This window comes from Marinobacter sp. ST-43, from assembly GCF_030541085.1.
Classification (GTDB): Bacteria; Pseudomonadota; Gammaproteobacteria; order Pseudomonadales; family Oleiphilaceae; genus Marinobacter; species Marinobacter nauticus.
Genome location: NZ_JASSVO010000005.1, coordinates 56913 through 260969 on the forward strand (window position 1 = coordinate 56913; position 204057 = coordinate 260969).

The window sequence follows — 204057 nt, forward strand, 5'->3', positions numbered from 1 at the left end:
ATATCATCGAGATGGATCAGCGTTATTTTCTGCTCCAGTTCAATGGCCAGGAGCCGGGGTTTGTTGCCCTGGATAGCCGCGCGGCATTGATGGATGCCTTGTTCCAGCCCCAGGACAGTTTTCTGCCGGTGGTGCCGGATCGCTATGCTTTGCAGGATGCTCCCCTATTGAAAGCGGTATGTGAAGCCTCCGAAGCCGGTAACATCCAGGTATTCTGGCAGCTGCAGGGAGACCAGGGCCAGCTCTGGGTGGTGGATGAGTATGGCAGTCTGTGGCATCGCCAGCTGAAGGCCCAGCAACGCCGTCATCTACTGGCACCGTTATTGCGATTTCTGGACAGTGTTATTGAGCGCCGACAGTTGCGCCAGGCAGATAATCTGGAGCCGGTCGCCGGTATCCGGTGTTACGAACTGGTACGCAGGGATGGCCGATGGCTGGCCGATCCGCGGCCAGAACTGGTCGCCGGAATGCCCTTGTCCGGCCTCGAAGTGCAGGCGGTGGGCGTGCAACAGGGTGACAGCATTCTGCGCTTTGATCTGTATTGCAACGATCAGGAGTTTACCGTGCAGGAATATGGCGACCGGTTGATTCCGGCGGTGGCCCATTACATCCGCTCCCTGCGGCAGAGTCCGGACCCCTATCCGGTGTATCTGACTGACCTGCATCTGCCCCACGATCTCGATCCACAGCTGTATCAGCGCGATATCCAGACCAGCCAGTACCTGTTCTACCGGGCGCAGTTGGAAGATGCCCTAAACCAGCACCTGTCCTGATCATGTGAATCCTCGCGGTGCGGCCCGGGTGTCGGGTATACTTCGGCCATTATTCACTCAGGGGATTGGGTATGCAGCTTGGGCTTGTGCGCCGCCTGGCCGTCGCGCTCTCGGTGTTTGTGGTTTTGATGGTATCCGGTTGTGGCCAGAAAGGGCCGCTGTACCGGAACGCGCCGGTGCCCGACGCCGTACCATCGCAGACTGGTGACACCGAGGTAGCTGCGGAGGCGGGCGAAAATGCCGATGAGGACAATGAACAGCCCTGAGCCAGACCACCCGACCTTAAGCTTTCAGGAACAGCATGGATCACTTCAATTACCGTAACGGCGAACTCTACGCCGAAGACGTTGCCGTTGCCGATATCGCCGAGCGCTTTGGTACGCCAGCCTACATCTATTCCCGGGCGACGCTGGAGCGCCATTACCGTGCTTACGATGAGGCCCTGAAGAATCGCCCTCATCTGGTGTGTTATGCGGTCAAGGCGAACAGCAATCTGGCCGTGCTCAATGTGCTGGCTCGTCTGGGGGCCGGTTTTGACATAGTCTCGGCCGGAGAGCTTGAACGTGTGCTTCGTGCCGGCGGGGATGCCGGTAAAGTGGTTTTTTCCGGCGTTGGCAAGCAGGAATGGGAAATGAAGCGGGCCCTGGAGGCCGGCGTTCGCTGTTTCAATGTCGAATCCGACACCGAGCTTGATCGCCTGAACAAGGTGGCTGGCGAACTGGGAGTGAAAGCGCCCATTTCCCTGCGAGTGAATCCGGACGTGGATGCGGGCACTCATCCTTATATCTCGACCGGCCTGAAGGAAAACAAGTTCGGCATTGACATTGCTGAGGCGCCGGCAGTCTATGCCCGGGCGGCCAGCCTGCCCAACCTGGATATCCACGGGGTGGACTGCCACATCGGCTCACAGCTGACGTCGGTTTCGCCGTTCCTGGATGCCCTGGGCCGGGTGCTTTCCCTGATCGACACCCTGGCAGAGCAGGGTATCCGTATCCGCCATCTGGATATGGGGGGCGGTCTGGGTGTGACCTACAACCAGGAAACCCCGCCGCAACCGGCAGATTATGTGAAAGCCCTTAATGAACGCATGGGTGATCGAGAGCTGGAGCTGGTGCTCGAGCCGGGCCGCTCCATTGCCGCGAATGCGGGCATTCTGGTGACCCGGGTGGAATTCCTGAAGTGCACCGAACACCGGAATTTTGCCATCATCGATGCGGCCATGAATGATCTGATCCGGCCGGCGCTCTACAGTGCCTGGCAGGCCATTATTCCGGTTCAGCCCCATCAGGACAGTGAGGAAAGGCCCTGGGATCTGGTGGGCCCGGTGTGCGAAACCGGCGATTTTCTCGGCAAGGATCGCGCTCTGCGCCTGAAAGCCGGCGATTTGCTGGCGGTACGCTCGGCCGGGGCCTACGGATTTGTTATGGCCTCCAACTACAACACCCGCAACCGGCCCCCGGAGTTGATGGTGGACGGAGATCAGGTGCATGTGGTTCGGCGCCGGGAGACTCTGGACGACCAGCTGGCGCCGGAAAGTTGCCTGCCGGAATGAGCGGGGGGAACGAGATGTCTCAGCAACGACGTGGCCAGGGTCCGGTCCTGCGCTTTACCAAGATGCACGGGCTGGGTAACGACTTCATGGTGGTCGACGCCATCAGCCAGCCATTCCGGCTGGCCCCGGACACGATCCGGGAGCTGGCGGATCGCAATTTCGGGATCGGTTTTGATCAGCTGCTGGTGGTGGAGCCACCGGGGCTTCCGGATGTGGATTTTCGCTACCGCATTTTCAATGCCGATGGCTCGGAGGTGGAACAGTGCGGCAACGGAGCCCGCTGCTTCGCCCGCTTTGTGCGCGATCAGCGCCTGACCAACAAGCGTGTTATCCGGGTCCAGACTGCCAAGGGTGTGATTGAGCTCAAAGTGGGTCGGGATGGCCTGGTAGCGGTCAACATGGGGGTGCCGGAGCTCAACCCCCCCGCGATCCCCTTTGCAGCGGATCAGCGCAAGGATGTTTATACCGTCGACGTGAATGGTCAGACGGTCGAGCTGTCAGCCATCTCCATGGGTAATCCCCACGGAGTGCTGGTGGTGGACAATGTCGATACGGCGCCGGTGGAAAGTCTCGGCCCGCAACTGGAAAAACACCCCCGGTTTCCGGCCCGCGCCAATATTGGTTTTCTGCAGGTGATTGATCGCCGCCATGCCCGGTTGCGTGTGTTTGAGCGGGGCTCCGGCGAAACACTCGCCTGCGGCAGCGGTGCCTGTGCAGCGGTGGTGGCCGGTTGTCTCCGCGGCTTGCTGGACAGTCGGGTCGAAGTCGAGTTGCGTGGCGGCAGGCTGGTCATTGAATGGCAGGGGGAAGGTACCCCTGTTATGATGGAAGGTCCTGCAACCACGGTATTTGAAGGCCAGTTGCGGCTGCCTGGCGAACCCCAGCCCCGGCGCCGCAGGAGTGCCCGCCCGAACACCCGACCTCATAAAAACGGGGCCTGAACCGATCAGGAGAACACGATGACAGAACAAACGGCCCGCCAGAAGGCCGGCGAACTCACCAGGGAACAGGTCGCAGAATATCTGAGGGCCAATCCGGACTTTTTTATCGATCAGGACGAGCTGCTGCGCAGTTTGACTCTGCCCCATGACAGCGGCCGGGCGATTTCCCTGGTGGAGCGTCAGGTGCACCTGTTCCGGGAACAGCGGGACACGTTACGCCGGGAGCTGGTGGAACTGGTGTCCATAGCCCGCCACAACGACCGGTTGTTCGAGAAAAGCAAACGCCTGCTGATGCAGGTGATTGAAGCCCGTAACCTGCAGGATATGGCGGCTGCCATTGATGACAGTATCCGGGGTGATTTTGGTCTGGATGCCGCGTCGGTACTTCTGTTCAGTGAAACCGGTCAGCTTCAGTCACAGGGTGCCCTGCATATGGTGGATGCGGCCGCGGCACGTGAGCGGTTGGGAAGCCTGCTGGAAGGGGAGCGGGCCGTTTGTGGCCAGTTCCGTGAGAATGAGCGTGAATTCCTGTTCCCGGACCGTGACGAGCCCATCGCCTCCGTTGCCCTTGTGCCCCTGCGCCACGAAGGTCTGGTGGGGGTGTTTGCTGTCGGCAGTTGTGAACCCGGTTACTTTGATCAGAGCATGGGCTCGCTGTTCCTGAGCTACATCAGTGACACCCTGAGCCGGCTTTTACCGCCCATGCTCAAGCGCCATGGTACCGGCGCTCCGGTGACGGACCTGACCGCGGAGACCGGCCAGGGGTGAGCGTGGCGGCGAGTGACCACAAAGGATCAGCGAGCCAATTGGCGGCGCTGACCGGCTTCATTCGTCATCTGCAATCCGAGAAACGGCATTCACCCCGTACCTGCGAACACTATCAGCGCGACCTTCAGCGGCTGGTCGCCTGGCTTGCGGATAACGGCCTCAATGACTGGTCAGAGCTGTCTGCCCACGATGTTCGGCGCTACGTAGCCCGGCTCAGCCGGGATGGGCTGAGCGGACGCAGCATTGCCCGGCACCTGTCGTCGATTCGGCGTTTCTACCAGTACCTGCTTCGCGAAGGGCTTGCCATCGATAATCCGGCTCTGGACATCAGGGCGCCGAAAAGTGGTCGGCGTTTGCCCCGCGTTGCGGATGTTGATCAGATTGGCCAGTTACTGGATGCCACCCCCGAAGACCCCCTCGAAATCCGTGATCTGGCCATGTTCGAACTGATGTATTCCTCCGGCCTTCGGCTGGCGGAGCTGGCCGGGGCCGATCTGTCGGCTCTGGATCTGAAGGGCCCAGAAATCCGCGTTCTCGGTAAAGGTAACAAGGAGCGCGTGCTGCCGGTCGGCCGCAAGGCCGTGGCGGCGTTGCAACAGTGGTTGTCCTGCCGGCGGGCACTGGTCACCGAGGGTGAGAAGGCACTGTTTGTCAGCCAGCGGGGTACCCGCCTGAGCCGGCGCAGTATCCAGGGTCGCCTGTCTCGCTGGGGTATTCTGCACGGCGCGGACCAGCGTTTGCACCCCCACCTGCTCAGGCATTCCTTTGCCAGTCACATGCTGGAATCCAGTGGCGACCTGCGCGCGGTTCAGGAATTGCTGGGTCATGCGGACATTGCCACAACCCAGGTCTATACTCATCTAGACTTTCAACATCTTGCCCGGGTTTATGATCAGAGCCATCCCCGGGCGCGCCGCCGAACGACCGATCGCACCGGGTGTGAAGAGGAAGAGCATCGTGCCGGCCACTAAGGGAGTAGTTCATGGCATCTGAAGATTCCTGGAAAGAGAAATATCTCAGGGAACTGGAAGAAGCAGAGCATCGGGAAAAACAGTGGGAATCCGAACGTAATCTGCTGGAAAGAATGCTGGTACGAACCAGTCTGGCCTCCGAAGGACAGCGGCCGGAGCTGGATGAATTGCTGGGTCGGTTGCGGGAGGATATCCGTAAGAAGCAGATCAACCTGCAGCACTGGCGGGAACTGCAGGACCAGATTGACCGGCAGATTACCCTGCTGGACGAGCAGGCCGGTCCTCAGACTGCGTCGCCGACACCGGAACCGCAAGCCCCCGCAGACGGTGTGGATCTGGCGGATACCACCCAGCGACTGAGAATTGCCCGCCGCATAGGCCAGTTACTGGGGCAACTGTTGCAACAGGCTTCCCTGGAGCCGGCCGCAGAAGCAGAAGCCCGGGAATTACAGCAGACCTTGCTGACCAGCAACGACTGGGAAGTGCTCCGGGAGGGGCTGAACCGGGTGGCCGATCTGGTGATTGCCGCCATTACCCGCAGCCAGCGCGAATTCGAGGCCTTCCTGAAACGTCTGGATGAACGCTTGCAGGCGTTGCGGGAGCATTTTGCCCAGCAGAGTGACGCCCAGACTGGCCGGCAGGACGCCACAGCAACGCTGGACCGGGAAATCCGTGCCGAGCTGGACAAGGTGGGGGATGACATCCGCGCCAGCGAGGATATTCAAGCTTTGAAGCAGTCGGTCAGTGAACGCCTGGAATTTATTGGCAGTGCGCTGGAGCGGTTCCGGACGTCGGAAAGCGAGCGTGAAAAACTGCTGGCGAACCAACTGGAAGCCATGCAGGAGAAAGTCGCGGTCATGGAGGCCCATTCGGAACAGATGCAGGCCCAGGTGCGTGAAGAGCGTCAGCGAGCCCTGACCGATCTGCTCACCCAGCTGCCCAACCGTGAAGCCTGGCAGGAACGGCTGTCGTTTGAATACAATCGCTGGTTGCGCTACCGGCACCCGCTCACGGTGGCTGTGCTGGACGTGGATCTGTTCAAGCGCATCAACGATTCCTATGGCCACAAGGCAGGGGATCGCGTGCTGCAGTTGGTGGCCCGGGAGATGAGCACTCGCCTGCGGTCGACGGATTTTATCGCCCGGTTCGGTGGCGAGGAGTTTGTGGTGCTTCTGCCGGAAACGCCCACAGATGAAGCCCGCAAGGTATTGGATTCCCTGCGCGAACATGTATCCGGCCTGCCGTTCCATTTCAGCGGCGAGCCGGTGAGCATTACCTTTTCCGCGGGGCTGACCGGTTTTCAGGACGACGACACCGAGGAGTCGGTGTTTGACCGGGCTGATCGGGCCCTCTATCAGGCCAAGGATGAGGGCCGAAATCGGGTGTCGGTGCTCTGACGCAGCCAATCAGTGCCTTAGCAGGGCATCCAGTTCATCAATCACCTCCGCCCAGTCGCTGTCCTCTTCCAGCCCTTCCTCCAGAAAGTGGGACTGGCTCTCAGACCAGAAAGGCGCATCCTGGATGGCGACTTCACTGGGCAATGGTGAATGTCGGGCGATAAAATTCTCGATTTCCGCTTGTCCGGAGGGCAGCCCCAGTTGTTCGAACAGGGTGCTAAGGCTGTGTTTGCTGGTGTCCATGGTTACTTGCCTCCATCAGTTCATTGGCAAAATGCAATCCTGCCCGTTTGCAGGTATGGTTTTCCTGAAATGTAGTGGACCCGCCGAGGATATCCAGTGAAGTCTCGTTCACAGTTCATGTTTTGCCTCCTGTTGCTGGTTTTTCAAGGGGCCGTATTGGCTGATCCGCCCCAGGATTCGCCGGCTCCCCTACTGGGTGTTGATGACCTGCGTTGGCTGGCAGAACAGGATGGCTTCAATGTGGGGGTCCGGCACACCCAGGTGCCCCTGGTGTTCGATACCGGCGAAGGGCGGATGGCGGGTATCTGGGTGGACTACCTCAACCGCCTGTCCTCCAAGCTGGGATTGCCCATTGAGCCCTTTCTGATGAACCAGATGCTGGGCACTGAGCGGCCAGAGCCGGATCTGATTCTCACCACCCGATTGCCCGGTGCTCCGGTTATTCCCGGCGTGCGGCACACAGCCCCCTTGATGTCACTCACTTACGGCGTGTTTGTGAATGCCGGTGACCCGGCGATCCGGACTCTGTCGGATCTGGAGGCGGCGAAGGTGGTCATTGTCGGCGACGACCCCAATCAATTCCCGCTGCTGGACCCGGTGGAAAGTTTCACGCCAGTGCCGGTTTCCAGCCTGGGTGAGGCCGTCAGCCGGGTCATGTCTGGCGAGGCGGATGCCTTTCTCGGGCCGGTTCCTGTGGTGTCCGACTATCTGGAATCGGCGATGATCAATGGTGTCGGGCTCGCGGTGCTGCTGGATCGGCGCCCTGTGGATGTGGTGCTTCAGGTTCCGATCGAGCAGGAGCGCATGTTTCGGGTGTTTGATCGTACAGTTTCGTCACTGGCCCATCAGGAACATCGCAATATTCGCCAGTCCTGGTTGGCGGGGGAGTTGCCGGAAGTCGAGACCCGAAATATTGCGCTGACGGCGGGTGAAATGGAATGGCTGGCCAGTAACTCGGATATTACCGTGGGGCTAAGGCCGGACTGGCCGCCGTTCGAGTTTGAACAGGATGGCCGACCCACGGGGCTGGTCGCCGACTTGCTCAGCCGGCTGGAGAAGGATCTGGGGATTCGATTCCAGCGAGTGACGGTAGACAGTCGCGCCGGTGCCGAGGAAAAACTGAAATCCGGTGAGCTGGACGTGCTTCCCGGCATGTCCCGAACGCCCCGCACCGAGCAGGAATTTCTGTTCACCCGGGCCTATGTCAACGTCCCCATTGCGCTGGCGATTCGCGACACCGGCCGCTTTATCGGAGACCTGCGTGAACTTCGGGATGAGCGGGTCGGTGTGGTAAACCGCCAGGCCAGTCATGACTATCTGCTGATCAATCATCCGAATCTCGACCTCTATCCCCAGCAGACCGTGGAAGACGGGCTGCTGGCACTGTCCAACGGGGATCTGGATGTGATGGTGACGCACATCCCGGCGGTAAGCTACACGGTGGCACGGCTTGGTCTGTCCAATCTGCGGATTACCAGCATTACGCCCTACCAGTACGATCTGAGGCTGGCGGTCAGCCCGGCCCAGCCTGAGCTCCACCGCATACTTAACAAGGCACTGGGCAGTCTGCCGGCTTCCGAAACCGAAGCCATCTATAACCGCTGGATTCACCTGGATATCGAACAGGAAGCCGATTACACCGTGGTTCGGCGGATCATTCTGATTGCCATCGTGGTGGTGCTGATCTTCCTGTACTGGAACCGCAAACTGTCGCTGGAAGTGGATGAGCGAATCCGGTCAGAGAATGCGCTGCGTCGGAGCGAGGATGAGCTGCGTGCCGCCAAGCTGGAGGCGGAGCGGCTGGCCCGGGAAGCGGAGGCGGCGAGCCGTGCCAAAAGCGAATTCCTGGCCAACATGTCCCACGAAATCCGAACGCCCATGAACGCGGTGATCGGCTACAGCGATCTGCTCTACAACTCGGTGACGGACCCGCAACAGCGCAACTACCTCAATGCCATCCGGGCGGGTAGCCGAAGTCTGCTGATGCTGATCAATGACATTCTGGACCTGTCAAGGATCGAGGCCGGCAAGATGCGCCTGGATTTCGGCCCTGTGTCCGTGCGCCGGCTGCTCAGTGATGTCCGCCACATCTTTGACCTGCGGGCGACGGAGCAGGGCATTACCCTGGAAGTGAGCGTGGGGTCGGGTATGCCCTCGGCGATGATGCTGGACGAAACCCGCTTGCGACAGGTGCTGTTTAATCTGGTGGGCAATGCCATCAAATTCACCCATGAGGGCGGGGTTACCGTGCGCGCGGTCGCCAAGCCGCTGGGCGAGCCGGCGGATGCCGATTCCGAGGTTTGTTACTACCGGCTGGTGGTGACCGTAGCTGACACCGGTATCGGCATAGCCCCGGACCAGCAGGAGCGCATTTTTGAAGCCTTCGAGCAGCAGGAAGGCCAGAGTTCCCGGCGTTATGGCGGTACCGGGCTGGGGCTTGCGATCAGTCGTAAACTGGTGGAAATGATGGGCGGCAGACTGACCGTGAAAAGTGAAGCCAATGTGGGCTCGACGTTCAAGGTGGTACTGCCCAGAGTAGAAGCGACGGTGGAGCAGGCTGATGACGATGGCGCGCCGGAGGAATCCGAGCGCCTGCTGGCCCAGACCATGAGCATGCATGAGCGGGGCTGGCTGCGGGAAAAACTGGCTGAAGACTTCGGTAATGAATGGCAGGACGTGCGGGAGAGCGGCGACCCGGAACAGATGAAGGATTTTGCTGCCCGCATTATCGAATGGGGCCAGCGGCACCGGTCATCGTCGGTCACGCGTTACGGGGAGAAGCTGCTGGCGGATGTGGAGGCTTTCAACCTAGACGCGGTCAATACTGCCCTGGATGCGTTCCCCCGACTACTGGGGCAGGATTAGCACGGGCGGCTTGCTCAGAGGCAGTCGAACTGGGACTGGCGGTCAAAGGCAACGGCCACCATGTCGTAGCCGGAATCCGACAGCGAGCGGATCAGTTCGCGATCTTTCAGCAGGGTCATGCACACTTTGTGTACGCTGGCCTGAAGTTGTTTGGCGGCTGGTTGCTGGTTCGGAAAGCGGAAATCCACAATCAGGTATTTCCGGTCTACGCTGGCCTGGGCGGGAATGTCCTCGCGCTCGATACTTTCGTAGCCGATGTAGGTGGCTTCATTGGCCTGAAAAACCTGGCTCATCAATACATCCAGATTTTCGGCGGCTACCTGCGCCGATGACAAGCCGAGCACCAGACCAGAGAGAAGGGCGGTAGTAAAGGTGCGCATGTGAGGCTCCCGAAAGGTAATCTGCGATTCTTGTTAGTGTAACCAAGTGTAAAGTTTGGTTACAGTTGATTGTTGCAGAGTGTGGCGTACTTTTCCTCCTGTGGGCGCTGGATTTTTCAATTGTTTGCAATGCTGAAATGATTTCCGGATGGTAAGGCCCGGCGTTGGTTAATGCCTGTTGTAGCCTGTGATTTCAGCTATCATTGACCAACAGTTGTTGTAAAAGCAGAGGGATAGCCATGTACCAGCTCGTGTTTAAAGGAGAGTGCACGCCAGGCACCGATCTGGAAACCGCTCGCAATAATGCCCGGGCTCTGTTCAAGGCCAGCGTCGAGCAGCTGGACCGCATGTTCAGTGGGCAACCGGTGGTCATTCGTAACAAGCTTGAGCAGGTTCAGGCCGAGAAGTACCTGGCAGTGCTGAAAAAACACGGGATGGTGGCGTATGTTCAGCCCATGCCCGGAGCCGGGCCGGCCCAACCCGCACCGGCGTCATCAGCTCAGGCTCAAGCGTCAACGCCTGCCCCGCCTCAGGCCCCGGCACCGAAACCAGAGCAACCGGCGACGAAATCCGGTGAGACTCCAGCGGTTGAGCCGGGCGATCGCCTACCGGTGGCCGGCGAAAAGGTGGATGATATTCTGGCCGGTTCCGGCCTGAGCCTGGACCCGGTCGGGGTGACTCTGGTTGAGCATCAGGAGGCTGAGGCACCGATGTTTGAGCATCTTGATGACTGGACACTGGCTCCGGCCGGCAGTGATCTGGGGGTAAAACGGGATCTTCCCCCACCGGTCGTGCCGGATACTTCCCATCTGTCACTGGCCGACGATGACAAAAAACAGAGCTCGTGACGGGATTGTGAGCACTCGTTGGCCGTCCTGGTTACTGTGCATTCTGCTTGTCCTGCCCGTATTCCCTTCTGCTTTCGCCGATGCTGGCGCCAGTAGCGCTCGCCCAACCATTGGCCTGGTGCTCAGTGGCGGTGGCGCCAAAGGTATGGCCCATGTCGGGGTATTGCGGGTACTGGAAGAAATGCAGGTGCCGGTTGATGTGGTGGTCGGTACCAGTGCCGGATCGGCCGTTGCCGCCCTGTACGCCACCGGGATGCCGGTGGAAGAAATTGAAAAGCGCTTTATCGGGCTGGACTGGCTGTCCAGCTTTCGCGATGACCCGGGCCGGGCCTACAAGCCGGTGCGCCGAAAGCAGGACGATTGGCGCCTGCCTCTGGTGCCGGGTATTGGCGTCGGTTCCGAGGGCGTTCGGTTTGGTGGCGGACTGGTTACCGGCCAGAATCTCGGGTTTATTCTCAATGAGCTGACCCGTAACGCCGCGCTGGTGGATGACTTTGATCAGCTACCCATCCCCTTTCGGGCTGTGGCCACTGATCTGGAAACCGGTGTTGAAGTGGTGATTGGCGACGGCAACCTGGCCGACGCCATTCGTGCCAGTATGAGCATTCCCGGCGTATACGCCCCGGTGGAAAGAGGCGGGCGATTACTGGTGGATGGTGGGGTGGCCAACAACCTACCGGTCAGCGTGGCCCGGGACATGGGGGCTGATGTGGTCATTGCCGTGGATATCACCGATCCGCTCATGACCACAGAGGACATGCGCGAAGCTTTTTCAGTGGTCGGGCAGCTCACCACGCTGATGACCCGGCGCAACACCGAATTACAGCTGGGCCTGTTAACCGATCGCGACATTCTGATCCAGCCAGATCTGCAAGGCCACACCTCTGCCGATTTCTACGACGCGCCGGTGCTGTTTGAGCTGGGGGCCAGTGGAGCCAGGGATCATGCTGTGGCCCTGAACCGGCTGGCGGTGTCTGACTCGGAGTGGCGGGATTACCGTGCACGGCTCCGGGCCGAGAAACTGGCACCGGGGCCGGTCGTCCGGATCGAATTCCGTAAAGGCGACCGCCTGGCCAGTGATTTTCTGCGCGAGCGGATTCGGCAGAAAGAGGGTGAGCCGCTCGATGTGGAGCAACTGGAAGCCGATCTCAAACGCATCTACGGGCTGGGGTACTACGAGACCGTGTCCTGGTCCATGCGTCCTTCCGAGGCCGGCCCGGTGCTGATCATTCAAGCCAGGGAGAAGAGCTGGGGGCCCAACTATCTGTCGTTTGGCCTGAATTATGAGGACAACTTCGACGGCGATACCCGCTTCAATCTGGCCACCGGGTTACGGATGACCGAACTCAATCGCCTTGGCGCGGAATGGCAGACCGGGCTCCAATTAGGCACCCAGCCCTGGGTGCGTAGCCAATGGTACCAGCCTCTGGATTACGGTTATGACCGGTTTGCGGTGGTTGGGGTTGAATATCGCCGTGATGATTACAGTGTCTACGACAACGGCGACCGTATTTCCGAGATAGATGTGACCTTTCGGGAAGTGGATCTGGCCCTTGGCATGGAACTGGGTGGCGATGGCGAGATCCGATTGGGTTATGTCCGTGGCTATGCCACCGTGGATGACGAAGTGGGCGTTCCGGTTGCACCTTCCGGTAAGGTGCATCAGGGCTACGGCAGCCTGCAACTGGTACATGATTCCCTGAGTGATGCCTTCTATCCGAAATCCGGTGCTTTTGCCGGTATCCGGGCCAGAGTAGAGCGGGAAGAGCTCGGCAGTGACCGGGAGTTCGATGCCCTCACCGGCATGTTGCTGGGAACCGGCACCTGGCAACGTTTCAATCTCACCGGCTTGCTGTATACCCGGCAGGTCATCAGCGGAGAACCGGGCGTTGAGAACGCAGCGCGTCTTGGCGGTTTTCGGCAGTTGTCAGCCTACGCCCCGGGCGAGATCACGGGAAATGATGCCGTTTTACTGGCGGCCTGGGCCAGGCGTGAATTCGGCGGGCCGGTGCTGCCCTGGTTCACCGGCCTGGGATTTGAGACCGGCAATGCCTGGGAGACGATGGATGATGCCACCTGGTCCGGGCTGGTGCGATCCTGGAGTGTTTTCGCCGGGGTGGATACCTTCCTGGGGCCGGTACAGCTCTCGGCCGCCTATAACAACGAAGATGAATGGACCGCATACCTCAATATCGGCTTCTCATTCACCCAGCTGTTCTACTGAGTTTTCGCGGTATCAGTTGTTCAGAGCGGATAGCACCTGCTCACACTGCTGCACGGCATAGCGGTGCAGGATATCTGCCAGGGCCTGTTCGTCCCGTTCCCGTATTATCCGGATGGATTCTTCCATGTGCACCAGGTTGTCTTCCAGAACCTGTTTGCCGCCATGGCGGAAGGCGACAAAGGCGCAACGCTTGGCAGAGGGCCAGAGATCCTCGATGGCCGAGACAATAAAGTAATTGTCGGCGTACACCAGTGAGGCTTTGGTGTATTCAATACCCAGCTCCAGAAACGCCATCAGATCGTTGTTCTGAAAACGGTCCCGCATCTGCTCGTACAGGGATTCCAGCCGCTGCATGTCATTCGGTTGCCACTGACGCACCAGCTTCCGTCCGGTGTGAGTCAGGTACAGTTCCAGAGTCTCATAGAGACTGCGGACAAAGTGTTCATCCAGCGGCGTGACGAACGCGCCTTTGCGGGGGACGTTACGCACCAGATGGCGCTTCTCCAGCAGCAGCAGGCCTTCCCGGATGGAGCCGTGGCTGACATCCATCTGCTTGGCCATGGCACTTTCATAGATGCGCTCGCCGGAACGGAGTTGCTCGAAGGCAATCAGATTTTCAATGTGACGAGCGACCTGTTCGGTCAGGGTTTCTCTGGGTTTGAATGCGTTCATGAAATGGTCGTTTACAGCATCAGTCGAGCGCTCATGTTCGCACAAGCGCCCGCCCGGGGCCAGATCAAAGCAGGGGCGCCAATAGTCGTACCGCCCGGCAGCCCAGCCGGAACAGGATTGAGCGCTGGCGATAGTCTTTTTCGGTCATGGGCCGGCTGGCGCCCAGATCTTCCTCCAGCATGGTTTCCACCTGCTGGATAAACGCCGGGCTGGTGTTGACGGCGGTAATCTCGAAGTTCAGGCGCATGGACCGGTTGTCGAGGTTGGCGGTGCCGATGGCGGCGTAGCGGCTGTCCACCAGAACCACTTTCTGGTGCATGAAGCCGGGCTGGTAACGATAGATGCCGATGCCGGCCTGACTGGCCTGTACCAAATAGGAATAGGCGGCCAGCCGGACCAGTGGGCTGTCGGTTTTCTCCGGTATCAGGATGCGAACATCCACCCCCCTGAGCGCCGCCAACTGCAGGGCATTCATGATCTGGAAATCCGGCACAAAATAGGGCGAGGCAATCCAGATCCTTGTGCGCGCGTTGTTGATGCAGTTCAGGAAGAACAGGGTGCAGGTTTCCCAGGTGTCTGCCGGGCCGGTGGGCAATACCAGTACTTCCTGGTCGCCGGGAGGCTGAGACACGGACGCCCAGTTCAGTTCCGGCCGGGTATTGCTGGCCCAGTTCCAGTCCTCCAGCCAGGCCAGCTGGAGGCCGGTGACAGCGGGCCCTTCAATCCGGCAATGGGTGTCGCGCCAGGGTTCCTGGTCCATGGCGGTGCCCAGGTATTCGTCGCCCAGGTTGATACCACCGACGAATCCCACCTTGCCATCGCAGACCAGGAGCTTGCGATGATTACGGAAGTTGATCTGGAAGCGCCGACGCCGGATGTTGCCGTCACCAAACGAGGCAATGCGGGCGCCGGCAGCAGACAGTTCATTCAGCCATTTGCGGGACAGAAACGCGCTGCCAATGTCGTCATACAGGAACCAGACCTCGACGCCCTGGGCCAGCTTGCGTTCAAGGATGGCCTTGATGCGCTGGCCGACACGGTCTGAGCGGACAATGTAGAACTCCAGCAGCAGATAATGGCTGGCGTCTTCCATGGCATCGAACAGGGCTTCAAAGGTGGCTTCGCCGTCTCGCAGCAGCGTGCAGTGGTTGCCAGCGGTGAACGGTTGCCGGCCGAGTTTGCACAACACCTGCAACTCGTCGCTGAAATGCTCCTGGCCCGGATTGGTGATGGAGGTGGTCTGGTTTTCAAACTGATCCAACAGGTTGGTGAGGGATTCATCGCCCATGCGGCGGGCCTTGACGTAACCACCAAAGCGATAACGACCAAACAACAGGAACATGGGCACGGCAATGTAGGGCAGGCCCACCAGTGCGAGAATCCAGGCTATGGCTCCCTGGGCCGTTCGATAGGTGAGCAGGATGCGGTAAATACAGGCCAGCGCCGCCAGGTACAGCGCTGCCAGCGGAATGGCCAGTAGCGAAAGGTTCTCTGTAATCATGACTCTTGTCCCTGATGACTGGCCCGGAACTGGGCCGGGGCGACACCGGTCCAGCGCTTGAACGCACGGCTGAAGGCGCTCAGCTCGGAGAACCCCAGGAGAAAGGCGATTTCGCCAAGTGCGTACTGGTCGTCGGCGACATAGCGCAGGGCCTTGTCCTTGCGGACCTGCTCCACCAGGTCGTGGAAACTCATGCCTTCTTTCTTGAGTTTTCGGTACAGGGTCTGGCGGCTCATATGACACTGCCGGGCCAGGGTGTCGGCGTCAATCCGGTCGGTGGCCATCTGCCGGGAAATCAGGCGACGCACCTTTCGGCTGAACGAGCGGCGGGTCTGTAGCCGGGCCATGACCGCATTTACCTGTTTCAGCACCGCTGAGTAAACATAGGGATTCCGGTGCGGGATGGGGTGGCCCAGGTGCTTGCTGTTAAACGCCATGCGGGTAACGCCACAGCCGAAATGGACAGTGCCACCGAACAGTTTGCGGTATTCACCGGCATATACGGGCTCCGGATGGGCAATTTCCAGCCAGTCAGCCTCGATACTGCGATGGATAAAGTGCCGGGTCCGGCACAGGGCGGCGGCCAGGGTGCGGTCCATGTCCTGGCGACAGTAATGATCCGGACGATCCGGCTGCCAGGTCAGGATGGCCTGGTCCGGGGTTTGCTCAAAACTCAGGGTGACTGATTCGTTGATCAGTCGGTGCAGCCGGACATACTGCACCACGGCTTCGCCCAGAGTGTCGCAGTTGAAGAACACATGGCCGACCAGCCCCATGCGCTCGGGGTCGATGACCTGGCCGGCATGCAGGCCGACGCCCGGATCGGCGGTCAACTGCTCGGCCAGTTCCCACAAACGGTAATGGGCAGAAGCGGGTACCCGTAGATCCGGGTCTTTCAGTGTCGCCAGTGTCAGCCCGGTAGCCTGTTCCACCCGGACACGATCCAGAAGACCCCGTGTTTCCAGATAGTGCACCAGCGCCAGTGTGCTGGATGCCGCCACCTGGGGCGATTCCGGATATTCGGTCTGGGGCTGCATGCCTGGGTTCTGCTCCCGTTTGTTATCTGGTGGACTGATACAAAATGTCAAATGATTGGGACAGCAAGTCAACGGGTTGCCACTGCTTCAACGATAGCATGTTGGCTATCAGGTTGAAGTAATGCGTTGCAAAGTGGAGGTGTTGTATGGAACAGGAAATCTTTGTACCCCATAGCGAAATGGAGCGCAAAAACGTTCTGGCACTCGCTGAATACCTGGACAGCATTTTCTATTGCTGATCTTTCAGGCGTATGTCTGTGACCTTCCAGCCGGGCCATGCCCGGCTTTTTTCTGCCTGTCGGGTTGGCACCAAATTCCCCTTGCCCCGTAAACTGGCAGTGGTAGTGTATCCGGTTTGATCCGACAACCGGAGGCTGCCAGACCATGAGTGTTGCACTGAACCACCGAATTTCCGGTCAGGGAGATCCCTTGATCCTGCTGCACGGACTATTTGGTTCCCTGGAAAACCTGGGTGGTATTGCCCGCCGGCTTGAGGACGGCTGGCAGATCCATGCTCTGGATGAACGCAATCACGGCAGCTCTCCCCATACCGACGACATGGACTATCCGGCTATGGCCGAGGATGTCATTGCCTATCTGGATGCCCAGGGTATTGAAAAAGCCAGTCTGCTGGGCCACTCCATGGGCGGCAAGGTCGCCATGCAGGTTGCCCTGAAGCATCCTGAGCGGGTGCGGTCATTGATTGTGGCGGATATCTCGCCGGTTACCTACAAGGCCCACCACGACGCCATTCTTGAAGGTATGCAGCAGGTGGATCTTCGTGGCGTGAAATCCCGCAGCGAGGCGGATGCCCGCCTGGCCCGGTTTGTCGAAGTGGCGGGTGTGCGCCAGTTCCTGCTGAAAAACCTGGAGCGTATTCCGGCCCAGGAACAGGCCGACGATGAGGTGGCCTTCCGCTGGCGGCTGAACCTGTCTGTCATTGATGCCTGTTATGACAAACTGGCGGCAGCGCCGGAAGGGCAGGGACCTTTTGAGGGACCGGTGCTTTTTATCAAGGGTGCGGATTCCGCCTACATCCAGGAGAAACACCGGGACACCATTCGTACCCTGTTTCCGGGCGCCGAGTTGAAAATCATTGAAGGCACCGGGCACTGGCTGCACGCGGAAAAGCCGGACGCTTTTGCCATGCTGTGCCGGCGTTTTCTGGAACAGGCCTGATCTTGTCAGAAACCCTGTGATGTCTGCTAAGGTTAGGCACACGGAGTTATCCGCCGGGTCGCCTGCGGACAAAGAATCATAAAAGGGAACGGGCGCGCATGATGAAATGGTTGCTGGTTGGCTTGCTGGTTGTCTTTTTGTTGCTTGGCAGCTTTCTGCTGACCCCGTCTCCGATTGACAGTAAAGCCTGGGATGCGCCCTCTCCACCGGCCATGACCGGTGTGCTGGCGCCCAATGAACGGTTGCGGCTGGCGGATCTGCTTGCTCGTGGCGAGGTGTACGGCCCGGAAGACACCACCATCGGCCCTGATGGTGTGCTCTACACCGGTACCCAGGATGGATGGATTGTTCGTGTTCACCCTGATGGTACGGTGGAACACTGGCTGGAAACCGGTGGCAGGCCGCTTGGACTTGTGTTTGACAGCAACGGCAATCTGATTGTCGCCGACGCCTGGAAAGGCCTGTTATCCATTACCTCTCAGGGTGACATCACGGTGCTTACCCGGGAGGCCGAGGGCACCCCCTTCCGGTTCACGGATGATGTGGTGATCGCCCCCGATGGCCGAATATATTTCACCGACGCCAGTTCCCGCTTCCAGCAGCCTGATTACGTACTCGACTTGCTGGAGATGCGTCCTCACGGCCGGTTGTTGAGGTACAACCCGAAAACCCGGAAAACCGAGGTGTTGCTGGGTAACCTGCATTTTGCCAATGGCGTGGCAGTATCCCCTCAGGGCGATTATGTACTGGTGAACGAGACCTGGAAATACCGCATTCTCCGGTACTGGATCAGCGGTCCCAAGGCTGGCCGGGCTGAGGTATTTGCCGACAACCTGCCGGGTTTTCCGGACAACCTGGCGGTGGACGGTGAGGGCCGTTACTGGGTCGCCTTCCCGACCCTGCGTAATCCCCGGGTCGATGCCATGCACAAGTCCCCCTGGCTGAAGGATCTGGTTGCCAAGTTGCCGGACAGCCTGAAGCCCAAGCCCCAGAACTACGGTCTGGTCGTCGCCTTCAATAGCAAGGGCCAGATGCTGACCAGCCTGCACGACACTCGCGGTACTCATCTGCAGGAGATTACCTCAGTTAATCCCCACGACGGTGTTCTATACTTTGGTTCACTTCACAACGACCGTATTGGCCGGCTACCGTTGCAGGCCATCCCTGGCCTTGGAGAAGCAACCCCATGACTGATGCCCTCGCCCTGAACTGGGATTTGCCCAGCCCGTTCACCCTGGAAATCACGGTTCAGGCCGAAGATACCGATCGACTTGGCCATGCCAATAACGTGGTGTACATCCGTTGGCTGGAGGAAGTGAGCTGGGCGCACATCGAGAGCCTGGGCATGACCTGGGCCCTGCACGAGGAAACCGGCAAGGCCATGGCCATTACCCACACCGACGTTGACTACCTGATGTCGGCTAATGCCGGCGACCAGCTGGTGCTGGGTACCTGGCTGACGGACTGGGATGGTCGTTTCCGCTCGGCCCGACAGTTCCAGCTCATTCGCCGGGCCGATGGCAAAACCCTGTTGCGGGGCATGTCCACTCACGCCTGCGTTGATATGAAATCCCAGCGCCCGGCTCGGGCGCCGAAAGCCTTTGTCGATATTCTGTCCGGCGCCCTGGTGCCCGGCGGCCGGGGCCTGCCGCGCTAGGGCCGTCGCCGGAAATATCTGCTAGTCTCATCCTTGATGCCCTTCGAGGGACATCTGACCCCATGCACTCCGGAGGCAACCATGGAACCTACCGACGTTAGTGAATCAATCCTCATGCAGCACGTGATCTACCGCGAGTTTGGTGAGCGGGAGGTGCTTCAGGTGGCGCAGGCTCCGGTGCCTGAGCCCCGGGAAGGTGAAGTGGTCATCCGAGTGCATGGCGCCGGTTTGAACCCGATTGACTGGAAGACCCGGAAGGGGCTGGGGTTCGCCGCCCGACAGATCGAAAACCGGCTGCCCTGGACGCCGGGGTACGACGTTGCCGGTGAGGTCGTCGCTGTTGCTGAGGGCGTGACCACCCTGGCCCCGGGCGACCGGGTGATGGGTATGGTGGGCTTTCCGGCCGGCGGTGGTGCATATGCGGAGTACACACTGGCTCGTGCTGACGAGTTGGCCATCGTCCCTGATGAGCTTGATCTGGTGACTGCCGGCGCGGTGCCCCTGGCGGCATTGACAGCCTGGCAAGCCCTGTTTGAGGTGGCCAGGCTGGAATCCGGTCAGAAGATACTGATTCATGCCGGGGCTGGCGGTGTCGGCCATTTTGCGGTTCAGTTTGCGCTGGAGCGTGGCGCCCATGTAGTGGCGACAGCCTCACCGGCCAATCGGGATTTTCTGGCAGAGCTCGGCGTGCACGAAGTGATTGATTACCACACTACCGACGTGGCTGAGGAGTGCTATGGCCTGGATGTGGTGCTGGACCTGGTGGGAGGGGAAGCCGGCAAACGCTCCCTGCATACCCTGTCAGAAACCGGCGTGCTGGTGACCATTCCCACCGTGACCGCCGATGACATTGTCAGCGCCGCCGAGGCCATGGGGCTTCGGGCCCACGGCATGACCGTAAGGCCGGACGTGTTTCACCTGGACGAAATTGCCGAGCTCATTGAAGACGGCGATGTGCGGGTCCACATTGACCAGGCTTTCCCGCTGAATCAGGTACAGGCCGCCCACGCTTTGCTGGAGGGCGGCCACGTCCGTGGCAAGCTGGTACTCGACTGCCGCTGACGGTTGCGAATAGCGTCAGGCTGGAGCGGCACCGCTTGCTGTTTTGTCGCCTTTCTCACCGGCAGGTTCTTCCCGGTCCCGACGTTCCTTCTGGGGTTGTGGGGGAACCAGGCTGATCAGTACCCAATCGTCGCCTGGCTCAAGGGTTTCCATGTCCTTGACCGGGTGAATATGGTCCCGACTGTCGCGTACGAACAACACCAGGGCCTGGTTCTGATACTGGTTCAGAAACTGCTGGTAGCTGAACTCTTCGCTTAGCTGCGTGGTTTTCACGGTGTAGCCCTGGCTGACCAGGCTCGCCAGCTTGGCATAGCTGACACCATCGAACAGACCCCGGGTCCGCTGGACCTTACCTGCGGTCTGAAGCCGCGCCCGCTGATCCTGGTCGCCTTCCACCAGGCCAAACACCGAATCATCTCCGAACCAGTCCAGAAAATGGTAGGTGGCCAGACTGTTCATCTGCTTGTATGGCGACAGTATCAGGAGGTTGCCGATCCCGGTCAGGTCCATATGTGTGGCGGCATGTTCCGACACCGGGTTGCCGAAATACACCGGCAGGTTTTCCATGCGCGCCTGACGCACGTTCTCCCAGTTGGTGTCGGTCAGCATGGTGGGAATGTCATGCTTTTTCAGGGCCTGGGCCACCAGCCGGGCCACCGGGTTGGCACCCAGAATCAGGAAGCCGTGCGCGGGCGGTTCCTGAACCCCCAGCAGCTTTGCCACGGGCCGGGCAGTGAGGCTTTGCAGGGTAACGGTGGTGATGATGAGCATAAACACCAGTGGTACCAGTACGCCTGCACTCTCATAGCCGATTCGCTCAAGCTGGAATGCGAACAGCGCTGAGACCGCCGCAGCGACAATGCCACGTGGAGCAATCCAGCTCAGGTACAGCTTTTCGCGCCAGTTCAGTGTGGTGCCAATGGCCGAGAGGAAAATGCTCGCGGGGCGTGCAATCAGCATGAGGATAGCCAGCACAGCAACCAGGCCCCAGCCCAGTTCGGCGATGGCAGCAAACTCCACGCGGGCGGCCAGAATGATAAACAGGGCCGAAATGAGCAAGACACTGAGGGATTCCTTGAATTCCAGAATGCTGTCGACCGGAACCTGCTTCATGTTAGCCATCCAGATGCCCATCACGGTGACGGTGAGCAGGCCCGATTCATGTGCCAGTTCGTTGGAGATGGCAAAGACACCCAGCATGAAGGTGAGCGTGCCGGCGTTATGCAGGTACTGCGGGATCCAGTGCTTTCTGAGGACCAGGCCGTTCAGGTAGCCGGCGGCGGCACCGATGGCAAAGCCTACCAGCAGGGTTTTGCCAAAAATATAGAGGGAATGGCTGAAAACATTGCCTTGGCCCCAGGAAACGATGCCCTCGAACACCAGAACCGCCAGCAATGCGCCCACCGGGTCAATGATGATGCCTTCCCAGGTGAGGATGTTCGCCAGCTTGGAGGTGGGTCGTACAGCCCGGAGCAGGGGCGCAATCACCGTGGGCCCGGTGACCACGGATATGGCGCCGAACAACAGTGCGACTTCCCAGGACACTTCGAGAATCCAGCGGGCGGCCAGGGTACCGATGATGCAGGTGACAATGGTGCCCACCGGAATCAGGTTACGCACCATCTTGCCGTGGCCTTTGATTTCCTCGTAGCGCAGGGTAAGGCTGCCCTCGAACAGGATGATGGCCACTGCCAGGGAGATGACAGGAAACAGCAGGTCGTCAAAAATGGCTTCCGGTTGCAGGAACCCGGTCACCGGGCCTGCGAGGATGCCGCCGGCGAGCAGGAACAGGATAGCCGGCATGCGTACTCGCCATGCCAGCCACTGACAGACCAGGGAAGAAACGCCGATACCGGCCAGAATTAACGTGGTGCTTACGGCCATAAAAGGGCCCCGATGGTTGAATTAGGCGTTGGCCTTGCGGGCGATGCGATTCAGCAGCCGGGACGCTGCGAAAAAGCCGAAACTCGCGGTCACCGGACTGGCAGCACCAAAACCGGTGGCGCAGTCGAGCCGCACCGGGCCGTCGCTTGTCGGTTTCTGTTGACATACCTCGCCGTCCGCGGCGGGATAGGTCAGTTGTTCCAGAGAGTATACAGCTTCTACGCCGAAGCGCCGTTTCGGGTTTCGGGAAAAACCGTATTCCCGGCGCAACATATTACGGACCTTGGCTAATAATGGATCCTGTGTGGTTTTCGCCAGGTCTGCAACCTGGATCTGGGTCGGGTCCATCTGGCCTCCGGCACCGCCGGCACAGACAATCGGAATCTTGCGCCGCTGGCAGTGGGCAATCAGCGCCGCTTTTGCCTTCACGCTGTCGATGGCATCCACCACGCCGGTCGTGTCTTCTGTGATCAGCTCCCCGACATTCTTCACCGTGAGAAAGCCGAAGTGCACCCGAATGTCCGCCTGGGGATTGATGGCCTGCAACCGCTCCGCCATGGCGTCGGTTTTGGTGCGACCATACTGGCCCTGCAGAGCATGCAGCTGCCGGTTGGTGTTGGAGACACAGATGTCGTCCATATCAATCAGGGTGATGGTGCCGATACCGCTGCGCGCCAGAGCTTCTGCCGCCCAGGAACCGACGCCGCCAAGCCCGACAATGGCGATGTGAGCATGGCGGAAGGCAAACAGGGCCTTGCGGCCGTACAGACGCTCTATGCCGCCAAAGCGGAGATGGTAGTCATCGGTGGTCATGTGGTCTCTACTGGAGTATTAAAAATGCAGCGTGCATTGTACTTGTGTAGCAGGACTGGCGAAAAGCATTCATAAAAAAAGCCGCGCATAGCGCGGCTTCAAGAAGGTACCAGCCTCGCAAGGAGGCGGGTTGGACTAGTTCAGAGACACTAATCAACGTGACTATTATCAATTTCTGATCTGTCTTGATGAAGGTCACAAATTGCCATTTGTCGGTCATTTCCGGCCAGAATTTTTGGCCTGACCGGAAGCTCTGCCGCTTAGGCCATCCACTGCTCATCTTCCAGGGCCATCAGGCTGTCTTTGCCGGACTGAATATCCCGTAGCAGCCAGTCCGCCTCAGGCATCAGTTTCTCGAAATAGAAACGGGCGGATACCTGCTTGCTTTCCAGTAGTGGCTTGTTGCCTGCGCCTGCTTCGAGCTGCTGGCCAGCCACGGCAGCCATGCGAGACCACAGATAGCCGATGACGGTCAGGGCTGTCAGACGCAGATATGGTGTTGCCGCAGCGCCAGCCTGCTCCGGATCTTTCGGGGCATTCTGGGCCAGCCACAGAGTGGCCTGCTCAAGACCCTTGACGGCACCTTTCAATTCTTCCCGGTAGGGCGCATCAGGATTGTCTTTCAGGTAACCCGTCAGCTCGGCAAACAGGGCGCGTACCAGTTGCCCGCCCTTCAGCGACAGTTTGCGGCCTACCAGATCCATCGCCTGGATGCCGTTGGTGCCCTCGTAGATACGGGCGATACGGCCGTCGCGTACCAGCTGTTCCAGCGGCCAGTCCTGGGTGAAGCCGGAGCCACCCAGCACCTGCTGGCCCCAGTTAGCGTTGTTGTAGCCCTCATCGGTCAGGAAGGCTTTGACCACCGGCGTCAGCAGCTGTACCAGATCATCGGCGTTTTCACGCACCTTTTCGTCCGGGTGTGCCACGGAGAGATCCAGCTGGTGGCCGGTAAACAGTGCCAGTGCACGCATGCCTTCGTTCAGCACTTTCTGGCGCATCAGCATGCGGCGTACATCCGGGTGCACAATGATCGGATCGGCCGGGCCGTCGGGATTCTTCGGGCCACTCAGGGAGCGGCTTTGCAGACGCTCTTTTGCGAATGCCAGGCTTTCCTGGTAAGCCATTTCCGCCAGACCCAGGCCCTGCATGCCCACCATCAGACGGGCTTCGTTCATCATGGTGAACATGGCGCTCATGCCCTTGTTGGGCTCGCCCACCAGCCAGCCCTTGGCGCCTTCGAAGTTCATGACGCAGGTGGCGGAACCCTTGATGCCCATCTTGTGCTCCAAGCCACCACAGAAGGCCGGGTTGCGCTCACCGGAGTCTGGCAGGAACTTGGGTACCACAAACAGGGAAATCCCTTTGGTGGTGTCTGGCGCGCCCGGCAACTTGGCCAGCACCAGATGGACAATGTTGTCCACCAGATCGTGCTCACCGCCGGTGATCCAGATTTTGGTGCCCTCAATCGCGTAGCTGCCATCATCATTCGGCGTGGCTTTGGTGCGAATCAGGCCCAGATCGGTGCCACAATGGGGCTCAGTCAGGCACATGGTGCCCGTCCATTCGCCGGAAATCAGTTTTTCCAGATACGTCTGCTTAAGCTCTTCCGAGCCGTGGGCATAGAGGGCGCTGATGGCACCATGCGTCAGGCCGGGGTACATGCCCAGCGACAGGTTGGTGGAGCACACCATCTCGTCCACCACGAATTTCAGCGTGTGAGGCAGGCCCTGACCGCCAAACTCCAGCGGCGCGTCCAGCGCGGTCCAGCCACCTTCGACAAACTTCTGATAGGCCTCTTTGAAGCCGTCCGGTGTCTTGACCAGTTTGGTTTCCGGGTCGTAGCTGCAGCCCTGACGGTCGCCAACCTGGTTGGTGGGCTGAATGACCTCTGCCGCCAGCTTGCCGGCCTCATCAATGACCGCAGAGATCAGGTCTGGTGTGGCATCGGCATACTTTTCCAGCTCGTGCAGCTTGTCTGCACCCAACACATCAAACAACAGAAAGCGAAGATCGTTCGCTGGTGCCTGGTATTGCATGGATACTCTCCTGTATTGATTTGACGGTCTCAACGACCGCCGGATGTCGTCGCTCTGATCTGGAAGCCTTTCTTCATACGGGCGTTTGAATTGTTTGGTTTGCTTCAGGATGGCCCGAACGCATTGATTTTTCGTATCAACGGCATGGTGTTGATTGATAATCGGGAGATCGGTGAATGACGACCGTTATTGCGGGGGTGTCCGGTGCCATCGGTGGGGCATTGGCCCGACGTTATCTGAGCAGCTATCCGGACCGGAGCCTGATTGGGCTGTGCCGAAGGCCGGAGACGGCGCGGGACGATTTGAAGAATCACTCTCGCGTGAGATTGATGGCCTGGGATGCAGAGGACGAGCAGCGGCTTGATGTCGCCGAGTTCAAGGCTGTGCTGGAAGCATCTGGTCCGGTTCAAACCGTTATTTATGCCGCAGGCCTGCTGCACGATGGCCAGATGTTTCCGGAGAAACGGTTGGAGGATATCGATGGCCGAAGCATGATGCGGAGCTACCAGGTGAACTGCCTTGGGTTTGTCTCGCTGATGCAGAGGCTGGCTCCGGCGCTGAGGGGAAAGCACTTCAAGCGTATTGCCGCGGTGTCTGCGAAGGTGGGGTCTATTTCGGACAACCAGTTAGGGGGCTGGTACGCCTATCGCGCCTCCAAGGCGGCGATGAATATGGTGGTGAAGAACCTTTCTATTGAATTGTCGAGGCGTTACGCGCCACTGGCATGCGTTTCCCTGCACCCGGGCACCACCTTGTCGTCGCTGAGCCAACCATTTCAGCAGTCGCTGGAGCAGTTAACGGTGCACGAGCCAGAGCAGACGGCAAGCAATCTGTTTTCGGTTCTGGAAAGCCTCGATGCCAGGGATAATGGGCGTTTTATCAGTTGGGATGGCAGTGATCTGCCATGGTAGCGCAGTCATGCTGCGGCGGTGCCGCAGCACGCTGTTAACGCAGGAACGGATTGAGCAGGCGGGTGAAGGTCCCGGTCAGTTTCAGGGGGGCGCTCAGCACTGACAGCGTAATGCAGTCTTCGCAACCGACGGCCACCGGACGATGTTCGTCCTGTTCGTTCAGAACCACAAAGTCCCACTGATTGAATACGCCCTTCTGGTCGGCAAATGCCCCTTGCAGCACAATCGTGGTTTCATCGCCACGGTGGGTATGGGCCGGCGCCTTGCCGCCCGCTACCAGTTTTTGCAGAACGACCCGCTCGTTCTGGCCGGGAAACTTGTCGGTAATGTCGAGCACACTCACGTCCGCAAGCTGACGTTTCCAGGGCAGGGCATTGATATCATCCCCTAGCAGTTTCTGCAGCGGGCTCACCTTCGGCTGGGGAACCACCGGGGATGATGCTTCCGGGGAGCCATCAATGCGCGCCATCAACTGATCAAAGCTGGAATCAGCCACCGTCACCTTTGGCTGGTGATCCATCATGACAGCGCCCAGGCTGTTCAGGGTATCGACCCGGCTACGGCAGTGGGGGCACTGCTCCAGGTGCAGTCGGATGCACAGTGCATGGGGCTCGCTCAGATTGCCCGCACTGTATTCCATCAGACTCAGGCTGTCGGGATGGTGCCGTGTCATACGTTTTGATCCTGCAAAATCACTTTCAGTTTGTTCAGTGCCAGGCGAACCCGGCTTTTCACGGTGCCGAGAGGAATGTTGAGCTCATCTGCCACCATCTGATGGGATTTGTGCTCCATATATACCTTGGCAATTACGGTAATCTGCTCTTCCGGGAGCTGACTCAGCGACTCCCGGATGCGCCGCTCGGACATCAGGCGATGCAGGGAGGTGACCGGTTCGTCTTCGTTATCACCCGGGATCTGCCAGAGATCCTCGGTTTCCACCGCCATCTCAGCACTGGTGCGCTGCATTTTGCGCAGCATATCAATGCGCTGGTTCCGGGCAATGGTGAAAATCCAGGTGGAAGCGGCCGCTTTGCGCCAGTCGTACAGACAAGAGCGACGCCAGATAGAGACGAAGACTTCCTGCACCAGCTCTTCCGCGTGGCTGGCCAGCCCGTTCGAGATTGCGTAGTACTTGATCTGCGGGGCAAAGTGCTCGAACAAAGCATGATAAGCCGCCCGATCCTGATGCTTGCCGACTTTTTCCAACAAAACACCCCAGGGGTCTTTGCGCCCTTCGGTTTTCGTTGGTTGCTGCTCCAGTGTTGTCACCGGGCGCTCCTTGACAGTTATCGTATTTGAGCTGGCTATGGTCATCATTCTATGCACTCGTCACAGATTTGTCAGTGAGAGTGTTTACGCAATGGATTCCCGGGCGGATTCATGGATTCCGAAAAAATTGTCGGGATGGCCAGAAGGCCGGAAGAACTGCGTCACCGGGGTAATTGCCGGTTGCCCCGGCAGGGGCTAGTCTGATCGTTAAAACAACGATCAAAAATTCCAGACCATGAACGCAACGCTCTCCAGTGGCTCTTTGCCCGTTATGCGGGTGCATTACGCTGAAATTCTCTGCCAGTTGGCAGAGGAGCGTGGGGTGCGTCGTTCGGATCTCGTGTCAGTGGCCGGTATTCGAAACAGCCAGCTCAGTCATCCCGACAATTTCATTACGCTCGATCAGTTCACGGCGTTATGCCAGCAGGCACTGACCCGCTGTGGTGATGAATGCCTGGGGCTGGAATACGGCAAACGTCTGAAGTTCACCGCGCACGGAGCCCTGTCCCAGGCTGCCATCAGTTGCGACACCCTGGAGCAGGCGCTGGCGGTGTTGATCAAATATTTCCGGATCCGGTTCGCCTATATGTCGCTGGCGTTCTTCGTCGAGGATGAGGATGCAGTGATTCAACTGGAAATTCACCACGACACCGAGAAGCTTCATCGGTTTAATATTGAAGTGGTGATGGCCACCCTGATGGACGTGAATTACCTGTTATTCGGCACTCAGTTACTGGATGGCGGGCGGTGCCTGGTGGATTACCCTCGCCCCGAGGATGTTGAGCGCTACCAGTACCTGTTCGGCGGCAAGGTCACGTTCTCGGCGGGAGTAAACCAGTTGCGCTTTCGCAAGTCGTTTCTGGGATTACCGATGTCACTGTCCAATCCGGTTGCCCGCCGGGTGGCAGAAGCCCAGTGCGAGGAAGAAATGCGCCAGATGGAAGCTTCTGCCTCGGTGAGCGATCGGGTCTTGCGTTTGCTGGAGTCTGCCCGGGATGGGCGTTTGCCCGGCCTCGAGGATGTGGCGCAGCAAATGGGGGTGTCGCCACGAACGCTTCGGCGGCAGCTCTCCGCCGAGGGTGGCGGGTTTCATGGTCTTCAGGAGAGTGTGCGACATCAGCGGGCCCGGGAGCTGCTGTTGCGCCATTCGGCGATGAGCATTGACGAGATCGCCGAGCATCTGGGTTACAGCGACCCGTCCAATTTTGGCCGGGCCTTTCGCAAGTGGGAAGGAGTCTCGCCCTCGGCCTGGCGCCGGGACAATCAGACCTGATCACGCCTTTTCGTCCGTCCTGACGATTTAACCTTCCTCCAGGTAGGTATAGCCCTCAAGCCCGGAGGACAGCTCGGCCAGCAGCGTTTGCTGCAGCTCTGCAGCCAGGCCGCTGTGCCGGAACTTCTGCCGGTAGGCCTCAAGCAGGTTGGCGGGCTCGAAATTCACATAACGCAGTACTTTCGCCACGGTGTCCCCGGTAATGGGTTCCCCCACCTGATATTGCCCCTGTTGGTCCAGCTTCACGTCCACCGAGTGGGTATCCCCGAACAGGTTGTGCATATCGCCAAGGATTTCCTGATAGGCGCCGGTCATGAAGAAGCCCATCAGCAAAGGGGACTCCGGGTCGTGTTCGGGCAGTGGCAAGGTGGTTTCGATGCCCTGGCCGTCCACGTACTGATCAATCCGGCCGTCCGAATCGCAGGTGATATCCTGGATCACGGCCCGCCGGTTCAGTGACCGGTTAAGCCCGTTGATCGGCATCACCGGGAAAATCTGATCGATGCCCCAGACATCGGGCAGGGACTGGAACAGGGAAAAGTTCACGAACAGTTTCTCCGCAAGCTTCTCGTTCAGCTCGTCGATGATTTCCCGGTGCGCCCGGTTGGCGCTGTCCAGCTCGGCCCGGAGCATCCGGCAGCAGCGCACGTACAGGGTTTCGGCCTGGGCCCGCTCCTGCAGGGACAGCAAACCGTGGGCAAACTGGGCGTGGACATCGGCCATGGCGTGCAGGATGTCGTGATAGATTTCCGCCAGTGAGCGGGGCGAGCCTTCATCCTGAAGACTTTCCAGGTCTCGCCAGAGATCCTGCAGCGGCGCGGGGGCCTCAGCAGCGGGTTCCGTAGGCTCGCGGTTGTCCGGGTATTCGCGGTCAATCACATTGGTGACCAGTACCGAATGATGGGCGGTGAGCGCCCGGCCGGATTCACTGATCAGGTCCGGGTGCGGGATACCCTGGCGGTCACACTCGGACTGCAGCACGTGCACCACGTTGTAGGCGTATTCGAATACGCTGTAGTTCATGGAGCAGCTACTGCGGGAACGGGTTCCTTCGTAGTCGACACCCAGGCCGCCGCCGATATCGACGGTACCGATGGGGGCGCCCATAGCGTGCAGTTCCGTGTAGAAGCGAGCGCACTCACGCAAGCCGGTCTGGATGTCCCGGATATTGGCAATCTGTGAGCCCAGATGGAAATGCAGCAGTTGCAGGGTGCCCAGGGCTCCGGCCTGTTTCAGGGTATCCACCACATCCAGCACCTGGCTGGCAGACAGACCGAACTTGGACTTCTCGCCCCCGGTATTCTGCCAGTTGCCCTTGCCAATAGTCGCCAGCCGGGCTCGCACGCCAATCAGCGGGGAAATGCCCAGCTTTTTTGCTTCTTCCAGAATCAGTGGCAGTTCCGACTGCTTTTCCACCACGATAAACACCCGGTGACCCAGTTTCTGGCCGATCAGTGCCAGGCGGATGTACTCCCGGTCCTTGTAGCCGTTGCAGACAATCACCGAACCGGCCTGCTTTGCCAGCGCCAGTACGGCCATCAACTCCGGTTTGCTGCCGGCTTCAAGGCCCACCTGGTTGGCCGAGGCGGCCGGTTCGGCTGACAGCAGTTCTTCCACCACCCGGCGCTGCTGGTTTACCTTGATGGGGTAAACCGCCGTATAGCGGCCCCGGTAGCCCTGCTCCTGAGTGACTTTGTTGAAGGCATTGCAGAGCTTGTTGACCCGGTCATGCAGGATATCGGTAAAGCGAATCAGAACCGGCAGGGGCACACCGGCTTCGGCCAGCGAACGAGTCAGCGCCGGCAGGTTGATGCGGGCGTCGCTTCTGCCCCGGTCCGGGCAGATTTCAACCTCGCCCTGACCGTTGACTGAAATGTATCCGTCACTCCAGTGAGCGATGTTGTAGACCTTGTGGGCTGGTGATGCAGCGGTTTCAGCCATTGTTGCTATCCTGTCAGGAAACCCGGGGCGGCCGGCGGGCCGGTAACAGGCTGCATTGTAGGAGCTGACCACTGCACCTACAATACGCCCCTTTCAGATGCCCCGGCACATTGCAGCGGCACACAGTGGGAGACAGACATGACCGCATTGAACGAAGGCTGGTTCACCGAGGTATTTCAGGACCAGGGCACCGCTTTTTCCCTGCAGGTAAAGCGCAAGCTCCATGAAGAGCAGACGCCATTTCAGAAACTCGAAATCTATGAAACCGAAACCTTCGGCAACCTGATGGTTCTGGACGGCTGTGTGATGCTGACCACCAGGGACAATTTCCTGTACCACGAAATGATGACCCATCCTGCGCTGTTCACCCACAAGGACCCGAAAAAAGTGGTCATCGTCGGTGGTGGCGACTGCGGCACCCTGAAAGAAGTGCTGAAACACCCTGGAGTGCAGGAAGCCTGGCAGGTGGAGATCGATGAGCGGGTAACCCGCATGTCTGAGAAGTATTTTCCAGAACTGTGCGAAGCTAATGGCGACCCCCGTGCCAACTTCTTTTTCGGTGATGGCATCCAGTGGATGCGTGATATCGAGCCGAACAGCATTGATGTGCTGATTATCGACAGTACCGACCCGGTGGGTCCTGCGGAAGGCCTGTTCGCACTGGATTTCTATCGCGATGCCATGTTGGCCCTGAGGGAGGGCGGTATCATCGTGCAGCAGAGCGAATCCCCCCTGCTGCACACCAATACCATCATCAAGGACATTCACGATGACATGCACAAAGCCGGTTTTGGCCATGTGCAGACATTGCCATTCCCCCAGCCGGTATACCCCACGGGCTGGTGGAGCTGCACCATGGGCAGCAAGGAAAACCCGCTGAAGTATTTCCGCGAGGAAGATGCCAACAACCGCCCCTTTGTCACCCGTTACTATAATGCCGGGGTGCACCACGGTGCCTTGGCCATGCCGCAGTTTATGGTGGATGCGCTGGAAGATGAGGTTCGCCCGGAAGAGGGTTGAACCAGAGCTTAAAGAAAAAGGGCGCCACAAGGGCGCCCTTTTTCGTTCCGATAGGTAGCGGTGTTACTGCTTGCCGCTGACAAACTCCGGATAGGCTTCCATACCGCATTCGGAGAGGTCGACACCTTCGTACTCTTCCTCTTCGGTCACACGGATGCCCATGACAGCCTTCAGGATACCCCAGACGACCAGACTGGCTACGAATACCCAGATGAAGATGGTCAGGGCGCCGATGATTTGGCCGCTGAAGCTGACATCGCCGTTGGTAACCGGTACCAGCAGCAGGCCCAGCAGACCACAGACACCGTGGGCAGAGATGGCGCCGACCGGATCGTCGATGCGCAGCTTGTCCAGAGTGACGATGCTCAGTACCACCAGGATGCCGCCCAGGGCGCCCCAGATAGTGGCTGTCAGCGCGCTCGGGGTGGATGGCTCGGCGGTGATTACTACCAGACCGGCGATCGCACCGTTCAGCAGCATGGTCAGATCAGCCTTGCCAAACATCAGGCGAGCGGTGATCAGGGCGGCAATAGCGCCACCGGCAGCGGCTGCGTTGGTGTTCAGGAACACCATGGCCACGGAGTTGGCACTGGCGACGTCGCCGAGTTTCAGTACAGAACCACCGTTGAAACCGAACCAGCCCATCCACAGGATGAAGGTACCCAGAGCGGCCAGCGGCATGTTGGCGCCCGGGAAGGCACGGATTTCACCGTTGGGGCCGTATTTGCCTTTACGCGGGCCAAGCAGCAATACACCAGCCAGGGCCGCAGCGGCACCTGCCATGTGTACGATGCCGGAGCCGGCGAAGTCACTGAAGCCAAGATCACCGAGGTTGTACATACCGAACACATCGGCGCCACCCCAGGTCCACGCGCCTTCCAGCGGGTAGATAAAGCCAGTCATGAAGACCGCGAATACCAGGAACGCCCACAGCTTCATGCGCTCGGCAACCGCGCCGGACACGATGGACATGGCGGTGGCCACGAACACGACCTGGAAGAAGAAGTCAGAGGCCGCTGAGTAGATGGAGCCGCCGGTGAAGCCGTCTTCACGGGTGGCGAAGTCACCCAGTACGCCGTCCACGTCCACATCGGCGATGCCGGAGAGGAAGACGTTACCGCCGTACATGATGGCGTAACCGCACACCAGGTACATGGTGCAGGCCACGGCAAAGAGCGCGACGTTCTTGGTCAGGATTTCGGTGGTGTTTTTAGCACGCACCAGGCCGGACTCGAGCATGGCAAAGCCTGCGGCCATCCACATGACTAATGCGCCACACACGAGAAAATAAAAGGTATCTATTGCATACTGCAGGTGAAAGAGATTGCTTTCCATAGGAAGCCCTCCGCACAAGGCTCTTCAGGTTATAAGTTTTTTGCGTTGGCTGGGTGTCAGTTCTGGATCAGACCGCTTCTTCGCCGGTTTCGCCTGTCCGGATCCGGATAGCCTGTTCCAGTTCAGTCACGAATATTTTGCCGTCGCCGATCTTGCCGGTATTGGCTGCCTTGGTGATGGCTTCGATGACCTGGTCCAGCAGGTTGTCGCCAATGGCGATCTCCACTTTGACCTTGGGCAGGAAATCCACCACGTATTCCGCGCCACGATAGAGCTCTGTGTGGCCTTTCTGCCGACCGAAGCCTTTGACTTCAGTGACGGTTACGCCTTGTACGCCAATCTCGGATAGTGCCTCACGGACATCATCCAATTTGAAAGGCTTGATGATCGCTGTCACAAGTTTCATTGCTTTCTCCTTGGTAAAGCCGTCCCAACAGTGAGGGCCCGTCGGCCGGTTGTTGAGTTCGGGATGCTGCCACCTCGCACATCAATTGTGCGGATTGCGTACGAGGGCTTTAGCATCGGGTATGCCAACGCAAAAAATAGCTTTTAAAACAAACTCTTAATTATTGTCTGTGCCGAAATGGCGCAGCTTGATGCACTGTTGTGGTGCATTGTGCCTGCGATTGTCTCAAAACAGCGCAGTCGGGCCATCGGCCGCGGCCATTATAATGCCGACCGGGTACAGTATGGCAGGGGGTAGGGTGTGATACACTCCCGCAAACACCCCGGCGACACGGAAAATAGTCTGATATCGCCGAAAAACCGATACGAGAGGTGATTGATGAAAGGGCCCCAGGAAATTTTTTCTCAGTTGCAGGGTCAGTTTGGCCAGTTTGTTCCCGATATGGCTCGGGCAGCCCGGGAAGATTTTGAAACCCAGGCCCGGGCCACGGTGATGTCGGTTCTGTCCCGGCTGGAGCTGGTGACCCGGGAAGAATTTGATGCCCAGCAGGCGGTCCTGATGAAAACCCGTGAAAAGGTTGAGGCCCTGGAAAAACGTGTTGCCGAACTGGAGCAACGCCAGAGTTCCTGATGGTTTGCCCGGGCGGCAGGGTCGCTGCCCGCAACGACTGATTGTTCTGTGCCATGGAAGGTTGTCATGCTCGCTATTGTCCATTCGCGCGCCAGCATTGGCGTCTCTGCTCCCCCAGTTACCGTTGAGGTGCACCTGTCTGGTGGCCTGCCGGCATTATCCATCGTCGGGTTGCCGGAAACCGGAGTGAGGGAAAGCAAGGATCGGGTTCGCAGTGCACTGCTGAATGCCGGTTTCGAATTCCCCGCCCGTAGAATCACCATCAATCTCGCGCCTGCTGACCTGCCCAAAGAAGGTGGCCGTTTTGATTTGCCCATTGCCCTGGGCATCCTGGCAGCCTCCGGCCAGATTCCCCCCGAAAGCCTCGAAAGCCACGAGTTTCTCGGAGAGCTGTCCCTGGATGGTGCGCTTCGGCCCCTCAAGGGGATATTGCCCGCGGTACTGGCGGCTCGCGAAGCAGGCCGTTCGCTGTTGCTACCTCAGGACAACGCCGAGGAAGCTGCCCTTGCCAGCCGTGATGATGTGCTTGCCGCCAGCCATCTGCTGTCAGTATGTGAGCATCTGGCGGGCCGTGCCAGACTGGTTCCTGTTCCTCGATCTGAAACGCCGGGAGACGGTGCCGCAGCGGTGTCTGTGGCCGATCTCTCAGAGGTGCGAGGCCAGCAAGTGCCCCGTCGGGCGCTGGAGGTGGCCGCAGCTGGCGGTCACAATCTGCTGTTTTTCGGCCCTCCCGGAACCGGTAAAAGTATGCTGGCGAGCCGGTTACCGGGCATTCTGCCAGGTTTGCCAGATGAGGCAGCCATGGAGGTGGCCAGCGTGCATTCCGTTGCGGGCCAGCCGCTAAAGCCAGGTGGCTGGCGTCAGCCACCATTCAGGGCGCCTCATCACACGGCGTCTGCGGTGGCGCTGGTGGGCGGTGGCAGCAGTCCTCGCCCGGGCGAGATCTCTCTGGCGCACCGGGGGGTGTTGTTTCTCGATGAACTGCCGGAGTTTGAACGGCGGGTCCTGGAAGTGCTGCGGGAGCCTATGGAAACAGGCGAAATCTCCATCAGCCGGGCGGCGCGGCAGGTCACTTTCCCAGCGCGATTTCAGGTTGTGGCCGCCATGAACCCATGCCCGTGTGGTTACAGTGGTCACCCCAATATCGAGTGCCAGTGCACGCCGGCACAGGTGATGCGTTATCGGGCAAAGATCTCGGGGCCGTTACTGGATCGGTTCGATCTGCATGTGGAAGTTCCGGTGCAGTCCGGAGAGGTCTTGCTCGGTTCCGGGGTGTCCGGTGAGAGTAGCGCCAGTGTCAGGGCCAGGGTTCTGGCTGCCAGGGCCCGGCAGGAGGCTCGTGGGATGCTCAACTCGGCCCTCTCGGGAGCGTTGCTGGATCAGGCTTGCCGGCTGGATGCCGCCAGTGAGCGGTTGTTGACCCGGGCCATGGAGCGACTGGGGTTGTCGGCCCGGGCGCTCCATCGAATATTACGACTGGCCCGCACCCTGGCGGATCTGGAGGGTGCTGAACACCTGAGCCAGTCGCACCTGATGGAGGCGCTGGGTTACCGTCAACTCGACCGTCAGGCTGGCCAGGGGTCGGTTGTCTCCGCCTGAAGCTGCTGACTCTGGTAAACTGTGTGCCAGGTTTATTCCATGAGATCCGCTTTGAAGCTTGAGGACACAGAATGACTGACCAGAACGAGACTCAGGATACGAATCCGGTCACCACACGCCGCGGTGTTCGCAGCTTTGTACTGCGCCAGGGGCGGATGACCGAAGGTCAGAAGAAGGCCTTCGATCGCAACTGGGCCAAGTACGGACTGAGCCGTGACAATGGCATGATCGACCCCCGTGAGGTGTTTGGCCGCGATAACATGCTCAACCTGGAGATCGGTTTCGGGATGGGCAAATCCCTTGCCGATATGGCCGAAGCTGCACCCGAGCAGGATTTTATCGGCGTGGAAGTGCACCTGCCTGGCGTCGGCGCCTTGTTGAAAGAAGTGGAATCGCGTGGTCTTGAGAATGTGCGGGTATACAGCATTGATGCCAATGATGTGATTGACCTGTGTCTGCCGGATGCCTGTCTGGATCGGGTGATGGTGTTCTTTCCGGACCCGTGGCACAAGAAAAAGCATCACAAGCGCCGCTTGATCCAGCCGGAATTTGTACAGCGCATCCGCCATAAACTCCGGGTGGGCGGTATTCTGCACCTGGCCACTGACTGGGAGAACTACGCTGAGCATATGCTGGAAGTGATGAGTGCGTCAGAAGGCTTTGCCAATACCCAGGAGCAAGGTGGTTATTCGCCCAAGCCTGATGACCGCCCGATCACCAAGTTCGAGAAGCGTGGCGAAAGTCTTGGCCACGGAGTATGGGATTTGTTGTTTTATCGCACCAACTGAGTTCAGTGGGAGTGAGTCAGGGGCCTGCGGCGGGAAGCACGGATGACCACGAGGCCCGCCATGCCAAGTATCAGGCCGGTGAATTTCACCAGCGCCAGAATGGTGGCGGTCAGGCTCAGGGAGTCTGAAGGCGGATTGAAGTTATTAAGCAGAACAATGTTTTCCGCTACATCGCTGATGCCTGCGATGACAAAAAGGGCGCGCACCCAGCGGGCGACCATCCGTTCCCGGATACCCGGTCTGTCCCGGGTGAAGTGGCGGGTTAATTGAAGCAGCGCGGCCAGATAGACCACGATGAACACAAAGTCGAGCCACAGTGATAGCCGTGCCATGGCGAGATTGCCGTCACGCCAGCTGCGCAGAATGGCGTGAGTCTGCTCGGCGGTACCGGCCAGCTGTAAACTGACAATCCCCTGAGGCGCGGCGGACGTATGCAGTGGCTGGTTCAACGCCACCAGAACCAGCCACAGTGCCAGTGCAGCCACCAGGGAAACCTTCATGGGCAGCTTCATCGGGCGCATGGGAATAAGCGGTGGGCGCTGGGCTGAGTCCATCAGAGAAAGTGCTCCAGCAGGCTGTTCAGGTATCTTTGCCCCTTTGCCGTCGCCTGCAGACGGTCGGGGACGATCAGGTTTTCATTTCGTAACTGCTCAAGTTTTACCGCAATGGACGACAGTGGTAAACCTGTATGCTCACCGTACAGTCTTTCGTCGGTGCCGCTTTTTAGTCTCAACGCATTCATCATGAATTCCAGGGGCCGGTCTTCCGGCTCTATGGCTTCACTGCCAGCGGTGCGGGAGCCGATCCGGTTGAGATATGCGTCGGGCTGCCTGGTCTTCCAGTATCGCAGGATGCGTCCGTCGGCAAGGCTCACCTTGCCATGGCCGCCTGCCCCAAGGGCCAGATAATCCCCGAAGGTCCAGTAATTCAGGTTATGCCGGCTCTGAGCGCCCGGCAGGCTCCAGGCGGAGACTTCATAATCGTCCATCCCCGCCTGGCGCAGCAGATCTCCCCCGAGCTGGTAAATCTCCCAGAGCCGGTCATCGTCCGGCAGGGCGGGTGGTCGGGAGAAAAACTCGGTGTTGGGCTCGATGGTGAGCTGATACCAGGACAGGTGCCGGGGCTGGTAGCTCAACGCTGCCTGTAAATCATCCAGAGCCTGACTCGGTGTCTGGTCGGGCAGGCCATGCATCAAGTCGACATTGAAGTTATCAAAACCGGCCTTGCGGGCGGCTTCAATGGCGCTGTGGGCCGAAGCTCTGTCGTGAATCCGGCCCAGGGTTTTCAGTTGCGCCGGATCAAAGCTTTGAACACCGATGGACAGCCGATTGATGCCAGCCTCCCGGAAGCTCTCGAATCGACCAGTCTCCAGCGTGCCGGGATTGGCCTCCAGGGTGATTTCGGCCTCGGGGCTGAATGTTAGCCGTTCCCGGAGCCGCTCGAACAGGCGGTGGTAGAACGCGCCGCTCATCAGGGACGGGGTTCCGCCACCGATGAACACGGTTTCAATGGGGCGTTCCCGTACCAGGCCCAGATCCTGATCCAGGTCTTCCAGAAGGGCGTTCAGGTAGGCGTGTTCGGGAATCTCTCCCTTGACAGCGTGGGAGTTGAAGTCGCAGTACGGGCATTTGCGCACGCACCAGGGCACGTGAATGTACAGACTCAAGGGCGGGCAGACCGCCACGGGCAGGGTGGCGGTCACAGTATTAAAGCTCCGCCCTGAGTTGATCCAGAAGGCTGGCCAGAGCCCGTCCCCGATGGCTGATCCTGCCTTTCTGCTCCCGTGTCAGCTCGGCAGCGCTGCATCCATGCTCCGGTACCAGAAAGACCGGGTCGTAACCGAAGCCGCCTTGCCCGCGCGGCTCGGCAAGAATGCGGCCTGGCCAGCGACCATGGCAGATGATCGGCGTGGGATCGTCAGCATGGCGGAGATAAACCAGAACGCAGTGAAACTGAGCGCTGCGCTCTGCTTCAGGCGTGTCTTTCAACGCTGCCAGCAACGCCTCGACATTATCATTGTCGGTTGCCTCTTCGCCGGCAAAGCGGGCGGAGCGAACGCCCGGGCGGCCGTCCAGGGCATCCACGGCCAGGCCACTGTCGTCGGCCAGCGCAGGCAGGCCAGTGACTCTCGCTGCATGGCGGGCTTTGATAATGGCATTCTCAACGAAGGTAACGGCCGGTTCTTCGGCCTCTGATACCCCAAGCTCACCCTGGGCGACCGGCTGCAAGCCAAGTGGCGCGAGCAGATCAGTCAGTTCGGCGATCTTGCCCTTGTTGTTGCTGGCGATGACGAGTTTGCGGGCCATGGTATCAGTCGTTGAACAGGGTATGGGAAAAACGGATCGGAAGATCTTCCTGGTGGCCGCTGGGGCGCGCCGTGACGTTGAACGTCATCAGATCTCCGGATTGATACTGGTACTGGGCAATGAAGTACACGGCATCACCTTCCTGAATGCGCCGGAACGCCAGAAAGTTCACCTGCTGGATATCGTTGGAGACCTGGCCTTCCACCTGCCCACTGACGGGCTGGATCTGGCCGTGCTCGTCTTCGGTCATGATCGAGATGTTAACGATGCCGATGCCCCGGCTGCGTTGCAGATTGTTGGCCTGTGCCACTTCCGGCGCCAGGAAGGTGCTGGGGAGCACGCTCCAGTGCACCTGATATTCTCCGAAATCCTTTTGTCCGGCCTGGCTGGTGATCGATACCAGCATGAGCCCGAATGCCAGAAACAGTGTCTTGCTTGCAGTCAGAAGGTTCATCATGTGCTCTCCCGTGTGATGCGGTATATGGCGATTTCCCCCAACAGATTGGGCCAGAGCCGCGCCAGCCAGCTGTTCTGATGCTGCCCGTCCACTACCCGGCGGCTTTTGATCTTGATGCCTTTCTGCCGGCACAGCGCTTCAAAATCCTTGAAAGTGCAAAGGCGGATATTGGGGGTGTTATACCATTTATACGGCAGTGCATCGGATTCGGGCATTCGGCCGCTCAGCGCCAGGCCCCAACGCAGTCGCCAGTGGGCAAAGTTGGGGAAGGTGACGATGCCTTCGCGACCCACCCTCAGCATTTCATCAATGACCTTGTCCGGGCGGCGTACCGCCTGCAGGGCCTGGGTCATCAGGACAATATCGAACATGCCATCATCGAAGTTGTCGAGGCCCTGGGTATCCAGGTTCTGCTCGATCACCCGTACGCCGCGGCCCATACAGGTGGTGATGTGGTCCGGGTTGATCTCAAGGCCAAATCCGGTGGCATTGCGCTCCCGTTGCAGGAAATCCAGCAGGGTGCCGTCGCCGCAACCCAGGTCCAGAATGTGGTGGCCCGGGCGCACCCACTGTTGAATAATTTCAAGATCTGCTCTCATGCGCCGACCTCCCGTGCTACCCGGTCCATATACGCAGTAAAGATGTCGGTGTATCTGGGGGTTGGGATCAGGAAGGCATCATGGCCCCAGGGTGCATCAATTTCGGCATAGCTTACGCGCTTTCTGGCGGAAATCATGGCATTGACCATTTCCTCGGAGCGCGCCGGCGAGAATCGCCAGTCGGTGCTGAAGGACAGTACCAGGTATTCACATTGTGCCGGTGCCAGGGCCTTGGACAGATCGCCGCCGAAGTCGTAGGCGGGGTCAAAGTAGTCCAGTGCCCGGGTCATCAACAGATAGGTGTTGGCGTCGAAGGTTTCGGAAAAGCGCTCGCCCTGGTAACGCAGGTAGCTTTCCACCTGGAACTCGGCGTCGAAACCGAACTTGTAGGCTTCCTCACGCAGTTCACGGCCAAATTTTTCGCCCATGGAGGCGTCTGAAAGATAGGTGATGTGGCCAACCATCCGGGCCAGCATCAGGCCGCGCTTCGGCACCAGATTCTCGTCGTAATAGCGGCCTTCGAAAAATTCCCGGTCCGAAGTGATGGCTTGCCGTGCGACTTCGTTGAAGGCGATGTTCTGTGCGGTCAGACGTGGAGTCGAGGCGATGACCACGGAATGCCTTAGCCGGTCAGGGTAGTCCAGGCTCCACTGCAGGGCCTGCATGCCTCCGAGGGAGCCGCCAACCACAGCGGCCCATTGCTGAATGCCCAGATGATCCGCCAGTCGGGCCTGGCTGGCGACCCAGTCAGCCACGGTAACGACCGGGAAATCCGGACCATAGGGTTTCCCGGTTTCCGGGTTGTTCGAGTTGGGGCCGGTGCTGCCGTGGCAGCCACCGAGATTGTTCAGGCTGACCACGAAAAACCGATTGGTATCAATGGGCTTGCCGGGGCCGATACAGCTGTCCCACCAGCCCGGCTTGCGGTCGTCCAGCGAGTGGTAGCCAGCGGCATGGTGATGGCCGCTGAGTGCGTGGCAGATCAGTACCGCATTGCTGGCATCGGCGTTGAGTTTGCCATAGGTTTCCACCACCAGATCGTAGCTTTCCAGCGACTGGCCGCAGGCCAGCTCCAACGGCTTGTCGAAGTGGATGGTCTTCGGGCTTACAAGGCCCACGGAATCCGAGGGCAGGGAATCAGGCATGGGTGTGATGAGTTCCTGGTTCGGTCCACTGGTGTCTGGCCACAGGCCTTGGTTGGCACCGGAACTGGCGCCAGCACTGCAGTTTAAAGGCGGGGGGAGGTTGCTGCAACCGGCGTTTAGGGTGCCTGTCTGGCGAGTCGCACCAAAGTAGTGCGGCTCGCCAGTGCCTGGTTACATGGCGCCGGAAATATTGACGACTTTTTGCTGGATCATCGTGGGCGCCGGCTTGCGAATCTGGCGCATCATGGCGTCGGCCAGTTCCAGCTGCTTGCGAAGGTCTGCCGTGGCATGATCCAGACGCTGGCGTTCGGCCCGGCTGTCCCGATCGGTGCGAACCATGTCGCGCAGGCGGCGGATCTGGTGCTCAAGCAGCTGTTTCTGTTCCATGGAGAACTGCATGATTGGCAGCAGGGCTTCGTGTGGCCAGCGCTCTACATCTTTGCGCACCCGGCCATGCAGCGTACGGGCCTCGCTCACCATCACATTGAAGAAGCGGCGGACCACCGTTGACTGTTCCGACAGCAGATTCTTCGGGTTATTGCGGAACCGTCGGGCTTTCTTGCGCAATTCACGAATGGCAATCACATGCCGGCCGGCCCGTAGCGGAATGGGCTCCAGGTGCCGGGCGCGGGTGTCTTCGTTGTATCTGCGATAGATGGCGCCTACCATTTTCTCCGCGAGCCGCCCTTCGCTCAGCAGGTTAGTGAGGTCGCTCTCCAGGAGTTCGAAAAAGTGTTCCATGGCCCGGTTCATGCCGGCCGTGGTCCAGCTTTTCGACATCATTTTCCGTACCTGGCTGGCGTGCTGCTCAAAGCGATCTTCGCTGACCAGCTTGGTGAGCATGTCACCCTGGGATTCCATCAGTCGACGCGATGAACGCAGAGTGATCAGCTTCTTGTAGTAGAAGTCATAATCCTTCTGGGCCCGTTCCGCGAGCCGGGACAGCGCGGCCTTGTCGAGGGTGGCGCCGGCGCAGGCCTGGCGTTCTTCTTCCAGGGCATCCAGGCGGTACTGCATGGCCGCCTGGCTGTTCTGTAGCATTCCCAGCAAGTCGTTGATCAGGTTCTGGGTAATCAGCTGCTCCTTATGCATCAGGATGCGCTGAATGATCAGCTGCTCCAGCTTACCGATGTTGGAGCGGTCGAACAGGTTGTTGTCTTTGCGAACCCGTGCCAGCAATCCCTGTTTTGCAGAGAGAGGAATAACGTCCTGCTGGCGGATGCCCAGATGGTCCGCGGTGTAGTTGCGAACACGGTCAATGGATTCCTGGGTGTGCTTCTCGCCCTGAAGGTCGTCCCATAGAACGTCGATCTTGTTGAGAACTGCAAACCGGCCGGCCCGGTGGTCGGCGTGCTCGGTATCGATATGCTCTTTCCAGATAGTCATGTCACTGGCTGTGACGCCAGTATCCGCGCTGAGCACAAAGATAACGGCATGGGCCCGGGGCAGCATGCTGATGGTCAGTTCGGGTTCCGAGCCAAGGGCGTTCAGGCCCGGAGTATCAAGAATGCGCAGGCCGCGCTCGAACAGGGGGTGGCGAATGCTGATCTGGGCATTACGCCAGGCCGGTACCAGCACATTACCGGGATTATTGCGATCGTGTTCCAGCATGGCCTCGTCGAAGCCCAGCTCCCGGGCCTCTTCCGGGCTCACGCTCTTGATCCGGGCAACTTCCGCCAGCACTTCGCGCATGACGTCCGGATTGCGCTCGTCGAGCTCATGCCGAATCCACTGTTCCGGCTTCTTGCGCAGCTGCTGCAGAGACAGCTCACCCGTGCGGGTTTCGATCGGGAGCAGAAGCAGATAGTTCTGGTTGGCGCTGCGATCAAAAAACAGCTCGGTCGGACACATGGTGGTGCGCCCGGCCTGGGATGGCAGCATGCGCTGGCCGTATTCCGAGAAAAACAGGGCGTTGATCAGCTCCGTCTTGCCACGGGAGTATTCACCAACAAAAGCAATGGTCAGCTCATCTTCAATGAGCAGCTCCAGCCCGTGACGAATACGGGTGCTGACGTCTTCTGAAAACAGGTTGTTATCCTGCAGCCACAGCCGATAGCGGCCAATCTGCCGGATCAGTTCCTTTTTCCAGTTGTGATACGCCTCAACCTGCTGCGACAGAGTTCCCTGCGGGTTCATCGGATAATCCTTCTGCGCGACTTCCGGGTATGTCCTGGGTGAGAAGGTCAGTGATGGTGAACACGTGTCGCCAATCGCTCGCCCAGATTAAATGCGTTTAATAATAACCTGTTTTGTTAATGTTTGAGGGTGCGCGAGTCGGCATTTCAGGGAATGGGGCGGGATTTTTCATTAAAAAGGCTGACAATTCATAAGGTTGAATTGTCAGCCGGCGATAGTAACAAATCAGTGTATTGTGTAACGAAATGTATATTCGAGACGCGTGTTACATTCCGAGCCCGATTGAGCCCAGCCCGGCCGCCACTTTCATGTGATCAATGACCACGGTAATCACGTTCAGAATCAGGAACACGATGATTGGCGAAAGATCCAGACCGCCCATGGAGGGCATGATATTACGCACGGGTCGCATCACCGGTTCGGTGATCTGAGCCACCAGTTGAATGGCAGGGTGGCCACTCTGGGGGGCGATCCAGCTGACCACCACCACGGCAATGACCGACCAGAAGTAGATCTTCACGATCAGACTGAGCACGTTCAGTACGGCCCAAACCAGCAGAGTAACCGGATTGATGGCGGGAATGCCGCCGTTCAGCGCGACCAGAATGAGGAAGAAGGTAATGGCCTGGATTAAAACCGCCAATACCAGGGATGCGCCGTCAATGCCGCCCCAGCCCGGAATGAAACGCCGCAGGGGACGCAGCGGCGGGTTGGTGGCCTTGACTACAAATTGTGAAATGGGATTGTAGAAATCCGCCCGCGCCAGCTGCAACAGAAACCGCAGCAAAACGATGGTCATATAGAAAGTGGACGCAATCAGCAGGATCGTAATAACAATATCTGTCAGCATGAAGCTGAGTCTCCGTTATCGGTTACTGTTTATCGGCCAGTTCTCTGGACATCTCGCGTGAGCGCTCGAAGGCAGCGCTGTAGGCTTTTTTCACCAGATCGCGCAGGCCGCCTTCCTCGAAGGTGTTGATGGCGCGTTCAGTTGTGCCGCCAGGGGACATCACGTTGCGTTTGAGCTGGCCGGGGTCATCCTCGCTGCGCGCGGCCATCTCGGCGGCCCCGGCCATGGTCTGAATGGCGAGGGCGCGAGCCGTTTCGGACTCAATGCCGGCTTCGGTTGCGGCGGACTCAAGTGCTTCCAGCATCAGGAAGAAATAAGCGGGGCCGCTGCCGGAAAGGGCGGTGACACTGTGCAGAAGGTTTTCGTCGTCAACCCACAGTGCCGAGCCGATGCTCTCGAACACTTTCTGTACCGCCTTTCTCTGATCGTCTTTCACCTGGCTGTTGGCGAACAGACCGGCGGCACCTTTGCCCACCAGAGACGGAGTGTTGGGCATCACTCGAACCAGTGGCAGCCCGCCACCAAGCCAGGTATCCAGTGTGCCGGCCGTCAGCCCGGCCGCAATGGAAACCATCAGCGGGCGGGTGTTCTGAACTACCGGGGCAATGTCCCGGCAGACGTCGCCCATCACCTGGGGTTTGACCGCGAGCACCACAATGTCCGCCTGTTGGGCGCAATAGCGGTTGTCGGTTGTGACGCTGACGCCGAAACGTTTGCGAATTGACTGAAGATGGCCGTCATCCGGGGCGCTCACCCAGATGTCGCCGGCCTGAAATCCGCTATCCAGCATACCGCCGATGATGGCGCTGGCCATGTTGCCGGCGCCGATGAAAGAGATGGTGGGTGATCTGCTCAAGGTTCACTCCCGGTCTTGATCGTTTGAATCGTTGGTTCGGATGATAGCAGGAACCGCAGCGTTCAGCTCTGGCTGTGTTTGGCCGGGCGGGCGCCGAACAGGGCCGTACCGACACGAACCCAGGTGGCACCTTCGGCAATAGCCATTTCCAGATCATCTGACATGCCCATGGAGAGGGTGTCCAGTGGGCCGGCTTCAGGATGGTCCTGCCGCAGCTTTGTCAGGGTGGAGGCCAGCTTCCGGAAACTCAGCCGCAGCTCGGCCTCGGGTTGGTCCGGGTCCGGAATCGCCATTAATCCCCTCAGGCGCAGATTGGGCAGTTCGCCAATGGCCTCGAGTAGCTCATCAAGCTCGTCCAGCGTGCAGCCGGACTTGCTGTCCTCATTGTTGATGTTCACCTGCAGACAGATATTGAGCGGCGGCAGGGTCTCTGGTCGTTGTTCGCTGAGCCTGCGAGCGATCTTCAATCGATCCACACTGTGAACCCAGGCAAAGGCTTCGGCAATCTGGCGGGTTTTGTTGGACTGGATCGGCCCAATGAAATGCCACTCTATACCCTCTATGCCGGAGAGCGCCTGCATTTTGTCCAGGGCTTCCTGCAGATAGTTCTCGCCAAACGCGACTTGGCCGGCCTCAAAAGCGGCCTTCAGATCCTCCGCCGGGCGGGTCTTGCCCACCGCCAGAAGGCGCACGCTGCCGGGCTCCCGGCCAGCCTGCAATGTTGCTTTTTGTATGCGTCGGGTTACGCTCCCGATGTTGTCTGCTATGCTGCTCATAATGTGAGTTTGCCGCTTCTGGACTAAAAGAAAAAGCCCTCCGAGGAATCCTATGGATATTACTGAACTGCTTGCCTTTTCGGCCAAACAGGGTGCGTCGGATTTGCACCTGTCTGCCGGTTTGCCCCCAATGATTCGTGTCGACGGCGATGTGCGCCGGATCAACCTGCCCCCCATGGAGCACAAAGAAGTGCACGGGTTGATCTACGACATCATGAACGACAAGCAGCGTAAGGACTACGAAGAGTTCCTGGAAACCGACTTCTCGTTCGAAGTCCCCGGCGTGGCCCGCTTCCGGGTTAACGCCTTTAACCAGAACCGCGGTGCTGGCGCGGTATTCCGTACGATCCCCTCGAAGGTTCTGACCATGGAAGATCTGGGCATGGGCCAGGTTTTCAAGGATATTTCTTCTGTGCCTCGTGGTCTGGTACTGGTAACCGGGCCTACCGGTTCCGGTAAGTCCACCACCCTGGCGGCGATGATGGATTACATCAACGATACTCGCTACGAGCACATCCTCACCATTGAGGATCCGATCGAATTCGTGCACGAATCCAAAAAGTGTCTGGTAAACCAGCGGGAAGTGCATCGGGATACCCTGGGTTTTAACGAAGCCTTGCGTTCGGCCCTGCGGGAAGACCCGGACATCATTCTGGTAGGTGAGCTCCGGGACCTGGAAACCATTCGTCTGGCACTGACCGCTGCTGAAACCGGCCACCTGGTATTCGGCACCCTGCACACCACCTCCGCCGCGAAAACCATCGACCGGGTAGTGGATGTATTTCCTGCGGAAGAAAAGTCCATGGTTCGCTCCATGCTGTCGGAATCACTGCAAGCGGTTATCTCCCAGACTCTGATGAAGAAAATGGGGGGTGGCCGTATTGCCGCCCATGAAATCATGATCGGCACCGCCGCCATCCGGAACCTGATCCGGGAAGACAAGATCGCCCAGATGTACTCGGCCATTCAGACCGGTGGTTCCCTGGGTATGCAGACGCTGGACCAGTGCCTGGAGCGCCTGTTGCAGAAAGGCCTGATCTCTCGCGAGGCTGCGCGGGCCAAGGCGAAGATGCCGGATAACTTCTGATATTGAAAACTGGGTAGAAAAATGGAATTCGAGAAACTGTTACGGCTCATGGTAGAAAAGGGTGGTTCAGACCTGTTTATCACAGCAGGGGTGCCTCCCAGCATGAAGGTGAACGGTAAGGTGTTGCCCGTTACCAAGAATGCCCTGACGCCAGAACAGACGCGGGAGTTTGTCTACGGCGCCATGAATGACAAACAGCGCGCCGAGTTTGAAGAAACCCACGAATGCAACTTTGCCATCAGTGCCCGGGGCATTGGCCGCTTCCGGGTGTCGGCCTTCTTCCAGCGCAACCTTTGCGGCATGGTGCTTCGCCGGATTGAGGTGAAAATCCCCCAGATTGACGATCTGTCGCTGCCGGAGATCATCAAGGATCTGGCCATGACCAAGCGTGGCCTGATCATGTTTGTGGGTGCAACCGGTACCGGTAAGTCCACCTCGCTGGCGGCCATGCTTGGCCATCGCAACCGTAACAGTCGCGGCCATATCATCTCCATCGAAGACCCGATCGAATTCGTGCATCAACACCAGGGCTGTATCGTGACCCAGCGGGAAGTGGGTATTGATACCGAAAGCTTTGAGGTGGCTCTGAAGAACACTCTGCGGCAGGCGCCGGATGTCATTCTGATTGGTGAGGTGCGGACACGCCAGACCATGGAATACTCGGTTCAGTTCGCCGAAACCGGCCACCTGTGTCTGGCCACCCTGCACGCCAACAACGCCAACCAGGCGCTGGACCGGATTATCCAGTTCTTTCCGCCGGAGCAGCACAACCAGATCTGGATGGATCTGTCTCTGAACCTGAAGGCCATCGTCGCCCAGCAACTGGTCCCGACGCCGGACGGCAAGGGGCGTAAGGCGGTTATCGAGGTATTGATCAATACCCCGCTGGTGGCAGACCTGATCCGCAAGGGCGAAGTGCACAAACTCAAAGAGCTGATGGCAAAATCGAATGAGTCTGGCATGCAGACCTTCGATCAGGCTCTGTACAAGCTGTATGCCGAGGGCTCCATCACCTACGAAGATGCCCTCGCGCACGCAGATTCCGCCAACGATCTGCGCCTGATGATCAAGCTGGGTGCTGACGCCCAGGGTGCAGACAAGCTGTCTTCCTCCGTCGACAAACTCACCATTCAGGACGACTGACGTCCTCGTCTTCCGCCCCCATTCACCGGGGGCGGCATCTAATACCAAAGTTGTAATTGGTTAGCGGCGCGAACCAGTAGCTTTGGCATTTGAGGCAGTTGCCATGTGCTGCGTATACTCCGCGCGATTCTAAAAAAGGAGACACCATGCACAAAAATACCAACGCACTCGTAAAAGCGATCCGTTTGGCGACGCTGGCAGCCATAGCAGCACCAGCCAGTGTTCTGGCCGGCGGTTTTTCCCTGAACGAGCAGAGCGCCAGCCAGATGGGCGTGGCCAATGCCGGCGCTGCCGCCAACCCTGAGAACGCCACCACGGTTCTGTTCAACCCGGCCGGTATGAGCCAGCTTTCCGGCACCAATATTTCGTTTGGTGCGGCGGTGTTGGATATTGATGCTGAGGCGAAAAGTGGTGCGAAAGCGGTTAACCAGCTCGGGGGCGAAGTAAATGGATCCCGCGGGGGAGACATTGCTGATCCTGCTGTTCTACCCAATTTCTATTTGACCCACGAAATCAATGACTCTATTGATGTTGGTTTTGGTATTCATGCTCCTTATGGCCTTGCCGCTGATTATGAAAATGACTTTGTTGGACGTTATTTTGCGGACAAGACAGAGCTGACGGCGATTGCCTTTACGCCCTCTATTGCCATTAATAACGGCAAGGGTCTGTCCATGGGCTTGGGTCTTAATATCATGTATGCCGAGGGTCGGCTGACCAAATATCAAGATTATTCCGGTATCTACGGTAGATGGCAGGCGGGTTATAGTCAGTTGGAGGCCGGTCTTCCTGTACCTCCGACGGCCGTAGGGGTTCCTGATCCATCCTCTATCAATGGTTTTGATCAAGGATATGCTGATATCGAGGGCGATGACGTCGCAATTAATTTTAGAATCGGCTTCTTGTATGAACTTTCAAACAGAACTCAGATTGGTTTGACAGCGCAGACTCCAACACGATTTGATCTTGAGGGTGATGCTGAGGTCAGCAAAATTCCAGATACCGCTCTTGTGACGATTCCTGGCGTGGGAGAGCGGGCGTTTCCCACAGGGGAGCAAACCAGTCAGTCTGAGAAGGTGACAGTTCCGCTGGAAATACCAGAAAGTATATCTGTGGGCATTCGTCACCAGTTAGCTGACAGTATCACGCTATTGGCCGGGGCGACCTACGCACGCTGGAGCCGTTTTGAAGAGCTGGACATCAACTCCCGCGAGGGAGAGACCGGAGATATCTCCTCAGCGACTGGCAGGAGTGGCGACACGCCGATTACCCACATTACCGAGAAGTGGAAAAATACCTGGCAGTTTAACGTTGGGGGGATATGGCAGGCTTCGCCTGCGTGGGCATTTAAGGCAGGCTATGCCTTTGATGAGTCGCCAGTCGACCAATATGTGACTGCACGTATTCCTTCTGAAGACCGTCATTGGCTTACCCTGGGTACTCAGTGGAAAGACGTGCAAAGTGGCTGGACGGTTGATGTGGCTGTGGGGACGTTGATCTTTGCCGACGACGCTAAGGTTGATGAGTTCCAATACCTTCACGATGCGCCATCGACAGTTGATCCGAGCTCCGGTGCCTCAAACTACCAAGCTGAATACGAACTCAGTGCCTGGAGCGCCGCATTCGAAGTCAGCAAAGCCTTCTGATTCTCGAATAGCCCTCTGAGGCTGATTCCTTCCGGAATCAGCCCACCACCTGGCCCCGGTAGATCACCTTTTTCTGCCGGGGGCAGTCAGTTCCCGACATTTCCTCCGTAGCTTTTTTGGCACCTTCTTCCGCTATGGGTTGTCCGCGGTACATCCGTGGCGCAATTTCCTCTTCGATATTGGCGGTATTCAGCTCCGGTACTCTCTGTTTAAGCGCTTCCCAGGTATGAACCAGATGCTTTGAACGGGTTTTACGGGCGTACTCGGCCAGGTGTTGCTCCAGGCCATCTTCGTTAAGGTGCAGTTTTACGCCGAATTCAGACTGGATAAGCCGGCGGCACTGATGCACGAGTTTCAGAAGACTGGGGTCGAACAGCCAGTTGCGTTCGCTGGTTGCGGAATTCATCGCTTGGACCTCGCATTGGTGTCACTGCATGGGGCGAAGGGCCCCGAGACAGCGAAGGATAATGCAGAATTCGTGCCTCAGTGCCGATGGCCGTCTTTGCTGGTGTCTGCGAGAGTGTGAGCGGAGAGTCTGCCCTGTTTCTGTGCCCGAAAGCGGGATGTTGTTCAGAAACAGGGCGTTATCCGAAGTTGCGGGTTTTTAGTGAGCCTGGTCCCAGTTGTCACCCACACCGGCTTCCACCAGCAGTGGCACATCCAGGCTGGCGGCGGCGGACATGCGCTTGACCAGGCCTTCTTTGACTTTGTCTACGGCTTCTTCGCGAACTTCGATGATCAGTTCGTCGTGGACCTGCATGGTCATGCAGGCATCGTTGGCGTGTTCGCTGCGTAGCCAGTTGTCTACCTCGATCATGGCCCGCTTGATGATGTCGGCGGCCGTGCCCTGCATGGGCGCATTGATGGCGGTGCGCTCGGCGGCCTGCTGCAGCTGCTTGTTACGTGCGTTGATCTCTTGCAGGTACAGGCGGCGGCCGTAGAGCGTTTCCACGTAGCCGTCGTCATGGGCCTGTTTGCGGATGTTGTCCATGTATTTGAGTACGCCGGGGTAACGCTCGAAATACCGGTCGATGTATTCCTGGGCGGTTTTCCGGTCCACTTCCAGCTGGCGCGAAAGTCCGAACGCCGACATTCCGTAGATCAGCCCGAAGTTGATCGCCTTGGCGCTCCGACGCTGGTCGCCGGTTACCTCATCTACTGTCACGCCGAAGACTTCGGCTGCAGTGGCCTTGTGAATGTCTTCGCCGTGTTCAAACGCGGTCAGTAGACCTCTATCGCCAGACAGGTGCGCCATGATGCGAAGCTCAATCTGGGAGTAGTCAGCGGCCAGCAACTTGTAGCCTTTCGGGGCAATAAATGCCTGGCGTATGCGTCGGCCTTCCTGGGTCCGAATCGGAATGTTCTGCAGGTTGGGTTCCGATGAAGACAAACGTCCTGTCGCTGTCACCGCCTGATGATAGGAAGTGTGCACTCGCCCGGTGCGGTGGTGGATAAGCTCGGGCAGGGTGTCAGTGTAAGTGGACTTCAGCTTGCTTAAACTGCGGTGCTCGACAATCAGCCGGGGCAGTTCGTGCTCGTGGGCCAGCTCCTGCAGAACCGGCTCGGCCGTCGATGGCGCGCCGTTTGGTGTCTTCTTGATGACCCGCAGGCCAAGTTTGTCGTAAAGGATGGCCTGCAATTGTTTGGTGGAGCCCAGATTGAAAGCTTCGCCGGCAACTTCGTGGGCTTCCTTCTCCAGTTCCGCCATGCGCTCTGCAAGTTCCTGGCTGTGCTGGCGCAGCGTGCTGGCACTGATCAGAGTGCCCCGCTGTTCCATCCGGGACAGCACCGGTACCAGCGGCAGGTCGATTTCCCGGTAGACAGACTCCAGTTTGCCGGTGTCTTTCAGCCTCGGGGCGAGAGTCTGGTGCAGGCGCAGGGTGATGTCAGCGTCTTCGGCGGCGTAGGGGCCCGCTCTTTCCAGATCGATCTGGTTGAACGTCAGTTGCTTGGCGCCTTTGCCCGCAATCGATTCGTAGGTGATGGTTTCTTCATCAAGATAGGTTCGGGCCAGGCTGTCCATGTCGTGGCGGGTGCCGACCGAATTCAGTACGTAGGACTCCACCATGGTGTCCTCGGCGATGCCCTCCAGCTGTATATCATGGTTGGCCAGCACGTTTTTGTCGTACTTGAGGTTCTGCCCGACCTTTTTGTGTTTCGGGTCTTCAAGCAACGGCTTCAGCTGTTCCAGCACAGAGTCGCGGTCCAGTTGCTCCGGCGCGCCCATATAATCATGGCCCAGTGGCACGTAAGCGGCCTTTCCCGGCTCAACAGCAAACGAAACGCCGACAATTTCGGCATCCATGTAGCGGAGGCTGGTGGTTTCGGTGTCGAAGGCGAACAGATCGGAATCTTTGAGTTTCTTCAGCCACTGGTCCAGGTCCGCCTGCTCGGTAATGACCTGATACTGCTTTTCCACCGAAGGTTTCGGCTGTGGTTGGCTGCTCTGGGAGCCGTCGTCTGATGAGGAGCCGTTTTCCAGTTCCGCGATCCAGGTGCGGAATTCGTACTCTTTGAAGAGCTCCAACAGACTGGCGTCGTCCTGCTGGCGTTCCTGAAGATCCTCCAGCCCAAATTCGAGTTCCACATCGGTCCGGATGGTGGCCAGCTCCCGGCTCAGGGGCAGGGTGTCGGTTGCTTCCCTCAGGTATTCGCCGATTTTGCCTTTGATCTCGTCGGCATGCTCAATGAGGTTGTCGAGGTTGTCGTAGCTCTGTAGCCATTTGACGGCGGTTTTCGGGCCGCATTTGTTTACACCGGGAATGTTGTCGACTTTGTCACCCACCAGGGCGAGGTAATCGATGATCTGCTCCGGGGTAACACCAAACTTTTCAACGACCCCGTCCCGGTCCATGGCGGTTTCGGTCATGGTGTTGATGAGGGTAACGTGGTCGCTGACCAGTTGAGCCATGTCTTTATCGCCGGTAGACACGACCACATCGATGCCCTTGCTGGTGGCTTCATGGGCCAGGGTGCCGATGACATCGTCGGCCTCGACGCCGGGCACGATCAACAGTGGTAAGCCCATCGCCCTGACAATCTCGTGAATGGGTTCAATTTGTACCGCCAGATCATCCGGCATGGGGGGGCGATTGGCTTTGTATTCCTCATACATGTCGTGCCGGAAAGTCTTACCCTTGGCATCAAATACCACCACGGTTTTTGAGCCCGGAAAGTCCTGTTCAATCCGCCGCAACATGCTGATTACGCCTTTGATGGCGCCAGTCGGGTGATTCTTGCTGGTAGTCAGTGGCGGCAGGGCATGGTAGGCACGGAACAGGTAAGACGATCCGTCCACCAGAACCACGGGAGGGTTGGTTTGTTCAGTCATATCAAAACAGGTCCGGATTCTGATTGAAGCGTGGATTGGCTTGTGCAACTCTAGCCAGAAAGATGAACCAAAGGGTACCACGAAAATGAAACGATTCGCCTGTTCCGCCCTGCTGTGGGGCTGCTTCTCCGCGCCGTTGCTGGCCCAGGATGAAGGGGCTCTGGATGCCACCCCGGTGGTTACCCCTCAGGAACCTGTGGTTATTTCCGATTACCAGCCGCCGGAGGGTGGTGCGGAGATTGTTATTCGCCCCGGCGAGAAAGAAGTGTTTTATGAGTATCGGGTGAATGGCCAGCTGATGGAGATCAAAGTGGTGCCTGAAATTGGCCCGGAATACTACCTGGTGCCGGCCGACGGCGGTGGCTGGGTTCAGGATACCGAGTCCGACCTGCTTGTGCCCAGCTGGGTGATCTTCCGCTGGTAACCCGTCCTTCCGGTCAGATCAGGTTGACCTCAACCGGGTCTGATCGCCTGCTTTCCAGGCCATCCACATCAATGGTTGTGATTGAGAACTCGTAGGCGCCGGGCTGCATCTCCGACAGGGTGTATCGGGTTTTGCTGCCATCGTTCAGCGGAATGACGCTGAAGCTCTCCTGATGTTTCAGTCGGTAATAGATGCGGTAACCGGCAATCTGACCAGGCGTCAGTGCTGAGCCGTCTTCACGGGTGAGCGGTGGGTTCCATACCAGGGTTTTCGGGATGTCGGCGCCAGGTGGCTGTGGCGTTTCCTGATCGTCCGGCTGGCTTTGGCCGAGCGTGGCAAGCAGGTCGCCCTGCGCCTGTTTCAGGCGGCTGTCTGCCATCTCCGAAGCGCGTTTTGAATCCAGTTTACTGGCTCGCGTGTCTTCCTGGCAGCCGGCCAGAAGTATGGCAAACAGGCAAAGGAGTGTGGCCGCGGTTCGTGATAGCGGACTGGGATAAAGCGTTCTCTTCATAACTACTCGCATACGGGGCGCTGCAGGTGCACCCTCTGGTATTCGTTCGTATGGAGCCTGAATACAACCGGGAGACGGGCTTCGTTAAAACAGTGTGCGATTATGCCAGCGAGTATTCTGTGATCAAGTGAATAATCGGTAAAAACCCCTATCCGTGTTTAGTATGAACATTCTAATTTTTAGCCGTAGTTTGGTAGGTGAAAGTTACCAAAGGCTCTGCAAAACGCGGTGCCGAAACGACTCGGAAAACAGGGAGAACCACCATGGGTAAACTGAAATCCTACCAGGAACAGCTGCAAGACATCGTTGAGAAAGGCATCAACGCGGCTGAAGAGCAGCAGAAGAAGCTGGCGTCCAAGCCGTTTGATTATGCAGAAAAGCTGGAAGCGGAAGCGCGTGAGTACAGCGTAAAGACCCTGCGCAAGCGTTACAACGGCTACTCCGAGAACCTGTTCGAGCAGCTGCGTTCGCTGAACTCCCGCTTTGGCAACTTCGCCGCTGAGCTGGTTGCGAAGCTGGAAAAAGAAGCTGCCGAAGGTGCGGACGCTGTTTCAGAGGCAGCCGACGATGTTTCAGAGGCCGCTCAGGATGCCAAGAAGTCCGTAACGGCCAAGAAGCCGGCTGCGCGCAAGACCACTGCTCGCAAGCCTGCGGCCAAGAAAACCACTGCCGCCACTGCTTGATTCGGCGAGTTGGTGAGTCATACGCAAAGGGCGCTCGGTTGAGCGCCCTTTGTCATTAGTGGAGCTTAGTTTTCTTCCGGCTCCAGGGGGAGTGTTCGTGTCTCCCCGGTGATTTCTTCCAGACGCTTGATGTCTTCTTCGTAGGCCCTTTTCATTTCGCCGATATCCTGCCGCTGAGCGGAAATCTCCCGCTCGATATCTCGAATCTGGGCTTCGAGCCTGCGGATTTTTTCCAGCGTCGTTTCCGGGATGTCCCGGCCGGCGCGCTCCATATCCGCCGCGCGGCTCTGCTCGCTGTCGAGCTGGCTGGAAATTACTGAAATGTTCCCGCGCTTCAGCTGGATAATGCCCTCCAGTTCGCGGATCTTGCGATGCATGGCGCGCACAGCCTGATCCGGATGGCTGAAGCGTTTCAGGAGCAGACGATCCTGCTCCTGCTGGAGTTCCAGTTGCTTCTGGCGCTCTTTCTCGGCTTCCCGGGCGGCGATTTCTTCCGCGGTGGGGGCGGGGGCAACGGTTTCGACCACCCGGCCGTTGTTGCTCAGGATATCGTAACCACGTTTGGTCGCTTCCTGGGGAATGGTGTTGCTGATAACCAGCCGTCCGTTTTCATCCGTGTAACGGTACATGGTTGCCTGGGCGCCGGCCGCAAACAGCAGTCCGAAGGCCGCAACGCCGGCAACAACAGGAGAAACGGTCAGATGGTGACGCATTCATCAGACTCCGTAGCGGTCCCGGTAGCTGGCCACGTTCTCCGCATGGCCGGCAAATTCCGGATTGGACTTCAGGTAGTCCAGTACCTGTTCAAGACGAATGATGCTGACAACGGGGATGCCGAACTCTTTCTCGACTTCCTGGATGGCGGACAGTTCACCGTTGCCCTTTTCCTGTCGGTCCAGGGCAATCAGCACGCCCGCCGGTTCGGCTCCGGCGGCCCGGATGATGTCGATAGATTCCCGGATGGCCGTGCCTGCGGTAATCACGTCGTCAACAATCAGTACCTTACCTTGTAGTGGGGCGCCAACAATATTGCCACCCTCACCATGATCTTTCTTTTCTTTGCGGTTAAAGGCAAAAGGTTTGCTGTTACCGTCTGTTGCAAGTGCCATGGCGGTTACCGTGGCCAACGGAATGCCCTTATAGGCAGGCCCGAAAATGATGTCATAATCCAGCCCGCTGCGTGCTATCGCAGCGGCATAGGCCTTGCTTAACTCAAGCAGGTCGTTTCCGGTGTTGAACAGTCCGGCATTGAAGAAGTAGGGGCTGGTGCGCCCGGATTTGAGTGTGAATTCTCCAAAACGCAGCACATTCCGCTGGATGGCAAACTCAATGAATTTTTGCTGATAGTCATGCATGGCAAGGCTTCTGGCGGGGTTTGATCTTTAATTAAGGCGTAAAAACGGTATCATACACACAAACCGAATCAGGGAACACGTATGCGGGTAGTATCAATCAGCGTCAATGGTCTTGAGCAGGCTGTTGAAAAGGGTTTTTTTGACTGGCTTGCCGAACAGGACGCTGATGTGGTCTGTGTGCAGGACCACCGTATGCGCGCCTACGAAATTGAAGACAGGAACCTGATTCCGGAGGGCTACGAGGCCTACTTCATTGATGGTGAGCTGAACGAACATGGTGGCGTGGGCATCTACACCCGTCATTTCCCGAAAGCCATTATGTATGGCTTTGCCAATGAGCAGGCAGACCGGGAAGGCCGCTTTATCCAGGCCGACTTCGACAAGGTTTCCGTTGCCTGTGTACTTGCGCCCTGCGCCCTCGGCCGCGAGGAAGAATTGATCGGTGAAGACGACCTGACAGTGCTCGATCACAAAGACGAGTTCATGGAAGCCTTTGGCATCCATATGCAGAAAACCCTGCGCAAACGTCGTCAGTTTATTCTATGCGCGAATCTGCAGACCGCTCACCATGTAACCGACGCCAGCCCGCTTTATCACAAGACCGATTTCTCCGGTTTCCTGCCCCATGAGCGCGCCTGGCTGGATCGTTTGTTTGATGAAATGGGCTGTATTGATGCGTTCCGCGAGATCAACAAGCAGAGCAATCAGTTCACCTGGTGGCCGGAGCAGACTGAGGGTTCCCGTAAGAAAGCGGGTATCAGGGTGGATTATCACCTGCTGACGCCGGGTATTCGCAAGGCCATTCGTGATGGCTGGATTGATGACGAGACCCGGTTTTCTGATCATGCCCCGGTGATTATGGATTATGATATCGAGATCGGGTTCTAGGCTTTGAGATAGTCGGTCGCGTGTCCGGGGGAGGTCGCTGTTGCGGAAAGCCTCCCCAGACTTCTGATTTAGCCTTCCAGGGCTTCTTGCTGGATTTCAAACAACTGGTTAATCGCTTTTCTTGCCAGCGCCAGCATGGCGTCCAGTTCTGCCTGCTCGAACGGTGCGCCTTCCGCAGTACCCTGAATTTCAATGAAACCGCCCTGATCGGTCATGATCACGTTCATGTCAGTTTCAGCTTCGGAGTCTTCCGGGTAGTCCAGATCGGCTACCGGGGTGCCCTTGTAGACACCGACAGATACTGCAGCCACCATCTGCTTGAGAGGTGATTTCTTCAGGCGTTTCTCTTTTACCAGGTGATTCAGCGCGTCTACCAGGGCCACGCAGCCACCGGTGATCGCAGCAGTGCGGGTGCCGCCGTCGGCCTGGATGACGTCGCAGTCGATGGTGATGGTGTGTTCGCCCAGCGCTTCGAGGTCTACTGCGGCGCGCAGGCTGCGGCCGATCAGGCGCTGGATTTCCACGGTGCGGCCACCCTGTTTTCCGCGGGCAGCTTCGCGGCCCATGCGGCTGCCGGTGGAGCGGGGCAGCATGCCGTATTCGGCGGTGATCCAGCCTTTGCCTTCGCCGCGCAGGAACGGTGGCACTTTGTTCTCGACAGAGGCAGTACAGATCACCTTGGTATCGCCGAATTCCACCAATACCGAGCCTTCGGCGTGGCGCGTGTAGTTCCGGGTGATGCGGACGTCTCTGGGTTGCTCAGGCGTTCTGCCGCTTGGTCGCATAGTGTGTCCTGTTTCTGAATATGAATGTCCGGCTGGTGCCGGTCGGGCGTTTTGAAAGGGCAACGAGTATAGCACGTAGCAAGCGACCGGCGGGGGAGGCTGCGTGCCCCTTTGGTCGGGTTCGCCGCTCCGGGTGTTTGCCTGTTAAACTCGATGTTCCTTTGACGAACACTGGAGTCACTATGATCCGCAGCATGACTGCTTTTGCCCGCAAGGACGCCCAGGGTGACTGGGGTACTCTTACGTGTGAGATTCGTACCGTGAATCACCGCTATCTGGAACCTTCGTTCCGATTGCCGGAGGCTTTTCGTGAGCTTGAGAACCGGTTTCGGGAGGAATTGCGCAAGCAGGGCTTGAAGCGGGGCAAGGTCGATATCTCCATGCGCCTGCAGTCGGCCGAGAGTGATGTCCAGGGCTTTGAAATCAGTGATGAGATGGCCCGGGCTGTGAATGAGGCGGCCAATCATATCAACCGTATGCTGGATAACCCGGCCCACATCAATGCGCTCGATATTCTGCGCTGGCCGGGGGTGATGTCTTTGCCCGAAAAGGACTACAGCGCGGCGAAGGAGGCAGCGGCAGATCTGTTTGCCGATACAGTGGCTGAGTTGACGAGTGTGCGCGAACGGGAAGGCGAGCGTCTGAGGCCGTTGTTCGAGGATCGTCTGGCCACCATGGGTAAGCTGGTGGCAGAGGTGCGTGAGAAAATGCCGCAACTGCTGGCCGCCCAGGAGCGGAATCTGAAAGACCGGTTCGAGAAGGCGAAAGTGGAGCTGGATCCGGAGCGTGTTGCCCAGGAAATGGTCATGCTGGCCCAGAAAAGTGATGTGGCGGAGGAGCTGGACCGGCTGGATGCCCACATCAGTGAGGTTACCGACACCCTGAAGAACGACGATGCTATCGGCCGGCGCCTGGATTTTCTGATGCAGGAGCTGAACCGCGAAGCCAACACCCTCAGCAGCAAAAGCATCGATGCGGCGGTTACCCGTATTGCGGTGGATCTCAAGGTGTTGATCGAGCAGATGCGGGAACAGGTGCAGAATATTGAGTGATGTTCTTGGGGGTTCGACGTTGTTCTTGATGGCATTATAAATCAAATAGTTATGTAATTTTGACGCTCATAATGTTCGTGTAAGTTCTGCCAAGTTTGGGTAGTGATGGGTAGTAGATTGGGGAGTATTTTCTCGCTATATTGTATCGGCGAGATTGTACTCCCCAATTTTTTTAAGGCAGGAAAGTGGGCAAGCTACACGACAAGACCGTCAAGAAACTGATCAAAGAGAAGCCATCCGTGCGGCATGCCGATGGCAATGGTCTCTACCTCATGACCCCGAAGCGCGGCGATGCCTACTGGATGCTGCGCTATACCACCCCAGCTACCAAGCTCCGGCGCGAATACACCATCGGCAAGGTGGACGACTGGTCATTGGCCGACGCCCGTGATGAGGCGGCGAAGCTGAGGTTGGCGATCAAGCGTGAGGGTGCTGACCCGGTTCAGGAGCGGCAGAAGGTCAACCAAAACCCCTTCAAAACGCTCAATGACCTGTACGCGGACTACTACGAGCTTCGCAAACGAGAAATCGCGTCCCACCATAAAGAGAAGAGCCTGTACGAGCGTGAGGTCGCCTGGCGCATCGGAAAGGTGGAACTTGAAAAGATCCGACCAGTGGATATCAGTGAAATCCTGCGGGACGTGGCCACTGGCTATGACGACAATAAGCCCCGCCCAACCCTATCAAATGATTTGATGCGCCTGCTGAGGAACCTGTTTGATCATGGCATCAAACTGGACGTCACCAGGTTCAATCCAGCCTCGCCATTCCGTCCCAGGGACGCCGGCGGGGAGGAGAAGGCCGCCAACTACCCAATGAATGAAGACGAAGTCACCGAGTTCTTCACCAAACTCCGGGTGATTCCGGCGCAGTTCAGCCGTGAAAACTACCTGGCCTGTGCTTTGTTGATTGCGACCTGTACGAGAAAAATGGAGCTGCTGGCAGCGCCTTGGTCGGAATTCGATCTGGAGAACCGTATCTGGTACCTGCCCGAGGAAAGGACCAAAAAGAGAAGGGCCATCGATATCCCGTTGGCGGAGCCCGCCGTGGAATGGCTGAATGAGCTGAAGGTACGTTCCTGCGGTAGTGAGTGGGTATTTCCAGCTCGCAGGATCAGTAAAAAAGCACGGACGCCGTTTGTGTGTGAAAACACGCTGAACCATGCGCTCAAGAAACTCTTTGAGAAAAAGTTCTTTTCGTTCGACAAGCGCCGCGTCCACGATCTGCGTGGCACGGCCAGGACGAAGCTGGGCAAGCTTGGTTTTGATGACAATCTGGCTCAGCGCTGCCTGAATCAACTGCCCGGCAACCGGACGGACCGGGTTTATAACAAGCATGCGTACTTTGAAGAGCGAAGAGCGGCTCACGAGGCGCTCTGCGAGTGGCTGGCGCCCATCGTGAGAGGTGAAGTCAGCTCTGGAGGGTAAAGGGGCCAGATCAGGCCCCTTGTTGCTCAATCCAGGCCAACAGATCCGACAGGCGCCAGGCCACTGAGTTGCATCCCAGCTTGAGTCGTGCCGGAGCCACTCGCTTTCGTTCCAAGGTCCACCACTGCGTCCGGCTGACGGCTGTAATCGCTCGACGGTCCGACTCCCGAACCAGCCGCTCACACTGTCCAGAACGAGCCAGCAGCTTGGCGCGCACCTCCTCCGAAGGCGGACTGAAGGTCTTGTTACTCATTCTCCGTTACCTCCGAATCAACACTGGGATAAGTGGGAAACTGGGAAAGTCCATCTCCATCCGGTAGCGCTTCCCAATACGCCTTGATGCGATCAGGCCACAGGGCGAAAAAACGCTCCGATCGATCCCGTAGCTTGATTTTCATGGTGCCACGGCTCTGTTCATTGGTTTCCAGGAAATCTCTCTGGATCAGCGGCTCAATTTCCCGGGTGTATCGACTTCGAAGGCCAAGCTCCTTGATAAGAGTATTTTTGGGTATCAGCCACTGCGTCTCACCGGCCACTTTGCGTCGCAGACCAATTGCTCTTCCGTAATCCCCCCGCTCTATGTCAACGAGACGGTGATTCCATTTGTAAATAGCATCGCGAAGGCGGGCCAACAGGCGGTACTCCTCCGAATTGAAGATGTGACCCCGGCTCCGAAGCCAGGCTCCAACGACTTGGTGTACTGCTCGAACCGACTCCGCTTCCGTCCAGGGGAGGAGATAGTTCCGACATGCCAGGCATAGTGCAGCGGTGATCAGTGCGAACCGCCTGATCACTCGGACGACTTGCGAAGCCATATGAGGGGTCTTCCATTGCTCCGTCAACCGGGCAACCTCATTCTGGATGTAGCTGGGTAGGTCATTCACATCTTCTGTAAGACGCTCGAGCCAGTGCCGGAACAGTGTGCCGTGGTAGTGCCCGGTACGGCTTTTCAACGTGTCCACGAACTCTTGGGCACTGTTGAATCCATGCAACTTGTCAAAGGCTCCAAACCTCCCAAAAATCGGAATCTCGACAAGTCGGGTTTCTTGGCCGGCTTTAACCGACTTGCCTATTTCCTGAAATACTTCCGATAGCCATACCTCACCGGTACTTAAAGCCAGAGTTCGCCAGTGCGTTTGTGCAGTAAGGTCCCCTGATATATTCGCACGCAACTTACTGGCACCGGTCATTATATGATACGTCGCTACATCGACATCTTCCGGGCGCGCCAGGCCAATTTCATCCAATGCCAGCAACATGTCATTGTGCTCAGCAGCCACGGCTGCCAAGCCATTGGCAGTCGATACCCAGTTCCGCACAAACGTTGGTGCACCACACACGCTCGCGGCCGCCTGCAGTAGTGTCGTTTTACCGCTGGAGCTATTGCCGCCGAAGTGAAAAGCCCCATTTTCAATCTCCGCATGCTTCAGCAGTGGTGCCGCAAGGGCTACCCCAATGCTGAACATCGCCAGCGGGTTGCCCTCACACAGCTTCCCCACTTGAGCTTGCCAATCCTGGAGAGAACCGTTTTCCTGAAGTAGAGGGGAGGTTGATAGCTGCCCGACGAAGTAGTGCTGCTCATCCGCCTGACCTGCCGTCCAGCTACTCGTCGCGAAGATGGGGCCGTGCCAACCTGTACGGTCGACGGTTGTGGCCGGCGGCGCCTTTGCCATTTCCTCAAGCAGGTAGCGTTGTAGTCGTGCCCAACTGATATTGCCAGGCTCCAGCGGATAGCCGCTGTCCACGAGCAGCTCCCGTATCTGTCGGGCGTTATCGCCGTTCAGGTTGCGCGCATACACCACCTCGCGGAGCAGGACGTTGTCCATATTTTTCCACTGCAGCAGCGCACCGTGACCGTGCTTCTTGTTGGAGAGTCGGGTTCTGGCAATAACCTCAATCCATCCACCAACTCTTTGCCATTCATCAGAGCTGAAGCAGTACAGGCCAGAGTCTCTCAATTGAAATTTCATTTGCCCCTCCGTCACAACCGATCCAGCCAGTTTCTAACATCCTGGATCCGAAACCTGACGGCTCGACCTTGCGGGTTGGGCTTGATGGGGGCGGGGAAGCGACCTGATCGGACGTACCGACGCAGCGTGGCTTGCGATAGCTGAGTGACGGCGCACACTTCTTCGTATGTGAGCAAGCGCTCGCTGGTCTCGCTGGAAAACATGTGTTTCATTATCTACTCCTGGTTCGTTGATTAACGGCAGGAGTGATTATTAGTAATCAGGAGTCAGGACCAGAACCGCGGAATTGGCCATTTGGGGCGCAAAGAGAAAAAAATTATAAATGTCTGAAATTAAAGGTTAATTTCTTTCATTAGGGCGGCTTTCATGGGGGCCTCATCGGTTTTTGGGCGAAATCTGGTGAAAATGTGAACGGCCGCTGTCACCCGCCACCATCACGGCATCATTTTGTGAAGCGGTAATGCTCATTGACTTTCACATGTGAAAGTCAATGCTGAACGTGATCAAAACAGCCTCTTAAAGAGCCTTTTCGAGGCCCTGTTACTTCACGGGTTATCCCCGTATCACACCGGGGCTCCAAAAGGCCTCTTCCAAGCCCCTTGTAAGTGTCCCGAGGAAATAGCGGGAATTGTTGTAGCGACGACAATCAGCCCGGTTCCATCAAGCCACCGGATATCGGTGTTGTCACTGAGGTGGGAGGCCAGGGTCCCAAATAAGTACCGGTACACGACGCTTTCAGCCCATGCTACCTATGCCGTCGGGCAGGGAAACGCAATGCGAAAGTCCCAAATCAGTTAGTTACGTGGACAGGAATTGGAAAGGTCCCATGGCTTGGAGGAAGGAATCTGCCTCCAAGCCCGTCTTTTCGTCCGAAAAAGGCAAAAGCGCATGGCAGCTCTAAGCACTCAGCTGCTTACGATTGTTGGCAAATCCATAGCGAGGAGCCAGCCATGACCAAACGAATGACTCACCAGGAAATCTGCGAAAAGTGGGAGGCAGTCAGCCGAGCCCAAAACGTGAACCACCAACAAGGCATCGAAGCCGCCGTCAAGCAATGCCGGCAATTTCTGGCAGCGATTCACCAGCAAGCAGACGTGGAGCAAGCCAGGTACCGCTATCTGGCGCAGCGGCTCTGTGATCACTTTTGGTCCCACAACATCGCCCATCGCACCGACAAGACACCCGGGTATCCCGGCCACTTCGGCTGCCGTGTTCGACTCCGGAAAAGAAAATTGGAATTGTCCTGGTACTACAACCGCTTTGTCCCGAAGAGCGGCGAGGGCCGGTCAGTGTTCAGTGAGTACATCCGCAAAGAAGGTCGGTTCCGCTATCACAAACCAGCCTTCACGCGGGCCCAGGACTGGGAGCAACCGCTCATCGTGGAGACTGAGGCCGGTTTTGAAATGTTGCGAAGGCTCAATGCCAACCAGGCGGAGCTTTGTCGAATCGTGCGGAAAAGCGAGCGCCTTCTGAAAGATCTGGAGGAGCACCTCGCCGGACTGAAGGAGGCTGCCAGCGGGAGTTCAAGCCGCTCCAGCGAGGAGAGATGAGGGCTGTTGGCGATAAAAGTCCTGCAGCTCACGCCGCAGGTGTTGATTGCGTGGAGCTATTGATGGGACCGCCCAGATTTCATATGGCTATATATGCCGTTCTTTGCTGGTCTATCCGGGTCAAATCGGTTGAATGCAGCGTGGCACCTCTATATATTGGTCAGTCAATGTAGTGTAGGGCGGTTCCGCCCACGAGACCGTGCCACCTCAGGTGAGGTGGCAATACCATCGCCCATAGGAAGCGAAAACATGGCCGAGATGGAAGATCGCTGGTTATCCGTAGACGAAATAGGCAAGCACCTCGGTGTCAGCAATGACACCGTGTACCGCTGGATCGACAAGCACTCAATGCCCGCCCACCGCATGGGGCGATTTTGGAAGTTCAAAAAAATCGAGGTAGATGAGTGGGTCAAGGGCGGAGGAGCCGCCGAGACGAGCAAGGGTGAGCGTTCCGAATGACCCAAGGCCGGTATCGCATCTCCTTCACGTCCGGCAGCCTGTATCACCGCGAATCGGTGAAGCTGGCCGAGCTGTACCTGTCGCTCCGTGACTGGGATGAGGTGCGGACTCAAGCTCTGCATGACAACCTGCTACAGGCCAGAACGGAAAGCACGGCAAAGCGCACCTGTAGAGAGGCGATTGCACGCCTGAAGACGTTGACCGAGAGCGAACTGACTTTCCTGGCCGAGGCAAACCACCAGGACCAGGCACATCTCCTGTGGGTTTCCGTGTGCCGCCTTTATCGCTTTATAGCGGACTTCGCGGTGGAAGTGCTACACGAACGGTTTGTCGCGATGAAGCTGGATCTCAGTTTTGAGGATTTCGATGCCTTCTATAACCGTAAATCCGAATGGCATGACGAACTGGATAATGCCAGCGCCTCAACGCGCAATAAATTGCGGCAGGTCCTGTTCAGAATGCTGCGGGAGGCAGGGTTGTTAGCTAAGGACAAAACCATCAACGCAATACTGCTAAGCTCCAGGCTGGTTGAGTTGCTGCGTCAGAACAATCCTGACGAGTTCTTTTACTTCCCAGTCTATGAATCCGATATCAGGGGGATGTCAGCTTGATAAAGGACATTGCCAAAATGCCGATGCAGGAGCGACTACAGCACCTGTTTAGCGTGGTTTCCGGCCAGCGGTTCCTGAACAAACAGGGACTGGGTAATGAAGTGCCTTTCTTCATCTGTCCCTACCGGCCTGAAGAAGCGGTCGAGATGGAGCGTCTTCAGCGGCAGTTGGTTAACCGGCTGGAGCAGGCGGGCATCCGGATCCTGAGTATCAATCTGTACGACCTGGCCGTCGATATTTTGAAAGAAAGAGACATCTGGGAGCAGGTGTTGGAGCTCGAGCCCACGGTCTCAAAGGATCAGCTGAAAGAACTGCTACAGGGAGTGCTGGACCCGGAAGCCCATTTGGTGCCCGCTATTGCGGCAAAACTCCAGTCCGTTGAGTTTGACGTGCTGTTTCTCTCAGGGGTGGGCGAGGTTTTCCCCTACATACGCTCCCATAACGTGCTCAACAACTTGCAGAGCACCGCCAAAGACCAGCCAACGGTGATGTTCTTTCCGGGGTCCTATACCCACTCGCTGGAAACCGGTGCATCGCTGGATCTGTTCGGCAGGCTGCATGACGACAAGTACTACCGTGCGTTCAACATCTTTCATTACGAAGCCTGAGCGGACGATACGATTCGAGGCGTAATCATTAAGGGAAAGTACAATGACATTGAAGAATATTTTTCTAAAGCCCGTTGACCGCCCCATTGAAGGCGTTATCAAAGCCGACGATGAAGCCAGTCTTCGCCTCGAAATTGAAGAATACGTACTGACCAACGAAGTCGAGAAACGCCTCGAAGAGTTCCTGGACGCCTACAATAACTACGAAGGGGCGAACGGGGTCTGGGTATCCGGCTTCTTCGGCTCAGGTAAGTCGCACCTCCTCAAGATGCTGGCCCTTCTGCTTGAAAACCGGGAGATGGACGGTGCTACTACCCTGGACCTGTTCCTTCCCAAGTGCAGTGAGAATGAAATTCTCCGGGGCGACCTGAAGCGAGCTGTCTCAATTCCGGCGAAGAGCATTCTGTTCAACATCGACCAGAAAGCCGATGTCATCAGCAAAACCCAAATCGATGCGCTTCTGGCCGTGTTCGTTAAAGTCTTCGACGAAATGTGCGGCTACTACGGCAAACAAGGGCACATTGCCCAGTTTGAGCGCGATCTGGACGGCCGTGGCCTGTACGAACAATTCAAAGCCGAGTACGAGACCATCGCCGGCCGCCCCTGGCAGAAAGGCCGGGAGCAGGCCCTCCTGGAAGGCGCGAATATCGCCAAAGCCTACGCCGCTGTGACCGGTGGCGACCCGCAGTCGGCAGCGGGCATTCTGGACAAGTACCGCAGCGAATACCGAGTTTCGATAGAGGACTTCGCGGACAATGTGAACACCTATATCGAGAAGCAGGCAAAAGAGGGTGGCCACAAAGAGTTCCGCCTGAACTTCTTTGTGGACGAGGTTGGCCAGTACATTGCCGACAACACCAAGCTGATGACCAACCTGCAAACCATTGCCGAGAGCCTCGCCACCAAGTGTCGTGGGCGGGCCTGGATTATCGTCACCGCCCAGGAAGAAATGAAAAACGTGGTTGGCGAAATGGGCAAGCAGCAAGGCAACGATTTCTCGAAAATTCAGGCACGGTTCAATAACCGTATGAAGCTGTCCAGTGCGGACGTGGCGGAGGTCATCCAGAAGCGCCTGCTAACCAAGACCGAAGAAGGCGTCAATCAGCTGTCGGACGTCTATCACGCGCAGGCAAACAACTTCAAAACCCTGTTTGACTTCGCGGATGGATCGGCCACCTACCGGAACTTCCGGGACAGGGACCACTTCATCCACAGCTACCCCTTCGTCCCCTACCAGTTCGCGCTGTTTCAATCGGCGATCCAGAATCTGTCGCAGCACAACGCCTTCGAGGGTAAACACAGTTCTGTCGGTGAGCGCTCCATGCTGGGTGTTTTCCAGCAGGTGGCCATCCACATCGGCAACCATGAGGTGGGCCAGCTGGCCACCTTTGACCTGATGTTTGAAGGCATCCGCTCTGCACTGAAATCACAAATACAGCGGGCGATTATTCAGGCCGAGAACCATCTCGATAATGCCTTCGCTATCCGGCTGCTGAAGGCCCTGTTCCTGGTCAAATATGTCAAGGAATTCAAGCCCACGGTGCGCAACCTTTGCGTGCTGATGCTGGATGCCTTCGATCAGGATCTACCGGCACTTCGCACCAAGGTCGAAGAAGCCCTGAGCCTTCTGGAGCAACAGACCTACATACAGCGCAACGGCGACCAGTACGAGTACCTGACGGACGAGGAAAAGGACGTCGAGCAGGAGATCAAGAACACAGAGGTTGAGTCATCGGACGTTGCGGACGAGCTGGAAAAGATCGTTTTCGACTTTGTTATAAAACAGCGCAAAATCCGCTATGACGCCGGCTCCTCCCAAAACCAGGGGCAGGACTACTCCTATTCGCGCAAACTGGATGATCGTCTGCATGGGCGTGAATACGAGCTCTCGATCAATGTCATCAGCCCGTTCCACGAGCATACTGACAACGAGCAAATGCTACGCACAGCCTCGACCTACAAGGCGGACGAGCTGTTCGTGCTCATGCCGTCGGACGAGCGCCTGGTGCGCGATCTGCTCATGTTCAAGCGCACCGAGAAGTACATCAAGCAGAACATTTCCGTTACCCAGCAGGAAGCCGTTAAGCGGATCCTGAATGACAAGGGCTTTCAGAACCGTGAGCGCGAGGCCAGGCTCCGGCAGCAGGTTCAGACCCTCATGGGCAAGTCCAAGTTGCTCATTGGCGGCGCCGATGTGGAAGTGGCGAATGAGGACCCCCAGACGCGCATTATTCGGGGCTTCCATGAGCTGATTTCACGGGCTTACCCCAACCTCCGCATGTTGCGCGGCGTTTCCTACACGGAAAACGACATCAGCAATTGCCTCAACCGTACAGACGATGGCCTTTTCGGTAACGACGCCACGGCCCTGGCAGAATCCGAGCAGGAAGTGCTGGCGTTCATTCAGAGCAACAATCGGGGCGGTGTCCGCACCACCCTCAAGAGCCTGCTGGAAAAGTTCGAACACAAACCCTACGGCTGGTATTACGCCGCGATTCTCTGCACCCTGGCCAACCTTTGTGCCCGTGGCAAGGTGGAAGTTCGTCTCGACGGTAACATCCTGGAGGACAGCGAGCTGGAGCGCGCCCTGCGTAACACTCACGGCCACGGCAACGTGGTGCTGGAACCACAGATTGAGTTCACCGCCTCTCAGGTCCGAGCCCTCAAGTCGTTCTACGAGGACTTCTTCGACAGCCCGCCCCGCAGCAGCGAAGCCAAGGCCCTGGGTAAAGAGGCCGGCGAAGCCTTCCAGGACATGTACCACGACCTGGATCGGCGGATAGCGCAGGTCGATCAGTACCCGTTTCTCAATGCCTTGAAACCTGCCCTGGTGACGCTGAAAGAGGTCGCCGGAAAGCCCTACACCTGGCACCTGACAGAGCTGGGCAAGCAGGAAGACCGCCTGTTGGACATGAAAGAGGATGTTATAGACCCCATCCGCAAGTTCATGAGTGGCTCTCAAAAAGATATCTACAACCAGGCCCGCTCGTTCCTTCAGAACCAGGAGCCTAACTTCATCTATGTCCCGGGCGATGAGATCACCAAGATCCGCGCCATTCTGAACGATCCCAAGTGCTACAAGGGCAACCGCATCCAACAGCTAAAAGGGTATCTGGACAGCCTGCAGGGGCGAATTGACGAAAAGGTACAGCACACCCGGGCCGAGGCGGAGAAGTCGCTACAAACCATGCAACAGCGAATGCAAAGCATGGAAGAATACCAATCCCTGCCGGAGCCACGTCAGGAAGAGCTGAATAAACCCTTCCTGGAGCTGACGGAATCCATCGGCCAGGAAACCTTGATTGCCGTGATCAAAGACCGGCTTCGGTACTTTGAAGAACAGGGCTATCAAAAACTGCTCGCCAAAATGGTCTCTCTAGCCAAACAAAAAGCAGAACCGGTTGAACCAAAAGATCCGAGCACGGTTAGCGAAGATGACTGGCAGCCAGAAGAAATCAAAGAAGTAGCCGAGGAATACGTTCAGTCACGCAACCTGCATGTAGCCTTCAACAAGGCCTGGTTGGCTGACGAGGGCGATGTAGACCGTTATCTGAACTCCCTTCGTGACGCCTTGCTCGCGGAAATTCGGCAAGGCCGGAAAGTGCAAATCTAGGAAGAAACATGCACGACACAGAACACGACGTACCGGCATTGATCGCAGGGGGTGAAAACCTCACCGTAGAATTTAAAAGCGACCTGAAATGCTTGCCTGACCGGGAACTGATTGCGGCAGTGGTGGCTCTTGCCAACACAGAGGGTGGAGATCTGTTTCTGGGTGTGGAGGACGACGGCACACCCACAGGCCTTCACGCCAATCACCGTAACCTGAGTACGTTGCCAGCGCTTATTGCCAACAAAACGCTTCCGTCGTTGGCTGTGCGGGTTGAACCCCACGAACTGGGTGGCCAGCCCATTGCGAGGATTCGGGTACCGAAATCCCGGCAGCTGGTCTCAACCTCCGAGGGGCTATTGCAGCGGAGGCGCCTGCGCATGGATGGAACGCCGGAAGCCGTCCCATTTTATCCACATGAGTTCGTTCAACGTGAGTCCAGCCTCGGCGTTACGGATCCCTCGGCACTGCCTGTGGATAACCTTTCCGTTGAAGACCTGGACCCAATTCAGCGGATTCGCATCCGTAACGCCATCAAAAAATATGGTGGTGACCAGAGCTTGCTGCCCTTGGCAGATGATGAGCTGGACGGTGCATTGGGGCTGACTGTGAACACCGGGGGGCAGCGCCGCCCAACCGTTGCCGGTTTACTCTTGCTAGGCAATGAAATGCAGTTGAGACAACACCTGCCCTCTCATGAGGTGGCGTTTCAGGTACTACGCGGCACCGACGTGCTGGTTAACGAGTTTTACCGCAAGCCGCTATTAGAGACGTTTGAAGAAGTAGAGCTGCTGTTCCGCGCCCGAGTGGAGGAAGAGGAAATTCAGGTAGGGTTGTTCCGCGTGCCCATCCCCAACTTCGACCGGCGGGCCTTCCGGGAAGCCTTCGTAAACGCCCTGGTTCACCGCGACTACAGCGCCCTGGGCGCTGTACACGTCAAACTGGACGATGACGGTTTGAGCATCAGTAACCCGGGTGGGTTTGTAGAAGGTGTGAATCTGGACAACCTGCTGGTGGCCGATCCCCGCTCCCGTAACCCCTTGCTGGCAGACATCATCAAGCGCATCGGCCTGGCCGAACGCACTGGCCGGGGCATCGACCGGATCTTCGAGGGTATGCTCCGCTACGGGCGTACTGCACCGGACTACTCCATGTCATCCGCTCACACCGTATCTGTGCGCATGAGCGCAGCGGATGCGGACGCCGAGTTCCTGCGCATGATTGTCGAGCGGGAAGAGCAGACTGGCACTGAAATGCCTATCGATAGCCTGATCATTCTGTCCCGTTTGCGCAATGAACGGCGTTTAAAAACCGTTGATCTGGCTAAGTCTGTTCAGAAACCTGAAACGGCCGTAAGGGGCACTCTGGAAAAGCTGGTAGAAGCAGGACTGGTGAAAGCTCACGGTGGTGGGGCAGGTCGCACTTATACGCTGAGCGCCAAGGTATACAGAGGCGCGGGAGAGAAAGCCGCTTACGTGCGTCAGGCAGGCTTTGACACCATACAGCAGGAACAAATGGTGATGAGCTATATCGATCTTCACGGCAGCATTAAACGAGCAGACGTGGTTGAGCTTTGTCACATCAGTCCAGACCAGGCCTACAAGCTATTGTCGAAACTCAGGAAACGGGGCGAGATTGAGAAAGAAGGTGATCTTAAAGGGGCCAGTTACAAACGAGCGCGTTAATTTACACGCGGGGCGTGAATATATACGCCGGTTTATACGCCAGCGCATAACAACCGGTAACGATCAGCATTAAGGCAAGAAGTTATGGAAACCACAAAGCTCAAAAAATTTGCTCAATTTGCCCGCCGTAGCCTGATAGAGCAAGTCTCAGCCAAGCTCAAGCTGGTTTTGTCGGAAGAGAACCCCGCAAGGCGGGAGAGGCCTGAATCCGTCAGAAAGCTGGAAGAGGCGATAGCGGAGCAGGGCAAAGAGCAAATTATCGAGCGGGTAGCCTATATCTGGTTCAACCGATTTTCCGCTCTACGGTTTATGGACGTGAACCGCTATAACCGGGTTGGCGTGGTGTCTCCTGCAGAGGGGCAGTTCCAGCCGGAGATCCTGGCAGATGCCAAAATGGGGCATATCGATGAAGAAATCGTTCCAGATAAGGCTCGCCAGAAAATCTTCGCGTTGCTGGACGGTAAAACGCCAAGCCAGGATCCCCAGGGGGAAGCCTACCGCCTGCTAGTCGTCGCCGCCTGTAACTATTGGTACAGCGCGATGCCGTTCCTGTTCGAGCGTATCGACGACTACACCGAGCTGTTGATGCCGGATGATTTGCTTTCGGGTAACTCAATTCTGGCCTACACCCGCGAAGCCATGACGCCGGATGCCTGTGAAGATGTTGAGGTGATCGGCTGGCTGTATCAGTTCTATATCTCCGAAAAGAAAGACCAAGTATTCGCCGATCTTAAGAAGAACAAGAAGGTTACTCCCGAGAATATCCCAGCGGCGACCCAGCTATTCACTCCTCACTGGATTGTTCGTTACTTAGTGGAAAACTCGCTGGGCCGTCTCTGGATGCTCAACCGGCCAGACTCAGGCCTGATTGAACAGATGGATTACTACATCAAGCCAGAAGAGCCCGAGATCGACGTCCTCCGAATCAGCAACCCGGAAGAAATCAAGGTCTGCGATCCAGCCTGTGGGTCGGGACACATGCTGACTTATGCATTTGATTTGCTGTATGCCATTTATGAGGAAGAAGGTTATGAGCCCGCCGATATTCCGGTAAAGATTCTGACTCATAACCTTTATGGCATTGAGATCGACGAGCGCGCCGGTGAGTTGGCCGCCTTTGCTCTGACCATGAAAGCACGTGAAAAGCAGCGCCGGTTCTTTCAGAAGTCGGTGCAGCCTAATGTTGTCGTACTCGAAAACGTGGCCTTTACCGAAACCGAGATGCAGGATGTAGCCGGTCTGGTGGGCAAGGATCTTTTTACTGCCGAGGTACGCGAAACACTAAATCAGTTCGAGCAAGCGAAAAACTTAGGCTCGCTAATCGTGCCGAAGCTGAGCGACCCGATCGATACGCTGCGGGCTGTGGAGGAGAGAGATGTGGGCTCCGACATGCTGCTGAAGGAGCTGCAGGTGCGCGTCTTGGCGGTGCTGCGCATGGCCGAGGCGCTGTCACCGAAGTACCACGTGGTGGTGGCCAACCCGCCGTATGCTGGTGCTAAAGGCCTTAACGGCGCATTAGGTGCCTGGATCAAAAAAAACTACCCTGATAGTAAAGCCGACCTGATGACGTGCTTTATGGAGCGAGCGACCACATTGACCGTAACGAACGGACAATGGGGTATGATCAATCTGCCATCTTGGATGTTCCTTGGCTCGTTCGAAAAACTGCGCGCCAAACTCTTGTCGTCCGACACCGTCTCATCTCTGTTGCATCTGGGCCGTGGGATTTTCGGGTCGGACTTTGGCAGCGTGGCATTCGTAATGGCGCGATCAAAGCCCAATGAATCGTCCAAAGCGATTTACCGTCGTCTTTTTGAACAGCACGTTCAAGTACGCCCCCCAGAAAAGATCAAGGATCTGTTTTTGGACCCGGGCTACAACCGGTATGTCACAACACAGGCGGCATTGAAACGCCTCCCGGGACAGCCTCTAGCCTATTGGGCATCTGATCAGGTCTTCCGAGTATTTGAAAAGGCTCGGCCACTTAAGAAAGTTGCCGAGGTTAAGCACGGGCTGTCCACCGGAAAGAACGAAGAAGTTGTCAGATATTGGGCCGAAGTGTCCAGAGGTGAATTCGGCACTGGGTTTTCGTCTCGTGAGGGTGCGTTGAATAGCGGAAAAAAGTGGTTCCCTTACAACAAAGGTGGCGAGTTCAGACGTTGGTATGGGAATTGTGAATTTGTACTCAGATACGACGAGTACGGCAATCGCCTAATGGAGACGTTTTCGGGGCACCGTCACGACGGTAAAAGCCACTATTTTCAAGAAGGCGTTACTTGGACATTCGTTACTAGCGCAAACTTCGCGGCTCGTTATACTCCACAAGGATTCGTCTTTGATGTCGGTGGCTCTTCACTCTTTCCAACGAGTCCTTTGGCAACTACAGGTTTTCTTTGCTCAACTCTAGCATTCAATTTCCTAAAGATGCTGAACCCGACTTTAAATTTCCAAGTGGGGAATCTTAAATCTCTTCCGTTTTGGACCGAAGTCATCGAACCACAGATCCACTCTATTGAGGCTGAAGTCGCAAAAATAATTCAAACCTATAAGTCCGACTGGGATGCCTATGAAACTTCTTGGGATTTCATTGAGCTCCCGCTGCTCTCACCTGATCACCGGAAAGAAACTCTCGAGGACAGCTATGCGCATCTCCGCACCTATTGGAGGTGTAGGACGGATGAAATGCAACAGCTGGAAGAAGAGAACAACCGCATCTTCATCGATGCCTATGGTCTGCAAGATGAGCTGAATCCCGAGGTTCCGATCGAGGAGATCACGCTCACCTGCAACCCTGCCTATCGCTATGGGGTAAAGAATTCGGAGGGTGACCGCGAAGCCCGCCTACGTGCCGACACCATGGCGGAGCTCCTAAGCTACGCTGTCGGCTGTATGTTTGGTCGCTACGCACTGGATAAGCCAGGATTGATATTGGCCAACCAAGGCGAGACCATCGCGGACTACCTGAAGCAGATCCCAGAGCCGAGTTTCCCGGCGGATGATGACAATGTCATTCCCATGCTTGACGGTGACTGGTTCACCGACGACATCACCGAGCGCTTCCGTGAATTCCTGCGCATCGCCTTTGGTGAAGAGCACTATGAGGAAAACCTCCGCTTTGTCGAGCAGGCACTGGGTAAGGACATCCGCAAGTACTTCCTGAAGGACTTCTATAACGACCACGTGCGTCGTTACAAGAAGCGGCCCATCTACTGGTTGTTCTCCTCACCCAAAGGCTCATTCAACGCGCTGATCTACATGCACCGCTATCAGCCCCATACCGTGGGTACGGTGCTGGAGTATCTGCGCGATTTCAAAGACGAGAAACTGCAAGCCCGGAAGAACCACCTGGAAGCCGTCAGTATCAGCTCTAGCGCCTCTCAGGGTGAGAAAACCAAGGCCCTGAAAGAGATCGAAAAAATCAACAAGATTCTTGCCGAGCTGGATGATTACGAGCGGGATGTGCTCTACCCTCTGGCTACCGAACAGGTAGAAATCGATCTCGATGACGGGGTAAAAGCCAACTACCCGAAGTTTGGCAGCGCCTTGAAGAAGATTACCGGCCTCTCTGGCTAGGAGCACAGGCATGCATATCAGCAAACTAACCTTGCAGCGCTTTCGTGGCGCTCAAGATCTACCGCTGGATCTGGACGACAAGCTCAATGTGTTTGTCGGTATGAATGGCGCGGGCAAATCCAGCATTCTGGATGCTTCGGCCATCATGCTGTCCTGGCTGGCGAACCGGATTAAGCATGCGGGTGCATCTGGGCGTCCGATTGCAGAATCCGATATCAGGAATGGTGAATCTTCTGCCAATCTGGCCATTCAGCTATGTGATGAGGGTACTTACTTCGGCTGGAACTTGGCGAAGGTGCGTAAGGGGTACAGCAAAAAGGACCTGGCCTCTGTTCTGATTTCTGCATCCGAAACGGCCAAGGGTATTCAAGCGGGCATCACCGAGCACAATGGGAAGGTAAACATCCCCTTGTTTGCCTACTACCCGGTGAATCGCGCTGTGTTGGATATTCCACTGCGTATCCGGGAAAAGCATCAGTTTGGGCTTCTTTCTGCTTATGAGGAGTCGCTAACCAGTGGGGCCAACTTCCGTACTTTCTTTGAATGGTTCCGGGAGCGTGAAGATCTTGAGAACGAGAACCGCAAGTACAAAGACGATTTGATTAAGCCGGACGATTTCCAGTTCCCGGATCCTCAGCTAACGGCGGTTCGGCGGGCCCTTGAGATTTTCATGCCGGATTTCCAAAACCTGACCGTAAGGCGGCAACCGCTGCGGATGGAGGTAACGAAGAAAGGCCAGCGGCTCACGGTAAACCAGCTTTCTGATGGCGAAAAGTGTTTGATGGCGATGGTTGGTGACCTTGCCAGGCGCATGGCCATAGCCAACCCGGAGCGAGAAGATCCGCTGCTGGGAGATGGCATTGTGATGATCGATGAAATTGATCTGCACCTGCATCCGAAATGGCAGCGCCTGGTGGTGCCCAGTTTGAGGGCGGTTTTCCCGAACTGTCAGTTTTTTATCTCCACTCATTCACCGCATGTAATTACCCATGTGAAACCGGAGAATCTGTTCCTTATGAACATGACAGATGCCGGGGAATTGGAGATTGTTCGCCCGAATGAGTCCTACGGGAAGACGGTGGACAGGGTACTTGAAGATCTGATGGGCCTTGAGACCACACGCCCTGACCAAGTGGAAGATGCTCTTCGAGCTATTTACGGGCAAATCAATGATGGCGAGCTTGATACTGCCAGAAAAGGCATTGCTGAATTGGAACGAGACATTGGCGAAGATCCGGAACTGGTAAAAGCCAAGGTGCTGATCAAACGCAAGGAGCTGATTGGCCGATGAAGTATGTGGAGAAGCGCCACGAACCTGAAGTTTTTACGCAATGGAAGGCTCTGGCCAATGTCAATGAAGACTGGCAGCCTACCTATGGCGACCTGAGGGGTGAGCCCAAAGCCTCGGTAAAGAGATCATTGATGCGGGAGCAGGGTTACATCTGCTGCTATTGTGAACGCCGGTTAACCGAGGGCGATTCCCACATAGAACACTTTCAGCCTCAGAGTGACCCGACTGTGGATCCGCTGGATTACGGCAATCTTTTGTGCTCCTGCCAGAATCAGATCAGAAAGGGTGAGCCCCGTCACTGCGGTAACCTGAAAGGCGACTGGTTTGACCCCGAGCTGTTGATATCTCCGCTGGATGCGAATTGTGAGCCCCGGTTTGGTTTTGAAGGTGATGGTTGGATTAAACCTGCTGACAATAACGACCGGGCGGCCTGTGAAACCATTACCCGACTGGGCCTCGACCTGCCCAAGTTGAATGAGTTGAGAGCTGGAGCAATTGAGCCTTTCCTGGATGATAGCTTGAGCCATGATGAGCTGGGTCAGTTCGTGTCGGGCTACTTAACCATGGGAGCAGACGGCCGTTTCGGTGAGTTCTGGACCACCATCAAATACCTGTTTGGGGACTATGCCGCCGCATGAGTAATCGAATTTCCCAGGCCTCTCATGAATATCCCAGGTCGCTCATGAAGGAGGGCTACCTATGAAATTGAAAGAAATTGCCGTTAAAGGCTTTAAATCCATCAGCAATCACGACTACGAGCGTATTGCCTTTAACGATGTCACGGTGCTGTTGGGGGCGAATGGCTCCGGGAAAAGTAACCTGATTTCACTGTTCCGGCTGTTGGGATTTATGACCACTGGTGCTCTGCAGCAGTACGTTGGCAGGCAGGGCGTCAGCCAGCTTCTGTTTTATGGCCCAAAGGTGACCGAATCGCTGAGTTTCAGCGTGAAACTGGAAGATGACAGCACCACGGACTCCTACGATGTAAAGCTATCGTATGGGTTGCCGGACCGGCTGTTCGTCAGCGGTGAACAGGTAAGCTATCACAAGGCCGGTCACCCCAGACCGCAGGAATACTTTCTGTCCAGTGGTGGCCCCGAAGCGGATCTGGGGCAGGATGATCGGCCCACCAGTAAAGTGCTTACCGGTCTGCTCAGAGGCATACAAACCTTCCAGTTTCACGACACATCCGACACCGCCCGAATCAAGGACCGGGTGTACGTTGATGATGTGTCCTACCTGCGCAGCGATGGGGGCAACCTCGCGGCCTTCCTCAAGATGTTGAAGGAGTCGGACAGCTATCGTCCTTACTACGAACGAATTGTCCGGCATATTCGCAAGATTATGCCGCAGTTCAACGACTTCGTACTGGATACCCTTCCTGGCAATGACCGTTTCGTGCGACTGAACTGGTCTGATACCTACCGCCAGGATTATCTTTTTGGTCCGGATCAGATTTCCGACGGGTCTCTTCGCTTCATGGCGCTGACCACACTACTGTTGCAGCCACCGGCGTTGCTTCCAAAAGTGATCGTTCTGGATGAGCCGGAGTTGGGTCTGCATCCGGCTGCCACGCTTGAGCTTGCCGGTATGATCAAACGTGCATCCCAGAAAACGCAGGTGGTCCTGGCCACCCAGTCCACACGGCTGGTGGATGAATTCCTGCCGGAGCAGATTGTGATTGTGGAGCGCGATTCAAAGACCGGCGCCAGCTCGTTCCACCGTCTGGAAGCGGAGGCGCTGGGTGAATGGTTGCAACGGTACAGCCTCTCGGAGCTTTGGGAGAAAAATGTGTTGGGAGGGCAGCCGTGATTCGACTGCACATAACCGCAGAGGGCCAGACCGAGAAAGCCTTCGTCGACCAGGTTTTGACACCCCATCTGGCGCACTTTGATGTCTACACCGACGCGCGCTGTGTGTTAACGAGCAAGGACAAACGGGCAGCCAAAGAATACCGGGGTGGCTTGATCAGTTACCAGAAGGCAAAAGCAGACATCGAAACCTGGATGAAGGAAGACGCCAACCAGGAATGCTGGTTTACCAGCATGTTCGATTTATATGCCTTGCCAGACGATTTCCCAGGATTTGACGAGGCGGAACGGCTGGAGCCTTATCAAAGGATCGAACGGCTCGAAGCTGCTTTTGGCAATGAAATGAACAAGCCAAACTTTATTCCCTATATCCAGTTGCATGAATTTGAAAGCCTGATTCTGGCTGACCCGGCCAAGCTGGATTGGGAGTACCTGGAGCACGACCAGCCAATTGGAAATCTAGTGAAGATGGTCGGCTCCCAAAATCCGGAGCTCATCAATGACGGTCGAGAAACAGCGCCATCAAAACGAATTCTCAAAGAGATACCGGAGTACGACAAGGTGACATCAGGGGTATCGGTTGCGGCTCACATCGGCCTCGGTGCTCTGCGGGCCTCATGCAAACACTTTGATGAGTGGGTGTCGCGCTTGGAGAAGCTCGGGGGCAAAGAATGAGCCAGCAAATCAATTATGCGCTGGGCAGGCTTTTCGATAAGCACCGGGTTGTGTTCTGGTACGACACCAAGCAAGAGCTGCGCAGTGACTTCGAGGCGGTTTCCATTCCGGACGTGGAGAAGCTGGAGATCGCCAACAACGAGTACGGCCTGAAACATCGCATCCTGCGGGAGGCACCGGAACAGAAATTCTTGCTGTACAAAGAAGGGCCACAACCGGAGGATCTGGACAACTGGTTGCTGGACGTACAGCTGGCCCACGGCGAGTTCCGGACCGACCAGGTGGCCATCTGGCTGTCCGAGTTGGAGTTGGGCCTGGAGTTCGCCGAGATAGCTCAGGCCCATACGGAGTTCTTTCAGGCGATCAAGCGCAAGGAGGCACTGAAGAAGTTGCTGAAGCCGGACGATACCGCCGGCCAGCTGCGCCTGAAGATGCTGGCCGTGTGTGCCGGTAGCGAGCCCCGTATGGACTCGGTGGTGGAAACCCTGCTGCAGCAACTGGCGGAAGAGCGCGATGATGGCATTCGGCTGATTGAGCGTTGCGGTCTGGATAGCTTCCTGTGGGAGCAACTGGCCCGTTTCTACGGCTATGAGGCCAGTGAACCCAGCCTGCGCGACTTTGTGATCGAGCTGTTCAAGTCCTGCTACGCCATGGGTACCGATGGCGAGGTCAAACTGACCGGCGATGCCCTGGTGTTCCTCAAGCGCTGGAAAGACAGCCGGCAGTTCGAGCAGGGGTTTGAAACCCTGTCTGCCGAGTGTGCCGAGGTGCTGGGCATTGAGCAGGATCTGGGTAAGCGGGACTTCCGGGACCTGGTTGAGCTGGATTACTTCCGGCTAATCGACCAGAAGATTATCAGTGACCTGGTGCGGGCGGTGGTAGGCCGCACGGTCACTAGTGGCGATGTGGCATTGTGGGTACGGCAGCGGCGCCAGGGCCACTGGTACGGGGAGTTCCGCCACCTGTATGAAGCCATTGAGTTTGCGGCCCGTTTTGTCCAGATGCTCGGTGAGGCTCGTCTCACCATGGACAGCCTCTCCGACGGCGTTCAGCGATACAGCCGTTCCTGGTTCCAGTTGGATCAGCTCTACCGCAAGTTTACCTACCATGTGCGCATGTCTGGCCAGGCCTCATTGATGGGCGAGCTCAGCGAGCAGGTGGAGAACCTGTATTCCAACAACTATCTGCTCAAGCTGGGCGACGGCTTCCAGGTCCACGTGGACGCCGCGCCGCGCTGGGAGGCCTATCCGGTCGTTCAGCAAAAGGCCTTTTTCGAGCACTGGGTTCGCCCGTACCTGCGCAAGGATAAACGGATCTGCGTGATCATTTCCGACGCCATGCGCTACGAGATTGGTGATGAGCTGCTGGGCCTTATCCGGCAGGAAGATCGCTACAGCGCGGAGCTTGAACCGGCACTCTCGACCCTTCCCAGCTATACCCAGCTCGGTATGGCGGCGCTGCTGCCCAACAAGTCCTTGGCGATCGCCGACAACGACACCGGCACGGTACTGGTGGATGGCCAAAGCTCACAGGGCACGGTCAACCGTACCAAAATCCTGCAGGCCGCCTTGGATGGTCGGGGCCAGGCCGTCAAGGCGGAGGATTTTATGCAGCTCAACCGGGAAGACAGCCGTGAGCTGCTCAAGGGTAATGATGTGTTGTACATCTACCACAACCGCATCGATCACACCGGCGACAAGATGCACTCAGAGGGGCAGGCCTTTGAAGCTGCGGAACAGACCCTGGGGGATCTGATTCGTCTGATCAAGAAGCTCACGGCGGCCAACGCCAATAACCTGCTGATCACCGCTGACCATGGCTTTATTTACCAGAACCGTGAGCTGGATGAGAGTGATTTCCTGGGCGATGCCGTTTCTGGCGATGATATTCGCTACCGGGACCGTCGGTTCGTGCTGGGTAATGGGCTGTCCGCCTCTCCGGCCTTCCATCACTTCTCGTCTGAGCAGCTTGGGCTGGATGGCGATATGGAAGTGCAGATTCCCAAGTCCATCAACCGGCTGCGTCTTAAAGGCTCTGGCAGCCGCTTTGTGCATGGCGGCGCATCCCTTCAGGAGGTTGTGATTCCAGTCCTGAAGGTTAACAAGAAGCGCCAGAGTGATGTCAGCGCCGTTGAGGTGGACATCCTGCGTGGGGCCAGCTCGGTGATCACTTCCGGCCAACTGGCCGTCACCTTGTATCAGTCCGGACCGGTTACCGAGAAAGTACAGCCTCGCCACCTGCGGGCTGGGATTTATACCCAGTCAGGGGAGTTGATTTCGGACAGTCACGAACTGTCGTTTGACCTGACCTCGGAGAATCCCCGCGAGCGGGAGCTTCAGGTGCGCTTTGTGCTCAGCCGCAAGGCGGACGAGGCCAACGGCCAGGAGGTCTTCCTGAAGCTGGAAGAACAGCACGCCGGCACCTCCCACTACAAGGAATACAAGTCGCTCAGGTATTTGATGCGGCGGTCCTTTACCAGCGATTTTGATTTCTGAGGGTTATAGCCAATGAGTACGCTTGACCAAAAGATCAACGAACACTTCCCCGGGTTGGTGGTGCGCAAAGACCTGGTGAAAACGGTCAAGGGCAACGCCATCGTTCCCTCATACGTGCTGGAGTATCTGCTCGGCCAATACTGCGCCACTAACGACGAGGCCACGATTAAAACAGGGATTGAAACGGTCAAGGAGATTCTGGCCAAGCACTATGTCCACCGGAACGAGGCCGGACTGGTGCGCTCGAATATCAAGGAAAAGGGGCGCTACAAGGTTATCGACAAGATCAGTGTGGCCCTGAATGAGAAGACGGATGCCTACGAGGCGCAGTTTTCCAACCTGGGAATCAAGAAGGTATTGGTGGATTCTGGGACCGTCAAGGCCCACCCCAAACTGCTGGTAAGCGGCGTATGGTGCATTGCGGACATCGAATACGTATTTTCTGAAGACCAGAACGTCAGCCCCTGGATTCTGTCCACCCTCAAGCCGATTCAGCTATCGCACTTCGACTACGACGCCTACGTTGCCGCGCGGCAGCAGTTCAGCACCGATGAGTGGATTGACCTGCTGATCCAGAGTATCGGCTTTAACCCGGAGATGTTCGGACGGCGCAGCAAGCTGACGCAACTGGTCCGATTGATTCCGTTCTGCGAGCGGAACTACAACCTTATCGAACTTGGCCCCAAGGGGACGGGTAAATCCCACGTTTACTCCGAATTCTCGCCCCATGGGATCCTGGTTTCCGGTGGTGAAGTCACCGTACCCAAGCTGTTTGTGAATAACTCCAGCGGCAAAATCGGCCTGGTGGGCTACTGGGATTGCGTGGCCTTTGACGAATTCGCCGGTAAACAGAAGCGAGTCGACAAGGCCCTGGTCGACATCATGAAGAACTACATGGCCAACAAGTCCTTCTCCCGTGGCGTGGAAACCCTGGGCGCCGAGGCGTCCATGGTGTTCGTGGGGAACACCCGGCACACTGTTCCTTACATGCTGAAGCATTCAGACCTGTTCGATGAACTGCCGGACAAGTTCTACGATTCTGCCTTTCTGGACCGGATCCACTTCTATATTCCGGGATGGGAGGTCGACATCATCCGGGGCGAGATGTTCTCCGACGGCTATGGCTTCGTGGTGGACTACCTTGCAGAAATCCTGCGCTCGATGCGGAACTACGATTACTCCGACCAGTATAAGGAGCACTTTACCCTTTCTTCGGATATCTCGACCCGTGATCGGGACGGTATTAACAAGACCTTTTCCGGCTTGATGAAGATCCTGTTCCCCCAGGGGGGAGCGACCAGGGAAGAGGTTGAAGAAGTGCTGCGCTTTGCCATTGAGGGGCGCAAGCGGGTCAAGGACCAGTTACAGCGGATTGATACCACCTACGGCGAAGTACGCTTTTCCTATCAGGATCAACAAGGCCAGGAAATACTGGTCACGACACTTGAGGAGGAAGAGTACCCAGGCTACTACCACCAGACGGTCTCGACTCCTGATGACGAGGGAGTAGAACCCGAGCCAACAGCGGACGTTAAAGGTATCGAGTCCAAAGAGCCGAATGCCCCCGAGCCCGTACTGAAAGAAAAGCACCTGACCTTCCAGGAAAATCAGAAGGGCATCTCATTCGACGGCTTGTTTGGCGCTTACCTGAAAGGAGCCAGCAGGATCACTGTTACAGACCCCTACATCCGGCTTTTCTACCAGATCCGCAATTTCATGGAGTTTCTCGAAGCCATCGTGAAGAACAAGGCCGAGGAAGATGAAGTGGCGGTTCACCTCGTCACCGTCCGGGACGAGTTCAAGGGTGATCTGCAAGACGAGAGTTTCGAAAAGATTCAGGAATCCGCTCGCACCGTGGGCATAGACTTCACCTGGGAGTTTGACGAAAGCGGCACCATTCACGCGCGTCATATCGTTACAGACCACGGCTGGAAGATTTCACTGGATCGGGGGTTGGACATCTTTCAGCACTACGAGATGAATGAAGCCTTCGCGTTTGCCAACCGGTTGCAGCAGTTTCGGTCTAGCAAGGCCTTCGAAATTACCTTCATCAAACAGTCATAGATCCACCCGGCAGTGCAATGGGAGGCGGTGTGTCAGGCGCTCGCTTCCCACTCCCACCAGGACTGAAACAGCTCGTCACCACCCGGCACATAGGTGTGAACCTCCCGGCCATTCCAATCCAGCGCCAGAACCTGCAACGCAGCCTGTTGCAGCTCGGCATCCAAGGCCCTCAGCCGGTTCAGCTCGAATGGCCAGTGACTCGCGTTATATAGGCCAAGCAGGAATCGCCGGATATGCCGGGCCTGGCCGCCTCCACTATGAGCGGCGTCGATCAGTATTGTGAGAGCCGGAAGCCCCGCGTCCTCCCGCAGCTGCCTCCGCTTTTCTTCCTGTTCCAGCAAAAATAGAAAGCTTTCGGGAAGCATGGCTGTTTTGTCCGTCATGTGCATAACCTCATATCGACTTCACGATTATGCTGCCATGGACGACGCAGTAGGCACGGCTCTCAAACTGCCCGTTTTGGGCAAGAACACCGGTTTGCCCCGAATTTATTTCAGATCGCCATTGTGTCGGGGTGATTTTTTTCGGAACTTTCGCTCCAGGAACGCTTCCAGCCGGTCCGCGTTGCGGTAGGCCACAACGCAGATAAAAAGTACAACTGCGACAAAGCTCAGGAATGCAATCAGTGTGGCAGATAGGTTCAGCATATTCACGTCTCCAATAGTTGACTGCCCTTTGAGGGCAGTTTGTTGGTTTCAGGCCACAGCATCGGCCTGTCTTTGTTCTTTGGCGACAGACGCAATCAAGTGCCGCGAGCAACTCAGCATCTCCTGGATCTCGCTGTAGCTGTGGCCACTGCGTAGCAGGCTGGCGATGTGCTGTCTGCGCTTCAGGTCTGGTTGCCGCCCCTGGTACTTGCCCTCCGTTTTTGCTTTATGAATGCCCTGGAACTGCCGGCGCCGACGGTCTTCGTAATCTTTGCGGGCCACGGCAGCCAGCATGTCGAGCATCATGGCGTTGACCGCTCGTAGAATGGAGTCGGTGAATCCGGTGTCGTCTTTCTTTTCCAGAGCGAGCCAACTGGTTGGTAATTCCGGGGAGACGATGGCTAACCGCTTGGCGGCCAGCTTTTGCTTGAGGGAGTCCCAGTCACTTTTTTTGAGGCGAGCCAGCCGGTCGATCTGTTCGACCAGCACAATGTCACCCTCACCGGAATCTGTGATCAGCTTCATCAGCTCGGGTCGGTGCAAAGTAGCGCCGGACACGTTCTCCACGTAGAAAGCGGCAATACGCTGACCGTGGTTGGCTGCGAACTGTACCAGTGACTCCCGGGCTCGCTCCGCATTCTGTTCCTGCGTGGATGCCCGAAGGTAGGCTCGAATAAACATCGTCGGTTCCTCAGTCTGTTATAAGTGGTTCTCTCTGGCCGGTCTGGTTTAGGTGGTTCTGGTGGCCGTTACCGGGTTCGAACCTCTGGTTCTCCTGATCTGTACCCATAAGGAACCACCTCAAGAGTCGAGAAACTCCCCGAACGGATCGTCCGCTCGATAAATCTGGTTGATTCTGTCGTCATCGAAGAAACCCTCTGTACCGCCATTGCTCCCATTGCCGGAAGTTGCCTTGTTGCCCGCGCCGGTTGCCTCCTCATCACTGCCTCGACTGAACGACGCCATCTTTTGTTCGAATTCAGGAAACGTCATTTCCCCATCGGGTCCCTTGGCGAAAACCGTCTTGTAGGCATCGACTACGGCCAGTGCGAAGCGAATGAACAGTGCGACCACCCAGAGCACGAACAATAAATACCATGCGTAAAGCGCTGCATCGGTACCCCTAAAGGCGAGCTCCACAACGCCGATCCCGGCGAGCCCCACTGTTACGATTTTTGCCACTCTTACCATGGCCTCAGTCCCCGATAGTTCTTTACTTCGAAGCTACCAGAACCTGAGAAAATGCAAGTTTTTCCCGGCGTCAGGCCGCTGCGGCTTGCCCGGCCAGCCACGGCGGTTTCACCTTGCTGTAGGCATCGTTCGTCATCGCCCTCAAGTCCTGCTCGAGCTCGACCCAGCAATGGGGAGCGGTGGTCATTCGGCTCAGTCGGTCCTCCGCGTATCCGATCCGGCATTGATGGAAAATGCCTCGCTCGCTCAGGGCATTGCTGATCACAAAAGTCATGTAGACGCTATCGACTCTCAGGTCCTCCAGCGGCAGCAGTGCCAACTCAAGTTCATCGTGCCAGTCACTCATGGTCGGGCTCCCTGAACATCAGCTGTTGGCCCTGTTCATACAACACCGGATAGGGGAGCGGCTCGCCGTCCTGGATCACGGTGTTCGGTGGAAAGTACATCACTATCCAGGGAGGCATGCCGGCGCTGACAGCGCCATAGAATTCATCTACAGGAAAGGTACGTTCATGGCCGGACTGCCGAAATACCAGTCGGGAATATTTCTCGGGATGGTTGGCAGCGATGTTGTAACTGGCTGCTTCACGGCCGATGACATAGCTTGGTGTCTTCCAGTGATTCGGTTGTTGGATGTTATAGGCGATGATGCAGTTGCTATCGGCACAGCCATATCGCTCGACTGTTACCGACCACAGCATGAGCGGGTTCCCATCAATCTCCGGCGTCTTCACGTCTGTGAGCTTCGTTACATTTATCGCCATCGACTCGGCGGCCTGGGTGATGGCCTCATCTACAACGGCAACATAGTGGTCATAGGCGTCATCCTCGTTCGCCGCCAGTGATTCCGGCATCCAGCCCATCAGGCTGGGTCGCGCCGAAGGGTTGTCCGGCGTCATCATGATGTCAGTGGCGTTGAAGAACAGCGTCTGGGTGCCGGTAAGATGACGAAGCGGCGCATCTAATGAGGTGGCCAATCTGGCCAGGTCGAGGGCGCTTACCAGCAAACCCTTTCGATGCGAGCGCGTCCCGTCTGGTGAATCCCGCAGGTCCTGATCGTAGACGCCGCCGGCACGGGCCAGATTCAGTGCGCGGGATGATTCGTCGTCATAGTGTCGAGGCATGACAGCGCAACCCGCGAGCGCGGCTGTAGTTACAGCAAAACAAATGGTCTTCAACTTGGTCATTTTGAACTCCTGCGTTTTCTAAAATATTCGCACGAAGTTTCAAATATGCAAGAGGAAAATCAAAATAATATTTAATAAAATCAATGTGTTGCGCTGTCAGTACAAACTTCGGTGTATCCGCAGTGGTGCATCGGGAGTGCCGCTCTTGCTAGACTTGCCAGTAGGTTTTTTTCGGTTGAGGCGAGGTGTTGGTAAATCGGAAAAGGATCAGAAATTCCCAGTTTCCCACTTATCCCAGTTTATAAGCATGGGTAGTAACCGACCGGGCCAATAGAGAAAAAGTTTCTATTCATGCAAGAAACAGCGGGATGACGACTGCCTGAACGATACTGGTCTGCGCTTTAGTGCCGATGTGCCGGTGGAAGTCATTGAACACATGCCATCGGAGCAGATCGGGCCGGACGCCGACCAGTACGACATCCTCGGCACCAAAACCTCCTACCGGCTGGCCCAGCGGGCCTCCAGTTACGTGGTGCTGAAGGTGGAACGCCCGGTGTTCCGGCGCAAAGGGCACCGAGAAGCCTGCGACAACACCGGCTCTATTTAACGTGCTGCACAACAGCCTGGCCGATGTCAGCCTGCTGGTGGACAAGTTTCAGTCCCCCTGCCGTTGTATCGTCAGCACCAGCGCATCCAGCAATCCGGCATCACCATCAGCCGCAGTACCCTGACCAAGCTGGTCAAGCGAGCCATCGACCTGCTGCGCCCCATTGTGGATGCGCAGACCGACAACGTGCCGCGCAGCCGGTACTGGCCATCGACGAAACGCTCATCAAGGCCGGCCACCAGGGCCGGTCAGGCCCCCAAAAAGGCAAGATGAGATCCGGCTGGTTCTGGCGGCTGTCTGGCGATGCTGGCGAAGTGGTGTCATCCTGACCGACAGAACAAACAGCCCGAGGCCCCGTCGCTTGCGGTGGCCAGGATCCACCTTGCCGGCAGACTCGGCTTTGCAGTTGATGAGTCTGGCATAGGAAGCGAACTTCTGAACTGACTCAAAGCGCTGGATATCACCGATTTCGTAGAGAATGGTCAGCGCTAGGATGCGCCCTACACCGGGAATGGTCCTCAGCACACTCAGAGAAGTGGGATTATGTTGTTTGGCTTGCCGCTCCAGGTGTTCTTCAAGCTTGCTCAGCTCACGGTGATAGCACTCGATGATGGCCAGGTCGAGATTGATGTTGTGCTGGACATTCTGTCCGGCAAAGGCCGCCTGAACCTGTTCCCGGACTCCCACATTCTTAAGGTTTACCTTATTGGGTGGCGGATTGTATTGGCTGGTGGTGTTCACCACGTGGGTTTTGAGCATGGCCCCGTGCTGGACGATGCGGAAGCGTCGTCGCAGTAGGTCGCGGGTGGCCCGCATCTCGTTGGGATAGGTGTAGGCCAGCGGGAAGTTGCCGTCCTTTGATTTCCTTGTGTAGCAACACCTCCCCCTGCTGGTTGATGATACAGACGTACAGGCATGCAGCAGATTGATTCCACAATAATGATGGTAGGTGCTACGATAAAGTTTATTGAGTCTTCTCCCTTGTGGTGTTTGGTCGCCTTCCAGCTTAGCGGTCAACCGCTAGACTGGGGAGAGGGCTTAATAAGTATCAGGACAGTGACATGGACCCGCAAATCCCTCGGGATCAGTTTCCTTTCACCAGTGTCCGGTTAGCAAGGCGCTGGCGCAAGTTGCTGGATGAGCGCCTGAAAGACCTGGGGGCTACCCAGGCTCGCTGGTTCACCATGGTCTGCCTGCAGCGTGATGGTGGAGGGCTGACATAGCGGGAGATAGCCCACCTGATGGTCATCGAGAATCCGACATTGGTCCGCCTGCGTGTTTTTGAGTAGGTTATGGAAAGCGCGTGACCAGGAGGTGAAGCATGCTACCTAAGGATATCGTTGTCTTTCTTGAAGAGGCTCGGCCCTATGACCGGCGACTGGCGATCGCCGCTGACATCGCTGCGTGCTGGGATGCCTGCCTGATAGCGGTGTTTGTGGCAACGCCACTGAGAGCGATGCCTCATGCGTACGCTGTGGCCGGCCCCGCCATGCGCGCCTTGCTCGAACAGCATCGCGTGCGTGTTCGGGACGCAGAGACTCAGGTCAGGGAGCGGTTTGAGGCAATGGCTCGCGCAAGAGGTATTAGCGCAGAGTGGCGCTTGTCCGAGAGCGAGGTGGCGGAGGAATTAATGCTACACGCGCGCTATGCAGGGCTGGCGTTGGTCCCTCCCTTCGAAAGCTCCCCTGAACCTTCCATGACGGTCAGGATGGCCGAGCATGTTATCTTCGGGTCTGGACGCCCGACTATACTCATTCCTGACGAGTGGCCGGCCGGACGGATTGGACGACGTATCGTTGTTGGCTGGAACGCTAGCAGGGAGGCAACACGAGCTGTCGGCGATGCGTTACCCTTCCTGGCCCAGGCAGAAGCAGTGAAGGTGGTTTGTGTCTGCGATGAACCGGATGGCGAGCTGGAGTGTAGAGAAGATTTCGGCGCGGACCTGTGTCGCCACCTCGCGCGTTATGGCGTACAGGTAACACTGGAACAAGTCGACGGTGGTAAGGTCGGCCCGGTGCTACTCGAGCAGGCGCGGGCGTTCCATGCCGACATGCTGGTGATGGGCGCCTATGGCCATACGCGGCTCACCCGACTGGTGCTGGGTAGCGCTACTCGAACTGTACTCTGTCAAGCGTCAATCCCTGTGCTGGTGTCTCGTTGACTATAAACGAACGCGCTGGCGGGCTATTGACGGAGCCCTTCGGAGAAGTTCCTTAGTAGCTGGCCTGAGAACCTGCTTGAATTGCAGGTCGAATTGGCGCAAACCTGGTTAGTGCGTAACGCAGACTTGCCTCAATGATTAGCTTACGATTTACTGTTACTGAGTCAGCAATATCAGGACAGTGATATGGACCCGCAAATCCCTCGAGATCAGTTTCCCTTCGCCAATGCCCGAGTGGCAAGGCGCTGGCGCAAGTTACTGGATGAGCGCCTGAAAGACCTGGGGGTTACCCAAGCTCGTTGGTTCACCATGGTCTGCCTGCAGCGTGGTGGTGAAGGATTGACCCAGCGGGAGTTAGCCCATTTGATGATGATCGAGAATCCGACATTGGTCCGTCTGCTTGACAGCCTTGAAGAGCAGGGGCTGATTGAACGACGGCCCTGTAAGCATGATCGGCGCGTCAGGTTGCTGTACCTTACCAATACCGGTGAGCGCTTTTCGAGCGAACTGAATGAGCGGGCGAATCTCTTGCGAGAGGAGATGCTGAAAGGCATTGAAGACCAGGATCTGGAAGTCGCTCTGCGTGTGTTTGAACGGGTTATGGAAAATTCCGCCAACCCCAAATATTACTGAACCCGAGACATTTTTCAGACGCGAGCGACAAGATTAGGATTGGAGCGTTCCGCAAATTTCGCCGGCACAGGACGGTTCCATCACGGCTGGCGGTCCGTCGTTATGTGTGTTACGTTCAGTCCATGCTGAACGAAATGAACAAGTTTTGCAGCAGCCTTCCTATCATTGTTGGCGGAACACCGAATCAACTGGCACGGGAAAGTGGGGCAGCATCCGGGAGTATGGTCTTTTGCAACCGGTTCAACCCGCCTTGACAGAGGGCGCTTTATTGAAATCTCGACGTGGCAAAAAGTGTTATTGGAGTTGGTGCTCAGGTTTGTTGCTGGGCTTCCTTGTGACGTCAGCTTCCGCCGACGGCCTGCTGTCCCTGAAAGTGGAAAACGATGCGTTTTCCGCCGGCGGCGATGGTCAATATACCAACGGCGTAGAGGTGATCTGGGCCTTTGAGCCCCCGGATCGACATTGGACCCGCCGTCTTGCGGACGTCATTCCGGGCTGGTCTGGCAGTAGTCTTGCGGGCGTAACGTACCGGCTAGGGCAACAGATCTATACGCCGGAAGATATAGAGGTTGAAGCGCTTATTAAAGATGACCGTCCCTATGCCGGCCTTTTGTTTGGCGGGATTTCGCTACTAAGCGAAAGGGAGCATGGTGGTTTGCGTTTGGCAGACAGCCTGCATATCGACGTGGGCATCGTAGGACCGGCCTCTGGTGCTGAAGTAGTCCAACGAAATTTCCATGAACTGATTGCGGCAGACAAGCCGCGGGGTTGGGACAATCAGCTTGAGAACGAGCCAGTCATCAACTTCGGGTACGAACGTGCCTGGCTTATGCAACAGGATGTCGGTGGGCTGGCCGTTGAATATGGTCCGTCTGCCGGATTTGCGCTCGGCAACCTGTATACCTACGCTTCTGGCGGCCTGGGGATTCGTTTGGGAGAGGGGCTTGATCGTAGTTTCGGCATTCCGTCAGTCGCCCCCGCACAAGGCGGGCAATCCTCTTTTCGGCGCGATCGGGGCTTTAGCTGGTACGTCTTCGCTGCCTTTGAAGGGCGCTATGTGGCACACAACCTGCTGCTCGACGGCAACAGTTTCGAGGACAGCCACTCCGTTGATAGTCGCGAGTGGGTTGGCGATGCCCAGGTGGGTGCGGCATTGACCTGGGATCGCTGGCAGATCGCTTACACCTACCTGTGGCGCAGCGAAGAATTCGAGGAAAAGGACGGCGTCGATCAGTTTGGATCGATCGTTCTGTCTACCTGGTTATAAGTGAAGGCATGAATTGAACGGTTTTTGAGTATTTTGCCCATTCAGAGGTTAGTGATATGCAGACAGAGAAGAGTTTGATGGCGCGTCTCCTTGGTGCCCGCATGCTGCCAATGTGGTTGGCGGTTCTTTTGCTGGCTGGTTGTGACAATTCCTCCGGTCAGGCAAAGGCTGAACGGTCAGCGCCGCCGCCTCCGGAAGTCGGGGTTGTTGAAATGCAGCCGCAGCGTGTGAACCTTTCAATGGAACTGCCGGGCAGGACCGCCGCTTACCGTATCTCGGAAGTGAGGCCGCAAGTCACGGGCATTTTGCAGGAGCGCTTGTTTGAACAAGGCGCCCAGGTCGAAGCAGGTGAGGTCCTCTACCAGATTGATCCCAAGCGGTACCGTGCTGCCCATCAGCGGGCCCAGGCAGAACTGGAGCGCGCACAGGCCGAATTGCGACAGGCGCAGCGGGAGTGGGCACGTACGTCAGACTTGTTTGAGAAGAACGCGGTCAGCAAGCGTCAACGTGATGAAGCGCTATCGGCCTTGGAGGCAGCCCGGGCGGATGTCTCCCGATCCCAGGCGATGGTCGAAACGGCGGGTATCGATCTGGCGTATACCGAGGTCAAGGCTCCCATCGCCGGGCGCATTGGCCCGACACTGTACACGGAGGGTGCGCTGGTGACCGCCAATCAGCCCCAGGTCCTGGCGCGCGTGGTTCAGCTTGATCCCATGTATGTCGATATTCAGCTACCGGTCGAAAAACTGGCTCGAATTCGGTCGTCTCTGAAGGAGGGCGCGGCTTCTAAGGCCGGCCCAAATGAAGCCGAGACTGTTTTGTTGCGCGAAGACGGTACCCCCTATCCGCATAAGGGACGCGTTGACGTTACGGATGTAACCGTCAACCAAAGCACCAGTTCTGTCACGGTGAGAGCCGTTTTCCCCAATCCGGACGAAGACCTTCTGCCTGGAATGTACGTGCGCGTTCGTCTGAGTGAGGGAGTTCGGGAGAACGCCCTTCTGGCGCCGCAGCAGGGCGTGAGCCGTAACCCGCAAGGAGAGGCCACCGCGTTGCTGGTCAACCCGGAGGGTGAAGTTGTCGCCCGCCAGTTAGAGGCAGAGCGGGCCATTGGCGCATTCTGGCTGGTGGAGAAGGGGTTGGAACCGGGAGATCGTCTCATCGTCTCCGGTCTGCAGAAGGTTCGGCCAGGAGCCAAGGTGAAGCCGGTTGCCGCAGATATTCCATTACATCCCACCCAAAACCAGCAAGCCAGTGGCACGAATAATCCGAAGAAGAACGCCTCCAAAGAGGAGGGCCCCGCGCAATGATTAATTTCTTTATTTCCAGGCCCGTTTTTTCCTGGGTTCTGGCCATTGTCGCCATGCTGGCAGGTATCATGGCGATCTTCGTTTTGCCGGTCCAGCGGTATCCGTCGGTGGCGCCGCCGGCGGTGGAGATTCAGGCCAGTTATCCTGGTGCCTCGGCGGACACCGTGTCCAATACGGTGGTTCAGGTCATTGAACAAGAGATGACCGGCCTCGACAACCTGCTCTATATGGGGTCGACAGCGGATTCCTCAGGCCAGGCTACGGTTACCCTCACCTTTGCGGCGGGCACCGATCCGGACATTGCCCAGGTCCAGGTGCAGAACAAGCTCAAACTGGCGGAACCCCGACTCCCGGAAGTGGTGCGCCAGCAGGGGATCAGCGTCGAGAAATCCAGCACCAGCTTTTTGATGGTAATGGCATTCGTCTCTACCGACGGTCGCCTCAGCAAACTGGATCTCGCTGACTTCATCAGCTCCGAGTTAGCGGAACCTGTCGGGCGGGTGACCGGCGTCGGCAGCGTTCAGGTTTTCGGCTCTGAATATGCGATGCGGATTTGGCTGGACCCCTCGGCGTTGACCAATTACGGCCTGACTGTTGCCGACGTAAGCGCCGCCATCGAGGCGCAAAACGCCCAGGTCACCGCCGGCCAGCTCGGCGGGCTGCCTGCAGTTGAGGGCCAGCAGCTCAATGCCACGGTCACCGCCCAGACCTTGCTCACCTCAACCGAAGAGTTCCGCAACATCCTGCTCAAGAGTATGCCCGACGGGTCCCGGGTGCGCCTGGGGGATGTTGCCCGCGTTGAGCTGGGCGGCGGTGCAGTCCAGATTGACACTTTCTACGATGGCGAGCCGGCAGCCGGCCTTGGCATCAATCTGGCGCCGGGTGCCAATTCTCTGGCGGTCACAGAGGCTGTTAAAGCGCGGGTTCAGGAGCTCGAGCCCTATTTTCCTGAAGGGGTGGAGATTCGGTACCCCTATCAGACGGCGCCCTTTGTGGAGGCCTCCATTGATGCAGTGGTGCAGACCATCATCGAGGCAGTCGCACTGGTGGTGCTGGTGATGCTGCTGTTTCTGCAGAGCTGGCGAGCCACCCTGGTGCCGGCGATCGCGATCCCGGTCGTACTGCTCGGCACCTTTGCGATCATGGCGGCTTTCGGTTTTTCCATCAACATGCTCACTCTCTTCGGTCTCGTATTGGCGATCGGCCTTCTGGTGGATGACGCCATCGTGGTGGTTGAGAACGTCGAGCGTGTGATGCATGAGGACGGCCTGGGCCCGATGGAGGCGACGCGCAAGTCCATGGGGCAGATAGCCAGCGCTCTGATTGGTATCGGTGTGGTGCTGTCTGCTGTGTTTATACCGATGGCGTTCTTCCCGGGCTCCACCGGTGCAATCTATCGGCAGTTTTCCCTGAGTATTGCTGGTGCCATGGTCCTTTCGGTGCTCGTGGCGCTGATTCTCAGCCCCATGCTGTGCGGTCGGATACTCAAGCCCACGCATGAAAGAACCCTGTTGCAAAAACTGTTCGGCTGGTTTGAAACCGGCCTGGCGCGATTAACCCGGGGGTATGTCCGGCTGGTTGGCCATACGGCGCGCCACGCATGGATTTACACCTTTGCGTTCTTCGGGATCGTCGGACTGGTCGCGGTTCTCTTTTTGCGGTTGCCCGGAGGGTTCCTGCCGGCGGAGGACCAGGGCTTTGTTGTGGTTCAGTACCAGCTGCCTCCCGGTGCAACGCAGCAGCGCACAATCGATACCATTGAGGTTATCGAAGATTACTTTATGGAGCAGGATGAGGTACAGGGCCTCTTCACAATCGCTGGTTTCAGTTTCGCTGGCCGGGCGCAGAACGCGGGATTGGCGTTCGTCAATCTCAAGCCATGGAGTGAGCGCGATCCCGAGACGCAAAGCGCCGGCGCCATCATTCAGCGGGCGAACCAGGCGCTTGCCGGGCTGGTCCGTGATGGGCGGGCTTTTGCTTTCAATTTGCCACCGATACCGGAATTGGGCCAGGCCCTGGGTTTTGAGTTGCGTTTGCAGGATCGGGGTGCCATCGGGCATGAAGCACTCATGGCAGCGCAAGGTCAGTTGCTGCAGTTGGCGGCCGAAAGCCCCGTTTTGACCAGTGTGCGTCCCAATGGTCTGGCGGACAATCCCCGCTACAAAGTCGACATCGACCACGAAAAGGCGCAGGCCCTTGGCATAGAGCTTTCTGAGATCAGTCGGCTTCTGTCGGTGACCTGGGGCTCGCAATACGTTAACGATTTTCTCCATGAGGGGCGGGTCAAGCGAGTCTATGTTCAGGGTGATGCCCCTTTCCGGATGCTGCCAGAGGATTTCGAGGCCTGGTATCTGCGAGCTGCTGATGGGGAGATGACCCCGCTGAGTGAAGTGACGAACGGGCGCTGGGAGTATGGTTCACCGCGTCTTGAGCGTTTCAACGGTGTTCCGTCCCGCCAGATTCAGGGTGAGCCGGCTCCCGGTTACAGTACCGGTGAGGCCATGGCGGAGGTCGAACGTTTGATCGCTCAACTCCCGGACGGTGTGGCCGGAGCCTGGAGTGGGCTGTCCTATCAGGAACGTCAGGCCGGTACCCAGGCCCCTCTGCTTTATGCGTTGTCGGTACTGGTGGTGTTTCTGGCACTCGCGGCGCTCTATGAAAGCTGGACCATTCCCATTTCTGTCATGTTGGCGGTGCCATTGGGCGTGCTCGGAGCGGTGCTTGCAGCCATGGTGCGCGGCCTGCCTAATGACGTCTTCTTCCAGGTCGGCATTCTGACTACCGTTGGCGTTACTGCCCGTAATGCTATTTTGCTGGTGGAGTTCGCCCGCTCCTTAGAAGATCAGGGAATGAAGCTGATTGAGGCAACCAAGGAAGCGGCGCGAGTGCGCTTGCGGCCGATTCTGATGACATCGGTCGCTTTCAGCATGGGTGTGCTGCCGCTCGCTTTTGCCAGCGGGGCCGGTGCAACCACGCGTATTGCGATAGGTACGGCGGTTCTCGGCGGCATGATTTCGGCAACGATACTGGCGACGTTCTTTATTCCACTGTTCTATGTGGTCGTTCGCCGTATCACGGATTTTCTGAGTGGCACCAGAGACCAGGACGGCTCGGCATCGGCCGCTCCCGAACGTGCAGACGGAGGTGTGGCTGATGACCGTTAAGGTATTGCTGACCACTTTGATGGTGTTGTCACTTGGTGGCTGCTCACTCGCGCCGACTGTTGAGAAACCTGAGCCGTCGATGCCGGAAAACTGGACGTCCGCACGACTTTCGGCGGACGAGAAACTCCCTCTGGACTGGTGGCGTGGCTATGGCGATCCGGCACTTGTCACGCTTGTTGAGGAGGCGCTTGATGCCAACAACGATCTGCAGCTCGCGGCTGCCCGGGTTGCCGAAGCACGGGCGCTCCTTACCGGGCAGCAGGCAGAGCAATACCCGCTTCTGGAGGTGGAGGGCTCAGCGGTGCGCCAGGGCCCGAGTGAAGAGGCCGTCAACAGCGCTGGTGGTGGTCAACCCTTCAACGATATCCAGGTTGGTGGGGTGCTATCGTACGAGCTGGATCTCTGGGGGCGGCTTGCCAATGCCAGCGAAGCAGCCCGGGCACGGCTTCTGGCCAGTGCAGCGAATCGCGAGGCCGTGCGACTGGCCGTGATTGGTGAGGTGGCCAATGGTTACTTCAATTTGCGTGCGCTTGATCGTCAGATCGACATCGCGGAACGCACCGTGTCGTCCCGCCGCGAATCGGTCGCCCTGCAACGGGCCCGGTTTGAAGGAGGCGAGATTAATGAATTGGCCCTGCGGCAGGCAGAATCCGAGCTTGCGGCCGCTGAAACCGAACTTCCGAGGCTTCGCCAGCAGCACACCCTTCAGCGAAACGCCTTGGCAGTGCTTCTGGGGCGAGATCCACAACGGATTGTACGGAGTGATATTTCCGTAGCGAATACCATTGGTGAGATGAATGTTCCGGCCAGTATCCCTGCCGGACGGCCCGCGGATCTGATTGTCCGGCGACCTGACATTGCTGCAGCTGAACAGGAGTTGATTGCGGCCAACGCCGAAATCGGTGTTGCCCGGGCGGCGTTCCTGCCCAGGATTTCGTTTGAGGGGCTGCTGGGCCTGCGAAGTGCGTCCGGTGGCGACTTGTTCCAGGGTTCCGCATCCACTTGGCAGTTGGGCGGCTCGTTAGTCGGCCCGTTGCTGGACTTTGGGCGTTCCGAGGCACTGGTCAATCAAGCGGAGGCGCGTCAACGCCAGGCTCTGATTGCCTATCGTCAGGCCATCCAGGTGGCGTTTCGGGAGGTGCTCGACGCGATGGCCGGGGTGCGTGGTACAGAAGATCGCCTGGAAGCGCAGGCCCGGCAGGTAACAGCATTGCGAAGCACAACTAAACTTGCGCGATTGCGCTTTGAGGGTGGCGCGTCCAGTTACCTGGAGGTGCTGGACGCTGAACGAAGCCTGTTTACAACCGAACTTGATCTCGTGGAAACGCGGCGCGATCACTTGCAGTCGACGGTTAATTTGTATCGGGCTCTTGGCGGGGGTTGGCAGAGTTCATTACAATCTTCTGATTATGAAAACACTGACTGATTCAGACAGGCGTTTTATTGAGCGCCTCGGTCTTCAGGCTCAATCTGAAGGCTTTTCCCGCATCGCCGGGCAACTTTGGGCGACACTGATCGTGTCGGATGGTCCGGTCAGCTCGTCGCAGCTTGTGGATACGTTGCGTGTCAGTAAGGCGAGCGTCAGTACGAATACGTGCTTTCTTGAAAGACTCGGCATTGTTGAACGTCGAACAATGCCGGGTGAGCGCCAGGACTTCTTCGCGATTCGTCCCCATCCCTACGCTGCCTTGGTGGAAGGGCAGATAAAACGGCTCGAGGCCAGAAAGGAGGTGATCGCCGAAGCCAAGGCAACCATTACCAATGAACAAACGCTTGCCAAGCTGGCTGATCTGGATCAGTTCTACACCCTGTATTATGAGAGCTCCAAAGACCTTCTAAAGCAGCTGAAATCTCAAATCCATGGACATAAAAAATAATAACATCAAAGGTTTAACCTTGGATTTAATCCGGGCCTGAAGGAAACGCGGGCTATGTCAGAGCAACCCTGGCTGGTGTTACTGCGAGGAGGCCTGAATGGTTTTTGCCATCTGGAATGTCTGGTCAGCGGCTCAAAGCAAAGCAGACTAATTAAATTGCCTCTTGCGCACCTATCTACTGATAGGTAAATTAAACGTCGTATGCTTAATGACCAACAGAGGTAACCAATGAAAATTTACGACACTGAAGGCTTTCCCAACCCGCTGCGCGTTCGCATTGCCCTTGCCGAGAAAGGTGCCACCGATAAAGTGGTGTTTGTCCCGGTGGATGTCATGGGTGGTGAACACCGTACCACTGATTTCAGGGCAAAGAACCCCGATGCCACCGTGCCGGTACTGGAGCTTGATGACGGCACCTGCATTGCACAGTGCAACGCCATCACTGAGTACCTTGACGGTGTGTTTGACGGGCCCTCCCTGACGGGCGCCTCGCCTAAAGAGCGTGCGGTTATCGCGATGATGAATATTCGTGCCGAATCCGGTTTGATGAATGCGGTGGGCGCGTATTTCCACCACGCAACCCGGGGACTGGGGCCCGACCTTGAGACATGGCAATGTCCTGACTGGGGTAATAAGCAGAAAGAGGTCGCTCAGTCCACGATGGCCTATCTCAACGAGGTGCTTGCGGAAAACGAGTTTCTTGCTGGTGACCGTTTCACTGTTGCGGATATCACGGCTTATGCCGGACTGGTGTTTGCAGAGTTCGCCAAGGTTGACATTCCCGGTCACCTGGATCATCTCCTGGCCTGGCGTGCCCGGGTCGCGGCCCGTCCGTCGATTACCGGCTGATGCCCGGGCCTTTTGGCTTGGCGGACTGATTAACCGGAGGACAGAGCATGGAAATCAATGCAGATTTCACAAAGCCCGTGGTCATTGATACTGACCAGCTTGAGTGGCGCCCTTCACCCATGAAAGGGGTGGAGCGGCGAATGCTGGATCGTATCGGTGGCGAAGTGGCCCGTGCCACCAGTATTGTGCGGTATGCGCCAGGCAGCCGGTTCTCGGCGCACACTCATGACGGTGGTGAGGAATTCATCGTACTTGACGGTGTGTTTCAGGACGAACATGGGGATTATCCTGCGGGAACCTATGTGCGGAATCCGCCAACCACCTCTCATGTACCAGGCTCTGCCGAGGGCTGTACGATTTTTGTCAAGCTCTGGCAGTTCGACCCGGCGGACCGCACCCAGTTCAGCAAAAACATGGAAGCGGAACTGGGTGCTCCGGTGGAGGGCATTTCCACCTCGCTCCTGCATGAGGACGAGCGTGAAACGGTCACTCACCGCAAGCTTGAGCCCGGTGCTAACTTGACATCAGAGGCGGCCGGCGGGATCGAGGTGTTGGTCCTGGACGGCGATGTCACGGTAAACGATGAAGTGCTGGGCAGGAATGCTTGGCTGCGTCTGCCCGAAGGAGAAGCATTGTCCGCAACGGCCGGAGCCCGTGGGGCGAAAATCTGGATGAAGACAGGGCACCTTCGGTTTGTCAGGACCCCTGAAGTGTAACCAGCAGGAGCCTGAACATTTCTGGGCTGCCAAAGAGCCAAAAAGGGCTTGATCAGGGGAAGGAATCGTAACCTTCCCCTGATCAAGGTGCCATACACGGCAACTGCCTGAGTGAACGACGTTAACCATTGACTAATTATGAACCGTGACACAAGAACCGCCCTGTTAGACTTCGCAGAGCGCACCGCCCGATCAAGAGGGTTTGACGGATTCAGCTATGCGGATCTCGCGAAGGCCATTGGCATCAGAAAGGCTTCCATTCATTATCATTTTCCGACCAAGGCGGACTTGTCGGAGCGTTTGATCGAGCGGTATCACACCAGCCTGAAAGAGCGGCTGGTTGAAATAGAGGCGGCCTGTTCCAGCGCCGGCGAACGCCTGAGTGCTCTCATCGCTGTGTACCGAAGTGCCCTGCATGACGGCCAGACCGTCTGCCTGTGCGTTGCCTTTTCAATCTGTCGCGAAAGCCTGCCCGAGGCGGTTGTCAACCGGGTGGGTAGCGTTCGGGCAATGGTGCTGGACTGGACCAGGGCAACCTTTGAACTGGGCCTGAGGGATGGGTCAATTTCGTCCATTTCTGATCCCTCACAAGAAGCCTGCGCAACCCTGGCCACGCTGGAAGGCGCCCACCTGGCGGCACGCACAGCACAAGACCCAGCTCCATTTGATGCGGCTACACAACTTTTAAGGGCTCGCTGCCAAAGTGCTTCGGAAGGGAACAACACTGGCGCTTGAATGGCAGTGAATGAGACGCGACAGAAAGTCGTGACATTAACCTGTTATCAGGAGGTGCAACATGACCCCTCACAACCTGCCAAGATTTGATCACAATCCGTTACGCTACACAGCACTCGGAAACTCGGGCTTGTTCGTCTCCGAACTCTGCCTGGGAACCATGACCTTCGGCGGTGATGAAGACATCTGGGGCCTGATCGGCCAGTTGCAGCAGGAACAGGCCGACGAACTGGTGAAGATCGCTCTGGAGGCGGGAATCAACTTTATCGATACCGCCAACATCTATGGCTTCGGGGCCAGCGAGCGCATCGTCGGCCAGTCCCTGAAGAACCTCGGCGTTCGCCGGGAAGATGTCGTGCTGGCCACCAAGGTGCTCGGCCCGATGGGCGAGGGCCCCAATGCCCGCGGTGCTTCCCGCGGCCACATCATGAGCGAATGCAAGGCGAGCCTGGCGCGCCTGCAAACGGATTATATCGACCTGTACCAGATCCACGGTTTTGACCCGGCCACCCCGATCGAGGAGACCCTGGAGGCACTGAACACCCTGGTGCAACAGGGCCATGTGCGTTATGTGGGCTTGTCTAACTGGGCCGCCTGGCAGGTCATGAAGGCCATCGGTATCACCCGGGCCCGCAACCTGTGCCCGGTAACGTCTCTGCAGGCGTACTACACCCTGGTGGGGCGCGACCTGGAACGGGAGGTGATCCCCATGCTGGCGTCGGAAAAGGTCGGGTTGATGGTGTGGAGCCCGCTGGCCGGCGGTTACCTTTCCGGCAAATACGAGGATCCGGACGTATCCGAGGAGAACCGGCGCACTAAGTTCGACTTCCCTCCGGTTAACCGCGAGCGGGGCAAAGAGGTTATCAAGGTCATGCGTGAGGTGGCTGACGGAAAGCAGATTGACGGCGAACCCGTCACCGTGGCCCAGATCGCTCTTGCGTGGCTACTGCACCAGGAACCTGTATCCAGTGTTATTGTTGGTGCCAAGCGACCAGATCAGTTGAAAGCCAATATCCGGGCCGCACAGATCCGATTGTCTGATGACGAGCGTAAAGCTCTGGACGAGGTGAGTCGTATCCCGGAGGAGTACCCGGGCTGGATGATGGCAATGATGGCCGGGTACCGAAATCCTTCCGAGCCTTAATCCGATAGCGACCCACTGCACACATTTCGCTGCGCCTTGGCTGCGCAGCCAAACAACGGGAAAACTCGTCTATGCTGTCAAAAGTTAAACGTCCGTGGCTACTGGCCACATCGACGACGCTGTTGGTTGTTTCAACCCCGGGCCTGGCAAACTCGGCGTGGGACGCCAGCCTGGGTGCGGGTGTACTCTATACTCCGGACTACCTTGGCAGCGACGATTATGAAACCAGGGTCTGGCCGACGATCAATGTGAGCTATGGTGACCGTTTCTACTTTAACATTCGCGATGGTCTTGGCTGGAACCTGATTCGCCACGGCAACTGGAAGCTGTCGCCCTTTATTGGTTACATTCCGGGGCGCGACAATGACGAGGATCTTGAACGCCTGGACAAGATTGATGGCGGCGCGATCGCCGGCTTGCGCGTTGCTTACAACCACGACGCATGGTCGTACAGCGCAGCCGTCCAATCTCCCTTCACCGGCGATGTCGATGGCTATCAGGTGGTGCTTAAGGCACGATGGCGGAACCAGCTCGGCGATCAATGGTTTGCCTCCCTGGGGCCGAACCTGACCTACAGCAGTGATGACTGGACAGACGATAGGTTTGGTATTTCCGATACGGAAAGTGCCCGCTCCGGCTTGGCCTCTTATAGCCCTGATGGCTATGCCCGGTATGGCCTGACAGGCAGTTTAACCTACTCGTTGTCTGCGCAATGGTCGGTCACCGCGACCGCTGGGGTGTCACAATTAACCGGCGATGCCGAGGATAGCCCGATTGTCAGTGATATCGGGGAGGCTACCCAAGCCTACACCGGTGTTTTTATGAGTTACCGATTCTGAATGTCTTCGGGGACCGGGGCAATTCTTGTCACGGGAATGGGCAAGTAACCCCTGAATCTCCCGGTTCTGGCTTCGTCGGCTATGTAAGGATTACTTCGGAGCTCAAACACCTGGCTCACTTTTCCTTTAACCGAAACCAGAGTGCGTAAAGCGCCGGAACAAACAGTAGGGTGATCAGAGTGCCGACTGCTACGCCCCCTATAAGTACATAAGCGAGCGGCCCCCAGAACAGGTCAAAGGTCAGAGGTACAAACGCCAGAACGGCCGCCAGGGCAGTGAGTACCACGGGGCGAGCGCGTTGGACGGCTGCCTCGACCACGGCTTCCCGAGCAGCCATCCCAGTTGTGAAGTTGTCCTGCACCTGCTGCGTCAGAATCATGGTGTTTCGCATCAGGATACCGCCCAGGCCAATGAGCCCCAACAACGCGGTAAAGCCAAAAGGTTGATTAAACAACAGCAAAGCCAGCACAGCGCCAATGAGTCCCAATGGCGCGGTGGCCAGAACGGTCAAGGTGCCGATAAATGAACGCATCTGAAGCATGATGAAAATCAGCATCAACGCCAACATCACCGGTTGTAAAGTCTGAATGGAGGCGTTGGCTTTGGCGGATTGCTCCACCGTACCGCCAATTTCAATACGATAACCGTCCGGTAACCGTTCACGCAGGCCTGCCATCGTACTCCAGATCTCTTTGGTGACATCCGGTGGCTGGGCGCCTTCCACATCCGCCTGAACGGCCAGGAAGGGGGCGCGGTTGTAACGCTTTATAACCGGTTCCTCATAACGAACCTGCCACTGCCCCAGTTGTTTTACGGAGAGTTTGCGGCCGTCGCGGGTTTTGATTTCAAGATCTTCGGGCATCATGATTTCACCGCGGGCATTACGCGCCACCAGTTGAACGCTCCTTATGCCCTGGCGTAACTCGGTAACGGCCACGCCGCGAAGCTGGAACTGGAGTTGCCGTGCAACCTCTGCCGGGGTCAGGCCCATCCAGCCCAGGTTTTCCGGGTCCAACTCAAGATAGAGCGTGGGCACACGCTCATCCCATTCGAGGTGCGGCATGACGATGTTCGGATGCCCGGTCATGAGAGTCCGAATCTGGTGCGCGATCTCTCTGAGTTGATCGGGTTCCGGACCCAACACTCGAAAACTGACCGGCCAGGCCACCGGCGGGCCGTACAGCAAACGCGTTACACGCACTCTCGCCTCAGGAAACTCACCCGCCGCGATTTTGGCCTCCAGCGTCGAGATGATGTGATCGCGCCCTTCAACGTCCTGCCCGATGGCAATCAACTTGGCAAACGCCGGGTCCGGCTGCTCGGGGTTTGCCGATACGAAGAATCTGGGTGCACCGGCACCGATGTAAGCGGACAGGCTTTTAACCTCCGGCATGTCCATCAATATCGCTTCGAGGCGTCTGACGCTTTGATCCGTGGTGGCAATAGCGCTCCCCTGCGGAGCATAGACACTGATCAGAACCTCGGGGCGATCAGAACTGGGAAAAAACTGCTTCTGTACCTGGGCTGCCATACCGAAAGCACTGAGAGCCAGTAAACCCACTGTGAGAAAAACGACGGTTTTCCGGTACCTTACACACGCTGCAATCACCCCACGCAACCGCTGATAAAAAGCGCTTTGATAAAGGTCCTGGCCAGTATGCCCGATGTAATCGGGCAATAGCTTGACGCCCAGATAAGGCGTAAAGGTGACCGCCACCCCCCAGGAAATCAGCAACGCAAAAGCCAGCACCCAGAAGATGTTACCGGTGTATTCCCCGACACCCGACTGAGCAAAGCCGATGGGGACAAAACCGGCCACTGTTACTAGCGTTCCAGACAGCATGGGCGCGGCTGTGACGCTCCAGGCATGACTGGCTGCCCGTACCCGGTCCCAGCCACTCTCCATCTTCACAATCATCATTTCAATGGCGATGATCGCATCGTCCACTAACAGGCCCAGTGCGATAATCAACGCGCCCAGGGTGATGCGGTCCAGGTTAATGCCCGCTATTTTCATCAATAAAAAGGTCAGCCCGAGAGTAACGGGAATCGCAATGCCCACCACTAAACCCGCACGCAGGCCGATCGCCAGAATACTGACGCCCATTACGACGACCAATGCCACCAGAAACTTGACCTGAAAAAGATCAACGGCCTGAGTGATGGCCTCAGCCTGGTTGGTCAGGGTCTGTATTGACATCCCCAGGGGCAGCCTGGCCTGTTCAGTGCTGACAAACTTACTGAGCCGTTCACCAAACTCCAGGCCATTTTCGCCCGCCTCCATGACGACGCCCAGGAGGATCGCATCCTCACCGCTGGAACGGACGATGTAGTTCAACGGATCTTCATAGCCCAAACGCACCTCGGCCAGATCAGACACGGTGATAACTTGGTCTCCGATACGCAGAGGTACTGAGGCGAGGCGCTCAAGGTCAGACAGGTCAATGTTGCTGCGGACATAAACCCGCGGGCCGGCAAGATCAACAAAGCCCAGAGGCTCAAGGCGATTGTTGGCCTCTATCGCCTGCAACACTTCTTCTGCCGACAAGCCGAGATTGTTGAGCCGGTCCTGATCAAACTCGAGATACACCCGCTCAGGACGCTCGGCCAGGATCTGTGCCTTTTGCAAGCCGGGTAGCCGTTGCAGGCGATCTCGTATCGCTTCTGCCTCGCGGGTCAGTTCACGCATTGGCATTCCCGGTGCTGTGAGGGCCATCAGGGAGAAATACACGTCTGAGAAATCATCGTTAACGATGGGGCCGATGACACCACGGGGGAGATTGGGGCTTTCATCGGACATGCGCTTGCGAACTTGATAGAAGAGATCGGGCATTTTTTCACTAGGCGTATAATCCTGGAACCGGATAAGCATGGTGGCCTGTCCGGGCCGAATGGTGGTTTCAACAGTGTCGAAATACGCCACTTCCTGTATTCGTTTTTCCAGGCGGTCCACCACCTGATTCCGTAGCACCTCAGGGGTTGCTCCTGGCCAAACCACAGAAACCACCATTGCCCGGACAGTGAACGCAGGGTCTTCCGCCCGACCAAGGGATGAGAACGCGTAGAAGCCCGCAACAACGGACATCAAAAGAAAAAAGAGGGTGACCGAACGCTCGCGCACTGCCAGTGCGGAAAGATTAGGCAGGCTCATTGAGCCAGCTCCCGCACCGCCATGCCAGGCGTGAGCAGGTGTGTCCCTAATGCGACGATCGGCGTAGTCGCGTTGATGTTGGCCCGGATCTGCGCATACTCCTCACCCAAATCGATAACCTCGACCGCAAGGGGGGTCACCATGCCGTCGGAGACCAACCAGACCTGCGGCGTTTCTCCTCTCTCATCAAGGGCACCCAGCGGTACACGATGGCTGGCCGTGGTTTGTTTCTGCATCAGCCGGACACTCACCACTGAACCAAGCGTTAAAGACGAAGGGTAGGGCCCCTCCAGGCTGTATCGGGCACGCCAGCTCCGGCTTCTGGCGTCGGCAGCCCCGGCAATCTCTCTCAGATTCACCGCAAGCTGTTCGCCATTGGGTAAAGGAACATAACCTTGCCGGGGCGGGTTGCTGCCCTGAGGTAAAAAGACCTCGACTTCCAGGGATTGATCTTCAGCCAGAACGGCAAGGGTTTGACCGACACCCACAACCTGGCCGGGCTCAACGATGACCTCGGTGATCACGCCTGCATTGGCGGCTTTTAGTTCCGCATATCCCAGAGCATTCTGAGCCTGCTGATTTCGTGCAGAAGCCGTTTCCACCTGGCTGCGTGCTTCACGCTCCGCCAGTTCAAGGCGTTGCAGGGTTTGTTCGCTGACAAACTGACGTCCTACCAGTTCCTGCTGTCGCTGGAGCTCATTAGTGGCAATGGCCAGGGCCGCTTCTGCACGCCTCAGATCTGCGGCGGCCCCCTCCGCGGTTGCGATAAGGTCTCGTGAATCGAGTTTGAACAGTAAGTCGCCTTTTTCCACGCGCTGACCGGGATCGATGAAACGTTGTTGAATCCGGCCGGCGATCTGAAAGGCCTGGGGAACTTCGTGGCGGCCTCGCAGGGTTCCTGAAAACCTCTGAGATGTTGGACCTGCCTCCTTCAATTCCACTGTTTTTACCCAGGGAACAGGGGGGCGGGCCTCTGGAGGCGTTTCCGCGGACTGCTGACAACCTGACAGAATGAGCAGCGAGATAAACAGGGTCAGCAGAAAGCGCATGGCAGATGTCTCGATCGGCAAGATTAAGGTGTGGATATCAGTTCTCGCGGCATCCAGATAAAGCTAGTTGCAGGATAGCATCGCGAACGATGTCCTTCTGCTCCATAGGCAGAAAATGGGTCGTGCCCTCAAGAACCCTGACGTCAGCCGAAGGCAGCAGGGCCTTCAGGCGTTTTTGTGCCTTTGGTGAGAAGGTTGACCCGCGTTCCGCGGCCAGTGCTATAACCGGGCACCGCAACTGACGAATACCGGGCCAGGGGTTGTGTTCGGTATGGGCAAAGGTGGTGCTCTCCCATTCGGGCGCACACGCCAATTGAACTTGGTCACCCTGCGGCACGAAGGCGTGTTGGACGTAGGCGTTCAGCCATGCTTCGGGCCAGGTCTTGAAGCCACCGCGGCCACGATAGTTGTCCAGCGCAGCAGCGTGCGAATCAAATACCCTGCGCCGACGTGCCGCTCCGGCGGCCAGCGACAACCGATGTGACTGACGCAGCAGCTTGGCCAGCCCCAACTTCAGGCCCTGCACCGGATCCATGATCACCGGTTCCGCCAGAATCAGACCCAGCACTTTGTCAGGCCGCCGGGCAGCGGCCATGATGCTGGTGGTGGCACCGATGGAATGGCCGGCAAGCCAGACCGGTTCGTCCAGGCATTCCAGCAGAGCGATCAGGTCGCGATAATAGGTTTCCCAGCCCCGGAATGTCGACAGGTTGGCTGCACCAACGCTGGCCCCGTGTCCTCGCATGTCCCAGGCCAGGACATTGACGTCCGTGGCGAGCTCGTCAAGCAGTGGATGGTACAGGCGGCCATGGAAACCCGTGGCATGGGCCCAGTGCAGTGTGGGTCGCGCTTTGGATTGCGGCCAGCGCCACAGTGCGATATCGGCGCCATCCGTCGCCCGGAATTCGTCGCGTTCAGGTGTGTTGTGCTTAATGTCCATGACGGTCTTCTTGTTGGGCGGCCATTGTCGGGAGCAATAACTGAACCTGACCAGTGGCGATCGGTTTTTTATCATCGCCTTGCCAGCAGGTCACCTGGACCAGGCTGGTGCGCCTGCCTTGCCGAATAATGTCGGCCCTGGCGAACGTCGATCGGGCCTTCGCGGAGCGGAGGTAATTGATGTGGCTGTCGAGAATGCGCGGGCAACGTGTCTCTGCATCCTGGCTTTGCGCAGCCACCCGCGCGGTGAGTTCGATCAGGGCTCCAAGCACGCCGCCATGGAGGGCTGGTAGCATGAAGTTGCCAATCAGCGCTTCACGACACGGCAAATGAACCAATACGCCTACATCACCGCGCTGAACCTCAAGCCCGAGGTGCTGTGCATAGGGAATGCGCTCCAGAAGAGCCTGCCAGTCAGCACATTCTTTCGCACTTTCCGCAGTGCCTGAGATTTGTGGGGCCGAATCGCCAGTCGTGCTCATGCGCTCTCCTTTCCTGGTCCACCTGCATGCAATTGCTGTCCCTGGGTGTTACGCATGAAGGTGGCGTTTGCCGTCGCTAGTAACTCGCGATTTCCCTCGCTAAGGATGTCACAATGAATAAACGCGACATCGTCCGATAAATGACGACAGGTGGCCACCGCTGACAGGGCCCGGTCGCCGATGGCAGGCCGCAAATAATCCATGCGCAGATCCAGAGTGGCAATGGGCATCAACTCCAGGGCACCCGCGAATACCGCCAAGCCTCCGGCGGAGTCTGCCAGCGAGTAAAGTACGCTGGTGCAGATTTCTTTTGTATCCTTATGGGCGAACATCCATGACTGCGGGGTTAGCCGCATACAGACCTGGCCCTGGTCTACCGAGACAACTTGCATGCCCAGATCCCTGCCGTGAGGAACCTGTTCGGTGAACTGCCACGCCGTCGTCACAGCGTCACTGTGCTGAAGTTTGTTCAGATCGTTCATCAGATCCGCCCAGTCTGACATGCATTTCGCGCAGGGGCGGAAGTGTAGAGGACCAGTGGATTGTCATAGGTCATTGCCATGGCGTTCTCTTGTGAGTAGCATTGTTTCCAAAGTTTGGTTGGTCAACCAACCAAAAGTCAACACTTTGTTAATCCAAATGGCACGGCACCGGTGTAATGGCGTGCGATCAGTGAAACGAATCGAATGATGGCTGCTCTGATGATTAATAAACGGGATTGCTCAGGAGATGGTTAAGCCATGGTTGACAGACAGATTACCCCTGCAAGCAAATTAGGCGATCAGGGTAACGTTTTGTCTAACGCCGCCCGGCTCTTTCGAGAGAAAGGTTTTGAAAGGACGTCTCTAAAGGAGATTGCCGAAGCCTGCAATATGCTGCCCGGAAGTCTGTATTATCGTTACAGCAGCAAGGAAGCGCTGCTCGTTGAGCTGATGCGTCGGGGAGTAGACCTGGTTACAACAGAGGTTGAAACCGCGTACGCCAGCTCGGACGATCCCGTGGAACGATTGCGTCTTTGTATCAACGCACATTTGCACGCCCTGCTGGTTGATTCGGATACGGTTTACGTACTTTTGTTTGAGTGGCGTTCACTGAGCGCGGAGGCCCGCGGGGACATCATCGCTTTGCGTGACCAGTATGAATCCCTTTGGGCCGAGATCATCGAAACGATGATTGAGCAAGGCGTGATTCGGAAGGATGTCAATGCTCGCCTGCTTCGCCTAATCGGCCTCGGGGCGCTCAACTGGGTCGCAACCTGGTTTGATCCGAAAGGTGTCTATACACTCGACGGCATTGGTGATTTTGTCTGGAACGTCATCATGGATGGTGTAATCAGGAAAAGTGTACGAACATAGGCACTGGCTCCCCAAGCGTAATTAGCGCCGGTTTATGTTTGTTAATCACGTGTATAGATGGTGTGTGATCTGACGTTTAGCCTGAATTGCTCAGGTGGCTGGCCAAACCAGCGTTTGAAGGCGCGTCTGAAATTGGCACTGTCGTGATAATTCATCAACGCGGCAATGGCCTCGATTGACAGTTCGCTGTCACGCAGGTATAGCGCTGCCTGCTGAGACAGAATCTCGTCACGGATTTTTCGAAAACTGCTGCCTTCATGGTTGAGTTTACGCGCCAGGGTGCGTTTGCTGATGAACAGAGAAGCAGCCGCTTCCTCTTCACTGAGCGTTCCCGGCGGCCGGGACAACATCATCTTCTTCAGCCGGGTCTGGTAGCTTGGCTTATCGGACTGAAGTTGCGCAAGCATGGCTTCACACTGTCGCATGGCCAGATGATAGTTTTCATGATTGGCAGAGGCGTTTGGTTCCCGACACAAGGCCATCGGCAAGCTGAGTTTTAATTGGCTGCAATCAAAGTGAATCTGCCCGGACAAAAAGTCCGAATACGTTGCGTGATACTCGGGTTTCGGATGGGCAAAGCATACTTCAGCCTCGCGCAAAGGGCGGCCAACCATGAACTCGCCGAATTCGAAAAGTGCCTTGACCATCGCATCCGACAGGCAACGCTGTATGTCATCGTCTAATGGCCCCAGGTACTGCAGAATACATTCCAAACGCTCACCGACTTGCTGCAAGTGCAACTGGATGAAGCTCGCGCGCGTGGGCAGGAATGTCCGAATCGCGTGTAGAGCAGTGAGGAGGTCGGGGCTGCTGTAAGCCACGAACCCCATTGCTCCGTGGGTTGCCGGAGTCATTCGTTTACCCAGCCTTAACCCAAATTCTGGCTGGCCGGACAGATCCATTGCATTACGCAGGATCTGTATCTGCTGAGCCACAGTAAGCAGTCCGTCCTCGCTCAAAAATTGCGTCACCCCAAGTCCAGTGCCCCGCAGCAGACGCGGAAGTTGTCTGGCTGTCAGATTCAGCTCACGTGCAACTAGCCGTGAGTAATTCGATGGAATATCCGGACCGGGACTTTGCAAGTCCTCCGCCTTCTTCCGCGCCACCATCATTGATGCACCCCTTCCTGAAGTCTCGCCATTTTGTCTTCAAATGACCCCTACTTGTCAAGAAATGACCTGAAATATGTGCCGGCAGGCAAGCAATATGCGTCAGTCATCAATGCGGGAAGGAGAACAACATTGGGCAAAGTTACGTTTATCGAACATGATCAAACTGAACATGTCGTAGAATTCAAAGCTGGTTCCTCGGTAATGCAAATCGCTGTTGATAGCGCCATTCCCGGTATCGACGGGGATTGTGGGGGGGAGTGCGCCTGCGGTACCTGCCACGTTATCGTCACGAACGAATGGTTCAGTAAGACAGGCACGCCTGGCAATGAGGAAGAACAAATGCTGTCAATGACACCGGAGCGGGCGAGCACTTCGCGCCTGGGCTGCCAAGTGGTACTGACTGATGAAATGGACGGCATGACCGTGCATTTACCCGAGTTCCAGATGTGAACACAGGAGGACGCATGCCAACACTGCCCAGAACATTTGACGACATTCAGTCCCGACTGATTAACGCCACCTCCAGGGTGGTGCCGATGCACAGGCAAATTCAGGGACTGAAATTCTTAATGAGCGCCAAGAGGAAGACCTTCGGCCCACGCCGACCGATGCCCGAATTCGTTGAAACACCCATCCCGGACGTTAACACGCTGGCCCTTGAGGACATCGATGTCAGCAATCCGTTTTTATACCGGCAGGGTCAGTGGCGCGCCTATTTCAAACGGTTGCGTGATGAGGCGCCGGTCCATTACCAGAAGAACAGCCCTTTCGGCCCCTTCTGGTCGGTAACTCGGTTTGAAGACATCCTGTTCGTGGATAAGAGTCACGACCTGTTTTCCGCCGAGCCGCAAATCATTCTCGGTGACCCTCCGGAGGGGCTGTCGGTGGAAATGTTCATAGCGATGGATCCGCCGAAACACGATGTGCAGCGCAGCTCGGTGCAGGGAGTAGTGGCACCGAAAAACCTGAAGGAGATGGAGGGGCTGATCCGATCACGCACCGGCGATGTGCTTGACAGCCTGCCTACAGACAAACCCTTTAACTGGGTACCTGCTGTTTCCAAGGAACTCACAGGCCGCATGCTGGCGACGCTTCTGGATTTTCCTTACGAGGAACGCCACAAGCTGGTTGAGTGGTCGGACAGAATGGCAGGTGCAGCATCGGCCACCGGCGGGGAGTTTGCCGATGAAAATGCCATGTTTGACGACGCGGCAGACATGGCCCGGTCTTTCTCCAGGCTTTGGCGGGACAAGGAGGCGCGCCGCGCAGCAGGCGAGGAGCCCGGTTTCGATTTGATCAGCCTGTTGCAGAGCAACAAAGAAACGAAAGACCTGATCAATCGGCCGATGGAGTTTATCGGTAATTTGACGCTGCTCATAGTCGGCGGCAACGATACGACGCGCAACTCGATGAGTGGTGGCCTGGTGGCCATGAACGAATTCCCCAGGGAATTTGAAAAATTGAAGGCAAAACCGGAGTTGATTCCGAACATGGTGTCGGAAATCATCCGCTGGCAAACGCCGCTGGCCTATATGCGCCGAATCGCCAAGCAGGATGTCGAACTGGGCGGCCAGACCATCAAGAAGGGTGATCGAGTTGTCATGTGGTACGCGTCGGGTAACCGGGACGAGCGCAAATTTGACAACCCCGATCAGTTCATCATTGATCGCAAGGACGCACGAAACCACATGTCGTTCGGCTATGGGGTTCACCGTTGCATGGGCAACCGTCTGGCTGAACTGCAACTGCGCATCCTCTGGGAAGAAATACTCAAGCGTTTTGACAACATCGAAGTCGTCGAAGAGCCCGAGCGGGTGCAGTCCAACTTCGTGCGGGGCTATTCCAGGTTGATGGTCAAACTGACACCGAACAGTTAATTAACCGATTGACCAGGATGGCATCCGAACGTGTGGAGAGTCCAATCCCAGGGCACAGCGAAAGAGATAGCCTATGGTAAGCAAACGTAAAGAGAGGACGGTCATTGTTGGCGGTGGGCACGCAGCAGGTGCCCTCCTGACAGCCTTACTCCAAAAAAAATATCAACATGAGGTCGTTCTGGTGGGGAATGAACCTCATCCGCCCTACCATCGACCGCCGCTGTCCAAGAATTACCTGACAGGAGACGTTGATCAGGAGTCGCTGTACCTGAAACCGCGCTCGGTATACGAGAACGCAGGCCATCAGTTGCGGCTCGGTGTGCGCGTCGAACAAATTGATCGGGACAGTAGCACCATCAGCTTGTCGGATCAGAGCAGGCTGCAATACGATCGACTGGTCCTGGCCACCGGGTCACACCTTCGACACCTGAACGCGCCCGGGGCTGACTTAAATGGCATTCATTACCTGCACGACATAGCTGATTCAGAGGTACTGCGTGAACAGTTAGTTGCTGGAAAGCGCCTGGTCGTCGTGGGTGGTGGTTACATCGGCCTTGAGGTGGCGGCCAGTGCCAACAAAAAAGGTGTTAATGTCACGGTGCTAGAAGCCGCCGAACGTCTTATGCAGCGCGTTACGGGCCCGGAAATATCAGCGTTCCTTTACGACAAACACCGTGGCGCCGGCGTGGACGTACGTCTGAACACAGCGGTAACCGGCTTCGAAGCGGGCGATCAGGGGCATGTGGCTGGCGTGACGTTGGCGGACGGAAGCACCGTACCGGCCGACATCGTCCTTGTGTCGATCGGCATTATCCCGGAAACCGCTCTGGCTAAGGACGCCGGCCTGCCCTGTGATAACGGTATTATTGTTGACGAATTTACCCGTACCGAGGACCCCGCCATCTTGGCGATCGGTGACTGCACCCGGCACCGGAATCTTTTCTTCGAGAAGATGCAACGACTCGAGTCTGTCGCCAATGCTGTCGATCAGGCTCGTACAGCCGCGGCAACCCTGATGGGTGAGGAGAAACCCTATGATAGCGTTCCATGGTTCTGGTCAAACCAGTACGATGTTCGTCTGCAGATGGTAGGATTGTCGCAAAATCATGATCAGCGAGTGGTTCGAGGCACCCCCGAGGATAAAGGATTTGCCGTGTTCTATCTCCGCGAAGGCTGTGTTATTGCTGTTGACGCGGTCAACCTGCCCCTTGCTTTTTTGGTAGGCAAGACACTCGTTCAACAACGCAGAACGATCAACCCGGAACTAATAGAGGATCCGGATACTGAACTGAAATCTTTGGTGAACGGAAGGCTCCAGAGTTGAAGGCAATATGTTGCGTGGCAACCGAAGCAGCCAGTCACCGGAGTGAGCCAATAAATATGAACTTGATCCTCTTAACAATAAAAGATTGTGACTTTCCGCGACCGCTATGGGTTGAGGTGTATATCACTGAATCTTGGTTAAATCACACCAAGCACTTAATGTTTTCGGCCTCTTCTCTTGGAAGTGTCACTGTTGAAGCCGTTGGAAAGTGGCATCCAAGAACGGGCTACTCAGAGTTCAAACTGCAGGCAGTCTGTAAATCAAACAGAGTGAGATTCAGGCTTGTTGGAGATGTAAATGGGAGGCGGGTTCTGACATCCGGTATTGATATCAGGACACTTGACCAATTGAATCAAAGGTATGGCGCTAATGAAACAGTTTTTTATAGCAAGGACGTACCAGTGCTGATGGCAATCTATTACTCAACTAAACGGTTAGAGGTTTTTAAATAACGTTTGCTGGCTGCATTCAGCAACCTTTTGATCGGTGAAAAATATCTGCTGGCGTAGGCCTCAAGTTTGGGAATTCTCGAACATATGATGAAAGAAATGATTTGGGTCACTTAGGGAGACTCTGAATAAGTCCCCAAAATCAGCGATAATACGGCCGTCGTCAACCGCATAGGATCGTTGCCACCATGGATCAGATCACCTTCTCCGAAGCCGAGTACCAGACCAAAAAGCGCAAAACCCGCCGCGAGATCTTTCTGGAACGGATGGACAAGCTGATTCCGTGGAAGCAGCTGGAAAAGAAGGTAGCCCGTTATTACCCCAAGGGCCAGAACGGACGGCCTCCCTATCCTTTGTCTGCCATGCTGCGCGTTCACTGCATGCAGTTGTTCTATAACCTCAGCGATCCGGCCATGGAAGATGCATTGTACGAGATCGAATCCATGCGCCAGTTCGCTGGCCTGAAGCTCGATCGTCTGCCAGACGAAACAACGATCCTTAAGTTCCGTCATTTTCTGGAGCAGCATGGTCTCGGCAAGGTGCTGTTCAAAGAGGTGAACAAGCACCTGGAGAAAAACGGCCTGATGCTGCGTGAAGGCAGCATTGTTGATGCCACCATCATCTCTGCGTCCAGCTCCACAAAGAACAGTTCTGGCAAGCGCGATCCGGAGATGCACCAAACCCGAAAGGGCAACGAATGGCAGTTCGGCATGAAGATGCACATTGGCGTCGACGACACACTGGGCCTTATCCATAGCATCGACACCACTGCTGCCAATGTCCATGACATTGTGCCTTCCGGCAAACTGCTGCACGGTGAAGAGCGCCGAGTCTTTGGTGATGCCGGCTACCTCGGCATACAAAAGCGAGGCGAGCACAAGCACCGTAAAAATGTGTCTTGGTTCATCGCCAAGCGCCCGGGTTCACGGAAGGCCCTGAATGCTGACAAGCTGAAAGCCGAGAAAATCAAAGCCAGCATCCCCTCAAAAGTGGAACATCCGTTCCGGTACATCAAGCAGGTGTTCGGCTACAACAAGGTTCGCTATCGCGGCCTGTCGAAAAACACCAACCGGCTGCACTTGTTGGCCGCGTTCAGTAATCTGTTAATCGGTGAAAAATACCTGCTGGCATAGGGGCAGTGTGCCTATTTTCCGCCAAAATGGCGGGAAACGGGCAGAAAACATACAAATAAATGGAGAGTTGCGTCTGAATTTTCCGTTTTCTGCTGGCTCAAACGGATGCTGGTGAAAATGGACGGTTATTCAGACCTTCCTTAGCTTTCTGTAATTGGCGAGTACAATGTATGCGCCGCGAACATGATCAGTCTTTGTTCGTCATGGCATCGAACACGTTTTTGTGGCTAACTGAGACCAACGTTTTATTAACGTACTGGAAGACCGATTTGCCGATGGAGATTCTTGATAACCTGCTTCATCGATACCCCCTTCGATTTCGCAGTGTGGCAAGCCCCAATATCCTAGACACCTGACAGCTTTGTGAAGTACTGCTTTTCTAAGGAGGCTCTGAATAAGTCTCCAAAATCAGCGATAATACGGCCATCGTCAATCGCATAGGATCGTTGCCAGCATGGATCAGATCACCTTCTCCGAAGCCGAATACCAGACCAAGAAGCGCAAGACCCGTCGCGAGATCTTTCTGGAACGGATGGACAAGCTGATTCCGTGGAAGCAGTTGGAGAAGAAGGTAGCCCGTTATTACCCGAAGGGCCGGAACGGACGGCCCCCTTATCCGCTGCCTGCCATGCTGCGGGTTCACTGCATGCAGTTGTTCTATAACTTGAGCGATCCGGCCATGGAAGACGCGCTGTACGAGATCGAATCCATGCGGCACTTCGCGGGTCTGAAGCTGGACCGTTTGCCAGATGAGACGACGATTCTCAACTTCCGGCATTTCCTGGAGCAGCACGGTCTTGGCAAGGCGCTGTTTAAAGAGGTGAACAAACACCTGGAGAAAAACGGCTTGATGTTGCGTGAAGGAAGCATCGTAGATGCCACCATCATCTCTGCTCCCAGCTCCACCAAGAACCAAACTGGCAAGCGTGATCCGGAGATGCACCAGACCAGAAAGGGCAACGAATGGCACTTCGGCATGAAAATGCACATTGGTGTCGACGACACGTTCGGTCTGATTCATAGCATTGATACCACCGCTGCCAATGTTCACGACATCGTGCCCACCGACAAGCTGCTGCATGGTGAAGAGCAACGAGTCTTCGGCGACGCCGGTTACCTTGGCATTCAGAAGCGGGATGAGCATAAGCACCGCAAAAACGTCTCCTGGTTCATTGCCAAACGGCCTGGCACCCGGAAGACGCTGGATGCCGACAAACTGAAAGCAGAGAAGATCAAAGCCAGTGTTCGTGCCAAGGTCGAGCATCCCTTCCGGTACATCAAGCGGGTCTTTGGTTATGGCAAGGTCCGCTATCGCGGCCTTGCCAAGAACAGCAACCGGTTGCATTTGCTGGCCGCGTTTAGCAACCTGCTGATCGGTGAAAAATACATGCTGGCGTAGGGCCAGTGCGCCTGTTTTCCGCCAAAATGGCGGGAAACGGGCAAAAAACACACAAATAAAGGGAAAATAGTGTCTGAATCTTCGATTTTTTGCCGTTTAAACCCAAGATGGGCAAATATCAGCAGTTATTCAGACCTTCCTTAGGTTTCATTTTTTTATTATCCTTTTTGGTATTAAAACAAATTGGCTTTAGGTAAAACTGCAATTTTTCGTAACACAAATGCCACTCATTGATGCTAGCTTGCCGGTTTATTGACTAATACTTCCCCATACTCAGAACGCAGCTTGTTTTTTAATACTTTCCCCGTGGCATTGCGTGGCAATCCTTCCACAAAGATCGCGCGATCCGGGATCTGCCACTTGGCGACTTTCCCCTGATAATGAGCAAGAAGTTCCTCCTCAGTAATATTTGCGTCGGGTATTTTTACTGCCAACAGGATCGGTCGTTCGTCCCATTTATCATGGGAGGCCGCCACTACGGCAGCTTCATTGATGGCAGAATGGCCCATTGCGATTCCCTCCAATTCGACTGTAGATATCCATTCACCACCAGATTTAATAATATCTTTTGAGCGGTCACGTATTGTCATAAATCCATCATCATTGATCGAAGCAACATCACCTGTCTCGAACCAACCGTCTTCCTCAAGAGTCTGATTTGGTTCAACACCGAAGTAATCGGCTACCACCCAATGACCACGGATGCGGAGATTTCCCTGAGCAATGCCATCTTCGGGCAGTTGATGACCGTCTTCTCCTACAATTTTGAGCTGCACCCCGTAGGGAGGCCGTCCCTGGCTTTCACGGATTTTGTTTCTTCCTTCCTCCGAAAGAGTATTGTGTTTCGACAGCAGTGCGTTGACGGTTCCGATCGGTGATGTTTCTGTCATTCCCCATGCATGGACAACTTCTACGCCATACTTACCACGAAACTCCGACATCATTGAGGGCGGACAAGCGCTACCCCCTATCACCGTCCGTTTAAGCGACTGTGCCGAGGAGCCAAGCTCGTCCAAAGCCGAGAGAAGTCCCTGCCAAATCGTAGGCACACCCAGCGCAATCGTTACGCTTTCTGAATCGATCAGCTTGACCAAACTTTGCCCATCCAGGCCAGGACCAGGCAACACCAGTTTGGCTCCAACCATCGCCGTAATGTAGGGTACCCCCCACGCATTTACGTGAAACATAGGAACAACCGGCATCACCACGTCCCGTGCCGATAAATTCAGTGCGTCGGGTTGAGCAGCTACCAGCGCGTGCAGAACGGTGGAGCGGTGTGAATAGAGCACCCCTTTGGGATTTCCGGTGGTGCCCGATGTATAGCAGAGGCTTGAGGCCTGGTTTTCGGCGATTTCAGGCCAATTCGCGTTAGGCGTTCCTCGCTGGAGAAACTCTTCATAAAACAACAAGCCTGGAAATTGCGCTGCAATTTCTTCGTCCGGTTCGGACATCAATACAAATTTCTCAACCGTCTCCAGTCGGTCTCGGATATTTGAAACAATGGTAAGGAACGTTTTGTCAAAGAATATGACTTTGTCTTGAGCATTGTTGATAACGTAAACGAGTTGTTCTGGAAACAGTCGCGGGTTAATGGTGTGACACACCATCCCGCCACCAGAGATGCCAAGATAACATTCCAGGTGCCCCACGTTATTCCAACAAATGGTCGCGCACCGATCCCCCTGGACATAGCCTGCCGTTCGAAGCGCTGACGCAAGTTGTCGCGACCGCTCCGAAACAGTTGCCCAGTCAGATCGACTGGGATTTCCATCCGTTCCTATCGACACAATCTCAGCGTCTCCATGGTAGCGAGCAGCATGGTCGATCAAGGAATTCACGGTGAGCTCCATGTTCATCATTTGGCCAAGCACGTTTATCTCCTGTCGTTTTTGTAGTTGGTTGACGCGAGTATCTGGCGTCATTAAGGTCCAATGTAGAAGGCATAATCCGGGTTTGAACCTAAACATTTCCCAAGAGGATGTCGGCTGCATTTTCGGCAATCATCATGGTGGGTGCGTTGGTGTTACCGGCAACCAAACTGGGCATTATCGAGGCATCGACAACTCTTAGCCCTTCAATCCCTCTGACTTTTAATTCCGGATCAACGACTGAATCCGGATCCGCGCCCATACGACAAGTGCCAACGGGGTGGTAAATAGTCTCTGCATTTTCCCGGATAAAGTCCGCAATCTGATCGTCCGAGGACACAGAGTTTCCGGGCATGACTTCTCGCTTACTATGCAAAGCCATTGTCGGTGCCGCGAGTACTCGTCGCCCGAATTTAACGGCGGAAATCATTGTCTTGATGTCTTCGGGGTCACTCAGATAATTGGGCTGAATCAACGGATCGGCTAATGGATCAGGGCTTTTCAGTCCAATAAAACCCCGGCTTTTGGGCAGCAGATCGCAAATGTGTAAGGTGTAGCCATACCCGGTCATCACTTTTCGCCCATGATCCTTCAAAAAAGTTGGCAAAAAATGGAATTGCACATTCGGTCGTTCACACGAAGGGCTGGATTTAACAAAGCCTCCTGCCTCGGCTACATTACTGGTGAGAAACCCGCGTCGCGCAAAAATATAGGAAAAAAGTGCGCTCACTCCCCGAAGCAGGAAGCTGGGGGCAACACCAATAGGCAAACGTGAGTTCGCCGCGTGCATCAGCGTAATATCCAAATGATCGACCAGATTCTTGCCCACCTCAGGAAGGTGATGGACCAGAGGGATTCCGTGTTTCCGAAGCTCTTCGCGATCACCGATTCCGGAAAGCAAAAGTAGCTGTGGTGAATTAACCGCCCCGCCGGACAAAATGACTTCACCGCCATTATTGAGTCTGAGCTGGCGATATTCGCCCCCTTGGTTCAGTGTCACCCCAACCGCCCGCTGGCCATCCATTACCACCCGGGTTACCCGAGCGTCCGTTAGCACATCGAGGTTAGGCCGTTTCTCTGCGCCACGCAGAAACGCCTGCGCCGAACTCCAGCGCCGACCATTTTTTTGTGTCACCTGGTAGAGGCCCAGTCCCTCTTGCGTTTCGCCATTGAAATCCGTGTTCACCGGGACATCCACATGGGAAGCGGCGCGAACAAAATCCCGACTTAACGGATTGACCGATCTCAGATCGCTTACGCTGAGTTCACCGCCCTTGCCGTGGTAAGCATCCGGTCCGAAACGTTCGTTATCTTCCAGTCGGCGAAACAATGTTAATGCGCGGTCCCATCCCCAAAGGTCGGTTCCGGCAGCCTGACCCCAGTGTTCATAATCGGCTTTGTGGCCCCGGATGTAGACCATGGCGTTGATGGAGGAGGAGCCGCCAAGAGTTTTACCCCGGGGCCAGAACAGACGGCGCCCCTTGAGATGTTCCTGAGGCTCGGTTTCGAAGGCCCAGTTCACCTGCTTGCTATTGGCAAGAAGTGCAATACCCACAGGCATATGTATGAGCGGGCTCTTATCCTTTGGCCCTGCTTCAAGTAACGCTACTCGCTTCGAGGGATCGGCAGTCAGTCGGTTAGCCAATACACAGCCAGCCGACCCGGCGCCAACAATAATGTAATCGTACATAGTGACTCTCTTGTTATTGGATTATGCTCAGCCCAGAATACGAACAGCAGCATCTATGAGCCGCCGGACCCAGCGTGTATAGGGAGGAAAAAGAAGGTGGATAAGAGAATGCTTATCCTCCATCAACGCCTTTTCATGCGAAAAAGCGCGGAAACCGTATTCACCGTGTGCCGCCCCTATCCCGGAATTATTCACTCCACCAAAAGGCAGGTCCGGATGTAGAAAATGCACGACTGTAAGGTTGACCCCTACAGCGCCGGAACTTGTTCGTTCGATAATACTCCTGGCAAAAGACTTGTTTTTGTCGAATACGTAAAGCGCCAGCGGCTTGGGGTTATCATTTATTTTATTGATAACCGAATCAATATCATCGAACTCAATAACCGGTAATATCGGGCCGAATAACTCCTCACGTGAGATATCCATGTCGCTGGATACATTTGCAATCAACGTCGGCGCAATGAAATTTTCTTCAGCATCTGTAATACCGCCTTCAAAGACGTTTGCGCCTTTGCTTTTGGCATCTTCTATCAGGCTTGACACGCGCTGGAAATGACGGGCATTTACAATCCGGCAATAGTCAGGCGTCGATTGCCGGGCTTCCGGCGTTTTCCCGTAGATGCGCCCGATTTGCTGTTTAAGTGCTTCATTGAATGGGGCTGCAATGCTTCTGTGTACAAAAACATGGTCCGGAGCGATGCAGGTCTGGCCATTATTGGCAAACTTCCCCCAGACAATGTATCGGGCAGCCTTCTTGATGTTGGCATCCGGGCCTACAATGGTCGGGGATTTTCCCCCCAGTTCCAGTGTCACCGAGGAAAGGTTCCTGGCCGCAGCCTCCATGACCAGCTTGCCGACCGCAGGGCTGCCAGTGAAGAATATGTGGTCGAAGGGCAGGGCCAACAGTTTCTGGGCTACAGCGGCATCGCCTTCAATCACCGAAACAAGATCGGGGGGGAAGGTTTCGGCGACAATGTTGGCAATCACCTTTGAGGTGTGGGGTGTCATTTCCGAGGGTTTGATGATAGCTCCGTTCCCCGCAGCCAACGCTGAGACGAGAGGTCCGAGCGCAAGATTGAGAGGATAATTCCATGGCGCGATAATTAAACACACACCCTTTGGCTCTGGCCGAACATAAGACCTCGTACCCCAAACACCAATGGATGCAGCCACTCGCTTCGGACGCATCCATTTACGCAAGTGTTTTTTAGTGTGTCGAATTTCCTGAAGCACCGGCAGGAGTTCAGTTAATTTGACTTCTGGAGCGGGTTTTCGAAAGTCCGCCGCGCAAGCCGCAATGATGTTTGATTCGTAGCGTTTAATTGAATCCCGCAGCTGGTCGAGCTGCGCTATTCGAGCCTCTAAGGTAAAACTTCCGCGACGCGCAAGTTGTGCCCGCTTTAGGGCCGCGAACGTTGAATCAATCGTATCGCTGGTTGACACATTGGGCAGCCCAACCTCCGCCAGACTAGCAATCTGCATTATAAAATCACCTCTTTCCGAACGAGACTGTTGTTATTTTAAATCGGATTATTAGTCTTCATAGAGGACATAGTCCTCTTTTGTGGCACCACAGTCCGGACAGCACCAATCGTCTGGAATATCTTCAAAACGAGTGCCGGCAGGGAAGCCTTCGGCTTCATCTCCGAGAGCTTCATCGTAGATATGGCCGCAAGTGATGCAGACCCACTTCCGATAGGTATCTTTTTGAGTCGAGTCTTTGGGCGATTTTGAAGAGGTAGGCTTCGGTTTCGCTTTGGGCTTTGTTTTATTTTTAGCTGAAGGAGTAGATGCGTCCGTTGCTTTCTGCGATGCTCCCTCGGTCTTAGCTTGGCTGGCAGTACGGACCGCTATATTGGTTGCGGACACCGAAAGTTCCGAGTTCGCTTCTTGAAGCGCAACGAAGTCAACCTTATCCCTGACGGCACAGTCTGGACAGGACCAGTCTTCAGGAATTTTTTCCCAGGTCGTTCCTGCAGGAAAGCCTTCGTGCGGATCACCAACCACTTCGTCGTATACATAACCACAATCCGGGCATTGATGTTTAGCCATTTAAAGCACCTTTCAAACGATATTATTGTCTTTGTTTTGGTAGCGCCCGACGCGCACCCTCTTTCAGGTGCACGTCAGAGGCTCTTTTTCTGCAACGTAAATAAAGTAAACGACGTATATAAGTTCTAATTAGCCGATCATTTAGACGCTGCGGTATCGACTGATTCAGAATCAGTCCCACCAAATTTACGCACATAGAATTCACGCTTGCCGGGTTGAATCTGAATCTTATCGAGATCTCCTTTAGCCCAATCCAGCACCCGGTGGTCCATTATCGACCGAAACCATGAGGGAAACATTGCGACCAGGAACATTCCGGGATATCCCGATGGTAAGGAAGGCAGGTCTTTGAAGTCGCGAAGCGATTGATAGGACCTTGTAGGATGGGCGTGATGGTCGGAATGTCGTTGCAAATGAAACAGAATCAGGTTCGACATAATATGGTTTGAGTTCCATGAGTGGTGCGGTTGTTGACGCTCATAACGTCCATCCGACATCTTCTCGCGCAGCAATCCGTAATGCTCAATGTAGTTGGCGCTGGTCAGCTGCCACCAGCCAAAGGCCATCTGGATGGGCAGGAAGATCAGCATTAACGGACCAAAAAACGCCAGCAATGCGGCATACAGCACGACCGTCAGAATCATCGGCTGAAGCACTTCGTTCTCCAGGCTCCAGACACTTTTGCCGCAACGGCTCAGGCGCTGCTCTTCCAGCGTCCATGCCCGCTTGAAAGCACCGGGAATTTCACGCAATGAAAATGCGTAAATGGACTCGCCCATGCGGGATGTCGCCGGGTCCATCGGTGTTGCCACATCACGATGATGCCCCTTATTGTGCTCAATGAAGAAATGGCCGTACCCGACCACGGCGAGAACCAGTTTGGCCATCCAGCGGTCAAACGTCTCTTTTTTATGGCCGAGTTCGTGGCCTGTGTTCAGAGCCAGGCCATTCACGATTCCCAGGGAAAGGGCCAATGCCAGAAACTCGAAAACACTCATTGGTTGCGTGGATACCCACCAGGCACTGACAATCAAGGCGGCATAGTGAATAGGAACCGTCAAGTAGGTCAGTACCCGATAGTAACGATCCTGTTCAAGCCGAGGCACAGCCGACTCGGGGGGGTTGGAAAAATCCTCTCCAAACATGGCATCAATCAAGGGAACTGCGCCATACCAAAGGATCAACACCAATCCGTACCAGATGCTCCATCCGGTCTGGGCGACCAGATAAAGGCCTATAAGAGGTGTTGCTGGCCACAGCACAGAAAGGATCCACAGGTGGCGCTTTCTGTCCACATAGTTTTCGGCACCAGGGTCCCTTTGAAGGGACTCTGTTAGTACATTTTCTGACATTGACATCAGGATCACCTTATTGTTATCGGATTCATCATCTTTTTACATCTTGTTCTGACCGGGCCACTCAGATGAGCGGGCCGGTTGTATACAGTTACAGGATTGGCTATAACCTGGGGTCAAACAACTACCCGAACGGGTAGGTTTGGGTCAGAGATCTGTCGATATGCGTCATGCCCTGGCGCGGGCGCGTTCCGGGGTGGCAAAGCAGGAGACTTGACTGTCATGACACGCCATAGCCTGGAAGATTGGTGCAGAAAGATGTCCGCCCGGATGTGGGGTCGTCAGCGTTTCATTACTCAAGGCTGTACAGACCGCCAGCGCCTGAGTGCTTCCGCGGTGCCTGGAGCAAAAGTCGTTCTGTACCGGGCTCCGCCGGGCTACGGAAAATCTGTACAGGTAGCCCTGGCAGCGAACATCCGCGATCCGGAACACGAGAGTGCCGTCTATATCAATAGACGATCGTACCCGGACGCACGGGATGTCACTGACAGCCTGTTTGCGGCGTTGGTTTTATATCAGCTTGAAGGACCTGAATCCCGGGGAGCGCTGAAAAGCGACACCGACACCATCGAAGCGCTTCGGGATGCCTTATTCAATGCAAAAAAGACCATAAGAATTTGCCTTGACGGGCCCGGTGAAGGGGCAGATAACGGGGATCTGATTGAGGATCTGATCTGCGAAACACCGGGCAATGTAAAATTTTTTATTGCGCCTGGCAGCACCGGGGCGTTGCCACGTTTGTCGCTGATGACGGGTGTTGTGACCTATGGTGCTGATGAGCTTGCCTTTACAGAAGAGGAGCTGGAGGAGCTTGGTGAGGTAACGGGTATAGATGGCCTCGAAGCAGGCAACATGATACAAGCCACCGGCGGATGGCCCGCACTCGTCAGGCTGATGTGCCAAACCCCGAACCCGGACCTCCCGCCCGCATCCTGGCCGGAAACCCGCTCGTATTTCAGGGACAATCTCTTGTCCGTGCTACCCGATAATGCGCGAAGGTTTGTTTGCAACGCAGCGATGCTCGAGGAGATCAGCGCTGAATGCTATGACTATGTCTATAAAACGCAACAGGCTGATCAGGAAATTTCGTTTCTTAACGAAAAATTTGCACTTTTAGCCCCCACCGCCTCCTCCGGCAAGCGCCTGACCATGCACCCTGTGCTGAGAGAGTATTTGCGCAGTGTGTTTAGCGCCACTCAACGGGAGCGCCGTTCGTATGTACTGAAACGCGTCGCCTTCTGGCATTGGCGCAGGGGGGAGTACCTCCATTCAATCAACGTCGCCCTGGAAGCCAGTGACCATCGCTGGGCGCGCGTGGTCAGTGACAGCATTATTCTGGACGTGGCGCTCCGGCAAGGTGAAATCGAAGTGCTTCGCACATGGTTTGAAAAGGTGCCGGCCCGCACGATAAAAAAAATCGCTTCCTTAAGCATAGGCTATGCCTGGACTCTGTATTTCAGCCAGCAAGCGCGGCAGGCAGAGGAAATGCTGGCGAGTTCCCGCCATCCGATTTCCAGGGGGCTGGGCAGCCTTGATGAGGAAGGGTGGCGGGAACTGGTTAAGGCAATAGGTAAAGCCACACACGATGAATTGCCGGAGAGTCAGGCGCTCTGTGAAAAGTGGATTGACGCCTTTGGCGATCGCAACCTGGTGGGTAAAGGCGCGGCCCTTACATGCCAGGCATTCATTGCCTCCAGCGACCGCCGCTTTGAAGAGTTAGAAGAATTATTGCACAAGGCGGCTGTGGTCAATCAGTCATCCAATCAATTCTACGCGTTTATCTGGCTTAAAACGGCGGAAATTCAGACAGAATTGTTCAAAGGCGACATGGTCCGGGCAATGCACCTGTTGCGTCAGGCGAATAAAACCGCAGAAAAGATTGGCGTACCAAAAAGCTTTTTAAGCAAGATGCTTGGTGTTCTTGAGTTACAAATCCTGCTCGAACAGGATCATCACCTGGTTTCCCCGGAATCTGCACAGGCATCCTTTGATTTCGCCTTGAATTATGGCGTTACCGACATTCTGTGTGGATGCACACAGGCATGCAGCCGTTTGCTGTACCACCAGGGATTCCGGGACAGAGCCATGGCCCTGTTGGAGCAAGCCCGCCTGGCCGCCAGCGAGCGCGAGCTCCCGCGCCTCAATATCCTGACGAAAGTTCAGCTGGCTGAGTTCACTCTCCTGAACAACGAGGAATTGGAGCCACCGATACTTCCCGATGAATCCGAGCTGACATTTACGCCGAATCAAAACCGGGCCATTCAGGCGCACATTGCTTTAGTGCGCTCAATGTACAGGCTAAGGCTTGGGAAGCAGTTTGGTGTGGCCGGGAACTATGCCAGAGAGGCGCTTCAGGCTGCCAGTGCCATCTCAGATGCCAGAACCAGGGTCGCCGCTCAGTATTGCCAGGCCCTGGCAGCCTTTGCCCTCGGTTCCTCAAAACCGGCGAAGCGCATGATGCTTGATGCCAACCTGCATGCGGAGCATCTGAATTGCCACTTTACACCGCTGTGGATAAAAGAAGCGCTGCTTTCCCTGAGTCCCCTTGCCCGGAATCTTTTTGATGACCTGCCGGACACCGCTGAAGCAGCCACTACAAAGGACCCGGAAGTCCGGGCAGGCGACCTCAGCGCTGCACCGGTACCGGGACATACCGACTCCGTTATCACGGTCAGGCAGATTTCCATACTGAAGTGCATAAGTAATGGAATGACCAACAAAGCGATCGCTGAGCGGCTTCTTGTGACCGAGGATGCTGTCAAATGGCATCTGAAGAAGATTTTCAGCGAACTTGGAGTAACCAACCGGGTTCAGGCGGTCACTGAAGCGCGACTGCGCGGACTCTTATAGTGAGACGTAACCGGTGCTCTGCTGGTTGCGGAGCCGGGGTATGGGCAGGGGTGTATGGGCAGGGGTGTATGGGCAGAGAGTGCCACCTTTTCGCGGCGCTGGCAGGCGGCCCGGCTTCGCCGGGCAAACAAAAAGCCCTGGCTGGTAAGCCAGGGCTTTTTGGGGTTACTGCTGTGTCGTTGGTGAGAGATAGGTGAGAGAAAGCATCTCTTGCGGGATTTCAAGATGGATGACGGTGTCTGCGTTCAGTCCCAGAAGATCGATGATCGGGTTACAAAGGTCAGGAACCAAGCTGCAGAGGCCATCGACGTTGTCCGATGTGAGCGTAATATCTCCTCGCACTTCAACGTCAATCGGGACTGCCTCGACATTGGCCAGTTTGATCTGTATACGGCCATCCTGGAGAAATATCACCGGCCCTCTTACCGTCAAGGAATCAAGAGGATAGCTGTATAGGTTATGGTCAAGATAGGCCGGCCCAATGCTTGGATTGAGGTAAGGGGCATCCAGGTATACGTCCAGATTAAGCTCGAAGGTAAACTGACCCTGATCATTGGTATAGAGAAAGCCATTCAGCGGTTCGACATTGCCACTGGCATCCCTTGGGTACCTCATGCGCATCATGAGCGGGCCGGTCGGGATGAGTTCTTCGGCCTCAATGCCGGTGTCTGCAAGCCCAATTCTTGCAAACGCATCCAGCAGTTGAGTATCTATTTTGACCCACACATCGCTGGATGTGGTGGCTAACACAGAGGGCAGAATTTCCACCGGTACCCGGCCCTGGTCGTCCGGCTGTCCTGCTACGATGGTATCGAGCATGGCTGTCAGATAAATGAACTTGTCTTCGGGGCAGATGTCGGGGGATCCATCTCCTCCTTCTTGCTCTGTGGCGAATCCACATCCAATGTTAGCGTCAACAACAAGAGAATCCTGTTGAGGAGGATCCAGTGAGCTGACCCCATTGGATGCCAGGCCTACCGCGTTGGCAACGCTTTCTCCTGCTTGAGAGCCGGCCTCAAGATCTTTTGTATAGTCCAGATCCGCATTGGCATCGGCCGCCGGCAGGTTTCTCAGCGGCAGGTAGGTGGCATTCTTTTTCTCGATACCGGTGAAGTAGTTCACCAGCGCCGTGCCGCCCTCGGTTCTGTGGGCTGCATCCCATTTGCCCTGGGTGAGCAGGACGGTTTGCAGTGGCAGCCCCTCAGTTGACTTTATCACTGAGTTGTCATCATTGGCGGCATTCAGCGTATAGCGATAGAGCCTGCCTGTCTCCCATGGAACCAGGGGCGTAATGGTCAGGGACCGTGGCTCGGTGGTGAGGGTGTATTCGGAGGTACCAAGTTCTTCCCATTGGCCAGTATCCGTTTGCCTTTCAACGGTCAGACTGTCGCCGGGGATGATGGTTTCCGGGTTCATGTTCTGGGAGAAACGGACGATAATGGGCTTGTCGGTTTCGAGTTGACCAATGGGTAGCAGGTCGTCATCGTCTTTGCCCCCGGTACAACGTCCCTGGTTACCATTACTGACATTCGTATCGGTAATATCTTTGGCACAGGGGAACCCCGGGTGGGTTATCAGGGCAAGCGGTGACTGGTCCGTTGGCGTGCCCGGTTCGGTCGGGCTGAGTTGGAAGGGGAGGGCAACCTGGCTGGCAAAGGTGTTTCCGGCCAGATCCCGCAAACCGGACCCGTTTTGCGACGAGGCACCATCGGGATTGAGCCTGAGAACGTAGGCCGGACCATGCTCCAACGGCTCCACGGGATCAATGACAACACTGCCGCCATTGGCTTTCAGGTTCGCATCAACCGGTACTCCATTCTTTTCCAGCTGAATGTTGTCTGAATGGATGGATGAGGGGAGCAGCGGTTCGTTGAAGTAGACCACCAGATTATCGCCCGGGCGAAGCTTGTCCTGATTATCATCCCCGGGCACCCAGCTCTTGATGAAGGGCGCTTCGGTGTCCGCGAAGCCGGCCTGCAGCGGGGCATCTTCGACGTTGCGGAAGCCGTTCAGCTTGAAGGAGATCAGGCCTGAGGCCGTGTCAATGCCCATCACGTCCGGCTCAATAACGCCAACGGCTTCGATGCTCAGCTTGCCGTCCTCGACGATGGCGGTACCCACCAGCTGCACGTGCATGAGCTGCTGGCCAAGGGCACCGTTGGCAATGGTGTTCCCGGTATTGAGGGCCATATCGACGTAGAGTTCGAGCGATCGGGGTGCATCCACTGCATCGGTGTAGGGATTGGGCATCAGGAAGCCATTGGCGTCCGAGAGAAAGCGAACCTCGACGGCGTCGGATTCAAACCCGGCCGGTACGGCACCGGCGACCTTGACCACTACGGAACTCCCGGTCAGCAGGGTGCCCCGGTCGATCCTCAGGGGAATGCTCTGGCCGGCCGCTTCAAATTTGGGAATAAAACCCAGCTCCGCGAACACGGTGCCGGTGACGGCCGTCGGGTTGTCCGGGCCCAGAAGGGGAGAACTCAGGTTCACCGAGTTGTAATCCTCGCCCGTCAGCGGTAGCTGGCCAGACAGGGTTTCAGCAGCCTGGGCCATAATCTGCCGCTTGCCCGTCGGGGAGCGGGAGTCGATCGGGTTGAAGGTCAGTGTGCGATCTTCGGACAGGGCATCATCGAGCAGAGCGCTTTTGATGCCGGTAGTCACTTTCAGGGTATAGGTTTTGGTGGGGTCCAGGTAGCCTTCCGGGTCCACCGTGACCCGGTGACCCCTGACGTATACTTCGGCATTCACCGGTTCACCGGCCTGGTCCGTCAGGCGGATGGTGTCGCCGTAAACCACCGATTGCGGGTCGACGGGCTCGGTAAACTGAAGCCGGAATGACGTAAAGTCCGTGACGGGGTAGTCGCTTCCTCCGTCCGGAATGGTCCGCGCCAGTTCAAATCCGGTGCCTTCGGTCTGGCTCAGAATCGGGCCGGATGTGGCCGGTGCTGTCCTGAATCGGATGCCATCCGCGGTCAGTGACACCGGTGTGCCGCCAACCTCAAGGCCCTCTGCGGTCAGGGTGTAGCTGGTTCCCGGCGCAAGCGCCGTGTCCGGCTTTGCCGCCAGCCCCATCTTGTCTTCACCAGTGAACATCACGTCGGTGAGGGTAACCTCGTTCCCGGTGGCATCCTTCAGGACCAGGACATCGGGAAGGTCAGTCAGCGGTGTATCGATGGACTTGTTGAAGCGCAGGAAGACCGGTGCTGTTGTGGGGACGGTGGACGTGACACCGGGCTGATCGCCGCCGGGGGACGTACTGTCAGCCGGATAGGTAAATGTCAGCGATCCGGGTGTCGGAGCCCGGGTAACGGTCTGCTTGTCTCCGCTACCCCCGCAGCCTGCGAGTGCTGTGGTGACAATCAATGCAATGGTTGTTTTTTTCATGCCGCACCTCTTCAGAATTTCAGCGTAACCGAACCGCTGAACACGTGAATGTCGCCGTCTGCGGTAACGTCTTCTTCATTGCCGTTATAGTCGACAATGGTGAAATCACGCTCTTGCAGCTTCTGGTACTGGTAACCAAGGTCCACGCGAACGGGGTAGGCCAGAAGACGGGTGCGGTTGAATGTGGCGCTTAAGCCAAGCCCGACAGAAATCTTGTCTGTGTCCAGGTAGTTGATTTCCGGGTTTCGGGTGGTTTTCAGAGGGGATTCTTCATAGGCGACGCCGGCACGCAAACTGAAGTTATCGTTCAGCATAAACTCGCCACCGAGACGGGGAATCAGGGTGTCGTCAAACTGCATGCGGGCAGCAGGGGAGAGGCGGTTCTGATCCTTGATGGTGTCGCTGGCAAATTCATCTTCCAGTTCTGACCAGTTCTGTTGTTCTACGCTGCCCCCGATACGCCAGCCGTCACCCTGATACTGGGTACCAATGACCCAGGTTTCCGGCTGAAAGGAGTCGATCGTGGTGACCGCAAGCGCAAGCCCCGGGTCGGGAATCGTCTGGTCGACAATGACGTTTGCGTCGACACTGGTGGAAGCCGATGATTTTGCGCGGTAAGCCAGGGCCGTTTCCCAGCCGCTCAACCAACAGCCGCTTTCAGGGCAGAAAGTTTTGCCCCAGTCGATGGAGGTACTGAGAATCGACTTTACAGAGGGTTCGGCATTGACTGACAGGCGCTCACGTCGTGTCTCACCGGCCAGGTTCGATAACGTATCCAGCTTGGCTGTGGCTTCGAGGGTGACTCTTGCCGAGATTCCGGCGTCAATACCTCGCCAGATGTTGGTGGCACCACCGATATTGAGGAACAGGGGTTCCCTGCCATACTCCATGAACTGGCCGCTTTCTGATGTGTTTGAACTGAAGGCCAGCAGTTCCTTGCCATACTTCTCTACTCCCGCGATGAAGCCAAAGTAAATGGGGTGCTTAAAACGGGTCAAGGAAGAAAGATTTGTTTTCATGCCGATGAGCACATGCTGACTCGGTGAGTCGGCGAGTACGTCGCCATCCCGCAGGGGGCCATCCGCTCTCAGTTCCTGTTCTGCATGAAGCAGGCCTAGGGTCAGCTCTCCCCGGGGATCTTTTGTCAGATAAGCCGGGTTATAGTAAGTGGCAGACACCTGATCGTTGAACATAGACAGGGATTGCGCTGTAGCCACGTCGGCTGCCATTACCCCGTAGGTGGTGCCGATATTGCCCATGCTGGCCTGAGTGGGAAAAGAACCCCCAGCGGACAGAATTGCGATTGCAAGGCAAGAGGTAGGGCCCTTAGTAAAAAGGGGAGTCTTAGGCATTAGTATGCTCCGTTTTCTCGTTATTGTGGTCAGTACATCTATACAGCGCTTGTTGAGGCGGTCAGATGCTGTTCAGCAAAAAAGCTTACTTAAACTGTTTTTTCGGAACATTGGCCCTCTTGACGCCACAGATCGTCTTTAACTCAGCCAGGCTTTTTCGTGAGAAAGGTTTTGAAAGGACGTCGCTCAAGTAGATTGCCGAAGCGCTGCTTGTCGAGCTGATGCGCCGGGGAGTCGACCTGGTTACCGCAGAGGTCGAGTCGGCTTACGCCAGCTCGGACGACCCGGTTGAGCGTTTGCGTCTTTGTATCAACGCACATCTGCGAGCCCTGTTGTTAGGTTCGGATGCGGTTTACGTGCTGTTGTTTGAATGGCGGGCGCTGGGCCCGGAGGCTAGTAAGGAAATCATCGAACTGCGTGACCAGTACGAGTCCCTGTGGGCCGGTATCCTCGAAACAATGATTGCGCAGGGCGTGGTCCGGCAGAATGTTGACGGCCGTTTGCTTCGCCTGATCGGCCTTGGGGCGCTCAACTGGGTTGCAACCTGGTTCGACCGGAACGGAGTCCATTCACTCGACGCCATTGGTGATTTTATCTGGCAGATCGCTATGGACGGTGTCATCAATAAAGGTGTCCAGGCATGATCTGGATTCGCCGGCATGGACGTACCAGTCAAAGCAACAGCGCTACCGCCAGCAGTCGCTCTGGCAGTGTCCCAGCGATCAGATCGGCAGTCAGTCGGATCAGTTATCGCTGCTGTCCGACAGGTAGGCGCCGTCCTCGTCATGGACTTCCTGGCCGGTCACCGGCGGGTTGAAGGCGCAGATCAGGCGCATGTCCTCGGTGCCACCGTACAGGGTGTGCTTGTCGTGGTTGTCCAGGGCGTAGAGGGTACCGTCGGTAATCTCGTGAACTTCACCCGTGGCGAGGTCCTTGATGCGCCCGTTACCGGCAACGCAGTAAACGGCTTCCAGGTGGTGCTTGTACCAGAAAGTGTGCTCGGAGCCTGCCTTGATGATGGTTTCGTGGAAGGAAAATCCCATTCCGTCCTTCTTGAGCAGCAGGCGGCGGCTGGTCCACTGCTTGTCGCTGACTTCACGCTCGGTACCAATGATGTCCTGAACTTTAACGATTTTCATGGGCGTATCTCATGGTTGGTTGGTCAGAATCGGGTGAAACAACTTTATAGTATAAACATTAGGCATCTATATATTTCAAGTGGCCCTTTCCTCCTGCCACTGGTCATACCCCTCTAGCGCTTCCCGGCTGTCATTGCCCGGTGTGGCCCGCTCCGCACGCCGCGAGAGGCTTAACGTACGCTATTTTCCGTTTCGTGAGGTGGCCCCTTGACACGTGCGTCACCGACTCTGCTGGATCGCGTTCTGCGACGATGGCGGGTGACGCATGGCCTCACTTGCCTGCAGCGCCGGAGGCGTGGACCTCCGGCGCATCATCAGCGCCGGAACAAGGGCGGCCAGGAAGATCGCGCCGACGATAAAGAAGCTGTCCCGGTACCCCAGCATGTTGCCCTGGCTGTAGATCACGCGGCCAAGATAGTTCATCGCCCCGGCCTGGCGTATCGCTTCCGGCACGCCAGCCTGTGCAAGCAAGCCGGTTACTTCGTGCAGCATAGCGGTCGTTGCACTGTTGCCTGCATGCTGTGCCGCCGTGAAGCTGTCTACGTAGAGCTGAGATCGCCGCTCCAGAGCGATGGAGAGCAGGTTGACACCAAACGCCCCGCCGAGTTGGCGCACGAAGTTGATGGCGCCGGAGCCCTGACTGAGTAGCGTCATGGGGAGCGCCTTGAGGGCGCCGGCGTTCAGGCTCGGCATGATGAAACCAAGGCCGATACGCCCCAGCATGATCCACCAGGCGAACAGCCAGAACGAGGTATTGGTATCCACGTTGCTCATAAGAAACGATGACAACGCGAAAATCACAAGCCCAAACATGACCGTGGCATAGGCGGGTGTCCTGTCAGTCAGCCGCCCCGCGATGGGGAAGACCAGGGCCAGAATCAGCCCCGCCGGCATTAGCAGCAGGCCCGAGCGGGTCGGCGTGTAGCCCTGGATCGTCTGGACGAACAGCGGGATCAGGAAGGTCGAACCGAAGATGCCTGCTCCGAAAATGAAGGCCACGACGGAGGCGCCCGCATAGACCCGGTTCGTGAAGAGCTTGAGATTGAGCATGGGTGCGGACGTGCGCAGCTCCCAGACGATGAAGCCGATGCCCGCGACCAGGGCGATGGCGAAGTCGCGCAGGATGGGGTCGGAGATCCAGCCGTCACGCTGCCCGTTCGACAACCCGTTGAGCAGGGTCACGAGAAACACCGTCATCAGTCCAAAGCCGATCCAGTCGAATTTGCGCGGCGGACCGGAGGTTGCGCGCCCCGGCATCAAGATCGCGGCCATAAACAGGCCGATGAAGCAGAAGGGCACGGCCATGAAGAAGACATAGCGCCAGCTGAAGCTGTCGACCATGATGCCGCCAAGCGTCGGGCCAAGCGCCGGGGCCAGCACCACACCAATGCCGTAAATTCCCATGGCCGACCCGCGTTTCTCCGGCGGGAAGACCAGGAAGATCGTCTGCATGGCGAGCGGCTGGAGGATGCCGGCCGCGCCGCCTTGTAAAACACGGGCCAGGATCAGCACGCCCTCGGCGGGGGCGAGCCCGCCCATGGCGGAGGCGGCGATAAAGACTGTTAGCGCCAGCATAAAGGTCGCGCGCTGGCCGAGGGTCTCGACCATCCAGGCATTCAGCAGCATGGTCCCGGTCATTGCGGCGAGGAAGCCGGTGGAGAGAAGTTGCGCCTTGTCCTGGCCCATGCCGAAAGCGCCCATGATATCCGGCAGGGCTACATTGACGATGGTGGCGGTCAGGATAGTGGCGATCGTGCCCATCATGACCGTCGCCGTGACCAGCCAGCGATAGGACGGGCCGAAGCGGGCGAATAGCCCCTCGATACTGTCCGGCCGGGGCGCGCTAGTCATCGGCTCTCGCCTCCAGCTCCACCATCATACCCGGCTTGAGTTCGCCGCCGTCCTGCTGCACCGCGATGCGCACTGGCAGGCGCTGGGTGATCTTGGTGAAATTGCCGCTCGGGTTGGGGTTGGGCAGCAGGGCGAACTCGCTGGTGGCGGCCTGCCCGACGCGCGTGACCGTGCCCTCGAAGCGCCGACCTGGCAGGGCATCGACAGTGATCGTCACGGTCTTTCCCGGCCGGAAGAATCGGATGTCGGTCTCTTTGACGTTCGCCTCGACGCGCACCCGCTGCGGGTCATGCACCATTAGCAAACGCTGGCCGGGGGTGACGTATTCGCCCTTGTCCACGAAGACCCGGTCCACAACGCCGTCGAATGGCATGACGAGGGTGCGGTCTTCGAGGTCGAGCGCCGCCCGGGACTTTTGTGCATGCAGCCGCTGTTCCTCCGGGCCGAGTTCGGCGAGCTGGGTGTGGAGCACCGTGACTTCCCCGCGCGCGGCTTCAGCCTCGGCAAGGGCGGCGCGGGCATTTTCCAAGTCCGCCTGGGCACTGAACGCCTGTTGTTTTGCCGTCTCCAGCGCCGCCCGCGTCTGGTCCAGGCGCGCACGGTTGATGGCGCCGCTCGGCGCCAGCTTCTCCGCCCGGTCATTGTCCTGCCTGGCAAGATCGCGTTGCGCCGTCGCTCCTGCCAACGCGGCCTCCGCAGCCCTCACCGCTGCCTGTTTGGCGGTAATACGACTTTGCGTCTGACGGTCGGTGAGAGCGATGCGCGCTTCGATTTCCTCGCGGCGGCGGGCAATCCCGGCGAGTTGCGCGGCAAGCTCCTCGACGCGGAGGCGGCTTTCCCGGTCGTCGATCCGCATCAAAACCCTGCCTCTCTGCGCGGCATCCCCCTCGGTCACTTCGAGCGCCGTCACCCAACCGGGAACCCGGCTGCTCATGGCAACAATGTCCGCGGCGACACGGGCGTCCGTCACAAAGACATGGGTGAACTGCTGATACAACCACCAGCCGCCTCCTCCGAGAACGATCAGCGCCGCCAGAATCGCGCCATACCGTCGCCATGGCCGGGTGCGGACAGGAGGTGAAACCGCCTCTGACCCAGCCTCCGTCTCCTTGTCGGGGACTGTGCGCAGATCGGTTTCCGGATCGTCGCCCTGGCGTTCGAGATGGGTCACATGCTGGTCCACGGCCTACCCCTCATCGGTCTTCGTCCGCAAGCCGCATCGCCCTTGGCGTGCCGCCCAGCTTGCCGGCGATCTGCTCCAAGACCTTCAGGCAAGTCGTTACCTCGGCTTGGGATAGGTCGGAGAAGATTTGCGCGCGCACCGCCGCTGCGGTTGCTTCGATGCGTTCCAGAACAGGGGCGGCCTCCGCGCGCAGGTGAACCGATTTGGTGCGGCGGTCGCTAGCTTCTGTCCGGCGTTCGATCAGCCCCTCGGCTTCCAGCCGGTCCAGCGTGCGTACCAGGGTCGGCCCCCGCACCCCGACCGCCTCGGCCAATTCACGCTGGGTTGCCGCCTGGGGCAGGCGAGAGAGATGTAACAGGGTCAACCAGCGGGACTCGGTGAGGCCAAAGGTGGCCAGCCGCCGGTCGATTTCGGCGCGCCACAGCCGGGCGACCAGCCCGAGGCGAAGGCCGAATTGTTCTTTATCGTCGAGGGGCTTCGTCATCTCATTGCCTGCATCATTAGGTAGCTGTACTATAATCAATAGATAGCTATGTATCAAATAGCGAGGGATGTAGCACCCGAAGGCTGCACTGTCTAGAGCAGAGGACCGGGAAAGGCGATCCATCCCGATCACACAAAGGAGCACCACGATGTACCGGACGATCCTCCTGGCCTATGACGGCAGCCGGCAAGGCCGTGAGGCGCTGGATCAGGGGGCCGAGCTGGCTTCGCTTTGCCAGGCTCGTGTCTATCTCCTCGCCGTCGTCGCCCATGAACTGGGTGTCGCGCTCGCTGAAGCGGCGGCCCCCTCAGACCTGCCGGAGCGAGAATATCAGGAAGTGCGCCGCGTGCTGACGGAGGGCGCGGAAGCGCTGCGGCGGGCGGGGCTTTCCGTCGACACGCGCCTCGCTGCGGGCAACCCCGCCGAGGAGATCGGCCGAATGGCGCACGAGGTCGGCGCGGATCTGGTCGTGGTCGGTCACCGTGAACAGAGCGCGATGGCCCGGTGGTGGCACGGCTCCGTCGGCGCTTCGCTGCTCGCCCACGCGCCATGCAGCCTGCTGGTGGCCGTTGCGGACCGGTAGTTGTCAAGGAATATGTCGCAGGGTCTTCATCAAGGTCTTCGCCGGCTAGGCTGAGGAGAAAGCCCTTGATTCAGGTGTTAATCGGTTGGCGGCCACTGCTGCGCAGCATGTAACACGCGCAGTATTCGTACCGTCAAGGCATCCTCCTGGTACACGAGGATATAGTTCGACCAGGCGACGAGTTCCCGGGTCCCTTCAACCCGACCAGGGCGGCCTATTGTGGGGAACTCCGGCAGCTTTTCAGCTTTCATCTCGATATCATCTTTTACGCGCTGTGCTGCATCGGGATTGTCATCAGAGATGTAATCGACAATCCCTAGCAGATCGGTACGAGCCAGTTCCAGCCATTCCAGTTCAGGCACGGCGACGCTTTCTGTCGATCAACGCTTGTGCCTCATCCATTACCTGTTGATGAGGAACGGTAGGTCGGGCATCAGCCAGGGCCTCTTTCACTTTATCGCGGAACCAGGCGTCATGGGCTTCCGGATCAGCCGTTAACCCAACGGGCAATCCGCCCTCTTTGGTTACGCGGGTTAGAAGGATGCGGACGGCATCTGATACCGTCAAGCCGAAGCTGGCGAGCTTTTCCGCTGCATCAGCCTTCAGCTCGTCGTCCACACGAACGTGCAGCATTGAAGTGTGAGCCATGATGAATTCTCCGTTTGTCATGCGTAACTCTACTTTGTATCTCAAATGCGATACAGTCAAGCTGTAGATATTAGCAAAATCACTGCGTTTGGTCAGATGCCAGTATTTTATAGATTGTTGACCGGCCTATCTTTAACCTCCTGGCGATCTCCGTAGCCCCCACTCCCTGGCTGTGCAGGGCACGGACTCTATCCTTGTCCACCCTGGGTTTACGGCCAAACTTGACCCCTTTGGCCTTGGCCTCCAGGCGGCCCTCGTTGGTGCGTTCCAGTATGCGCTGACGCTCGGGCTTGGGCCACGGCCGACAGGATGGTGACTACCATCTTGCCCATGATCCCCTCGGTGCTGATCCCATCGTCGAGGAACCGGATAGCCACACCCATGTTGTCGAACTCTTTGATGAGCTGGCCCGGAGTTGCGTCAATACAAGATCGAATAGCACTGGGATGACATTATTCACATTGCCGGTTCGCTCAAACTGGGGACCGTGCAGGCCTCCGTGGGATGCGCTGGAAGCGTAACTGGAAGCGTTTTACCCCAAAGGCGGTGGGCCGGGGGCGCCCACCCATGGGCCTGGGACGAATGTTGCGGCTGTATGTTAGTGGCCCCAACAGTGCTTTGGCTTCTCGGACCAAGGCATCGAGGATGCGATTTACGACAATCAGGCGATCCGGCGTTTCGTTGGCATTGACCTTGGCCGGGAGTCAGCACCGGATGCGACCACCTTGCTCAAGTGTCGCCGATTGCTGGAGCGCGAAGGGCTCACCGGCAAGCTGTTTGAGGCGATCAACGCTCATCTGGCTGGGCAGGGGCTGATGCTACGCGAGGGCACCGTGGTGGACGCGACGCTGCTTGCCGCATCGCCGTCCACGAAAAACCGGGCCAGAAAACGCGATCCGGAAATGCACCAGGCTCGCAGCCTGCTTCACGGCGAAGAAACAGACGTTATGTACCTGTGCTGGGTTGTGTCAGCCAGCGGTTAAGCTAACATCCGGCACAAGCTGATTTTTCTTCTGCTGGCATTGAGCCTGCTGGGGTCCGGATTTGCAGCATTGCCAACACCTGGATCAGCCTGACCGCTGCCAATTGAGAAGACGCGATGAAAAGATATCCTTACGGTTTTTCAGCAGCCTGGGCGCTTACGCTGATGTTCGCGATGGCCAGCCCCACGGTGGCAGCTCAGGCTGCACCGGATGAACAGAAAGAAACCGTTAACTGTGCGTTGATCCGGGACGGCATCCAGCGACTTGCCTGCTATGACGCCCAGAATGACCCCATTGCCGCCAGAAAAGCGGCGGACGAAGACACGTTACAGCAGGCGGATGAGGAAGCCGCTATTCCGGTGGCTGATGATGCCCGGCGGGAGCAGATCGTCAGCGATGCTCTTGAGGACGACTCAGACACCGGTCTGATGACAGCCCTGGTGGATAATTACCTGACCGCGGAGAAGGCAATTTTTTCATTCACCGGCAGTTTTGTGACCCACCGCCCCAACTACATCCTGCCATTCACCTATGTGGACGACCCTAACCCAAGGCCCACCAGCCCGAGACTGGGCCCCGCCGGCTATGACTTCGCTCTGGAAGAGGAAGAGGCGAAATACCAGATCAGTTTCAAGATTCCACTGCTGACTGGCATTTTTGATGATCGAACCACCTTCTGGTTTGGCTATACCCAGCAGTCCTACTGGCAGGTGTACAACACCAAAGACTCCGCTCCCTTCCGTGAAACCAACTACGAGCCCGAGATTTTCTTCCGGCACCGGCTGGACTGGGATCTTGGGCCTGGCACTCTGAGTGCGGTGTCTCTGAGCTTCAATCACCAGTCTAACGGTCAATCAGAACCCCGGTCGCGCAGCTGGAACCGGATCATGGGCACCGCGGCTTACAGCTATGACCGCTGGCTGTTTATGGTTAACCCCTGGTTCCGGCTGCCGGAGAGTGGCAGCGATGACGACAACTCGGATATCGAGAAGTATCTCGGACATGGTAGTTACCACGCGGTTTACAAGCTGACAGAGGACCGCACGTTCTCGCTGAAGCTTTTGAACAATATGCGTTCTACCAATCGGACGTCGGTGGAGTTCGGGTACAGTTTCCCGATGGGGGATACGATGAAGGGCTTTTTCCAGTACTACAACGGGTATGGGGAGAGTCTGATTGATTATAACGAGCGTATCGAGCGGTTTGGCGTGGGGATTCTGCTGAATAACTGGTTCTAGTCGGAGTGTGCCCGGCGCAACTCCACGCTGCCATGCATCAGGTCCGTCAGGCCATGGTGCTGAGTGTTCGCCGGAAGCGGGTCAGGGCCAAGGCAAAAAGGGTACTCCCGATAACGGCGATGGCCAGGAATTGCGGCCACACGGTGGCGAGGCCCGCGCTACGATACAGAATGGCCTGGGCCAGCATTACAAAGTGGGTGTTGGGCGCGGCGAGCATGATGTACTGGACGGCCTCCGGCATGCTCTCGCGCGGCGTCGAGCCCCCGGAGAGCATCTGCAGCGGCAGCAGCACCAGCATCAGCAGCAAGGCAAACTGCGGCATGGACCGGGCGACGGTGCCCAGGAAGATGCCCATCGAGGTGGTCGCGAACAAATGCAGCGCAGTCCCGACCAGGAACAACGCGAGCGAGCCTTCGATGGGCACGGACAGCCAACCCTGCACCACCGCAGTCAGTGCGAAGGCGGTGGCGGCAAGGACGACCAGCGCCATCGCCCATACCTTGCTGCTCATGATCTCGAAAGGCGTGACCGGCATGACCAGCAGATGCTCGACGGTGCCGTGCTCGCGCTCACGGATGAGCGCCGCGCCGGTGAGGACGATGGAGAGCATGGTCACGTTATTGATGACCTGCATGATGGCGCCGAACCACGACTTGTTGAGCTGGGGATTGAAGCGCATCCGCAGCGCCAGATCGACCGGCAACTCCGGAACCTCGCGATAACGCTGCGCGAAGGCGCGCACCTCGTCGGTGACGATGGTCTGGATATAGCCGCTGCCGGTAAATGCCTGGCTCATGCGCGTGGCATCGACGTTGAGCTGGACCGTGGGCCGCTGCCCTGCCAGCAGGTCACGCTGGAAGTTGGGCGGGATGTCAAGAGCGAAGGTGTCGAGGCCGGCATCCATGCGGGCGTCCATCTCGGCCTGCTCGATCACCTCGGGGAGAACAAAGTACGGCGGGTAAAAGGCGCTGACGATGCGCCAGGACAGCGGCGAGCGATCCTCATTCACCACCGCGATCGGCGCCTTGTTGAGGGTCTCCGGCATGGCCGTGGCCGCCGTGTAGACGGAAACGGTGAAGGCGTAGACGATCAGCACCAGCATGATCGGGTCGCGGACAAGGCTGCGCAGCTCCTTGACACCGAGATGGCAAATATTGGCAAGGCGCATAGACTATCGCTCCTGCTTCTTGAGCAGCGCGGCGGACAGCCCGATCAGGACCGGCACGGCCAGCGCCAGTGGGAGAAAGGCGCCATGCAGGTCGGAGAAGTTGAGGGCCTTCGAGAAGGTGCCGCGCGCGATCGTCAGGAAATGCGTGGTCGGATAGACCTCGCCGATCAGCCGGCCCATCCCTTCCAGGGACGAGACCGGGTCGATCATGCCGGAGAAGTTCGCCGCCGGCAGGATGGTGAGCACTGCCGTGCCGAAGATCGCCGCGATCTGGCTGCGCATGAAGGTGGAGATCAGCAGCCCCACGGCCGTGGCGGCACCAATATAGAGCAGCGCACCCACCGCCAACGTCAGGAAGCTGCCCTTCAGCGGCACGCCGAAGACGGTCACCGCGAGCAGCGTGAGCAGCAGGAAGCTCAGGAAGGACAGGACCACGTAAGGGAACTGCTTGCCGAGCAGGAACTCGAGCCGCGTAGTGGGCGTGACGTAGAAGTTGGTGATCGAGCCGAGCTCCTTCTCGCGCACCACGCTGAGCGCCGCGAGCATGGCCGGGATCAGCATGAGCAGCAGCGGGATCACCGCCGGTACCATTGCCACCAGGCTCTTGACGTCCGGGTTATAGCGGAACCGGGTCTCGATATTGACGAGCCCCGCCAAAGCCTCGCCGTAGCCGGCCTCGCGCGCCTTGGTCGCCAGCCAGTGGGCATGAATCCCCTGCACATAGCCGCGGACGGTCTCGCCCCGTGTCGGCATGGCGCCGTCGATCCAGGCGCCGGTCTCGACCCGCCGGCCCCGGGCAATGTCGCGCGCGAAGCCCGGCGGGATCTCGATCGCCAGACTGATGTCGCCTTCGCGCATTCGCCGGTCAAGATCGGCATAATCGGTGATCGGCGGCCGCTCGACGAAGTACCGGGAGCCGCTGAGGTTGAGCGTATAGTCGCGGCTGACGGTGGTCTGGTCGCGATCCAGCACCGCAAAGGTGAGATCCTCAACATCGAGGCTGATCCCATAGCCCATCACGAACATGAGGATGACGCTGCCGAGCAGCGCCAGCGTCAGCCGGATGGGATCGCGGCGCAGCTCCAACCCTTCACGCCGGGCGTGGCTGATCATGCGCCGGGGATCGAACATGCGCCGCCAGCCCTGGGGTTCGCCATGGCCTGCCGACGCGTTAACCGTATCGAGCGACGCTGTTTGCTCCTCTCCGCCTTCGCCCTCCCCCGACGCCTCCTCCAGATGCGCGACGAATGCCTCTTCCAGGGTCTCTGCGCCCCGCTGCTGCACGATATTCGCCGGCGTGTCGGTGACCAGCACCCGGCCCGCATGCATCAGCGAGATGCGGTCGCAGCGCTCAGCCTCGTTCATGAAGTGGGTGGAGATGAAGATGGTCACCCCGTCACGGCGCGACAGCTCGACCAGCCTGCGCCAGAAGGAGTCGCGCGCCACCGGGTCGACACCTGAGGTGGGCTCGTCGAGGATCAGCATCTCGGGCTTGTGGATCATGGCGACCGCCAGGGACAGGCGCTGCCGGTGGCCGAGGGGCAGCCGGCCCGGCAGGCTGTCGATCACAGCCGCCAGATCGAAACGTTCAACCATGTCGTCCACTCGCCCTGAAACCTCGGCAACGGGCACGTGAAACAGCCGGGCATGCAGCTGCAGGTTCTGCCGCACCGTCAGCTCGGTGTAGAGCGAGAAAAACTGGGACATGTAGCCGACCCGGCGCCGGGTCGCGAGGTCGTGCGGGTCCACCTCGTGTCCGAACAGCCAGGCGCGGCCTTCGCTCGGCGGCAGGAGGCCGGTCAGCATCTTCATGGTCGTGGTCTTGCCGCAGCCGTTGGAGCCGAGAAAACCGAAGATCTCACCCCGTGGGACACGCAGGTTCACATGATCGACCGCGGTGAACTCGCCGAAGCGCATGGTCAGGTCCCGGGCCTCGATGGCGGCATCGCCATCGTCTTCCGGCCGAGGCGGAATCTCGACCGCCCGATAATCCCGGCGCTTGTCTTCCGGCAGCAGCCGGATGAAGGCTGCCTCCAGCGACTCCGCCTCCGTGCTGTGCAGCAGGCCTTCGGGCGTGTCGCTGGCCAGCACCCGCCCATCGTCCATCGCCGCCAGCCAGTCGAAACGTGCCGCCTCCTCCATATAGGCCGTGGCCACCAGCACGCTCATGCCGGGCCGGGAACGACGGATGCCGGCGATCAACTCCCAGAACTGGCGTCGTGAGAGGGGGTCGACACCGGTGGTCGGCTCGTCGAGGATGAGCAGGTCCGGGTCGTGGATCAGCGCGCAGCAGAGGCCGAGCTTCTGCTTCATCCCCCGGACAGCTTGCCCGCCGCCCGATCGAGAAACGGCTTGAGCCCGGTGGCCCCGGTCAGCGCCTCGATGCGGCGCTCCCGTTCGCCGCCGTCATGCCCGAACAGGCGCCCGAAGAAGTCGAGGTTCTCGAATACCGTGAGTGTCGGATAGAGGTTCCGTCCCAGGCCCTGCGGCATGTAGGCGATACGCGGGCCGACTCGGCGGCGATGGCGCGCATCGGCCATATCGCCGCCGAGCACTGCGACCTGTCCCGTCTGGACCGCGCGGGCGCCTGCGATCAGCGCCAACAGACTTGACTTGCCGACCCCGTCCGGGCCGATCAACCCGGCCATGCAGTTCGCCGGGATGTCGATAGTGACCTCGTCGAGGGCACGCGCCTTGCCGTAGCGCAGGGACACATCCCGCAGGCGGGCAACCGGCGCGGCAGCCCCCCCCGCCATCCTCGATCTGTGCATGCTCCCCCCGGCTCATTGCGGCAGTCTCGTCTGCAGTTCAGGCGGCCAATCCACCCGCGGGTCGAGCCGCACATAGGCCATGCCCGGCAGGCCGGTCTTGACCTGGAGGAGGTGCTCTCTGAGCAGGTCCGGGGCAATCCGCGCCTTGATGCGGAACATCAGCTTCTGGCGCTCTTCTTGCGTCTCCACCGTCTTGGGCGTGAACTGTGCGACGTCCGCGACGAAGGAGATTTCGACCGGGACCACGTATTGTGGAGCGGCGTCGAGCACGAGCCGCGCCTCGGCCCCGAGCGCGACCCGCCCGGCCTGTTCCGTCGGCAGGAAGAAGGTCATGTACACATCGGTGAGATCGACCATGTTCAGCACCACGCCGCCCGGGGAGAGAACCTCGCCGGGCTGAGCGACGCGGTACTGGACGCGCCCGTCACGCGGCGATTTCAGCACGCTGTCGTCGATATCCGCCTGAATGCGCTGGAGGGTGGCCCGCGCCGCTTCCACCGAGGCCTCCGCGGCAATGACATCCGACCTGGCCCGCCCTATGGCGGCTTGCGCGGCCGCCGCCTGCGCCTCCGCGGCACCGACCGCAGCCTTCGCCGCCGCGGCCGCGGCACGGTCGTCATCGAGCTGCGCCTCGGAGGCGGCATTTTTTGAGGCGAGCTCCCGGGTACGGACAAGCCGTTTTTGCGCGGCGTCGAGCTCGGCCTTCCTCTGGGCTATAAACGCCTCGGCGGCCTGCCTCTCGGCCTCGCGCTGGGTCACCAGGCTTTGCGCGGTCTCGATGCCGATGAGCGCCCGTTGCAACTGCGCCTCGGCCTCCCGGAGCTGCGCTTCCAGGACGGCCGTGTCCATTTTCGCCAAGACCTGGCCGGCGCGGACGAAGTCGCCCTCGTTGACCAGGATCTCCCGGATCCGGCCTGCGGTCCTGGCCGCGATATCGATCTCAACCGCCTCGATCCGACCGTTTCCGGCGGCGAATCCGTCGGGCAAGTCCTGCGGTTGAAAATGCCACCCGGCCCAAACGCCCAGCCCAATGACAATCGCAGCGGGGACGCCTCGAATACCTGCTTTCATGAACTTTTTCACGTCTTGGATTGCTCCACGCCAGTTGGCTCACTCATTCTTGATCATTGAATTGAGACTGAGCGAGATCTTTGTAGACCCACATCTGAAGCTGTACCTTACGCACGAACCACAGCAATTAGGCTGACCCACATCATTTTTGTCGACAAACAAATATCCGGGCGAGATTCCCAGTTTCCCTATTATCCCAGTTTATAATCATGGGTAGTAACTACGCGGACTGCTCAGAGATAGAGTTTCTATCCATGGGTAGTAAAATGGGTAGTATTGAGCGGCGATGGCTGTGAAAAATACACCAAGCAACTGTTTATAAATGCTTTTTAATTTTTATTCGTCGAGCAGGTGCAGAATCTGGAGTGAGGTATGAGCCGGGGCGGTTGGTGCCACCCCGGCGTTCGTGCGGTTTACTCCGCCGGCTTGATGGCCAGCAGGTCGGTCCGCAAATGCGTGAGCACCTTTTCGGCCGTGTTGCCGATGACCCGGGCAGCCAGGCCGGTTTTGCCGGTGGTGCCGATGACGACCATGTCGGCCTTGATCCTGTTGGCAACGCTCGGGATGATCTTTTGAGCAGGGCCAGATTCGATGTGGACCTGTTCCGGCGTCAGGTGCCAGGTGTGGCACAGGTGCTCAATGTGCGGTTTCAGCGCCGCTTCCCGTTTTCTGGCGTGAGCCACCGGGTCAATGATGTCCAGGTCCGCCAGAACCACCGATGTATGAAGCGCGTGCACCAGGTGCAGCTCCGTTCCCAGAGCCTTTGCCAGATGCCACGCGCGATCAATAATGCGATTGTTCAGGGCTTTCTTCACGGGCTTGTCGGAACTCAGGTCCACCGCCGCTAAAATCGGGCAAGCCTTGTTCCATTTTTTCTCAGCCACCAGCATCACCGGTGCCGGGCATTCGCGAATCAGGTGCCAGTCGGTTGGGGTATACAGGAAGGTTTCTGAGCGATGGCCGGTTTTCACCACGGCGCCGATTTTCTCTTTCTGGCATTGGGCAATTACCCACAGGTGAATGTGTTTTTCCCAGACCGTTCGGGCATGGATCTTCAGATCATTGCAATCGGCCAGCGCCAGCATCTGTTCCAGCCATTTCTGGCGATGCTCCATGAGTGCCTGCCTGGCACGTTGTTGCACCTCCGGGTCGCCCGGCAGGGCATCCAGGTATTCATGCACAAACGCCACGACCTCCACCGCTGCGCCCGTTGCCCGGGCCAGTGCCACGCCACGGGCGAGGGCGGTTTGGTCTTTATGGTGGTGGTCCATGATGATCAGGAGTTTTTCCATGTCGGTATCCGTTTACTGTGGGTGTTTTCGGTCATACTAACAGCTGAACCCGGGCCGGGATGCGGAGATAAGTCAAACCCCGTATAATTTGCCGCTTTCTGGCCATGCGTGTTGGCCGCAAACTGTTGTTCAGGAGTCTTCAAGCCATGAAGCAGGCCGGTGGGCAGGGTACCCTGTTTGTGATTTCCGCTCCTTCCGGCGCGGGCAAGACCAGCCTCGTGTCGGAAATGCTCCGTCAGGATTCCCAGTTGGGGGTGTCGGTATCCCACACCACTCGCCCTATGCGCGATGGAGAGCAGGATGGCGTGAACTATCACTTCATCAGCCGGGATGAGTTCGAGGCCATGATTGCCCGGGGTGATTTCCTGGAGCATGCGGATGTTTTCGGCAACTACTATGGCACTTCCCAGGTGTGGGTGCGGGAAACTCTCGCTACCGGGCAGGATGTGATCCTGGAGATTGACTGGCAGGGGGCGGAACAGGTGCGCCGGCTGATTCCGGAATGTGTGAGCATTTTCATTGTGCCGCCCTCGGCTGAAATCCTGCGCCAGCGGCTTGTTGGCCGTGGTACTGATGCGCCGGAAGTCATCGAACGGCGGCTGTCGGAGGCGGAGGAAGAGTGCCGGCACGCGGTCGAGTTTGATTACCTGGTGGTCAACGATGACTTTGCCGTGGCATTAGCTGATCTGCTGGCCATTGTCCGCAGTCAGCGGCTGAAAATGGCCACCCAGCAGGTTCGCTACGGTGAGTTGCTGCGGGACTTGTCCGCTCACGGGTGATGGTGGTTTTCACTGTATACAAATTGAGCCGGGGCCAGTAAACTACGCGGTCTGCTAAATCAGTGATTCTTTTTGTTCGGGGAAGATAATGGCACGAGTTACCGTTGAAGATTGTCTGGAAAACGTAGATAACCGATTCCAGCTGGTCATGCTGGCCACCAAACGCGCCCGCCAGATCGCCACCAAGGGTGCCGAGCCGATGGTTGCGGAAGAGAATGACAAGCCGACCGTTATTGCCCTGCGTGAGATTGCAGAAGGCAAGGTGACCCGCGATCTTCTGCTGGAAGAAGACGACGACTGAGTTCGTCCGGTTGCCGGCGATGCGTAAAAATACGTGCCGGTAATTGAGAAGCATTGAAATCTGCCTCCGCAGTTTTATAGTGTAACTATAGAACCTGCCAGGAAGGACAACGGAAGCCCGGATGCACGCATTCGGGCTTTTTTGTCCCCGGTACACTGAGAACGATGGAGGCGCGGTGGTCGCAGCAGAGGCAACGGTAGAAGAACTGGCCAGAGAGCTCAGTTCCTACCTCGATACCAATCGCATCAATCAGGTGCGACGGGCTTACTATTACGCCGAGCAGGCCCACGAAGGCCAGATGCGTAAAAGCGGCGACCGTTATATTACCCACCCCCTGGCTGTGGCCGGAATTCTTGCCGACCTCCGGCTCGACCATCAGAGCCTGATGGCAGCCATGCTTCACGATGTCATTGAAGATACCGGCATTCCAAAAGATGCGCTGGCAGAACAGTTTGGAGAGGATGTGGCCGAGCTGGTAGATGGAGTCTCCAAGCTGACCCAGATTGAGTTCCGCTCCCGGGCGGAGGCCCAGGCGGAAAACTTCCAGAAGATGACCCTGGCCATGGCCAAGGATATCCGGGTGATTCTGGTGAAGCTGGCGGATCGTCTGCACAACATGCGCACCCTTGGCCCAATGCCGTACGAGAAGCGCCTGCGTATCGCCACTGAAACCCTTGATATCTATGCGCCCATTGCCAATCGCCTGGGCATGCATTCCATCTGTACCGAGCTTGAAGATCTGGGCTTTTCCTCGCTCTATCCCATGCGCGCCAAGTACATTTCCAAGGCGGTGGAGAAGCTTCGTGGCAGTCACCGGGAGATCATTGAAGACATCCGGGGAAAGCTGCAGGAAAAGCTGGAGGAGCGTGGGCTTCCGGGCCGCATTCTGGGGCGGGAGAAACACCTGAACTCCATTTATAACAAGATGAAGTTCAAGCAGAAATCCTTCCATGAAATCATGGATGTGTATGCGTTCAGGATTATTACGGATACCGAGGACAACTGTTATCGCATACTTGGCGCCGTACACAGTCTTTACAAACCCCTGCCCGGGCGTTTCAAGGACTACATTGCCATGCCCAAGTCGAATGGCTATCAGTCCATCCATACCACCCTGTTCGGCATGCACGTGAACATCGAGATCCAGATCCGGACCGAGGAAATGGAGCACATTGCCAACAATGGTATTGCTGCCCACTGGATGTACAAAAACGAAGCCTCCGGCGTGACCACCATCAATCAATCCCGGGTAGATCGGTGGGTGAAGGGGCTCATGGAAATGCGCGAACGCGCGGATGATTCCATGGAGTTCATTGAACACGTCAAGGTTGACCTGTTCCCGGACGAGATCTATGTGTTTACGCCCAAGGGCCGGATCATGGAGCTGCCAAGCGGGGCCACCCCGGTGGACTTCGCCTATGCAATCCATACCGATATCGGCAATGCCTCTGTGGCGTGTCGGATCAATCGCAATCTGGCATCTCTGAGTCAACCGCTGCAAAGCGGGCAGACGGTGGAAATCATCACCGCGCCTGGCGCCCGCCCGAATCCTGCCTGGCTCAGCTTCGTGGTGACCGGCAAAGCCCGAAGCAGTATTCGGCATGTGCTCAAAACCCGTAAGCGGACCGAGTCCATGGAGCTGGGTCGCACCCTGCTCAAACGTTCGCTCAAGGGTTTTGGTGCCAAACTGTCGGATATCAGCGATGCTCAGAAACAGGCGGTGGTTAATCACAACCAGGTCAACAGCTTTGATGATCTGATCAGCGATATTGGTCTGGGTAACCGTATGGCCTATCTGGTGGCCCGTCAGTTGGTGTCTGGCAATGACGTGATGGACGCGCCGGCCAACCTGGAAAATGCCCCGGACAGCAAGCAGGGCGCCGTCACCATACGCGGCACCGAAGGGCTCTTGGTACGCTTTGCCAATTGTTGCAAACCCATTCCCGGGGACCCGGTGGTTGGTGTGATGGACTCTGGCAACGGCATGGTAATTCATTCAGATACCTGTTCCCGCCTGCCTGAGGACGATGAAGGCCGTGCCCGGCTGACCCACCTGAAGTGGGCCAAGGACATTACCGATGAATTCTCGGTGGAGCTTCGGGTTGAACTGGAGCGCCAGCGCGGGGTGATTGCCGAAGTAGCGAACGCCGTTGCCATGGCAGACGGAAACATCGAGCGCATCAGTGTGGAAGACCAGAACGCGCGCTTCGGCATCGTCAGCCTCGTGGTGCATGTGAATGGCCGCAAGCATCTGGCGCGGGTGATGCGCAGGGTCCGGAACATTCGTGCAGTGACCCATATCGGCCGGGTTCGGCACTGAGACCTTTGCGTGGTTGACAGTGGCTACGCCCAAAGGTGACGATTGGCGTTTTGGAAAAGAGGAAATTGCAGGTCATGACCAACAAATCTGTTATCCAGACCGAAAACGCCCCTCAGGCGATTGGTACCTACTCTCAGGCTGTTAAAGCCGGGGACACCGTGTATCTGTCTGGCCAGATTCCGCTGGACCCGGAAACCATGGAAGTGGTGGCGGGCGACTTTGCCGCCAAGACCCGTCAGGTGTTCGAGAACCTGAAAGCCGTGTGTGAAGCGGCCGGTGGCGAGCTGAAGGACATCGTCAAACTGAATATCTACATGACGGACCTGGCCAACTTCGCCACTGTCAACGAGATCATGGCCACCTATTTCCAGGAGCCGTATCCGGCACGCGCCGCCGTCGGTGTAGCCGCGCTGCCGAAAGGCGTTCCGGTGGAAATGGAAGCCGTTATGGTGCTCAGCTAAGCGTCAGAGCTTGCTGATCATCTCCCGGTACCCCGCCCGATAGTCGGGGTACCGGAATTCAAAGCCACTCTGAAGCAGTTTTCGATTACTGCAGCGCTTGCTACCGGCCCGCCCGCCTTTACGGGCGCCTTCCACCGGGGCTTTGCACGGCACCTGAGTTCGCACCCAATCAACCACCTCATCCAGCCGAACCGGCTCGCAATCACTGGCGACGTACAGTGGCTCCAGGTCCTCACCGTTCAGGGCTTTTTGCGCAAGCCATGCCACAGCGTTGGCGGCATCCACTTCGTGTATGCGATTGCTGAAAGGCGCGGGTGGTTGGGGGTTCATGCGGCCTTCCAGGACTTCCTCAAGAAAACGCTGACGGCTGGGGCCATAAATGCCACTGAAGCGAACAACGGTGGCTGGATGCCCGCTGTTCAGGGCGGTACGTTCGCCCTGGAGGATTTGTTGACCAGTGAACCGGTCCGGATCGGCAGGGCTGTTCTCATCGACCCAGCTGTCATCATTCTGCGCAAAGACGCTGGTGCTGCTGATGAAGATCAGCCGTTTGAGGGATTGCTCACCGATGACGTTGAGCAGGTTCTTGAGGCCAGTGACATAGGCTTGATGATAACCCTCTTCGTCGTAGCTGGATGGCGTCAGGCAATAGACGACGATGTCCAGGTGTTCCGGAAGCTTGCCAGCCATGGATTCCGGGTGGGTCAGATCTGCCCCGATCCCGGTCACTCCCTGGGGAACCCGATCCGGGTTGCGGCGCAGCCCGTATACGTCTCCGGCGCCCCGCAGAACCGTGGCAATGTCACCTCCGAGCTTGCCGCAGCCTGCCACCAGAATTTGTGCCTTTTGCTTGTCATCAGTCATTGCCATAGACAATTTCAATCCTTATCCTTTGGCTGATAAAGTAAGTGAAACTTCGACCTGAGTACGTCAACCGGAGCTCACCATGACCCTCACCGAGTTACGATACGTTGTTACGCTTGCCCGGGAAAGGCATTTTGGCCGCGCCGCAGAGCGCTGTCATGTCAGCCAGCCGACTCTTAGCGTTGCGGTTAAAAAGCTTGAGGATGAGCTCGGTATCCCCTTGTTCGAGCGCAGCAAAAGCAGTATTCGGGTGACCGAAGTTGGCCAGCGTATCATTGAGCAGGCCCAGCGGGTTCTGGACCAGGTGGGCGTGATCAAGGATATGGCGCAGGACGGCAAGAATCAGCTCAATTCGCCATTGAAGGTCGGCGCGATTTACACCATCGGACCCTACCTGTTCCCGCATTTATTACCGGAGCTGCGCAGAGCGGCGCCAGACATGCCCCTGTACATAGAAGAGAACTACACCGCCAGCCTGCGCCAGAAGCTGCGGCACTCAGAGTTGGATGCCATCATCATTGCCCTGCCGTTTGAAGAGCCGGAAGTAGTAACCCTGCCGCTTTACGATGAGCCGTTTGTGGTGCTGTTGCCAGCGGATCATCCGCTGACAGAGAAGGAGCAGGTGACGGCCGAAGAGATGGCGAAAGAGCAATTGTTACTGCTCGGGCCCGGCCACTGTTTCCGGGATCAGGTGCTGGAGTCATGTCCGCCCCTGGTGGATGCCATCACCAAACGGGCGGATAACGGCAGACCGGAGCTGGTGACCGAGGGCAGTTCGCTGGAAACCATCCGGCACATGGTGGCCTCCGGTCTGGGTATTACGGTACTGCCGCTGTCGGCCGCCACCGCCATAAAATACCAGGAAGATATCCTTGCGGTGCGGCCTTTTGCGGCGCCGGTGCCTTTCCGAACCGTGGCGCTAGCCTGGCGTGTAACCTTCCCGCGGCCCAAAGCCATCGATGTACTGTCATTGGCGGCTAGCCAGTGCCGGGTTATTGAAAAAGCCAAAACCGACACACCGGCGGTTGCCGAAAGCGCCTGAGGGCCGTATGACGTCACTGGATGACATCCCGGTAACCCAGCTCAAGGGCGTAGGAAGCGCCCTGGCGGAAAAGCTTGCCAGGCTGGGTATCCATTCCATTCAGGATCTCCTGTTCCATCTTCCCTACCGTTATGAAGACCGCACCCGCGTGGTGCCTATGGGTAGCCTGCGCATTGGCGATATTGCCGTTGTGGAAGGTGAGGTCATGAAGGCCGATCTGGTGATGGGCCGCCGGCGCAGCCTGCAGGTGACGCTGCGGGATGACACCGGGTTTCTGGTGATGCGGTTTTTTCACTTCAATGCCGCCCAGAAAAACCAGCTCTCTGAAGGCACGCGAGTGCGCTGTTTTGGCGAGGTGCGCCCGGGCCGGGCCGGCTACGAATTCTACCATCCGGAATACCAGACCAATCCTCCTGCCATGCCGCCGGCCGACCAGGCAACGCTCACGCCGGTGTATCCGCTGACCGAGGGCATTCAACAACCCCGGGTCAGGGGACTGTGCCAGCAGGCCCTGGCCTATCTTGACCGATATCCTATCAAGGACTGGCTGCCACCGGCGTTGCTGGCGGATTACCAGTTGCCCGGCATAACCGAGGCTGTTCGCCTGGTGCATTTGCCTCCGGCCGGCGCCCCGGTGCATCTGCTGGTAGAGGGAAAGCACCCGGCTCAGCAGCGGCTGGTGATGGAGGAGTTGCTGGCGCATCAGCTTAGCCTGTTGCAGGTCCGGGAGCAGATACAGGCCCGGGAGGCCTTGCCGCTGCTACCAGCGGGAGACCGGGCAGAGCGATTTCTGGAGCAACTGCCGTTTAGTCTGACCGGTGCCCAGCGCCATGTGATGGCCGATATCCGGCAGGATCTGAGCCAGCCGGTGCCGATGCTGCGCCTGGTTCAGGGTGATGTCGGCTCGGGAAAAACCGTGGTCGCCGCTCTGTCGGCCCTGCAAGCCATCGAAGCTGGCGCCCAGGTAGCCTTGATGGCACCTACCGAGATTCTGGCGGAGCAACACTATCAGAACTTCCGAAATTGGCTGGAGCCATTGGGTGTGGAGTTAGCCTGGTTGTCGGGGAAGGTGAAAGGCAAAGCCCGACAGGCAGCGTTGAGTGCGGTCGCCGAGGGTCGTGCGCAGATTGCCATTGGTACCCATGCCCTGTTTCAGGATGACGTGGTATTCCAGCGCCTGGCGCTGGTAATTGTCGACGAACAGCACCGGTTTGGCGTGCACCAGCGGCTGGCCCTGAGAGAGAAAGGGGTTGGCGGAACGCTGGCACCGCACCAGTTGATCATGACGGCGACGCCCATACCGCGAACCCTGGCCATGAGCGCCTATGCCGACCTCGATACCTCCGTGATTGATGAGCTGCCGCCGGGGCGCAAGCCCATCGAAACGATTGTGCTGCCGGAGAGCCGCCGGGACGACATCATTGAGCGGGTACGCAAGGCCTGCAGGGAAGGGCGGCAGGCCTACTGGGTATGCACTCTGATTGAAGAATCCGAGGCGCTTCAGTGCCAGGCGGCGGAAGTGACCGCCCAGGAGTTGGTTGAGAGGTTGCCGGACCTGTCCATTGGCCTTGTTCATGGCCGCCTGAAAGCCCAGGAAAAAGCCGCGGTAATGGAGCGTTTCAAAGACGGTGAACTGGACTTGCTGGTAGCTACCACGGTGATCGAGGTCGGCGTCGATGTGCCCAATGCCTCTCTGATTATTATCGAGAACCCGGAGCGGCTCGGGCTGGCGCAGTTACATCAGCTGCGGGGCCGGGTTGGCCGCGGTGAGCAAGCCAGTTTCTGCGTGCTGATGTATCACCCGCCCCTGTCCAATAATGGCAAGGCCAGGTTACAGGCGCTGCGGGACAGTCAGGATGGTTTCTTTATCGCCGAAAAGGATCTTGAGATTCGGGGGCCTGGAGAAGTGCTGGGTACTCGCCAGACTGGCTTGATGCAGTTTCGCCTGGCCGATTTTGAACGCGACAAGGGTTGGATTGAACCCATTCGTGACATGGCTCCGAGCCTGATGAGGGAGCCTCGGGTAGTCTCAGCACTTATCCGACGGTGGCTGGGTGAGAAAATTCGTTATGGCGACGTATAGTGTTGATCATGAATTTCATAACGCCTGTGCTCGTGGCCGATATTGGCCTGTTAATGTCGCGTTAATGACTGCAAAATGCATGAAAACTGATTGATAACCTTTGTCCGGAGAATGCTATGGAACTTCCTGTTGTGGTACAGCAGGCACTTGGTGATAACGCCCCCGGTGTATCGTTCCGGAGCGTAAGCCAGATTGATACCGGCCATTTGCTCCGAATGGTACTGCTCAGCGACGATCAAGGTAATCTGCAGGCCATCTGCCGTCGCAACGATATGCTCGATCTGGAAGCCCTGAATAAGCGTCTGGGCCGGGATCTGAGAATGATGCAGCGGCGCGAGCAGGTTCGGGTCCGCCAGAAAGCCGGGCTTCAGGAGTTGCCGGCGCTGCCATCACTCACCGGTTGGCCGACCGTAGTTGACCGGCGTGTGGATGAACTCGAGGCGGTCGCGCTGGAGTTGGGGGAACAGGACCTGGGCCTGATGATGCCGGGGGAAGATTTCCGCCATTTGACGGCAAAGGCCGCCCGACACGATTTTGCGGTGGATACCGCGAATATATCCGTCAATCTTGACAATCACGTCGCCGACCGTGACCAGCTGCATTCCGCCATCAAAAAGTTCACCGGCTTGCGTATTCAGCAGCGACTGGAGGATACGCTGGAGCTGCCGCCGTTGCCTGAGACCGCTCAGCGCATCATTCATCTGCGGGTAAACCCTAATGCGGTAATGGGGGACCTGGTGGATGTGGTGGAGAGCGACCCAAGCCTGGCAGCCCAGGTCGTGAGTTGGGCATCATCATCGTTCTACGCCGCTGCAGGGCAGGTGCGTTCCGTCCACGATGCGGTGTCCCGGGTACTGGGTTTTGATCTTGTGATGAACCTGGCCATGGGCCTGGCGCTGGGGCGTGCCCTGAAGCACCCGAAGGATCATCCGGACGGTTATGTGGATTACTGGCAGCAGGCCATCTGGCAGGCTCAGTCTGCGGGTATTCTCGCGAGCATGATGCCTCGAGGGCAGCGACCTCTGTTTGGCCTCGCCTACCTGGCGGGTTTGCTCCATAACTTCGGGCATCTGGTACTGGCTCAGGTGTTCCCGCCGCATTTCAAGCTGGTCTGCCGGTCGCTGGAGGTGAACCCGCACATTGATTCCAGTGTCATTGAGCATTACCTGCTGGGGATCACCCGGGAGCAGATTGCGGCGCAGTTGATGGAAAACTGGGGTATGCCGGACGAGGTGACACTGGCCATTCGTTACCAGAAGAATCCTGCCTATGACGGGCCTCACAATGTATATGCCCGTCTTTTGTGGCTGGGGCGGCAGTTGCTGACCGAGCGGGGCGTTGCCTTGGGGGCGGGTGAGCCTGCAACACACGCTGTTTATGATGAGCTGGGACTGGACAGGGAAATGGTTCAGGAACAGTTTGATGAGCTGGTGCGCCGAAAAGACAGCATTATGGCCATGGCCGGGATGATGAGCCAGGGCGGATAAAAAAGGGCCGGCCTTTGAGGCCGGCAAGTTCACCCGCTTGTTGCAGAGTCGTCCAAACTTGTCAGGAGAAAACAACGGGGAGGGTGCTCCAGTGTGGTGGGAGCGGCCTCCTGTTTTTAAATTTAGACAAGCTCCGGGAAAAGGAAAGGTGATCGCATGCAGATTACATAAATGAGCATGGTGTCATTTTCTCTTGGGGCTCAAAGCTATTGATTTGCTTTGACATATTTTTCGGGCAGATGTGCGGTCTGTAACAAAAAATTACAAAAGCCTGGCGTCAGTCAAAACGATGATGTCGGATTGCGGTAGCAGCCCGACGGATTTCATCGGAATACTCCCTTTCCACCGCAAACCGTTCTTTGTCCATTTCCCGGATGGTCGCGGAGTCGGTATTCTTCCTCGCCCGATGGGTGGGCATATGCTGAATCTTGTCGTGCACCGTCTGGAACACCTGAAAGGGTGGTTTTTCCAGCAGTTCCGGGGCCAGGTAATCCAGCAGACCCTTGAATCTCAGACAGGCCTCGGAATACTCCACCTGGTCTTCCTCTACCGCCATGGCGATAATCCGGATACTTTCAATCATTTCGTCCCGACGCCGGGCCTGAAACTCCTCGGTTTTCTTCTGGCGCAGCCGCTGTTCGGACAACAGCCTGGATTGGCGCCAGATATACACCAGTAACACACCGATAATAACCAGCCCGATGGCAATAAAGACCAATTGCAGCCCTCTGGGCATGGTTACACTCCTGTTTGTTCAAGAGGCCGCTATCAGGCCTGTTTCTGTTGAGGTTCGGGTTGCCAGACTCTGACATCAACCGCCTGGCCGTTCAAGACCGAGGTTCCCGAAACCGGATCCACCAGGGCATCATCCAACAGATCGTTGATGCTGACCCCGGCGTGGGACGATGCCACTGATTGGCCGGTGCCTGATCGATGGTGACCCCAACCGTGGGGGATGGACACCACACCCGGCATAATGTCTTCGGTGATTTCCACCGGGATCACCACGTCTCGCCCCTGAACCGAAACCTCGGCATGATCTCCGGGGTTCAACGCTCGTTTGCTGGCATCGTCCGGGTGGATAAGCAGGGTGCAGCGGCCTTTGCCTTTGACCAGACGCTGGCTGTTGTGCATCCACGAGTTGTTGCTGCGGACATGGCGACGGCCAATCAACAGCAGGCCGTCAGCGGGGGCAGATTCAAGGTTAGCCTGCATGCGCTCCACATCCGCGAGATAGCGGCGGGGTGCCATCTGAATCAGACCATCGCGGGTGAACAGCCTTTCCGGTAACGCCGGTTGCAGGGGACCGAGGTCGATACCATGCGGTGCGGCTTTCAGAGCAGAAAGTGATAGGCCTTTAGGTAATTCATCCCAACGTCGGTTGAGTGGGCTCAGCCGGGCCAGGCCTTTGAGGGGGTTACGCTCCGGAAGAATGTCCATCACCAGTTCGATGGCGGTTTGGGCGAATGGGCGCACCGGGCCGGCGTCGGCACCATAGGGGCCTGTTCGCAAGAGCAGATCCAGAATCGGATCTGGTCCCAGTTTTTTGAACGCCCTCCAGCCCATTTCCGAGCGTAGGGGCAGGCGCCCGCCTTTGCGCTGTTGCTCCAGACGGTGTGCGAGCTCCAGCAGAATCTGCCAGTCGTGGCGGGCGTCGTCCGCTGCCGGAAACAGTGCTTCGCTGTACTTGGCTACGTTGCGTACGGCAAACTGGCTGAAGATCAGATCATAGTGACTGCGCTCCAGGGCCGCCGTTGGCGGCAGAATGACATCGGCATGGCGGGTGGTTTCGTTCAGGTAGTAATCCACGGACACCATGAAATCCAGCCCCTCCAGGGCTGACTCCAGTCGCTGGCCGTTAGGGCTTGATAGCACAGGGTTGCCGGCCACGGTCACAAAGGCACGGACCTGACCTTCGCCCGGTGTAAGCATTTCATCGGCCATGGTGCTGGCCGGATACTCTCCCGCAAATTCCGGTAGACCGCGAACCCGGCTGTGGCGCTTACCGAAATGCCCGCGCTGCCCGGACATGGCGCCGAGTGCCACCAGATCCACCGCCGGTTGTGTAAACAGTACGCCACCGGGTATATCCAGCTTGCCGGTCAGGATATTCAGGCAGTACGCCAGCCACGTGGTGGTACCGCCAAACGCCTGAGTGCTGGTGCCCATTCGGGTATACAGGGCTGCCCGTGGCGTTTTCGCCAGCTGTCGCGCCAGCTGGCGGATGGCCTCAGCCTCAATGCCGGTGTGCCTGGTTACCGCTTCCGGTGAGAACGACAGGGCGGCCAGGCGAAGAAGATCCACGTCTTTCACCAGCCGCTCGGCCGCGCCAGGGTCCACCAGGTTCTCTTCGAACAGAGTGTGTACCATGGCCATCAGCAGGAAGGCATCGGTGCCGGGCCGGATAAAATGGAAGTCGTCGGCCAGGCGGGCGGTTTCGGTGCGTCGGGGGTCAATAACGATGAGTTGCCCACCGCGTTGCCGCAGTGCTTTGAGGTGGCCCCGGATGTCCGGTACGGTCATCAGGCTGCCGTTCGAGGCCATCGGGTTGCCGCCAATACAGATGAACAGGTCGGTATTGTCGATGTCCGGAATCGGAAACAGAATCTGGTGACCAAACATCTCCAGGCTGGCCAACATGTGCGGTAGCTGGTCGTTGGACGTGGCAGAGAAGCGATTCTGGGTGCCGATGGCCCGCAAAAACGGCATGGTGGTCATCAGGGCGCCGTGATTGTGAACATTGGGGTTGCCCAGGTAGACCCCGATACTGTTCCGGCCGTAGGTTTTCCGAATTCCATGAAGCTTCTCGGCAACCAGGTCAAAGGCGTCCTCCCAGGATAGCTCTTCCCAGCCCTGGGCTGTTTTGCGTATCGGCCTCTTCAGGCGCTCCCGGTCTTCATGCAGATCCTGAAGTGCGACCGCTTTGGGACAGAAGTGGCCCTGGCTCAGAGGATCCTGATCGTCGCCCTTGATACTGGTGATTTTGCCGTTGTTGACCTCAATGGCAACGCCACACATGGCTTCGCAGAGGTGACAGGTGCGGTAGTGGACGCCGTTTTCCATGCAGGCTCTCCCGGAATTCTTGTTGTTGGGTTTCATATTGCAACCAGATTATCAGGAAAACGACCCGGAATGAAAAACCGATTGCGATTGTGGCCCCGAAAGGCCAACAAAAAAGGCCAGTCCGGAGACTGGCCTGAGGAGGGTAGACCTGAGTAACCCCTGTTCTATTCGTGCTGAGCCGGAATCTCCTTCACCGGGTTGGAGATAAAGTTCAGGTAGACGCCTTGCTCGGGGATGATCAATGGGATTTCCGTATTGATGATTCCGAGGGCGACAGCCTCTACGTCGATGTGGGGAACATTGAAGTTCCGTTGTTCGATCTGCATCCGGCCATCATCAAAGAACACCACACGACCTTCCAGTTCCAGTGTGAAAGGATAGCCAAAGAGGTTGTGAGTCAGTGGCAAGTCTGTGGGAATTCCGAGGATGGACGCGGTTGCCTTCAACCCGGGGGCATCAAGAAACAGCTCGGCTTTGGTTTTGAAAATCGTCTCACCCTGATCATTCTCGGTGATGTAACCCGGAATCAGGCTGTTTCTGGCGCAGGATGCTCCCGTACATTCAGGGTCGTCCTTGGCGTAGCGCATTCTTAATACCTGGGGCCCGGTGCTGGAAACCGTGCTCAGCAACGACAGGTGAACGTCGAGAGACGTGGTCGCCAGTTGGGTTGGGTAAAGCAGCACTTTGACGGCGTCTCGCCCGGTGTCGGGATCCACAGTAGGCCCAATAACCTCCGTATTCAGAGCGTAGGTCTGATAGATGAACTTTTTGCGAGGGCAATCGGCACCGTCAACCGCACAACCAACCCGGGCATCCTCGGCATGGTCCTGGGTTACGAGTAGTTTTGCGGCGTTTGCCGAGGGCAAAAAGCCTTCACTATCGCTCCCCTGGTGATTGAATGGCTCAAGACACGATTCGCTGCCGAGGTCATTGCAGTCAATCACAAGATTCGAATTGGTGTCCCGAATCGGCAGATTCCGCAGCGGCGTGAAGACTGTGGAGCGCGCTTCCGAACCGGTAAATACGATCTCAAGATTATCAGGGCCATTGTTCCCGTCACCGTCATCGACGCCTTCCAGCAGATCCGTTTTCAGTGGAATGCCGTCCTCATCGCAAATCGACGTGTACTGTCCAGGAGTGCAAGTGCCGCTCTGCTCTGAGGAGGCCAGAATGTAGCGGTAATGCGCACCGACCTGCCACGGCTGCTCTGGGTAGAACCGGATGCGCTGGTTGTTTTTCTCTAATCGGCCTGCCACCTGTTGGTTCAGGACGGTAACGGTACCGTTTGCTTCCTGTGCAATTTCCTGAACGGTAAAGGTCTCACCGACGATGACTGAATCCAGATCGAGAGACTTGGAAAACACGACCGTGATTGGCCGGTCCGCCGGCATTTTGCTGACGGGTAACACGTCACCGGCGTTGTTGGCGTCGGCGGTCCAGCATTTCCCGAATACGCCGTTTTCCAGATCCAGGGTGTTTTCGTAGTCGGTTTCACATGGGTAGCCAGGGTAGGTCGTCAACGCCAGGGGGAATCCTTTATTTCCCGGGCTACCGTTTTCTTCAATGCTATCGAGCTCAAAGCTTAACGGAGAAACCATCGCGCGGTTGCCCGCCAGGTCTAAGTCCGTCGACAGACACGGAATACGGTACGCCATGCTTCAAGCCACCCTGTGGATTAAGCACAAGCGCTGTTCCGTCCAACCGAGCCTGAAGGTTAGTTACCGGTGCACCATTTTCAATGAGTTCGACACCATTCTCGACAGATGCCGGATCAAGCGGCTCATCAAAGAACAGAATGATCGGGTCACCCGGGCGCTGCATGGACTGTCGGGTTGCCGGAACGGCGTTCGCAGGGCCGGGCATCCAGCTCACCAGGCTGGGTGGTGTGGCATCCAGTTCCCGCAGGTTTTCGGCATCCAGAACCGAGTCGGCATCGGTTGCGGCCTGCAGATGGAAGGCAATGGTGGAATCGGTGAATTCCTGGCCCAGCAGGTTTGGTTCCACCATGCCGATGGCGTCGATGGTCAGAACGCCGTCCCGAACCAGAGCAATACCGCGCAGTTCAACCCCCATCAGATCCTGGGACAGCGCGGCATTCGGCTGTGCTGCCTCCGTGTTCATGGATACGTCCATAAACAGGGTGATATGCCGCGGGGCATTGATGTCATCGGTGTACTGGTTCGGGCTCATGTAGCCGGATGCATCCGAGAGCATGGTCACTTTGATGGTGCCGGTTTGCTGGTCTTCGCCGGTCGCGGCATCCAGAACCTGTACCTTGCCACCCACGAGTACGTTCAGGCTGGTGCTTTTCAGCACACTGCCCTTGGGAATGCGCAGCGGCAGTGCTTCGTCAGCATCAAACGCCGGGGCGTATGCGAGCTCGGCAAACAGGTCCCCGGTTTGTTGAGAGGGGCCGGCTTCGCCCTGGAGTACTGAGTTGAGCGTTACCGCATTGAGGGCCTGGCCGTTGAGCACAGAGCTCAGCTCACCGTTGCCGGAATCTACGGCGGTTTGTTGCAATACAACCGTTGGGCCCGTGTCTCTCGGGGTAAAGGTGAATTCCCCGGTGAAGCGGTTGTCCTCACTGCTGTCGGTCAGGCTAGCGAGGTTGGTCAAATGCAGGGTGTAGGTTTCACCGGTGTCGAGAATATCCTGCTTGCTGCCGCACTGCGACAGTTCGGGGGTTACGCAGGGGTCAACCGTAATGCGGTTGCCTTTAACCAGTACCGTCGCCGGAACCTCTTCACCGCTGGCGTCCTGTAGCTGAATACTGCCGCCGAGTGATTGCCATTCAGGATGAACCGGTTGCGTCATGGCAAACCGGAAGGTCGAAAAATTCATGGCCTGGAATGGGCTGTCGCTGGCGGGCACTTGCCAGGCAATGTCGAAAGTGTCTGCGGTGTTGGCCAGCCCCGCGAGACCCGCATAGGCGCCACGGGTTGCGAACTGGATGCCGTCATCACCAGTAGCGTTCGGAGTAGTGATTTGCCGGCCGCCCTCGGCGGCCAGCGGCTCCTGGAAGGTTACGGTGAATTCTTCGCCGGTTGCAAGCGGGTTAGCAGGCTCAAGCTTCAGACTTTTGCCATTATCGATCAAGGTCACGGTAAAGGGCTGGGGCTGGTCGTTACTCTGCAGGGTGATCTTGTTCTGCAGGGTTGCTTCATCATCGATAATCGCATGAGAGAAGCGCAGCACGATGTCGGCTTTCGGGCTGATATCAGCCTGCCCATCCATCGGGAAGGAATAGACCATCGAGCCGGGTCTGGGTTTTCGTCAATGGACTGTTTGTCGCCACCGCCGCAGGCGGCCAGCAAAATGGCCGGAATCAGTGCCAGGGTCTTGTTGTACTTCATGGCAAGCCTCCTCAGAACTTCAGGGTGATGGATCCGCTGAATACGTGGATATCACCATCGGCAGTGACACTGGTTTCGTCACCGTCGTAGTCCACCACGGTGAAGTCGCGCTCCTGCAGTTGCTGGTACTGATAGCCCAGGTCGAGCCGCACCGGGTAGGCCAGCAGACGGGTGCGGTCGTAAGTGGCACTGATACCAAGGCCAACCACCAGTTTGTCGGTATCCAGGTAGTTGAGCTCCGGATTACGAGTGGTTTTAAGGGGAGACTCTTCGTAGGCAACACCGCCACGAAGGGCGAAGTTCTTGTTCAACTGATATTCCGCACCAAGGCGGGGAATCAGGATGTCGTCGAAACCGATCCGGTTTCCGGAGGCCACGGAACCTTGATCCTTGATGGAGTCGCCGCTGAATTCGTCTTCCAGTTCCGACCAGTTCTGTTGTTCGATACTGCCGCCGATGCGCCAGCCGTCACCGGAGTATTGTGTGCCGATGGCAATCGTTTCCGGCTGGAATGAGTCGATGGTTGTCACAGCCAGGCTGAGCCCGGGATCCGGGATAGTCTGGGTCACGATGATGTTGGAGTCGACTGTGGTTGAGGCCGATGACTTCGTCCGGTAGGTCAGCGCCGTTTCCCATCCGTTCAGGAAACAGTCAGATTCAGGACAAAATGTGCTGCCCAGATCGATGTTCGTGCCCAGAATGGTCTTCAGAGAAGGCTCGGCATTGACCGCAAGGCGCTCACGGCTGGTTTCGCCGCCCAGCGTCGAGACGGCATCAAGATTAGCGGTCGCTTCGAGCGTTACCCGAACCGAAGCACCGGCGGAAATACCGCGCCAGATCGGGGTTGCACCACCGATGTTAAGGAACAAAGGTTCTTTCCCGTATTGAAGGAACTGTCCGCTCTCGCTGGTTTCAGAGCTGAAAGCCAGCATCTCCTTACCGTACTTTTCCACGCCCGCAATAAACCCGAGATAGATGGGGTGCCCGAACCGGGTGAGTGACCCAAGGTTGGTCTTCATGCCGATCAAAACGTGTTGGCTCGGAGAGTCGGAGACAATGTCCCCGCTGGCGTTGGGATTATCGGAGCGCAGCTCCTGTTCAGAATGAAGGATACCCGCCGTAAGCTCGCCACGAGGATCTTTCGTCAGTGCTGCCGGATTGTAGTAGGTGGCAGAAACCTGCTCATTGAACATCGAAAGGGACTGGGCGGTGGCCACATCGACCGGCATTACACCATAACTGGTGCCCAGGTTGCCCATACTGGCACTGGTGGGCATGGACAGGGAGGCGGAAACTGCTGCAACGGCAAGGGATACCGCCCGTACTGAGAATCGGGGGGAAAGAACCATGTATACACTCCGTTCACTCATTGTTTTTGTGCTCAGTCCCGAGGGATTCCTTTCAGGACTGGTACGCTTGTTCAGGTTTTAGTGTATGAGGCTTGTCTGATCGGGACGTTGGCATTTTTGACACGACAGGGTGTCGGTAGAACCGCGTACCTCAAGAATTGTCTAAAACGGCCGAAAACTCATGAGCTTAAAAGGTGGGCTTCCGTGTATTTCTGTTACTTAATGTTTGCGGTTTTGTGAACGGGCACAAAAAAAGCTCCCCAAGGGGAGCTTTAGTGGCATGTAAAAAATGTCGACACTCAGGCGGATTTTTGTAACTTTCTTCTGATTGTGAGCATGCCCAGAATGCCAAGTCCCAGCAGGCCCAGTGTTCCTGGCTCAGGAACCTGTACAGGAACGGACTTGCCAAAGATCGCTACATGAGAAATGGCGCCTCTGTTTGGATAAAAGCCCTGAAGATCCAGTACGTCCTGGCCATTCCAGCTGCCGATGTTGAACAGGTATTGTGGCTCGTTGCCGTCTTTGACAACCAGGTAACACTCAGGGCACACAATGTAGTCCGGGCCATCCCAGCTGATCACCGCGTTGTTAGGGTCTCCGGTGAAACTGGTGGAGTAGAAGGATTGGTAGGAGCCTTCTTCCGGGCCTTCGTAGTTGGACTTGTAAAGCAAAGTGAGGTCGGACGTTCCAAAAAGGGCTGCAACGTCACCGGCGTCAAGCGCTGGATTTGGGGGGCCTACGTCGACAGTTTTGTCGGCGTCTGCGGGGCCAAGGATCAGGGCCATAGCCCCAGCAGACCAGGTTAATGCCAGAGCCGCAATAACGTGTGTTATCTGCTTTGTAATCTGTTTCATTTTTCACCTTCTCTCAGGGCAAGCCCTGAACGCAGTGCGGCGAAGCCGCGATCTGTACTTACGTCTGACTTTCAGCACAGTGTGTGCCAATAGGATTATTTGACGTTAAAACAGAGGCTTGGGCAGTGCTTAAGAGAAGGTTGGAGGCGTATGTGTAAATAAGTTGGACAGGAGTGAGTTGGGTGCGGGTTGGGGGAGGAGTTTGGGAGATGGTGGGCCCAGCTGGACTCGAACCAGCGACCAAGGGATTATGAGTCCCCTGCTCTAACCAACTGAGCTATAGGCCCGGAAAAGAAAACGGGCGCCATTATACCCACGAGGGGTGGCGCCCGCTACTGTCTTGGGGATTAACCGTTGCCCTGGTCGTCAATGAAGCCGCGCAGGTGATCGGAGCGGGAAGGGTGGCGCAGTTTGCGCAGGGCCTTGGCTTCGATCTGACGGATACGCTCCCGCGTAACATCGAACTGCTTGCCGACTTCTTCCAGAGTGTGGTCGGTGTTCATCTCGATACCAAAGCGCATGCGCAGTACTTTGGATTCCCGAGCGGTCAGGCCGGCCAGCACGGAGCGGGTGGCTTCGCGCAGGCCTTCAGCCGTGGCTGAATCCACTGGCGACAGAGCCTGGATATCTTCGATGAAATCGCCCAGATGACTGTCTTCGTCGTCACCAATGGGTGTTTCCATGGAGATCGGCTCTTTGGCGATCTTCAGCACCTTGCGGATCTTGTCTTCCGGCATGTCCATGCGCTCGCCCAGCTCCTCGGGTGTGGGCTCGCGGCCCATCTCCTGCAGCATCTGGCGGGAGATGCGGTTGAGCTTGTTGATCGTCTCGATCATGTGCACCGGAATCCGGATCGTGCGGGCCTGATCCGCGATGGAGCGGGTGATGGCCTGGCGAATCCACCAGGTAGCGTAGGTGGAGAACTTGTAGCCACGACGGTACTCGAACTTGTCGACCGCCTTCATCAGGCCAATGTTGCCTTCCTGGATCAGATCCAGGAACTGCAGGCCGCGGTTGGTGTATTTCTTGGCGATGGAAATAACCAGACGCAGGTTGGCCTCAACCATTTCCTTTTTGGCGCGGCGGGCTTTCGCCTCGCCGATCGACACCCGGCGGTTGATTTCCTTGATGTCGGCCACGTCCAGATCCACTTCGGTCTGAACGTTCTGGATGCGCTTCTGCAGGCGAACGATTTCATCTACACGCTCACCGATAGCGGCCGCATAGGGCTTTTTGGTGGCGGCAATTTCGCCGGCCCACTCAAGATCAGTTTCGTTGCCCGGGAACCATTTGATGAAGTCTTTGCGCGGCATTTTGCAGTCGCGTACACAGATCTGCATGATGGCGCGCTCATTCTCGCGGACCAGGTCGTTGGTTGAACGAACGACGTTCACCAGTTCGTCAAACGCCTTGTTGGCCAGCTTAAACGGGGCGAAAACCTGGCCCAGTTCGTTCAGGGCTTCCTGGGTTTTCTTGTGCCCACGGCCGTGTTTGGCCAAGGCCTTCTCGGCAGCGTCCAGCTTCTCTTTCAGCAGCTCGAAGCGCAGCCGGGTTTCTTCCGGATCTGGCCCGTTGTCGTTGTCGTCTTCGCTGGAGGTGTCGTCATCGTCGTCATCGCTGCTGGTATCGCTGTCATCAGCAGAGGTGTCTTCGGTGCTGGTGTCTTCACCCATGAACGGCTCGGCGTCGTCCGGGTCGAGGAAGCCGGTGACGATGTCGCTGATGCGACCTTCATTCTCGATGATGCGGTCGTAGGCCTGAATCACGGTGCCGGCGGTGCCCGGGAAATGTGCTACAGCGGCCATGACATCGCGAATGCCTTCCTCGATGCGCTTGGCGATGACAATTTCGCCTTCGCGGGTCAGCAGCTCAACGGTGCCCATCTCGCGCATGTACATGCGCACCGGATCGGTGGTGCGGCCAGCGTCGGTCTCAACGGCGGCAAGAGCAGCAGCGGCTTCGGCGGCAGCAGCTTCGTCGGCAGTGGAGTCACCTTCGGTCATCAGCAGGGTATCCGCGTCTGGTGTCTCTTCGCACACCTGGATACCCATGTCGTTGATCATCCGGATAATGTCTTCAACCTGATCCGGATCTGCGATATCTTCCGGGAGGTGATCGTTTACCTCGGCGTAAGTCAGGTAACCTTGTTCCTTGCCTCGTGCGATGAGGTCTTTCAAACGTGATTTCTGCGAATTGCCTGACATAGACACCCTGTGAACTCGCTTTTAAAAAGGAAAAAAGTTAAACAGCCATTATAGCTGTCGCTCGGTTGCGCTGCCACCGAATGGTTAGATGGTGATCAGGGCAACAGGTTTCAAGTGCTCAGCTTTCAGCCTTCGGATTTAACGTACCGGCGCTGAGCGTTCGCAGCTCCTCCCGTTCTTCCGGGGAAAGCTGTGCCAGGTTCCGGAGCAGGGTTGCCAGCCTCTGCTGACGCGCGGCCTCTTCATTCGGGCTTAACAGCTCTCTGGCAGCCGCCAGTGTGCTTTCCCGGGCCGGTATGTGCTCCAGTTCGTCAAACAGGTTGTAAAACCTGTCCCTGGCCTGTTTGTTCGTGGCCAGCCCCGCGACCAGTGTCTTGCGGGTCTGAATTTTTTCTTCCAGTAACCAGCGGGCAAAACGCCCCGCGCGTTCAAGCTGCCGGGTGCTGTCTGCCAGAGCTTTCACTTCGGTTGCCAGTTCCGGTGCTTCCAGCAAGGCCAGGCACAAGGTGCTGTCTTTGCTGAGTTTTACGTCAATCCGCTCTTCCGTGGGCCGGCTCTTGCCTTCACCGCGCCAGCCCCGTGCCTTGGTATTCTGGCCCTGCTGGCGGTTCTGCCACTGGTTGCGGCCGCCGCAAAGGCGCAGCATTTCGTGCCACATGGCGTCCCGCAACGTGCTGCGGGGCATCTTGTTCAGCAAGGGCTCAACCCGTGCCCGAAGTTCGCCTCGGTGTTCGGGCAACTGCAGATCAAGGCCCTCGCTCTGGCGATCAAACAGATAGCGTGAGAAGGGTGTAGCGCCCTCAATACGCTTCTGAAATGCGTCCGGCCCTTCTTTGCGCACCAGTGTGTCCGGGTCTTCGCCTTCTGGCAGCATGAGAAACTGCAGGTGCAGCCCGTCTGCCATCAGCTCCAGGGCGTTCTCCATGGCCCTGTCCGCTGCCCGAAAACCTGCCTGGTCGCCGTCAAAACAGAACACGATATGCCGAACGTGCCGAAGCAGTGCGGTCAGGCTGTCCTGGTTGGTGGCCGTCCCCAGAGTCGCCACCGCGTAATGGATGCCGTGCTGGGCCAGCGCAATCACATCCATATAGCCTTCGACCACCAGCAACTTGTCCAGTTGTCGAATGGCTTGCCGGGCCTCGAACAGGCCGTAGATTTCCCGGCTCTTGTGGAAAACGTCCGATTCCGGCGAGTTAATGTACTTGGCCTTGTCGTCGCCCAGCGTGCGCCCGCCGAAGGCGATGGTTTTGCCTCGGGTGTTCCGGATGGGAAACATAACCCGGTTGCGGAACAGATCCCTGGGGCGGCCGTACTGGTCCGACACCGTGCGGGTCTCAATCAGTGGTGCTTTAAGATCCTTCGGGGCGGCGTCGTAAAGTGCCGTGCCGGTGCCCGGTGCAAAACCAATCTGATACTGCTGGATAATGTTTTCATCCAGTCCCCGCTGCTTCAGGTAGTCCCGGGCATAACCGCCTTGCTGACTGGTCAGTGCTGAGTGATAGAACCGGTTGGCAAACTCCAGGGCATCGGTCAGTGTCCGCGCCTGTTGCATTTCCTGTTTGGCAGCTCGGTCGTACGGCACTTCCAGCCCGGCACGCTTGGCCAGTTCTTCTACCGCTTCGGTGAAACCCAGGCCCTCAAATTCGCGAACAAAGCTGATGGCATCGCCATGGGCTCCACAGCCAAAACAGTGATAGAAGCCTTTGTCCGGTCGAACGTTAAATGATGGCGTCTTCTCGTCGTGAAACGGGCAGCAGGCCTTGTAGTTGGCTCCGGCTTTTTTCAGCGTGATGCGCGAACCGATCAGCTCCGCCAGATCAATGCGATCCAGCAGGTCTTCAACAAAGCGTTGAGGGATCAATCCGCTCATGGTGGCTCCACTTCAGCCGGGGTGCCGGGTGCGAAGGCATTTTCGCCATAGCCAAAAATGCCGCCGAAGCCAGGCCTCGGCGGCATTTTCAGCTTGCCGGGTGGGGCGAAACGCCGTTCCGGCAATCAGTTGTGCAGTCGATGCGCGCCTGAACTCAGTACAGACGCTCGAACTTGCGCTGTTCCCGCTGAAGCTTCTTGAGATGACGCTTAACGGCAGCAGCTGCTTTACGCTTACGAACAGCGGTCGGCTTCTCGTAGTGCTCACGACGACGTACTTCAGACAGTACACCGGCCTTCTCGCAGGAACGCTTGAAGCGACGCAGTGCTACGTCAAACGGCTCATTCTCTTTCACTTTAACAGCTGGCATTCGAAAATCACCTACCTGATAGATTCGGTTTCAATTTGTTCCGTCGGCCAGTGCCGTACGGGCTCGATCCCTGGTCAGATTGGCTAAAACTCGACCAGTGCTAATTTAGGGCGGCAATGATAGCCGCTGGGCTGGCCAAGGTCAATCACTGTTCAACGAAACTGCCGGAAGCTTTCGGGTTTCTGCTAAAATGCCGCCCACGTACCCGACACCCCTTGGATGTAGTGCCCATTATGCTGATTCTTGGTATTGAAACCTCCTGCGATGAGACCGGTGTAGCCCTGTTTGACGCTCAGCGGGGACTGCTGGCCCATGCCCTTTACAGTCAAATCGGTATGCACGCCGATTATGGCGGCGTGGTGCCTGAGCTGGCCTCCCGGGATCATGTCCGCAAGCTGCTTCCTTTATGCGATGAGGTACTGGCTCAAGCCGGTAAAGCCCGTTCCGATATCGAAGGTATCGCCTATACCGCCGGGCCGGGGTTAGTGGGTGCCCTGATGGTGGGCGGCTCGGTGGCGCATGCCTTGGGGTTTGCACTGGGGATTCCGGTGTTGGGCGTGCATCATATGGAAGGTCACCTGCTGGCGCCCATGCTGGAGGACAATCCGCCGGCGTTCCCGTTTGTCGCGCTGCTGGTGTCCGGTGGCCATACCCAGTTAGTGCGGGTGGATGGCATTGGTGAGTACCAGATGCTGGGTGAATCGGTGGATGATGCCGCCGGCGAGGCGTTCGATAAAACTGCGAAAATGCTGGGGCTGGATTATCCGGGTGGCCCCCGGGTAGCTGCCCTTGCGGAAAAGGGTCGAGAGGGGCAGTACCGTTTTCCCCGCCCGATGACCGATCGTCCCGGCCTGGATTTTTCCTTCAGCGGCCTGAAAACCTTCACCCTGAACACCGTGAACGACGCAAAAGATAAAGGTACGCTGGATGAGCAGGTAAAAGCAGACATTGCTCTGGCGTTCGAAGCTGCGGTAGTTGATACCCTGGTCATCAAATGTCGCAGAGCCCTGGAGCAAACAGGGTGTAAGCGGCTGGTCATTGCCGGCGGGGTCAGCGCCAACAAGCGGTTGCGGGCGTCACTGGAAGCCATGGCAGAAAAGCTGCGTGGTTCAGTGTTCTACGCTCGTCCGGAGTTCTGCACCGACAACGGTGCCATGATTGCCTATGCCGGTGCGCAGCGGCTAAAGGCCGGTCAGCAGGATGGCGAGCGGATTGTGGCGGTCCCCCGGTGGCCTATGAACACTTTGCCGCCAGTGGCGGAACCGCGTCAGAACGGCCTCGTGGACTAGCCTGATCAGACGCTAGAGTCCGGTTTCCCGCCCCTGGGCCAGGCGAATCAGGTTGTTGCGGTGACGCACCACAATCAGCAGGGTCAGCAGTCCGAACAGGGGCAGGGTTTCCGGTTCCAGCAGGGCGCTGATGAGTGGGCCGCTGGTGATCGCCACCAGAGAGGCCACGGCTGAAATGCGCCAGCGCCACATCACGCCCAGCCACAAGCCTGCCATGATGGCGGTGGTGAGCGGCGCCAGTGCCAACCCTGCCCCGAGGGCCGTGGCAACACCTTTGCCGCCTTTGAACCGATAGAATGCCGGGATCATGTGTCCGGTCACCGCGCACAGGGCAATCATGGCCTGCACCAGAATGGACATGCCAAGGCTTTGACCGAGCCAGACGGGCAACCAGCCCTTGAACGCATCCAGCACCAGGGTTGCCAGCGCGGGTTGCCAGCCACCTGCCCGGTACACATTGGTGGCTCCGGGGTTGCCGGAACCCAGGGCGCGAGGATCTGGCAGTTTCCAGAGGCGGCACACTGGTATCGCGAACAGCACGGAACCCGCCAGATAAGCGCTGGCGCAAAGCAAGACAATCGCAACGGGTTGGCTAAAGACGTCCATGGCGTAACCGCTGTACAGAGACTGGGCCCTGTGTTCTGTGAGAAAATGCCGCCCGCATCAAGGCAGGCTGGTTGTCCGTCACAGTATCGTCTGCCTGTGTAATATTCAATCAGCCATCAGTGGAAGGCTCGGGAGACCGGTTTGGCAAATGGCAAATGGGACACAGTCCTGATCGAAGGACTGGCGGTGGAAACCGTGATCGGGGTGTACGATTGGGAACGTGAAGTCACACAGCGGCTACTGGTGGATCTGGAACTGGCGTGGGATAACTCGGTGCCCGGCGCCAGTGACGATGTTGCCGATGCACTTGATTACGCCGCCGTTAGCGAGCGGGTCAGTCAGTGCCTGCAAACGCTGCAGCCGGAGTTGCTGGAGCGGGCCGCAGAGGAAGTTGCCCGTTTGCTGCAGAGCGAGTTTGGCGTGCGTTGGCTGAGGCTGACGTTGAGCAAGCCCGGTGCTGTGCCGGCCGCACGCTCGGTGGGCGTGAGAATTGAGCGGGGGGCACGGGCATGAAACGTGTATACATCAGTATCGGCAGTAATATTGAACGCTATCGCCATGTCAGCGCGGCGCTGGATGCTCTGGCCGGTTGGTTTGGAGAACTGGCCATTTCTCCGGTTTACGAGAGCGAATCGGTCGGCTTCGATGGCTCGGATTTTCTGAACCTGGTGGTGGGTGTGGATACCGATATGTCGGTAGGAGAGCTTTCCCGGCGCTTCAAAAAACTCGAGGCAGACAACGGCCGCAAAGCTTCGGCGCCCAAGTTCAGTCCAAGGACTCTGGATCTGGATATTCTCACCTGGGGCGATGCGACCGGCACCCTTGATGGGGTTGAACTGCCCCGGGCTGAAATCCTAAAAAACGCATTTGTCCTGAGGCCGCTGGCCGATATTGCTCCGGACGAATTGCACCCCGTGTGCGGAGAGAGCTATCGCAGCCTCTGGCAGTCTTACCAGAAGGACCAGAAGCTCTGGCCCGTCGATTTCACCTGGCAGGGGCGTCAGATCTCAAGTTCCGGAGCGGTCGCGGAATAACCGGATCAGGTTGTCGGTGGCGCTGTCTCCAGCGCTGCCATCTTCACTCTCGCCCAGCAGTTTCGGAAGAATTTCGTTGCCAATCTGTTTGCCCAGCTCCACGCCCCATTGATCAAAGCAATCAATATCCCAGATCACGCTCTGCACGAAGGTGCGGTGTTCATAAAGTGCAATCAGTGCCCCCAGGGTGTGCGGAGTCAGGCGTTCCATCAGCAGGATGTTGCAGGGCCGGTTACCGGGAATGGCCTTGTGTGGGGCCAGCTGGCGGGCGGCATCACCATCAAGACCGCCGGCCAGCAGTTCCTGTTCGGCCTCTGCTTCCGTCTTTCCGGCCATCATGGCCCGTGCCTGAGACAGACAATTGGCAAACAGAGCAGCATGGTGGCTGGCCACCGGATTGTGGGACCTCAGGGGAATGATGAAGTCGGCAGGAATCAGCCGGGTACCCTGATGAATCAGTTGGTGATATGCGTGCTGGCCGTTAGCTCCCACGCCGCCCCAGAGCACGGGCCCGGTAGGGTAATCCACGCTGATGCCATTCTGGGTTACGCGCTTGCCGTTACTCTCCATATCCAGCTGCTGAAGGTGCTCCGGCAGGTATTTCAGGTATTCGTCATAGGGCAGTACCGCATGGCTCTCGGCGCCCCAGAAATTGTTGTACCACACGCTGAGCATGGCCATGATGACCGGCAGGTTTTCCCGCTCGGGCGCTTCCCTGAAATGGGTGTCCATGGCATGTGCACCGGCCAGCAGCTCCCGGAATGCCGCCATGCCAAGCGTTAACGCAATTGGCAGGCCGATGGCAGACCACAGGGAGTAGCGGCCACCCACCCAGTCCCACATGGGAAAGGTGTTGGCCGGCTCGATGCCGAATCGGGTCGCTTCTTCAACGTTGGCCGTGACTGCCATGAAATGCTGGGAGACCGCGGCCTCGTTGCCTCCATTATCGAGAAACCATTGCCGGGCGAGCAGGCTGTTCTCCAGGGTTTCCTGGGTACGGAAGGATTTTGACTGCACCAGAAACAGCGTGGTGTCCGGATTCAGGCATGCCAGGGTTTCGGTAATGTCGGTGCCATCGATGTTGGCGACAAAGTGACAGTTAATGGAGCCCTGCCAGTACGGGCGTAGCGCCTCGACGGCCAGCTTCGGCCCGAGAAACGAGCCTCCGATGCCAATACTGACAACGTCGGTAAAACGGGCGCCGGAGTGGCCGGTGCGTTCACCACTGTGAATGCTTTCAACCAGCGCTTCCATCTTCCCCAGTGTGCGATGGATTTCGGGAATGACGTTGTCGCCGTTCACCCGAACCTCGCCCTGTTCACCCTCACGAAGGGCGGTGTGCAGGGCGGGGCGTTGTTCCGTGAGGTTCACCAGACCGCCCCGGAACAAGGCCGTACGACGTTCCTCCAGACCACAGGCCCGAGCCAGGTTGAGCAGAGCCTCCAGCACTTCGTCCGTCAGCCGGTTGCGGGAGAAATCCAGCGACAGGCCTGCACCCTCTACCAGGTAACGCTGGGCACGGCCCGGATCCTGCTGAAACAGCTCCCGCATGGGTAGGTGTTCGAGCCGGGCTTTGGCATCGTTGAGAGCTTGCCATTCTGCTCGGCTGGTGAGCGCAGGGTGTTTCTCAGGCATCAGGGGGTCCCTTCCGTTGTCTGGGGGTGAGGCTCCATAGTGAGGTTTCAGCGCGTGATCGAGAGGTTATCAATCAAACGGGTGGTACCCAGGAACGCTGCGACCAGTAGTGTGAGCTCGCGGTCATCCTTGCTGGCGGGCTTCAGGGTCAGGCTGTTGACGATGTTGAAGTAGTCCGGCCTGAGCCCTGCCTCAGACAGTGCATCGCGTGCCTCCTGCTCGAGGATGCTGTAGTCGGTGCGTCCCTGTGCCAACTGGTCAGCGGTATGACGGAGTGTTCGGAACACCACCGGAGCGATGCCCCGCTCCTGCTCGGACAGATAGCCGTTACGGGAGCTCTTCGCCAGGCCATCGTCTTCCCGCACCGTCGGCGCGCCAATCACTTCCACCGGAATCATCAGATCCCGGGCAAGTTTGCGTATCACCGCCAACTGCTGAAAATCCTTTTCGCCAAACACGGCAATGTCGGGCTGGACCATGTTGAACAACATGGTAACCACGGTGGCCACGCCTTCAAAGTGGCCCGGCCGGCTGGCGCCACAGTGGCCCTCGCTGACTTCGGGAACCACCACCTTGGTCTGATTGGCGAGCCCTTCCGGGTAGATCTCTTCAACGCCCGGGGCAAAGACCAGAGTATTGCCCGCTGCCGCCAGCTTTTCCTGGTCTTCAACCAGGGTTCGCGGGTAGGTGTCCAGGTCTTCATTGGCTCCGAACTGCATCGGGTTCACGAAAATACTGGTGACGACGATATCGGAGGCCTCGGCCGCCTTGCGCACCAGCGAGATATGGCCCTCGTGCAGGTTGCCCATGGTGGGTACCAGGCCGATGGTCTTGCCCTGCTGGCGATAGCCCCGCAGAATCGTGCGCAGTTCTTTGAGTGAGTGTACGGTTCTCATGCCTTGAACGTATGCTCCTCGGCTGGGAAAGTGCGTGCTTTGACGGCTTGGGCATAAGCCGCAATGGCTTCCGGGATGGAGTCGGTCTCGGCGAGGAAGTTCTTCACGAAACGGGGTTTGCGGCCGGTGGTGACGCCCAGCATGTCGTGCAGTACCAGTACCTGGCCATCGGTATCCGAGCCTGCTCCGATGCCGATGACCGGCGCCTTCACGGCCTGGGTGATACGAGCGGCGAGCGGGGCCGGTACACACTCCAGAAGGATGAGATCGGCGCCGGCGGCTTCCAGTTCGCAAGCATGCTCAATCATGGCCTCGGCGGCCTTCTCATCACGTCCCTGTACCTTGTAGCCGCCGAACTTGTTGACGAACTGTGGCGTCAGGCCCAGGTGGGCACAAACAGGCACACCACGTTCACTCAGGGCTTCGATGGTGTCCTTCATCCAGTCGGTGCCTTCCAGCTTGACCATGTGGGCGCCGGCGCGCATCAGCTCCGCAGCATTGTCCAGTGCATCGGCAACGGTACCGTAAGACATGAACGGCATATCAGCCATGATCAGGGCGCCTTTGTTACCGCGGGCGACACAGCTGGTGTGATACACCATCTGATCCATGGTCACCGGGAGCGTACTGTCGTGGCCTTGCAGCACCATACCAAGAGAGTCGCCAATCAGGATGACATCAACGCCAGCCTCGCTGACAACCTGAGCAAAGGTTGCATCATAGGAGGTCAGTGCCGAGAAGGCTTCGCCTTTTTGCTTGTATTCCCGCAGGGTATTGATGGTAACTGCCATAGGATCCTTGCCTTTTGGGTGGATGGGCCAGTTTTGGACCGGGGTCGACCGGTGCTCAGAGCGTTAATGTAAATCCCGGGTATATCAGACACAAGAGTAGCATGCTCTTCCGCACCTGGATGCCATAAGGAACCTGGTCAGGGGTGCGCCTGGGCTGGCAGCCTGCGCAGCTGGTTGTCCGGGCAATGTCGGCGCAGTTCCGCAACGCTGGTGCCGTCCGGCAGTGCCAGTTCCGGGGCCAGGTCCAGCAGGGGTTGCAGGACGAAATCACGGTTGGCCAGTTCCGCGTGGGGAACGGTCAGGCGTGCGTCGTTGAGGGTTGTCTGACCAAACAGCAGCAGATCCAGATCCAGGGTGCGTGGTCCCCAGTGCCTCAGTCGCTCACGGCCGTGGGCCTGTTCAATGGCTTGCAGGCAATCCAGCAGTTCGTGGGCAGAAAGATCGGTACGCAGATGAACGGCACCGTTAACGAAATCTGGTTGATCCTGCGGGCCGACGGGGCGGCTGGCATAGAACGGAGATTGCGCTACCAGTGTGGATTTGGGTAAGCCCGCGAGTTCCGACACGGCTCTTGCCAGTTGGGCTGCAGGCTGTTCCAGATTGCTGCCCAGCCCAATATAGGCATCGACAGTCATGGCTGGGGCGGTTTTCTTGCAGGTTTGCGCTTGCGACGGCGCTTTTTCGGACCACCGGAGCCCAGCTCGGAAAGCATTTTTTCCTGCGCACGCTCATCCGCCTGCTGGAATTCCGTCCACCATTGCCCGAGGCCCGGCTCAATTTCGCCCGCGGCTTCCCGCACCAGCAGAAAATCGTAGGCCGCCCGGAAGCGCGGATGGGTCATGGTACCGAACGCTCGTTTGCCCTGGCGACGGGGTAGCCGCATCTGCAGTTCCCAGATTTCTTTCATGGGGCCCGAGAAACGTTTCGGTATCGCGGTTGCCTGCACCTGGCGGCCGATCACCTTGCCGATGGCGCCGTGCAGCGCCGGCTGAACCGGATCGCCATTGTCCTGGCGCCTGCGCCATTCCACCTGCAGAGCCGGCCAGAGCATGGCCGCAAACAGGAAATACGGGGTCACTGATTTGCCCTGGGCAATCCGGGCATCGGTGTTGCGAAGGGCTTGCAGTATCAGTTCATCGGGTTCGCCGGCATCCAGTGCCCGGGCGGTCTCCGGGAACAGTGGGGCCAGCAGACCATAGTTCTGAAGCAGGCGATAGGTTGCCTCGCCGTGGCCGGCGGAGAACAGTTTGAGGACTTCATCGAACAGCCGGGCCGGAGGGATGTGCGCCAACAGTGGGGCCAGCTCCCGAATGGGGGCCTCGGTTTCCGGCTCAATCTGGAAGTCCAGTTTGGCCGCAAAACGAATGGCGCGCAGCATTCTCACGGGATCTTCCCGATAGCGGGTTTCCGGGTCGCCAATCAGGCGGATCTGACGGTTTTTCAGATCCTGCACGCCGTTGGCAAAGTCGATAATGGAGAAATCCCGGATGCAGTAATACAACGCATTGATGGTGAAGTCGCGCCGAAGTGCGTCTTCTTCCTGATTGCCATAGACATTATCCCGCAGTAACAGACCATGTTCACTGGTCTTGTGCTCGTCGTCGGCCAGGTCGTCATCGGTATCCCGGGCATTACCGCGGAAGGTGGTTACTTCGATGATTTCCCGCCCGAACACCACGTGCACAATGCGAAAGCGGCGACCAATCAGGCGGGAGTTCCGGAACAGGTCGTGAACTTCTTCGGGTGTTGCGTTGGTGGCTATGTCGAAGTCTTTGGGGTGTCCGCCAAGTAGAATGTCGCGAACGCCACCGCCCACCAGATAGGCCTCGTAGCCGGACTTGTTCAGACGGTGCAGTACCTTCTTGGCCGGTTCACTGATCATGGAGCGGGAGACATTGTGCTGATCCCGCGGGATCTCCTGCCGCTGGTAGTGGCGGGCTTTCTTCTTCCCGTTGCCGGGAATGAAGGAGCGTAGTTTTTCAACAAGTCGTTTAGGCATGGAATTCCGTGTTTGCGAAGCGCAAAAACGGGGATTTTAACGGTTTGCGCAGGAATTGCACATGTTTGACGGAAATGCCAGTGAATAAAGTGGTCATGGAGGCCTGTTGAGGGAAGGCTGTTTTTGGCAGTCCGGAAAATCAAAAGGCGGATCCGTTTCCACGAATCCGCCCTGAAAGCGTTGACGATCTGCATTGTTTTTGTTGTTGCCGGGATTCTTTTTGATTCTTTTACCCCACTGTGTTGTCCCCAAGATAAGGACCTTAAGCAATGCAAACGGAAAGCTTTGAATACATAGAGCGGCCAGTAACACGGTGCGGGTTATGGGAGTATCTGCAGTGTCGCCTGGAAGACGATTCTTCTCTACATCTACAACTCGCACGTGTCGTGGGACCCCTAAAAAGCATAGTACCCAAAACACTCAGTTCGCTTGCACCCTGTTCTTGTTTTTGTTGCCGGGCGCTCGTGCAGCTATTTGTTTTTGTTTTGGCGCTGCGTTGTCACTTTTGTTTTTGTTGTTGTGCGCTTATTAGAGTGCAGTGGTCGTGCCAGTTTTCTAAAAGCCTTTTTAAACAGGGGGTTATGAAAAAGAGGTATGTAAGTGTTACCCCGTATCTCCTGAAAGTGTTACCTGGGTCTCATGATCTGGACAGGAAGTGTTACCGAGAGGAACAGGCGGTAACAACTGATTCTGGGTTCATTCTTTGGGTCAGGCTTTTTTGCGGGGAATGCCCAGGCGTTGCCGACGCTCCCAAAGTGACTTTCGGCTGATGCCCAGCTTCTGCGCCAGCTCGGTCTCGCTCATCCGGTCCTGATTTTCAAGCACAAAGTGTTGGAAGTAATCCTCCAGCGACAGATCGTTGGACGAATCAACATCCCTTGCAGGGGTTTGTTCATTATTGCCTTCAACCAGTGTTTCCGGGATGTACTCGTCGGCGGAGTCGCTGTCCAGGTCCAGTACCGCCGGGGTAATGACATCGCCATCGGTCAGGATTGAGGCTCGTTCGATGGCGTTTTCCAGTTCCCGGACGTTGCCGGGCCAGCGATAGCGTTCCAGTGCCTGCATAGCCTCGGGGCTCAGAGACAGCTCCGGGCGACCAAGCTTGCTGGCCTGGCGTTTCAGGAACCGGCGGGCCAGGCCCAGAATGTCGGCGCGACGTTCCCGCAGGGGCGGTATGCGGATCTGCATCACATTCAGTCGGTAGTAAAGGTCTTCCCGGAACTCGCCGGTTCTGGTCATGGCTTTCAGGTTTCGGTGGGTGGCGGCGATCATCCGCACGTCCACGGTCCGGCTCTGGGTCGAGCCCACTTTGCGAATCTCGCTTTCCTGCAACACCCGCAGCAATCGGGCCTGGGCTTCGGCAGGTAGTTCGCCGATTTCATCCAGGAACAGACTGCCGCCGTCTGCCGCTTCAATCAGCCCGGTGCGGGCCGAGACGGCGCCGGTAAAGGCGCCTTTCTCGTGGCCAAACAGTTCCGATTCGATCAGGCTTTCGGGAATGGCCGCGCAGTTTACGGAGATGAGCGGTTTGCTGGCTCGCGGGCTGAGCAGGTGCAGAGCCCGTGCCGCCAGTTCTTTACCGGTACCGGATTCGCCCTGGATAAGCACTGTGGTCTCGGTGGGGGCGACTTTGCGAATCAGGGTGAACACCTTCTGCATGGGCTCACACTGGCCAAACATGATCTCGGATGGGTCCGAGTCGGGCCCGCTCGTGCGGGCGGCATCACCAGGGCCGGTTATTTCATCGGAAGCCGAAGACTTGCGTGCCAGAATATTCTCTACAGCCGCGAGCATTTCGTCATGGTCGAAGGGTTTGGCAATGTAGTCCACGGCGCCCATCTTCATGGAGTCAACTGCGGACCGCAAACTGGCATAACTGGTCATGATCAGTACCGGCGTGTTGGGGGCGCGGTTGATCATTTCCGTACCGGCGGCGCCTGGCAGGCGCAGATCGGTGATGACCAGGTCGAAGCTGTCCGGGTCGAGGCCCTCGGCTTCTTCCACCGAGACAGCATCTGCCACCTCATAGCCGGCGTGCTGGAGAAGTTTGCGAACCGCCGAGCGGATAATGTCTTCGTCTTCAACAATCAGAATACGGGGCATAGGGTGTTCACGACCTTTCGTTCGGGCTGCTGTAACCGCTGTCGGTATCAGGCTCGTAGGCAGGCAGGCGGAGTCTCACGCAGGTGCCCAGGCCGGTTTCCGGATTGGCCGGGCTTTCCACCTGAATGTTGCCATAGTGCTCTTCAATGATGCTGTACACCAGTGACAGGCCAAGCCCGGTTCCTTTGTTGGGGGCCTTGGTGGTGTAAAACGGTTCGAAAATATGATCCAGCTGGTCTGCCGGTATGCCGGAGCCTTCGTCAATGACCTCGATGATAGCGGAGTAGCCGTCGGCCTTTCCAGCAACCCGGATGGTACCGCCGTCTGGGGAGGCGTCCCGGGCGTTGGCCAGCAGGTTGATGAATACCTGCACCAGCCGTTGTTCATCTCCCAGCACCTGCAGGCTGGCGGGGCACTCGTTCAGAAAACTGATGCCGAGCCCCTTGTCACTGAGCGACAGCAGGTTGATGGATTCATCAATGCAGCGGTGCAGGCTGACCGGCTCATAACGGTTGGCGTGGGCGTGGTTGCCGGTACGTGCGAAGTTCATCAGCGACTGCAGGATGGTGGAAATGCGTCGGGTCTGCTGCTGAATCTGGTCTGCAGTTTCCAGAATGGACGGATCATCGGTTTCCAGTTTCAGGTTCTGGGCCAGAGACGAGATGCCGGTGACGGGATTACCGATTTCGTGAGCGACGCCGGCCGCGAGGCGCCCCACGGAGGCCAGTCGTTCGCTGTGCATCAATTCATCTTCCAGTAAGCGGGTTTCGGTCTGGTCCTCCACCAGGATGATCGAGCCGCCTTCGGTGTGATCCGGGCCGCTCAGTGTCGCCTTGTGCAGGTTCAGCCAATGTGGCTTGCCGCGAAGATCCAGCCTGTGCTTGTAGCGGTGCAGGTCGTCGCCTCGATTGAAATCGTCCAGCAGGGCGTGCCAGTGCTCCGGCAGGGCCAGCAGCTTGGCCCCGACCACTTCCTCGGCGGAAATGTTGGTGAGGCTTTCCATGGCATGATTCCACATCAGAATCTCGCCGTCTTCACCCACTGAACAGGCGGGGATGGGCAGGTTCTGCAGGGTCTGCCGGTAGTGGCGGCGAAGGTTGTCCAGTTCGCCGGCCAGGCCGGTGAGCTGATTCTGGTAATCGCCCAGCGCTCGCTCCACATAGCGAATATCCTGCCCGGTACCTCCATGGGTGAGCGGTTTGAAGCCCAGGTGGCGCTTGACGATGTCCCGGGCGACCGAAGGCCCCAACAGGCCAGACAGGTTGATTTCCACTTGATCCCGCAACCGCCGCAACTGGTAAGGCCGGAACTCGACATTGGGTAGCTTGAGCTGGTTCAGGGCCCGCTCCACTTCCCGGCGGGCGACCCGGATGCCCAGTGGCTCGGCCAGTTGCTGCACGAATTCGTTGGAGGATGCTGCCAGCAGTTCCCGCCGCTGCGGCCGGGACAGGGCGCCCAGCGAGCACGCCTGAGCGGCACTGGTTTCCTCCGGTGATGCCGGGCTGAGAATTGAGACCAGCGCGAACACACTGATGTTGGCGGTCAGGCTGACGAAGGTGAACAGGTGCCAGTTGTCGTAGCCGGGCGTAACCGGCAACTCAAGCCAGGACAGGATGTCTGCCGCCACCGAGAACGGCAACACCAAGGTGATCAACCAGATGAACAGGCCGGTAAACAGGCCGGCAATCAGGCCACGGCGGTTGCCTTCCGGCCAGTAGATGACGCCAAGCGCGCCCGGCAGCAGCTGCAGTGTGCCGGAGAGCGAGATGGCGCCCAGAATAGACAGGTCCAGGTGCTGGCCAATGGTTTCATGGAACAGCAGGGCCAGAAACAGGATGACGGCAATCAGTAGGCGTTTGACCCACTGCAGCCAGCGATAGATGTCACCTTGATCCCGGGGCGTCTTGAGCGGCAGAACAACGTGGTTAAGCACCATGCCGGACAGGGCCAGGGTACTGACGATCATCAGTCCGCTGGCGGCGGAAAGTCCGGCAATGTACATGGCCATGGTCAGGACGGGGCTCTCCAGGGCCTGGGCTACGCCGATACTGAAAAAGGCCGGCGGAGCGTCAACCGACAGCGCCTGGCCACCCCAGACAATCAGCGGCACCGGCAGGCCGACCAGCAGCAGGTACAGTGGCAGCCCCCAGCTGGCCTTTGCGAGGGCCCGGGGGGACGGGTTCTCACTGAAAGTCATGTGGTACATGTGGGGGAGCACCAGGGCTGCGGCGAACGACATCAGCAGCAGTGCCCGCCAGCTTCCGTCATTGATTGCCATGGTCATGGTGGCTTCCGGATGTGAAGTTTCCGCCAACCAGGCCTCAAGCCCGTTGGTACCACCGAAAACGGAGAACAGGATAACGCCGCCTAAAACCAGGAGGGCAACCACTTTCACCAGGGAGTCGAAGGCGATGGCCAGTACCAGCCCCTGATGGTTGCCGGAGGCCTGATGGCGACGGGCACCAAACAGCATGGTGAACAGCACCACGATCAGGCTGAACATGACGCTGATCACTTTCGGCGGCGCATCCGGGGCGAGCAGGCTGGCGGAAACCGAGACTGCCTGAATCTGCATGCTCAGCAAGGCCAGAATGGCCGCAGCCGAACACAGGGTAACCAGGGTGCCCGCCCACTGGCTGCGGTAACGATAGGCAAAAAGATCGGCCAACGACGTCAGCTGGTAGGCGCGGCCTATGCGGAGAATCGGGTTGAGCAGAACCGGTGCCAGCAGGAACGCGCCGCTGATGCCCAGGTAATAGGCCAGGAAGCCGTAGCCGGAGTCCGCCGCCATACCAATGGCGCCATAAACGGCCCAGATGCCGGCATAAACCCCAAGGCTGAGGGTATAGATCAGCGGGTGACGAACCCAGCGGCGCAATAACGTGCCCCGTTCGGTGCCCCAGGCAATGCCGAACAGAACGATCAGATAAAGCAGGCTGGCCAGCAGCAGGCCGGTGGCGCTAAAACTCATTGGGATCCCGCCGCCATTCCAGCCAGAAACCGATAGCAATCAGCCCACCCCAGATCACGAAGGGGCTGTACCAGGCATTCTCCGGCGATGTCCACCAATCCAGGATATTGGGCGAAAAAATATAGATGGCCAGTACCAGCAGAAATACCAGGCGGTAGATATACATCGGGTTATCGGTCCGAAGGCGAAAGTGTCCCGCCGGTTATACCATGGGCCTGCCCGGATGTCAGGGGAATGGCGCTCCGTTGCCAGTGGGCCTCGGCCCAACTGAGAACCTCTTCAACCGTGGCACGAGAGAGTGTCGGCTCCGGTTGCTGCCCCAGGGCCTGAAGTGCCAGAAACAGATTGCGGGCAGGGTGATCGTCATCCAGGGCCGGAGCGTGGGTCTGCTTGCTGAGTTTCTGGCCTTGTTCGTTGACGATTACCGGAATGTGCAGCCAGTGGGGTGGCTCGGCACCCAGGGCCCGGAAGACCTGTTGTTGCTGCGCGGTCATGTCGAGCAGGTCAGAGCCGCGAACCACATGAGTGATGCCCTGGTCGATATCGTCGACAACGACTGCCAGCTGATAGGCGTAGAAACCTTCCTTGCGCAGAATGACCGGATCGTCCAGTTCGGCGTGCACCATCTGTACCTGGGGGCCAAGCAGATCGTCCTGCCAGTGACTTGCTTCCTCTTCGAGGGCAAAGCGAACGGCGTGTGGGCCATCCCCGGGGCTGGTGTCACCTCGCCGGCACCGATTGGGATGGTAGCCGTGGTTGTCTTTGAGTTGTTTGCGTGAGCACCGGCAGCGATAGGCTTTGTTCTGCGCCAGCAGGGTTTCGATGGCACTTTGGTAGGCGTCGTGTCGCCGGGACTGGAAGCGGACGGATTCGTCGGGGAAAAGGCCGTGGCATTCCAGTGAATGCAGTATCTGGCCGGTGGCTTCCGGGGGCTCCCTTAGTGGGTCAAGGTCTTCGATGCGAACCAGCCAGTCACCGCGGGCAAGCTTTGCTTCCAGCCAGCTGGCCAGAGCCGTGACCAGGGAACCAAAGTGCAGTGGGCCGGTGGGGGAAGGGGCAAACCGCCCGCGATAACGTGAAGTCGCCATAGGCGTAGAAGGGCCGGCGGAGGACACGCCGCCGGCCCGGGGCAGCGTCAGATGCCGGTCTGGCGTTCGCGAATCTCAGCCAGGGTCTTGCAATCGATGCACAGAGTGGCCGTCGGACGGGCCTCCAGACGACGAATGCCGATTTCCACACCACACTGGTCGCAAAAACCGTAGTCGTCCTTGTCGATACGATCGATAGTCTGGTCGATTTTCTTGATCAGCTTCCGCTCGCGGTCGCGGGTGCGCAGTTCCAGGCTGAACTCTTCTTCCTGGGTTGCGCGATCGCTGGGATCCGCGTAGTTTGCTGCGTCTTCCTGCATGTGGTGCATGGTGCGGTCGACTTCTTCCATCAGCTCCTGCTTCCATTGCAGCAGCAGATCTTTGAAGTGCTGGAGCATTTCCGCACTCATGTAGTCTTCACCCTTCTTCATTTCATAAGGGGTGAAGTTGGTAAAACGTTCGCGTGGTTGTTCTGCAGTGTTTGCCATTGAACCCGGCCTCTTGTTTGTACTTCACAAGAACGCTTTGCTTCCCTCCGCGCCAGTGTGGCTGCGCGGTTTTACCCTGGATAGCATTCGTCCTGAAACGGGAATTTGCGGAAAATAGCAGATAAGTCACAGGGGTGCCAGCCTTGTGACACGTACTTTTTGCGGAGAGCACATGAAGTTTCCTGAACCTTTGGTAGAAGGGCGGCTGATTCGCCGCTACAAACGCTTCCTGGCGGACGTGCAATTGCCGGATGGCACTGAGGTAACCGCCCACTGCCCCAACACCGGTTCCATGCTGGGGTGCCAGCCGGAAAATGCCCGGGTGTGGTTGAGCCGGAGTGACAATCCCAAGCGTAAGCTCCAGTACACCTGGGAGCTGGTGGAGACTGCGCCGGGGGTGCTTGCCTGCGTGAATACGGCACGCCCCAACGCCCAGGCCCGCGCCGCTATCGAAGCCGGGGTGGTGCAGAGCCTGGCCGGCTATTCCCAATGCCGGGCAGAGGTGCGTTACGGTTCGGAAAAAAGCCGGATCGACCTGTTGTTGTCTGGCCATGACCACGAACCCGATGCCTGGGTGGAGGTAAAAAACGTTACTTTGGCGGAAGGAGGGGAAGGTTATTTCCCGGACGCCGTCACCGAGCGCGGTCAGAAACACCTGCGGGAACTGATGGCTCAGGTGCAAGAGGGTGATCGGGCGGTGCTGTTTTTTGTGGTGAACCACACCGGGATCGAGCAGGTCCGGCCTGCGGATCATATTGATGCCCGCTATGGTCAGCTGCTTCGAGAAGCCTGCGAAGCAGGGGTGGAGGTGATCGCCTATCGGGCTGCACTGGCCGGTGAAGATGGCAACCCTTCGGGGCGCCTGGAGCTGGTTGAGGAGGTGCCGGTCAGTCTGGAACCCTGACCTGCACCTCACCATCGTGCAGGCGAATGTCCAGGGCGGAGAGCGCATCGCCCTGGCAGGGGCCCGCAATGCATTCACCAGTACCGGGCTTGAACAGGGCGCCGTGAGTGGAGCACTGGATAAACAGATTGTCGCTGTCCATGAATCGGCCCGGCATCCAGTTCAGTTCAATACCCAGATGAGGGCAAACGTTAAGGTAGGCCCGGGGAGTGGTGCCATCCAGAAAGGCGAAACCGGTGAGGGGCATGCCGGCCGGTTCTTTCGCTTTCTCTTTCAGGCGAAATTCCAGGAACTGGCCGGGAACAAGCTCGCTCGCCGGCGCGACGGTTTGCCAGTTGGCTAAGTGAGCACTCATTTTGGCAGGATGGCGTAACGCATGCGGGTGCCGTGGTTGAGTGACATCACAATTTCATCGGCTTCCAGGCGGTGCGGGAAATAGCAGCCGGAAATCTTGGCGCTGGCAATGCTGGCACCTTCCATTCTCGATTTCGAGAAATCAATGCCGCGGAGGTCGGCGCCGCGGAAGTAGCCATGGCGGAAATCCAGGCCCTTTGCGTCCATGCCGCGCAGGTCCAGCCCGCGGAAATCGCCATGGGCGAAGCTCGGAAGCTCGCTCAGTTTGGCTTTCTCGGCATTAAAGGCGTCCATATCCTCGCTACGGAGCAGGTCGTACAGGGGGTGGTCTATATGCTGGAGATCGCTTTCCTGAATATCGTCCATCTTGCACCTCGCACGGACAGCAGGGTTTGTTTTTAGTGTCAGTATAGTGCGCCCTGCCAAAATGGCAGGGCAGCTCGGATCAGGCCGGGCCGGCCATGCCCAGATGCTGGCGGATGCGATCAGCAACCGCCTCGGCAACGTGCTCATCCTCGGTGTGCAGGTGCACCGTGTGGGTTTTCTCCTCAGTGGTCAGCGGCTCAAACCAGCTTTGCTGAGCATCCAGCAACTCTTCCGTTGCCTCCGAGGCATCACCTTTGCGTTTGCGCACCCACTCTCTGCGCAGAGCTTCCGGCGCCTCGCAATGCAGCAGAGCGAAGGGCACCCCCTGATTTTCGGCCACACCGGCAAACTGAGCCCGCTCCTTCTCTTTCAGGCAGGCCGCATCGACAATGACAGACAGCCCTGAAGCCAGCAGCTCTCCGGCCAGCTCTGCCAGATGCGCGTAGGTTTTTTCGGTTGCTTCCAGGCTGTAAAGATCGGTGCCCAGGCCCGATTTGCTGTCGTCCAGGGGCCCCAGACCGTGCAGGCGTTTGCGCTCTACGTCAGAGCGCAGCCGGATCAGCCCGAGCTCCTCCGCCATGGCGGCACTGACGCAGGTCTTGCCGCTGGCGGAGAGACCGGTGGTGGCCAGCAGGTAATGGTTCGGAATGGCGCCGTAATCCTCCGCCAGTTGGGCGTAATCCCGGTAACGCTGCATCAGGTCGGCTTTTTCGGCCTCGCTCAGGTTCGGGTTGCCCAGGGTGAACAGGGCGATTTTGGCCCGCACCATGGCGCGGTACGCCTTGTACAGGGGGAGCAAGGCCAGGCCTTCAAAATCACCGCGGTATTCCAGATAGGTGTTCAATACCCGGTTCGCCAGCGCCGGTTCCTGGCGGGATTCCAGGTCCATAAGCAGGAAAGCCAGATCATTTATCACGTCGATCCAGCGGAACGGCTCGTTGAACTCAATGCAGTCAAACACCGTCACCTGATCATTGAACACGGTAATGTTGGCCAGGTGCAGGTCGCCATGACACTCGCGCACCAGCCCGTTTTCCCGTCTGTGGGCGATTAAGTCCCGGCAGCGTTCGAAGGTGGTGCGGGTCCAGTCTTCCAGGTTGTCCAGCTGCGCCAGTAACCCGGCATCATCCAGCATGGGGCGGATCTGGTCGAAGTTTTCCTGCATGGCGGCATACACCGCCTCCGGGGTGCCCAGTGGCTTATCGTCGGCGACCGGCGGCAGGCTTTTGTGAAAGTCTGCAACCTGGCGGGCAAGATTGGTGAGCAGTTCTGCAGGCAGGTCGTCGCGTTCCTGGCGCACATCAAACAGCTGGCTCTGATCGAACTGGCGCATGCGAATGGCGTACTCGAAAGGGGTGCCGTCACCGCCCAGCCGAGGTTGTTCCGGGGTGCCGGTAATAGGCACCACCTCCAGATAGAGTTCGGCCGCCAGGCGACTGTTCAGTCGCAGCTCTTCCTCGCAGAAGCGTTTGCGGCGTTCCAGGGTGGAAAAATCCAGGAACCCGAAATCCATGGGTTTCTTGATCTTGTAGGCAAAGTCACCGGTAAGCAGAACCTGTGAGATGTGGGTCTCAATCACGCGGAATTCATTGACCGGATGATCGTAGAGTTCCGGGTTCTGCAGTGCCTTGATCAGTGTATCCGGGCCGTTGGCGCTCACGTTGTGCTCCTGGAATCCTTGAAGTTGTTGATTTTTCGTTTTTTGGAGGGCTCCACTATAACGGGCAGATTACAGAAATAACACACACCAGACCTGCCGATAGCGGTGCCCCCTTCGATATAATCCCGCCATGAGTAAAAAAACGCCTCCCCGCAAGAAAAAAACCGAATCCAGTCCTCGCCGCAAACGCTCCGGTCTCTGGCGCTTTCTGTTTCGCGCAGCTGCCCTGTGCCTTGTACTGCTGGCGGGATGGATGGTCTATCTCGATGCCGTAGTGACCTCTCGCTTCGAAGGGCGTCGCTTTGAAGTGCCCTCCCGGGTGTACGCCCGGCCCCTGGAACTCTACGACGGTGCCGGTATCAGCGCCGCCGCGCTGGTCCGTGAACTGGAGCTGGCAGGCTATCGCTCGGGCGACGGGCGTCGGCCCGGAACCTGGCAGCGAAATGGCGACCGTTTTGTCATCAGCACCCGCGGTTTTTCTTTCCCGGATGGCAAGGAGCCCAGACGGCGTCTGTCACTGGTGGTTCGTGGTGATCGGGTAGATTCGTTTTCCGTGATGGAGGGTGACAGCTCTCCGATTGTTCGGCTGGAGCCGGCTCAGATTGGCGGAATATACCCGTCCCATCGGGAGGATCGGATTCTGGTGGAGCTGGATGAGGTGCCCGAGTCCATGATTGCCGGTCTGATGGCTGTGGAGGACCGGCAGTTCTACGAGCATTTCGGCATCGCGCCACTCTCCATTGCGCGGGCGATGGTGGCGAACATCAAGGCCGGTCGAATAGTTCAGGGCGGCAGTACACTGACCCAGCAACTGGTGAAGAACTTTTTCCTGACCCGGGAGCAAACCCTTCTGCGCAAGGGCAACGAAGCCCTGATGTCGGTATTGCTGGAGTTGCATTATGACAAGGACGACATCCTCGAAACCTACCTGAATGAAGTTTATCTGGGCCAGGCAGGCACTCGCAGCATTCATGGTGTTGGCCTCGCCAGCCAGTTTTTCTTCGGCGAGTCGCTGAAGGACATTGATGTCCACCAGATTGCCCTGCTGATTGGCATGGTCAAAGGCCCCAGTTATTACAATCCGCGCCGGCACCCGGAACGGGCAACGGCGCGGCGTAACCTGGTGCTGGACGAAATGGCGGAGGCCGGGGTTATTTCCGGGCAAGAAGCCAGGGAGGCGAGTGCACGGCCTCTCGGCCTCAGCGCAAAACCCTCCTATACCGATAATCGCTACCCGGCCTATATCGACCTGGTGCGCCGGCATCTGGCGCGGGACTACCGGGAGGAAGACCTGCAGAGCGAGGGCCTGAGAATATTCACCACCCTGAATCCGGAAGTTCAGCAGGCCGCTGAGAAGGCCGCAACCGATACCTTGCCTCGTCTGGCATCGGGAGAGGTGGCCGAGGCGCTGGAAGCGGCGGTGGTTGTCACCGCCAAGGATACCGGCGAGGTGTTGGCGCTGGTGGGGGGCAAAGACCCCCGCTTTGCCGGTTTTAACCGGGCAGTTGACGCCCGGAGGCCTATCGGTTCGCTGGTGAAGCCGTTTATCTACCTGACGGCGCTGTCTCAGCCGGAGCGCTACACCTTGATTTCGCCGGTTCAGGATAAGGCCTTCACCCTCGAGTTTGACGATGGTCGGCGCTGGCAGCCGCAGAACTATGATGGCAAGGAGCGTGGCCTGGTGCCCTTGCATGAAGCTCTGTCCCGTTCGTACAACCTGCCGGCCGTGCGTGTAGGGCTGGATGTGGGCATACCGGCGGTGCAGGAGACGCTGAGGGCCTTTGGGGTGACCACGCCTATTTCGGATTATCCGTCGATGCTTCTGGGTTCCATTTCCCTGTCGCCGGTGGATGTCGCGCAGCTGTATCAGGGGCTGGCAACCTCCGGTTTCAATACGCCCCTGCGTACCATTCGGGAAGTCACCGATGCCGCGAATGAGCCTTTGTCCCGGTATAGCCTGAAAGTGGATCAGGTGGCCGATCCTGCCGCGGTGCATCTGGTGCAGTATGTTATGCAGGAAACCATGCAGGAAGGCACGGGCCGGTCAGCCTACTACCGGTTACCGGATTCCCTGACACTGGCGGGCAAGACCGGTACTACTGACGATGGCCGTGATTCCTGGTTCGCCGGTTTCAGTGGCGACCTGCTGGCGGTCGCCTGGGTCGGCCGTGATGATAACGGCCCGACCGCGTTGACCGGGGCTTCCGGCGCCTTGCCGGTCTGGTCTGCCACCATGGCGCAGATTCCCCAGCACGGTTTCTCACCGGTGATGCCCGATGGCGTTCAGTATCACTGGGTGAACCCTGGCGAACAGGCGCTGACCGGCGAAAACTGCGACAATGCCCGGCTGATTCCGTTTATCGCCGGCAGCGAGCCGGAACAGCACACAGGCTGCAACGGCAGTCTTGGCCGGCAAATTCGAGGTTGGTTTGAAGGATTGTTTCAATGAATAAACAAGTGATTGTACGGTCAGCCTGCCTGGCCCTGTTTGTCGGCCTGGCCGGTGGTTGCGCCACCGGGCCGGGTGGCGGCTCCATCTATGTGCCCGTGGGGGGCGATGACCGCCGTTCGGCGCCGGAACCACCACGCACCAATATTCCTGATGAGCAGGACGAACAGGTATGGCGCAAGAGTGAGCAACCGACGGTCACTGAGCCGGACTCGCCGAGCACCCGGGCGCCCAGCTACAGCGAATCCGGTGACCAGTTGCCGGCCGCCGCGCTCACGTTGGTGCGTGATGCAGATCAGCGCCTTCGGCAGGGTGATTCCGCCGGCGCCATCGCCCGACTGGAACGTGCCCAGCGCATTGCGCCAAGATCTTCCGAAGTCTATTTCAAGTTGGCCGAGGCTTACGTTGCCGGGGACAATCTGGGGGCTGCGGAGCAGTTTACTCTGAAGGGACTCTCGTTGGCGGGCAACGATGAACGTATGCAGCGTTCTGGCTGGTTGCTGCTGGCGGATATCCGCCGGGCTCGCGGTAACGTGGCGGGGGCCGATCAGGCTGAGGCCAGGGCTGCTGCGTTGTAACTCGGGTTGACGGAATGAATGTTCAGAGACCGTCCCTGGCCTCTGAACGCCACAGCAAAATCAGGGCTGTGGTATGGGGTCTGCCACGGTTGTTTCACCGGCAACAACGGAGACGTTCTGTTGCCCATCAAACTCCAGAGCTTCATCGGTCTCGTTGTTGTCCAGCTGGCAGCTGTAGGCGATGGTGTACTGGCCTTCGGTCAGGAATGCTGCGGTCCACTCATAGAGAGATCCAGATTCCTGAGCGGTGACCGGAACCACCATCAACGGGTTGGTGCCATCGCGAGTGACGTTCAGGTCAATCGGTTCGACATCAGCGCCTTCGTATACGTAAACGGCACCTTCGTAATTGGGGCTACAGTCGGTTAATTCACCATTTGTATCGGCAGTACCTCGGGTTTGCACAATATTTGTGTAATCAACCGTGCCTTCTATTTCACCGACCTCAAGATTGTTTACCAGCCGAAGCACAGGCTTGAGCATGTAATCAGCCAGGGCATTTCCGGGTGGATTTACAATGGATTTCCGCACATCGAAATCGATGGTGAAGTTGTTGCTGGAATCAGCCACCACCACGAAGTCGCCTTTCAGCTTCAGTCCGCTCTGCTCACCTGAGGGAACGGCAAGGGTGAACTGGCTGTCGCCATCGCTTTCTTTGGTCACGTAGGAGTTGTCGGTGTCGATAATCAGCCGGATTTCGTTATAGACCCCGGCCGGCACTTCCTCGTTGGTGATCAGTGGCTCGGTTACACCGCCTTGCAGTGTGAGCAGGTCAACCACACCGGTTTCATCGAGGCTGAATTCCAGCCAGTCACCGTCGGCCGGCTTGAGCCGGATGGCATTGAACGCGATGTTGACGCTGGACAGCTCCATGGTCGGGGCGTCGGTCAGTCCAACGGAGACCGAGCCGGTCTCACCCGATGATGAGGAACCGCCGCTACCACCGCATGCCACCAGTGCGCTGGTTAGCGCAGAAACGACAAATACTCTGCTCAGTTGCTTCATAAAACCCTCCGGTTTTTTGGTCCAGTTCTGGCCTGGTCGTTGGGTGCCAGTCAGAACCCAACGCAGAGGGTTCGAAAAAGGTTCCGGTTGTTGCATTAACATCCGGCCATAAATCCGTCATCATTGCCTGAAGTGCACTCAGGGTGGGCGTGCGATAGACTGCCCGCTTCCAGAATTTCGATCAGGCAGTTGGTCTTTGGCAATTTTTCCTTTCCGCCCCTCCGCACAGAAACGTTTCCATCGGTTGGTTCAGCCCTACCTCGAGGGGATGTATGCGTTTGCCTACCGTTTAACCGGAACACGTCAGGATGCCGAGGATCTGGTGCAGGATGTAGTCGTCAAACTGTATCCCCGATTATCCGAACTGGAGACGGTGGAACAACTTCGGCCCTGGCTGAACCGTGTGCTTTATCGCCAGTTTGTGGATTCGGTTCGCCGCAAGGGGCGCCGTGCCGACCGGGCAGCCAGTGAACTCATGGAGGCGGATCATCAGTCGGATTGGTTCGATGCGCTGGAGTCTGATGGCACCACACCAGAGCATGCCTTCGATCAGTCGCGCCTCGGGCCAATGCTGGACGAGGCTATGGAGCAGCTTTCGCCAGATCAGCGAACCTTGCTGCTTCTGCATGATGTTGACGGTTGGCGACAGGAAGACGTGGCTGAAGTACTGGGCGTTGCGGTTGGTACCGTGAAATCACGGCTGCATCGCAGCCGGGCCACGCTGAGAAAATACCTGCAGCAGCGCATGGAACCGGGAAGCGACATCCGGCGTGTTGAGGAGTGAGGTGATGACCATGTCCTGTCGAAGCACTCGATCACAATTACCTGATTATGTCAGGGCGACACTCCCCGAGAATGAGGCGGCAGTGGTGCGTGAGCATTTGCAACGTTGCCCTCGGTGCCGGCGTCGTTGTGATATGGAAGAAGAGTTGATGTCCCGGATGGCGACGCAGTTTGATGTGCCTCCGCCGGCCCCGGATTTTGAATCGCGTGTGTTTCGGGAGCTGTCTTCCGGTTCGGGCCGGCGTGTCCATATGGCTAGGGGTGGTGCGGTGGCGGCAGCACTGGCATTGGGGTTGTTCATCGGACAGTCCGGACTGTGGCAGCCTGATGAGACTGGTCATGAGGCTATCGCTTTGGCGGAGGTGGTGGACACCCCCGTGGAGAGAACCGTACGCCTTGCATTCACGGCGGGAGAGCCCCTGGATGACGTTACCCTTACCTTGAATCTGCCGCCTCATGTGGAAATCGCAGGCTTGCCCGGGCAGCATCAGGTGCGCTGGCAGGTGAGCCTGGAGCAGGGTGCCAATGTGCTGGCCCTGCCTCTGCGAATTCTGTTCCCTGGGGCCGGCGAGCTTGTTGCCGAACTGGATGCTGAAGGCCGGCAGAAAGTTTTTCGGGCCACCATACCCGATTACCCGGGGGCGAGCCGGCATGCCCCTGTGGATGTTAAGGAGCCTGCAACATGAGTGGTTATAACGGATCCCTTGGCTTCGCAACCGCTGGCCTTATGCTCGCCCTGATGTCCGCGCCGGTGTTTGGCCGGGACGATCTTGATGTCACCATGCGGCTGGTTGGTGAGAATGAGGACGTAACGGAATCGGTTGCCCGGGAAATTCGGCTGCCGGAGTTGCCGGCACTGGAGCGTCGTTCCTCCGGGCTTGGACGTGGCGATGGTGAGCCGCCGGGCCAGCAAATTCGCGAGCAGGCCCATGAAAAAGGGCGGGATTTTGGTCAGTCCATCTCAGAGCGTGCCCGCGACGTTCGTGAGAACCGGCCGAAGCGGCCTGGTTCCGACAAGCGCCCCGATATTGATCCTGGCAAAAAGCCGGAACGTCCGCCTCAATCCTCGAGGCCGTAACTCAAAGCTTGTGGTAACCTCGGTTTCCGTCAACGGTTTTCGATTTATTGACTGACCCCGGGGTTGTCTTTGCGTCTCCTCTTCATCTTTTTGTTTCTTCTTGGTCAGCCCCTGTTGGCCCAATCCGCTTTCTCTGATGGGGCAAGCGAAGCTCTGGCCCAGGGTGTGGTCCAGTTTCAGCAAGGCAACCTTGGCCAGGCGCGGGAAAGCTTTGAGCAGGCTGCACAGCTGGGCGTTCAGTCTCCGTCACTGCATTACAATCTGGGTGTGGTCTGTTATCGGCTGGGGGATTATCCGGCGGCCCGGCAGTGGTTTTCCCGTTTACTGGACAGCGACGATCGCGCCTTGGCCGCGTATAACCTGGGCCTGGTCGCCCTTGCTGATGATCGGCCGGGGGAAGCCTGTAGATGGTTTGAGGCGAGCCTCGCGGCTTCGCCACCGGAATCTGTCCAGCGTCTTGCCGAGCAGCAGTTGGCACAACTCGACGGTCCGGCACTTCTTCTGGCCGAGCGCCGAGTGGATGCCTATGGTTATTTGTCCCTCGGCGCAGGTTACGACAGCAATCTCTCGGCAACCCCTGAAGATTCCGCCAGTAATCAGGGAAGTGCACTTGGCGAAGTTGTTGCCGCCGGTTCCTTTGATTATGCAATGGATGCCGATCGTTGGCTCTCGATGGACCTGATCGCGTTTGCCCGACACTATGTCGAGGACGGCGATTACGATCAGCAGTTGTTACAGGCGCGCTTCGGTGTCATGCGTTCCTGGGGGCCTTGGGCGGTTGGGGTTCGGCCCGTGGTGTCGCGTTCGTGGCTTGACGGAGACAGTCTGGAAACCCGCTGGGGGGCTGAGTTGCTGGCCCGGTCTGCCGAGTGTTTACCTGCCGAAGATCTGAGGTGTGACTTGGCGTTTGCCCTGGAGCAGGTGGATGGTGGTGACGGCTACCAGGCCTACGATGGCCGGTGGTACCAGTTGAATGCAGGGCTGGGTTATCCGTTGGGTGATCTGGACCTGGCAGGCGAGTACCGCCTGGAACTGAACAACCGGGAAGATCTGGACGTACCCGAACGGTTTGTCAGCGTATCGCCCACAAGGCACGAGCTCATTCTGGAAGCGAATTATCAGCTGTCGCCGGGGTTGGCCCTGGCGGGTGAGCTATCGGTTCGCCATAGTCGCTATGGCAAGCCGCATCGCTGGGTTGAGTCGGGGATGTTGGTGGAGCGCAGGCGGGAAGACGTTCTGACCGGAGTAGGGCTGATGGCTGAGTATGATCTCACTGCGCGCTGGTTATTAAGGCCGCAATGGTTTTTCCGTCATCAGCAGAGTGAGCTCAACGAATACGATTATCGTCGGCATACGCTGTTGCTCTCCCTTGAGGGCGTATTCTAGCCCAGCGGAGGTTCGCCCCCGGATCGATACCCGGGGGCAATGGTGCCTCACAACGTTTTCATGACCTTGCGCGCAGCTGCCAGAGTGAATTCAATATCCTCATCTGACAACGCTGCGGTAGTAAAGCCTGCCTCGAATGCTGAGGGCGCCAGGTAAACGCCTTCCTTCAGCATGCCCTGGAAGAATGCCTTGAAGCGTTCCACGTCACAGGCCATCACCTGGTCAAAGCGCGTGATGGATGGTTCGGTAGTAAAGAAGAAGCCGAACATTGCACCCACGGACTGAACCGCCAGTGGGATGCCGGCTTCATCCGCTGCCGCCTTGAAGCCATCCTTCACCCGATTGGTTTTTTCCGTCAGCCGATCGTGGAACCCGGGCTCGGAAATGGCATTCAGCGTGGTCAGCCCGGCGGTCATTGCCAGCGGGTTACCGCTCAGGGTGCCGGCCTGATAAACCGGGCCCAGCGGCGAGATATGCTCCATGATTTCGCGTTTGCCGCCGAATGCACCGACGGGCAGGCCGCCGCCAATCACCTTGCCCAGAGCCGTCAGGTCCGGTTTCACCCCGTAGAATCCCTGGGCGCCGCCGAGCGACACCCGGAATCCGGTCATTACCTCATCGAAAATCAGCACGGTGCCGTGCTCATCACACACTTCCCGCAGCGCTTCCAGGAAGCCGGGCACGGGCGGGATGCAGTTCATGTTGCCGGCCACAGGCTCAACGATAATGGCGGCAATCTGGTCGCCCATCTGACTGAAGGTTTCACGAACCTCGTCAATGTCGTTGTAGGTCAGGGTCAGGGTGTGCTCCGCCAGGCTGGCCGGAATTCCCGGTGAGTTGGGTACACCCAGGGTCAGGGCGCCGGAACCGGCTTTGACCAGCAGGGAATCTACGTGGCCGTGGTAGCAACCTTCGAATTTCACGATCTTGTCGCGGCCGGTGTAGCCGCGGGCCAGACGGATGGCACTCATGGTGGCCTCGGTGCCGGAGTTGACCATGCGCACCAGTTCGATGGAGGGCACCAGTTCGCACACCTTTTTCGCCATCTCGGTTTCAATGGCGGTCGGGGCCCCGTAACCCACACCCAGATCGACCTGTGCGTGCAGCGCCGCTTTGATGCGGGGGTCGGAATGGCCCAGGATCATCGGGCCCCAGGAACCAATAAAATCGATGTACCGCCGGTCATCCTCGTCATAGAGATAGGCGCCCTCGGCGTGTTTGAAAAAGACCGGAGTACCGCCAACACCACGGAATGCCCGTACCGGGGAGTTCACGCCGCCGGGAATGTATTTCTGGGCCTGTTCAAAGAGGGTTTCGGAATGATTCACGGTTGTCTCCTGTTATTCGGAAAGTGAAAAAAGTGGATGATGCCGGGCGAACAGGCGGTTAAATGCCTTGGCCCGGGCTTCAATGTCTGAGGGTTGGCCGCCGAACAGGCCGCCCACTACGGCAACCAGGTCTGCCCCGGCACGGATCAGGGGCTCCGCATTGTTGCCGGTGATTCCGCCTATGGCTGTAATGGGTAACCCGAGGCCTTTTGCCTCGGTTAAAACGTCCGGCGAGGCCGGGGGCGCACCTGGCTTGGTGGCCGAATCGTAAAAGCGGCCGAAGGCCAGGTAATCCGCACCGCCGTCAGCGGCTGTCTGGGCCAGATTCAGGCTGTGATGGCAGGTGATGCCGATAATGGCATGCTCCCCGAGCAAGCGCCTGGCGTCGACCAGTGAGCAATCATCCTGACCCAGATGAACCCCAGCGGCGCCGACTCTGACGGCAAGTTCCGGGTCGTCATTAATCAGTAACGGAACGTCGAACCCCTGGCACAGGCTGTTGAGGTTCCTGGCCTGAACCAGCCGTTCAGAGGCTGTCGATCCCTTGTCCCGATACTGAACCAGCCGCGCGCCTCCGGCCAGAGCCGCCTCTACCGAAGCAATCAGGATGTCGGCAGGCGTCAGCCGATTATCGGTGATGGCGTAAAGACCGGGTCGAAGCTGAGACTTTACCGTTCCCACAGAATACCCCGGTCGGGAACCCGCTGGCCCTGGCCAACCGTCAGTGCATGCAACAGCGCCCGATGCACGTAATTCTGCGCCTGGGAAATCGCGGCTCTTGGTGACAGTCCCATGGCCCGGCCGGCGGCAATGGCCGCTGCCAGCGTGCAGCCGGTGCCGTGATATTCATTGCTGCCAACCCGTTCCACCTCCCATTCCATGGGCTCCGGGGCGTGGTTATACAGTGTGTTGATGATGTGGATGCCGGTGCCGTGGCCGCCGGTGGCAAGCACGGACTCACAGCCCGTCTGCAAAAGGTTGCGGGCGGCCTCTGCCGGATTGTCGCTGCCGCCGAGCTGAGCCAGTTCAACGCCGTTCGGCGTAATCATTTCGGCCCTGGCAAACAGCTTGTCTTTCATGGCCGCTACAAGCGCATCATCGGCCAGATCGCCACCGCCAGCCGCCTTGATCACCGGGTCGACAATCAAAGGCACGCCCGAATGCTTCTGTACAAACTCCACCAGTACCTCCACCACTTCGGCATTTCCGAGCGCCCCGGTTTTGATGGCGTGAATGGGCGTATCCTGGGCAAGGCACTCCAGTTGCTGTTTGATCAGGTCCGGGCTGACGGGCTCGGCACCATATACGTTGCGGGTGTCCTGCACGGTCAGGCAGGTGAGCACGGGCAGCGGATGGGCGCCGATGGATGTGATGGCCTGTATGTCTGCCTGTATGCCGGCGCCACCAGACGGATCCAGCCCGGAGAGCACCAGTACGTGGGGGCGGGTGAAGCTTTTGATGGCCGATCTCCTCAGAATGGTTTAACAACAGCAAGAATCACGACAGCGAGCAGGACAAACACCGGCAGCTCATTAAACCAGCGGTAGAACACGTGGCTACGGGTGTTCTGGTCATCCCGGAACACTTTGACAAGGTGACCACAGTAGAAGTGGTAGATGATCAGCAAAGCCACCAGCGTCAGCTTGGCATGCAGCCACCCCTGACTGAAATAGCCTGACCAGTTATAGCTGAGCAGCCAGACACCGAATACAACCGTGGCGACCATGGAGGGCGTAGTAATGCCACGGTAAAGCTTGCGTTCCATCACCTTGAACCGCTCTTTGCCTGGTTCATCCTCGCAGGCGGCATGATACACGAACAGTCTGGGCAGATAGAAAATGCCGGCGAACCAGCACACCAGGGAAATAATGTGGAAGGCTTTCACCCAAAGCATTCGTTAACTCCGTCGGTATTGGTAGTAGCTTTCGATATCCGTTTGCAGCACAACACCATAAACCCGTTGAATCATGGGGGCCACATGGCGTTGTACGTATAGTGCCTCAGCCTGGGTGCTGTCGAATTGATGCAGGGCTTCTTCCAGCGTTGCCTGGTACTGTACCGGTGCCACATCCCGCCGGTTGGCGGGGATTTCCATCAAATCAATGGATTCCGGTATTTCGGTGCCTTCCTCGGCGGCCTGTTTCTCGGTGTCCTCAAGAAAGCGGGCCAGATCGACGGCTGGCAGCAGGGCGGTGGGGCCATTGCTACCTTCCACCAGAAGCCATTTCGGTTCCGATTTCAGGGCTTTCTTGGCTTCTTCAAGCGTGAGCGCGCGCTCGGTTCGAAGAATATTCCGTTCCATGATGGCGCCAACCGAAACCCGTCTCAGTGCCTGGATAACGGGGGAATTCTGGTAGCTCAGGCCCTGGCTCTTGAGGATGGTCAGGAATAGCGATTTCTTGCCGAAAGCTTCGCTGGTTACCAGGCTGGCGGTAGTAATCATCAGCATGCCTGGCAGTATGATGTTCGGGTTCCGGGTGAGCTCCATCAGCGCCATCAAAGCCGCCAGTGGCGCCTGCAGCACGGCGCCCATCATCGCCCCCATACCCAGCATGGCGTAAAACCCCACCGATGAGGCAATGTCCGGGAACATCTGGGCGCCGATCAGGCCCATGGCGCCGCCCAGAGTGGCGCCCATGAAGATGGTGGGGCCGATAACGCCGCTGGGCATGCCCAGTCCGATGGACAATCCGGTGATGATCAGCTTGGCGCTGCCCGCGCCGAGCAGTAACCAGAATCCGAGTTCGCCATGAATGGTTTCGCTCACGGTATCGTAGCCGATGCCCATGGTTTCCGGGATGACCAGGGCGAAGGGCACCATCAACAGGCCGGCCACGGCAATTCGTAGCAACACCGGGCGGTGATGGTAACGGCCCATACTGTCTACCAGTTGGATAAATCCGGCCGCCGCGATGCCGATAATAACGGCAATGGCGAGAATCCAGGGAATCTCCAGCAGCGAATTCATAGTCAGTGCCGGGACACTGAACGCCGGTTCGGTGCCGTAAACCGCCTGGGTGACGATGGCAGCGCTGACTGCCGCCAGGATAATCGGGGTGAAGCCGGCAATCGTGTACTCCATCATCACCACTTCCATGGCGAAAATTACGCCGGAGATGGGGGTGTTGAAGGAGGCGGAAATGGCAGCGGCACAACCGCAGGCGACCAGCGTGCGAATGCTGTTGTTGGGTAGCCGCATCCATTGCCCGAGCAGGCTGGAAAAGGCCGCGCCCAGATGGACGGCGGGCCCCTCCCGGCCGGCGGATTGCCCGGTGATGACCGTAGTAACCCCGGAAACAAACTGAACCATGGCACTGCGGAAGGAGATGTAGCCCTGATGGTAGTTCAGCCGCTCCATGATATGGACAATGCCGACCTTGCGGTCGTGCAGGCCGAGTTTGTGCAAAAAAAGGCCCAACCCCAGAGCCCCGGCCAGGGGCAGAAGACCGCGGGTGAGCAGGTTCAGTTCTTCGAAACTCTCTGAACCCTGGCCCGGCAGGAAGTGCTCCAGTGGCCATTCAATAGCGAGTCGGAAAAGCAGGATCACGCCGCCGGTCACAATGCCGGACAGCAGGCCAAGAACCGCCAATTGCGGTAAGGCATCAACGCCGGAGAGCTTCCGCCGGAATACGGGGATCAGATTCTCGGTAATCTGTTGCCTGATGCTACGCATTGGCGGGGTGTTCCGGTTGGAGTGTCGGGATCATCAGCAGATTTCTGACAACATTGTAACGGCGGGCCCGCAGGCTGCAATAAGTCCTTGGTTTATCATGTTAGACTACGTGCCCTGACTTCCCAATTCTGTCCAGACCACGTTGGAGATAAGAGTGATTAAAGTAGGCATCGTCGGCGGAACCGGATACACGGGTGTAGAGCTGCTGAGAATTCTGGCTGTCCACCCGGAAGCAGAGGTTATCTGCATCACCTCGCGATCGGAAGCGGGTATGCCCGTGGCCGATATGTATCCCAACCTGCGAGGCCATTATGAGCTTGAATTCTCCGAGCCCGACGCATCGGTGCTGGCGAGCTGTGATCTGGTGTTTTTTGCCACGCCGCACGGCGTTGCAATGCGCATGGTTCCGGAATTGATGGCCTCAGGTGTTCGCGTCGTCGATCTGTCGGCGGATTTCCGCCTGAAGGATCTTGATACCTGGGCAAACTGGTATGGCATGCCCCACGAGAGTGCCGACTGGGCCGAAAAAGCGGTGTACGGCTTGCCGGAAGTGGCCCGCGAGGCCATCCGTGACGCTCAGCTGGTTGCGAATCCAGGGTGTTATCCGACAGCTGTACAGCTGGGATTCCTGCCGTTGCTGGAACACGGTCTGGTCAATCCGGCAAGGCTGATAGCCGATGCCAAGTCCGGCTCCAGCGGTGCTGGCCGGCAAGGCAAGATTGGCATGCTCCACGGTGAAATAGGCGAGAGTTTCAAGGCCTACGGGGCTTCCGGGCATCGGCATTTGCCGGAGATCCGCCAGGGCCTGACGGCCGCCGCAGGCAAAGGTGTTGGTGTTACCTTTGTGCCGCACCTGATACCGATGATTCGCGGCATCGAAGCCACGCTGTATGCCGAGCTTGAAAACCCGCAGGATTTTGACCGACTTCAGGCTCTGTACGAAGCGCGTTACAAAGACGAGCCTTTCGTGGATGTCATGCCGTTTGGCAGTCATCCGGAGACCCGCAGTGTCCGTGGCGCCAATCACTGTCGGATGGCATTACACCGCCAGGAAGACAGCAACATCGTGATTGTGTCATCGGTGATCGACAATCTGGTGAAAGGCGCCGCCGGCCAGGCCGTTCAGAACATGAACATCATGTTCGGTCTGGATGAAACCATGGGCCTGAACGCTCCGGCTTTGCTGCCGTGAGGTCGGGCACGTGAGTGATCCTCGAAAACCGGCGGATGAATACGTTGTTATCCGCCACCGGCCAGGTTACCGGTTACGTCGCAGCCTGATTCTGCTGGCATTTACCGTCATCGCCGCCGTGGCAGGATATACCGCTGGGCTTGCCCAGGGTGGCTTCCGTTTCAGCTCGGCGGAGGCGTCTGCCGAGCAGTTGGTGGAGGAGGTTGAGAACCTTCGGGAGCAATACCGGGAGGCACGCCAGGGGTTGGTGAATCTCGAACGTGGGCGCGCGATCGATGAGCAGGCACTGCGGGAGGCACGAAACACGATTGTCGGCCTGGAAACCCGCATCCTGGAGCTGGAGGCGGATCTTACCTTCTATCGCAATATCATGGCGCCCTCGGAAACCAGCAAGGGCCTGCAGGTAGACAGTTTTACGCTGAGCCCGGCCAGGGAGTCTGGTGTTTTCGATTTCAAAATGGTGCTGACTCAGGTTGGCAATAACAAGAGCTATATTTCGGGCCTGGTGGCCGTGAATGTCATCGGTCGTCTGGATGGCGAGAAAGAGGTGATTGCGCTGAGGGATCTGTCGGATGAAATTGATGATCTGGGCGTGAAATTCCGGTTCCGCTACTTCCAGGATGTGGAGGGCAGCCTGCGCCTGCCTGAGAGCTTTGAGCCCTATGAGATTCAGGTCGTTGCCCAGGCGGAGGGCCGCGAGGCATCCCAGGCTGAACGAACCTTTGATTGGAAAGATTTAACGGAGAACTGAGATGCTTGGCAAGAAAAAGCAGAAACCCCGCCGTTCCCCCGGCCATTTTGACACCCTGATTTCCGGCAAGACCACCGTTGAGGGCGACGTTCATTTCTCCGGTGGTCTTCACGTGGATGGCACCATCAAGGGCCGGGTTGTGGCCGAAGAAGGCTCCGATGCGGTGGTACGTTTGTCAGAGGTGGGGGAAATCGTTGGCGACGTCGTGGCTCCCCATATCATCATCAATGGCAAGGTAAAGGGTGATGTGCATGCCTCTGCCCACCTCGAGCTGGCAGAGAAAGCGGTTGTTACCGGCAATGTGTATTACCAGCTGATTGAGATGGCCATGGGCGCCTCGGTCAACGGCAATCTGGTGCGCAAGGATGAAACCAGTGGTTTGCTGACGCATGAGCAAAAGCAGCCAGAGAGTTCAATCGCAGGTGAAGATGAGGACAAGTCCGAATAGTTGATTGTTTTAGTCAGGAATACCATAATTTCCCGACAGCAATACCATGCCGGAGGCAGACTTTGAGTGTAGTTCAGCAACAAATGGCCACGCCGTTGTTTTTCACCGACAACGCCGTCGCGAAGGTGCGTGAGTTGATTGAGGAAGAAGAAAACCCCGATCTCAAGTTGCGTGTCTTTGTCACAGGCGGCGGCTGCTCCGGTTTCCAGTACGGCTTCTCGTTTGATGAAAGTCAGGAAGAAGATGACACCGTCATTGAGCGGGATGGCGTCAAGCTGCTGGTGGATTCAATGAGCTATCAGTATCTGGTGGGCGCGACTATCGACTATCAGGAAGGGCTGCAGGGTTCACAGTTTGTCGTTCAGAACCCCAATGCCAGTTCGACCTGCGGTTGCGGCAGCTCATTTTCCATCTGAATCAGGGCGGATAAATTGCGCCCAGTATTCTCTCGCCCGAAGCGCCGGTGACTTCGGGCACGTTGCCCGGTAACTGAAGGATGGTTTGTCGGGCCAGCCAGGCGAACGCCACCGGCTCTACCCATTGAGGGTCAAGGCCAAGATCCGCAGTGGTGTGCAGTGCGGCAGACCCAAGGCCTACCTTGAGCTCTCTCATCAGTAATCGATTGAAGGTGCCACCACCACAGGCATACACGGCCATGTCCGCATTTTCCTGTGGTAACTGCTGGAGAATGGTTGTCAAGGTCAGTTGCAGCAGGGTTCTCTGCACGTCCTCGGCGGGTATCTCGTCGAAACGCTGAAGATGTGTGCGCACCCAGTCGATGTTGAAACGCTCTTTGCCCGTACTTTTCGGAGCTGGTTTGCTGAAGTAGGCGTCTGACAGCATGCTGGCAAGCAGTTCGGAATGGGTCGCGCCCTCACTGGCCATGTGGCCGTCTTCATCAAAATGCCGCCCGGTCTGGTCCAGGCACCAGGCGTCCAGCAGGGCATTGGCCGGGCCGGTATCGAAGCCGACGGCCGGCTTTCTCGATCCGGCCGGCAGCCAGGTGATATTGGCAATGCCACCGAGATTCAGAATGCATCGATCCTGAGTGGGTGAGGCAAATAGCCAGTGATGAAAAGCGGGTACCAGGGGAGCGCCCTGTCCGCCGGCGGCGATGTCCCGACTTCGGAAATCGGCAACTGTGGTGATTCCCAGGCGTTCGGATAGCCACGCGGCGTTGCCGATCTGAAGGGAAAAGGGGGCGTTTCCGGTTGGTTGGTGGCGAATGGTCTGGCCATGGCTGCCTGCGGCCCGGATCTTTTGAGGATCAACGCCGGACTTTTTAATCAGTTGGGCACCGGCTTCCGCAAAATGCTGGCCAACAAGGGAGTCCAGTTCACCCAGCTCATCCGGGTCTGCCTGGTTGCGCGTTGCCAGCAGCAATCGCTGGCGCAGCGCGTCGGTATAGGGTAGAGAGAAGGTTTCGTGGACGGCCAGGGTGTCCGTGTCGAAAGACACCAGCACCGCATCAACTGCGTCCATGCTGGTGCCAGACATCAGGCCTAGCCAGTAGTCCATGCTTAGTTATCCGAGGCCAGAGCCAGCTGCTGATTGCTTTCGCGGAACACGTTGAACTGTGCCAGGCGCTGCTCGGTGAACTTCTGGAACCTTGCCATCTCGCTGTCCGGCACCGGCTTGGCGTCGGGGAGTTTTACCGTTCTTGAGTTTCTCGGCGCACCGTTGATCCGGAATTCGTAATGCAGGTGGGGTCCAGTCACCATGCCGGATGAGCCGACGTAGCCAATGGTTTCGCCCTGCTTGACCCGGGTGCCGTTCTTGATGCCTTTGCCCAGTCGGCTCATATGGGCATAAAGCGTTGTAATGTTGTCGCCATGCTGCAGCACTACAGTTCGGCCGTAGCCGCCTTTCCAGCCGGCGAACTTCACCCGGCCGCTGCCGGCGGCCTTGATTGGGGTCCCCGGAGGTGCGGCATAGTCGGTACCTTCGTGTGGGCGAACCACATCGAGAACCGGGTGGCGACGTTGCAGGTTAAAGGGCGAGGAAACGCGGGCGTTGATCGGCACTCTCAGGAAGGCCTTGCGCATGCTCTTGCCGTCGGGTGAATAGTAGTCACTTTCTCCGTTCGCATCGGTATATAACAGCGCAAGGTTATCTTCGCCCCGGTTGATAAAGCGGGCAGAGAGAATTCGGCCGGTATCAAACTTTTCGCCATCAATATAAAGCTCTTCGTAAACCACTTCGAAGCTGTCGCCTTTTCTGACATCGTATACAAAGTCGATGTCCCAGCCGAAAATGCCGGCCAATTCCATCGTCAGGCGATCATTCAGGCCGGCGTCTCTGGCTGAGAGGTACAAAGACCCGTCGATAACGCCTGCGGCGAATGCCGGTCTGGCTTCAGGTTCGCGAACGACGGTCTCACCAAGAAAGCCATCTTCCGTGCGCGCGATTTTGAGGGACTCCAACAAAGAGCGTTGGAGTTCAATCGCAACCAGCTCGCCCTCGGAGTTAACGCCGAACCGGATATCCTCGCCGGCATAAAGGCGTTGGAGCTTGTCGGCCTCGCCGTCACCGTGAATCACCGAAAGCATCAGGCCGTCGTTAAATCCGGCTTTCCGGAACAACGTGGAGAGTGTATCGCCAGATTTAATGGTGAATTCCTGCCACTGAATATCAGGCTCGGGTGCAACGTCTGCCTGAGCTGCCATTGGTTGGCTTTGGCTTTCAGTTGTTTGGCTTGTTGTCTCAGCCTCCGGAGCGGCGGCCTGGTTGCTGGCTTCCTGTGAGGATGCCCCGGAAATCAGGCCCTGCTCCAGGTCGACGGTGTAGCTCATCCGCTTGGCTTCAACGTCTGCGCTTGGGCTCATCAGGACAGCAGCAGAGACGATCACCGTGGCGGCTGCCGCCAGGGTAATGTGTGTTTTGGGGAATGTTTTCAGCACGTGGCTCACCCGTTTTAATCGGTAATCCAGTAATTTGTACCGGCTTATTAAAGCGCCAGGTCAAGTATAGACCAACAGAGTACCGCATATAACAGAATTGCGACAGTGTCCAACATTACAGTCGAGCGGCTGTGCTGGTCGTACAAACTGCGCTGCCGCTGCTATAATCCCGGGCTTTTCATGCTCTAGCTGGTCGTTTTCTGAGCATTTCTACTGTACCAAGGGTGCCGGTAACTCACAGATTTCTTTTGTAGACCTCTGTAACCGGCTCCCGCTTTATTGTCACAGACGGGGTGAGGGGTTCATGGCATCAATAGATGAAGCGCTGGCGATTATCAAACGGGGCATTGACGAGCTGATTCCAGAGGAAGACCTGGTTGAAAAGCTGAAAGAAGGTCGGCCGCTGCGAGTGAAGGCCGGCTTCGACCCAACCGCACCAGACCTGCACCTCGGCCACACGGTTCTTATAAACAAACTGCGTCAGTTCCAGGACCTTGGGCACGAAGTTATTTTCCTGATTGGTGACTTTACCGGCATGATCGGTGACCCCACAGGAAAGAGTGCTACCCGGCCTCCGCTTACTGAAGATCAGGTTCGCGAAAATGCGATTACCTATAAAGAGCAGGTGTTCAAGATTCTGGATCGGGAAAAAACCCGGGTTGTCTTCAACTCCGAGTGGATGAGCAAGATGACAGCGGCGGATATGATTCGCCTGGCCGGGCAATATACGGTTGCCCGTATGCTAGAGCGCGACGACTTTACCAAGCGCTATCGCTCCGAGCAGCCAATTGCCATTCATGAGTTCCTCTATCCTCTGGTGCAGGGCTACGACTCGGTGGCGCTTGAGGCTGACATAGAGTTGGGTGGCACTGATCAGAAGTTCAATCTACTGATGGGGCGGATTCTGCAGAAGCATTACGGCCAGAAACCGCAGGCCATCCTGACCGTCCCTATCCTTGAGGGGCTGGACGGTGTCCAGAAGATGTCGAAGTCTCTCGGTAACTATGTGGGTGTCAGTGACTCCCCGGGGGAGATGTATACCAAGCTGCTGTCCATGCCTGATGAGCTGCTATGGCGCTACTTCGAGTTGCTCAGTTTCCGGCCGATGGCTGAGATCGAGCAATTCAAAGCTGCGGTTGCCGGCGGCGAAAACCCTCAGGACTATAAGAAGGTGCTCGCTGAAGAGTTGATTACCCGCTTCCATGATGAGGAGGCCGCAAAGACGGCTCACAAGTCGGCGGGTAATCGGGTTGCTCTCGGTGAGATTCCGGACAACGTGCCGGTCGTGGAAGTTTCGCTGGAAGGGCAGGGGGAGATTCCGATGCCTGCTGTTTTGCGTCTCGCGGGTCTGGTAAAGAACGGTGCTGCGGCGCGGGACGTGCTTGGGCGTGGAGCGGTTTATGTGGATGGCCAGCAGTTTGAAGGTCAGCGCATGTTCGTAGCAGGGGAAGAGTGCGTCATCCAGGCGGGTAAAAAGAAGATTGCCCGGGTGATCATTGTCGAGTGATTTCCGTGGCGTTTTGGCCAATCTGAATTTTTTTCAGATTGGCCGTTGACTCCTCGGCTGAGGTCTGTAGAATGCGCATCTCGCTTGAGGGGCAGGCCACTGAAAAGGGGAGAAACCTGAGCGATAACTGCTTGAAAGCGCTGAAGAAAGTGTTTTAGAAATTCTTCAGAAAGCGGTTGACAGGGAGGCGGTTCAGTGTAGAATGCGCACCTCGAAACAGGCAGTAAGCCGGAGAGTTTTTCGGCGGTTTTCGGAAACGAAAACGGCGAAAAATAAACGGTTGACAAGGCAGCGGAACGATGTAGAATACGCGGCCTTGATTGAGCAACAGCTCAAACGCTCTTTAAAAAGTTAACCAAGTAATTCGTGTGGGCGCTGGCCGAGGTATTTCGGACACGAAATATCAGGACAGTGACTCGTCGAAATTGAGTTTTGTCTTGAGCAAGAATTAAGAACTTTCGGGTTCTTGTATGATTTAAACTGAAGAGTTTGATCATGGCTCAGATTGAACGCTGGCGGCAGGCTTAACACATGCAAGTCGAGCGGTAACAGGGGTAGCTTGCTACCCGCTGACGAGCGGCGGACGGGTGAGTAATGCTTAGGAATCTGCCCAGTAGTGGGGGATAGCCCGGGGAAACCCGGATTAATACCGCATACGTCCTACGGGAGAAAGCAGGGGATCTTCGGACCTTGCGCTATTGGATGAGCCTAAGTCGGATTAGCTAGTTGGTGGGGTAAAGGCCTACCAAGGCGACGATCCGTAGCTGGTCTGAGAGGATGATCAGCCACATCGGGACTGAGACACGGCCCGAACTCCTACGGGAGGCAGCAGTGGGGAATATTGGACAATGGGGGCAACCCTGATCCAGCCATGCCGCGTGTGTGAAGAAGGCTTTCGGGTTGTAAAGCACTTTCAGTAGGGAGGAAAACCTTATGGCTAATACCCATGAGGCTTGACGTTACCTACAGAAGAAGCACCGGCTAACTCCGTGCCAGCAGCCGCGGTAATACGGAGGGTGCAAGCGTTAATCGGAATTACTGGGCGTAAAGCGCGCGTAG

Annotated in this window: 178 protein-coding genes, 1 tRNA gene, 1 rRNA gene and 7 pseudogenes (1 of these 187 cut by a window edge); 90 read left to right on the forward strand and 97 right to left on the reverse strand. The window is 57.5% G+C overall.

Features of this window, described 5'->3' with window-relative positions:
- The 7 genes from QPL98_RS09170 to QPL98_RS09200 all read left to right on the forward strand — a co-directional run.
- Nucleotides 1-773, forward strand: the final stretch of a protein-coding gene (locus QPL98_RS09170) for a class I adenylate cyclase (protein ID WP_303293125.1). 2077 nt of this gene lie to the left of the window's left edge; 773 of the gene's 2850 nt are visible here — the last part of the coding sequence; the start codon falls outside the window, past its left edge; the stop codon is at nucleotides 771-773.
- A 71-nt stretch (nucleotides 774-844) separates the two neighbouring features.
- On the forward strand, nucleotides 845-1039 hold the full coding sequence (locus tag QPL98_RS09175) for a lipoprotein (protein ID WP_272999125.1): 195 nt from the start codon (nucleotides 845-847) through the stop codon (nucleotides 1037-1039).
- Between the two features lie 35 nt (nucleotides 1040-1074).
- A complete protein-coding gene (gene lysA / locus QPL98_RS09180) occupies nucleotides 1075-2325 on the forward strand; it encodes a diaminopimelate decarboxylase (RefSeq protein ID WP_011784039.1) in 1251 nt (416 codons plus the stop codon).
- 14 nt (nucleotides 2326-2339) lie between these two features.
- Nucleotides 2340-3266: a diaminopimelate epimerase gene (gene dapF, locus QPL98_RS09185; protein ID WP_031211627.1), complete on the forward strand. Its 927-nt coding sequence runs from the start codon at nucleotides 2340-2342 to the stop codon at nucleotides 3264-3266.
- Nucleotides 3267-3284: 18 nt separating this feature from the next.
- Nucleotides 3285-4034, forward strand: coding sequence for a DUF484 family protein (locus tag QPL98_RS09190; protein WP_023011759.1), 750 nt, complete (start codon nucleotides 3285-3287; stop codon nucleotides 4032-4034).
- Nucleotides 4031-5005 (forward strand): tyrosine recombinase XerC, encoded by a 975-nt coding sequence (gene xerC, locus QPL98_RS09195; protein ID WP_222534288.1) that lies wholly within the window; start codon nucleotides 4031-4033, stop codon nucleotides 5003-5005. Before QPL98_RS09190 ends, xerC begins: the two co-directional genes overlap by 4 nt.
- Nucleotides 5006-5016: 11 nt before the next feature.
- Nucleotides 5017-6402: a GGDEF domain-containing protein gene (locus tag QPL98_RS09200; protein ID WP_303293127.1), complete on the forward strand. Its 1386-nt coding sequence runs from the start codon at nucleotides 5017-5019 to the stop codon at nucleotides 6400-6402.
- Between the two features lie 9 nt (nucleotides 6403-6411).
- Here the strand turns inward: QPL98_RS09200 and QPL98_RS09205 are convergent, their stop codons facing one another.
- On the reverse strand, nucleotides 6412-6645 hold the full coding sequence (locus QPL98_RS09205; RefSeq protein ID WP_303293128.1) for a DUF2789 domain-containing protein: 234 nt from the start codon (nucleotides 6643-6645) through the stop codon (nucleotides 6412-6414).
- Between the two features lie 96 nt (nucleotides 6646-6741).
- Here QPL98_RS09205 and QPL98_RS09210 point away from each other — a divergent pair, with 96 nt between their 5' ends.
- Nucleotides 6742-9510 (forward strand): transporter substrate-binding domain-containing protein, encoded by a 2769-nt coding sequence (locus QPL98_RS09210; protein ID WP_303293129.1) that lies wholly within the window; start codon nucleotides 6742-6744, stop codon nucleotides 9508-9510.
- Between the two features lie 14 nt (nucleotides 9511-9524).
- On the opposite strand, the gene QPL98_RS09215 is transcribed toward QPL98_RS09210, so the two are convergent.
- On the reverse strand, nucleotides 9525-9890 hold the full coding sequence (locus QPL98_RS09215) for a hypothetical protein (RefSeq protein ID WP_303293130.1): 366 nt from the start codon (nucleotides 9888-9890) through the stop codon (nucleotides 9525-9527).
- A gap of 239 nt (nucleotides 9891-10129) precedes the next feature.
- Between QPL98_RS09215 and QPL98_RS09220 the strand changes: the two genes are divergently transcribed.
- The gene (locus QPL98_RS09220; RefSeq protein ID WP_303293131.1) at nucleotides 10130-10738 is read left to right on the forward strand and encodes a hypothetical protein; all 609 of its coding nucleotides are present in this window, start codon (nucleotides 10130-10132) and stop codon (nucleotides 10736-10738) included.
- Entirely contained in the window at nucleotides 10716-12962 is a 2247-nt protein-coding gene (locus QPL98_RS09225) for a patatin-like phospholipase family protein (protein ID WP_303293132.1), read from the forward strand. Before QPL98_RS09220 ends, QPL98_RS09225 begins: the two co-directional genes overlap by 23 nt.
- 12 nt (nucleotides 12963-12974) lie before the next feature.
- Here QPL98_RS09225 and QPL98_RS09230 read toward each other — a convergent pair whose 3' ends face one another.
- From QPL98_RS09230 to QPL98_RS09240, 3 genes are all read right to left on the reverse strand, one after another.
- Complete coding sequence (locus tag QPL98_RS09230; RefSeq protein ID WP_022992137.1) at nucleotides 12975-13634, reverse strand: GntR family transcriptional regulator; 660 nt, start codon at nucleotides 13632-13634, stop codon at nucleotides 12975-12977.
- 64 nt (nucleotides 13635-13698) lie between these two features.
- Nucleotides 13699-15135 (reverse strand): cardiolipin synthase, encoded by a 1437-nt coding sequence (gene cls / locus QPL98_RS09235; RefSeq protein ID WP_288589081.1) that lies wholly within the window; start codon nucleotides 15133-15135, stop codon nucleotides 13699-13701.
- Nucleotides 15132-16172, reverse strand: coding sequence for an AraC family transcriptional regulator (locus tag QPL98_RS09240; protein WP_222447632.1), 1041 nt, complete (start codon nucleotides 16170-16172; stop codon nucleotides 15132-15134). The genes cls and QPL98_RS09240 overlap by 4 nt, the downstream gene beginning before the upstream one ends.
- A 384-nt stretch (nucleotides 16173-16556) precedes the next feature.
- On the opposite strand from QPL98_RS09240, the gene QPL98_RS09245 reads away from it, so the two are divergent.
- The 4 genes from QPL98_RS09245 to QPL98_RS09260 all read left to right on the forward strand — a co-directional run bounded on the left by QPL98_RS09245 (nucleotide 16557) and on the right by QPL98_RS09260 (nucleotide 20070).
- Nucleotides 16557-17351 carry an alpha/beta fold hydrolase gene (locus QPL98_RS09245; RefSeq protein ID WP_286893519.1) on the forward strand — a complete coding sequence of 265 codons (795 nt, stop codon included), beginning with the start codon at nucleotides 16557-16559 and terminating at the stop codon, nucleotides 17349-17351.
- 98 nt (nucleotides 17352-17449) lie between these two features.
- Nucleotides 17450-18541, forward strand: coding sequence for an SMP-30/gluconolactonase/LRE family protein (locus QPL98_RS09250; RefSeq protein ID WP_303293133.1), 1092 nt, complete (start codon nucleotides 17450-17452; stop codon nucleotides 18539-18541).
- Nucleotides 18538-19008, forward strand: a complete 471-nt coding sequence (locus tag QPL98_RS09255; protein ID WP_303293134.1) for a thioesterase family protein — start codon at nucleotides 18538-18540, stop codon at nucleotides 19006-19008. The genes QPL98_RS09250 and QPL98_RS09255 overlap by 4 nt, the downstream gene beginning before the upstream one ends.
- Nucleotides 19009-19089: 81 nt before the next feature.
- A complete protein-coding gene (locus tag QPL98_RS09260; protein ID WP_011784055.1) occupies nucleotides 19090-20070 on the forward strand; it encodes an NADP-dependent oxidoreductase in 981 nt (326 codons plus the stop codon).
- 15 nt (nucleotides 20071-20085) lie between these two features.
- Here the strand turns inward: QPL98_RS09260 and QPL98_RS09265 are convergent, their stop codons facing one another.
- From QPL98_RS09265 to QPL98_RS09275, 3 genes are all read right to left on the reverse strand, one after another.
- Nucleotides 20086-21954, reverse strand: a complete 1869-nt coding sequence (locus QPL98_RS09265) for a sodium:proton antiporter (protein ID WP_199453060.1) — start codon at nucleotides 21952-21954, stop codon at nucleotides 20086-20088.
- 21 nt (nucleotides 21955-21975) lie between these two features.
- Entirely contained in the window at nucleotides 21976-22767 is a 792-nt protein-coding gene (tcdA, locus tag QPL98_RS09270) for a tRNA cyclic N6-threonylcarbamoyladenosine(37) synthase TcdA (protein ID WP_303293136.1), read from the reverse strand.
- Between the two features lie 260 nt (nucleotides 22768-23027).
- A complete protein-coding gene (locus QPL98_RS09275) occupies nucleotides 23028-24803 on the reverse strand; it encodes an acyl-CoA dehydrogenase C-terminal domain-containing protein (protein WP_206855175.1) in 1776 nt (591 codons plus the stop codon).
- Nucleotides 24804-24979: 176 nt separating this feature from the next.
- On the opposite strand from QPL98_RS09275, the gene QPL98_RS09280 reads away from it, so the two are divergent.
- On the forward strand, nucleotides 24980-25714 hold the full coding sequence (locus QPL98_RS09280; protein ID WP_303293137.1) for an SDR family oxidoreductase: 735 nt from the start codon (nucleotides 24980-24982) through the stop codon (nucleotides 25712-25714).
- Between the two features lie 34 nt (nucleotides 25715-25748).
- Here the strand turns inward: QPL98_RS09280 and QPL98_RS09285 are convergent, their stop codons facing one another.
- A complete protein-coding gene (locus tag QPL98_RS09285) occupies nucleotides 25749-26387 on the reverse strand; it encodes a ChrR family anti-sigma-E factor (RefSeq protein WP_303293138.1) in 639 nt (212 codons plus the stop codon).
- Nucleotides 26384-26983: a sigma-70 family RNA polymerase sigma factor gene (locus QPL98_RS09290; RefSeq protein ID WP_014420382.1), complete on the reverse strand. Its 600-nt coding sequence runs from the start codon at nucleotides 26981-26983 to the stop codon at nucleotides 26384-26386. The genes QPL98_RS09285 and QPL98_RS09290 overlap by 4 nt, the downstream gene beginning before the upstream one ends.
- Nucleotides 26984-27218: 235 nt before the next feature.
- Here QPL98_RS09290 and QPL98_RS09295 point away from each other — a divergent pair, with 235 nt between their 5' ends.
- Nucleotides 27219-28256: an AraC family transcriptional regulator gene (locus QPL98_RS09295; protein ID WP_153740803.1), complete on the forward strand. Its 1038-nt coding sequence runs from the start codon at nucleotides 27219-27221 to the stop codon at nucleotides 28254-28256.
- Between the two features lie 27 nt (nucleotides 28257-28283).
- Here the strand turns inward: QPL98_RS09295 and speA are convergent, their stop codons facing one another.
- A complete protein-coding gene (gene speA, locus QPL98_RS09300; RefSeq protein ID WP_278350084.1) occupies nucleotides 28284-30197 on the reverse strand; it encodes a biosynthetic arginine decarboxylase in 1914 nt (637 codons plus the stop codon).
- Nucleotides 30198-30335: 138 nt separating this feature from the next.
- On the opposite strand from speA, the gene speE reads away from it, so the two are divergent.
- Nucleotides 30336-31217 (forward strand): polyamine aminopropyltransferase, encoded by an 882-nt coding sequence (speE, locus tag QPL98_RS09305; protein WP_011784066.1) that lies wholly within the window; start codon nucleotides 30336-30338, stop codon nucleotides 31215-31217.
- 63 nt (nucleotides 31218-31280) lie between these two features.
- Here speE and QPL98_RS09310 read toward each other — a convergent pair whose 3' ends face one another.
- Entirely contained in the window at nucleotides 31281-32552 is a 1272-nt protein-coding gene (locus QPL98_RS09310; protein ID WP_011784067.1) for an ammonium transporter, read from the reverse strand.
- 67 nt (nucleotides 32553-32619) lie between these two features.
- Nucleotides 32620-32958, reverse strand: coding sequence for a P-II family nitrogen regulator (gene glnK, locus QPL98_RS09315; RefSeq protein WP_011784068.1), 339 nt, complete (start codon nucleotides 32956-32958; stop codon nucleotides 32620-32622).
- A 378-nt stretch (nucleotides 32959-33336) separates the two neighbouring features.
- Between glnK and QPL98_RS09320 the strand changes: the two genes are divergently transcribed.
- The 3 genes from QPL98_RS09320 (at nucleotide 33337) to trmB (ending at nucleotide 35975) form a co-directional block, all read left to right on the forward strand.
- The gene (locus QPL98_RS09320; protein WP_011784069.1) at nucleotides 33337-33588 is read left to right on the forward strand and encodes an accessory factor UbiK family protein; all 252 of its coding nucleotides are present in this window, start codon (nucleotides 33337-33339) and stop codon (nucleotides 33586-33588) included.
- Between the two features lie 66 nt (nucleotides 33589-33654).
- Nucleotides 33655-35187, forward strand: a complete 1533-nt coding sequence (locus tag QPL98_RS09325) for a YifB family Mg chelatase-like AAA ATPase (protein WP_011784070.1) — start codon at nucleotides 33655-33657, stop codon at nucleotides 35185-35187.
- Nucleotides 35188-35258: 71 nt separating this feature from the next.
- Nucleotides 35259-35975 (forward strand): tRNA (guanosine(46)-N7)-methyltransferase TrmB, encoded by a 717-nt coding sequence (gene trmB, locus QPL98_RS09330; protein ID WP_011784071.1) that lies wholly within the window; start codon nucleotides 35259-35261, stop codon nucleotides 35973-35975.
- 2 nt (nucleotides 35976-35977) lie between these two features.
- Here trmB and QPL98_RS09335 read toward each other — a convergent pair whose 3' ends face one another.
- From QPL98_RS09335 to QPL98_RS09380, 10 genes are all read right to left on the reverse strand, one after another.
- Nucleotides 35978-36529 carry a hypothetical protein gene (locus QPL98_RS09335; RefSeq protein ID WP_011784072.1) on the reverse strand — a complete coding sequence of 184 codons (552 nt, stop codon included), beginning with the start codon at nucleotides 36527-36529 and terminating at the stop codon, nucleotides 35978-35980.
- Nucleotides 36529-37677, reverse strand: coding sequence for a radical SAM family heme chaperone HemW (gene hemW, locus QPL98_RS09340; protein ID WP_011784073.1), 1149 nt, complete (start codon nucleotides 37675-37677; stop codon nucleotides 36529-36531). Before hemW ends, QPL98_RS09335 begins: the two co-directional genes overlap by 1 nt.
- 4 nt (nucleotides 37678-37681) lie before the next feature.
- The gene (gene rdgB, locus QPL98_RS09345) at nucleotides 37682-38281 is read right to left on the reverse strand and encodes an RdgB/HAM1 family non-canonical purine NTP pyrophosphatase (RefSeq protein WP_011784074.1); all 600 of its coding nucleotides are present in this window, start codon (nucleotides 38279-38281) and stop codon (nucleotides 37682-37684) included.
- Nucleotides 38282-38285: 4 nt separating this feature from the next.
- A complete protein-coding gene (locus QPL98_RS09350; protein WP_011784075.1) occupies nucleotides 38286-38738 on the reverse strand; it encodes a DUF4426 domain-containing protein in 453 nt (150 codons plus the stop codon).
- The gene (gene metW / locus QPL98_RS09355) at nucleotides 38735-39337 is read right to left on the reverse strand and encodes a methionine biosynthesis protein MetW (RefSeq protein ID WP_011784076.1); all 603 of its coding nucleotides are present in this window, start codon (nucleotides 39335-39337) and stop codon (nucleotides 38735-38737) included. Before metW ends, QPL98_RS09350 begins: the two co-directional genes overlap by 4 nt.
- A complete protein-coding gene (locus QPL98_RS09360) occupies nucleotides 39334-40482 on the reverse strand; it encodes a homoserine O-acetyltransferase (protein WP_011784077.1) in 1149 nt (382 codons plus the stop codon). Before QPL98_RS09360 ends, metW begins: the two co-directional genes overlap by 4 nt.
- Nucleotides 40483-40653: 171 nt before the next feature.
- The gene (locus tag QPL98_RS09365) at nucleotides 40654-42618 is read right to left on the reverse strand and encodes a dynamin family protein (protein ID WP_011784078.1); all 1965 of its coding nucleotides are present in this window, start codon (nucleotides 42616-42618) and stop codon (nucleotides 40654-40656) included.
- Nucleotides 42619-42883: 265 nt separating this feature from the next.
- Nucleotides 42884-43468, reverse strand: coding sequence for a YggT family protein (locus QPL98_RS09370; RefSeq protein ID WP_303293139.1), 585 nt, complete (start codon nucleotides 43466-43468; stop codon nucleotides 42884-42886).
- 22 nt (nucleotides 43469-43490) lie between these two features.
- Complete coding sequence (gene proC, locus QPL98_RS09375) at nucleotides 43491-44324, reverse strand: pyrroline-5-carboxylate reductase (protein WP_023008365.1); 834 nt, start codon at nucleotides 44322-44324, stop codon at nucleotides 43491-43493.
- A 62-nt stretch (nucleotides 44325-44386) separates the two neighbouring features.
- Complete coding sequence (locus tag QPL98_RS09380) at nucleotides 44387-45100, reverse strand: YggS family pyridoxal phosphate-dependent enzyme (protein ID WP_303293140.1); 714 nt, start codon at nucleotides 45098-45100, stop codon at nucleotides 44387-44389.
- A 52-nt stretch (nucleotides 45101-45152) separates the two neighbouring features.
- On the opposite strand from QPL98_RS09380, the gene QPL98_RS09385 reads away from it, so the two are divergent.
- The 3 genes from QPL98_RS09385 (at nucleotide 45153) to QPL98_RS09395 (ending at nucleotide 48976) form a co-directional block, all read left to right on the forward strand.
- Nucleotides 45153-46187 (forward strand): type IV pilus twitching motility protein PilT, encoded by a 1035-nt coding sequence (locus tag QPL98_RS09385; protein WP_011784082.1) that lies wholly within the window; start codon nucleotides 45153-45155, stop codon nucleotides 46185-46187.
- Between the two features lie 21 nt (nucleotides 46188-46208).
- Nucleotides 46209-47330, forward strand: coding sequence for a PilT/PilU family type 4a pilus ATPase (locus QPL98_RS09390; protein WP_011784083.1), 1122 nt, complete (start codon nucleotides 46209-46211; stop codon nucleotides 47328-47330).
- Between the two features lie 146 nt (nucleotides 47331-47476).
- On the forward strand, nucleotides 47477-48976 hold the full coding sequence (locus QPL98_RS09395) for an OmpP1/FadL family transporter (RefSeq protein WP_303293141.1): 1500 nt from the start codon (nucleotides 47477-47479) through the stop codon (nucleotides 48974-48976).
- A gap of 37 nt (nucleotides 48977-49013) precedes the next feature.
- Here QPL98_RS09395 and QPL98_RS09400 read toward each other — a convergent pair whose 3' ends face one another.
- Nucleotides 49014-49382 (reverse strand): hypothetical protein, encoded by a 369-nt coding sequence (locus QPL98_RS09400; protein ID WP_014420398.1) that lies wholly within the window; start codon nucleotides 49380-49382, stop codon nucleotides 49014-49016.
- A 198-nt stretch (nucleotides 49383-49580) separates the two neighbouring features.
- Nucleotides 49581-52307, reverse strand: coding sequence for a DNA polymerase I (gene polA / locus QPL98_RS09405; protein ID WP_303293142.1), 2727 nt, complete (start codon nucleotides 52305-52307; stop codon nucleotides 49581-49583).
- An 85-nt stretch (nucleotides 52308-52392) separates the two neighbouring features.
- Between polA and QPL98_RS09410 the strand changes: the two genes are divergently transcribed.
- Nucleotides 52393-52731 (forward strand): DUF2782 domain-containing protein, encoded by a 339-nt coding sequence (locus QPL98_RS09410; protein WP_011784087.1) that lies wholly within the window; start codon nucleotides 52393-52395, stop codon nucleotides 52729-52731.
- 13 nt (nucleotides 52732-52744) lie between these two features.
- Here the strand turns inward: QPL98_RS09410 and QPL98_RS09415 are convergent, their stop codons facing one another.
- The gene (locus tag QPL98_RS09415) at nucleotides 52745-53242 is read right to left on the reverse strand and encodes a fibronectin type III domain-containing protein (protein ID WP_226538210.1); all 498 of its coding nucleotides are present in this window, start codon (nucleotides 53240-53242) and stop codon (nucleotides 52745-52747) included.
- A gap of 263 nt (nucleotides 53243-53505) precedes the next feature.
- Between QPL98_RS09415 and QPL98_RS09420 the strand changes: the two genes are divergently transcribed.
- The gene (locus QPL98_RS09420; RefSeq protein WP_011784089.1) at nucleotides 53506-53925 is read left to right on the forward strand and encodes a hypothetical protein; all 420 of its coding nucleotides are present in this window, start codon (nucleotides 53506-53508) and stop codon (nucleotides 53923-53925) included.
- A gap of 65 nt (nucleotides 53926-53990) precedes the next feature.
- Here QPL98_RS09420 and QPL98_RS09425 read toward each other — a convergent pair whose 3' ends face one another.
- Both QPL98_RS09425 and pyrE read right to left on the reverse strand, forming a co-directional pair.
- Nucleotides 53991-54638, reverse strand: coding sequence for a DUF4124 domain-containing protein (locus QPL98_RS09425; protein ID WP_022992161.1), 648 nt, complete (start codon nucleotides 54636-54638; stop codon nucleotides 53991-53993).
- A gap of 3 nt (nucleotides 54639-54641) precedes the next feature.
- Nucleotides 54642-55280: an orotate phosphoribosyltransferase gene (pyrE, locus tag QPL98_RS09430; protein ID WP_011784091.1), complete on the reverse strand. Its 639-nt coding sequence runs from the start codon at nucleotides 55278-55280 to the stop codon at nucleotides 54642-54644.
- A gap of 81 nt (nucleotides 55281-55361) precedes the next feature.
- On the opposite strand from pyrE, the gene QPL98_RS09435 reads away from it, so the two are divergent.
- Nucleotides 55362-56168: an exodeoxyribonuclease III gene (locus QPL98_RS09435; RefSeq protein WP_023008359.1), complete on the forward strand. Its 807-nt coding sequence runs from the start codon at nucleotides 55362-55364 to the stop codon at nucleotides 56166-56168.
- A gap of 68 nt (nucleotides 56169-56236) precedes the next feature.
- Here QPL98_RS09435 and rph read toward each other — a convergent pair whose 3' ends face one another.
- Complete coding sequence (gene rph / locus QPL98_RS09440; RefSeq protein WP_303293143.1) at nucleotides 56237-56953, reverse strand: ribonuclease PH; 717 nt, start codon at nucleotides 56951-56953, stop codon at nucleotides 56237-56239.
- A 182-nt stretch (nucleotides 56954-57135) separates the two neighbouring features.
- Here rph and QPL98_RS09445 point away from each other — a divergent pair, with 182 nt between their 5' ends.
- Together QPL98_RS09445 and QPL98_RS09450 are read left to right on the forward strand one after the other, a co-directional pair.
- A complete protein-coding gene (locus QPL98_RS09445) occupies nucleotides 57136-58005 on the forward strand; it encodes a YicC/YloC family endoribonuclease (RefSeq protein ID WP_011784094.1) in 870 nt (289 codons plus the stop codon).
- 185 nt (nucleotides 58006-58190) lie between these two features.
- Nucleotides 58191-59432 (forward strand): site-specific integrase, encoded by a 1242-nt coding sequence (locus tag QPL98_RS09450; RefSeq protein WP_022987607.1) that lies wholly within the window; start codon nucleotides 58191-58193, stop codon nucleotides 59430-59432.
- Nucleotides 59433-59442: 10 nt separating this feature from the next.
- On the opposite strand, the gene QPL98_RS09455 is transcribed toward QPL98_RS09450, so the two are convergent.
- Genes QPL98_RS09455 through QPL98_RS09465 form a run of 3 tightly spaced genes read right to left on the reverse strand, consistent with a single transcriptional unit; the run spans nucleotide 59443 to nucleotide 61605 of the window.
- On the reverse strand, nucleotides 59443-59685 hold the full coding sequence (locus tag QPL98_RS09455; RefSeq protein ID WP_023008356.1) for an AlpA family transcriptional regulator: 243 nt from the start codon (nucleotides 59683-59685) through the stop codon (nucleotides 59443-59445).
- Entirely contained in the window at nucleotides 59678-61402 is a 1725-nt protein-coding gene (locus tag QPL98_RS09460) for a DUF927 domain-containing protein (protein WP_022987608.1), read from the reverse strand. The genes QPL98_RS09455 and QPL98_RS09460 overlap by 8 nt, the downstream gene beginning before the upstream one ends.
- A gap of 11 nt (nucleotides 61403-61413) precedes the next feature.
- Entirely contained in the window at nucleotides 61414-61605 is a 192-nt protein-coding gene (locus tag QPL98_RS09465) for a helix-turn-helix transcriptional regulator (protein ID WP_368389046.1), read from the reverse strand.
- A 747-nt stretch (nucleotides 61606-62352) separates the two neighbouring features.
- On the opposite strand from QPL98_RS09465, the gene mobI reads away from it, so the two are divergent.
- The 13 genes from mobI (at nucleotide 62353) to brxL (ending at nucleotide 81834) form a co-directional block, all read left to right on the forward strand.
- A complete protein-coding gene (gene mobI / locus QPL98_RS09470) occupies nucleotides 62353-62952 on the forward strand; it encodes a conjugative transfer protein MobI(A/C) (protein WP_303293145.1) in 600 nt (199 codons plus the stop codon).
- Nucleotides 62953-63201: 249 nt separating this feature from the next.
- Nucleotides 63202-63411, forward strand: a complete 210-nt coding sequence (locus tag QPL98_RS09475; RefSeq protein WP_303293146.1) for a helix-turn-helix domain-containing protein — start codon at nucleotides 63202-63204, stop codon at nucleotides 63409-63411.
- Nucleotides 63408-64022 (forward strand): DUF1819 family protein, encoded by a 615-nt coding sequence (locus QPL98_RS09480; RefSeq protein WP_303293147.1) that lies wholly within the window; start codon nucleotides 63408-63410, stop codon nucleotides 64020-64022. Before QPL98_RS09475 ends, QPL98_RS09480 begins: the two co-directional genes overlap by 4 nt.
- 17 nt (nucleotides 64023-64039) lie before the next feature.
- Nucleotides 64040-64630, forward strand: coding sequence for a DUF1788 domain-containing protein (locus QPL98_RS09485; RefSeq protein WP_011784100.1), 591 nt, complete (start codon nucleotides 64040-64042; stop codon nucleotides 64628-64630).
- A 43-nt stretch (nucleotides 64631-64673) separates the two neighbouring features.
- Nucleotides 64674-68243, forward strand: a complete 3570-nt coding sequence (gene brxC / locus QPL98_RS09490) for a BREX system P-loop protein BrxC (RefSeq protein WP_303293148.1) — start codon at nucleotides 64674-64676, stop codon at nucleotides 68241-68243.
- Nucleotides 68244-68251: 8 nt separating this feature from the next.
- The gene (locus tag QPL98_RS09495; protein ID WP_303293149.1) at nucleotides 68252-69925 is read left to right on the forward strand and encodes an ATP-binding protein; all 1674 of its coding nucleotides are present in this window, start codon (nucleotides 68252-68254) and stop codon (nucleotides 69923-69925) included.
- An 84-nt stretch (nucleotides 69926-70009) separates the two neighbouring features.
- On the forward strand, nucleotides 70010-73498 hold the full coding sequence (gene pglX / locus QPL98_RS09500; RefSeq protein WP_303293150.1) for a BREX-1 system adenine-specific DNA-methyltransferase PglX: 3489 nt from the start codon (nucleotides 70010-70012) through the stop codon (nucleotides 73496-73498).
- A gap of 10 nt (nucleotides 73499-73508) precedes the next feature.
- Nucleotides 73509-74789: an AAA family ATPase gene (locus QPL98_RS09505; RefSeq protein WP_023008349.1), complete on the forward strand. Its 1281-nt coding sequence runs from the start codon at nucleotides 73509-73511 to the stop codon at nucleotides 74787-74789.
- Entirely contained in the window at nucleotides 74786-75427 is a 642-nt protein-coding gene (locus QPL98_RS09510; protein ID WP_022988844.1) for a retron system putative HNH endonuclease, read from the forward strand. The genes QPL98_RS09505 and QPL98_RS09510 overlap by 4 nt, the downstream gene beginning before the upstream one ends.
- A gap of 61 nt (nucleotides 75428-75488) precedes the next feature.
- The gene (locus QPL98_RS09515) at nucleotides 75489-76601 is read left to right on the forward strand and encodes an AAA family ATPase (protein WP_022992172.1); all 1113 of its coding nucleotides are present in this window, start codon (nucleotides 75489-75491) and stop codon (nucleotides 76599-76601) included.
- Complete coding sequence (locus tag QPL98_RS09520) at nucleotides 76538-77275, forward strand: DUF4276 family protein (protein WP_268877796.1); 738 nt, start codon at nucleotides 76538-76540, stop codon at nucleotides 77273-77275. Before QPL98_RS09515 ends, QPL98_RS09520 begins: the two co-directional genes overlap by 64 nt.
- On the forward strand, nucleotides 77272-79770 hold the full coding sequence (gene pglZ / locus QPL98_RS09525) for a BREX-1 system phosphatase PglZ type A (protein ID WP_303293151.1): 2499 nt from the start codon (nucleotides 77272-77274) through the stop codon (nucleotides 79768-79770). Before QPL98_RS09520 ends, pglZ begins: the two co-directional genes overlap by 4 nt.
- A 12-nt stretch (nucleotides 79771-79782) precedes the next feature.
- The gene (gene brxL, locus QPL98_RS09530; protein ID WP_303293152.1) at nucleotides 79783-81834 is read left to right on the forward strand and encodes a BREX system Lon protease-like protein BrxL; all 2052 of its coding nucleotides are present in this window, start codon (nucleotides 79783-79785) and stop codon (nucleotides 81832-81834) included.
- A gap of 32 nt (nucleotides 81835-81866) precedes the next feature.
- On the opposite strand, the gene QPL98_RS09535 is transcribed toward brxL, so the two are convergent.
- From QPL98_RS09535 to QPL98_RS09560, 6 genes are all read right to left on the reverse strand, one after another.
- Complete coding sequence (locus QPL98_RS09535) at nucleotides 81867-82217, reverse strand: hypothetical protein (RefSeq protein WP_081699727.1); 351 nt, start codon at nucleotides 82215-82217, stop codon at nucleotides 81867-81869.
- Between the two features lie 105 nt (nucleotides 82218-82322).
- Nucleotides 82323-82481, reverse strand: a complete 159-nt coding sequence (locus QPL98_RS09540; RefSeq protein WP_022992176.1) for a hypothetical protein — start codon at nucleotides 82479-82481, stop codon at nucleotides 82323-82325.
- A 48-nt stretch (nucleotides 82482-82529) separates the two neighbouring features.
- On the reverse strand, nucleotides 82530-83162 hold the full coding sequence (locus QPL98_RS09545) for a recombinase family protein (RefSeq protein WP_022992177.1): 633 nt from the start codon (nucleotides 83160-83162) through the stop codon (nucleotides 82530-82532).
- 120 nt (nucleotides 83163-83282) lie between these two features.
- Complete coding sequence (locus tag QPL98_RS09550; RefSeq protein ID WP_011784116.1) at nucleotides 83283-83672, reverse strand: hypothetical protein; 390 nt, start codon at nucleotides 83670-83672, stop codon at nucleotides 83283-83285.
- Nucleotides 83673-83742: 70 nt separating this feature from the next.
- Nucleotides 83743-84018: a hypothetical protein gene (locus tag QPL98_RS09555; RefSeq protein ID WP_011784117.1), complete on the reverse strand. Its 276-nt coding sequence runs from the start codon at nucleotides 84016-84018 to the stop codon at nucleotides 83743-83745.
- A complete protein-coding gene (locus tag QPL98_RS09560; RefSeq protein ID WP_011784118.1) occupies nucleotides 84011-84859 on the reverse strand; it encodes a hypothetical protein in 849 nt (282 codons plus the stop codon). Before QPL98_RS09560 ends, QPL98_RS09555 begins: the two co-directional genes overlap by 8 nt.
- A gap of 376 nt (nucleotides 84860-85235) precedes the next feature.
- Between QPL98_RS09560 and QPL98_RS09565 the strand changes: the two genes are divergently transcribed.
- On the forward strand, nucleotides 85236-85406 hold the full coding sequence (locus QPL98_RS09565) for a hypothetical protein (protein WP_220150157.1): 171 nt from the start codon (nucleotides 85236-85238) through the stop codon (nucleotides 85404-85406).
- Between the two features lie 63 nt (nucleotides 85407-85469).
- Nucleotides 85470-85679, forward strand: a complete 210-nt coding sequence (locus QPL98_RS09570) for a transposase (protein ID WP_022988836.1) — start codon at nucleotides 85470-85472, stop codon at nucleotides 85677-85679.
- Here QPL98_RS09570 and QPL98_RS09575 read toward each other — a convergent pair.
- Nucleotides 85632-86258 (reverse strand): annotated as a pseudogene (locus tag QPL98_RS09575) (transposase); the annotation flags it as partial. The gene QPL98_RS09570 and the pseudogene QPL98_RS09575 overlap by 48 nt on opposite strands.
- Nucleotides 86259-86467: 209 nt before the next feature.
- Between QPL98_RS09575 and QPL98_RS09580 the strand changes: the two are divergent.
- From QPL98_RS09580 to QPL98_RS09640, 13 genes and pseudogenes are all read left to right on the forward strand, one after another.
- Nucleotides 86468-86626, forward strand: a pseudogene (locus tag QPL98_RS09580) (MarR family transcriptional regulator); the annotation flags it as partial.
- 101 nt (nucleotides 86627-86727) lie between these two features.
- Nucleotides 86728-87567 carry a universal stress protein gene (locus tag QPL98_RS09585; RefSeq protein ID WP_011784122.1) on the forward strand — a complete coding sequence of 280 codons (840 nt, stop codon included), beginning with the start codon at nucleotides 86728-86730 and terminating at the stop codon, nucleotides 87565-87567.
- 186 nt (nucleotides 87568-87753) lie between these two features.
- Entirely contained in the window at nucleotides 87754-88200 is a 447-nt protein-coding gene (locus QPL98_RS09590; RefSeq protein ID WP_303293153.1) for a MarR family transcriptional regulator, read from the forward strand.
- A gap of 334 nt (nucleotides 88201-88534) precedes the next feature.
- On the forward strand, nucleotides 88535-89467 hold the full coding sequence (locus QPL98_RS09595; protein ID WP_303293154.1) for a lipid A deacylase LpxR family protein: 933 nt from the start codon (nucleotides 88535-88537) through the stop codon (nucleotides 89465-89467).
- A gap of 77 nt (nucleotides 89468-89544) precedes the next feature.
- The gene (locus QPL98_RS09600) at nucleotides 89545-90777 is read left to right on the forward strand and encodes an efflux RND transporter periplasmic adaptor subunit (protein ID WP_303293155.1); all 1233 of its coding nucleotides are present in this window, start codon (nucleotides 89545-89547) and stop codon (nucleotides 90775-90777) included.
- Nucleotides 90774-93941, forward strand: a complete 3168-nt coding sequence (locus QPL98_RS09605) for an efflux RND transporter permease subunit (protein ID WP_303293156.1) — start codon at nucleotides 90774-90776, stop codon at nucleotides 93939-93941. The genes QPL98_RS09600 and QPL98_RS09605 overlap by 4 nt, the downstream gene beginning before the upstream one ends.
- The gene (locus QPL98_RS09610; RefSeq protein WP_303293157.1) at nucleotides 93931-95367 is read left to right on the forward strand and encodes an efflux transporter outer membrane subunit; all 1437 of its coding nucleotides are present in this window, start codon (nucleotides 93931-93933) and stop codon (nucleotides 95365-95367) included. Before QPL98_RS09605 ends, QPL98_RS09610 begins: the two co-directional genes overlap by 11 nt.
- Complete coding sequence (locus QPL98_RS09615) at nucleotides 95351-95818, forward strand: GbsR/MarR family transcriptional regulator (protein WP_303293158.1); 468 nt, start codon at nucleotides 95351-95353, stop codon at nucleotides 95816-95818. Before QPL98_RS09610 ends, QPL98_RS09615 begins: the two co-directional genes overlap by 17 nt.
- A gap of 228 nt (nucleotides 95819-96046) precedes the next feature.
- Nucleotides 96047-96667: a glutathione S-transferase family protein gene (locus QPL98_RS09620; protein ID WP_011784129.1), complete on the forward strand. Its 621-nt coding sequence runs from the start codon at nucleotides 96047-96049 to the stop codon at nucleotides 96665-96667.
- Nucleotides 96668-96714: 47 nt separating this feature from the next.
- Nucleotides 96715-97383: a cupin domain-containing protein gene (locus QPL98_RS09625; RefSeq protein WP_011784130.1), complete on the forward strand. Its 669-nt coding sequence runs from the start codon at nucleotides 96715-96717 to the stop codon at nucleotides 97381-97383.
- 138 nt (nucleotides 97384-97521) lie between these two features.
- On the forward strand, nucleotides 97522-98118 hold the full coding sequence (locus QPL98_RS09630; protein ID WP_011784131.1) for a TetR/AcrR family transcriptional regulator: 597 nt from the start codon (nucleotides 97522-97524) through the stop codon (nucleotides 98116-98118).
- A 61-nt stretch (nucleotides 98119-98179) separates the two neighbouring features.
- The gene (locus QPL98_RS09635) at nucleotides 98180-99262 is read left to right on the forward strand and encodes an aldo/keto reductase (protein WP_011784132.1); all 1083 of its coding nucleotides are present in this window, start codon (nucleotides 98180-98182) and stop codon (nucleotides 99260-99262) included.
- Between the two features lie 71 nt (nucleotides 99263-99333).
- The gene (locus tag QPL98_RS09640; protein WP_303293159.1) at nucleotides 99334-100101 is read left to right on the forward strand and encodes a MipA/OmpV family protein; all 768 of its coding nucleotides are present in this window, start codon (nucleotides 99334-99336) and stop codon (nucleotides 100099-100101) included.
- Nucleotides 100102-100216: 115 nt separating this feature from the next.
- On the opposite strand, the gene QPL98_RS09645 is transcribed toward QPL98_RS09640, so the two are convergent.
- The 5 genes from QPL98_RS09645 to QPL98_RS09665 are packed head-to-tail and all read right to left on the reverse strand — an operon-like array spanning nucleotide 100217 to nucleotide 106204.
- Nucleotides 100217-103252, reverse strand: coding sequence for an efflux RND transporter permease subunit (locus QPL98_RS09645; protein ID WP_011784134.1), 3036 nt, complete (start codon nucleotides 103250-103252; stop codon nucleotides 100217-100219).
- A complete protein-coding gene (locus tag QPL98_RS09650) occupies nucleotides 103249-104301 on the reverse strand; it encodes an efflux RND transporter periplasmic adaptor subunit (RefSeq protein ID WP_011784135.1) in 1053 nt (350 codons plus the stop codon). Before QPL98_RS09650 ends, QPL98_RS09645 begins: the two co-directional genes overlap by 4 nt.
- A 37-nt stretch (nucleotides 104302-104338) precedes the next feature.
- Entirely contained in the window at nucleotides 104339-105241 is a 903-nt protein-coding gene (locus QPL98_RS09655; protein WP_011784136.1) for an alpha/beta fold hydrolase, read from the reverse strand.
- A complete protein-coding gene (locus tag QPL98_RS09660) occupies nucleotides 105231-105722 on the reverse strand; it encodes a PaaI family thioesterase (protein WP_011784137.1) in 492 nt (163 codons plus the stop codon). The genes QPL98_RS09655 and QPL98_RS09660 overlap by 11 nt, the downstream gene beginning before the upstream one ends.
- Nucleotides 105719-106204 carry a PaaI family thioesterase gene (locus tag QPL98_RS09665; protein ID WP_031209883.1) on the reverse strand — a complete coding sequence of 162 codons (486 nt, stop codon included), beginning with the start codon at nucleotides 106202-106204 and terminating at the stop codon, nucleotides 105719-105721. Before QPL98_RS09665 ends, QPL98_RS09660 begins: the two co-directional genes overlap by 4 nt.
- Nucleotides 106205-106462: 258 nt before the next feature.
- Between QPL98_RS09665 and QPL98_RS09670 the strand changes: the two genes are divergently transcribed.
- Nucleotides 106463-107077: a TetR/AcrR family transcriptional regulator gene (locus QPL98_RS09670; protein WP_011784139.1), complete on the forward strand. Its 615-nt coding sequence runs from the start codon at nucleotides 106463-106465 to the stop codon at nucleotides 107075-107077.
- 41 nt (nucleotides 107078-107118) lie between these two features.
- Here QPL98_RS09670 and QPL98_RS09675 read toward each other — a convergent pair whose 3' ends face one another.
- The gene (locus tag QPL98_RS09675) at nucleotides 107119-108189 is read right to left on the reverse strand and encodes an AraC family transcriptional regulator (RefSeq protein ID WP_303293160.1); all 1071 of its coding nucleotides are present in this window, start codon (nucleotides 108187-108189) and stop codon (nucleotides 107119-107121) included.
- A gap of 129 nt (nucleotides 108190-108318) precedes the next feature.
- Between QPL98_RS09675 and QPL98_RS09680 the strand changes: the two genes are divergently transcribed.
- The 5 genes from QPL98_RS09680 (at nucleotide 108319) to QPL98_RS09700 (ending at nucleotide 114371) form a co-directional block, all read left to right on the forward strand.
- Entirely contained in the window at nucleotides 108319-108639 is a 321-nt protein-coding gene (locus QPL98_RS09680) for a 2Fe-2S iron-sulfur cluster-binding protein (RefSeq protein WP_023011696.1), read from the forward strand.
- Nucleotides 108640-108653: 14 nt separating this feature from the next.
- The gene (locus tag QPL98_RS09685; RefSeq protein ID WP_303293161.1) at nucleotides 108654-110066 is read left to right on the forward strand and encodes a cytochrome P450; all 1413 of its coding nucleotides are present in this window, start codon (nucleotides 108654-108656) and stop codon (nucleotides 110064-110066) included.
- A gap of 73 nt (nucleotides 110067-110139) precedes the next feature.
- Nucleotides 110140-111390: an NAD(P)/FAD-dependent oxidoreductase gene (locus QPL98_RS09690; RefSeq protein WP_011784143.1), complete on the forward strand. Its 1251-nt coding sequence runs from the start codon at nucleotides 110140-110142 to the stop codon at nucleotides 111388-111390.
- A gap of 637 nt (nucleotides 111391-112027) precedes the next feature.
- Nucleotides 112028-112972 carry an IS5 family transposase gene (locus QPL98_RS09695; protein ID WP_011784144.1) on the forward strand — a complete coding sequence of 315 codons (945 nt, stop codon included), beginning with the start codon at nucleotides 112028-112030 and terminating at the stop codon, nucleotides 112970-112972.
- Nucleotides 112973-113426: 454 nt separating this feature from the next.
- Nucleotides 113427-114371: an IS5 family transposase gene (locus QPL98_RS09700; RefSeq protein ID WP_011784145.1), complete on the forward strand. Its 945-nt coding sequence runs from the start codon at nucleotides 113427-113429 to the stop codon at nucleotides 114369-114371.
- 236 nt (nucleotides 114372-114607) lie between these two features.
- On the opposite strand, the gene QPL98_RS09705 is transcribed toward QPL98_RS09700, so the two are convergent.
- The 6 genes and pseudogenes from QPL98_RS09705 to QPL98_RS09730 all read right to left on the reverse strand — a co-directional run bounded on the left by QPL98_RS09705 (nucleotide 114608) and on the right by QPL98_RS09730 (nucleotide 121339).
- Complete coding sequence (locus QPL98_RS09705) at nucleotides 114608-116242, reverse strand: long-chain-fatty-acid--CoA ligase (protein WP_023008030.1); 1635 nt, start codon at nucleotides 116240-116242, stop codon at nucleotides 114608-114610.
- Between the two features lie 88 nt (nucleotides 116243-116330).
- The gene (locus tag QPL98_RS09710; protein WP_232902594.1) at nucleotides 116331-117929 is read right to left on the reverse strand and encodes a GMC family oxidoreductase; all 1599 of its coding nucleotides are present in this window, start codon (nucleotides 117927-117929) and stop codon (nucleotides 116331-116333) included.
- Between the two features lie 27 nt (nucleotides 117930-117956).
- On the reverse strand, nucleotides 117957-119411 hold the full coding sequence (locus tag QPL98_RS09715) for an aldehyde dehydrogenase family protein (protein WP_303293162.1): 1455 nt from the start codon (nucleotides 119409-119411) through the stop codon (nucleotides 117957-117959).
- A gap of 51 nt (nucleotides 119412-119462) precedes the next feature.
- Complete coding sequence (locus QPL98_RS19450) at nucleotides 119463-119798, reverse strand: rubredoxin (protein WP_349379745.1); 336 nt, start codon at nucleotides 119796-119798, stop codon at nucleotides 119463-119465.
- 33 nt (nucleotides 119799-119831) lie between these two features.
- A pseudogene (locus QPL98_RS09725) lies at nucleotides 119832-119981 on the reverse strand (rubredoxin); the annotation flags it as partial.
- A gap of 137 nt (nucleotides 119982-120118) precedes the next feature.
- Nucleotides 120119-121339, reverse strand: a complete 1221-nt coding sequence (locus tag QPL98_RS09730) for an alkane 1-monooxygenase (RefSeq protein WP_303293163.1) — start codon at nucleotides 121337-121339, stop codon at nucleotides 120119-120121.
- Nucleotides 121340-121840: 501 nt separating this feature from the next.
- Here QPL98_RS09730 and QPL98_RS09735 point away from each other — a divergent pair.
- Nucleotides 121841-124186, forward strand: coding sequence for a LuxR C-terminal-related transcriptional regulator (locus tag QPL98_RS09735; RefSeq protein ID WP_303293164.1), 2346 nt, complete (start codon nucleotides 121841-121843; stop codon nucleotides 124184-124186).
- A 165-nt stretch (nucleotides 124187-124351) separates the two neighbouring features.
- Here QPL98_RS09735 and QPL98_RS09740 read toward each other — a convergent pair whose 3' ends face one another.
- Complete coding sequence (locus QPL98_RS09740; RefSeq protein WP_303293165.1) at nucleotides 124352-127573, reverse strand: Ig-like domain-containing protein; 3222 nt, start codon at nucleotides 127571-127573, stop codon at nucleotides 124352-124354.
- Between the two features lie 11 nt (nucleotides 127574-127584).
- On the reverse strand, nucleotides 127585-128925 hold the full coding sequence (gene aupA, locus QPL98_RS09745) for an alkane uptake protein AupA (RefSeq protein WP_303293166.1): 1341 nt from the start codon (nucleotides 128923-128925) through the stop codon (nucleotides 127585-127587).
- 221 nt (nucleotides 128926-129146) lie between these two features.
- Between aupA (QPL98_RS09745) and QPL98_RS09750 the strand changes: the two genes are divergently transcribed.
- Nucleotides 129147-129569 (forward strand): TetR/AcrR family transcriptional regulator C-terminal domain-containing protein, encoded by a 423-nt coding sequence (locus tag QPL98_RS09750; RefSeq protein ID WP_011784155.1) that lies wholly within the window; start codon nucleotides 129147-129149, stop codon nucleotides 129567-129569.
- Between the two features lie 99 nt (nucleotides 129570-129668).
- Here QPL98_RS09750 and QPL98_RS09755 read toward each other — a convergent pair whose 3' ends face one another.
- The 4 genes from QPL98_RS09755 to slyA all read right to left on the reverse strand — a co-directional run bounded on the left by QPL98_RS09755 (nucleotide 129669) and on the right by slyA (nucleotide 133582).
- Complete coding sequence (locus tag QPL98_RS09755) at nucleotides 129669-130064, reverse strand: ectoine synthase (protein ID WP_011784156.1); 396 nt, start codon at nucleotides 130062-130064, stop codon at nucleotides 129669-129671.
- A 219-nt stretch (nucleotides 130065-130283) separates the two neighbouring features.
- Nucleotides 130284-131915 carry a DHA2 family efflux MFS transporter permease subunit gene (locus QPL98_RS09760; RefSeq protein WP_303293167.1) on the reverse strand — a complete coding sequence of 544 codons (1632 nt, stop codon included), beginning with the start codon at nucleotides 131913-131915 and terminating at the stop codon, nucleotides 130284-130286.
- Nucleotides 131908-133098 carry an HlyD family secretion protein gene (locus tag QPL98_RS09765; protein ID WP_053115219.1) on the reverse strand — a complete coding sequence of 397 codons (1191 nt, stop codon included), beginning with the start codon at nucleotides 133096-133098 and terminating at the stop codon, nucleotides 131908-131910. Before QPL98_RS09765 ends, QPL98_RS09760 begins: the two co-directional genes overlap by 8 nt.
- A 10-nt stretch (nucleotides 133099-133108) precedes the next feature.
- Entirely contained in the window at nucleotides 133109-133582 is a 474-nt protein-coding gene (gene slyA, locus QPL98_RS09770) for a transcriptional regulator SlyA (protein ID WP_053115220.1), read from the reverse strand.
- A gap of 148 nt (nucleotides 133583-133730) precedes the next feature.
- Here slyA and QPL98_RS09775 point away from each other — a divergent pair, with 148 nt between their 5' ends.
- Nucleotides 133731-134165, forward strand: coding sequence for a universal stress protein (locus QPL98_RS09775; RefSeq protein WP_303293168.1), 435 nt, complete (start codon nucleotides 133731-133733; stop codon nucleotides 134163-134165).
- A gap of 77 nt (nucleotides 134166-134242) precedes the next feature.
- Here QPL98_RS09775 and QPL98_RS09780 read toward each other — a convergent pair whose 3' ends face one another.
- The 3 genes and pseudogenes from QPL98_RS09780 to QPL98_RS09790 all read right to left on the reverse strand — a co-directional run.
- The gene (locus tag QPL98_RS09780; protein WP_011784161.1) at nucleotides 134243-134527 is read right to left on the reverse strand and encodes a type II toxin-antitoxin system RelE/ParE family toxin; all 285 of its coding nucleotides are present in this window, start codon (nucleotides 134525-134527) and stop codon (nucleotides 134243-134245) included.
- Nucleotides 134520-134816, reverse strand: coding sequence for a type II toxin-antitoxin system RelB/DinJ family antitoxin (locus QPL98_RS09785; protein WP_031209720.1), 297 nt, complete (start codon nucleotides 134814-134816; stop codon nucleotides 134520-134522). The genes QPL98_RS09780 and QPL98_RS09785 overlap by 8 nt, the downstream gene beginning before the upstream one ends.
- A gap of 76 nt (nucleotides 134817-134892) precedes the next feature.
- Nucleotides 134893-135220: pseudogene (locus QPL98_RS09790) on the reverse strand (helix-turn-helix domain-containing protein); the annotation flags it as partial.
- A gap of 141 nt (nucleotides 135221-135361) precedes the next feature.
- Between QPL98_RS09790 and QPL98_RS09795 the strand changes: the two are divergent.
- A pseudogene (locus tag QPL98_RS09795) lies at nucleotides 135362-135730 on the forward strand (transposase); the annotation flags it as partial.
- A gap of 239 nt (nucleotides 135731-135969) precedes the next feature.
- A complete protein-coding gene (locus QPL98_RS09800; RefSeq protein WP_223268867.1) occupies nucleotides 135970-137034 on the forward strand; it encodes a phospholipase A in 1065 nt (354 codons plus the stop codon).
- 46 nt (nucleotides 137035-137080) lie between these two features.
- Here the strand turns inward: QPL98_RS09800 and QPL98_RS09805 are convergent, their stop codons facing one another.
- From QPL98_RS09805 to QPL98_RS09820, 4 genes and pseudogenes are all read right to left on the reverse strand, one after another.
- Nucleotides 137081-138202, reverse strand: a complete 1122-nt coding sequence (locus tag QPL98_RS09805) for an ABC transporter permease (protein WP_011784164.1) — start codon at nucleotides 138200-138202, stop codon at nucleotides 137081-137083.
- Between the two features lie 3 nt (nucleotides 138203-138205).
- Nucleotides 138206-140958, reverse strand: a pseudogene (rbbA, locus tag QPL98_RS09810) (ribosome-associated ATPase/putative transporter RbbA).
- Nucleotides 140959-140985: 27 nt separating this feature from the next.
- Nucleotides 140986-142044 carry an HlyD family secretion protein gene (locus tag QPL98_RS09815; protein WP_011784165.1) on the reverse strand — a complete coding sequence of 353 codons (1059 nt, stop codon included), beginning with the start codon at nucleotides 142042-142044 and terminating at the stop codon, nucleotides 140986-140988.
- A 413-nt stretch (nucleotides 142045-142457) separates the two neighbouring features.
- Nucleotides 142458-143336, reverse strand: coding sequence for a universal stress protein (locus QPL98_RS09820; protein ID WP_303293169.1), 879 nt, complete (start codon nucleotides 143334-143336; stop codon nucleotides 142458-142460).
- 146 nt (nucleotides 143337-143482) lie between these two features.
- On the opposite strand from QPL98_RS09820, the gene gmk reads away from it, so the two are divergent.
- From gmk to QPL98_RS09840, 4 genes are all read left to right on the forward strand, one after another.
- Nucleotides 143483-144115, forward strand: coding sequence for a guanylate kinase (gene gmk, locus QPL98_RS09825; RefSeq protein WP_303293170.1), 633 nt, complete (start codon nucleotides 143483-143485; stop codon nucleotides 144113-144115).
- 88 nt (nucleotides 144116-144203) lie between these two features.
- On the forward strand, nucleotides 144204-144416 hold the full coding sequence (gene rpoZ, locus QPL98_RS09830) for a DNA-directed RNA polymerase subunit omega (RefSeq protein ID WP_011784168.1): 213 nt from the start codon (nucleotides 144204-144206) through the stop codon (nucleotides 144414-144416).
- Nucleotides 144417-144537: 121 nt separating this feature from the next.
- On the forward strand, nucleotides 144538-146736 hold the full coding sequence (locus QPL98_RS09835; protein WP_014420405.1) for a bifunctional (p)ppGpp synthetase/guanosine-3',5'-bis(diphosphate) 3'-pyrophosphohydrolase: 2199 nt from the start codon (nucleotides 144538-144540) through the stop codon (nucleotides 146734-146736).
- Nucleotides 146737-146810: 74 nt separating this feature from the next.
- The gene (locus tag QPL98_RS09840) at nucleotides 146811-147197 is read left to right on the forward strand and encodes a RidA family protein (RefSeq protein WP_011784170.1); all 387 of its coding nucleotides are present in this window, start codon (nucleotides 146811-146813) and stop codon (nucleotides 147195-147197) included.
- 3 nt (nucleotides 147198-147200) lie between these two features.
- Here the strand turns inward: QPL98_RS09840 and QPL98_RS09845 are convergent, their stop codons facing one another.
- A complete protein-coding gene (locus tag QPL98_RS09845) occupies nucleotides 147201-148067 on the reverse strand; it encodes an NAD-dependent epimerase/dehydratase family protein (protein WP_303293171.1) in 867 nt (288 codons plus the stop codon).
- A 76-nt stretch (nucleotides 148068-148143) separates the two neighbouring features.
- Between QPL98_RS09845 and QPL98_RS09850 the strand changes: the two genes are divergently transcribed.
- The 3 genes from QPL98_RS09850 (at nucleotide 148144) to QPL98_RS09860 (ending at nucleotide 152673) form a co-directional block, all read left to right on the forward strand.
- On the forward strand, nucleotides 148144-149103 hold the full coding sequence (locus tag QPL98_RS09850; RefSeq protein ID WP_011784172.1) for a hydrogen peroxide-inducible genes activator: 960 nt from the start codon (nucleotides 148144-148146) through the stop codon (nucleotides 149101-149103).
- 7 nt (nucleotides 149104-149110) lie between these two features.
- Nucleotides 149111-151186: an ATP-dependent DNA helicase RecG gene (gene recG, locus QPL98_RS09855; RefSeq protein WP_303293172.1), complete on the forward strand. Its 2076-nt coding sequence runs from the start codon at nucleotides 149111-149113 to the stop codon at nucleotides 151184-151186.
- Nucleotides 151187-151302: 116 nt separating this feature from the next.
- Nucleotides 151303-152673: an aminoacyl-tRNA deacylase and HDOD domain-containing protein gene (locus QPL98_RS09860; RefSeq protein WP_303293173.1), complete on the forward strand. Its 1371-nt coding sequence runs from the start codon at nucleotides 151303-151305 to the stop codon at nucleotides 152671-152673.
- A gap of 277 nt (nucleotides 152674-152950) precedes the next feature.
- On the opposite strand, the gene QPL98_RS09865 is transcribed toward QPL98_RS09860, so the two are convergent.
- The 9 genes and pseudogenes from QPL98_RS09865 to rpsU all read right to left on the reverse strand — a co-directional run bounded on the left by QPL98_RS09865 (nucleotide 152951) and on the right by rpsU (nucleotide 165736).
- On the reverse strand, nucleotides 152951-153409 hold the full coding sequence (locus QPL98_RS09865) for a DUF2489 domain-containing protein (RefSeq protein WP_014420409.1): 459 nt from the start codon (nucleotides 153407-153409) through the stop codon (nucleotides 152951-152953).
- A 32-nt stretch (nucleotides 153410-153441) separates the two neighbouring features.
- Complete coding sequence (locus QPL98_RS09870) at nucleotides 153442-155736, reverse strand: molybdopterin-dependent oxidoreductase (protein WP_303293174.1); 2295 nt, start codon at nucleotides 155734-155736, stop codon at nucleotides 153442-153444.
- Nucleotides 155737-155900: 164 nt separating this feature from the next.
- Nucleotides 155901-159089 (reverse strand): annotated as a pseudogene (gene aupB / locus QPL98_RS09875) (alkane uptake protein AupB).
- A gap of 11 nt (nucleotides 159090-159100) precedes the next feature.
- Nucleotides 159101-160438, reverse strand: coding sequence for an alkane uptake protein AupA (gene aupA / locus QPL98_RS09880; protein WP_023008010.1), 1338 nt, complete (start codon nucleotides 160436-160438; stop codon nucleotides 159101-159103).
- Between the two features lie 299 nt (nucleotides 160439-160737).
- Nucleotides 160738-161292 (reverse strand): PEP-CTERM sorting domain-containing protein, encoded by a 555-nt coding sequence (locus QPL98_RS09885; protein WP_022991880.1) that lies wholly within the window; start codon nucleotides 161290-161292, stop codon nucleotides 160738-160740.
- A gap of 210 nt (nucleotides 161293-161502) precedes the next feature.
- A tRNA-Ile gene (locus tag QPL98_RS09890) sits at nucleotides 161503-161579 on the reverse strand.
- 60 nt (nucleotides 161580-161639) lie between these two features.
- Nucleotides 161640-163496: an RNA polymerase sigma factor RpoD gene (gene rpoD / locus QPL98_RS09895; protein WP_011784189.1), complete on the reverse strand. Its 1857-nt coding sequence runs from the start codon at nucleotides 163494-163496 to the stop codon at nucleotides 161640-161642.
- A gap of 118 nt (nucleotides 163497-163614) precedes the next feature.
- Nucleotides 163615-165366 (reverse strand): DNA primase, encoded by a 1752-nt coding sequence (gene dnaG, locus QPL98_RS09900; RefSeq protein ID WP_303293175.1) that lies wholly within the window; start codon nucleotides 165364-165366, stop codon nucleotides 163615-163617.
- 154 nt (nucleotides 165367-165520) lie between these two features.
- Nucleotides 165521-165736 (reverse strand): 30S ribosomal protein S21, encoded by a 216-nt coding sequence (gene rpsU, locus QPL98_RS09905; protein WP_007153483.1) that lies wholly within the window; start codon nucleotides 165734-165736, stop codon nucleotides 165521-165523.
- Between the two features lie 233 nt (nucleotides 165737-165969).
- On the opposite strand from rpsU, the gene tsaD reads away from it, so the two are divergent.
- On the forward strand, nucleotides 165970-167025 hold the full coding sequence (tsaD, locus tag QPL98_RS09910) for a tRNA (adenosine(37)-N6)-threonylcarbamoyltransferase complex transferase subunit TsaD (protein ID WP_011784191.1): 1056 nt from the start codon (nucleotides 165970-165972) through the stop codon (nucleotides 167023-167025).
- A 12-nt stretch (nucleotides 167026-167037) separates the two neighbouring features.
- On the opposite strand, the gene plsY is transcribed toward tsaD, so the two are convergent.
- Entirely contained in the window at nucleotides 167038-167631 is a 594-nt protein-coding gene (gene plsY, locus QPL98_RS09915; protein ID WP_014420447.1) for a glycerol-3-phosphate 1-O-acyltransferase PlsY, read from the reverse strand.
- Nucleotides 167632-167772: 141 nt separating this feature from the next.
- On the opposite strand from plsY, the gene folB reads away from it, so the two are divergent.
- Both folB and folK (QPL98_RS09925) read left to right on the forward strand, forming a co-directional pair.
- Nucleotides 167773-168144 carry a dihydroneopterin aldolase gene (gene folB / locus QPL98_RS09920; RefSeq protein WP_014420448.1) on the forward strand — a complete coding sequence of 124 codons (372 nt, stop codon included), beginning with the start codon at nucleotides 167773-167775 and terminating at the stop codon, nucleotides 168142-168144.
- Nucleotides 168141-168665, forward strand: coding sequence for a 2-amino-4-hydroxy-6-hydroxymethyldihydropteridine diphosphokinase (folK, locus tag QPL98_RS09925; RefSeq protein WP_011784194.1), 525 nt, complete (start codon nucleotides 168141-168143; stop codon nucleotides 168663-168665). Before folB ends, folK (QPL98_RS09925) begins: the two co-directional genes overlap by 4 nt.
- Here folK (QPL98_RS09925) and pgi read toward each other — a convergent pair.
- From pgi to dksA, 11 genes are all read right to left on the reverse strand, one after another.
- Entirely contained in the window at nucleotides 168639-170300 is a 1662-nt protein-coding gene (gene pgi / locus QPL98_RS09930) for a glucose-6-phosphate isomerase (protein ID WP_303293176.1), read from the reverse strand. The two genes, folK (QPL98_RS09925) and pgi, sit on opposite strands and share 27 nt — an antisense overlap.
- A 47-nt stretch (nucleotides 170301-170347) precedes the next feature.
- Nucleotides 170348-171196: a pantoate--beta-alanine ligase gene (panC, locus tag QPL98_RS09935; protein ID WP_011784196.1), complete on the reverse strand. Its 849-nt coding sequence runs from the start codon at nucleotides 171194-171196 to the stop codon at nucleotides 170348-170350.
- Nucleotides 171193-171987: a 3-methyl-2-oxobutanoate hydroxymethyltransferase gene (panB, locus tag QPL98_RS09940; protein WP_011784197.1), complete on the reverse strand. Its 795-nt coding sequence runs from the start codon at nucleotides 171985-171987 to the stop codon at nucleotides 171193-171195. The genes panC and panB overlap by 4 nt, the downstream gene beginning before the upstream one ends.
- Nucleotides 171988-172124: 137 nt before the next feature.
- Nucleotides 172125-172622 carry a 2-amino-4-hydroxy-6-hydroxymethyldihydropteridine diphosphokinase gene (folK, locus tag QPL98_RS09945; protein ID WP_121208294.1) on the reverse strand — a complete coding sequence of 166 codons (498 nt, stop codon included), beginning with the start codon at nucleotides 172620-172622 and terminating at the stop codon, nucleotides 172125-172127.
- On the reverse strand, nucleotides 172619-173986 hold the full coding sequence (gene pcnB / locus QPL98_RS09950) for a polynucleotide adenylyltransferase PcnB (protein WP_273030067.1): 1368 nt from the start codon (nucleotides 173984-173986) through the stop codon (nucleotides 172619-172621). Before pcnB ends, folK (QPL98_RS09945) begins: the two co-directional genes overlap by 4 nt.
- 93 nt (nucleotides 173987-174079) lie before the next feature.
- Nucleotides 174080-174367, reverse strand: a complete 288-nt coding sequence (locus tag QPL98_RS09955) for a hypothetical protein (RefSeq protein ID WP_273030069.1) — start codon at nucleotides 174365-174367, stop codon at nucleotides 174080-174082.
- 327 nt (nucleotides 174368-174694) lie between these two features.
- Complete coding sequence (locus QPL98_RS09960) at nucleotides 174695-176089, reverse strand: sigma-54 dependent transcriptional regulator (RefSeq protein WP_121208295.1); 1395 nt, start codon at nucleotides 176087-176089, stop codon at nucleotides 174695-174697.
- 7 nt (nucleotides 176090-176096) lie between these two features.
- Nucleotides 176097-179060, reverse strand: a complete 2964-nt coding sequence (locus tag QPL98_RS09965; protein WP_303293177.1) for an ATP-binding protein — start codon at nucleotides 179058-179060, stop codon at nucleotides 176097-176099.
- The gene (locus QPL98_RS09970) at nucleotides 179050-179226 is read right to left on the reverse strand and encodes a hypothetical protein (protein ID WP_011784202.1); all 177 of its coding nucleotides are present in this window, start codon (nucleotides 179224-179226) and stop codon (nucleotides 179050-179052) included. The genes QPL98_RS09965 and QPL98_RS09970 overlap by 11 nt, the downstream gene beginning before the upstream one ends.
- A 4-nt stretch (nucleotides 179227-179230) precedes the next feature.
- Complete coding sequence (gluQRS, locus tag QPL98_RS09975; RefSeq protein ID WP_303293178.1) at nucleotides 179231-180148, reverse strand: tRNA glutamyl-Q(34) synthetase GluQRS; 918 nt, start codon at nucleotides 180146-180148, stop codon at nucleotides 179231-179233.
- Nucleotides 180149-180195: 47 nt separating this feature from the next.
- A complete protein-coding gene (gene dksA / locus QPL98_RS09980; protein ID WP_011784204.1) occupies nucleotides 180196-180636 on the reverse strand; it encodes an RNA polymerase-binding protein DksA in 441 nt (146 codons plus the stop codon).
- 172 nt (nucleotides 180637-180808) lie between these two features.
- Between dksA and sfsA the strand changes: the two genes are divergently transcribed.
- Entirely contained in the window at nucleotides 180809-181540 is a 732-nt protein-coding gene (gene sfsA, locus QPL98_RS09985) for a DNA/RNA nuclease SfsA (protein WP_113880572.1), read from the forward strand.
- Here sfsA and QPL98_RS09990 read toward each other — a convergent pair.
- From QPL98_RS09990 to QPL98_RS10000, 3 genes are all read right to left on the reverse strand, one after another.
- The gene (locus QPL98_RS09990) at nucleotides 181524-181895 is read right to left on the reverse strand and encodes a Rieske 2Fe-2S domain-containing protein (RefSeq protein ID WP_199453105.1); all 372 of its coding nucleotides are present in this window, start codon (nucleotides 181893-181895) and stop codon (nucleotides 181524-181526) included. The genes sfsA and QPL98_RS09990 overlap by 17 nt on opposite strands.
- A complete protein-coding gene (locus QPL98_RS09995; RefSeq protein WP_011784207.1) occupies nucleotides 181892-182260 on the reverse strand; it encodes a pentapeptide repeat-containing protein in 369 nt (122 codons plus the stop codon). The genes QPL98_RS09990 and QPL98_RS09995 overlap by 4 nt, the downstream gene beginning before the upstream one ends.
- A gap of 79 nt (nucleotides 182261-182339) precedes the next feature.
- On the reverse strand, nucleotides 182340-183920 hold the full coding sequence (locus QPL98_RS10000; RefSeq protein ID WP_303293179.1) for a bifunctional aminoglycoside phosphotransferase/ATP-binding protein: 1581 nt from the start codon (nucleotides 183918-183920) through the stop codon (nucleotides 182340-182342).
- A gap of 130 nt (nucleotides 183921-184050) precedes the next feature.
- On the opposite strand from QPL98_RS10000, the gene mrcB reads away from it, so the two are divergent.
- Together mrcB and QPL98_RS10010 are read left to right on the forward strand one after the other, a co-directional pair.
- On the forward strand, nucleotides 184051-186369 hold the full coding sequence (gene mrcB, locus QPL98_RS10005; RefSeq protein WP_286714532.1) for a penicillin-binding protein 1B: 2319 nt from the start codon (nucleotides 184051-184053) through the stop codon (nucleotides 186367-186369).
- Complete coding sequence (locus tag QPL98_RS10010) at nucleotides 186366-186947, forward strand: tetratricopeptide repeat protein (RefSeq protein ID WP_141068055.1); 582 nt, start codon at nucleotides 186366-186368, stop codon at nucleotides 186945-186947. The genes mrcB and QPL98_RS10010 overlap by 4 nt, the downstream gene beginning before the upstream one ends.
- 60 nt (nucleotides 186948-187007) lie before the next feature.
- On the opposite strand, the gene QPL98_RS10015 is transcribed toward QPL98_RS10010, so the two are convergent.
- Entirely contained in the window at nucleotides 187008-187952 is a 945-nt protein-coding gene (locus QPL98_RS10015) for a DUF4382 domain-containing protein (RefSeq protein ID WP_303293180.1), read from the reverse strand.
- Nucleotides 187953-188148: 196 nt separating this feature from the next.
- Between QPL98_RS10015 and QPL98_RS10020 the strand changes: the two genes are divergently transcribed.
- From QPL98_RS10020 to QPL98_RS10035, 4 genes are all read left to right on the forward strand, one after another.
- Nucleotides 188149-188736 (forward strand): RNA polymerase sigma factor, encoded by a 588-nt coding sequence (locus QPL98_RS10020; RefSeq protein ID WP_286714531.1) that lies wholly within the window; start codon nucleotides 188149-188151, stop codon nucleotides 188734-188736.
- Nucleotides 188737-188746: 10 nt separating this feature from the next.
- Nucleotides 188747-189421 carry a zf-HC2 domain-containing protein gene (locus QPL98_RS10025; RefSeq protein WP_303293191.1) on the forward strand — a complete coding sequence of 225 codons (675 nt, stop codon included), beginning with the start codon at nucleotides 188747-188749 and terminating at the stop codon, nucleotides 189419-189421.
- Entirely contained in the window at nucleotides 189418-189813 is a 396-nt protein-coding gene (locus QPL98_RS10030) for a hypothetical protein (protein ID WP_011784214.1), read from the forward strand. Before QPL98_RS10025 ends, QPL98_RS10030 begins: the two co-directional genes overlap by 4 nt.
- A 114-nt stretch (nucleotides 189814-189927) precedes the next feature.
- Entirely contained in the window at nucleotides 189928-191199 is a 1272-nt protein-coding gene (locus QPL98_RS10035) for a tetratricopeptide repeat protein (protein ID WP_286714529.1), read from the forward strand.
- A 47-nt stretch (nucleotides 191200-191246) separates the two neighbouring features.
- Here the strand turns inward: QPL98_RS10035 and hemL are convergent, their stop codons facing one another.
- The 5 genes from hemL to QPL98_RS10060 are packed head-to-tail and all read right to left on the reverse strand — an operon-like array spanning nucleotide 191247 to nucleotide 196200.
- Entirely contained in the window at nucleotides 191247-192527 is a 1281-nt protein-coding gene (gene hemL, locus QPL98_RS10040) for a glutamate-1-semialdehyde 2,1-aminomutase (protein ID WP_303293181.1), read from the reverse strand.
- Nucleotides 192528-192539: 12 nt separating this feature from the next.
- Complete coding sequence (gene thiE / locus QPL98_RS10045; RefSeq protein WP_303293182.1) at nucleotides 192540-193208, reverse strand: thiamine phosphate synthase; 669 nt, start codon at nucleotides 193206-193208, stop codon at nucleotides 192540-192542.
- Nucleotides 193196-193957 (reverse strand): hydroxymethylpyrimidine/phosphomethylpyrimidine kinase, encoded by a 762-nt coding sequence (locus QPL98_RS10050; protein WP_303293183.1) that lies wholly within the window; start codon nucleotides 193955-193957, stop codon nucleotides 193196-193198. Before QPL98_RS10050 ends, thiE begins: the two co-directional genes overlap by 13 nt.
- Nucleotides 193958-193998: 41 nt before the next feature.
- Nucleotides 193999-194421, reverse strand: coding sequence for a protoporphyrinogen oxidase HemJ (gene hemJ, locus QPL98_RS10055; protein ID WP_011784219.1), 423 nt, complete (start codon nucleotides 194419-194421; stop codon nucleotides 193999-194001).
- Between the two features lie 3 nt (nucleotides 194422-194424).
- Nucleotides 194425-196200, reverse strand: coding sequence for a chloride channel protein (locus QPL98_RS10060; protein WP_303293184.1), 1776 nt, complete (start codon nucleotides 196198-196200; stop codon nucleotides 194425-194427).
- Nucleotides 196201-196354: 154 nt separating this feature from the next.
- Here QPL98_RS10060 and argC point away from each other — a divergent pair, with 154 nt between their 5' ends.
- The 4 genes from argC (at nucleotide 196355) to erpA (ending at nucleotide 199007) form a co-directional block, all read left to right on the forward strand.
- On the forward strand, nucleotides 196355-197392 hold the full coding sequence (argC, locus tag QPL98_RS10065) for an N-acetyl-gamma-glutamyl-phosphate reductase (protein ID WP_303293185.1): 1038 nt from the start codon (nucleotides 196355-196357) through the stop codon (nucleotides 197390-197392).
- A 10-nt stretch (nucleotides 197393-197402) separates the two neighbouring features.
- Nucleotides 197403-198143, forward strand: a complete 741-nt coding sequence (locus QPL98_RS10070; RefSeq protein ID WP_303293186.1) for a DUF6776 family protein — start codon at nucleotides 197403-197405, stop codon at nucleotides 198141-198143.
- A gap of 1 nt (nucleotide 198144) precedes the next feature.
- Nucleotides 198145-198591, forward strand: a complete 447-nt coding sequence (locus QPL98_RS10075) for a polymer-forming cytoskeletal protein (RefSeq protein ID WP_022991912.1) — start codon at nucleotides 198145-198147, stop codon at nucleotides 198589-198591.
- Nucleotides 198592-198674: 83 nt separating this feature from the next.
- Nucleotides 198675-199007, forward strand: a complete 333-nt coding sequence (gene erpA, locus QPL98_RS10080; protein WP_011784224.1) for an iron-sulfur cluster insertion protein ErpA — start codon at nucleotides 198675-198677, stop codon at nucleotides 199005-199007.
- 1 nt (nucleotide 199008) lies between these two features.
- Here the strand turns inward: erpA and QPL98_RS10085 are convergent, their stop codons facing one another.
- Both QPL98_RS10085 and QPL98_RS10090 read right to left on the reverse strand, forming a co-directional pair.
- Entirely contained in the window at nucleotides 199009-200109 is a 1101-nt protein-coding gene (locus tag QPL98_RS10085; RefSeq protein WP_303293187.1) for an anhydro-N-acetylmuramic acid kinase, read from the reverse strand.
- A gap of 2 nt (nucleotides 200110-200111) precedes the next feature.
- Nucleotides 200112-201491: an OapA family protein gene (locus QPL98_RS10090; RefSeq protein ID WP_303293188.1), complete on the reverse strand. Its 1380-nt coding sequence runs from the start codon at nucleotides 201489-201491 to the stop codon at nucleotides 200112-200114.
- 304 nt (nucleotides 201492-201795) lie between these two features.
- Between QPL98_RS10090 and tyrS the strand changes: the two genes are divergently transcribed.
- Nucleotides 201796-202998, forward strand: a complete 1203-nt coding sequence (tyrS, locus tag QPL98_RS10095) for a tyrosine--tRNA ligase (RefSeq protein WP_303293189.1) — start codon at nucleotides 201796-201798, stop codon at nucleotides 202996-202998.
- Nucleotides 202999-203475: 477 nt separating this feature from the next.
- A 16S ribosomal RNA gene (locus tag QPL98_RS10100) occupies nucleotides 203476-204057 on the forward strand; the annotation flags it as partial.

Bases quoted from the DNA above. Each gene is read 5' to 3' on its own strand.
- lysA (WP_011784039.1), top strand. From the start codon at position 1,075: ATGGATCACTTCAATTACCGTAACGGCGAACTCTACGCCGAAGACGTT.
- QPL98_RS09605 (WP_303293156.1), top strand. From the start codon at position 90,774: ATGATTAATTTCTTTATTTCCAGGCCCGTTTTTTCCTGGGTTCTGGCC.
- QPL98_RS09635 (WP_011784132.1), top strand. From the start codon at position 98,180: ATGACCCCTCACAACCTGCCAAGATTTGATCACAATCCGTTACGCTAC.
- QPL98_RS09590 (WP_303293153.1), top strand. From the start codon at position 87,754: ATGGACCCGCAAATCCCTCGAGATCAGTTTCCCTTCGCCAATGCCCGA.
- dksA (WP_011784204.1), bottom strand. From the start codon at position 180,636: ATGGCAAACACTGCAGAACAACCACGCGAACGTTTTACCAACTTCACC.
- brxC (WP_303293148.1), top strand. From the start codon at position 64,674: ATGACATTGAAGAATATTTTTCTAAAGCCCGTTGACCGCCCCATTGAA.
- pglZ (WP_303293151.1), top strand. From the start codon at position 77,272: ATGAGCCAGCAAATCAATTATGCGCTGGGCAGGCTTTTCGATAAGCAC.
- recG (WP_303293172.1), top strand. From the start codon at position 149,111: ATGACGTCACTGGATGACATCCCGGTAACCCAGCTCAAGGGCGTAGGA.
- QPL98_RS09245 (WP_286893519.1), top strand. From the start codon at position 16,557: ATGAGTGTTGCACTGAACCACCGAATTTCCGGTCAGGGAGATCCCTTG.
- pglX (WP_303293150.1), top strand. From the start codon at position 70,010: ATGGAAACCACAAAGCTCAAAAAATTTGCTCAATTTGCCCGCCGTAGC.
- QPL98_RS09660 (WP_011784137.1), bottom strand. From the start codon at position 105,722: ATGAGCACGACTGGCGATTCGGCCCCACAAATCTCAGGCACTGCGGAA.
- QPL98_RS09685 (WP_303293161.1), top strand. From the start codon at position 108,654: ATGCCAACACTGCCCAGAACATTTGACGACATTCAGTCCCGACTGATT.
- QPL98_RS09425 (WP_022992161.1), bottom strand. From the start codon at position 54,638: ATGCGTCACCATCTGACCGTTTCTCCTGTTGTTGCCGGCGTTGCGGCC.
- QPL98_RS09990 (WP_199453105.1), bottom strand. From the start codon at position 181,895: ATGAGTGCTCACTTAGCCAACTGGCAAACCGTCGCGCCGGCGAGCGAG.
- QPL98_RS09250 (WP_303293133.1), top strand. From the start codon at position 17,450: ATGATGAAATGGTTGCTGGTTGGCTTGCTGGTTGTCTTTTTGTTGCTT.
- QPL98_RS09710 (WP_232902594.1), bottom strand. From the start codon at position 117,929: ATGTACGATTACATTATTGTTGGCGCCGGGTCGGCTGGCTGTGTATTG.
- QPL98_RS09640 (WP_303293159.1), top strand. From the start codon at position 99,334: ATGCTGTCAAAAGTTAAACGTCCGTGGCTACTGGCCACATCGACGACG.
- QPL98_RS09365 (WP_011784078.1), bottom strand. From the start codon at position 42,618: ATGAACCCGCAGGGAACTCTGTCGCAGCAGGTTGAGGCGTATCACAAC.
- QPL98_RS10010 (WP_141068055.1), top strand. From the start codon at position 186,366: ATGAATAAACAAGTGATTGTACGGTCAGCCTGCCTGGCCCTGTTTGTC.
- QPL98_RS09510 (WP_022988844.1), top strand. From the start codon at position 74,786: ATGAAGTATGTGGAGAAGCGCCACGAACCTGAAGTTTTTACGCAATGG.
- glnK (WP_011784068.1), bottom strand. From the start codon at position 32,958: ATGAAACTTGTGACAGCGATCATCAAGCCTTTCAAATTGGATGATGTC.
- aupA (WP_303293166.1), bottom strand. From the start codon at position 128,925: ATGCCTAAGACTCCCCTTTTTACTAAGGGCCCTACCTCTTGCCTTGCA.
- QPL98_RS09690 (WP_011784143.1), top strand. From the start codon at position 110,140: ATGGTAAGCAAACGTAAAGAGAGGACGGTCATTGTTGGCGGTGGGCAC.
- tyrS (WP_303293189.1), top strand. From the start codon at position 201,796: ATGGCATCAATAGATGAAGCGCTGGCGATTATCAAACGGGGCATTGAC.
- tcdA (WP_303293136.1), bottom strand. From the start codon at position 22,767: ATGACCACCGATGACTACCATCTCCGCTTTGGCGGCATAGAGCGTCTG.
- QPL98_RS09840 (WP_011784170.1), top strand. From the start codon at position 146,811: ATGACCAACAAATCTGTTATCCAGACCGAAAACGCCCCTCAGGCGATT.
- QPL98_RS09310 (WP_011784067.1), bottom strand. From the start codon at position 32,552: ATGGAAAGCAATCTCTTTCACCTGCAGTATGCAATAGATACCTTTTAT.
- sfsA (WP_113880572.1), top strand. From the start codon at position 180,809: ATGAAGTTTCCTGAACCTTTGGTAGAAGGGCGGCTGATTCGCCGCTAC.
- panB (WP_011784197.1), bottom strand. From the start codon at position 171,987: ATGGCAGTTACCATCAATACCCTGCGGGAATACAAGCAAAAAGGCGAA.
- polA (WP_303293142.1), bottom strand. From the start codon at position 52,307: ATGACTGAACAAACCAACCCTCCCGTGGTTCTGGTGGACGGATCGTCT.
- rpoD (WP_011784189.1), bottom strand. From the start codon at position 163,496: ATGTCAGGCAATTCGCAGAAATCACGTTTGAAAGACCTCATCGCACGA.
- QPL98_RS09395 (WP_303293141.1), top strand. From the start codon at position 47,477: ATGCACAAAAATACCAACGCACTCGTAAAAGCGATCCGTTTGGCGACG.
- rpoZ (WP_011784168.1), top strand. From the start codon at position 144,204: ATGGCACGAGTTACCGTTGAAGATTGTCTGGAAAACGTAGATAACCGA.
- mrcB (WP_286714532.1), top strand. From the start codon at position 184,051: ATGAGTAAAAAAACGCCTCCCCGCAAGAAAAAAACCGAATCCAGTCCT.
- QPL98_RS09850 (WP_011784172.1), top strand. From the start codon at position 148,144: ATGACCCTCACCGAGTTACGATACGTTGTTACGCTTGCCCGGGAAAGG.
- QPL98_RS09225 (WP_303293132.1), top strand. From the start codon at position 10,716: ATGACAAAAAACAGAGCTCGTGACGGGATTGTGAGCACTCGTTGGCCG.
- QPL98_RS09350 (WP_011784075.1), bottom strand. From the start codon at position 38,738: ATGATGAACCTTCTGACTGCAAGCAAGACACTGTTTCTGGCATTCGGG.
- QPL98_RS09730 (WP_303293163.1), bottom strand. From the start codon at position 121,339: ATGTCAATGTCAGAAAATGTACTAACAGAGTCCCTTCAAAGGGACCCT.
- QPL98_RS09260 (WP_011784055.1), top strand. From the start codon at position 19,090: ATGGAACCTACCGACGTTAGTGAATCAATCCTCATGCAGCACGTGATC.
- QPL98_RS09815 (WP_011784165.1), bottom strand. From the start codon at position 142,044: ATGAAAGCAGGTATTCGAGGCGTCCCCGCTGCGATTGTCATTGGGCTG.
- QPL98_RS09965 (WP_303293177.1), bottom strand. From the start codon at position 179,060: ATGAGTTTTAGCGCCACCGGCCTGCTGCTGGCCAGCCTGCTTTATCTG.
- QPL98_RS09610 (WP_303293157.1), top strand. From the start codon at position 93,931: ATGACCGTTAAGGTATTGCTGACCACTTTGATGGTGTTGTCACTTGGT.
- QPL98_RS09845 (WP_303293171.1), bottom strand. From the start codon at position 148,067: ATGGCAATGACTGATGACAAGCAAAAGGCACAAATTCTGGTGGCAGGC.
- cls (WP_288589081.1), bottom strand. From the start codon at position 15,135: ATGATTACAGAGAACCTTTCGCTACTGGCCATTCCGCTGGCAGCGCTG.
- QPL98_RS09475 (WP_303293146.1), top strand. From the start codon at position 63,202: ATGGCCGAGATGGAAGATCGCTGGTTATCCGTAGACGAAATAGGCAAG.
- gmk (WP_303293170.1), top strand. From the start codon at position 143,483: ATGAAGCAGGCCGGTGGGCAGGGTACCCTGTTTGTGATTTCCGCTCCT.
- QPL98_RS09615 (WP_303293158.1), top strand. From the start codon at position 95,351: ATGAAAACACTGACTGATTCAGACAGGCGTTTTATTGAGCGCCTCGGT.
- brxL (WP_303293152.1), top strand. From the start codon at position 79,783: ATGAGTACGCTTGACCAAAAGATCAACGAACACTTCCCCGGGTTGGTG.
- QPL98_RS09550 (WP_011784116.1), bottom strand. From the start codon at position 83,672: ATGGTAAGAGTGGCAAAAATCGTAACAGTGGGGCTCGCCGGGATCGGC.
- folK (WP_121208294.1), bottom strand. From the start codon at position 172,622: ATGACTGTCGATGCCTATATTGGGCTGGGCAGCAATCTGGAACAGCCT.
- QPL98_RS09495 (WP_303293149.1), top strand. From the start codon at position 68,252: ATGCACGACACAGAACACGACGTACCGGCATTGATCGCAGGGGGTGAA.
- QPL98_RS09805 (WP_011784164.1), bottom strand. From the start codon at position 138,202: ATGCGCCTTGCCAATATTTGCCATCTCGGTGTCAAGGAGCTGCGCAGC.
- speE (WP_011784066.1), top strand. From the start codon at position 30,336: ATGACCGCATTGAACGAAGGCTGGTTCACCGAGGTATTTCAGGACCAG.
- QPL98_RS09485 (WP_011784100.1), top strand. From the start codon at position 64,040: ATGCCGATGCAGGAGCGACTACAGCACCTGTTTAGCGTGGTTTCCGGC.
- speA (WP_278350084.1), bottom strand. From the start codon at position 30,197: ATGGCTGAAACCGCTGCATCACCAGCCCACAAGGTCTACAACATCGCT.
- QPL98_RS10075 (WP_022991912.1), top strand. From the start codon at position 198,145: ATGCTTGGCAAGAAAAAGCAGAAACCCCGCCGTTCCCCCGGCCATTTT.
- QPL98_RS10025 (WP_303293191.1), top strand. From the start codon at position 188,747: ATGTCCTGTCGAAGCACTCGATCACAATTACCTGATTATGTCAGGGCG.
- QPL98_RS09200 (WP_303293127.1), top strand. From the start codon at position 5,017: ATGGCATCTGAAGATTCCTGGAAAGAGAAATATCTCAGGGAACTGGAA.
- aupA (WP_023008010.1), bottom strand. From the start codon at position 160,438: ATGGTTCTTTCCCCCCGATTCTCAGTACGGGCGGTATCCCTTGCCGTT.
- plsY (WP_014420447.1), bottom strand. From the start codon at position 167,631: ATGGACGTCTTTAGCCAACCCGTTGCGATTGTCTTGCTTTGCGCCAGC.
- QPL98_RS09695 (WP_011784144.1), top strand. From the start codon at position 112,028: ATGGATCAGATCACCTTCTCCGAAGCCGAGTACCAGACCAAAAAGCGC.
- QPL98_RS09480 (WP_303293147.1), top strand. From the start codon at position 63,408: ATGACCCAAGGCCGGTATCGCATCTCCTTCACGTCCGGCAGCCTGTAT.
- QPL98_RS09700 (WP_011784145.1), top strand. From the start codon at position 113,427: ATGGATCAGATCACCTTCTCCGAAGCCGAATACCAGACCAAGAAGCGC.
- QPL98_RS09600 (WP_303293155.1), top strand. From the start codon at position 89,545: ATGGCGCGTCTCCTTGGTGCCCGCATGCTGCCAATGTGGTTGGCGGTT.
- QPL98_RS09670 (WP_011784139.1), top strand. From the start codon at position 106,463: ATGGTTGACAGACAGATTACCCCTGCAAGCAAATTAGGCGATCAGGGT.
- pyrE (WP_011784091.1), bottom strand. From the start codon at position 55,280: ATGCATGACTATCAGCAAAAATTCATTGAGTTTGCCATCCAGCGGAAT.
- QPL98_RS09665 (WP_031209883.1), bottom strand. From the start codon at position 106,204: ATGAACGATCTGAACAAACTTCAGCACAGTGACGCTGTGACGACGGCG.
- QPL98_RS09870 (WP_303293174.1), bottom strand. From the start codon at position 155,736: ATGGAAAACGGCGTCCACTACCGCACCTGTCACCTCTGCGAAGCCATG.
- QPL98_RS09675 (WP_303293160.1), bottom strand. From the start codon at position 108,189: ATGATGGTGGCGCGGAAGAAGGCGGAGGACTTGCAAAGTCCCGGTCCG.
- QPL98_RS09520 (WP_268877796.1), top strand. From the start codon at position 76,538: ATGGTTGCAACGGTACAGCCTCTCGGAGCTTTGGGAGAAAAATGTGTT.
- QPL98_RS09540 (WP_022992176.1), bottom strand. From the start codon at position 82,481: ATGCTGAACCTATCTGCCACACTGATTGCATTCCTGAGCTTTGTCGCA.
- folK (WP_011784194.1), top strand. From the start codon at position 168,141: ATGAAACGTGTATACATCAGTATCGGCAGTAATATTGAACGCTATCGC.
- dapF (WP_031211627.1), top strand. From the start codon at position 2,340: ATGTCTCAGCAACGACGTGGCCAGGGTCCGGTCCTGCGCTTTACCAAG.
- QPL98_RS09385 (WP_011784082.1), top strand. From the start codon at position 45,153: ATGGATATTACTGAACTGCTTGCCTTTTCGGCCAAACAGGGTGCGTCG.
- QPL98_RS09295 (WP_153740803.1), top strand. From the start codon at position 27,219: ATGAACGCAACGCTCTCCAGTGGCTCTTTGCCCGTTATGCGGGTGCAT.
- QPL98_RS09415 (WP_226538210.1), bottom strand. From the start codon at position 53,242: ATGAAGAGAACGCTTTATCCCAGTCCGCTATCACGAACCGCGGCCACA.
- QPL98_RS09835 (WP_014420405.1), top strand. From the start codon at position 144,538: ATGCACGCATTCGGGCTTTTTTGTCCCCGGTACACTGAGAACGATGGA.
- dnaG (WP_303293175.1), bottom strand. From the start codon at position 165,366: ATGAGCGGATTGATCCCTCAACGCTTTGTTGAAGACCTGCTGGATCGC.
- QPL98_RS09410 (WP_011784087.1), top strand. From the start codon at position 52,393: ATGAAACGATTCGCCTGTTCCGCCCTGCTGTGGGGCTGCTTCTCCGCG.
- QPL98_RS09255 (WP_303293134.1), top strand. From the start codon at position 18,538: ATGACTGATGCCCTCGCCCTGAACTGGGATTTGCCCAGCCCGTTCACC.
- mobI (WP_303293145.1), top strand. From the start codon at position 62,353: ATGACCAAACGAATGACTCACCAGGAAATCTGCGAAAAGTGGGAGGCA.
- hemJ (WP_011784219.1), bottom strand. From the start codon at position 194,421: ATGCTTTGGGTGAAAGCCTTCCACATTATTTCCCTGGTGTGCTGGTTC.
- panC (WP_011784196.1), bottom strand. From the start codon at position 171,196: ATGAGAACCGTACACTCACTCAAAGAACTGCGCACGATTCTGCGGGGC.
- QPL98_RS09555 (WP_011784117.1), bottom strand. From the start codon at position 84,018: ATGAGTGACTGGCACGATGAACTTGAGTTGGCACTGCTGCCGCTGGAG.
- QPL98_RS09860 (WP_303293173.1), top strand. From the start codon at position 151,303: ATGGAACTTCCTGTTGTGGTACAGCAGGCACTTGGTGATAACGCCCCC.
- QPL98_RS09620 (WP_011784129.1), top strand. From the start codon at position 96,047: ATGAAAATTTACGACACTGAAGGCTTTCCCAACCCGCTGCGCGTTCGC.
- QPL98_RS09505 (WP_023008349.1), top strand. From the start codon at position 73,509: ATGCATATCAGCAAACTAACCTTGCAGCGCTTTCGTGGCGCTCAAGAT.
- QPL98_RS09230 (WP_022992137.1), bottom strand. From the start codon at position 13,634: ATGAACGCATTCAAACCCAGAGAAACCCTGACCGAACAGGTCGCTCGT.
- QPL98_RS09535 (WP_081699727.1), bottom strand. From the start codon at position 82,217: ATGACGGACAAAACAGCCATGCTTCCCGAAAGCTTTCTATTTTTGCTG.
- QPL98_RS09630 (WP_011784131.1), top strand. From the start codon at position 97,522: ATGAACCGTGACACAAGAACCGCCCTGTTAGACTTCGCAGAGCGCACC.
- QPL98_RS09400 (WP_014420398.1), bottom strand. From the start codon at position 49,382: ATGAATTCCGCAACCAGCGAACGCAACTGGCTGTTCGACCCCAGTCTT.
- slyA (WP_053115220.1), bottom strand. From the start codon at position 133,582: ATGACGAAGCCCCTCGACGATAAAGAACAATTCGGCCTTCGCCTCGGG.
- QPL98_RS09740 (WP_303293165.1), bottom strand. From the start codon at position 127,573: ATGAAAAAAACAACCATTGCATTGATTGTCACCACAGCACTCGCAGGC.
- QPL98_RS10060 (WP_303293184.1), bottom strand. From the start codon at position 196,200: ATGCGTAGCATCAGGCAACAGATTACCGAGAATCTGATCCCCGTATTC.
- rph (WP_303293143.1), bottom strand. From the start codon at position 56,953: ATGCGACCAAGCGGCAGAACGCCTGAGCAACCCAGAGACGTCCGCATC.
- QPL98_RS09320 (WP_011784069.1), top strand. From the start codon at position 33,337: ATGAAAGGGCCCCAGGAAATTTTTTCTCAGTTGCAGGGTCAGTTTGGC.
- QPL98_RS09280 (WP_303293137.1), top strand. From the start codon at position 24,980: ATGACGACCGTTATTGCGGGGGTGTCCGGTGCCATCGGTGGGGCATTG.
- erpA (WP_011784224.1), top strand. From the start codon at position 198,675: ATGGCCACGCCGTTGTTTTTCACCGACAACGCCGTCGCGAAGGTGCGT.
- QPL98_RS09455 (WP_023008356.1), bottom strand. From the start codon at position 59,685: ATGAGTAACAAGACCTTCAGTCCGCCTTCGGAGGAGGTGCGCGCCAAG.
- QPL98_RS09370 (WP_303293139.1), bottom strand. From the start codon at position 43,468: ATGCTGACAGATATTGTTATTACGATCCTGCTGATTGCGTCCACTTTC.
- QPL98_RS09560 (WP_011784118.1), bottom strand. From the start codon at position 84,859: ATGACCAAGTTGAAGACCATTTGTTTTGCTGTAACTACAGCCGCGCTC.
- QPL98_RS09285 (WP_303293138.1), bottom strand. From the start codon at position 26,387: ATGACACGGCACCATCCCGACAGCCTGAGTCTGATGGAATACAGTGCG.
- QPL98_RS09515 (WP_022992172.1), top strand. From the start codon at position 75,489: ATGAAATTGAAAGAAATTGCCGTTAAAGGCTTTAAATCCATCAGCAAT.
- QPL98_RS09175 (WP_272999125.1), top strand. From the start codon at position 845: ATGCAGCTTGGGCTTGTGCGCCGCCTGGCCGTCGCGCTCTCGGTGTTT.
- QPL98_RS09390 (WP_011784083.1), top strand. From the start codon at position 46,209: ATGGAATTCGAGAAACTGTTACGGCTCATGGTAGAAAAGGGTGGTTCA.
- QPL98_RS09205 (WP_303293128.1), bottom strand. From the start codon at position 6,645: ATGGACACCAGCAAACACAGCCTTAGCACCCTGTTCGAACAACTGGGG.
- QPL98_RS09240 (WP_222447632.1), bottom strand. From the start codon at position 16,172: ATGCAGCCCCAGACCGAATATCCGGAATCGCCCCAGGTGGCGGCATCC.
- rdgB (WP_011784074.1), bottom strand. From the start codon at position 38,281: ATGGCCCGCAAACTCGTCATCGCCAGCAACAACAAGGGCAAGATCGCC.
- QPL98_RS09435 (WP_023008359.1), top strand. From the start codon at position 55,362: ATGCGGGTAGTATCAATCAGCGTCAATGGTCTTGAGCAGGCTGTTGAA.
- QPL98_RS09755 (WP_011784156.1), bottom strand. From the start codon at position 130,064: ATGAAAATCGTTAAAGTTCAGGACATCATTGGTACCGAGCGTGAAGTC.
- QPL98_RS09750 (WP_011784155.1), top strand. From the start codon at position 129,147: ATGCGCCGGGGAGTCGACCTGGTTACCGCAGAGGTCGAGTCGGCTTAC.
- QPL98_RS09885 (WP_022991880.1), bottom strand. From the start codon at position 161,292: ATGAAACAGATTACAAAGCAGATAACACACGTTATTGCGGCTCTGGCA.
- rpsU (WP_007153483.1), bottom strand. From the start codon at position 165,736: ATGCCAGCTGTTAAAGTGAAAGAGAATGAGCCGTTTGACGTAGCACTG.
- QPL98_RS09970 (WP_011784202.1), bottom strand. From the start codon at position 179,226: ATGTATATCTACCGCCTGGTATTTCTGCTGGTACTGGCCATCTATATT.
- QPL98_RS10015 (WP_303293180.1), bottom strand. From the start codon at position 187,952: ATGAAGCAACTGAGCAGAGTATTTGTCGTTTCTGCGCTAACCAGCGCA.
- QPL98_RS09625 (WP_011784130.1), top strand. From the start codon at position 96,715: ATGGAAATCAATGCAGATTTCACAAAGCCCGTGGTCATTGATACTGAC.
- QPL98_RS09220 (WP_303293131.1), top strand. From the start codon at position 10,130: ATGTACCAGCTCGTGTTTAAAGGAGAGTGCACGCCAGGCACCGATCTG.
- pcnB (WP_273030067.1), bottom strand. From the start codon at position 173,986: ATGCCTAAACGACTTGTTGAAAAACTACGCTCCTTCATTCCCGGCAAC.
- QPL98_RS09715 (WP_303293162.1), bottom strand. From the start codon at position 119,411: ATGCAGATTGCTAGTCTGGCGGAGGTTGGGCTGCCCAATGTGTCAACC.
- QPL98_RS09775 (WP_303293168.1), top strand. From the start codon at position 133,731: ATGTACCGGACGATCCTCCTGGCCTATGACGGCAGCCGGCAAGGCCGT.
- QPL98_RS09325 (WP_011784070.1), top strand. From the start codon at position 33,655: ATGCTCGCTATTGTCCATTCGCGCGCCAGCATTGGCGTCTCTGCTCCC.
- metW (WP_011784076.1), bottom strand. From the start codon at position 39,337: ATGAGAGCAGATCTTGAAATTATTCAACAGTGGGTGCGCCCGGGCCAC.
- QPL98_RS09820 (WP_303293169.1), bottom strand. From the start codon at position 143,336: ATGGAAAAACTCCTGATCATCATGGACCACCACCATAAAGACCAAACC.
- QPL98_RS09420 (WP_011784089.1), top strand. From the start codon at position 53,506: ATGGGTAAACTGAAATCCTACCAGGAACAGCTGCAAGACATCGTTGAG.
- QPL98_RS09265 (WP_199453060.1), bottom strand. From the start codon at position 21,954: ATGGCCGTAAGCACCACGTTAATTCTGGCCGGTATCGGCGTTTCTTCC.
- QPL98_RS09545 (WP_022992177.1), bottom strand. From the start codon at position 83,162: ATGTTTATTCGAGCCTACCTTCGGGCATCCACGCAGGAACAGAATGCG.
- QPL98_RS09360 (WP_011784077.1), bottom strand. From the start codon at position 40,482: ATGCCTGATTCCCTGCCCTCGGATTCCGTGGGCCTTGTAAGCCCGAAG.
- QPL98_RS09995 (WP_011784207.1), bottom strand. From the start codon at position 182,260: ATGGACGATATTCAGGAAAGCGATCTCCAGCATATAGACCACCCCCTG.
- QPL98_RS09645 (WP_011784134.1), bottom strand. From the start codon at position 103,252: ATGAGCCTGCCTAATCTTTCCGCACTGGCAGTGCGCGAGCGTTCGGTC.
- QPL98_RS09960 (WP_121208295.1), bottom strand. From the start codon at position 176,089: ATGCCCCGTATTCTGATTGTTGAAGACGAAGACATTATCCGCTCGGCG.
- QPL98_RS10030 (WP_011784214.1), top strand. From the start codon at position 189,418: ATGAGTGGTTATAACGGATCCCTTGGCTTCGCAACCGCTGGCCTTATG.
- QPL98_RS09460 (WP_022987608.1), bottom strand. From the start codon at position 61,402: ATGAAATTTCAATTGAGAGACTCTGGCCTGTACTGCTTCAGCTCTGAT.
- QPL98_RS09190 (WP_023011759.1), top strand. From the start codon at position 3,285: ATGACAGAACAAACGGCCCGCCAGAAGGCCGGCGAACTCACCAGGGAA.
- QPL98_RS09650 (WP_011784135.1), bottom strand. From the start codon at position 104,301: ATGCGCTTTCTGCTGACCCTGTTTATCTCGCTGCTCATTCTGTCAGGT.
- QPL98_RS09800 (WP_223268867.1), top strand. From the start codon at position 135,970: ATGGCCAGCCCCACGGTGGCAGCTCAGGCTGCACCGGATGAACAGAAA.
- QPL98_RS10085 (WP_303293187.1), bottom strand. From the start codon at position 200,109: ATGGACTACTGGCTAGGCCTGATGTCTGGCACCAGCATGGACGCAGTT.
- tsaD (WP_011784191.1), top strand. From the start codon at position 165,970: ATGCTGATTCTTGGTATTGAAACCTCCTGCGATGAGACCGGTGTAGCC.
- trmB (WP_011784071.1), top strand. From the start codon at position 35,259: ATGACTGACCAGAACGAGACTCAGGATACGAATCCGGTCACCACACGC.
- QPL98_RS09275 (WP_206855175.1), bottom strand. From the start codon at position 24,803: ATGCAATACCAGGCACCAGCGAACGATCTTCGCTTTCTGTTGTTTGAT.
- QPL98_RS09865 (WP_014420409.1), bottom strand. From the start codon at position 153,409: ATGCCCAGAGGGCTGCAATTGGTCTTTATTGCCATCGGGCTGGTTATT.
- QPL98_RS09585 (WP_011784122.1), top strand. From the start codon at position 86,728: ATGCTACCTAAGGATATCGTTGTCTTTCTTGAAGAGGCTCGGCCCTAT.
- QPL98_RS09655 (WP_011784136.1), bottom strand. From the start codon at position 105,241: ATGGACATTAAGCACAACACACCTGAACGCGACGAATTCCGGGCGACG.
- QPL98_RS09445 (WP_011784094.1), top strand. From the start codon at position 57,136: ATGATCCGCAGCATGACTGCTTTTGCCCGCAAGGACGCCCAGGGTGAC.
- QPL98_RS09465 (WP_368389046.1), bottom strand. From the start codon at position 61,605: ATGTTTTCCAGCGAGACCAGCGAGCGCTTGCTCACATACGAAGAAGTG.
- QPL98_RS09380 (WP_303293140.1), bottom strand. From the start codon at position 45,100: ATGAGCAGCATAGCAGACAACATCGGGAGCGTAACCCGACGCATACAA.
- QPL98_RS09335 (WP_011784072.1), bottom strand. From the start codon at position 36,529: ATGGACTCAGCCCAGCGCCCACCGCTTATTCCCATGCGCCCGATGAAG.
- pgi (WP_303293176.1), bottom strand. From the start codon at position 170,300: ATGCCTGAGAAACACCCTGCGCTCACCAGCCGAGCAGAATGGCAAGCT.
- QPL98_RS09760 (WP_303293167.1), bottom strand. From the start codon at position 131,915: ATGACTAGCGCGCCCCGGCCGGACAGTATCGAGGGGCTATTCGCCCGC.
- QPL98_RS09215 (WP_303293130.1), bottom strand. From the start codon at position 9,890: ATGCGCACCTTTACTACCGCCCTTCTCTCTGGTCTGGTGCTCGGCTTG.
- QPL98_RS09565 (WP_220150157.1), top strand. From the start codon at position 85,236: ATGCCATCGGAGCAGATCGGGCCGGACGCCGACCAGTACGACATCCTC.
- gluQRS (WP_303293178.1), bottom strand. From the start codon at position 180,148: ATGGCGACTTCACGTTATCGCGGGCGGTTTGCCCCTTCCCCCACCGGC.